This is a genomic window from Alteromonas sp. W364, from assembly GCF_031846205.1.
Taxonomy (GTDB): Bacteria; Pseudomonadota; Gammaproteobacteria; order Enterobacterales; family Alteromonadaceae; genus Glaciecola; species Glaciecola blandensis.
Window position 1 is genome coordinate 230,687 of sequence record NZ_JAVRID010000003.1, and the last position, 196,852, is coordinate 427,538.

General features: G+C 42.0%; 165 protein-coding genes, 1 tRNA gene and 1 pseudogene (1 of these 167 only partly in view). 73 read left to right on the top strand and 94 right to left on the bottom strand.

All coding sequences use genetic code 11. The features are described 5' to 3' along the window. Both pbpC and RM556_RS06400 read right to left on the bottom strand, forming a co-directional pair. On the bottom strand, window positions 1-986 hold the 5' end (the start) of the coding sequence (gene pbpC / locus RM556_RS06395) for a penicillin-binding protein 1C (protein WP_311374168.1). Its footprint begins 1,498 nt before the window's first position; only the first 986 of its 2,484 coding nucleotides appear in the window; it begins with the start codon at window positions 984-986; its stop codon lies beyond the left edge, outside the window. Between the two features lie 5 nt (window positions 987-991). Beyond that, window positions 992-7,021 (bottom strand): alpha-2-macroglobulin, encoded by a 6,030-nt coding sequence (locus tag RM556_RS06400; protein ID WP_311374169.1) that lies wholly within the window; start codon window positions 7,019-7,021, stop codon window positions 992-994. 282 nt (window positions 7,022-7,303) lie between these two features. Here RM556_RS06400 and RM556_RS06405 point away from each other — a divergent pair, with 282 nt between their 5' ends. Next, window positions 7,304-8,131: a hypothetical protein gene (locus RM556_RS06405; RefSeq protein ID WP_311374170.1), complete on the top strand. Its 828-nt coding sequence runs from the start codon at window positions 7,304-7,306 to the stop codon at window positions 8,129-8,131. Between the two features lie 8 nt (window positions 8,132-8,139). Here the strand turns inward: RM556_RS06405 and cdd are convergent, their stop codons facing one another. Beyond that, window positions 8,140-8,553, bottom strand: coding sequence for a cytidine deaminase (gene cdd, locus RM556_RS06410; RefSeq protein WP_311360853.1), 414 nt, complete (start codon window positions 8,551-8,553; stop codon window positions 8,140-8,142). Between the two features lie 243 nt (window positions 8,554-8,796). Here cdd and RM556_RS06415 point away from each other — a divergent pair, with 243 nt between their 5' ends. The 3 genes from RM556_RS06415 (at window position 8,797) to RM556_RS06425 (ending at window position 14,217) form a co-directional block, all read left to right on the top strand. Beyond that, on the top strand, window positions 8,797-9,870 hold the full coding sequence (locus RM556_RS06415; RefSeq protein WP_311374171.1) for an efflux RND transporter periplasmic adaptor subunit: 1,074 nt from the start codon (window positions 8,797-8,799) through the stop codon (window positions 9,868-9,870). 13 nt (window positions 9,871-9,883) lie between these two features. After that, window positions 9,884-13,063 carry an efflux RND transporter permease subunit gene (locus RM556_RS06420; RefSeq protein ID WP_311374172.1) on the top strand — a complete coding sequence of 1,060 codons (3,180 nt, stop codon included), beginning with the start codon at window positions 9,884-9,886 and terminating at the stop codon, window positions 13,061-13,063. A 95-nt stretch (window positions 13,064-13,158) separates the two neighbouring features. Beyond that, window positions 13,159-14,217, top strand: a complete 1,059-nt coding sequence (locus RM556_RS06425; protein WP_311374173.1) for a bile acid:sodium symporter family protein — start codon at window positions 13,159-13,161, stop codon at window positions 14,215-14,217. 69 nt (window positions 14,218-14,286) lie between these two features. Here RM556_RS06425 and RM556_RS06430 read toward each other — a convergent pair whose 3' ends face one another. Further along, the gene (locus tag RM556_RS06430) at window positions 14,287-14,973 is read right to left on the bottom strand and encodes a type 1 glutamine amidotransferase domain-containing protein (protein WP_311374174.1); all 687 of its coding nucleotides are present in this window, start codon (window positions 14,971-14,973) and stop codon (window positions 14,287-14,289) included. Window positions 14,974-15,131: 158 nt separating this feature from the next. Between RM556_RS06430 and RM556_RS06435 the strand changes: the two genes are divergently transcribed. Together RM556_RS06435 and RM556_RS06440 are read left to right on the top strand one after the other, a co-directional pair. Next, window positions 15,132-15,998 (top strand): LysR family transcriptional regulator, encoded by an 867-nt coding sequence (locus tag RM556_RS06435; protein ID WP_311374175.1) that lies wholly within the window; start codon window positions 15,132-15,134, stop codon window positions 15,996-15,998. 196 nt (window positions 15,999-16,194) lie between these two features. Then, window positions 16,195-17,355, top strand: a complete 1,161-nt coding sequence (locus RM556_RS06440) for a DUF547 domain-containing protein (protein WP_311374176.1) — start codon at window positions 16,195-16,197, stop codon at window positions 17,353-17,355. Between the two features lie 80 nt (window positions 17,356-17,435). Here the strand turns inward: RM556_RS06440 and RM556_RS06445 are convergent, their stop codons facing one another. From RM556_RS06445 to RM556_RS06455, 3 genes are all read right to left on the bottom strand, one after another. Further along, on the bottom strand, window positions 17,436-17,627 hold the full coding sequence (locus RM556_RS06445; RefSeq protein ID WP_311360846.1) for a DUF3185 family protein: 192 nt from the start codon (window positions 17,625-17,627) through the stop codon (window positions 17,436-17,438). 72 nt (window positions 17,628-17,699) lie between these two features. Beyond that, window positions 17,700-18,173, bottom strand: coding sequence for an NYN domain-containing protein (locus RM556_RS06450; RefSeq protein WP_311374177.1), 474 nt, complete (start codon window positions 18,171-18,173; stop codon window positions 17,700-17,702). Continuing rightward, window positions 18,170-19,381, bottom strand: coding sequence for a site-specific DNA-methyltransferase (locus RM556_RS06455; RefSeq protein ID WP_311374178.1), 1,212 nt, complete (start codon window positions 19,379-19,381; stop codon window positions 18,170-18,172). The genes RM556_RS06450 and RM556_RS06455 overlap by 4 nt, the downstream gene beginning before the upstream one ends. A gap of 241 nt (window positions 19,382-19,622) precedes the next feature. Here RM556_RS06455 and RM556_RS06460 point away from each other — a divergent pair, with 241 nt between their 5' ends. Beyond that, window positions 19,623-20,222 carry a 1-acyl-sn-glycerol-3-phosphate acyltransferase gene (locus tag RM556_RS06460; RefSeq protein ID WP_311374179.1) on the top strand — a complete coding sequence of 200 codons (600 nt, stop codon included), beginning with the start codon at window positions 19,623-19,625 and terminating at the stop codon, window positions 20,220-20,222. A gap of 20 nt (window positions 20,223-20,242) precedes the next feature. Here RM556_RS06460 and RM556_RS06465 read toward each other — a convergent pair whose 3' ends face one another. The 8 genes from RM556_RS06465 to RM556_RS06500 all read right to left on the bottom strand — a co-directional run bounded on the left by RM556_RS06465 (window position 20,243) and on the right by RM556_RS06500 (window position 29,884). Beyond that, window positions 20,243-21,187 (bottom strand): hypothetical protein, encoded by a 945-nt coding sequence (locus tag RM556_RS06465; protein ID WP_311374180.1) that lies wholly within the window; start codon window positions 21,185-21,187, stop codon window positions 20,243-20,245. A gap of 332 nt (window positions 21,188-21,519) precedes the next feature. After that, window positions 21,520-22,359 (bottom strand): transporter substrate-binding domain-containing protein, encoded by an 840-nt coding sequence (locus tag RM556_RS06470; protein ID WP_311374181.1) that lies wholly within the window; start codon window positions 22,357-22,359, stop codon window positions 21,520-21,522. Between the two features lie 116 nt (window positions 22,360-22,475). Beyond that, window positions 22,476-23,645 (bottom strand): succinylglutamate desuccinylase/aspartoacylase family protein, encoded by a 1,170-nt coding sequence (locus tag RM556_RS06475; protein ID WP_311374182.1) that lies wholly within the window; start codon window positions 23,643-23,645, stop codon window positions 22,476-22,478. A gap of 34 nt (window positions 23,646-23,679) precedes the next feature. After that, entirely contained in the window at window positions 23,680-24,630 is a 951-nt protein-coding gene (locus RM556_RS06480; RefSeq protein WP_311374183.1) for a YncE family protein, read from the bottom strand. Between the two features lie 222 nt (window positions 24,631-24,852). After that, window positions 24,853-25,269, bottom strand: coding sequence for a hypothetical protein (locus RM556_RS06485; RefSeq protein ID WP_311360838.1), 417 nt, complete (start codon window positions 25,267-25,269; stop codon window positions 24,853-24,855). A gap of 53 nt (window positions 25,270-25,322) precedes the next feature. After that, window positions 25,323-26,267 carry a methyltransferase domain-containing protein gene (locus tag RM556_RS06490; protein ID WP_311360837.1) on the bottom strand — a complete coding sequence of 315 codons (945 nt, stop codon included), beginning with the start codon at window positions 26,265-26,267 and terminating at the stop codon, window positions 25,323-25,325. 43 nt (window positions 26,268-26,310) lie between these two features. Then, a complete protein-coding gene (locus tag RM556_RS06495; RefSeq protein ID WP_311360836.1) occupies window positions 26,311-26,859 on the bottom strand; it encodes a MarR family transcriptional regulator in 549 nt (182 codons plus the stop codon). 289 nt (window positions 26,860-27,148) lie between these two features. Next, complete coding sequence (locus tag RM556_RS06500; RefSeq protein ID WP_311374184.1) at window positions 27,149-29,884, bottom strand: pitrilysin family protein; 2,736 nt, start codon at window positions 29,882-29,884, stop codon at window positions 27,149-27,151. A gap of 345 nt (window positions 29,885-30,229) precedes the next feature. On the opposite strand from RM556_RS06500, the gene RM556_RS06505 reads away from it, so the two are divergent. Genes RM556_RS06505 through RM556_RS06515 form a run of 3 tightly spaced genes read left to right on the top strand, consistent with a single transcriptional unit; the run spans window position 30,230 to window position 32,549 of the window. Next, on the top strand, window positions 30,230-30,817 hold the full coding sequence (locus tag RM556_RS06505; RefSeq protein WP_311374282.1) for a hypothetical protein: 588 nt from the start codon (window positions 30,230-30,232) through the stop codon (window positions 30,815-30,817). Beyond that, a complete protein-coding gene (locus tag RM556_RS06510) occupies window positions 30,817-31,542 on the top strand; it encodes an SDR family oxidoreductase (RefSeq protein WP_311374185.1) in 726 nt (241 codons plus the stop codon). Before RM556_RS06505 ends, RM556_RS06510 begins: the two co-directional genes overlap by 1 nt. A gap of 23 nt (window positions 31,543-31,565) precedes the next feature. Further along, window positions 31,566-32,549 (top strand): amidohydrolase family protein, encoded by a 984-nt coding sequence (locus tag RM556_RS06515; RefSeq protein WP_311360833.1) that lies wholly within the window; start codon window positions 31,566-31,568, stop codon window positions 32,547-32,549. A 49-nt stretch (window positions 32,550-32,598) separates the two neighbouring features. Here the strand turns inward: RM556_RS06515 and RM556_RS06520 are convergent, their stop codons facing one another. The 12 genes from RM556_RS06520 to RM556_RS06575 all read right to left on the bottom strand — a co-directional run bounded on the left by RM556_RS06520 (window position 32,599) and on the right by RM556_RS06575 (window position 46,568). Continuing rightward, on the bottom strand, window positions 32,599-33,774 hold the full coding sequence (locus RM556_RS06520; protein ID WP_311360832.1) for a mandelate racemase/muconate lactonizing enzyme family protein: 1,176 nt from the start codon (window positions 33,772-33,774) through the stop codon (window positions 32,599-32,601). A 33-nt stretch (window positions 33,775-33,807) separates the two neighbouring features. Beyond that, the gene (locus tag RM556_RS06525) at window positions 33,808-34,578 is read right to left on the bottom strand and encodes a class II aldolase/adducin family protein (RefSeq protein WP_311374283.1); all 771 of its coding nucleotides are present in this window, start codon (window positions 34,576-34,578) and stop codon (window positions 33,808-33,810) included. Window positions 34,579-34,744: 166 nt separating this feature from the next. Continuing rightward, window positions 34,745-35,212: a hypothetical protein gene (locus RM556_RS06530; RefSeq protein WP_311360831.1), complete on the bottom strand. Its 468-nt coding sequence runs from the start codon at window positions 35,210-35,212 to the stop codon at window positions 34,745-34,747. A gap of 81 nt (window positions 35,213-35,293) precedes the next feature. After that, a complete protein-coding gene (locus tag RM556_RS06535) occupies window positions 35,294-35,848 on the bottom strand; it encodes a cytochrome b (RefSeq protein ID WP_311374186.1) in 555 nt (184 codons plus the stop codon). Between the two features lie 177 nt (window positions 35,849-36,025). Further along, on the bottom strand, window positions 36,026-38,221 hold the full coding sequence (locus RM556_RS06540; RefSeq protein WP_409220058.1) for a prolyl oligopeptidase family serine peptidase: 2,196 nt from the start codon (window positions 38,219-38,221) through the stop codon (window positions 36,026-36,028). Between the two features lie 84 nt (window positions 38,222-38,305). Beyond that, on the bottom strand, window positions 38,306-40,402 hold the full coding sequence (locus RM556_RS06545) for a S9 family peptidase (RefSeq protein ID WP_311374187.1): 2,097 nt from the start codon (window positions 40,400-40,402) through the stop codon (window positions 38,306-38,308). 366 nt (window positions 40,403-40,768) lie between these two features. Then, the gene (locus tag RM556_RS06550; protein WP_311374188.1) at window positions 40,769-41,419 is read right to left on the bottom strand and encodes a DsbA family oxidoreductase; all 651 of its coding nucleotides are present in this window, start codon (window positions 41,417-41,419) and stop codon (window positions 40,769-40,771) included. Between the two features lie 18 nt (window positions 41,420-41,437). Further along, complete coding sequence (locus tag RM556_RS06555; protein ID WP_311374189.1) at window positions 41,438-42,373, bottom strand: peptidylprolyl isomerase; 936 nt, start codon at window positions 42,371-42,373, stop codon at window positions 41,438-41,440. Window positions 42,374-42,422: 49 nt separating this feature from the next. Beyond that, the gene (locus RM556_RS06560; protein ID WP_311374190.1) at window positions 42,423-42,977 is read right to left on the bottom strand and encodes an isochorismatase family protein; all 555 of its coding nucleotides are present in this window, start codon (window positions 42,975-42,977) and stop codon (window positions 42,423-42,425) included. 48 nt (window positions 42,978-43,025) lie between these two features. Next, entirely contained in the window at window positions 43,026-44,579 is a 1,554-nt protein-coding gene (locus RM556_RS06565; RefSeq protein WP_311374191.1) for an ATP-binding protein, read from the bottom strand. Then, window positions 44,570-45,265 (bottom strand): response regulator transcription factor, encoded by a 696-nt coding sequence (locus RM556_RS06570; protein WP_311360825.1) that lies wholly within the window; start codon window positions 45,263-45,265, stop codon window positions 44,570-44,572. The genes RM556_RS06565 and RM556_RS06570 overlap by 10 nt, the downstream gene beginning before the upstream one ends. A gap of 145 nt (window positions 45,266-45,410) precedes the next feature. Continuing rightward, on the bottom strand, window positions 45,411-46,568 hold the full coding sequence (locus tag RM556_RS06575) for a hypothetical protein (protein ID WP_311374192.1): 1,158 nt from the start codon (window positions 46,566-46,568) through the stop codon (window positions 45,411-45,413). Between the two features lie 950 nt (window positions 46,569-47,518). Between RM556_RS06575 and bglX the strand changes: the two genes are divergently transcribed. After that, a complete protein-coding gene (gene bglX / locus RM556_RS06580) occupies window positions 47,519-49,726 on the top strand; it encodes a beta-glucosidase BglX (protein WP_311374193.1) in 2,208 nt (735 codons plus the stop codon). Here the strand turns inward: bglX and RM556_RS06585 are convergent. Continuing rightward, window positions 49,706-50,746, bottom strand: a complete 1,041-nt coding sequence (locus tag RM556_RS06585; RefSeq protein WP_311374194.1) for a hypothetical protein — start codon at window positions 50,744-50,746, stop codon at window positions 49,706-49,708. The genes bglX and RM556_RS06585 overlap by 21 nt on opposite strands. A 4-nt stretch (window positions 50,747-50,750) precedes the next feature. After that, window positions 50,751-51,872, bottom strand: a complete 1,122-nt coding sequence (gene glf / locus RM556_RS06590; RefSeq protein ID WP_311374195.1) for a UDP-galactopyranose mutase — start codon at window positions 51,870-51,872, stop codon at window positions 50,751-50,753. A gap of 364 nt (window positions 51,873-52,236) precedes the next feature. Between glf and RM556_RS06595 the strand changes: the two genes are divergently transcribed. The 7 genes from RM556_RS06595 to RM556_RS06625 all read left to right on the top strand — a co-directional run bounded on the left by RM556_RS06595 (window position 52,237) and on the right by RM556_RS06625 (window position 57,083). Next, window positions 52,237-53,115 (top strand): NAD(P)-dependent oxidoreductase, encoded by an 879-nt coding sequence (locus RM556_RS06595; RefSeq protein WP_311360820.1) that lies wholly within the window; start codon window positions 52,237-52,239, stop codon window positions 53,113-53,115. 141 nt (window positions 53,116-53,256) lie between these two features. Then, on the top strand, window positions 53,257-53,601 hold the full coding sequence (locus tag RM556_RS06600) for a cupin domain-containing protein (protein WP_311360819.1): 345 nt from the start codon (window positions 53,257-53,259) through the stop codon (window positions 53,599-53,601). Window positions 53,602-53,792: 191 nt separating this feature from the next. Further along, window positions 53,793-54,128, top strand: a complete 336-nt coding sequence (locus tag RM556_RS06605; protein ID WP_311374285.1) for a metalloregulator ArsR/SmtB family transcription factor — start codon at window positions 53,793-53,795, stop codon at window positions 54,126-54,128. Between the two features lie 16 nt (window positions 54,129-54,144). Beyond that, window positions 54,145-54,615 carry an arsenate reductase ArsC gene (locus RM556_RS06610; protein WP_311374196.1) on the top strand — a complete coding sequence of 157 codons (471 nt, stop codon included), beginning with the start codon at window positions 54,145-54,147 and terminating at the stop codon, window positions 54,613-54,615. A gap of 20 nt (window positions 54,616-54,635) precedes the next feature. Beyond that, window positions 54,636-55,334, top strand: a complete 699-nt coding sequence (gene arsH, locus RM556_RS06615; RefSeq protein ID WP_311361337.1) for an arsenical resistance protein ArsH — start codon at window positions 54,636-54,638, stop codon at window positions 55,332-55,334. A 9-nt stretch (window positions 55,335-55,343) separates the two neighbouring features. Beyond that, window positions 55,344-56,369 carry an ACR3 family arsenite efflux transporter gene (gene arsB, locus RM556_RS06620; protein ID WP_311374197.1) on the top strand — a complete coding sequence of 342 codons (1,026 nt, stop codon included), beginning with the start codon at window positions 55,344-55,346 and terminating at the stop codon, window positions 56,367-56,369. Between the two features lie 135 nt (window positions 56,370-56,504). Further along, on the top strand, window positions 56,505-57,083 hold the full coding sequence (locus RM556_RS06625) for a carbonic anhydrase (protein WP_311360816.1): 579 nt from the start codon (window positions 56,505-56,507) through the stop codon (window positions 57,081-57,083). A 105-nt stretch (window positions 57,084-57,188) separates the two neighbouring features. Here RM556_RS06625 and RM556_RS06630 read toward each other — a convergent pair whose 3' ends face one another. Further along, window positions 57,189-58,598 carry a DUF2130 domain-containing protein gene (locus RM556_RS06630; RefSeq protein ID WP_311374198.1) on the bottom strand — a complete coding sequence of 470 codons (1,410 nt, stop codon included), beginning with the start codon at window positions 58,596-58,598 and terminating at the stop codon, window positions 57,189-57,191. 307 nt (window positions 58,599-58,905) lie between these two features. Between RM556_RS06630 and RM556_RS06635 the strand changes: the two genes are divergently transcribed. From RM556_RS06635 to RM556_RS06680, 10 genes are all read left to right on the top strand, one after another. Continuing rightward, a complete protein-coding gene (locus tag RM556_RS06635; RefSeq protein ID WP_311360814.1) occupies window positions 58,906-59,082 on the top strand; it encodes a DUF1328 domain-containing protein in 177 nt (58 codons plus the stop codon). 49 nt (window positions 59,083-59,131) lie between these two features. Next, complete coding sequence (locus RM556_RS06640) at window positions 59,132-59,329, top strand: hypothetical protein (protein WP_409220060.1); 198 nt, start codon at window positions 59,132-59,134, stop codon at window positions 59,327-59,329. A 132-nt stretch (window positions 59,330-59,461) separates the two neighbouring features. Next, entirely contained in the window at window positions 59,462-59,833 is a 372-nt protein-coding gene (locus RM556_RS06645) for a hypothetical protein (RefSeq protein WP_311374199.1), read from the top strand. Between the two features lie 70 nt (window positions 59,834-59,903). Then, window positions 59,904-61,301, top strand: a complete 1,398-nt coding sequence (locus RM556_RS06650; protein ID WP_311360812.1) for a DUF2254 domain-containing protein — start codon at window positions 59,904-59,906, stop codon at window positions 61,299-61,301. 164 nt (window positions 61,302-61,465) lie between these two features. Beyond that, window positions 61,466-62,803 (top strand): NADP-specific glutamate dehydrogenase, encoded by a 1,338-nt coding sequence (gene gdhA, locus RM556_RS06655; protein ID WP_311374200.1) that lies wholly within the window; start codon window positions 61,466-61,468, stop codon window positions 62,801-62,803. A gap of 20 nt (window positions 62,804-62,823) precedes the next feature. Beyond that, complete coding sequence (locus RM556_RS06660) at window positions 62,824-63,252, top strand: hemerythrin domain-containing protein (RefSeq protein WP_311360810.1); 429 nt, start codon at window positions 62,824-62,826, stop codon at window positions 63,250-63,252. A gap of 12 nt (window positions 63,253-63,264) precedes the next feature. Further along, the gene (locus RM556_RS06665; protein ID WP_311360809.1) at window positions 63,265-63,483 is read left to right on the top strand and encodes a DUF2945 domain-containing protein; all 219 of its coding nucleotides are present in this window, start codon (window positions 63,265-63,267) and stop codon (window positions 63,481-63,483) included. A gap of 42 nt (window positions 63,484-63,525) precedes the next feature. Further along, the gene (locus RM556_RS06670; RefSeq protein ID WP_311374201.1) at window positions 63,526-63,990 is read left to right on the top strand and encodes a pyridoxamine 5'-phosphate oxidase family protein; all 465 of its coding nucleotides are present in this window, start codon (window positions 63,526-63,528) and stop codon (window positions 63,988-63,990) included. Between the two features lie 45 nt (window positions 63,991-64,035). Then, window positions 64,036-64,194, top strand: a complete 159-nt coding sequence (locus RM556_RS06675; RefSeq protein ID WP_311360807.1) for a YqaE/Pmp3 family membrane protein — start codon at window positions 64,036-64,038, stop codon at window positions 64,192-64,194. 363 nt (window positions 64,195-64,557) lie between these two features. After that, window positions 64,558-65,676, top strand: coding sequence for a hypothetical protein (locus RM556_RS06680; RefSeq protein WP_311374202.1), 1,119 nt, complete (start codon window positions 64,558-64,560; stop codon window positions 65,674-65,676). A 15-nt stretch (window positions 65,677-65,691) separates the two neighbouring features. On the opposite strand, the gene RM556_RS06685 is transcribed toward RM556_RS06680, so the two are convergent. The 8 genes from RM556_RS06685 to RM556_RS06720 all read right to left on the bottom strand — a co-directional run bounded on the left by RM556_RS06685 (window position 65,692) and on the right by RM556_RS06720 (window position 73,743). After that, window positions 65,692-66,198: a hypothetical protein gene (locus RM556_RS06685; RefSeq protein ID WP_311374203.1), complete on the bottom strand. Its 507-nt coding sequence runs from the start codon at window positions 66,196-66,198 to the stop codon at window positions 65,692-65,694. A gap of 103 nt (window positions 66,199-66,301) precedes the next feature. Next, window positions 66,302-66,847: a BON domain-containing protein gene (locus RM556_RS06690; protein ID WP_311374204.1), complete on the bottom strand. Its 546-nt coding sequence runs from the start codon at window positions 66,845-66,847 to the stop codon at window positions 66,302-66,304. A gap of 193 nt (window positions 66,848-67,040) precedes the next feature. Continuing rightward, window positions 67,041-68,978: a response regulator gene (locus RM556_RS06695; RefSeq protein WP_311374205.1), complete on the bottom strand. Its 1,938-nt coding sequence runs from the start codon at window positions 68,976-68,978 to the stop codon at window positions 67,041-67,043. A 12-nt stretch (window positions 68,979-68,990) separates the two neighbouring features. After that, complete coding sequence (locus RM556_RS06700) at window positions 68,991-69,452, bottom strand: response regulator (RefSeq protein ID WP_311374286.1); 462 nt, start codon at window positions 69,450-69,452, stop codon at window positions 68,991-68,993. A gap of 17 nt (window positions 69,453-69,469) precedes the next feature. Then, window positions 69,470-70,960: an ATP-binding protein gene (locus RM556_RS06705; RefSeq protein WP_311374206.1), complete on the bottom strand. Its 1,491-nt coding sequence runs from the start codon at window positions 70,958-70,960 to the stop codon at window positions 69,470-69,472. After that, window positions 70,935-71,165, bottom strand: coding sequence for a histidine kinase dimerization/phospho-acceptor domain-containing protein (locus RM556_RS06710; RefSeq protein WP_311374207.1), 231 nt, complete (start codon window positions 71,163-71,165; stop codon window positions 70,935-70,937). The genes RM556_RS06705 and RM556_RS06710 overlap by 26 nt, the downstream gene beginning before the upstream one ends. Next, on the bottom strand, window positions 71,162-72,541 hold the full coding sequence (locus tag RM556_RS06715) for a sigma-54 dependent transcriptional regulator (protein ID WP_311374208.1): 1,380 nt from the start codon (window positions 72,539-72,541) through the stop codon (window positions 71,162-71,164). Before RM556_RS06715 ends, RM556_RS06710 begins: the two co-directional genes overlap by 4 nt. A 284-nt stretch (window positions 72,542-72,825) precedes the next feature. Then, a complete protein-coding gene (locus RM556_RS06720; protein ID WP_311374209.1) occupies window positions 72,826-73,743 on the bottom strand; it encodes a mechanosensitive ion channel in 918 nt (305 codons plus the stop codon). A gap of 335 nt (window positions 73,744-74,078) precedes the next feature. Between RM556_RS06720 and RM556_RS06725 the strand changes: the two are divergent. Together RM556_RS06725 and RM556_RS06730 are read left to right on the top strand one after the other, a co-directional pair. Continuing rightward, window positions 74,079-74,603 (top strand): annotated as a pseudogene (locus RM556_RS06725) (DNA/RNA non-specific endonuclease); the annotation flags it as partial. A 146-nt stretch (window positions 74,604-74,749) separates the two neighbouring features. Next, window positions 74,750-77,614: a pitrilysin family protein gene (locus RM556_RS06730; RefSeq protein WP_311374210.1), complete on the top strand. Its 2,865-nt coding sequence runs from the start codon at window positions 74,750-74,752 to the stop codon at window positions 77,612-77,614. 51 nt (window positions 77,615-77,665) lie between these two features. On the opposite strand, the gene RM556_RS06735 is transcribed toward RM556_RS06730, so the two are convergent. From RM556_RS06735 to RM556_RS06755, 5 genes are all read right to left on the bottom strand, one after another. Next, on the bottom strand, window positions 77,666-80,935 hold the full coding sequence (locus RM556_RS06735; protein WP_311374211.1) for a glycosyl hydrolase: 3,270 nt from the start codon (window positions 80,933-80,935) through the stop codon (window positions 77,666-77,668). A gap of 114 nt (window positions 80,936-81,049) precedes the next feature. Continuing rightward, the gene (locus tag RM556_RS06740) at window positions 81,050-81,772 is read right to left on the bottom strand and encodes a hypothetical protein (RefSeq protein ID WP_311360795.1); all 723 of its coding nucleotides are present in this window, start codon (window positions 81,770-81,772) and stop codon (window positions 81,050-81,052) included. Between the two features lie 104 nt (window positions 81,773-81,876). Continuing rightward, window positions 81,877-82,446: a gamma-glutamylcyclotransferase gene (locus RM556_RS06745; protein ID WP_311374212.1), complete on the bottom strand. Its 570-nt coding sequence runs from the start codon at window positions 82,444-82,446 to the stop codon at window positions 81,877-81,879. Then, a complete protein-coding gene (locus RM556_RS06750; protein WP_311360793.1) occupies window positions 82,443-82,862 on the bottom strand; it encodes an MAPEG family protein in 420 nt (139 codons plus the stop codon). The genes RM556_RS06745 and RM556_RS06750 overlap by 4 nt, the downstream gene beginning before the upstream one ends. 106 nt (window positions 82,863-82,968) lie before the next feature. Further along, window positions 82,969-84,627, bottom strand: coding sequence for an alkaline phosphatase family protein (locus tag RM556_RS06755; protein WP_311374213.1), 1,659 nt, complete (start codon window positions 84,625-84,627; stop codon window positions 82,969-82,971). A 110-nt stretch (window positions 84,628-84,737) separates the two neighbouring features. Here RM556_RS06755 and RM556_RS06760 point away from each other — a divergent pair, with 110 nt between their 5' ends. Next, entirely contained in the window at window positions 84,738-85,595 is an 858-nt protein-coding gene (locus RM556_RS06760; RefSeq protein ID WP_311374214.1) for an AraC family transcriptional regulator, read from the top strand. Between the two features lie 31 nt (window positions 85,596-85,626). Here RM556_RS06760 and RM556_RS06765 read toward each other — a convergent pair whose 3' ends face one another. The 4 genes from RM556_RS06765 to RM556_RS06780 form a co-directional block, all read right to left on the bottom strand. Continuing rightward, the gene (locus RM556_RS06765) at window positions 85,627-87,369 is read right to left on the bottom strand and encodes a methyltransferase domain-containing protein (RefSeq protein WP_311374215.1); all 1,743 of its coding nucleotides are present in this window, start codon (window positions 87,367-87,369) and stop codon (window positions 85,627-85,629) included. A 63-nt stretch (window positions 87,370-87,432) separates the two neighbouring features. Then, window positions 87,433-87,561, bottom strand: coding sequence for a cold shock domain-containing protein (locus tag RM556_RS06770; protein ID WP_409220061.1), 129 nt, complete (start codon window positions 87,559-87,561; stop codon window positions 87,433-87,435). A 312-nt stretch (window positions 87,562-87,873) separates the two neighbouring features. Continuing rightward, window positions 87,874-88,320 carry a hypothetical protein gene (locus tag RM556_RS06775; RefSeq protein ID WP_311374216.1) on the bottom strand — a complete coding sequence of 149 codons (447 nt, stop codon included), beginning with the start codon at window positions 88,318-88,320 and terminating at the stop codon, window positions 87,874-87,876. A 6-nt stretch (window positions 88,321-88,326) separates the two neighbouring features. Then, entirely contained in the window at window positions 88,327-90,135 is a 1,809-nt protein-coding gene (locus RM556_RS06780; protein WP_311374217.1) for a GGDEF domain-containing phosphodiesterase, read from the bottom strand. Between the two features lie 283 nt (window positions 90,136-90,418). On the opposite strand from RM556_RS06780, the gene RM556_RS06785 reads away from it, so the two are divergent. Continuing rightward, entirely contained in the window at window positions 90,419-90,874 is a 456-nt protein-coding gene (locus RM556_RS06785; RefSeq protein WP_311374218.1) for an Lrp/AsnC family transcriptional regulator, read from the top strand. A 51-nt stretch (window positions 90,875-90,925) separates the two neighbouring features. On the opposite strand, the gene RM556_RS06790 is transcribed toward RM556_RS06785, so the two are convergent. From RM556_RS06790 to RM556_RS06820, 7 genes are all read right to left on the bottom strand, one after another. After that, complete coding sequence (locus RM556_RS06790; protein ID WP_311374219.1) at window positions 90,926-91,558, bottom strand: PEP-CTERM sorting domain-containing protein; 633 nt, start codon at window positions 91,556-91,558, stop codon at window positions 90,926-90,928. 653 nt (window positions 91,559-92,211) lie between these two features. Continuing rightward, window positions 92,212-92,784: a hypothetical protein gene (locus RM556_RS06795; RefSeq protein WP_311374220.1), complete on the bottom strand. Its 573-nt coding sequence runs from the start codon at window positions 92,782-92,784 to the stop codon at window positions 92,212-92,214. A 1-nt stretch (window position 92,785) separates the two neighbouring features. Then, window positions 92,786-92,935, bottom strand: a complete 150-nt coding sequence (locus tag RM556_RS06800) for a hypothetical protein (protein WP_311374221.1) — start codon at window positions 92,933-92,935, stop codon at window positions 92,786-92,788. 42 nt (window positions 92,936-92,977) lie between these two features. Further along, a complete protein-coding gene (locus RM556_RS06805) occupies window positions 92,978-93,253 on the bottom strand; it encodes a hypothetical protein (protein WP_311374222.1) in 276 nt (91 codons plus the stop codon). Window positions 93,254-93,312: 59 nt separating this feature from the next. Beyond that, window positions 93,313-94,062 carry a hypothetical protein gene (locus tag RM556_RS06810; RefSeq protein WP_311374223.1) on the bottom strand — a complete coding sequence of 250 codons (750 nt, stop codon included), beginning with the start codon at window positions 94,060-94,062 and terminating at the stop codon, window positions 93,313-93,315. 7 nt (window positions 94,063-94,069) lie between these two features. Continuing rightward, window positions 94,070-94,516, bottom strand: coding sequence for a hypothetical protein (locus tag RM556_RS06815; protein ID WP_311374224.1), 447 nt, complete (start codon window positions 94,514-94,516; stop codon window positions 94,070-94,072). Next, the gene (locus RM556_RS06820; protein ID WP_311374225.1) at window positions 94,517-94,855 is read right to left on the bottom strand and encodes a hypothetical protein; all 339 of its coding nucleotides are present in this window, start codon (window positions 94,853-94,855) and stop codon (window positions 94,517-94,519) included. A gap of 431 nt (window positions 94,856-95,286) precedes the next feature. Between RM556_RS06820 and RM556_RS06825 the strand changes: the two genes are divergently transcribed. After that, window positions 95,287-97,458, top strand: a complete 2,172-nt coding sequence (locus tag RM556_RS06825; protein ID WP_311374226.1) for an NERD domain-containing protein — start codon at window positions 95,287-95,289, stop codon at window positions 97,456-97,458. 6 nt (window positions 97,459-97,464) lie between these two features. Here RM556_RS06825 and RM556_RS06830 read toward each other — a convergent pair whose 3' ends face one another. The 3 genes from RM556_RS06830 to RM556_RS06840 form a co-directional block, all read right to left on the bottom strand. Further along, complete coding sequence (locus RM556_RS06830) at window positions 97,465-98,523, bottom strand: PD-(D/E)XK nuclease family protein (protein WP_311374227.1); 1,059 nt, start codon at window positions 98,521-98,523, stop codon at window positions 97,465-97,467. A 157-nt stretch (window positions 98,524-98,680) separates the two neighbouring features. Then, on the bottom strand, window positions 98,681-99,190 hold the full coding sequence (locus RM556_RS06835; RefSeq protein ID WP_311374228.1) for an alpha/beta hydrolase: 510 nt from the start codon (window positions 99,188-99,190) through the stop codon (window positions 98,681-98,683). Between the two features lie 101 nt (window positions 99,191-99,291). Next, on the bottom strand, window positions 99,292-99,792 hold the full coding sequence (locus tag RM556_RS06840; protein WP_311374229.1) for a hypothetical protein: 501 nt from the start codon (window positions 99,790-99,792) through the stop codon (window positions 99,292-99,294). 115 nt (window positions 99,793-99,907) lie between these two features. On the opposite strand from RM556_RS06840, the gene RM556_RS06845 reads away from it, so the two are divergent. The 3 genes from RM556_RS06845 (at window position 99,908) to RM556_RS06855 (ending at window position 101,775) form a co-directional block, all read left to right on the top strand. Continuing rightward, window positions 99,908-100,114 carry a hypothetical protein gene (locus tag RM556_RS06845; protein WP_311374230.1) on the top strand — a complete coding sequence of 69 codons (207 nt, stop codon included), beginning with the start codon at window positions 99,908-99,910 and terminating at the stop codon, window positions 100,112-100,114. Between the two features lie 54 nt (window positions 100,115-100,168). Next, window positions 100,169-100,513 carry a hypothetical protein gene (locus RM556_RS06850; RefSeq protein WP_311374231.1) on the top strand — a complete coding sequence of 115 codons (345 nt, stop codon included), beginning with the start codon at window positions 100,169-100,171 and terminating at the stop codon, window positions 100,511-100,513. Window positions 100,514-100,596: 83 nt separating this feature from the next. Continuing rightward, on the top strand, window positions 100,597-101,775 hold the full coding sequence (locus tag RM556_RS06855; RefSeq protein ID WP_311374232.1) for a WYL domain-containing protein: 1,179 nt from the start codon (window positions 100,597-100,599) through the stop codon (window positions 101,773-101,775). Between the two features lie 239 nt (window positions 101,776-102,014). Here the strand turns inward: RM556_RS06855 and RM556_RS06860 are convergent, their stop codons facing one another. Continuing rightward, window positions 102,015-102,371, bottom strand: a complete 357-nt coding sequence (locus RM556_RS06860; RefSeq protein ID WP_311374233.1) for a hypothetical protein — start codon at window positions 102,369-102,371, stop codon at window positions 102,015-102,017. Between the two features lie 388 nt (window positions 102,372-102,759). On the opposite strand from RM556_RS06860, the gene RM556_RS06865 reads away from it, so the two are divergent. The 10 genes from RM556_RS06865 to dndE all read left to right on the top strand — a co-directional run bounded on the left by RM556_RS06865 (window position 102,760) and on the right by dndE (window position 115,627). Then, window positions 102,760-104,730, top strand: coding sequence for a DUF2779 domain-containing protein (locus RM556_RS06865; RefSeq protein ID WP_311374234.1), 1,971 nt, complete (start codon window positions 102,760-102,762; stop codon window positions 104,728-104,730). A gap of 51 nt (window positions 104,731-104,781) precedes the next feature. Beyond that, the gene (locus RM556_RS06870) at window positions 104,782-105,720 is read left to right on the top strand and encodes a hypothetical protein (protein WP_311374235.1); all 939 of its coding nucleotides are present in this window, start codon (window positions 104,782-104,784) and stop codon (window positions 105,718-105,720) included. A 430-nt stretch (window positions 105,721-106,150) separates the two neighbouring features. Continuing rightward, window positions 106,151-106,855 carry a hypothetical protein gene (locus tag RM556_RS06875; protein ID WP_311374236.1) on the top strand — a complete coding sequence of 235 codons (705 nt, stop codon included), beginning with the start codon at window positions 106,151-106,153 and terminating at the stop codon, window positions 106,853-106,855. Beyond that, complete coding sequence (locus tag RM556_RS06880; protein WP_311374237.1) at window positions 106,856-108,736, top strand: DNA phosphorothioation-associated putative methyltransferase; 1,881 nt, start codon at window positions 106,856-106,858, stop codon at window positions 108,734-108,736. It abuts the gene before it with no gap. Continuing rightward, the gene (locus RM556_RS06885) at window positions 108,729-109,328 is read left to right on the top strand and encodes a methyltransferase domain-containing protein (protein WP_311374287.1); all 600 of its coding nucleotides are present in this window, start codon (window positions 108,729-108,731) and stop codon (window positions 109,326-109,328) included. Before RM556_RS06880 ends, RM556_RS06885 begins: the two co-directional genes overlap by 8 nt. Next, window positions 109,325-110,356 carry an HNH endonuclease domain-containing protein gene (locus RM556_RS06890; protein WP_311374238.1) on the top strand — a complete coding sequence of 344 codons (1,032 nt, stop codon included), beginning with the start codon at window positions 109,325-109,327 and terminating at the stop codon, window positions 110,354-110,356. The genes RM556_RS06885 and RM556_RS06890 overlap by 4 nt, the downstream gene beginning before the upstream one ends. Before the next feature lie 198 nt (window positions 110,357-110,554). Further along, window positions 110,555-111,640, top strand: coding sequence for a DNA sulfur modification protein DndB (dndB, locus tag RM556_RS06895; protein WP_311374239.1), 1,086 nt, complete (start codon window positions 110,555-110,557; stop codon window positions 111,638-111,640). Further along, window positions 111,637-113,265: a DNA phosphorothioation system sulfurtransferase DndC gene (dndC, locus tag RM556_RS06900; protein ID WP_311374240.1), complete on the top strand. Its 1,629-nt coding sequence runs from the start codon at window positions 111,637-111,639 to the stop codon at window positions 113,263-113,265. Before dndB ends, dndC begins: the two co-directional genes overlap by 4 nt. Continuing rightward, window positions 113,262-115,262, top strand: coding sequence for a DNA sulfur modification protein DndD (dndD, locus tag RM556_RS06905; protein ID WP_311374241.1), 2,001 nt, complete (start codon window positions 113,262-113,264; stop codon window positions 115,260-115,262). Before dndC ends, dndD begins: the two co-directional genes overlap by 4 nt. Then, a complete protein-coding gene (gene dndE / locus RM556_RS06910) occupies window positions 115,262-115,627 on the top strand; it encodes a DNA sulfur modification protein DndE (protein ID WP_311374242.1) in 366 nt (121 codons plus the stop codon). The genes dndD and dndE overlap by 1 nt, the downstream gene beginning before the upstream one ends. A 50-nt stretch (window positions 115,628-115,677) precedes the next feature. On the opposite strand, the gene RM556_RS06915 is transcribed toward dndE, so the two are convergent. From RM556_RS06915 to RM556_RS06970, 12 genes are all read right to left on the bottom strand, one after another. Then, window positions 115,678-117,267, bottom strand: coding sequence for an AAA family ATPase (locus RM556_RS06915; RefSeq protein WP_311374243.1), 1,590 nt, complete (start codon window positions 117,265-117,267; stop codon window positions 115,678-115,680). After that, window positions 117,260-118,456: a DUF262 domain-containing protein gene (locus tag RM556_RS06920; RefSeq protein WP_311374244.1), complete on the bottom strand. Its 1,197-nt coding sequence runs from the start codon at window positions 118,454-118,456 to the stop codon at window positions 117,260-117,262. Before RM556_RS06920 ends, RM556_RS06915 begins: the two co-directional genes overlap by 8 nt. Window positions 118,457-118,517: 61 nt before the next feature. Next, window positions 118,518-119,393 carry a phosphorothioated DNA-binding restriction endonuclease gene (locus RM556_RS06925; protein WP_311374245.1) on the bottom strand — a complete coding sequence of 292 codons (876 nt, stop codon included), beginning with the start codon at window positions 119,391-119,393 and terminating at the stop codon, window positions 118,518-118,520. Continuing rightward, complete coding sequence (dptH, locus tag RM556_RS06930) at window positions 119,383-124,482, bottom strand: DNA phosphorothioation-dependent restriction protein DptH (RefSeq protein WP_311374246.1); 5,100 nt, start codon at window positions 124,480-124,482, stop codon at window positions 119,383-119,385. Before dptH ends, RM556_RS06925 begins: the two co-directional genes overlap by 11 nt. Continuing rightward, on the bottom strand, window positions 124,463-125,779 hold the full coding sequence (dptG, locus tag RM556_RS06935) for a DNA phosphorothioation-dependent restriction protein DptG (RefSeq protein ID WP_311374247.1): 1,317 nt from the start codon (window positions 125,777-125,779) through the stop codon (window positions 124,463-124,465). The genes dptH and dptG overlap by 20 nt, the downstream gene beginning before the upstream one ends. Beyond that, a complete protein-coding gene (dptF, locus tag RM556_RS06940; RefSeq protein ID WP_311374248.1) occupies window positions 125,776-127,383 on the bottom strand; it encodes a DNA phosphorothioation-dependent restriction protein DptF in 1,608 nt (535 codons plus the stop codon). The genes dptG and dptF overlap by 4 nt, the downstream gene beginning before the upstream one ends. A 532-nt stretch (window positions 127,384-127,915) precedes the next feature. Further along, on the bottom strand, window positions 127,916-128,641 hold the full coding sequence (locus RM556_RS06945) for a DUF429 domain-containing protein (RefSeq protein ID WP_311374249.1): 726 nt from the start codon (window positions 128,639-128,641) through the stop codon (window positions 127,916-127,918). Window positions 128,642-129,036: 395 nt separating this feature from the next. Further along, the gene (locus RM556_RS06950; protein ID WP_311374250.1) at window positions 129,037-129,705 is read right to left on the bottom strand and encodes a hypothetical protein; all 669 of its coding nucleotides are present in this window, start codon (window positions 129,703-129,705) and stop codon (window positions 129,037-129,039) included. Between the two features lie 469 nt (window positions 129,706-130,174). Further along, window positions 130,175-130,251: transfer RNA gene (locus RM556_RS06955), tRNA-Arg, on the bottom strand. Between the two features lie 50 nt (window positions 130,252-130,301). Continuing rightward, complete coding sequence (locus RM556_RS06960) at window positions 130,302-130,970, bottom strand: DUF480 domain-containing protein (protein WP_311374251.1); 669 nt, start codon at window positions 130,968-130,970, stop codon at window positions 130,302-130,304. Window positions 130,971-130,973: 3 nt separating this feature from the next. Next, on the bottom strand, window positions 130,974-132,056 hold the full coding sequence (locus RM556_RS06965; RefSeq protein ID WP_311374252.1) for a 5'-methylthioadenosine/S-adenosylhomocysteine nucleosidase: 1,083 nt from the start codon (window positions 132,054-132,056) through the stop codon (window positions 130,974-130,976). Then, a complete protein-coding gene (locus RM556_RS06970) occupies window positions 132,056-133,078 on the bottom strand; it encodes an adenosine deaminase (RefSeq protein WP_311374253.1) in 1,023 nt (340 codons plus the stop codon). Before RM556_RS06970 ends, RM556_RS06965 begins: the two co-directional genes overlap by 1 nt. Before the next feature lie 211 nt (window positions 133,079-133,289). On the opposite strand from RM556_RS06970, the gene RM556_RS06975 reads away from it, so the two are divergent. The 5 genes from RM556_RS06975 to RM556_RS06995 all read left to right on the top strand — a co-directional run bounded on the left by RM556_RS06975 (window position 133,290) and on the right by RM556_RS06995 (window position 140,655). Next, window positions 133,290-134,621, top strand: a complete 1,332-nt coding sequence (locus tag RM556_RS06975; RefSeq protein ID WP_311374254.1) for an NCS2 family permease — start codon at window positions 133,290-133,292, stop codon at window positions 134,619-134,621. A 151-nt stretch (window positions 134,622-134,772) separates the two neighbouring features. Continuing rightward, the gene (locus RM556_RS06980; RefSeq protein WP_311360779.1) at window positions 134,773-135,678 is read left to right on the top strand and encodes a dienelactone hydrolase family protein; all 906 of its coding nucleotides are present in this window, start codon (window positions 134,773-134,775) and stop codon (window positions 135,676-135,678) included. Window positions 135,679-135,700: 22 nt separating this feature from the next. Then, window positions 135,701-137,386, top strand: coding sequence for a hypothetical protein (locus tag RM556_RS06985; RefSeq protein ID WP_311374255.1), 1,686 nt, complete (start codon window positions 135,701-135,703; stop codon window positions 137,384-137,386). A gap of 180 nt (window positions 137,387-137,566) precedes the next feature. Further along, window positions 137,567-137,962: a c-type cytochrome gene (locus tag RM556_RS06990; RefSeq protein ID WP_311360777.1), complete on the top strand. Its 396-nt coding sequence runs from the start codon at window positions 137,567-137,569 to the stop codon at window positions 137,960-137,962. A 68-nt stretch (window positions 137,963-138,030) separates the two neighbouring features. Beyond that, window positions 138,031-140,655 (top strand): EAL domain-containing protein, encoded by a 2,625-nt coding sequence (locus tag RM556_RS06995; RefSeq protein ID WP_311374256.1) that lies wholly within the window; start codon window positions 138,031-138,033, stop codon window positions 140,653-140,655. 24 nt (window positions 140,656-140,679) lie between these two features. Here the strand turns inward: RM556_RS06995 and rep are convergent, their stop codons facing one another. Then, entirely contained in the window at window positions 140,680-142,689 is a 2,010-nt protein-coding gene (rep, locus tag RM556_RS07000) for a DNA helicase Rep (protein ID WP_311374257.1), read from the bottom strand. Between the two features lie 197 nt (window positions 142,690-142,886). Between rep and ubiK the strand changes: the two genes are divergently transcribed. Further along, the gene (gene ubiK, locus RM556_RS07005) at window positions 142,887-143,135 is read left to right on the top strand and encodes a ubiquinone biosynthesis accessory factor UbiK (RefSeq protein WP_311360774.1); all 249 of its coding nucleotides are present in this window, start codon (window positions 142,887-142,889) and stop codon (window positions 143,133-143,135) included. A 4-nt stretch (window positions 143,136-143,139) separates the two neighbouring features. Here ubiK and ubiA read toward each other — a convergent pair whose 3' ends face one another. Continuing rightward, complete coding sequence (gene ubiA / locus RM556_RS07010) at window positions 143,140-144,003, bottom strand: 4-hydroxybenzoate octaprenyltransferase (protein WP_311374258.1); 864 nt, start codon at window positions 144,001-144,003, stop codon at window positions 143,140-143,142. A gap of 31 nt (window positions 144,004-144,034) precedes the next feature. Continuing rightward, entirely contained in the window at window positions 144,035-144,670 is a 636-nt protein-coding gene (locus RM556_RS07015) for a chorismate lyase (protein ID WP_311374259.1), read from the bottom strand. A 12-nt stretch (window positions 144,671-144,682) separates the two neighbouring features. Between RM556_RS07015 and RM556_RS07020 the strand changes: the two genes are divergently transcribed. Next, window positions 144,683-145,150 carry a flagellar basal body-associated protein FliL gene (locus tag RM556_RS07020; RefSeq protein WP_311360771.1) on the top strand — a complete coding sequence of 156 codons (468 nt, stop codon included), beginning with the start codon at window positions 144,683-144,685 and terminating at the stop codon, window positions 145,148-145,150. Here RM556_RS07020 and RM556_RS07025 read toward each other — a convergent pair. Genes RM556_RS07025 through RM556_RS07045 form a run of 5 tightly spaced genes read right to left on the bottom strand, consistent with a single transcriptional unit; the run spans window position 145,147 to window position 149,471 of the window. Beyond that, entirely contained in the window at window positions 145,147-145,770 is a 624-nt protein-coding gene (locus RM556_RS07025; protein ID WP_311374260.1) for a rhomboid family intramembrane serine protease, read from the bottom strand. The two genes, RM556_RS07020 and RM556_RS07025, sit on opposite strands and share 4 nt — an antisense overlap. Further along, complete coding sequence (glpE, locus tag RM556_RS07030) at window positions 145,767-146,093, bottom strand: thiosulfate sulfurtransferase GlpE (protein ID WP_311360769.1); 327 nt, start codon at window positions 146,091-146,093, stop codon at window positions 145,767-145,769. Before glpE ends, RM556_RS07025 begins: the two co-directional genes overlap by 4 nt. 28 nt (window positions 146,094-146,121) lie before the next feature. After that, the gene (gene tdh / locus RM556_RS07035; protein WP_311361334.1) at window positions 146,122-147,153 is read right to left on the bottom strand and encodes an L-threonine 3-dehydrogenase; all 1,032 of its coding nucleotides are present in this window, start codon (window positions 147,151-147,153) and stop codon (window positions 146,122-146,124) included. 26 nt (window positions 147,154-147,179) lie between these two features. After that, complete coding sequence (locus RM556_RS07040) at window positions 147,180-148,373, bottom strand: glycine C-acetyltransferase (RefSeq protein WP_311360768.1); 1,194 nt, start codon at window positions 148,371-148,373, stop codon at window positions 147,180-147,182. A 54-nt stretch (window positions 148,374-148,427) separates the two neighbouring features. Further along, window positions 148,428-149,471 (bottom strand): glycosyltransferase family 9 protein, encoded by a 1,044-nt coding sequence (locus RM556_RS07045; RefSeq protein ID WP_311374261.1) that lies wholly within the window; start codon window positions 149,469-149,471, stop codon window positions 148,428-148,430. An 85-nt stretch (window positions 149,472-149,556) separates the two neighbouring features. Between RM556_RS07045 and RM556_RS07050 the strand changes: the two genes are divergently transcribed. Next, on the top strand, window positions 149,557-150,342 hold the full coding sequence (locus tag RM556_RS07050; RefSeq protein ID WP_311360766.1) for a 3-deoxy-D-manno-octulosonic acid kinase: 786 nt from the start codon (window positions 149,557-149,559) through the stop codon (window positions 150,340-150,342). Here RM556_RS07050 and RM556_RS07055 read toward each other — a convergent pair. Next, window positions 150,334-152,670: an EAL domain-containing protein gene (locus RM556_RS07055; protein WP_311374262.1), complete on the bottom strand. Its 2,337-nt coding sequence runs from the start codon at window positions 152,668-152,670 to the stop codon at window positions 150,334-150,336. The genes RM556_RS07050 and RM556_RS07055 overlap by 9 nt on opposite strands. 184 nt (window positions 152,671-152,854) lie before the next feature. Continuing rightward, window positions 152,855-154,324, bottom strand: a complete 1,470-nt coding sequence (locus RM556_RS07060) for a capsule assembly Wzi family protein (RefSeq protein WP_311360764.1) — start codon at window positions 154,322-154,324, stop codon at window positions 152,855-152,857. A 188-nt stretch (window positions 154,325-154,512) separates the two neighbouring features. On the opposite strand from RM556_RS07060, the gene coaD reads away from it, so the two are divergent. Beyond that, the gene (gene coaD / locus RM556_RS07065; RefSeq protein WP_311360763.1) at window positions 154,513-155,004 is read left to right on the top strand and encodes a pantetheine-phosphate adenylyltransferase; all 492 of its coding nucleotides are present in this window, start codon (window positions 154,513-154,515) and stop codon (window positions 155,002-155,004) included. Window positions 155,005-155,024: 20 nt separating this feature from the next. Here coaD and mutM read toward each other — a convergent pair whose 3' ends face one another. From mutM to radC, 6 genes are all read right to left on the bottom strand, one after another. Beyond that, entirely contained in the window at window positions 155,025-155,837 is an 813-nt protein-coding gene (gene mutM / locus RM556_RS07070) for a bifunctional DNA-formamidopyrimidine glycosylase/DNA-(apurinic or apyrimidinic site) lyase (protein ID WP_311360762.1), read from the bottom strand. A gap of 9 nt (window positions 155,838-155,846) precedes the next feature. Then, entirely contained in the window at window positions 155,847-156,320 is a 474-nt protein-coding gene (locus RM556_RS07075) for a hypothetical protein (RefSeq protein ID WP_311360761.1), read from the bottom strand. Between the two features lie 159 nt (window positions 156,321-156,479). After that, window positions 156,480-156,635, bottom strand: coding sequence for a 50S ribosomal protein L33 (rpmG, locus tag RM556_RS07080; protein WP_311360760.1), 156 nt, complete (start codon window positions 156,633-156,635; stop codon window positions 156,480-156,482). Window positions 156,636-156,644: 9 nt separating this feature from the next. Beyond that, complete coding sequence (gene rpmB, locus RM556_RS07085; protein ID WP_311360759.1) at window positions 156,645-156,881, bottom strand: 50S ribosomal protein L28; 237 nt, start codon at window positions 156,879-156,881, stop codon at window positions 156,645-156,647. Window positions 156,882-157,174: 293 nt separating this feature from the next. Next, complete coding sequence (locus RM556_RS07090; RefSeq protein WP_311374263.1) at window positions 157,175-157,927, bottom strand: glycosyltransferase family 25 protein; 753 nt, start codon at window positions 157,925-157,927, stop codon at window positions 157,175-157,177. Window positions 157,928-158,046: 119 nt separating this feature from the next. After that, window positions 158,047-158,721, bottom strand: coding sequence for a RadC family protein (gene radC / locus RM556_RS07095; RefSeq protein ID WP_311360757.1), 675 nt, complete (start codon window positions 158,719-158,721; stop codon window positions 158,047-158,049). A gap of 93 nt (window positions 158,722-158,814) precedes the next feature. Here radC and coaBC point away from each other — a divergent pair, with 93 nt between their 5' ends. Together coaBC and slmA are read left to right on the top strand one after the other, a co-directional pair. Next, complete coding sequence (gene coaBC, locus RM556_RS07100; RefSeq protein WP_311360756.1) at window positions 158,815-160,029, top strand: bifunctional phosphopantothenoylcysteine decarboxylase/phosphopantothenate--cysteine ligase CoaBC; 1,215 nt, start codon at window positions 158,815-158,817, stop codon at window positions 160,027-160,029. 22 nt (window positions 160,030-160,051) lie between these two features. Continuing rightward, window positions 160,052-160,645, top strand: coding sequence for a nucleoid occlusion factor SlmA (slmA, locus tag RM556_RS07105; RefSeq protein WP_311360755.1), 594 nt, complete (start codon window positions 160,052-160,054; stop codon window positions 160,643-160,645). Here the strand turns inward: slmA and RM556_RS07110 are convergent. The 3 genes from RM556_RS07110 to RM556_RS07120 all read right to left on the bottom strand — a co-directional run bounded on the left by RM556_RS07110 (window position 160,634) and on the right by RM556_RS07120 (window position 164,869). Then, window positions 160,634-161,839 carry a capsular biosynthesis protein gene (locus tag RM556_RS07110; RefSeq protein ID WP_311374264.1) on the bottom strand — a complete coding sequence of 402 codons (1,206 nt, stop codon included), beginning with the start codon at window positions 161,837-161,839 and terminating at the stop codon, window positions 160,634-160,636. The genes slmA and RM556_RS07110 overlap by 12 nt on opposite strands. Before the next feature lie 131 nt (window positions 161,840-161,970). Continuing rightward, on the bottom strand, window positions 161,971-163,053 hold the full coding sequence (locus RM556_RS07115) for a CDP-glycerol glycerophosphotransferase family protein (RefSeq protein ID WP_311374265.1): 1,083 nt from the start codon (window positions 163,051-163,053) through the stop codon (window positions 161,971-161,973). A gap of 169 nt (window positions 163,054-163,222) precedes the next feature. Next, complete coding sequence (locus RM556_RS07120) at window positions 163,223-164,869, bottom strand: M28 family metallopeptidase (protein WP_311361333.1); 1,647 nt, start codon at window positions 164,867-164,869, stop codon at window positions 163,223-163,225. A 359-nt stretch (window positions 164,870-165,228) separates the two neighbouring features. On the opposite strand from RM556_RS07120, the gene RM556_RS07125 reads away from it, so the two are divergent. Together RM556_RS07125 and RM556_RS07130 are read left to right on the top strand one after the other, a co-directional pair. Continuing rightward, window positions 165,229-165,822 carry a TetR/AcrR family transcriptional regulator gene (locus RM556_RS07125; RefSeq protein ID WP_311360752.1) on the top strand — a complete coding sequence of 198 codons (594 nt, stop codon included), beginning with the start codon at window positions 165,229-165,231 and terminating at the stop codon, window positions 165,820-165,822. Beyond that, the gene (locus tag RM556_RS07130) at window positions 165,819-166,967 is read left to right on the top strand and encodes an MBL fold metallo-hydrolase (protein ID WP_311374266.1); all 1,149 of its coding nucleotides are present in this window, start codon (window positions 165,819-165,821) and stop codon (window positions 166,965-166,967) included. The genes RM556_RS07125 and RM556_RS07130 overlap by 4 nt, the downstream gene beginning before the upstream one ends. A gap of 13 nt (window positions 166,968-166,980) precedes the next feature. Here the strand turns inward: RM556_RS07130 and RM556_RS07135 are convergent, their stop codons facing one another. Then, entirely contained in the window at window positions 166,981-168,024 is a 1,044-nt protein-coding gene (locus tag RM556_RS07135) for an alpha/beta hydrolase (protein WP_311360750.1), read from the bottom strand. A gap of 371 nt (window positions 168,025-168,395) precedes the next feature. On the opposite strand from RM556_RS07135, the gene RM556_RS07140 reads away from it, so the two are divergent. Both RM556_RS07140 and RM556_RS07145 read left to right on the top strand, forming a co-directional pair. Then, window positions 168,396-170,174 carry a DUF885 domain-containing protein gene (locus RM556_RS07140; protein ID WP_311360749.1) on the top strand — a complete coding sequence of 593 codons (1,779 nt, stop codon included), beginning with the start codon at window positions 168,396-168,398 and terminating at the stop codon, window positions 170,172-170,174. A 209-nt stretch (window positions 170,175-170,383) separates the two neighbouring features. Then, window positions 170,384-171,787 carry a YdgA family protein gene (locus RM556_RS07145; protein ID WP_311374267.1) on the top strand — a complete coding sequence of 468 codons (1,404 nt, stop codon included), beginning with the start codon at window positions 170,384-170,386 and terminating at the stop codon, window positions 171,785-171,787. 143 nt (window positions 171,788-171,930) lie between these two features. Here the strand turns inward: RM556_RS07145 and purT are convergent, their stop codons facing one another. Beyond that, window positions 171,931-173,112, bottom strand: coding sequence for a formate-dependent phosphoribosylglycinamide formyltransferase (purT, locus tag RM556_RS07150; protein ID WP_409220062.1), 1,182 nt, complete (start codon window positions 173,110-173,112; stop codon window positions 171,931-171,933). 224 nt (window positions 173,113-173,336) lie between these two features. On the opposite strand from purT, the gene RM556_RS07155 reads away from it, so the two are divergent. The 7 genes from RM556_RS07155 to RM556_RS07185 all read left to right on the top strand — a co-directional run bounded on the left by RM556_RS07155 (window position 173,337) and on the right by RM556_RS07185 (window position 182,751). Next, a complete protein-coding gene (locus RM556_RS07155) occupies window positions 173,337-173,966 on the top strand; it encodes a hypothetical protein (protein ID WP_311374268.1) in 630 nt (209 codons plus the stop codon). A 108-nt stretch (window positions 173,967-174,074) separates the two neighbouring features. Beyond that, complete coding sequence (locus RM556_RS07160; protein WP_311374269.1) at window positions 174,075-176,651, top strand: ATP-binding protein; 2,577 nt, start codon at window positions 174,075-174,077, stop codon at window positions 176,649-176,651. After that, entirely contained in the window at window positions 176,635-177,852 is a 1,218-nt protein-coding gene (locus RM556_RS07165) for a response regulator (protein WP_311374270.1), read from the top strand. Before RM556_RS07160 ends, RM556_RS07165 begins: the two co-directional genes overlap by 17 nt. 184 nt (window positions 177,853-178,036) lie before the next feature. Continuing rightward, a complete protein-coding gene (locus RM556_RS07170; RefSeq protein WP_311374271.1) occupies window positions 178,037-179,896 on the top strand; it encodes a VWA domain-containing protein in 1,860 nt (619 codons plus the stop codon). Continuing rightward, window positions 179,897-180,511 carry a sigma-70 family RNA polymerase sigma factor gene (locus RM556_RS07175; RefSeq protein WP_311360743.1) on the top strand — a complete coding sequence of 205 codons (615 nt, stop codon included), beginning with the start codon at window positions 179,897-179,899 and terminating at the stop codon, window positions 180,509-180,511. Window positions 180,512-180,524: 13 nt separating this feature from the next. Beyond that, window positions 180,525-181,409, top strand: a complete 885-nt coding sequence (locus tag RM556_RS07180; RefSeq protein WP_311374272.1) for a hypothetical protein — start codon at window positions 180,525-180,527, stop codon at window positions 181,407-181,409. 115 nt (window positions 181,410-181,524) lie between these two features. Continuing rightward, window positions 181,525-182,751, top strand: coding sequence for an EAL domain-containing protein (locus tag RM556_RS07185; RefSeq protein ID WP_311374273.1), 1,227 nt, complete (start codon window positions 181,525-181,527; stop codon window positions 182,749-182,751). 33 nt (window positions 182,752-182,784) lie between these two features. On the opposite strand, the gene RM556_RS07190 is transcribed toward RM556_RS07185, so the two are convergent. Then, complete coding sequence (locus RM556_RS07190; protein WP_311374274.1) at window positions 182,785-183,240, bottom strand: YciI family protein; 456 nt, start codon at window positions 183,238-183,240, stop codon at window positions 182,785-182,787. Between the two features lie 254 nt (window positions 183,241-183,494). On the opposite strand from RM556_RS07190, the gene imuA reads away from it, so the two are divergent. The 3 genes from imuA to RM556_RS07205 are packed head-to-tail and all read left to right on the top strand — an operon-like array spanning window position 183,495 to window position 188,769. Next, window positions 183,495-184,184 carry a translesion DNA synthesis-associated protein ImuA gene (gene imuA, locus RM556_RS07195; protein ID WP_311360737.1) on the top strand — a complete coding sequence of 230 codons (690 nt, stop codon included), beginning with the start codon at window positions 183,495-183,497 and terminating at the stop codon, window positions 184,182-184,184. Between the two features lie 18 nt (window positions 184,185-184,202). After that, window positions 184,203-185,666, top strand: a complete 1,464-nt coding sequence (locus tag RM556_RS07200; RefSeq protein WP_311374275.1) for a DNA polymerase Y family protein — start codon at window positions 184,203-184,205, stop codon at window positions 185,664-185,666. Further along, window positions 185,650-188,769: an error-prone DNA polymerase gene (locus RM556_RS07205; protein WP_311374288.1), complete on the top strand. Its 3,120-nt coding sequence runs from the start codon at window positions 185,650-185,652 to the stop codon at window positions 188,767-188,769. Before RM556_RS07200 ends, RM556_RS07205 begins: the two co-directional genes overlap by 17 nt. On the opposite strand, the gene RM556_RS07210 is transcribed toward RM556_RS07205, so the two are convergent. Beyond that, window positions 188,753-190,966, bottom strand: coding sequence for a winged helix-turn-helix domain-containing protein (locus tag RM556_RS07210; protein ID WP_311360735.1), 2,214 nt, complete (start codon window positions 190,964-190,966; stop codon window positions 188,753-188,755). The genes RM556_RS07205 and RM556_RS07210 overlap by 17 nt on opposite strands. Window positions 190,967-192,160: 1,194 nt before the next feature. On the opposite strand from RM556_RS07210, the gene RM556_RS07215 reads away from it, so the two are divergent. Next, a complete protein-coding gene (locus RM556_RS07215; protein WP_311374276.1) occupies window positions 192,161-193,522 on the top strand; it encodes a hypothetical protein in 1,362 nt (453 codons plus the stop codon). Beyond that, a complete protein-coding gene (locus RM556_RS07220) occupies window positions 193,519-195,549 on the top strand; it encodes a DUF3857 domain-containing protein (protein WP_311360733.1) in 2,031 nt (676 codons plus the stop codon). Before RM556_RS07215 ends, RM556_RS07220 begins: the two co-directional genes overlap by 4 nt. Window positions 195,550-195,596: 47 nt before the next feature. On the opposite strand, the gene RM556_RS07225 is transcribed toward RM556_RS07220, so the two are convergent. After that, a complete protein-coding gene (locus RM556_RS07225; RefSeq protein WP_311374277.1) occupies window positions 195,597-196,508 on the bottom strand; it encodes an alpha/beta hydrolase-fold protein in 912 nt (303 codons plus the stop codon). Window positions 196,509-196,852: the final 344 nt, after the last annotated feature.

Genomic DNA, 196,852 nt, shown 5'->3' on the forward strand with positions numbered 1-196,852 from the left:
ATTTGCATTGTTTTGGTGTTTAGCACCAATGCACTCGCATTACTAAAACCAAGTACTTTCTTTTGGTTTATATAGGCTTCAAGCTGCTTTTCTACTAGGTGCTGTAAAGGTAAATTGAGAGAAGTGACCAAAGTACTTTGTGACCTTGATTTTTGAGCAGTCGATTTCTTTTGCATTACCCAATCTACATAGTGAGGAGCTTCAAATGGCAAGTCTTTTGAAGATCTTACGCGTAACGGCATATCGGGTATATTTGATGGCTCCTCTGGGTGAGCTTCTTGCCAACGTGCGAATAAGATTTTTTTCGCTTCTGAGAGTGCCTGTTGTCCGCTCGGTTTTGAAGGATTTCGTTTATTTGGATTTTGAGGGATCAGCGCCAAGGTGATCGCTTCTGGCAAACTTAGTTGTGATGCGGATTTGTTAAAGTAAATCAAACTTGCAGCACCAATGCCTTCGATATTTCCGCCATAAGGAGCAAAATTTAAATAGGCTTCAAGCAGTTCTTCTTTTGAGTAATGCCGAGCCAGTTGTAAGGCACGAAAGATTTGCTCTGCTTTACCAGTAATACTGTTTGATTCAATCTGCCAACGCAGCCTAGCGACTTGCATCACGATGGTGGAAGCGCCAATTCGACGCTCTCTTAACACGTAAGTTTGCCAAAATGCTCTAATAAGAGCAGGATAATCTACCCCTGAATGCTCATAAAAGCCCTGGTCTTCGTACAGTACCGTGGCTTCTTGTAGCAAGGGCGAAATATCTTCTAGCGCTGTATACAAACGATAACGCTGGTCTTGTGCTAGGCTTAAGCGCAGTAGTTGACCATTGCGGTCGTACACCGCGGACGAATAGCTTTGATAATAGCGAAGCTCAGGTTTTGGCAATAAAATATAGCTTAATGCGCCTATGCACAAAACAAAGAGAACCAACATCGACAACTTGAAGCGAGCGGTTAGTTGATGCCACCGGCCTGATTTCTTTGCCAGCATAAAGCCTACTCTTCGTCCTCTGTTACTATCACCGAAGAACTCGCGGACCAAGCTTTCAATGCTCGGTCGTACATAGACTCTGCAAAGCTTGGCGGCACAACGAATTTACCTGCCGCGGTCAACTGCACTTGATACTTAATTTCTGTCACCCTTTTTGTTAACTGTCCGTAATACACAATACGATCATCGCGAATATCAATGTATTCGGACTGCCAAGGTCCAGCTCGTCTATTCACAGATTCTCTCAGTACCTCAAAACCTCCTGGCAAGAGGTCAACAATCGCCACGTTATCAATGAAATCCTTATCTGTAGCTCGAACGCGTAACCTAACCATCACCTTCTGACCTTGCACAAATTCAGTTACCGCTTCGCCGTTTTCATTCAAGAAAGCGCGCTGTATTTCAATTCCTTGTTTTAATGGTTCTGAAGGTACTTTCGTTTGATAACCCGCTTGCATACTAACGAAGTGTAAGGGTGTAAGGTCACCGTTTTCTTTTTTCGCAGTGACTCTGTCTTCCCGACTCGAAAAAGACACGGTGGGGAATGGATTATAACGAGGCATTAACGCTGCTGCTTGCTGTTGTCTATAAGCTGTGAAAACGATCTGTTTGTCTATGGCTTCGATATTGTCGCTGCCAATCGCCGAATGATAAGCCCCCAGTGCTAATGTGCTGTACGCCGCCGAGAGCGTATTGAAATTGCCCTGATAGATAGACTCATTCATTGACCGAACGGCGCTTGATAGCGGTAGGCTGCTATCTTGTGCCATTGAATTAATGAGTGATGGAAAGTGCTTAGCAAGCAGATAAATATATTGAGCATCTAAAGCCAAACGCGGCGCCTTACCCATAATTGCTTGCGCAATTGGCTTATCTTCTGACACATCATAGCCTGTTATCAAAGCCTGAGCCTCATCGGACATTTGCATTAATCTATAGCTCGATGCGATGTAGGCAGCCGCAATATCTTTCTTCCAATTACCAAGCGCAGAATCGGTTTGGCCTCCCTGTCCTGCTGTATGATTGAGATCATCAAGCAGATCAATGAGCAAGTTTGAAGTCACCACACCAAAACGTGTGAGTAGGTAAATGCCATACGCTCGGTTTCTGACATTGACCATATTATTATTTAAACCAACTCTTTGCCCAAGCCCGCGTGGTTTGTTCTTCAAGTGTGCAGACAGTGTGGAATCAATGTAGTTAATGCCACTTTGGAGCATGTCCTGCGGAACAGGGTAACCCAATTCTCTTGCGTCCAAAAGGAAGTGCATAACATACAAACTGACTTCTAAATCATTCGCTTCTTGACCTGGCCAATAGCTAAAACCACCTGCATAGGTTTGGCGTTGACGAAGCGTGGTCAGCAGTTCATTAAAATGAGCTAAGACATCTGCCGATTCTTTTGAGCCGCTTGTTGCTTTATATTTCGCTAGATTCGATAAACCTACCAAAGGAAAGACCTGAGATATCATCTGCTCCGTACAGCCATGAGGATAGTCTGCAAGATAGTCACTCAAACCTTCCACAATAACTAAAGGACTTGATGATACACGTAGCTTATGACTCGATTGTTCAACATAGAAATCAGTGCGTAGGTCCACTTTCACTTCATCATTCGTTTGGCCGGTAGCAATGTCTACTTGATATGGCATGGCCGGTCTCACACTCATGTTTGCGCTGCGCGACGAGCGCCATGTGCGCCCACTTTGGTCTGTTAGAGACACATCAAATGATACTTTTGCCGCCCCAAGGATCGCATTGGCCTTGACGCGAAAACGTACATAATCCTCTTGATTCTCGTCTAAGGTTAATTGCATCCTTTGATTGCTTTCATCTAGTAAACTTAAATGTTCACTCATGCTAATTTGTATACTGACTTCAGCGTCTTGACCTGAATTTTCAACTAAATTAGCAATGCCTAAAGTGATATCAAACTCATCTCCTGGCGCCGCTTGATTCAGAATATTCGGACTTAACACAAATGGACCACGCACTAACAATGACTTCTGCGCACTGCCTACTTTCGATTGGCTCACACTCACCGCCATTACGCGCAAACCACCAGCAAAATCTTCGGGTACATCATAAGTAAGTGTATTCACACCTTTCTTACCGTCGACAATGCCAGACCAATAGACCACGGGTTTTTGTATTTGTTTTGCGAAGGGATTATCGGTTCTTCTTATGCGTGAACCGGTCACCGATATTTTCTCTGCAAACATATCGGCTTCAGCGCTCCTTTCCATATCACCGCCCGCTGCTGATAATGATTTCGCTAAGGCAAAATCCGGTAGGATCAAATCCAGTATTTGCATCGTTCTGACTCCTAGAGCCCGTTTTTGCAAAAAGTGAGACAAAGGATCTGGCGTACTATAAGAGGCAACATTCAGAATGCCTACATCAACAGCAAAGACAACTAGCTTCGCATCCTCTTCTAAATCAACATCGATTTTTAAGGCTTCGCCTGGTTGTGCGATCTCATCTGTGGCAATGCTTGTGGCTATGCGGCGCTTATTGCGGTCGATAGAGAATGGTTGTACCGCGTAACTCAAAGGATTGGCAAATATCTCAGGCGATGACGCATCACGAACAAAGCTGAGATTCACATACGCATTCCCTTCCATGTTTTTCGGAATGGTAATGCGTTGAACGGTATTTTTCGTATCGGAAGTGAACCAAGAGAAATGATGCACTTTATTGCTTTCAATGGTAATTAAACCACTGCCAGCATATGGAGCTTGAATACTGAGCTCTATTTCTTCACCCGGTGCAAAGTCTTGTTTATTTAAACTGAGTTTTAGTTGCGCATCTTTACTCAGCTCGCCAGTGTCGTTTCCTTCACCCACGATGGTGTATTTGAACGCACTGAGTAAGCGGCCCTGTGGATCGAGATATTCCAATAAATACGTACCAGCTTGCTCTGCGTCGAGAATAAAATGTAATCCATTTGCCGACAAAGATATCTCGTCAGTAGAAACCAACAGCTTCTGTTCAATGCTTTGATACTCGTAGCGCCCATTCCATTGTTTCACTAGTGTTGAAATAGTTTTAAGCTGACTCAAGCGTTGGCTTATTCCCTCCAATGCTATTGGCTGCAACTGCGAATTAATTGCGAGCAGATGAACCTTTCGTTCGCTGCCCTTGTTCACGTAAGCAAGTCTGCCATCGGCAGAATAGCCGAGCATGTAAGTTTGCGGAGAGTATCTGAAAGTACTCGTGGTTTTCACCGAACGACCGCCGGATGCCTCAAAGCCTTCGGCGTATTGCGAGGCAATGTAAGAGCCACCTTGAATATTCGACACATCAAATGCTATTTCAGCTATACCATCCGCATCAGTCGTTGCAGACTGGGACGGTATATCTAAATCTGTAATTTCAACATCGCTCGCGGTAACGATACTGTTAAAAGCATAGCCATCATATTCTTTAAAGTTGAAAGCGCGTGGCATTAAATTCAAGCCCGCATTCACATCACGCAATTGAGCTGGACTACCAAAGAGGTTCGTTAAACTGACTTTACTCTTAATGCTGCTGCCGCTTAACCACCCTTTGTTTTCTTCTAAACCTTCTATCTCACTGGTTATTGCCATCGTGTCGGGCTGAAATGCTTCTACCTGAAAGGTGACGCTGCCGATTTGGCGATCACGATACATTGAGGTGCGTCCATTCGACTGTCGATTGGTTCTGACTAAATGTAGAGACGCGACATAGTCGCCAGTGGCGAACCCGCTTTCGCTTGGAAACTCGTACTCCAGCAAGCCCATTTCGGGCAAGATAAGGCGCTCGACCAACACATCAGTGTAACGGGGATCACGGATAACTAGCTCAAGAGGAATACCGCTAAGGTCACGAAAGTTTTTACCTTTCACAATAGCTGCTAATTTCACTGTTTCACCCGGACGATAAATACCACGATCGCTGAACATAAATGCATTTGCTTGATTTGCCGTGTCTTCTTCTTGCTCGGGTCTATCGTAACGCCCAAACACTTCAAAACGAGAGTAATTGATTTGTCGTGTGTAGCGGTTAAAGGGGATAAAGGACACGTCTCCCTCGTGAGAGATAACGAACACGGTCGGCTCTTTTTCACGATTGAATCCCGACGCCGAAGGCAAGCTAGCATGCCCTCTGGCATCTGTTGTTTTGGTAAACAACGCAGTACCGTTTTTTGCTAATAGTTCCACTTTCGCACCAGCAACCGGCTTCCCCTGCTTTAAAGATTGTACAAATATATCTTGGCTTTGGTCATTACTGGTTTTAACAATCACACCCAAGTCGGTGACAAGCAGCAACAACTTATCGTTAATGCCATATTCCTCACGGTTGTTTTGTTTGTTCCAGCCTTTAATTTCAACGAAAAACAAACCGACTTTGCCATCTTGCTTTGATACTAACGCATTAAAATCTACAGAAGCATAACTTGGGTCTTGAGGTTTGCCGCTTCGGTTGTCCATGGTGATCTTTTTAGTGGTAAATTCAGCAAGGTTTTCAGGGCCAAAGCTCCATGAGTTGAAGTTCGGATTGCTAATATCGCCTTGAGATTGTGATACCAAATGGTATAAATCGTCATCAATCACTTTACCAATCGACACCAACACAGAATCCAGTCCGCGTGTAGTGAAAGCCAAGCGCTGGTCTGTGCTATAGGTCATCACTGAACCTTCGCCATTAATGATGACTTCTTTCGGATACTGTGGTGCTGCGATGATACGATCAAAGAAACTACGCTGAATAAAGCCATTCGCAGAACGCAAGCCCGCATCAATTTTAAAATAGAGCTGCTCATTCTCAGGACGATCGATACGGATTTGATAATCTGTAGAACGCTCGCCTTGAGTGGGCATTAATTCAAAGTTCACTTTCTTTGCTGCGGACAACACTTGTGTGCTGACTTGTCTTGGGCTTTCCCAATAGTTTTTGCCCTGCTCTTCTTGTCCTTTCGGCAGGCGATATAATGATACCTTTTGCAGTAACTCGTCGCGCGAGATCAAATCGGTAAAACTCAGCAATATAAACTGTTCAGGGTCGTTCTCAGGAGAGCGCACAATATCGACGGTGAAGTCGCTCACCTCAAGAAAACTATAAACATCCGGTACGGTCACTTTCGATGTGAGTGCGTTAGATAGAGCAGCACCACCATAAATGCTACGTAGACCTTCAGAAACGCTTGCTTGCACTATACGACTTTGCTCAGGTAAGGCTGTGAGCGAGTAAGACACGCTGACGAACATCTTGTTTGCATCAAGGGCGTACTCAACATTTTCAATAGCGTTTAACTTTGTTGTCTCTCCATTTTGTTCAAGATAAGCAAGACTGATGTTTTCTTTAACACTCTGCAATGACACTGGATAGGTGAAGTTAAAATCAAAATAGACACGTTTTTCTTGGGTTTCTGGATCGAGATTAAATTCAGCCGCTTCCAAGCTTGCGCTTAAAGGAACAGTGGTAAATTTCACATAATCGCTAGCAAATTCATCACTTGTGCTGAACACTTCCGGAGCAAAACTGACTTCGTATTCTTCACCTGGTGGCCAGGGTTCAAGAGGAATAAAAGAGATAGTCCGGTCGTCAACCCACATCCATTCACCTTCTTTTGCAGGACGAATTTTAATACCTGTTTTTATCTCGGCGCCAATCAGTTCAATAGGCGCGACTGACGGAAGGCTGCTCCCTTTGTTATAAGAAAATTGGATGCCTAAGGGATTCTTTTTAGCCAGAGATTCCTGTCGTTCGCTATCGAATGCTTCCATGCTCAATTCAGCACTAGCCATCGATGTTTTAGGAAGGTTCACCTTCGCCTCGATGAGTTTTGGCACAGGTAAATTTTGATAGTAGTCGTAGCCTTTATAACCTCCAATCAAAAGCGCCGCAAAAACGAATAGCGTCAAGATAAAGGCTAGAGGCTTGGCTTTTCGCAAGGTATTCAGGTGCACCAACCACGGTGGCATCGACCACGCTACCTTACCAAATATTGAAGACAGTACATTCATCATGAGCGTAATAGGAAATAAAATAATGGTTACTAAAGTCTGCATGCGTTCATCCTGGAAGTCGCGGTTCGCCTGACCTACTTGTGAGTCAGGACTCCTTGATAGACCATCATATCAGCATGATGTTCAGAAACCTATGAAGGGATTTAAACCAACGGCACATTCCTTGCGACAAACGATATAGAAGCTCTGAAGATGAGATAGGGTTTAACTCACATTGATTAGTGAAAACGACTAAGAAATAGTGAAAGTAACCCGATGTCAGTCTCATTTATTCAGCACTGAAAAAATTTACTATTAATTTTCATAGACTTACATATAGGCACAATGATTGCTCATACTGAGCTAAAAAGTGAGCTAAAAAGTGAGCTAAAAGGCGAGCTAACAGAGTCATTTGTAAGAAATGACGCATACACAATTAATAACAAACACACTCAAGGCAAAACGGAGAACACCATGATCACTCAAATTAAACGCCCAGTTTATACATTCATCGGCATTTCATTATTCAGCATATTTTTAAGCGGTTGCATTGTGCATGTGAATGCAAAAGACGCCGACTGGGACTATGAGAAAGGCAGTGAAAGTAGCTATTCAGGCGATATTAGCTCTACCAACAAAAGTGTCAAAGTTGGAGAAGGACGCAGTGTTGAAAATATCAGTTCAGTCAACGGTAGCGTGAAGGTTTCTGATGATGTGAGTGCTGAAGATATTTCTAGTGTTAACGGTAAGGTAAGCATTGGTGACAATGTGAGTGCCGACAGTGTTGAATCTGTTAATGGCCAAGTAAAAATTGGTTCTGGCTTTAAATCAAGAGGTCAGGTTAGCACCGTAAATGGGGGTATTCGCATTGATAATGACAGCTCTGTGGGTGGCGCAGTTTCTACCGTGAACGGCAGCATTCGTCTTGAAGGCGTAATTGTTAGCAAAGATATATCTACAAAAAATGGTAGCGTCACTCTGAAAGACGGTTCAGTCGTGAAAGGCGACATTCATTTTGAACCTATTTCTAAAAACAACTACAACAAACGCAGACCAACGCTATATATTAGTGCAGATTCGGTTGTTGAAGGTAATATCATTCTTGATCGTCCAGTTGACCTAGAATTAGAAAACCCAGACCTAGCTGACAAAGTTAAACGCAACTACGAATAAGAGATAGACTAGAGGTCGAATCGGTTGGGCAGCAATTGCCCAAGCGTACTTTCCCATACTTCAGTGCCAGCTTGATTAACACACATCACTGGCCCATCAACTTGTCCCATAAATTCCGTCACTACTTGTCGGCAAGCACCGCAAGGCGAAATTGCCTGTTCTTGATTGGACATAACATGAAGTGCAGAAATAGATGTCATCCCTTGTGCTATCGCAGCAGAAATGGCCGAGCGTTCAGCACAGACCGTTAAGCCGTAAGACACATTCTCGACATTCACACCGTAGGCAACTTTCTTTTCGCCATTGACTTCATACTCGACGGCTGCAGCCACTTTAACCCCTGAATAAGGGCTGTACGCTTTGCCAAGCATTTCGCTTAGCTCGGTTTTTAGTGACTCAGTGTGTATCTTTGTTGATGACAAAATATTTCTCTTAAGTAGTGCTTATGCATTGGGAAGAAAATATAAATTATATGAATTCATATGCGCTCGCAAGACTTGAATGTAAAGATTCTATGCAGCTCTACACACTTTATTACAGAAACCCTACATTTTATGGGTAAATAGTTTTAATTGTGTCATTCACTTGTAAGACCACTGAGCGTATAATATGCGTCCGTTTTCAGTTCGAATTCTTATCACCCAGTTCCTCAACAGGCTGTATTAATGAAAAAACCACACATCATCGCCATCGCTATGACCGTCATTATCGTATTATGGATGGCTAGCGGTATGCTTTTTAGCGCCGAGTCAGAAACAAACTCAGCGCCAGCCAAACGTGAAGCCCAAGCAAAAATGTTGGTTCAAGTTGAAGACAAGCAAGCGCAAGTCGTTTTCTTGTATCTCACTGTTCAAGGACAAGTTGAACCGAATCGCCAAGTTATCCTTCGTTCAGACATTAAAGGCCGTATTGCCGCTTTGCACGCAGAGGAAGGACAAAGTATTGAAGCCGGAGAGCGTTTCGCGACTTTGGCATTGGAAGATAGAGAGATTCGTTTAGAACGTCAAAAGGCGCAATTGAAGTCTCGCCAAGAAACATACAAAAGAACGCAAACCCTCTCAAAAGACAATCTGCAATCCAAATCAATGTTAGAAGAAGCCTACGCCCAACTAAAAGCAGCGGAAGCAGACCTTGCACAAATCGAGTTTGAAATAGAAAAGCTGGAAATAAACGCACCATTCTCCGGTACGGTCGACCGCCGCATGGTTGAGCAAGGTAGTTATGTGACTGAAAGTACTGAGATTGCCCGTTTTGTCGATAATACAAGCTTAAAGGTCATCGCCCCCGTTGCTCAACAGAATATTCAACAGGTAAGCATTGGCGGAACAGCAGAGGTTCGCTTAGCGACAGGCCAGGTTAAAGAAGGAAAAATCACTTACATTTCCCCACTGGCAAATCAAGGCACGCGAACTTTCCGTGTTGAAATTATGTTAGACAACCGCGACCAGAGTTTACCTGCCGGTATGAGCGCTGAAATTAAAATACCTGTGAAAGAAGTGAATGCTCACTTTGTTTCACCAGCCATCTTAGCTTTGAGCACAGATGGAGATATTGGCGTGAAAATTACCAATGAGAACAACGAGGTCGAGTTTCACTCGGTCACTATCGTCAAATCTGAAACAGCCGGTCTGTGGGTAACTGGATTACCGCAAACGGCTCGTATTATTACTGTTGGGCAAGGTTTTGTTGACGACGGTACGAAGGTCGAGATTCAAATAACCAGCGCCAAAAGCGAATAAGGAGCGACGTTAAATGAACAGCATCATTGACGCAGCATTCAGTCGCGGTCGTAGCGTTGTTTTGGTATTCGTGATGTTAGTGCTAATGGGCACTAGCGCTTACGTCACTATCCCTAAAGAATCAGAACCTGACATCGCCATTCCTATTGTCTATGTTTCCGTTAGCTACGAAGGTATTGCGCCAGAAGACGCTGAGCGGCTCTTGGCTCGACCATTAGAAAAAGAGTTACAATCGATTGAAGGGCTAAAAGAGATTCGTTCAATTGGTGCGGAAGGCTATGCCTCGGTTACGCTTGAATTTGATGCAGGCTTTAACTCTGACCAAGCGCTTCAAGACGTACGTGAAAAAGTAGACCTAGCACGCGCAGAGTTGCCACCAGGGACAGACGAACCGAGAGTAACAGAAGTTAACGTTGCTTTGTTCCCGGTACTAAATGTGGTGTTGTCAGGCCCCATTCCTGAAAGGTCACTAGTGGCAATAGCCAGAAGCTTGAAAGATGAAATTGAAGCGCTTGCTGGCGTGCTTGAAGTTGAAATAGGCGGTGACCGAGAAGAGGTTTTAGAGGTTATCGTTGACCCATCTGCACTGGAAGCCTACAACATTTCCTACACCGAACTTTTCAATTTTGTACAGCAGAACAATCGTTTAGTTGCTGCAGGAGCCTTAGATACGGGTGCGGGACGCATGGTGTTTAAAGTGCCAGGTGTTATTGAAAACGCTGAAGACCTCGCCACTTTGCCAATCAAAGTAGACGGCAACACCGTAGTCACTTTCCAAGATGTTGCTAGCTTACGTCGTACGTTTAAAGATCCCTTAAGTTTTGCCCGATTAAATGGCCGAGCAGCACTAGCCTTAGAAGTATCCAAGCGCAGTGGCGCCAACATCATTGAAACCATTGAAGCTGTTCGCGCTATCGTCGACGCTAGAAGCCAAGAATGGGGCTCTGCAGTGCAGGTCAACTATCTTCAGGACAAGTCTGAAAACATCCGTACGATGCTTGGCGACTTAGAAAATAATGTTATCACCGCTATTATTTTAGTCATGATCGTCATTATTGCCGCTCTGGGTGTTCGTCCTGCTATTCTGGTTGGTTTTGCGATTCCTGGCTCATTTTTAGCTGCCATGCTAGTGCTCGACCTAATGGGCATTACGCTGAATATGGTGGTGCTATTTAGTTTAATTCTAGTGGTCGGAATGTTGGTCGATGGTGCAATTGTGACTATCGAACTTGCCGACAGAAAAACAGCCGAAGGAAGTGACCCCAAAGTAGCCTATGCTGAGGCCTCTAAAAGGATGGCATGGCCTATTATCGCCTCAACACTCACAACGCTCGTCGTGTTCTTACCGCTTTTAGTGTGGCCAGGCTTGGTTGGTGAGTTTATGAAATTCTTACCAATTACGGTGATCATTACGCTCACTGCATCACTTGCCATGGCACTCATATTCATCCCTGTTTTAGGTGGGATATTGAACAAGAAAACCAAAGCCAAAAAGCGAGTAGATGAGAAAGACGAACAAATGAAAGCGGCCGAAGACGGCGACTTATCTTCCATAAAAGGTTGGGTTGGAAAATACTTAAACGCTTTAGCATTCATTCTAAAGCATCCTGCTAAAGCCTTCGGAACCGCAATGTTTTTCATCGTTGGCGCGTACACCGTTTATGCCTTTTTAGGCAAAGGTGTCGAATTCTTCCCGTCGGTTGAACCAGAATTTTTGCAAGTTCAAGTGCAAGCACGTGGCGACCTCTCTATTTTTGAACGTGACCAAATTGTTCGCCAAGTAGAAAGTCATGTGCTTGATGTTGATGAAATCAAATCGGTCTATGCGCGCACACTAGGCGCTAATAATCAATCAAATAGCAATATGCCAGACGACACTATCGGTGTCATTCAACTGGAGCTTGTCAATTGGCGAAATCGTCCATCTGCAGAGGAAATTAAACCGATGCTACGTGACAAAGCCTCGACGATTCCGGGCATTCAAGTTCAAGTGCGCGAGGAAGAGTCGGGCCCAGCCTCTGGTAAGCCGGTTCAAATAGAAGTGAGCGGTATTGATGGCGGTGCCATTGCGGCTGCAATAGCTAAACTACGTGACACAATGGAAGATATAGGCGGCTTTATCGATGTTGAAGATTCACGCCCCTTACCTAGTATTGAATGGCGATTAAAAGTGAATAGACAAAAAGCAGCAGAATTTGGTGCCGACGTCACGCTAGTAGGTAATGCCGTTACCTTAATTACAAATGGCGTTTTGCTTGCTGAATATCGCCCTGATGATGCCGAAGAAGAAGTAGAAATACGTTTACGATTCCCTCGTAGCGATCGTACCTTAGAGCAATTAAACCGCTTGCGCGTGCCATCACAAAACGGACAAATTCCAATTAGTAATTTTGTGACCTTCGAACCTGCACCGAAGACTAGCATTATCAATCGCACTGATGGTAAACGAGTTATGACAATCAAGGCCGCAGTGGATCCTGAATTGTTGCCGGATGCACAAGTAAACAAGATTAAAGAAGCTTTACAAGGGCTTGAACTGCCTCGCGGAATTAACGTTAAATTCAAAGGCCAAGACGAAGATATTCAAGAAACGATGACATTTTTGAGCAAGGCGTTCATCACTGCCATCTTTTTAATGTCTATTATTCTGGTGACGCAATTCAACAGTTTCTATCAAGCCATGCTGGTACTTAGCGCCATTGTATTTTCTACTGCGGGCGTATTGCTGGGCTTGTTGGTAACAGGGCAAGCATTTGGCGTCGTTATGGTCGGGCTGGGTGTAATTGCCTTAGCGGGCATCGTTGTAAACAACAATATAGTTCTGATAGATACGTATAACGACCTCAAAAAGCGTGGTATGAGCGCACAAGAAGCACTGCTTCGCACGGGTGCCCAAAGGATGCGTCCAGTGTTGCTAACATCGGTTACAACCGTGCTCGGATTGCTGCCGATGGTTTTTGCACTCACAATTGATATTGTGGGTCGCGACCTTTCAATAGGTGCACCTTCAGCTCAGTGGTGGACGCAGCTTGCTAGTGCAATCGCTGGGGGCCTTACCTTTGCGACCTTACTGACGTTGTTTTTAACACCGTGTTTGCTGATGCTGGGTGAAAATATGTCTGCATATTTTAAACGTCGGAAGACTCAGGACGTATCTTCGGTGCGAGTTTCTGAAACCCCTGAGGAAAACTAGTTACTTATTTTTTGAACGATATTCCGCATTTGTGCGTTGAATAGTATTAGCTGACACAAACGCGCTTTACTATATCGAGAGAAATCGAGAGAAAGATGACAAAGACACAGGGATTAAATCTATTTGGTGCTCTGACGCTTATTGCTGGGCTTTGCAGTATTGTATTATTTGTTTTGCAGCAGTGGACGCTATCAGGCCCAGCTGTCATTCTATTTTTCATATTTCTAGTTCTCTTCTTGCGCAAAACCGAGCACTTTTCTGGTTTTGCCTTCACCTTTGTGATTTTTGCTGCCGTTGCGGCTTCGCTCTACTGCCCAGAGCTTTTCATCGGTGTAGGTGACTTCGAATTCAAGGGCCTTATAGTGCCGCTTTTGATGATCATCATGTTTGGTATGGGCACCTCAATGAGCGTCAATGACTTCGTGCGGGTTGGTAAAATGCCAAAAGGTGTTCTGATCGGTCTAGTATTGCAGTTCTCTATTATGCCCATTGTCGGTTTCAGCTTGGCGACAATGTCAGATTTGCCACCAGAAATCGCTGCCGGTATTATTCTTGTGGGCTGCTCGCCAAGTGGTTTAGCGTCGAATGTCATGGCATATATCTCCGGCGCAAACCTAGCGCTGTCACTTACCTTAACGGCAGTATCAACGCTTCTAGCACCATTCATTACGCCATTCTATATGTCACTCTTTGCAGATCAATTTGTGCCTATCGATGCAATGGCGATGTTCTTGAGCATCAGTAAAATTGTCATACTGCCGATTATTTTGGGCTTAGCATTCAATCACTTTCTTCATGGTAAGTTTCCCATCGTCGATAAAGCGATGCCAAAAATATCGATGCTCGGCATAGGCTTGATTTTGATAGTCTTAGTATTGATTCATAATATATTGGGTTATGTATTAGGCTATGGTAGTGCCCGAGTTATGGGAATGGACGAAGCATCTTCACGTACTATCGCGTTTGAAGTGGGTATGCAAAACTCGGGCTTAGCATCAGGCATTGCGTTGGAGATGGGTAAGGTAGCATCGATGGGGTTAGCACCTGCGGTTTTCGGTCCGATGATGAATATCACCGGCTCATCCTTGGCCGCGTGGTGGCGGGGCAAACCTCCTCAAGAGCCTAAAGATAAACTTCAGGCAAACGAACAATAGTTTCCGACATTAAAAAGCCATCTTTCGATGGCTTTTTGTTATTCGTCACTTTTCATTCGCAAGTCATTGCTATGCCAGTTTACTTACTAGAAGCTCTGCCAATGCTTTTGATGAAGCTGGGTTCTGACCCGTTAGTAATAAACCATCTTCGACGACAAAAGAGCTCCAATCGTCGCCTTTCTGGTAGTTTGCACCCAGTGATTTGAAAGCATCTTCCAATAGCACAGGAACAACATCTGTTAGTTCAACAGCGGCTTCTTCGCCATTAGTAAAACCCGTAACCTTCTTATTCGCGACCAAAGCGTTGCCTTGATTATCTTTTACATTCAACAATACTGCAGGTGCATGGCAAACCGCTGCAACTGGCTTATTCGAAGAATAAAAAGTTTCGATTAACTTAATAGAGTCTGCATTCTCGCGCAGATCCCACAAAGGACCATGACCACCTGGGTAGAAAATTGCGTCAAACTGGCTCGCATCGATATCAGCAAGCTTATGAGTGTTAGCCAAAGCTTCTTTTGCTTCTGCGTCGGCCTCAAAACGATGTGTGTCTACAGTCTGGAAATCTGTTTCGTTGCTTTTTGGATCCAAGGGAGGCTGTCCACCTGCCGGAGACGCCAAGGTCAATTTGTGCCCCGCATCAACGAATGCATAGTATGGAGCTGCCAATTCTTCTAACCAAAACCCTGTTTTTTCGCCAGTATCACCTAAGGCATCATGCGATGTTAATACAACAAGTATGTTTTTCATTTCCATTCTCCATTATTTAATTCAGTGTTTATACACGATTTAGAATAGTATAGATTGAAAGCCATTTGGTGATAATCCCATATATTCACAAATCATTATTGCTATATGGCAACAATAAACATTTAAAATTGATACACTCCTTAAAGCAGCTGTCGGAGTAATCTATGTTTTTTGCAATTGAAGAGTTTATCGCGCTTGGTCAAACCCAAAGTTTTTCAAAAGCGGCTAAGCGTTTGGGAGTGTCTGCTTCGCATATCAGTCGGAGAGTGAATGCGCTTGAGGAAAAGCTTGGTGTTAGGTTAGTCCACCGCACTACCCGTGTCGTTCGCTTAACCGATGCGGGCCATGACTATTTTCAAAAGTGCGCTGATATTTCTGATGAAATGGAGGAAGCCAATGCCTCGCTTATTTCTGATGCGGCAGAGTTAGAAGGTAGAATTAAGGTATCAGCTGCTGGTGATTATGCAGAGCGGTTCGTGTCCCCTGCCCTAGCACGCTTTGGATTATTGCATCCAAAACTGCGTATCGAAATGGATTTTAATCCGCGCAATATCAACCTCATCGACGACGGTTTTGATTTTGCTGTTCGCTACGGACATTTGTCTGATTCAAGTTTAGTAGCCCGCAAACTCACTGAGCGCAAGTTGGTTGCAGCTGCCTCGCCAGCTTATCTGAAACAACATGGCGAACCGACACACCCTAGTAAACTGAGCAAACATCGATGCATTATCTCAATGAATGATACTTGGCGCTTTGAGGAAGACGGTAAGGAATTTTCTGTACGCGTCCCTGCAGTATGGCAGTCAAATAGCGCCACAAGCCTTGTAACAAGCGCTGTAACAGGTGCGGGAATTTGTTACTTGCCAGAAACGACACTGCAACAAGCCATCGAGTCCCAATCGCTTCAGCCCATCCTAAAGACATTCTGCTTCAGTGCAATACCTACCTGGTTGGTGTATCCGAGTAAACGCTTCTTACCATTACGGGTCCGTGCTGCAATGGATTACCTGATCACCTCTACGGCATCGTGAAGCGCCGAACTGGTGAAAGTTAGTTGTCTGTATGAATGTACTTTTTCATGTGTCATTTGAAACAATTTGCGACAATTTAAGTATAAGTAATCTCTTGAGTAATATTTATAAATTCTGAGAATTTTTTTATACTCAAAAGGAAGAGTTAGGCCTTTCTGACTCTTCGGATGAAGCTAAAATAACAAGGATTTCCGGAATGTTTAAAAGATTGTTCGAGGTATCAGTACTGACAGTATTACTCACTGTTTCTGGCAGCTTAATCGCTCAGCAAGGGAACACTCTGAATTATGCCAAGTATTCAGAGTTCACTGAAAACTCACAGCTTGAAATGGACTTTAGTGTTGTGGACCAACTAATGCATGCTGGCGTTATGAATATGGGTCCTTCGACGCGCGCTTTTGCCAGACCGGTGCCACCATCAACAGGGACGCGTCTTACACAAACAGTCGATCGCGCAACAGAAAATGAAGCAAACCGGTTCTTTTATGAAAGCCTGAAGAAAGACCAAGAAAAAATCCTAAGATTGCGCAAAGAACTTGAAGCCATCCCTAGTGTGACTCCTTTGAATCAATTTACACAAGAAGCGCAGTTGGCTTACTGGTTAAATCTATACAATGTGACGCTTATTAATGAAGTCGCTCTCCTTTATCCGATGAATAGTTTACGACCCGTTTTAACCGGCGAAGATTCTATTCTTGAAAGGAAATTGTTGTCAGTAGATGGCGTTCAACTCAGCCTCAATGACATCCATTATCGAATACTGCCCGCTCTATACCCCGATAGTACTTTATACATTTACGGTTTACACCAAGGCATTAAAGGTAGCCCTAATATTCGTACCAAAGCCTTCACTGCAAGTAATGTTATACAGAACTTAAAGAGTAATGCCGCCGAGTTTGTTAATTCAAATAGGGGGACACAGTTCAATAGTGACGAGGGTGTCGTGAGAGTTTCCAGTTTTTATGAGCGAAATGCACAACTTTTTCCGGGCTTTAACCAAGCACTCAAATCGCACCTTTTACAGTTTGCGAATGCTTCGATTCGAGAGCTCATAGAAAACGCCTCAAGCTTCAGAGCAGACATCAGTAACTGGCGTATTAACGATTTGTACGGAAGCATTCGCCGCAGAGATGTCGGACTTTATGTTGCTAATGGCGGCGGTACCCGTATGGCTACCGGTACTAAAATGTCTCCAGCACAGAAAAACGAGCTTATTTCTCTTATGAGAGTGAGAGCGGTAAACTTCGGCGGAGGGTCTGTCACAGTGACCGACCTTGACCCTAGGAAAGAGGCAGAAGCCAGAGCCAGGGCTGAAGCTGAAGCGAAAAAACAAGAGAGTGACAAAGACAGCAACTAAGTTAAGTTGGTCGCTTGAGCGCATTTTAGATTATCATCGTGCTCAAGCGGTCCTCATTAGCAAGCTCAAAGTAATATTCGTCATTTAAGCTTTAATGCACCTAGAATAATGCACACCGCTCCGCCAACCATTCCTAGCCAGGCTTCGATGGGCGTATCTCCGCTAATTGCACGACCTATCGTTGCTCCCGCAGAGTCATAAACATCGTAGCCCCAAAAAGCCAACGCTACACCCACTACTAAAAGAACGATACCTATTATTTTATTATTCATTATTCACCCGTTTTCTATTATTTTTGTTACACAGTTTACACATTCATGCCACCCAACACTGTGGGAAAGTTACTACATCAACCACTTCTCATCAATATCGATAAACTCAGAACTCGCATTGATAAGAGAGTTCGCTGTTAGATTCAGCACACCATAAACACAAGCTTTGCAGTTATGGTCTTGTCGGACCTTGCTGAGTAGACGGTCAAAATCGCCGTCGCCAGACAATAATATAATTTCATCGACATGAGGCGCCGCTTCCAGAATATCGATAGTGATGCCCACGTCCCAGTCCCCTTTTGCTGAACCATCAGCACGCTGAATAAAAGGTTTTAGTTTTACTTCAAAACCAATGTGCCGTAGTGCACTTTGAAACTTCCTTTGTTGCTCATCCCCACGATCGATTGCATATGCAAAAGCCTCACTTATCTGCTTATCGGCTTGAATATGCTGCCAAAAATAGCGGTAATTAAACTGACGACCAAAAGTGTGCCTGGTGGTGTAATAGATATTTTGAACATCAACAAAGATAGCGACTTTATTCAAGCTAAACTCCTTGCTTGGATTTGCACACTGGGTGTTTGAATGACTATCATATCAATATTATCGCGGCTAGGCGGCAAGTCATTCAGGTCTATTAGTGTTTGTACTAAGAATACTCGTTTTGAGCCTTTCTTCGACGCAGCCTTCAGTAATCGAGTAGCTGCTTCAGCTAAGGTTTCATCACTCTTTTGGACTTTTACCAACACCGGCGTGTTCTCAAACTGTTCGATCAGAATTGCATCAATTCCTTGGTTCCTATTGACCGGATTAAAAGCTAGGCCTTTTAGGCATTCTAGTATTACCGAGTCTTGTTTCGCGAAGCTGTCTCGCCCTTTCGTCAACAACGCTGAATCTGTTTTTACCGGCGCCTGTAAGCGACTTTGTGCTAAGTTTATAGCGTCTTCAGACTGGTCGATACCAAGGTAACGCCGCTTTAATAGTTTTGCGGCCACACAGCTTGTTCCGCTACCACAAAATGGATCCAACACGACATCATCTTCGTCTGTGACCAATTCGATTATGCGATCAAGTAACAGCAAGGGCTTTTGCGTTGGGTAGCCCACGCGTTCTTTGGCTTTTGGATTTAAATAAGGAATATCCCAAACATCATTCAAAGGAACACCTTGTTTGGCATCTCCGATTTCAATCTTACCGTTTGCATCGCGTGCATATACCGACTTATTGTCTTTGTTTCGTGTACGTCTTTGCAGAATTTGGTCTAAATTGGTTGCATCAGAATAAGCGGTAAAAACTTTGCGGAATTTGAAGTTCTTTGTTTTGCTATAGAAGTAGATGTTTTGATGGCTGGGTAGTAAGCCCTTTTTGGCATTTGACCATCGTTTGTAGTGCCATATAATTTCTGATTGAAAATTCTCCGCACCAAACACAGCATCTAGCAAGGCTCTCACAATATGATTTGCTGACTTATCACAATGCACAAAAATGCTACCGGTGTCGCTCAGTAGATCTCGCATGACCAACAAACGTTCATGCAAAAACAAAGCATAACTTTCTTGATCGCCCCAAATATCGTTAAAGCTGAATGTCGTGCTGCCATCTCGGTTTTTCAAACTGTGTTTTTTTTCGGTGAAGAACGGGGGATCGAGATAGATTAGGTCAATTGAATTTGGCCTTATTTTACGCATTTCGGTCAAACAATCGCCCAAATATAGCGTATTCAATTCTTCCATATTTGCTTGTTGAGAATTCAATTAAAGGTTTCCATACGTAGTCACGGTGTGCTTGCTCAACTGCATGTTACCTAGGCATGTCGGTGACTACAAGATTAGCTGATTGCCTAATACAAATTAAGGCACTAGTATGGTGCATAAATTTGGAAATAGACAAGTTAGGAGTGTTGCTTGCCATACCTTTTAATTTTACTTGCCATTGTGGCACTCATCTTTGTTATTTCTAAACTCCTCGACCGCTCAGCAAACAATGAAGGTAAAAATGGCAATAGACACGATGGCGAATAAGCCACCAAAAGGCGGCAACCGTTTCTCTGGGTGGTTGGGTGATACTCTTCTGAAAGTCACTGGCTGGAAAATAGAAGGAAAGCTACCACAAGAACCAAAGTTTGTGATCGCTGTGGCCCCTCATACATCCAATTGGGATTTCTTTTTGGGCGTTGCAGTATTGTTCTCACTGCGTATCAAGATCCGCTTTTTAGGCAAACACAGTATCTTTGTCCCGGTAGTAAAACAGTTGCTAGAGTTTATTGGTGGTATGCCGGTCGACAGACGTTCTAAGCACGGTGTTGTGGCACAAGTTGTTGAGGAGTTCGATGCGAATGAGAAGATGATTTTAGCGGTCGCACCTGAAGGAACTCGTTCTCAGGTTTTTCCCTGGAAAACAGGTTTTCTCGCCATTGCACACAAGGCAGATGTGCCGGTTGTTTTAATTGGCTTTGATTTTGTAGATAAAAAAGTGCTGATTGGTCCGAATTTCAAAAGCTCTGGTGATTTCCAGCAAGACATGACGACGGTCTATGGCTATTATAAAAATGTGCCAGCAAAATACCCTGATAAAGTTGTTTTCCCAGCGGAATAAGCCCTACTCAGCGAAGTGCTTTAAAAGAAGCGCACTACCGAAAGGTCACCAAAGGAGGTTTCAATATGGCGTCCTTTTTGATCCCATCCACGAATAAGGACTAGGGTTTTCTTATCTTGCGATGTCCAAGAAAAACCCACACCCAGTGCTTTCGACTTCTCATCTCCTGATTGCTTCAAACCGATACTACTGTTCTCATTCTTAATATGACCTTTTCCGTATTTATACTCGGCAAAGAAGTTGAAGTTGTTAGGTAAGTTGACACTCAGCAAAGGTCCAACATTCGCGCTAAACGAAGTCGATTTGAGTTCAGTCACTTGAGGTATATCTCCCTGAATAAATTCAGCATCAAATAGGATAGAGTTGGGACTTTCAAGCGACAAATACTTCAGTGACCATCCGCCAACAACACTGAGAGACCAATCAAACTTGTTACTTAATACAGGGCGATTTAAAAAGAAATGCTCAAATAAAGACTCACCTTCACCAAAAGTATACAAATTATGTAAACCGAAGAGTTCTATTTTGGACGATTTGCTGTTCTCCAAAAAACGACGCTCTGCACCAACGCCACGCAGGTTTTCAGCTTCAGTCTCAAGGCCTTCGAGTATTTGATAATTAAGAGTAATCCTTGAGTGTTTAAGCTTGCGATAGGAAAACAGGAAATTCTGGGTTTTCGTTTCAACGTTATTTTCAAAAACATCTACGGCATAACCAATCTCAATTCCATTGACGTCTACAAAAAAACCAAGGCGTTCGTTATTCAGTGGTGTTAAATTAAAGACCGTTTTCTGCCCATCAATACCTTGAGGTTCAAATATCAATGTGTGACTGGTGTCAGGCTTTGATAGCGTAGTTCTGAATGACGTTATATCAAAATCAAAAGAGTATGCTGAATTTGCTAACAGCATTAAAAAAGCCAATAAAGAAGTTCGTGTATACATGATTTTGGATTCATGAGTCATTCGGTGCCTTGATTATAGGGGAAAGGCAGCAGCCAAATAATCACAGTTTCAACACGTTATTGTGGCGTTTTTATAACATTTATATTGCTATACTTTTGTTGGTGTCATGCCTGCCCATCTTGTCATTCCTGCCCATCTTGTAACGCCTGCCCATCTTGTAACGCCTGCCCATCTTGTCATTCCTGCGGAGGCAGGAATCAGGTCCCCGCCTTCGCGGGGATGACAGGTTACGGGGATGACAGGTTACGGGGATGACGGCTAGCGGGGATGACGGCTAGCGGGGATGACGGCTGGTGACGGGTTGCGGTAGTGACCGGTTGCGACCAGTTTGGTTAATAAGAATACTTCGCCATGAGGTCTTCATAATCGTCACTAGCTTTTACCCGTTTTAGCTCGGCGTTAAACGCAGCGAGCTGCTCTGGTGTAACACTCTCCTGGCTGAACATCACATAAGCGTTGCCTGTTTCTATCGTGATGCCTTGGGCAATAATGTAATCTGACAATGCTTTGCGTCTCAACATTGAAGCACCAACGAAACTGTCTTCTAAAAAGCCATCGATATCGCCATCCATTAGGCGAGCAACATTCAGCTCTCCCATAATGGCGTTAACAAACATTTTCGAGGTTTCAGGATGGTCAACTAAGCGCGCAACTTCTTCTCCATAAAGGTATTCAGCAACGACGCCAACTTTGCTTCCACTATTAACAAACTCTGTAAGCGTAGTGAAAACCAAGTCGTCTTGTTCTCCGCTTCGGATGTATAAAGAAAACTCTTCCATACGATAAGGCTCACTAAAGAAGGCGAACTCTTCCCTAGCAGGGGTTTTAGACGCCCCCAACAAAATATCAATATCACCCTCTTTGAGTAAGCCTAATAAGTCCACCCAAGTCCCTTGTTTATAAGTAATCTCACAACCAATTCCGTTAGCAACTAAACTCACTAATTCAATATCGAGTCCAGCCACTCGTCCACCCACATCGGCGTATTGATAAGGTTCCCACGCATCAAAGCCTAAAAGTAGACTGCATTCTTTAACAATAGGGGTAGATTCTGCAAGTTCTGCAGCTGCGGGGAGGGTCGTTTCCGTAGTATTCTGTGCTTCCTCTGTTGTTTCAACTTGAGGGCTGCAAGCAGCAAGAAGAAAGATCATAAGCAAGTAGCTAATTTTCATATGTGACTCCTTAAACTGTTCATAAAGTATACGATACAATTTGGAATTAGCTAGTTTGTTTCACTTTAGGCTGCAGAGACACACAACGGCAGTATCCCGCTTAATCATTTACTCGGTTAAACGTCAAAATATTCAGTAAAGCACTTATATAATTGAGTGCCACTGAGCACCGACGCTGATGGAAAATGTAGCATAGGGATTAGGTCGCAAGGCGCTTTGACTTCATGCATTGCATTATCGTTATCAAGGTCATCAATATTGAGTACACGTGCCATCACTTCGCCTTGCTTCACATGTTGACCCGGCCTAACGCAGTATTCGACCATACCACCAAAATCCGTGAACAAGGTTTTGTAGTGACGTAAATAAACACCTAAGCGTTGCATTTTGGCAGGCGCATAATGAACATCGGCGCTTTCTTTTTGCGCTAGGCCGCCGTTTTCAGCTAAGAAACCTAAAATGCTAGCTGCATCTTTCGCACCTTCGTCAAAATCGATAACCTCTTGGCTACCCATCTCCAAAGTAAATGCTTGAACACCGAAATCATAAGCCTGATTAAACCGATTTTTTAAGTGTTCTTGTAAGGTCCACCAAGGGCAAAAGCAAGCTTCATCAAGGGCGCCAGCAAAAACATTTGGTATGAAGATACAATGCGGAATAGAAAAGGCCTTTGCAGCTGATTTTGCGTATTCAGGAATGTAAACGTGACGGGTAGATACTGGACCGTTATGTAAATCGAGCACATAGTCGGCATCAAATGCTAATTGTTGAAGTCGAAGGTTTAATTGTTGCGCTAAGCCTAGCCCCCAAGGTTGTTCTAACTTGTTTTCAATCTCTTGTTGCCACTGTTTGCGGAATAAGGCTTTTATCGTCGCTTCATCGTCTTCAGCAGAAACGGTATCAGCGAAGCTTTGCACTTTTTCCTTGTCATAAAAATAACCACGATTCCAATTCGTACCATTCACGGGGTCGAATCGCCCGAGCGTGTACTCTCCCGCTTTTATATTCGTTCCAACCGGATTACAGTTAGGCACGAGTACAATTTCGCCTTGAATTTGAATATCTTTAAGTGCGTTTATCAAATGGTAAATAACCACATTACCTTGTACTTCTGCACCGTGAATGGAGCTTTGGATATATACTTTTGGACCAGGTAGGTTGTCACTAATTCGGTAGATGGGCACATTCAAACTTCTACCTGAAGCGTTCTGTGCAACCGCAATATAAGACTTTCTTAAACGCTTATCAGAATGCGCATTCTTACTCGTAATTAGATCACCGTTCACTGCTTAACACTGCCTATTGTCTGGAATTCAATTATTAGTTGAGTGATATAAAACCCACGCCATCTGGGTTATTTCCAGTTGGGTATTCTGCAATAATTTCTTGGGTATGGATATCGATAGCAACAATTTTATTTTTTAAGTTCAAAGATAGGAACACAACATCGAGGCTTGGATGCAAGGTAATACCTTGAGGACCTGCTTCACTTTCAAGCGCTAAACGTCCAATTTCCGTTTTGTTTGCAACATCAAAAAAGCGTAAATCGTGGTTTCTAAAGTCAGGCACCATGGCAATCTTTTCATCATGAGAAAAAAGCACGCGATAAGGGAAGCTAAAATCATCAAACTGAGCCAGCGTCTCATGAGAATCTGCACTAATCACACGAACCAAGCCTGCTTTATTTCCACCATACCAGATCTCTTTGCCATCACGCGTAATGTTGATAGCTTCCGGCATTTCGGCGCTTGGGATCTGCTCAACTACACTAAAATCATTCAAAGATATTTTTGAAATGGTGTTTGAGCGAATGTTGGTGGTGTACGCGAAATCTTCTTTTTCGCTGATCGCTAGCATGTGGGTAGTGTCTTGCTTCGTACTGACAGCTTGTGTGACTTCACCAGTAAAAATATTGGCGATCACAAAGTGTTGGCTCTTGCCTGAAGTAAATGCCACGTGTTGTTGGTCATTCAAAAAACGAATGCCATGCGGTCCAGGGTATTTGTCCAACTTTATGGTGCGAGCCACCGATTGGTTTGCAATATCAAACACCGTTAAACTGTCGCCGCCAACAAAGTCAGTGCTTACAGCCCACTTTCCGTTTTGACTCACCACTAATTCATGAGGGCCTTTACCTGTTGGTAATGTATTGATGACTTTTCGCTGAGCGGTATCAATGATACTGATGCTATTGTCCGTTTTATTTACCACCACGAGCAGCCCCACAATCTGTGACTCTGAGGCCCCTGCTTTCGCTCTCTGTTGATCCATTGCTGTGCTCGTGGGCGAAGTAAAAACCAAAAACGGTAATAACAACAGTGATAAAAAAGTGTGCGGCATTTTGCTAGTCCTTCAGAAAGCGGTGTTCTAGATAATATGCACCCAGCTTAAACCAAGTATAGAAGCATTGCGAAGTTGAAAATGTAATAGTTGATGTCAATGGCAGCCCCTATGTGCTGCCGAGCATCGCTTTGTTATGTGAGGAGTCTTGGCTTAACTGTATTTACTATCTATCTTTTTTAGAGAACGCAAAAACAGACCGATGCCACCCACAGCCAACACAAGTATGACGATAAGTTCAAAAGAAGACATTGTACGTAGGTTGAATCTAACGGTAGATATCACACCAAAAATCAAAGCTGTAATAGAGCCTATGGATAAGATCCAACCGAGTAAATTTTTACTATTGTAGAAAATCATGCCGACACCGAAAATGAAGGGGATCATGATCATGCCGCCAGTAATACCAACATTACTACCAAAACCAGAGAAACCAAAAAGACGAGAGCCTAAACCAAAATTTGAACTCACTGTTATTGCATTCAGCAGCATGTAAAAACCGCCACACATCATCACTAAACCAATAAAAAAGAGTCCTACACCACCCGAACTTCCACCTGCACCTTTCATTCTTTATTCCTTCAAATCTTGATAGTTTTCATAGTTATATCATTTCTAAGCGCTTATTGCTCTGGCTTTCTTGCACTCACAAGGTAGTAGGCAAAGTCACGTCTGTGCATACCTATAACCATGCCCATAACAGGCGCGATAAAATGCATTTTCTGCATCGTCCGTTCGCCCTTTTTCATGGCAATATTACTAAAAAAATATTTAATCGACACCCAAGGCACATGTAAAACACTCGGTAACGCACGCCATGATGAATCTTTCACCTTAATATCAACAAAACCGGCATCGCGGAGCGCTTGGGTAAAATCATGAATATTAGCGAAAGTATCAACTGACCAACCCTTGCATACAAGGCGAAACGCCTTTTCAAATAATGGATTAGACTTTGTCCGCTTTCTAAATCCGTCGGCAACGACTAGTCGCGCTCCCGGCTTAAGGATCCGAAAAGCCTCATTGATAAACGACGCCTTACTGGTTCCATCAGCGTAGCAGCTACTTTCAACAGCATAGGCGCCATTGAAGCTATTGTCAGGAAATGGGGTGTTTCTATAATCAATTAGGTGAAAGCTTGCTCGTTCATGAAGACTAGCCTGCTCAGTGAAAACCGACGCTTTTTCAATTTGCCAAGGAACCACTGTTGCGCCCGTAATATAAGTGTTCTCATAATGCTGAGCACAATAACGTGCCGTCGCACCTACTCCACAACCAAGATCAATGACTTGGTTCATAGCATCAGTGTCGAGCTGCAGTCTAGATAACACCTGATGATTCATTTCAACAAGCAAAGGTTCACGTTTAAAAGGATTCATTCCCATTAGATAGTAACCAAAGTGCATGTTGTAATTTGGGCTCCAAGGTTCGTAGTCGAGTCCAACCTGTGAGTAATATTGAATGATATCTTGGGAAACCTGGCTTGCGTCGAACTGGTAGTGAGTATTTAAACCAGTATGCGGACCTACATTAAGGTTTTGACCTAGGGGCTTGACCGTGTCTTTCATAACTCTTTACTCCACATAAAGCGCTTACTATGAGCGCGAATGTTTAGCTTTTTTTACCAGGAAGGAAACGCGTAATTCTGGCACCCATTTTCATTAAAGAGACTAAACTGCTGGTTGGTAAACTTCTAATTTGTTCATACCAGTCCGTCAGCGTATTCATAAAGCTTAGCATTTTGCTAATTTGAGCTTTGACTTGTTTTGGCGTGTCAGCATCGCTTTCCATATCGAGTTCACATTGTCGAAGCATACTAAGAATCGGGTCAATCTCGCGTTTCTTTCTACCTTCAACAATAGTGAGAAGCATTGACCAAGTGTCACCTTTCACACAAAAATGATCTCGACGGTCACCAAGCACTGAGTGAGTTTTTATCAAATCCCAGCTCTGTAACTCTTTAATGCTAGTGCTTACATTGGAGCGAGCAACTGACAAGGCTGCCGCGATTTGTTCTGCGTTGACTGGCGCATTTAAAAGGTAAAGAAGTGCATGAATCTGCGAGACGGTGCGATTTACCCCCCAGCGCGTGCCCATTTCTCCCCAGTGCAAAATGTAGGTTTCCATTAACGGTGTAATACGAATATCGTTATCACTCATGTTGATTAGCCTTGTGCTTTTAGTTTGGAAAGCTTTTATTTAGTTATTTCTGTACTTACAGAAATAACTGTAATACAAGAATTGGATTTATGCAAGGTAAACGGTTTTTTCAGTAGGATGAGAGTGATAAGCTTTTAAGACATGCGGCCAAGAGATTATTACAGCCATTCCCAAGTAAGCTACCATTAATGAAACGTTTGGTGGGGGTGCATAAACCATGAGGGCAACAGACCAGAAAGAAAAAAGCCACTTCAAATTGAAGTGGCTTTTGTGATTTTAAGCGCTAGTCTTATTCTGCAGACTTCGCTTTTTGCATATCGCCAGCTTTAATAATAGATATCTTGTCGAGGTCGAAATATTTACGCATCACTGCGTTGACTTCTTCCGTCGTTAAGGCTGCCATTTTCGCTTCGTAATCGGCGTACCACTGTAAGTCACGATCATAACGGATCGTATTACGCAGAGTGCCTGCGAGCTCACGGTCTTGTGCACGACTGACTTTCTTCGATTGCAAAATACCTGATTTAGCTGCTGCTACTTCTTCATCAGTGAATCCATCTTTCAACAATCTAGCCATTTCTTCCTTGAAGCCAACTTCGACTTTATCGAGGTTTTGCGGAGCGCAAATAGCATAGGCACCAAAGGTAGTTTTATCATCTTCAGGTAGTTGAGAAATGAATGAACCCGCACCGTAGCTTAAACCGTCTTCTTGACGTAAACGCGTTGCCATCCGGCTATTGAGGAAACCACCTCCGAAGATATAGTTACCTAACTCTAGCGCAGGAGCATCTGCGTGCTTTTGGCCTACTGGCAACATAAGAGCAGCGACAAAAGTCGCGTTCTCTTTGTCAGGTGTATCAAATACAATATTCTGAGCTTCAATCTCTTGATAGGCGTTGCTTAAACGCTGGTAATCAACATCGCTACCCCAAGAAGTGAAGCTTTGTTCCAAGACCTTCTTGATCTCAGCCTTATCAAAATCTCCAACAATGCTTACTAGCAAGTTGTCATCAGTGTAGAACTCTTTATGGAAAGCCTTTAAGTCATCTAGGCTTAATTTTTCTAAGTTCTCCAACATGGTCTCGAAAGTAGCAGAGTGCAAAGGGTGACCCTTTGGATAAGGGTTCATTAAGCGACCATACTGATTAAAAGCAAGCTGTTGTGGGTCTTGAAGGTTTTGCTCAATATCCACCTTCATCGTGCTCTTATACTGCTCAAACTCTTTTGCATCAAATTCAGGTTGCTTCATGATTTTTTCAACCAGGGTCATAACAGCCGCTAGGTTTTCTTTCGTTGTGCTAATGCTAGCATACGCTAAACTTGAACCACCGCTAATACTGACTCTGGCTTTTAACTTATCGAACTCGTCTTGGATTTCTTGACGAGACATACCTGCTGCACCGCGAGTTAGCATGGTTGCAGTAGCGTTACCTATCATGCCTTTGTTCATTAATTTGTCGAGGTTGCCAAATTGGAACATCATGGTAAGTGACACCGATTCACCGCGTGTCTTTTTATCAAGCATCACTGCTTTTGTACCATTATTAAACGCAACAACTTCACTACGGCTTTCAATATTGTCGAATGAAGGCTCGAACAGTTCACCTTGTGCCACTTGCTCACGTCCTTTGTAGCCATCAACCATATCAGCAACGCTTTCGACTGCTGGAATAGTGACTCGCTCTGCTGTTTCGGAAGGAATAAACTGACCTAGTGTTCTATTGTTTCGCACCAAATAGGTGTTAGCCACGCGCTGAACGTCTTCTAAAGTCACCGTTTCAATGCGATCTCTGTTTAAGAAATACAAGCGCCAATCACCCATTGCTAACCACTCACTTAATCCGAGTGCGATACGTTCAGAAGAATTCGATGTTAATTCAATATTTTTAATTAAACTGCGTTTTACACGATCAACTTCATCTTGAGTGATAGGATTGCTATTTAAGCTTTCGACAACATCTAATAAAACATCTTTGGTTTTAGATAAATCGCTCGCTTTGTCTACTTCTGCGAAATAAAAGGCAAGCCCCGGCTCTTGCCACTGAAAGTTAAAACCGTAAACACGACTCGCGAGTTTGTTTTCAACAATGGCTTTGTGTAAGCGACCGCTTGGAGTGTCACCTAGCACTTGGCTGAGGACTTCAATGGCAGCAAAATCTGGGTGTGAACCGGCTGGGATGTGATACGCCGCACCAACGATTTGGGCGTCTCCTACACGGCGAACAGTCACACTTCTCTCACCCGCTTTCGCTGGCTCGCTAGTATACAATGTTGGTAATACGCGCTCAGGCTTTGGAATCACACCAAAATACTTTTGAATGCGAGCTAACATGTCTTTTTCTTCAAACTTACCAGCAACAATTAGCGTAGCGTTGTCAGGTTGATAGTATTTTTTGTAGAAGGCTTTTAGGCGGTCGATTGGCACATTCTCTAGGTCAGAGCGCGCACCAATAGTTGACTTACCATAGTTATGCCAATCGTAAGCTACGCTGGCAATGTGTTGAAGAGTCACTCGAAACGGACTGTTCTCGCCACGTTCAAATTCGTTACGTACCACTGTCATTTCACTGTCTAAATCTTCTTTAGAGATGAATGAATCAACCATGCGGCTTGATTCCATAGACAATGCCCACTCGATATTTTCTTCGGTAGCTGAGAATGTCTCAAAATAATTGGTCCGATCGGTCCATGTAGTCCCGTTTGGCCTTGCACCCGCAGCACTTAATTCTGCAGGGATATCTTTATGCTTAGGTGTGCCTTTGAAAACCAAATGCTCAAGTAGATGAGCCATACCAGTCTCGCCATAGTTTTCATGCTTAGAGCCCACACGATAGGTAACATTTACCGTCACCGTTTCTTTGGTTTGATCTGGGAATAGAAGCACTTGAAGACCGTTATCCAGTCTATATTCGCTGATACCCTCTACTGCGTTTATTGGCTCGAGTTTGCTTTGAGCCATAGCGTTAGCGCTAGCGAGAGAGAGCATTCCAGCTAGAAAGCCGACGCCGATTAGTCGTAGTTTCATGTTACGTCCCTATAGTTAAGAAAATTTACCTAGTGGTGTAGAATAGACACTGAATTGGCTTTAATCAACTGAACTTAGCGCCTTTTGTAGTCTAATGTAAGTCATTAAAATCAATCTAAAGTTCCATTTGTAAACCTAAATGTTTCGTTTCTGTTATCGATGACTGAGAAATTGACGCACAGAGTAGGTAATTTACCTTGAATCCAGTAGACTTAGAGCGATAAAACCAAGAATAAGAATAAGGAATCTAACATGTTGACGTCTCCGTTTTTCGAAAAGAGCACAAACAGCAAGCAGTCTAGCGCTAAGCAACCTTCGTTCATTAGCATAAGTTCGATGATGGTAATGGTCATCAGCTGCTTACTATTTACGTTTAAAGCAAATGCTGGCGCAGATACTGGACCTGCGCCTTTAGTTTCAATTCCAACTCAAGATGCCTTTTTTGACAGTATACGAGGACACTGCTCAAAGGCATACGAGGGTAAAGTGACAGTGGACAATCAACCAAGTAGTGCCTTTGATGCACCTTTGGTGATGTTTGTGCGCAAATGTTCTGATAGTCAGTTACAGGTACCTTTTTACGTTGGTGACAACGCCTCACGTACATGGCTAATAACGAAAACTGGCAGCGGTTTAAGTTTAAAGCATGATCATCGCCATGAAGATGGCTCTCACGACACGGTGACCATGTATGGCGGCCATACTGTAGACGCCGGTTATAATGAAATTCAATCATTCCCTGTTGATGAGTACTCTAAACAATTGTTTGCGAAAGAAGGTCTACCGCAGTCGATTACTAACACATGGCAGATGTACATTTATGAAGATGTATTTTCATATCGATTGGTACGAGAGGGTCGTGAGTTCCGTGTGGACTTTGATCTCACGAAACCGATCACACCGCCACCTGCACCATGGGGCTATGTAGACTAATGCCAAAAACACTTGTCATTACCGGTGGTAGTTCTGGTATAGGGCTAGCCATCGCAAAGAAATTTGAAGATGCGGGATATCAAGTTTTCAACCTCGACATACAATCCGGCGAGTACGGGCAGTTTATAAAATGTGACATGACACAGCATGAACAAGTGACTGAAGCTGTTCATTCGATTGGTGAAAAGCATGGTATAGACACCCTTATTTGTAACGCAGGCAAACACTTATCGGCCTCAATTGAGGCAACAACAGAAAGCGATCTAATTGGCCTATTCAATTTGAATGTGAAAGGTGCCTTCTCTGCCACACAAAGTGCTTTACCCTTCATGAAAACGAACAATAATGGCGCCATTTTGTTTATTGCATCAGACCAAGCGGTGATTGGAAAGACTCATTCATTCGCTTACAACATGAGTAAACATGCCCTCGCCTCTATGGCCAAAACCACAGCTCTGGATTACGCATCGTATAACATCAGAGCGAACGCAATTTGTCCTGGTACGATTGAAACGCCACTTTATCACAACGCGATTGACCGCTATTGTGCAACAAGTGGCGCAGACAAAACCGCAATACATGCTGAAGAAGCAGCTCAGCAACCCCTAGGAAGAATAGGTCAAGCAGAAGAAGTTGCATCATTGGCCCTATACCTCGCCTCAGATGACGCTAGTTTCATTACTGGCAGTTTGCAGATGATAGATGGTGGTTACACCGCAAAATAATAAAAACAACACGAGAATGAAAAATGAATGGAAGCACACTCAGCATTATCGATCCGCATGTACATTTGTTCGATATTGAAAATGGACACTATGACTGGTTAAAAACCAACAACGCCCCTTTTTGGCCGCAAAAATATTTGATTAACCGAACTTACGTCGACAACGCTCTATACTTAGAAGAGCCATTGCGTCTCGCCGCCTATGTCCATATTGAAGCGGGCTATGATAATGAGTCAGGCGAGCGTGAATTAGCCATGCTTGAAGAAAAAGCGTCGATCCCCATGTGCACTATGGGTTATGTAGATATCACCCTACCTCATGACGACTTCCTATATGCCCTAGGAAAGCAGTCTGAATTTCGCAGCTCCCGTGGCATACGATATATCCTCGACGGCTCGCTGAATGAAATAAAAGCGACATTAGAGAATGAATGTTCTTATAAAAATCTTGCTTTTTTGGGTAAACACAAAGGGACTTTTGAACTTCAATTAGATGTGAAAAATACGGAATTGGTTGTTCTCGTCTACGCCTTTTTTAATCGCTTACCGGAACTTCAAGTAGTATTAAATCACGCAGGTTTCGCCCCTTTTCTAGAAAAAGAAGAAAGCAATCAAGCATCGATTTACGCCCATCAACTCGACTTCACAAATTGGCAGGCAAACCTGTTGCTGCTAGCAAAACTTCCCAAAGTTGCCGTGAAGTGTTCAGGTTTTGAAATGTCTTTGCTGAACGAAGATAAGGATGCTATCGGCGCTGTCATTCAATACACAAACGAAGACGTTATTGCCGTCGTTAAGCATTGCATAGATGCGTTCGGCTCTGACAAAGTCATGATGGCTAGCAACTTTCCATTATGCTTATTCTCGATGTCTTATCAGGACTATTGGGAAACCGCGTTGGGAGCATTGCAGCATTTATTCAAAGACAAGGATGAGAATCAACGCGAAGCGTTAATGACTGCCCTTTTGCATGATAATGCCGCTCGTATTTATGGCATTGAAAGCTAAGGCCTGGTGATCTTAGCTTTTTTACCATTCATTCTATTGGTGTATCACATTACTTAACGGTGATGTGCGGTGAACGTTTCACCACTTCATCGTTTAACTCAATACCAATACCTGGCAAGTCTGGTACTTTAAACTTTCCATTTACTGGCTGATAGTCCTGAATACACAATTCTCTATTCCAAGATTTGATCGCGTAAGTGTGATGTTCATGAATTAAGAAGTTCGGGATTGCAGCTTCTAGTTGCAATGATGCTGCAGTTGCTACCGGCCCACCGCATACATGGGCTTGAACTCGAATGTCGTAAACATCAGCATAGTCGCAAACTTTCTTAGCTTCAGTGAAACCACCACACAAACCAACATCAGGTTGCAATACATCAATACTTTGATCTTCAAAGTAAGGCCGAACGTCCCAACGGTGATAAAGCCTTTCTCCACCAGCAATGGGCACTTTCACATTCTCAGCAACTTTTTTGTGTACCGCAGAATTGAGATAATTTACGGGCTCCTCGAACATCATACAGCCAACTTCTTCAACGATACTGCCCATCTGAATAGCAGAAGCACAACCCATTAAAGAATGAGCCTCAAAAATAATATCCACTTCATCACCAACTTCTTTACGAATAGCGCGGAGGCGATCACCAAATAGTTTCATCTGTTTAGGTGTGAAAAGCTTTGTTCGATCGAAAGAAGAATCACCATTCTCATCGTAAACAATTGGGTCGACTTTTACCGCATCATAACCTTCTGCCATTGCCTTTGCAGCCGATCGCGCATAGTCGTCAGGTGTTAACATTTTTACGCAATCTTGGCTCCAATCAAACTGAAGTTGGCTGGCATAAGTACGTAAATCATCATTCGTTTTGCCACCCAGAAGCTGATAAACCGGCACATTCAAGGCTTTGCCTTTAATATCCCACAATGCGGTATCGATGGCGCTCATTGCTGCGTATAGCACCGGACCGCCACCCAAACCCCAAAAGCTCTCACGTAGCATGCGTGACCATAATAATTCTGTTTTAAAGGGGTCAAAACCGATCAACACCGCTTCGGCAATTTCCTTAATCATCGCAGCTGCGGCGCTGTGTCCCCAGTCATAGGCTAAACCGGCTTCACCGACACCGTGAATTCCTTCATCGGTATGAACTCTGACAAATATGGGATTCCATGGCGGACGTTCTGGGCAATGGATATCAAAAATTTCGATATGGGTAATCTTCATTCGATTCTTCTTTAATGTAGTTAATTGGGTGACCTATTGGTCGAAGTCTGGGTAAGCTCTTTTTACTCTGCGCATCATAGCTGGCCATGCTTTTTGACCGCCAGTTTGACCCGTATGTACGATGCTCGCTTGTGCCTTGATACCATTAATAATAGATTGGTCCACACGAATAAGATCATCGCCACTGTTCTGCATTTTTACTTGAATTTCGCAGGCCCGCAGTAGATCGTACATGTGCATAAATGCATCACCAATGGTCACGCCCATCGTGAGTGCACCGTGATTCCGCAGCAGCATAAAATTCGCATTTCCAAGGTTCTCTTGCAAACGTTTAATTTCATCTGGATTAACCGCCAAGCCTTCATAATTGTGATAACTCATACTGGCGAGCGCAAACGCCGAATACTGACTGTATGGTTGAAGGCCCTGTTTACAACTAGCCACTGCAATTGCGTCCGGATGATGCAAGTGTAATGCACATTGATCATCGTGACGAGCGATATGCACAGCGCTATGAATGGTAAAACCAGCTGGATTGATTGTGAATGGGGATTCCGAGTCTATTACATTACCCTCGATGTCTATTTTCACCAAGTTTGATGCTGTGACTTCCTCAAACGCTAAGCCAAAGGCATTAATTAACAGGTGTTCAGTACCAGGGATCCGAGCAGAAACATGGGTGTGAATAAGATCGTCCCAACCGTGCATAACCAATAAGCGATAACAAGCCGCCAGCTCAACGCGCGTCTGCCATTCTTGGTCTGACACTTTACCTTGCAAGTTTACTTCCGGAATATTATACATTCTCATTAAACACTCTTACTAATGGCTCGGCCACTCTATCGTCTTGGCACTTGAGCGCTAATTTCACTATGCATGTAATATATACAAGTGCCGCCCAATACGGAAGTACACCATTGTAAACTAAAGCGCTGTAGCGCTTACGACCGTGAGTGGTCCTAATGATAGCTTAAAACTGATAACCCGCTTGCAAAGAAAGACCAAACTTATCATCATCTTCAGTGTCGGCTGCTACAACTGTAATACCTAGGTTGAAACCTGATTTATCGATTCCGTTAAAGAAATAATGATAGCCAAGCCCCGCTCCATACACTGCTTTGTCATCTCTCAAAAATGCTGTTTCGACGCCTACAACACCAAGGTACGCACCTAGACCATGTTTATTGGAGTCATTGTCGAAAAGGTCTGTTTTTATCCAGCCGATGCCAGCACCACAAGTACTGCCTGAATTAGAAGAATAAGAGACACAGCCGGCTGAGACATATTTCATATCAGTTTCGGAAACATAAGCAACATTAGCGCCTAAACCTGAATAGCTCATTCCCGCACCTACTCCGACAGAAATGTCTTCAGCGTTTGTCGTAAAGTGGAGGGCAAAAAGAGAGGCGACCAAAGCCGTTTTAATTGTAAGATTCATGCATTTCCTTATAGCAATTAACAATTCAGGCCGGTCATGCTAAAGGAAGCGTTCAGGCGATGCAATCAAAAATTACAGGCGCTATTTATTGAATGGAAGCATACGACGTAAAGTATTGTCTTTCACAATATAGTGATGAAACAAAGCTGCTAATGCATGTAGTGCGAGTATGTAATAAAAAACAAGTCCGGCCGTTTCGTGTAGCTCTTCAATTGTATGCGCCAACTCGTTGTTTTCAGCGATAAGTGCAGGTAATTCCAATCCCCAAAATGGAATCGACTTTCCTTCCGCGCTGAGTATCGCCCAACCCGCTATTGGCATAGTAATCATGAGTAAATACAAAACAGTATGCGTTAACATAGCCACAGTGTGCTGCCACTTTGCAATTGGCGGGTAGACTGGTGGCCTTTTTGACAAAGCACGAAACCCTAATCTAATCCAAACCAGTAAAAAAACCGTCAGACCCGTCATGAAATGAAATGTTTTAAACAGCTCTCGCGTTTCAGTACCTTTAGGATAAAGCTCTCGTAGTTCGATGAAAGCAAATACAGCAATCAACAACACCAGCATCAACCAATGCATAGCAATGACAGCAGAATCAAAACGCTTGTTCGGTGACATTTCGATTTTCATCATGTTTGGCCTTTTTAAACGCGACTTAACGAACGTGGAAATTAGAGTGTAATGGATTGAAGTGCTCGCGTTTTGATCAACGTCAACTTAGTACGCAAAGCAACAATAAAAAAAAGCCCCCAGCACTTGCTGGAGGCTTTAATAGTCGTACTCATGTTAGATATTTAGTGTACAAATACCTTAAAGTGACTCAACACCCATGTTGTATAGCACGAAGCCGTAAATATCGGCAAACTGCTCAATGGTTTTACTAATGGGTGTACCTGCGCCATGACCAGCATCTGTCTCAATGCGAATCAAGGTTGGGTTAGTCCCTTCTTGAAACTCCTGCAACACTGCAGCGAACTTGAATGAGTGAGCTGGAACAACCCTATCATCGTGGTCGGCTGTTGTTACCATTGTCGCTGGATACTCAACACCCGGCGTTACATTGTGCACTGGAGAATAAGCTTTCAAATACTGATACATTTCTTCGCTTTGCTCTGATGTGCCATAGTCATAAGCCCAGCCAGCACCCGCTGTGAAGGTATGGTAACGCAGCATGTCTAATACGCCCACCGCAGGCAAGGCAACTTTTGCCAACTCTGGACGCTGTGTCATAACAGCACCCACTAGCAGGCCACCGTTCGAACCGCCGCGTAGAGCTAAGTAATCACTGCTTGTGTATTTTTCAGCAAATAGGTATTCAGCTGCAGCAATAAAGTCATCAAATACATTTTGCTTCTGCAGCTGAGTTCCGGCTTTGTGCCATGCTTTACCATATTCACCACCGCCACGAATGTTTGGCACAGCGTAAACGCCGCCAAGCTCTAGCCACGCAGCAACAGTGGCGCTAAAACGTGGTGTTAAGCTAATGTTAAAACCACCGTAACCGTATAAAATAGTTGGGTTTTTACCATTAAGCTCAGTGTCTTTATGATGCGTAATGATCATAGGTACTTGAGTACCATCTTTAGACTTATAGAAAACTTGTTTAGTGACATAATTGCTGCCATCAAAGTTCGTTTTCGGCTTGTTATGAACGGTAGATTCGCCCGTTTCAATATCTAAAGAATAGAAGGTCGTTGGAGTAACGTAATTACTGAAAGAATAATACGTTGTTGACTCGCTCGCCTTGCTGCTATTCACACTTGCTGTTCCAACACCCGGCAGGTTGATTGTACGAACTTGTTCACCGTCTAAGGAGTACTGGTAAACTTTAGAAATCGCATCTTCCATGTATTGTGCGAAGATGAAACCACCGGCCATTCTGGGTGACAACACATTTTCAGTTTCAGGAATGAGATCTTTCCAGTTTTCAACACCTGGATTGTTTGCATCTACCATAACCACACGCGAATTTGGTGCCTGGTTGTTGGTAAATAAATAAATGGTTTCACCTTTGCTTGTGAGCATTGATACATCATTATCGACAGTATCAATCACTGTTTTCCAAGCTGAATCTGGTTTCGTAAGGTCTTTTAAATAAGCGCGATTACCTGACGTAGACACAGCAGCTGACACTAGCAAGTAACGGTTATCTTCACTGACTTGAGCACCAACATAGCGGTGCTTCTCAGCGTCGGTGTGACCGAATACCTTAAGGTCATCGGCTTGCGCAGTGCCCAGCTTATGATAAAAGAGTTTATGCTGGTCAGTCTTTTGACTCAGCTCAGAGCCTTCTGGCTTGTCATAACTTGAGTAGTAAATACCTTCGTTTTTATACCAAGTTAACCCACTGAATTTAACATTCACAAGCGGCTCACCAATGGTTTCCATGGTGTCAGTATTGATGATTGTCACTTTGCGCCAATCGCTACCACCGGTAGATGTTTGGTAAGCGGCTAAAGAGCCATCACCAGAGAAAGACAAACCGGCCAAGGAAACCGTACCGTCGTCACTGAATTTATTTGGGTCAATAAATACTTCTGGCTCACCATCACCTTTTTGGCGATAGACTAAGCTTTGATTTTGTAAACCATCGTTCTTATAGAAGTAAGTATAGTCACCTTCATTGAAAGGGGCTGATACACGTTCATAATCAAGCATTTCACGAACAACTTTTGCAATATCTTCGCGATAAGGAATATTCGCTAAGTAATCTTGCGTCGTTTTGTTCTGTGCTTTCACCCACTCACCCGTTTCCGCACTGCGGTCGTCTTCAAGCCAACGATAGGGATCAGCCACCTCGTCGCCAAAGTAGGTGTCTACCACATCACCTTTCGCCGTCATTGGGTACTCGACTTCAATCATTTTCATTGCGCTAGCGGCTTTTTCAGCCTCTGCTGGCGCTGTTTTTTCATCTGAACTAGGTTGGCAAGCCATTAAACTGCCAGCAACAGCAAAGGCGATACTGGCCTGTACTGCTGTTTTCATTACATTATTTTTTGTTTTCATGAAATTTCCACGTTTTATTGTTATTCGTTATAGCGGAGTGGCGACAGACCTCATAGTTTGTCGCCACATAAATCACTATGTAGCTTAATCGTCTTTGCTACTTCCTTCACTCTCGTCATCTTTCTTCAAACGATCAGCCATACCTAAATCAAATTCAGGCATTGGTGTAGTGCGAGTTGCATCTTCACTCAAATAAGTATCCATCCAGCGCATTAAGCGAAGAGCGTAGTCATATTGAGCAGCTGCTTTGCGGTTGCCATGACCTTCGCCTGGGTAAAATACTAAGCGAACCGGCGTTTCAGTACGCACTTTTATAGAACGATATAGCTCCATCGACTGACCTGGGTGAACGCGAGTGTCCTCTTCACCGTGTAGGATCAAGATGGGTGTTTTAGCCTTACCAGCATGAAACACAGGAGAGCGCTCAAGTAAGTTCATCCAGTTGTCTTCCCAAGGCCATTTCAATGAGTGAACTAACTGCATTTCGTTTGGAATATCGCTGGTACCAAACTTAGAGACTTGGTTTGAAATGCCAACGAAAGCAACTGATGCAGCAAAATGCTCAGATAAGGCAGTGGCACCCCACATTGACGCATAACCACCGTATGATGCCCCGGTGATACCGACTCTATCACGGTTTATTACGCCAGCTTCAGCAAGCGCATCTACACCATCAACTAAATCGTTAAACTCAGCTCCGGCATAATCGTTCTGATGTTCTTTAGCGAACGCCACACCGCGACCTGTTGAACCACGGTAGTTCGGGTAATACACCGCGTAGCCATCGGCAACAGCATATTGTCCTGCCGTTGAGTAGCCAGTTAACCAGCCATCACTATAATGCGCTTCCGGACCGCCATGCACAGCCATAATCAATGGCCAACCGCCCGCAGGAGCATCGCCACTGGGTTGCATTAACAAACCTTCAACTGTGCGGCCATCTCTTGCTTTAAAGCTAAATGTTGACTGGCTTGCCAACTCGATATCTTTTAGCCAAGTGTTGTTGTTAGTCAGTTTAGTCGCTTTGCTGCGCGTTAGCTCGAATACTTCGCGCGGATGCTTAGGGCTGTCTGCGATAAAACGAATCTCGCCTTTGCCAATATCTGCGCTTCGAACCACTATATCTTCAGGTGTTTTGTAAGTACGCTTAATATCACCGTCTGTTTCGTACAATACAACAGCACTCTCAACGCCTCGATGAGCAACAGCGAGTATGTCTTTACCCATCCAATCAATATCAACAATGTGTTGTTCCGCGTCTGGCGTTAACTGAGTGAGCTTACCTGACTTTGTATCAGCGACCATAAGCACGCCATTTGATGAATCGTGAATATCTGTTCCAGCAAGTAAACCAATGTGCTTTCCATTTTCACTAAATTCAAAGCTACCTAATTTGCCAGGAATATCGACAGTTGCTATCACGTCACCAGAGTTAACATCAATCACATGAAGGTCACGTTGCATGTAGTAATCATCGATTAGATTGGTGGGAGCAACGGCAGCCACAATCATCTTATTGTCTTGTGAAAGGTCAAAATTTGATACATTTCCGCCTTCAAACAGTTTTGTTGCTTTCGCTTCGGAATCACCTAATGCGACAGACCATAGTGATGCTAAACGCTGGTCTTCTTCATAAACATAAGCTTTAAAACCTTTTTTCTTTAGGTCGTCTTCTTTTTGCTTTTCACGCGCAACAAAATATAAGGTGCTACCATCTTCTGATACTGCATAGTCGCCAATAGATGTTTCGAATTCAAAGCGCTTAATCGCTTCACCACCCGACATTGAAATAGAATATAAAGACGTCATTTTGTCGTCTTCACGCTTAGACTTAAAGAATAAGGTTTCGCCATCTGCACTGAACTGTAATGACGATACGCCGTCTTTGTTCCCAATGAACTTAATAGGCTTAGCGTTCTTGCCACTGCCGATCACATATAAATGAGTGTCGGCCGTACCATCTTTATCACCCGCGAGCATGTCGCGTGGGTTAGATACAGTGTAAGCGGTATGTTTGCCATCGGCCGAAACGGTGATGTTACCAGCGTGCTTCACCTTAGGTAGATGTTCTATCTCGAAGCTTTCTGCGGCAGATGCAAATCCGGCGAACGCTAGCGAAGCGGCAATAATGCTCGCTTTAAAAACTTTTTTCAGAGGAAGGCGACTTGTTGTTTTCGTCATTAGTTTGGGGCTCCATGTTTATTGTTAGAATAATATCCAGACCACTGCGTTTCATCTCTTGAGCTGCCGGTTAGAGTACCCTAACCTATGCCATTAAGATTGGTCGCAATGCTTTTATTTATCGTTATTATAATGGGTTTACGTCGGGCGTTTTATACGTTCCGTATTGGCTAATCGTTCATCCTATAACAGCCGCTTGTTATGTTTAAGTCGTTATAAACTGGCTTACTGTTCATCTTTTCATGATGTGTAAATTTTAATTTACACCCGCTCCTTCGCCGCACTGCAAGGCATGTAAGGCGCGTTCTAGTTGCCGTACTGATAGCAAGCAAATATAGCAGGCAGAGGATTAAGCGATTTCTCAGTTTAAGCTTGCTTGGCTATCTCAGTGAGTGCTTGAGCAAATACATCTGCAGGTTGACCACCGCTAATCAAATGCTTGTTATTCACAATAACCGCAGGAACCGATTGCACACCCGCTTGCTGATAACGTTGCTGAATTTGCCTTACATCTGATTCGTATTGATTGGAACTCAAAACCTCAGACGCGAGCGCTCTATCAAGACCGACTTGCTCGACAAGGTCCAATAGCTGTTGATGATCACTTGGGTTTCCGCTGTTTTTAAAGTAAAGATCGAACAAGGCGAGTTTCAGCTCAGTTTGTTTTGCTGCACTTACTGTTTTAGCCCAGTGCAACAAACGGTGAGCATCAAAGGTATTGTAAATACGACCGCCACCTCGATTACCGAACTCATAACCCACAGAAAGCCCCCGTTGTTTAATCACTTCGCGATTTTGCTCCGCTTGCTCTTCAGAAATCCGATATTTTTGCGTCAGATGTTCGGTGATTTCTTGGCCTTCAGGTGGCATTTGAGGATTGAGTTCAAAGGGTTGCCATTCAATAGTAGCCGTAACATCTGGTGAGACGGTTTCAAGCGCTTCTTGTAACGCTTTATAACCGATAATGCACCAGGGACAACTTACGTCTGAAACAATATCGATAGTTAACTGAGTCATTTTTGTTTACCTTTTTAATTAGTGCTGTGCAACGGAAGTCATGGGCCGGTAATAACAAACATCAATATTGCCATTTCCTTTGTGGTGAAAAAATGGATTATCCAAGGTTCTGCCACCTTCCAGTCGTTGCTGAAATATGTCTCCTCGCACGGTTGGGCGTGTGAGCACGATTTGTTCTAGTTTAGGGATAGTCTTACCAAGCCTTGCGCTAATAATTTTGCTTCTTTGACTTGCATCGCTAATCTGTCCGCCGTCTTCTCTTTTACCTCGAGAAAAGGCTTGTACGTGTTCCATGCCATAAACAACCTGACCAAACACACTCATGTTGCGGTCGAGCTGACGAGGTGCTTGGCCAATCACAATGTAGAAATCGCTTGTGCCAGAGTTGGCGTCATTAGTCCGCGCCATTGCGACAGCGCCAGGACAATGTAGCAACCACTCAGTCTTTGCTTCTGTATCTCGACCCGCTGGAAAGCCTTTAATGAAACCCGTTTCGTCTGCATATAAATCGGGAGATTGAACCGGATAGAATTCAGATTTAGGCTCGCTTATCCGGCTAAACTCGGCTTGCAAAGGGCCATTATGCGCCGATGCTTTCTTTTCACTCAGGTCCCCGCCTTGGGCCACAAAGCCGTCAATAACACGATAGAAATCTAATCCATCATAAAAGCCTTCTTCCACTAGAGCGGTAAATTGCTTCACGTGGTTCGGGGCAATAAAGTCGGCAAGCTCAATGACTATCATGCCCTTGTCAGTGAGCATGTATATCAAATTGTCCTGTGAGAGGGTTTCTTGAGCGTTGTTCGTTTCTTGAGACTTATTCGCAACCTGTGTAGCTTGGCTGTGAAAACTCGTCGCACACAAACTTAACAGAGCCAAACCGGCGAAGGTTGCTGCCCGCAAGTTTAGTGCAGAGCGTTGCAGGCGGCTATTCAATATGTAATTCGTGTTCATTCGTCTTCCTTTGGTATTGCGATGTTTGGGACATGCGAGTTCTCTCATCCTATTTGATGTAGCTCAAAATGCGCTTGAAAGCTGGATTTTTAGCATCCTTTAAGAGCTCATACAGACACATTTCAGTGGAACTTAACTGCACTCCCAAAGCATTGAGCTTCTGAATAGCGATGGCTTTATTATTTAGGTTTCGCGAGCCAATGGCATCACATACTAGATGAATAGACCGCGGTGTAGCTAAGTCACTTTCAAGCAACCCTGTGATTGTTTGATAGACACAAATATGCGCTTCGATACCGCAAACTAGCCAGTCGCTAATGCTGGGATCCTGCAACTGTGTTACAAATTCAGCTTCATGACACGCATTGAAGTGGTGCTTAGCGATGATTTGTTGTTCTGAAGAAAAACAGTCGCTGAGTGCAGAAGCCGTATGACCGAGTTTGTCGGGCATCTGTTCTAAAACAAGCGTTTTCATGTGTAAGTCTTGTGCGCCCTTGAACAGAGCCACTGTGTTGCTAATAAAGGGCTCAGCTTGTTCGATGAGCTCAGCCAATTTACCTTGGATATCAACAAAAATAACGCCGGTCGATTCTGGTTGCAGCACGTTTCGTTCCCTAAAGCATGTTGGATATCGTTTTGATGTGTCACTAGCTTAGAGTACGGCGGTGGAATTCTCAAACTCTACTGATAAATCAATGGGTAAAAAAACGCTGACGGTTAAACCGCCATACTCATTATTATTGGCTTCAATATGACCTTTCATGGCATCAATCGCTTTTTGTGCAATTGCCAAACCTAAGCCTGCTCCGCCGCTAATCCGGTCTCTGGCCTTTGATACTCTAACAAAGGGTTTGAATATGTTACTAAGCTCTTCCTCTTCCACGCCACAACCATCGTCTTCAATGGTAATGTTGAGCGTTTTCCCCTCTTGTCGTAAGGATACCAAAACAAATGATTTCGCATATTTCAGCCCGTTCCTCAGAATATTTTCTAAGCCACTAGATAAAAGTTGCCTGTTTGTATTGAGTAATAGCGCTTGGCTTAAATGATTGTCAAATGACACTGTGATCCGTGTGTTTTCATAGGCTGCATCATCGACTAAGTCTTGGATCACAACACCAATTTGAAAGACCTCTTGCTGCCTTGTCTCATCCAGCTCCTGTCTGGATAAGGTCAACAAACTACCTATCATTTCGTTGATTAGCTTATTTTCTTTTTCAATACGCTGCAGGTGCTCATCATATGAAATAGAGTCGGTAGCAAGGGCTTGCTGTGCTTGGTCTTTCTGTTGGTGAATCAAATCTAGGGCGATAGATTGCCTCGCCAAGGGCGTTTTAAGTTCGTGAGATATATCCGCTAATAGGCGTTTCTGGGCCAACATTTGTTGCTCTATACGAGCAGCCATTGTGTTGAATTGACGCCCTAACTCGCCGAGTTCGTCTTTCCCCAGTTTTGTTTCCTGCATTCTGTAATTCAGTTGCCCATTCGCCATCTGTGATGTGGCTTCTTGCAAACCTTTAATAGGTTTTAGTAAGGTTCTTACCAAAGCAAAGCAAAACACGCCACTGAGTAGCACTGACAGAAGCGCCAAAAACTTGGGACTATTTTGATTTGCGCTAACGAACCAAGCAAGCGGTTTGGGGACTGCTCGAAAGACCAAAAAGCGTTCATCGCCGATACTTAAATTTAATGGGCCATAGTATGCCGCTGAACTGGTATCAAAACGTTTCAGTTCTTGTTGATTTTTAAAGATTTGCAGTTGGATATTTGACGGGATCACAGGCGGTGGAAGTGCAATCAAATCCAAATTTATCGAAGCATTTAACTCACCAGCCAGATCACGCTCAAGACTATTTGATAGCGCTTGAAGAGGATCTTGTGCGGGCAAAGCGATTAAAAATATCTTATTGTCAGTTGAGTACTCAAACAGTGCTTTTGCCTTTTGGTTTGGGTCGAGTGACTCCGCATCTAGGGATTGAAAGTACTTATTGAGATCCTGCTCAATCATGCTCAGCTCTAGCAATTGCGATGGGTCTATGTCGTGGATCTCTAGCTCAAAGAACACCTGCCTAGCTAAATATGCTGTTGTTGCTATAAGTATGATCGTCGCAAACCAAAACCAGATAAACACTCTCGCGAAGATACTCGCAGATGGATTAATACGACGCAAAATTTGACTGAATTTATGAGTGCTTATCAGCGCCATTCTTGCACCAACATATAACCATTTCCGCGAATAGTGCGGATCAAGTTATTGGCTTTGCACATCGCTAGTTTTTTCCGTAGATTACTAAAATGCATATCGATGCTGCGATCAAATTCGTTCAGTGGACGTCGAAATACTTGTAGGCTGATGTCTTCTCGAGATACAACCTTACCCTTATGAAGCGCAAGCATTTCAACGAGTGAAAACTCAGTATCCGTAAGGTCAAGAAACATACCATTGAAAAACACTTCTCTTAAATTGGTATTCACAACCAACTTGCCAATGTTCAGTGTCGATTGCATATTGCGATTAGAAGCATAGTTTTCGCGGCGGATGTGCGCTCTGATACGGGCTAGTAACTCTCGAGAACTGAAGGGTTTCGGCACATAATCGTCAGCACCAAGCTCTAAACCATAAACCCGCTCGAATTCTTCGTCTTTCGCTGTTAGCAGAACCACCGGCACTAACTGACGGAAGCGAATTTCTTTTAAAACTTCGAAACCATCCATTTTAGGCAGCATGACGTCTAGCAAAATCAGGTCGAAATTATGGCTTGTTAGCAAGGCAACTCCGGCTTCCCCATCATGCGCAACCGTCACTTGATATCCCTCAACCGATAAGTACTTACTCAATAAGTCGGTTAACTCAACATCGTCATCAATAAGAAGGATATTAGCTTGTTGCATGGGGCTTGGACTCTCCAATCATATTCACTTTTGAAAATGTGAAAGATTGCATCGCAGGAAAAGGTAGGGATGAAACCTGCAATGCGCTCTTTCAACGTGAATAAGTCCATGAGAACAGAGTTTAGTTCAGCATCTTTACATTGCTTTACATTTGAGTGTTATTGCTATCAACTTGGACGGTGGACTCGTCTTCAATCACAATTGGGTTTTCTGGCGCCTCGATTTCAAAGAAAAAGCTCTGCCCTAAATCCGCTTCAATCATATCCTTGAAGTTGGTAAAAAAGGCCTTTCCATCATTGGCTGGTAGATCATCAACAAAGCGTTTCTGTTGCTTAAATAAGCTTAAGCGCGATTCGAAGGAGCTAATCTTAGGGTGCCCTTCTCCGCCATTTTCATATTCGATTTTTAGCAACTCAACCGCATTCTTCTGAGTTTCAACCGCATTTTCATAATCACCGCTTGCAGCATAAGCTGCCGCGAGGGTATCAACGTAAACATAGTCTATAGAGTATTCTTCAACCTCTGTGACTTTCAATGCAATGTTCAACGCGGTGGAATAGTCGGCTAGTTCTTTGATAGGTGTGGTAGCCATTAACCAAGCAATATTATTTGCGTGGTGTGGAAAATCTAATGCAGCAGCTGCCAGGAGCACTTTCTTCGCTTTGGCAGGCTGTTTTTTTCCTAAATAACCCTCGGCATAAATAGTAGCGATGTCTGTTGGCAACACCCAATGCTTATTCTCATTGTATGAACGCTCAAGCAGCCAACTGATCCTTTCGGTTTTAGGTAAGATGTTCAACTCTAGGTAATATAAAGACGCTAAATATGCGCTGGCAATATGGTGGTTGTTTGAAGCCAACTCTCGAATGCGCTTTTCGCCTTTTAGTTTATCGGTATCGCTCTCACCATTTTTGAATAGTAATAACTGTGCAAAAACTTCAGCATAGTCATCGACTTCACTAAGCGCCATTGCCCAATAATAGGACGCACGCCAATCGAAGAACTCTCCAGGCTGGTTATACGCCCAAACTAAACGATACATAGCATTGTACCAACCGTCTTGCGCAACTTCGATACAAGCTGATAAGGCATCACTTGGCGTGGCATCTTCCACTTTATTGCATTCGATTAGTTTAGGATCCCAAGGATCGCCGACTTCGGCAACAACAACTTCCTGGTTATGTTCGTTAGTGTATCTCACCATAAATATCAAGCCTACAAACAAGCCAAGCCAGAACAAACTAATGAGCATAATCTTTGGCTTTTTTGGTTTAGTAAGACGAGAGGTTTTGGCTAGGCGCATTGAAATCTTCCATGGGTTTAATATAGGTAAACTTGCCTTTGAACGTTTGAACGAAGGAGGTATTTGAAGCCGCTTCTGTTTTTACAGCACTCTCATAGAATAAATTGAATGCGCATGGCATGCAATGACTCATGTTCAACGGTTATTGCTGATTTCCACGTCATTCATACTCTCCTCGTCATTCCTGCGGAGGCAGGAATCTAGGTCCCCGCCTTCGCGGGGATGACGGTTGTGGGGCACGTCTTTCCTACTTTCTTCGTCATTCTTACTTTCCTCGTCATTCCTGCGGAGGCAGGAATCTAGGTCCCCGCCTTCGCGGGGATGACGGTTGTGGGGGGCACGTCATTCCTACTTTCTTCGTCATTCCTGCGGAGGCAGGAATCTAGGTCCCCGCCTTCGCGGGGAAGACGACTGTGGCGCACGTCATTCTTACTTTCCTCGTCATTCCTGCGGAGGCAGGAATCTAGGTCCCCGCCTTCGCGGGGAAGACGGTTGTGGGGGGCACGTCATTCCTACTTTCTTCGTCATTCCTGCGGAGGCAGGAATCTGGGTCCCCGCCTTCGCGGGGATGACGGTTGTGGCGCACGTCTTTCCTACTTTCTTCGTCATTCCTGCGGAGGCAGGAATCTAGGTCCCCGCCTTCGCGGGGATGACGGTTGTGGGGGGCACGTCATTCCTACTTTCTTCGTCATTCCTGCGGAGGCAGGAATCTGGGTCCCCGCCTTCGCGGGGATGACGGCTGTGGGCGGGGTGACGGCTGTGGGCGGGGTGACGGCTGTTCTCGCGGTGGCTGCTTGGCATCGTGACGTTGAAAATATGTAATTACGACATTTGATAATGAAATTTAATTATTCAGCCCGACGAAACGCACATGATAATGTAATCGTCATAAATGCACAGTATCTTGTTCGATAGAGAATACGAATGAATGCCATGAAAGAAGCGGTGTTATGACGAACTTATCAATTGAAAATAGCAAAAAAACAGCCCTGGGAAGTGACTTAGGGAATGACGCAAATAATAGAATTGAATCGCTACTAAATTCACTTAGTTTGGCACAGAAAATAGGTCAACTTAATCTGATCCCAATTGAGGGCAAACCCACGTCAGAACATCATGCGTTAATTGCTGAAGGGAAAGTTGGTAGTGTATTGAAGTCAAATGGCGCAGCGCAAAATCGTGCATTACAGGAAATCGCTGTTTCAAATGGTCAAGTGCCTTTGTTATTTCAAGAAGACGTCATCCATGGCTACAAAACGATTACGCCGGTTCCACTCGCTGAAGCAGCTTCATGGGATCTCGATTTGATCCAAAGCTCAGCAGCTGTCGCGGCCAGAGAAGCTGCCGCTTCAGGTATACACTTAACTTATGCGCCAATGGTCGATGTGAGTCGCGATCCTCGTTGGGGAAGGATCCTAGAGGGTGCTGGCGAAGATCCCTTTTTGGGAAGCCTGATTGCTGAGCGTCGAGTTTTGGGCTTTCAAGCCACAAATACCTTGCAAACGGAAAACGTCCTCGCAACAGTTAAGCACTTTGCTGGCTACGGTGCTGCGCTTGCTGGCAGAGACTATAACATTCAGGACATCAGCGAAAGAGAGTTACGCGAGATCCACCTTCCGCCATTCAAAGCCGCGATTGATGCTGGCGTGTCGAGCATTATGTTAGCTTATACTGCGTATGATGGTACTCCGCTGACGTGTAATGAGTTTCTCGTTCAGGATGTGTTAAAGGGCGAGCTAGGGTTTCAAGGTCTAGTTATGACAGATTGGGAAACTATTCCAAACTTAATTAAAATTGGCGTTGCCGAAGACTTAAAACAAGCAACCCTGATGGCAATCTCAAATAATGTCGATATGGATATGACCTCAAATGCTTATACTCTTCACCTGAAAGCCCTACTGGACGAGGACAAAATAAGTCTGGATATTATTGATGAATCGGTTCGCAGGGTACTGCGCTTAAAGTACACAGTGGGTTTATTCGACGATCCGTATCTATATTTTGATGAGCAACGTGAAACTAACGAGCTTCTCAAAACTGAAAACAAACAGACCGCATTGGCGCTAAGCCGCAAAAGTATGGTTTTGTTGGAAAACAAAAATGGTATTTTGCCTCTTGACTCAAGCAATTCAAATCTGACCAAAATTGCTGTTATTGGTCCTTTTGCAAAAACCAAAGCAGACTTAAATGGATGGTGGTTTGCTGAAGGCAACCCAGAGGACACCTTCAGCGTGTTTGAGGGTCTCGACACTGCCTTGGCTGGCAAAATAAAACTTAGCTATGCGCAAGGTGTTAGCATTGACAAGTTTACGCAATCTGGCGCTGAACTCATTCCTGAAGCTATAAAGACCGCAGAAGAGGCGGATATCGCTGTTGTCGTGTTAGGTGAGGAATATTGGATGAGTGGCGAGGGCGGTGGCACTGCCTCATTACACTTGCCTGGCTTGCAAGAACAGTTGCTTGAAGCAATTGCTTTCACCGGCACACCGGTAGTCACGGTCATTGTATCTGGACGCCCATATGTTCTGACTGATATTGCAAAAAATTCAAACGCGTTGTTACAAGCATGGATGCCAGGAACAATGGGAGGTAAGGCGGTCGCTGACATTTTACTTGGTGACTATAATCCCGCAGGCAGGTTACCCGTAACTTTTCCTTATCATTCAGGACAAGTGCCGATTTACTATAACTACAAGCGCACTAGTCACACCTTTGACGCGGGAGAGAATGACCTACGCTACAGTACAACTTATCGCGATGTTCAGTCTGAGCCCTTATATTGTTTTGGTTTTGGCTTGAGTTATTCAAAATTTGAATATTCAAACCTGCGATTGTCCTCTCAAAGTATGACTCTAGACAGCTCAATTATCGTCAGTGTTGACGTAAAGAATGTCAGCGAAAGGCAAGGAATAGAGACTGTTCAATTGTATATCAGAGACGAAGTGGCTTCGGTAAGTCGCCCATTTAAGGAGCTAAAAGACTTCGCGCAAGTGCTGTTATTGCCAGAACAACAACAGACCATTGAGTTTGTGATCGCTAGCGACAAGTTAGGCTTTATTGGCAAGAATCTGAGCACAGTCGTTGAAAACGGTGAGTTCACGGTTTTTGTTGGCTCAGACTCTTCGACAAATGAAAGTTTACAGTTCCGCCTCAGCTGACCTTAGGGCAGCGGATAAGAGCTCGCCTTTTTCTAGTTTCAATTTAAGCGCTTTAACATTCGTCTTAAAGCGCTCAACATCCTCTTTGCTCAAACTTGTTATCTTGCTTGATAATTCACTTAAGGAACTGACGGTAATCCCAATATCATGCTCTGTTACGAAAGCAGCCATGGCCGCTTTATCCCAAATGACAATTGGCATTTCACACAGCAAGTACAATGACAACTTATGTGGATTATTATATTTGAGATATTGCCCTGCAACGCCATCGCAGGAATCTAAAGACTCGCCATACCAAACTAGACCAAAGTCACCATCAATGCGATCGATCACTTCGTCGGCTGGGAACATGCCCTTGTAGTTGAGTACTGAGCCTTCTGACTTTTTAACTGATTCGGGATAAAAACCCACGCCGTATAAGTCCATGGTAAAACCAGCTGTTTCAGTGTCATCTAATGAATAGATAAAACTTTGTTTTGAACCCATATTACCGGCGAAGACAATACGTAAATTCGCATAATCAATCGCTGCTTTTGGTAAGGAAAGCTTTGGTTCGTGTAAGTAGTCAAAGGCGCCAATTTCATACATATCAGGCTTAATATTTTGACTCTCAAACCAAGTTCTCATGGCTTTGTTATGCACGATGAGTTGGTCAGATTCATTTAAGGTGTCGATTTCGTCTTGCGAATAGCCATATTTACCTTTTAGGCTTTTTACATCGTGAACGATCGTAATGACTTTACAATTTTTGCGCTTAGCACCCCACAAACAATAACCGTAAAATTTGTTGAATGGATACTGTAAACAAATATAACTGTTTTTGGGTATACGCAATATTCCCCAAGTAATACCAATAGCGCTTATCAAGGTGCCTAGTAGGGAGTTCGAAATCCACGTTTGTTTAAAGCCAACGTTGCGCCACCCATTGTTTAATAGGATGGTTTCACAATCCATCTTTGCTTTACCTGCAGCGTCAAACTTTGAGCGGTAATTACGGGCAATAAAAACTTTATTATTCATATTATTAGCTTAATTCTCGCGACGTCAATTTAAGCGCCGCTTCTATGGTGTCATCCATGTCATAGTATTTATAGTCAGCTAACCTGCCACCGAAAATGTACTTTTCACGGTATTGCGCAGATTGAGCCAGTTCTTGATACTGACTCAGTAACGCTTCGTTTACTTTGTCATTCAATGGGTAATAAGGTTCATTATCTTTACTGAATTCGTGCGGATACTCACGTGTGATCACGGTTTTATCACTAGTGCCAAACTCAAAATGTTTGTGTTCAAGGATGCGTGTAAAAGGCACATCTTTGTCAGTGTAGTTTACCACCGCATTGCCTTGGAAGTTATCAGTGTCGAGCACTTCGGTTTCAAAATGTAAGCTTCGATACTCTAGCTTGCCAAACTGGCAGTCAAAAAACTCATCTATTTTACCGGTGTAAAGCACCTTATCTGCCATTGCGTCATACTTTTCTTTTTCATCAAAGTAATTCAAACCGGTCAATATTTCTGTGTCACCGAACAATCCATCAATCAGTTTGTTGTAACCACCGATTGGGATCCCTTGATACAAATCGTTGAAGTAATTGTTATCAAAAGTAAAACGAAAAGGTAAACGCTTGATAATAAATGAAGGAATTTTTGTGGCCGGCCTGCCCCATTGTTTCTCGGTGTAGCCTTTGATGAGCTTCTCGTATAAATCCTTACCACCTAAAAATAGCGCCTGCTCTTCTAAGTTACTCGGCTCTAAATCTTTATAAGGTGCGCGTACCTCTTCAATCTTGGCCTTTGCTTCCGCTGGTGTTTTTACACCCCATAGCTGATAGAAGGTATTCATATTGAATGGCAGGTTATAAAGCTTGTCGCGATAGTTTGCGACTGGAGAATTGACGTAGTGGTTAAAATCAACGAACTGATTCACGTAATCCCATACTTCTTTATTGCTGGTGTGAAAAATGTGTGCGCCATATTTATGTACATTAATGCCCTCTACATTTTCACAGTAGATATTACCACCTCTATGGTCACGCTTATCGATGACCAATATGCGCTTGTTTTGTAAACTGGCTTGATGCGCAAAGACAGCACTAAACAGGCCTGCACCAACGATTAGGTAGTCATATTTAGCACTTGTAGTCATATTTTATAGTCCATTTTTAGTAAGGAAGAAGCCAAAAAATTGAGAGGTCAAGGATAAACGCTATATTCATTACAATCAATAAAATTGGGGCTCACAAGCCAAGTAAGGCACTTTCATTGTGACTTAAAACACTTTTCGAAAAAACAAAACCAGATATGGTTATCCAATTTAAACTAAATTGGTTGACAATTTAAAAGCAGATTGGTTAGTATGTGACTTTAAAGATAGAGATGTAAACAAGACTTTAATAAAGCGTTGCAAACTCATTAACTGGAAACAGCTGGCTTTTACTACTAATGCATCGCAAAACGCTTGCACTAATTAGTACTCAGATAGATATACACTACAATTTTAGGAGTTAGATATGACAAAACCTACCATAGGTTTCATCGGCCTTGGCCTTATGGGTAGCAACATGGTTGAGAACCTTCAAAAGAAGGGTTTCGAACCAATTGTAATGGATCTCAATAAAGATGCTGTTGCTGCTGTGGTTGCCCGCGGTGCGAAAGAAGCATCATCAGCGGCTGAATTAGCAGCTGCTAGTGACATCATTATGTTGTGTCTAACAACTTCAAATGTTGTAGAAAGCCTAGTCTACGCAGACAACGGTATTTTAGCTGGTATTAAAGAGGGTGCTGTCCTTGTTGATTTCGGTACTTCAATTCCAGCATCTACGCGTAAAATTGGCGCAGACCTAGCTAAGAAAGGCGCTGGCATGATTGACGCACCTCTGGGTCGCACACCAGCCCACGCAAAAGATGGCCTACTAAACATTATGGCGTCTGGCGATCAAGCGACGTTTGATAAAGTGAAGCCTGTACTAGAAATGCAAGGCGAGAACGTCTTTTACTTAGGTGCTTTAGGTGCCGGTCATACCACGAAACTGATTAACAACTTCATGGGAATGACTACCGTTGCTGCTATGTCACAGGCATTCGCTGTAGCAGAGCTTGCTGGTGTAGATCGTCAACAACTCTTTGATATTATGTCTACTGGCCCGTCTAACTCTCCATTCATGCAGTTCTGTAAGAACTACGCCGTAGATGGCGTTAGCGATTTAGGTTTCTCGATTGGTAACGCGAATAAAGATTTAGGTTACTTCTTGGAAATGGTGAAAGACTTAGGTACTCGCGCAGAAATTGCAGAAGGTACGTCTGCTAACTTACAAGCAGCATTTGATGCTGGTATGGCAAATGGTAACGTTCCTGAGATTTACGATTACTTCCTTCAACTGAAGAAGTAAAACAGGGATCTATTGGTCTAACAATTTGGTCGACAAGCAGTGCAGCGTTCTGCTTATTAGTCGACCTATTGGTAAAATACATCGAGTTTAGTTTTGACGAATCAAACGACTAAACCGATAAAACCGAAAAGAGGATTTCTTATGAGTCAAAGCGAACATTTTTCTTTTGGCAACGAAACCGAAATAGAAGACATCGGTGGCGGTCTAAAGCGCCAAATGCTTGGATACAACCACGAATTAATGGCAGTTAAAATTTGGTTTGATAAGGGCGCTGAGGGATATGTGCATGCTCACCGTCATTCGCAAGTTTCTTACGTAGTGGAAGGTGAATTTCACGTCAATGTAGATGGCGTGATTAAAGTACTCAAAGCGGGAGATAGCTTTTTCGTTCCACCACACGTAGATCATGGCGCAGTTTGCCCAACGGGTGGCATTTTGATTGATACATTCAGTCCTGCTCGTGAAGACTTTGTTGACGATTTATAAAGTTTAGCTACACGGTGGCTTGGACGTTCCCTGCTCAACGCCACCTTTTTTTCTTTTCTAACTCCATCACTCCAGCTGTTTCATTTTTCGTACTCAAAGCTTGTCCCACCAACGAAACACTTTACTTACATACAGTCACATGCGATATTTCACATATGTTATTTTCCACATATATTTCTGACATATAAATGATGAATCCTTGTACATTCTTTAAATGCTTATCAGACGATACGAGATTGAAGTCACTCCTGTTAATTGCAGAAGCGGGTGAAGCTTGTGTTTGTGATCTGATGGAAGCACTCGATTTAGATCAGCCCAAAACATCTCGTCACCTCGCGCAATTACGTAAGTGCGGCATTCTACTCGACGAAAGGCGGGGAAAATGGGTGTTTTATAAGCTTCATCACGAACTCCCTGCATGGGCGCGCGACGTTATTGTCAATGCAGCACAGAATAATAGTTCATACTTTGAGACGGCACTACAAAAGTTGGTCGCTTCAAAATCTTCAAGCCTAAAATGTTGCTAATGAGAGGCCAACTCAAATGAAAATTCTTTATATTTGTACTCACAATCGCTGCAGAAGTATTTTGTCTGAAGCAATCAGCAATCAACTTGCTGGTGATGTAATCGAAGCGAAAAGTGCAGGAAGTCAACCTGCTGGCGTGGTTCACCCTTTATCACTGAAATACCTTGTTAAAACCGGGCATTCTATTGAAGGTTTACATAGCCAATCATGGGATGATTTTGAAGATTTTCAGCCGGATATTGTGATTACCGTCTGTGATTCTGCCGCAGGTGAAACATGTCCGGTTTATTTCGGTGCTAGCCTAAAGGTGCATTGGGGGCTAAGCGATCCTTCAAAAATAGACGGGGATGATGCTCAACTTGAAGCCGCCTTTTTATCCTGTATTGAAGAAATATCATCCCGAGTGACGAAGTTAAAAGTTATTGCTGAACAAGGCCTAGATAGAGTGTCTCTTAAACGAGCGCTGGCTGAACTAGGAGCGCACTAATGGCAATAGAAAACTGGAACATGCCAAACCTGGATCAAGCCATGCTTGAGGTGCCTGCTCCTGACAAGATGCAAATAAACACGACAGCGCACAAACCTAAGATACTGTTGCTATATGGCTCATTGCGAGCGCGTTCATTTAGCCGTTTGGTGATTGAAGAAAGTGCTCGCCTATTAAATGCTTTTGGAGCAGAGACGCGCATTTTTAACCCCGAAGGTCTTCCACAACCAGATACTAACGACGGCTCTCACCCAAAAGTAAAAGAGTTGCATGAGTTAATGATGTGGTCAGAAGGACAAGTATGGTGCTCGCCCGAGCGTCATGGCTCTATGACCGGTATCTTCAAAAGCCAGATTGACTGGGTACCTTTGAATATGGGTGGCGTGCGTCCTACACAAGGGAAAACACTGGCTATCATGCAAGTGTGCGGCGGGTCTCAGTCATTCAATGCGGTTAATCAAATGCGAATTTTGGGACGATGGATGAGAATGGTCACTATTCCAAATCAGTCTTCAGTCGCAAAAGCATTTTTAGAATTTGACGATGATGGTCGAATGAAACCCTCTCCTTATTACAATCGCATAGTCGATGTAATGGAAGAGTTGATGAAATTCACACTTCTTCTTCGAGATAATAAGGACCACTTTGTGGATCGTTATTCAGAGCGTGTTGAAACTGCCGAACAAGTCAGCCAACGCGTTAATCAAAAATCAATTTAAGGCATAGCTATGGGTTTATTTGAAAGGTATTTGTCGGTCTGGGTTGGTCTCGCCATCATTGTTGGTATTGTTGCAGGGAGCTTCATGCCAGGTTTTTTTACTGTCGTCTCAGAGCTCGAATTTGCGCATGTAAACATTGTGATTGCCGTACTTATCTGGCTGATGATTTATCCTATGATGGTGCAGATAGACTTCTCATCACTTAAAGACGTGGGTAAAAAACCGAAAGGCCTTGCACTCACTTTAGTGATAAATTGGATGATCAAGCCTTTCACCATGGCCTTTCTTGGCTGGTTGTTCTTCAAGGTATTATTTGCAGATTGGGTCGATCCTGAAACCGCAACCGAGTATATCGCGGGGATGATTTTGCTGGGTGTTGCCCCCTGCACTGCCATGGTTTTTGTGTGGAGCCAAATGACGAAAGGAGATGCAAACTATACCTTGGTGCAAGTGTCGATAAACGACATCATCATGATATTTGCCTTTGCCCCCATTGCTGGCTTATTACTTGGCGTAACTGATATCACCGTGCCTTGGGACACCTTAGTGTTGTCGGTAGTTTTGTACGTTTTAGTTCCGTTATTAGCCGGCGCGATTACGCGTAAAAAATTGGACAAGAAGGGCGACCTGTCCAGAGTCGATTCATTTCTTGCGATAATGAAACCGTGGTCGATACTTGGCTTATTGGCAACCGTCACACTTTTATTTGGCTTTCAAGCTGATACGATTTTATCGAAACCTGAAGCAATCGTTTTAATCGCAATTCCTTTACTCATTCAAACGTACGGAATATTTGCGATTGCTTATTGGTTGGCCAAGCGATTGAAGTTACCTCATAACGTTGCAGCTCCTGCTTGTATGATAGGAACATCAAATTTCTTTGAACTCGCCGTTGCCGTTGCAATTTCACTATTCGGTCTACATTCGGGTGCCGCTCTTGCCACCGTTGTCGGTGTATTAGTAGAAGTACCGGTGATGCTTTCACTCGTTTGGTTTGCTAACCGCACGCAACATTGGTTCAAGCCTGAGCAGTAATGAAGGTTGGTGTCACATATTGCCGCTATAACCATAATAACTTTGAAATAACAAATCGCTCTTTTTATTTAATAGCGCTAACAATCAACCACGCTCTATACTCAGGTACTTACTTTCAAAAACGAGTACCTATATATGAGCACAATTAAATCAGAAGTCTTAGCTGCAAATGCAGAATATGCTGAAAACTTCGGTGACAAAGCAGACTTAGCATTACCACCAGCAAGAGGTTTTGCCATTTTAACATGCATGGATGCGCGTCTTGATCCAGCCAAATATGCTGGCTTGGCTGAAGGTGATGCGCATGTAATAAGAAATGCTGGAGGGCGAGCCAGCGACGATGCTATCCGTTCCTTAGTCATTTCACATAAACTTTTAGGTACAAACGAATGGTTTGTGATTCACCATACCGATTGCGGCATGGAGTTGTTTGATAGCAATATCATGGGTGATTTATTAGAAGACAGCTTAGCGACAGCTACGGTAGATGAAAACGGCTGGCGCAATCAACAAACCGAAGGTGGCAGCACTGACGGTAAATATATTAACTGGCTCACATTTAAGGACAATGCAAAAAGCGTAGTTGAAGATGTTCAGCGCATACGTTCAAGTAATTTGGTCCCCAATAACATTCCAGTGTATGGCTATATTTATGATTGCAAAACCGGAAAGTTAGTTGAAGTCCCTGAAGCGACTGAGATTGGTAAAGTCTAACCTTGTGATTATAAAAAGCTCACGCCGAGCTTAGAGCAATTAGATTGTGGCCATTAGATACGGCAAGCAATAATGCTGGGTGCCGTATCTATAAGTCAACGTTATCTATCCCTTGTCCTTGGTTTCGCCATCCTCAATTTCAGCAAACTTAGCAGCCATCGTAGGGTTGCGACGCGTCAGCTTCTTGATAGTCACATCTTGCGACTTATCATTCGCCAAGCGCAAGTTTCTATCTGTGCTCAGTAGCGCGTCTTTGGTTTTTTGCAAATGATTAATCGATTTATCAATTTCATCAATGGCGGTTTGAAATTTTCTGTTCGCCAGCTCATAGTTTTTTGCAAAGGCCGACTTAAATTTTTCTAAGTCTTCCTCGAAGTTTGTAATATCAACGCTTTGTTCGCGCACTAAGGCAAGCTCCTTCTTGTATTCCAAGGATTTCATTGCTGCATTTCGAAGAAGCGTAATAATTGGAATGAAGAACTGAGGGCGAACCACATACATCTTAGGATAGCGATGGAATACGTCGACAATACCTGTATTGTAAAGGTCATTTTCTGGCTCCAATAATGAAACCAAAATAGCATACTCGCATCCCTTCTCATTTCTGTCCTTATCCAACTCTTTGAAGAAATCTTCGTTCTTTTTCTTCGTCGCTGTAGTATCGCTTTCGTTTTTCATTTCAAACATGACAGAAACAATTTCAGTGCCTTCTTCGTCTGAGTCACGAAAAATATAGTCTCCTTTACTACCAGAGCTTGCGTCGTTGTCTTTCTCAAAATAAGCACGAGGGAATGCGGTTGAGCGGATTCGATTAAACTCCGTTTCACAATGGATTTCGAGGGACTCACCTACCATTTTCGTCGACAAGCGCGCCTTCATATCCTTAAGACGTTCAATAGCTTCATCTCGGTCTTTTATTTGTGTTTCATATTTATCAGTAAGCGACTTTTCTGCTAACTGCTTCTCTAAGGCAGCATGCTGTAAACCACTTTTAAGCTCGTCACGTTCTTTCTCAACCTGGCTAACAGCGGTCGTAATAGCGACTTTTTGCTCCAATTGAATGGAGTTAAGTTGAGTACGTAAGTTGTCGATTTCTTTATCTTTGGTAGAAAGGACTTCTTTCAACTCACTTTGCAACTTCAGGTTCGCCAGTTCTAACGCCGCTTCTTTATCTCGTTTTGCCTGCTCAAGATTATTCGCAAGTGCATCACGCTCTTTTTTAATAGACTCAAGCGCTTCACTGACCGCGAGCTTTTTGCTGACTTCTACATTACCTAGCTCGGCTTTCAATGCCTGTATTTCAGACTCTTTAGCAGCGGTGTTTTTCTGTATTTCGCTACTCGCCTGGCTCTTAGCCAGCTCTAAGGCGTTCACTTTGTCTTTTTCTGCTAGCGCCAAGCGCTCATGTAACTGATGCTCGAACTCTTCATCCCTCACTTGCTTGAGGATGTCAGCATAGGAAGTTTCATCAACCTTAAACGCCTTTTGACAGTGCGGGCACTTTATTTCATGCATGGTGTGTTCTCTTAGGTTTTCATCTCACTTTAATCAGTAAGACATCTGATTCATCTGCTATTAGTGTAAAGCTTTAGTTAAGCAAAAACCCAGCATTATTTACTATTGAGTAAGATGTTCCACTTAAGTGTGTAAAAATTTCCATGTTCGCTGCACGAAAGCTTAACTAAAAAAATATAATCTAACATTTTCAATGCCTTATCTATTGGCATCTATTGTGCAAACTCAAGAGTAACAATCACCGAAATCAGGAGTCGCATTGATGTGTTCAGCATCTTTGCAGTGACAATCAAAAAAGGAGAAAGCCATGTTAAGTTGGGCAATTACATTTTTTATTATCGCAATTATCGCGGCACTATTTGGATTTACGGGTATTGCAGGAGCTGCGACAGGAATAGCAAAAATTCTATTCTTTGTATTTATCGTACTCTTAGTCATTTCATTGGTCGCAGGAGCTTTGAAAGGTAAGAAGCCTCAAGTCTAGCTAGACTAAGGTCATTCAATTTATCAACACATTAAAAAAAGGAATCATTATGACAAACTCAATGAAAAAATTTGGCACTGCAGCATTAGCAATTTTCTTCGCCATGGGCTTAAGCGCATGTTCAGAAGGCCCAGCAGAAGAAGCGGGCGAGAATATAGACGAAATTGTTGAGGATGCAGGTAACGCAGTGGAAGATGCGTGTGAAGACGCAAAAGAAGCAACAGACGCAAAAGATAAAGACTGCTAAATCTAAAAAGCGAGTACACAAAGTCAATGCCGCTGCCTGAACGTAGCGGCATTTTTGTTAGCAGTCACTCAGTTTTATGGCTTAGCTGAGAATAGGGCTATTTATTACTAGTCCTCACCCTTAGGAGATATCATGAAAAACATTAAGAAAACGATGAGAACAGCAACACAGTTACTATCAGTAGCAGTAATCTGTACATTTTTTGGCTACACTTCAGTAGCGATGGCTTCAACTAAAGACGAGATAAAAGTTGACGTTGATACGCCAGACAAAGTGTTACTAGAGGACAAAAACCTCGAAAAAATGTTTAAGGTTAAAAAACCAAGTGAGACCCTTGCCATGACGATTGAAGGGGTAAAACATGAGATTGAAATTAAGCTCGATGGCGAAACGACGCGCCTGATTATTCCAGCTTCAAGCAGCGGTAAAGCTGAAGAAATACGTAAAACATATCAAGCAATGGCAAAAACCGATAAGGTCGTCACTGAAATTGCAAAACAATAAAGTGATTTGATTTTGAAAAAGTAACAAGCGCCCCAGGGATGCTATCACTGGGGCTTTTTAAGGAAAAAGCATGAGTTTTTTTGAATCAATTGTGACAGGCCCCAAGAAGTTGAGCGTGAAACTAAAGAAAACCGCCATTCAGGTGAGCGGAAGTTTTTGGTTCGCTCCTCTTATGATGGTTTTTGTTGCGATATTTTTTGGTTTACTCCTCAGCCCGTTTTCCTCTACAGACCTCAGGATACTCAATCTGCTAAAGATTAATGATGTTACTGCCAGTCAAGGAATGAGCAACTTAGTCGCGTCATCGACAATATCCGTGATCAGTATTGCATTCTCTATGACCTTGGTTGCGCTCGTCATGGCATCCGGTCAATTTGGCCCCCGCATTATTCGAAGCTTTATGGAAAGTAAGAAAACCCAGTTCACGCTTGGCTTATTTACCTCTACATTCGTCTACAGTGTGATTGTTTACACCAAGTTAAATACACAAAACAAGCAATTATTCGAGCAGGCTCACAGTACAGAAGCCTACTTAGGCTATCCGGTTGCAGTGGTGTTTATCAGTGCCATTTTATGTGTTGTCACCCTCATTTTCTTTATCCATCATGTGGCCAGCTCGATTCAAGCGGATAACGTTGTGGAAACGATTGCTAAATCACTCATGGCAGATATGAAGGCCCTCCAACAACACCATGACAGTAGCCAAGCAAATAACAATATGGCCTACAAACTAGGGTCGAATGAAGCCAAACCAACTTTGAGCGAATACTCTGAAAAGTACCAGATTCGCGCATCGCTACCCGGCTATGTTCAAGCTATTGAATATGGTGCATTGGTGCAGCTCGCCAAAAAGTCTAAGGGCTTTATTGAGCTGAATTCAAGGGCAGGAAAATATCTCATCAATGGAGCGTCAATAGCGACTTTATATACTAACGACCCAGACATTAACTTGGAAGAATACACACAGTCGCGCTTTTTGGAGATAGGTGACAAACGCACGCCACTGCAAGATCCAGAATATGCGATAAGTCAACTGGTTGAAATCGCCTTGCGAGCACTCTCACCAAGCATGGATGACCCGCATACTGCAAAAAACTGTATTGATAAAATTGCTTGTGCATTAGGCACATTCACTGTGAGCAATTTACCTTCCAATTTAATGCTCGATACCGATGATAATGCAAGACTAGTCACTTGTGACGAATCATTTGCAGAGATTTTTGCCAATGCCTTCACACAAATTAGGCAATCGGCAGTGCAACGCCCGGCGGTTGTTTGTCATCTACTAGACACTTTTCACGCCTTAATTGAAGCGAGTGAAAATCCAGAGCATTTAATTGCTCCTATTAAGACTCAGGCCATGGCACTTAAAAAGTTGTTCAGCCATCAAAGTCAATTACACTGCGAGCTTGATTTGACTGCAATTAACCAGCGTCTGCGTAAATTAGGTATCAGCGATATTGACTAAAAGAGCCTATGTAAAAATTTCATAGGTTCTGTACTTCTTACCAAAACACCCGCCTGATTATTTTCAATATATTATTTTTACCAATAAAATCATAACGATAGAAAAATAAAACGAATGGCATGTATATTGAAACACCTCCGTTAATGACTAATTTCGGAGTACACATGTCTCTACACACAGATACCTTATCTTGGCTTGGTCAACATACTCAACATGAAGTGGAATACCGCCAAGCTTTAGAAGAAAGCTTTCAACACATTGTTCCTATCGTGAATGCCAATGAAGACTATAAAAAGCATAATGTCTTGCAGCGTTTAATTACGCCCGACAGAGTGCTTCAGTTCAAGGTTGAATGGGAAGACGACACTGGTACTTGTAGAGTAAATCAGGGTTACCGTGTTCAACACAGCAACATATTGGGGCCCTACAAAGGGGGTACTCGTTTCCATCCAAGTGTTAACACGTCTGTGCTCAAATTTTTAGCATATGAGCAAAGCTTTAAGAACGCGCTCACCGGACTCGCTTTAGGTGCGGGTAAAGGCGGTGCTGACTTCGATCCAAAAACTGCATCAAAGAGTGAAATTAGACGATTTTGCAAAGCTTACATGCGCGCATTGCAACCCTATATCGGTGCTAATAGCGACGTGCCTGCCGGTGACATTAACGTGTCGGACACCGAGCTTGGCTATATGTTCGGTGAATATTTGAAGAATCAAAAGTCTTTTGACGGCGTGTTGTCAGGCAAGCCAATTCAGCTAGGCGGGAGCGAGTATCGCGTTCAAGCAACCGGCTCTGGTGTCATTTTCTTTACAGAAGAAGTATTGCAGAGTCACTCGAACGCTTTAGAAGATCAAACTATTTGTATTTCTGGCGCAGGTAATGTTGGTTTGCACGCGGCCCTAAAAGCAATTGAGAAAAAGGCAAAGGTGAAAACACTGTCGAATAGCCGAGGCTTTTTATTAAATGAAAAAGGTATCTCTGCATCTGATATTCGCTGGCTTTTGACCGAAGGGCAAAACGCAGAAAACGCATTGTCGGCATTGGCTGATGAGAGCGAAGCTGAATTTATTAAAGACCAAAGCCCTTGGTGCATCGACAGCACTATCGCGATGCCCTGCGCTACTCAAAACGAAGTTGACGAACAAGAAGCAAAAGACATTGTAAATCATGGTGCTCTATTCGTCGTTGAAGGAGCCAACATGCCATGCACACAAAAGGCTGTTCAGTATTTTAAGCAGCATAAGATCACGTTCGTGCCTGGTAAAGCAGCGAATGCCGGCGGGGTTATTTTATCCGGCTTTGAAATGCAGCAGAACGCTGCTATGCGCTATCAATCTGAGCAAACTCTAGAAGAAGAGCTCAAGGCAGCAATGAAAAATATCCATGAGCAATGCGTTCAAGAAGGCAAAGATTCCGATAGTGACATTATAGATTATGAACGAGGTGCGAATGTTGCCGCATTTCGAAAGTTAGCGAATGCAATTGTCGCAACAGCATATTAGAGAAGGATTAGGAGAAGTATATGAAGATTTTTGAAGCCTTAAGAAAGGACCATGATAAACAGCGTGCTTTAGTGAAATTACTGCTAGATACACAAGGTGATTCAGAGGTTCGTCAGACCTACTATCAGCAGTTGAAAAAAGAGTTAGCCTTGCACGCAAAAGCAGAAGAAAGGCACTTTTATGCGCCTCTTATGCAAGCAGATTCAACAATCAAAATGTCACGCCATGGTGTTGCAGAGCACCATCAAATGGATAAGTTAGTCGCAGAGCTTGATAACACTGACATGTCTACTCCTCAGTGGTTAGCTGGCTTTAAAAAGCTAGCAGATAAAATTGAGCATCATTTAGCCGAAGAAGAGCAAGAGTTCTTCCAGCAAGCGGGTAAAACACTCAGTGACGAAGAAAAAACAAAGCTAGCGAAAGAATACCAGCAAGAAATGGATGCATAAGGAGGAACGGCAATGAAACATTTTCAGACCAACACACTGGTGACATGGGATTGGGGAAATGGCACCGCAGAGGGATATATTCGAGAGAAATTTACCGACAAGGTCAGCAAAACCTTAAAAGGAAGCGAGGTTACTCGTAACGCTAGCGAAGATGATCCGGCCTATTTAATAGAACAAAGTGACGGCGACAAAGTGCTGAAATCTCATAGTGAAATAAAACCAAGTAGTTAAATTTTTAAACGCAATTCATTCAAATGCGAAACTGGAGGAAATATGACTAGCAAATTAGTAGAACAAATGTGGGGAGCAATTTCGGATAGCCCATACGTGATGGTTGGATTAAATAAAAATGCTGAACATCCCGAACCGATGAGAGCGTTGTTAGATAGAAACGCAGATAACGCTTTCTGGTTTTATACATCTAAGGACAATCGCGTAGCAGAAGGTGGGAAGGCAACAATCACGTTTTCCAGCAAAAATCACGATATGTTCGCCAGCTTCAGTGGCCATTTAGTTCATGAGTCCGACGACGATCTCGTTGATAAATACTGGAGCAAACAAGTAGAAGCCTGGTTTGAAGAAGGCAAGCAAGATCCCAGTTTGGTGATGCTGCGCTTTGAATTAGATTGCGCAGAAATATGGTCAATTGACCCAACATTACGCGGGCTGATCAAACTTGCTACTGGCGCTACCATCAAGTCGGGTGAAGTTGGCGAGAATATTAAAATCGATTACTAATTTAGAGAAAGAACAAGAACTTCTAAACTAACAAGAGGAAATATCATGGACTTTATACGTGTTTTATTATCTGTATTACTGCCACCGATTGGCGTGTTTTTGCAAGTCGGCCTAACAGGTCAGTTCTTTTTAAACATCTTACTGACAATTTTAGGTTATATACCCGGCGTCGTGCATGCGGTCTGGATAATTGCAAAACGGTAACGCGGACTAGCCATCCCAACAACCTCGTCATCCCCACGTCAACGTCATCCCCACAAGCTCGTCATCCCCGCAAACCCGTCATCCCCACGAAAGTGGGGATCTACCTTAGTCTCCATTTCTAGTAACGCCATTTTTACCGTCATCCCCACGAAGGTGGGGAGGAAGAAATATCATGGACTAGTCATTGCCGCGAAGGCGGTAACCTAAAATCGGGATTCGCTCCTTCGAGGTAATGACGGGGTAGAGCAAAAACCGAATAAAACAACTTGAAACAAATAAGTGTTAGCACTCGTTTGCATTTATCGTTATGTTTACAACAATAAGGTTAAGCAAGCACTGGAAGCATAAACAGGATAGGGAATCATGCATCATCATTTCAGAAACGTTTTATTAGTTATCTTCATAGCAATGCTATCGGCCTGCTCAATCCATATTGGGCACAGACACATGATCTACGATGATGATTTTTTCTTTGAGTTGAAAGCACCAAATAAAGCATCTCGCAATGCGCTAAGCTTTAATGATGATGAAACCGATATTGAAGTACTCCCAGAATCTATTAGCTTAGTTATTGGAGATTTAGTATTAGGGCAAAAGCGCCGACTCCAAATAGAGAACGTTTCGGGGAAGGTCGAATACGAATATCGAGTCAACGGGAAGGTCAGCGCTTATAACAGTGACGCCCAACTATGGTTTGCATCTCAGGTACCAAGAATTCTTCGTGAAACTGGCATAAATAAAACTGAACGTATTCAGCGTATCTATCAGGCTAATGGGGCAGTTGCGTTAATCAACGAAATAGCGCTCATTGAAAGTGACTCTAGTAAAGGTGCTTATTTGTTGGAAACCATACAAACAATAAAGCTTGAAAGTAGCGAAATATCCGCATTGATTAGTCTCAGCAGTACGATCGAGTCTGACGCGACTCTTAGTGCCATTTTGCAAGCCGCAGTAGACAGCGCGACATCGGAAATTGATGTAAATGCCGTTTTACAACCAGCTAAAACAATCGAATCTGACGCTAGCCTCAGTTCATTGTTGGGCAATCTGCCAAGCGAACAGCTCGGCACACACTCAGTCCAAAAAACGTTTTTTAATCTTGCCCAAACGATCGAGTCTGATAGCTTACTCAGTGACGTATTTGTCAAGCAAGTGGCCAATATGACGGTCGCGAGTGAATCTACCGATGCTATGCTAAACAGCTTGAATAGCATTCAAAGTGATTATCAAATGCGTGAGGCTATGACTGCTCTTGCTAAATCATCAAACCACGAACGCCACTTGGTCGATTTAGTAAAGCTCGCACAAAATGAAATTCATTCAGATTACGAACTTGCTTCCCTTCTGCTTCAAATTATCGATGAAAATGAGATCTCACAAGAGCTGCAGGAACAGGTTTATACAGCAGCAAATTCAATTGATAGCGACTATGAGAGAAGCAGGGTGTTAAATCGCTTGATTGATATAGTAATAAGTCAGTAAACACGGCCGTTAGTTTTAGAGAGTTTGCTTAATTGTCTCTATTATGTCGTCTTTTGATGCCTGTGCTTTTTCGGTATCTACCACTAAGGTCCATTTGTTTTCACCCTTCGCTTCTATTGTTGCCTGGTTAATTCTATCTCTTTCAGGCTTCAGGCTGCGGAGGCCACCGACGAAGACACCAATAAAAATACCTGGGCTGACAAATGCCATAAATGTAAATAAGGGATTATTGGCAAATAACGAAGGACCAAACTCAACTAGCAGTAAGGCAATCAACATACCCAGCAAAAAGCTAGCAATGGCATACAAGAAGTGAGCTGACAGCATTTGCTTGCCAATCGGCGCGCTTCTTCCTTCGAGTTTCTCGGCTGTTTTTCTTTCTTTAGGTCCTATTACGTGTAGCACTTGAGGATTCAAATTTAATTCCTCTCTTAGCTTCTTTTTCGCTCGGTGCGCGTTCGTTTCTTCGTCATAAATTGCTGCAATTCGCTCGTCGAAACGTTGGTTAATAAGTTCTGCCATCTTGGCCTCCCTTGGATTTTTAAAAGAATAAAAAAGGGCCTTCTCCTCAAAGGCAGGCCCTTTATACATTTAATTAAAAGTAAGTATTCACTTTTGATTCGATTTATTCGGCATCAATTTTGATATTGTCTTTCACCGACTTCACGTCCGCCGTATTTTCAGCAATCGTGATGGCTAAATCGCGCTCTGCTTCGGAACTTAATTCACCGTTCAACGTAACGACTCTATCATCTACATCAACGTCGATCGCTGTGCCACTCACTTCCGATTCAAATAACAAACGGCTCGTGATGACAGTGCTAATTTTTGCGTCTTTAAAATTGTTGGCGATTTCGCTGTCATCTTTCATATCTTTGTTGATCACCGTTAAACGGTTTTCCACATCACTCACGCCATCGATACCTAAAATTAGCTCCTCGGCTAACTCACGCTCAATTTTATTATCGACACTACCGCTTAGCGTCACAATGCCGTCTTGAACGTCAGTGTTAATGTCGAATGAATCTAAATTGCCGTTGAATAAAATGGTCGCTTCCGCTTTCCCATCAATCCAAGCATCCATTGATTCTTTTTCCCACTTGTTCGCGGCAATTGCGCTTGTTGAAAATAAAGCAGTTACTAATGCAGCTGGTAATAATATGCGTTTCATATTTTTCTCCTTGTGTATCGTAAAAGTATCTTACTTCACTTGCGTTAATGCCAAGTTCATACCAAGATTTAAAGCATTGGTTTATATAGCTTTTATCTAAATGATTAGCGTAAAAATAAACATCATGGTGTAAGACTTACAGAGTTTAGGTAGTTTTTACCCAATATATATGAGGTACAACGCTAGCGAATGCTTAGCTAAGGAGTGACGCTAATTCATCTTTGTTGATTGGCTTAACAAGTTGCTTTGTGATGGGAAAGGACTGACTTAAAGAGGGGTCTGGCTGATTGCCACTGAGAATGCTCACAGCACCTGACACTGGTTGAGCAAAGAAAGCAGCCAAAAACGCTTCGCCAGCCAAATCTGGTAGCCCCAAATCGAGAATATGATGCTGAATATTACTATTTGAGCGTACTGTATCGATGGCACTTTGCGCATTGGTGCTAATGAGCACATTACACGAGAGTTGCTCAAGCATCATTTGCATAATCATGGCATTATCCGCATCGTCTTCGACAACATGCACCACTGTCAGCGTTGACTCCGATGATTGAGGTTTTTCCGCCCGCATTAGCAATTCACTCAACAAGCGCCATAATAATTTTTTATTCAATGGTTTAGCGATTAGCTTGTCAAAGCCAGCAGCGAGTAACTCGTGCTCCATACCCTTGTTAATCGCGGCAGTCATCGCAACAATGTTCAGTTCTTGATAATCTGCTTTCAGCTTGTCACTGGCTTCGCTGCCAGTCATGATTGGCATGTGTAAGTCCATGAAAACAATCTGAAACGGAGAGCCTTGCGAGGCTGCCTGTGAAACCTTCTCAATCGCTTCTTGGCCATTGCTCGCATATTCTACTTCTACACCGGTGTCTTTAATAAAATAGCCCGCTAATTGGCGTATCTCAAGTACGTCATCAACCACTAACACTTTGCCGTGCAATGCGGGTGCAGGTTGTTTTTTGACTATACTAGCGTCTTGTTCCAAATTGAATTGAACGAGTTCGTGGTCACGCTCTAGCCCTTTGCAGGGCAATGTTAGGGTGAATTCAGAGCCTTTGCCTAATGCAGACACCACCTGAAAGTGGCCGCCCATGTGCTTGACTATCTCTGACGAAATAGACAAACCTAAGCCAGCCCCACCGGCCTTTCGATTTGCAACATCTTCCAATTGGGTAAAAGGAGAAAAGATTGTTTTCACCTGTTCTGGTGACATGCCTATGCCGGTGTCTTTAACAGCAATTTTGAGTGCGGCCTCCGGACCCTCTTGATAAGCAAAAGTCGCTATGACTTCACCTGTGTCTGTAAACTTGATCGCATTGCTAAGCAAATTGAGGAGCACCTGACGAAAACGAACATCATCTATTATTAAGTCTTTTGGCAAAGTCGTTTCGCAGACAAAACGCAAATTCAGCCCTTTCTCTATCGCATTCATCGAAACCAATGAATTCAACTCAATTAAGGTTTGCTCTAGGTTAACCCTCTCCTCTTTCAGCTCAAACTTGTTGGCCGCGATCTTCGAGAGATCCAGTACATCGTTCAATAGGTTAAGCAAATGCTTACCGTTATTAGAGATAATGCCGAGTTCTTGATGAAAGTCGCTTGCCTTTGCGTTATCCAAAAGCAAGGATGTATAGCCTAAGATGGAGGTTAACGGTGTACGAAGCTCATGGCTCAAATGGGCAATAAATTTATCCTTGGCCACATTTTCTGCTTCTGTTTTTTTACCCAAGGTTCGAGCGAATTCGAGGGCTTTCCGTGTTACTGCATATTGCACTGACTTTTCGAAAACATCATCATCAATTGCAGACTTCATTACGAAATCTTGCGCCCCTTGCTTGATCGCGTTTTCAGCTACCACACTGTCATCTTGCCCAGTCAGCATGATAATTGGGGTGGCTAACTCTGCTTTAGAAACCGCCTCTAAGACCTCAATTCCTTCATAGCCCGCTAGGCGATAGTCAAGAATGCATAAATAAAATGTGCGCTCTTTTAAATATTGAATCGCCTCTGATTTTTCGTAGCAAACAACAAATGAGCAATCATCACCAAAAATATCGCGCAGGCGATCTTCAATGAGCAAACAGTCATCTTCATCATCATCAATTATTAAAACAGGCTTGATGCTATTCATTGTCGGTTGAGACTAGTGTCTAACCATCATCGGTACTGAGGCGCAATCGAACCAATAGTCGTTAAACTGCTTCATCATAGTGACCATGCTGGAAAATTCCGTCGGTTTAATCATGTAGGAAGAGGCGCCTAAGCCATAACCATCATTAATATCTTCAACTTCGGCGCTAGTAGAAAGAATAACGACTGGGATGGTCGCGAGAGTCTTATCAGCCTTAAGTTGCTTGAGTGTTTCTCTGCCATCCATGACCGGCATATTTAAGTCCAACAGAATCACGCTAGGAAGCTCGGCTGGCGCTTTGCCAGTGAACGCCCCCTCACAACGCAGGTAATCCAATAGCTCTTGGCCGTCAGCAACGGTAAAACAACTGTATTTTGAGCCTGCAGCTTCCATTGCGTCTTTTGCTAACAAACGATCGTCTTCATCGTCATCAGCCATAAGAATAACGGTGGGTTCATCTATTTTTGTACTCATCGACATACCACGCTTCCTTAGCTTTGTTTAATACTATTTAAATAATTGCTTGCGGGTAAGGTGACTGAAAAGGTTGCTCCCCTGCCACTTTCACCGCTTGCTGTAATGATGCCATTATGCCGCTCAACAATGCGTCTGCAAATAGCTAATCCTATCCCTGTCCCTTTATATTCCGATCGTGAGTGCAAGCGCTGGAATGGCGCGAATATTTTTTCCGCATGTTCTTGATCAAAACCAATACCGTTATCGATTATTTCAAAACAATACCAGTTAGAAAGTCCTTCCAGCTCAAGCTGTTCAGGTTGCGGCACTGAATTTACGCGCACCTCTACACTAGGTGATTCATTTTGCTCAGAAAACTTAACCGCATTCGCAATCAAATTGAAAAACAGTTGTTGCATTTGAGGCGCGTCAGCAGTCATCGTGGGCAGCTCAGCAATAGTTAAGGAAACACCCGATTCCTCAATTAGTACATTTAGATCATCCAAGGTTTCGGCGACCACAATGTTTAAATCGACCTCTTGAAACTCTCTGCCTTTCGTGTTGACTCTTGAGAATTCAAGCAGGTCGCTGATGAGCTTGCTCATTCTTGCTGCTGCACCGCGCATTCGTTGTAAATAGTCGAGTTGCTTGTCATTCAGCGCATCTGCCTGGGACTCAAGACGGTCGCCAAAGGCCATGATTTTTCTGAGCGGCTCTTGTAAATCGTGGGAGGCGACAAAAGCAAAGTCTTCCAGCTCTCGGTTACTCCGCGTGAGTTCCTCCGAGTAGAGTGATAACTCGTTCGTTCTTTCCTCTACCGCAGTTTGAAGTTTCTCATTTTGTAGCTCAATTTCTTCTTGTCTCACTTGCTGCGTTCTCAAGTTGATGCGTACTAGCAAAAACAGGCCACATACCAGGATCATGGTTGTCGAAAAAGAAATAATTAGGTTTCTCTCTGACTCTTGGGTGACTTTTTCAAGCTCGGCAATTTGAGCATCCGAGATTGATTGCTCATTCTCTTTAAGCTGTTGGATCATTTGATGTACTTGGCTATACAGTTGCTGACCTTTTTCTGATTCATATACCTTTAGGGCTTGAGTCAACTCGGTCTCCTTGACCTGACTTATCACCTTTTGTATTTCAGCTAATTTAATTTCAACCGTATGAAGCAACTCTCGCATCAGCAATTGTTGGGATTCATCAGAAGATTCAATGCCTGCAAAACGCTCAACCAATTGATCAATTTCACTGATCGATTGTTGGTGTTGCTTTAAGTACATTGGGTCTTCACTGAGCAGAAACCCGCGCTGACCAGACTCTACTCTTAACACTTGAACATGCAATTGCTGTAACAGCCCCACAATCCTTGAAGACTTTCTGATTTCGGTTTGCAAGTCGGACAGTTCATTTATGGTGGTTCTGCTAAGGTAGCTATTCACCCCTACGAGTAAGAGGAAAACAAACAAAATGAATCCCCAAGTAGAGCGTGTACTTTTACCCTCAGTCAGGTTGATTTGATTGGTCATTTTCAATCTCTTCAAATAAGTCTTGTAGCTGCTGGCTGCAGTCTTTTGCACTAGCAATAATCTTCAAAGCAGACGCGTCTAAGCGTTCGATATCATCCCCTTGCGACGCTAATTTTTCGCTTAACATACGAATGAGTTCAGCTTGCATGCTGATAGTATTCAATGGTTTGCGGATATCATGCAGTTGCTTTTGATATTTACTCATGCGTCGTCACCATAGGCATGCAAGCGGTTGTATAGGGTTTTCGTTGAAATACCAAGCATCTCAGCCGCATTTGTTTTGTTACCGCCAACCTCGTCCAAGGTTGCGTAAATGAGCGCTTTCTCTACTTCTTCGATAGTTTTACCTGCTTGCAGTTGCCCGCCATCGTTTCCCTCATCAGTACTCGTCTGTGAGAAAGGTGAGGCAAACGTGCTGGGAAGCTCAATTGTTTTACCACCTGGTTCGCCCATAATGAATGCACGGTGAAGTGTGTGGCGAAGCTCACGCACATTGCCTGGCCAATCATGGTCGAGCAGGCGCTTTAATTGTGCATCGCTGATCTCATAGCTTTCGTTATGTTCGGCGTTTAGCTCATGCAAAAAGCTTGTCACTAATAGGGGAATATCTTCTTTACGCTTACGTAACGGTGGAATATCGATAGGGAATACAGCTAAGCGGAAGTAAATATCTTCCCGAAGCACATTCTCTTTGGCAATATCGTCAATGGAGCGATTAGTCGCGCTGACAACGCGGCAATCAATCGGAATTTCTTGTGTACCACCGACTCTACTAACCCGTTTAGTTTCGAGTACGCGTAACAAATTAGGCTGCATATCAATGGGCATTTCGGTCACTTCATCTAAAAACAAAGTACCTTTTTCAGCGCGTTCGAATACACCTTTCTTCTGACCAATAGCGCCGGTAAAAGCGCCTTTTTCGTGTCCAAACAATTCACTACCAATAAGCTCTTTCGATAACCCGCCGCAATTGGTAGCAATTAGGTCGCCATCACAGTCACTTGCATTGTGAACAGCTTGTGCAACAAGCTCTTTACCTACGCCACTTTCGCCCATCACCATGACGTTTGCGGAGCTTCGAGCGACTCGCTCAATCATGGTGTATAAGGTTTGCATCGCGCTCGACTCACCAATTAGACAGCCAAAATGCATTTTAGGTAGGGCTGTTGCCTTACTTACACTGTCAGCTTTGAGCTTCTTATTATTCGAAGAACCTGCTTTTTTGACCGTCTTTTTTTGTAGCGCGTTTTCGATGTCTTCACGCTCAATCGGCTTCATCAAGTAGTCGACGCTAGGTCCTGCGATGGAGCCTATCGCTTGTTTGATCTTTGGATTGCCGGTAATAAAGGTACATTTAGGCGTACGTGTTTTCGTTTTCGACAGATGGTCATAAATGTGCAAACCACTTCCGTCTGGCAGCATAAAGTCGATAAAAACATGGTCGAAATCATTGTTATCGATCCACTCATTAGCGTCTTCCACCGAGTGCGCCACAGAAACGATATGGCCTAGGTATTCAATAATGTGGGTAGCGACTTCCGTAAAGTCCTTGTCGTCATCTATCAGTAGAATCGATTTCACTTATATTCCATTAATTATTATGTCGTTATGCTTATGTTTGTTTAGCAATCAGCGTTCAGGTAGACACTTAATCTACCGCAACTTCCTTTCTCGAGCACGACTGATGAGCTCATTTTTAGCTTGTAATTGTAGACTATTTTCAATCACTTCACCTAACTCATCAACTGCATTCCCTTACTGTGTTAAATTTTATTGGTATTACTTTCTGATTGATGGTGTAGATCAAAAATAGCAAGCCGACGCTTGCTACCCTTTCCAACATGTAACGGTCAGGACTACACCAACTAGGCGTTGGCAGAGCCACTGCCCTCGCGATTCGTTAGCATGGTGTTTAGCTTTTCACCGCCTTTCGCACCGAAGTCCAAGGTACGGATTGGGAATGGGATAAGAATATCATTTTTCGCCAATACTTTATGAATTGTATTCACAGCACCTGATCGTGCTTGCATGAAGCCCGGTTCGCCCGGATAGTCAATCCAAAACCACACAAGTAGGTTCACGCTGCTATCTCCAAAACTTTCAGCGTATACCGCGGTTTCTTCATGCTCGATAACAAAGTCTTGCTGATTAATTGCTTCAATAATCACCTTTTCAGCCTCAAGGACATCATCGGCATAAGATATACCCACCGGCACTTCAACACGGCGTTTCCCTTGAGTCGAGAAATTGGTCACGATATTCCTAAAAAGAATTTTATTGGGAACAATTTCTAATTGTCCAAAGAAGGTTTCTACAATCGTATTGCGCAAGTTAATCGCTTTTACCGTGCCAAACACACCATTTGCTTCTATTACGTCATCAATTTGAAAAGGCTTTCGTATACCCATTGCTATGCCCGCAATCAAATTTTCTGTCATGTCCTGAAACGCAAAACCAATCGCGAGGCCGATGATACCTGCACCCGCAAGTAATGAGGTAACCGTGCCTGTTAAGCCTAAGAACTCGAGTGCAATAAACAAACCGGCAATAAACACGATGACTTTGAAAATAGCGGTAATTAAATCGGCGATTTGTTTGGATTCAAACACGCGGTGTAATACCTTCGATACGATGCGTGATGCTATGCGCGCTATCAAGGCAAAAACCATCACTATGATGATGGCGACTACCATATTGGGTAAGTGCTTGATCCCCATTTCCAACCAAGACTCTACTTTTTCGTGGATCAACTCCCAAAATTGGTTAATGACTTCAAATTCCATCGTGTACTTCCTCTTATGATACCCATCAGAAACTTAGTTTTACCTGATGTTTCTGGCAATGTTTGTTGTTATTACTACCTAGATTGCAAATACAGGGCCAAACCATAAACACCTGAATTAATTGATTTTTTATAACTTCACATAGGCATAGAAACAAACAAATCGGTAAAATTTACAGAGCCCAAATACACTGGTCATGAAATTGTCACAAAGCACCTTCACCATAGTACAGGTACTGGCTTCTAAAAGCCGTCGTCTGTGCTGCTAGTACAACAATAAAACAATAAACGTACTCAACAGGATGACTATGAAAACACTATTTACTCTAGTTCTATCGCTATACGCTTGAACCAACGGATTACCGAGATGCCAACGCTGTGATAAAAACTGACCGAGGTCACCAAGTGCCACTGGCAAGTTTTAGCAATACACCTTACTGGTCACAAACAAACTACTTGTCGAATATCACTCCACAAGCGTCCAACCTAAACCAAGGGCCTTGGGTGAAGCTTGAAAACGCTGTTCGTGCCCACGTGAGAACCGGAGAATCGGTTTACGTTGTGACGGGCCCGTTGTATGAATATTTCTTTGCGAACTTACCGAGAGCCAATGAGCGCCACACCGTGCCATCTGGTTATTTTAAAGTCGTGATGACGATTAGTAGTTCAGGTTGGATTGAAGCATCTGGTTTTATCATGGAACAAGATTCCGGACGTCGTGATAATTTCTGCGCGAAAGAAGTGACTATCAATGAGATTGAGAACCGCACAGGCTTGAACTTAATGCCCTCTCTCCCTAGTTACATTGAATACTCGGTAGAAGGTCGTCTTGGTGGAATGACAAGCGAAATGGGCTGCTAGTAAGTACATCAGCGTCGGCGGTTAGGCCGACCCCAACTTTTTTTACAAACGCTTACACATTCAGTGACACTTTTAAGAGGCGCGATTGTCGACATCGCGCCCGTTTTACATTACCGTTTGCATAATTAAATTAAAAGGACCTTAGAATGTACCCTTTGCGCAAATCACTCACACTTCCTTTTCTTGTCGGGATTTCTCTCTTCGCGGTTGTTTCATGCAGTAAAAACACCAACGAACCGCTTGCAGAAAAAGCACCTGAGCAGGCTGAATCAGCCGCTCTTCCCTCTTTAGATTTTGAAAAAATGACCTTGGACAATGGTTTAGAAGTTGTACTCCATATCGACCGTTCTGATCCATTAGTGGCGATCAACCTTGCTGTTCACGTAGGCTCTGGTAGGGAAAAAGTCGGTAAAACCGGCTTCGCTCACTTATTCGAACACCTCTTATTTATGGACTCAGAAAACTTAGGTTATGGTGGTCTTGATGAAATGAACACGCGCATCGGTGGTGAGGGCACAAACGGCTTTACGACTAACGATATGACGCAGTACTTCCAAGCCGTACCAAAAGATGCCTTAGAAAAGGTTATTTGGGCTGAAGCTGACAAGCTAGGTTACTTTATCAAAACGGTGAATCAGAACATTATCGACCGTGAAAAACAGGTAGTGAAAAACGAGAAACGTCAGCGCGTCGACAATCGCCCTTATGGTCACAACTTATATGTGACTGGCAAAGCGATTTATCCTGAAGGACACCCGTATCATCACCAAGTGATTGGTTCGCTTGAAGACTTAGAAAACGCGACTTTAGAAGATACAAAAGCCTTTTTCAATCAATGGTACCGTCCTGATAATGTGACGGTAACCTTGGCAGGTGATTTTGAACTTGAAGAAGCCAAAACGCTTATCAAGAAGTATTTTGGTGACATTCCTAGTGGCGCGGAACCGACACCTGAAACCCAGGCGCAAGCTGTCACACTGAGTGAAACTAAACATTTCGTGCATGAAGACAACTTTGCGACACTTCCACAACTGACCTTAACATGGCCTGCTGTACCAGAATATCACCCAGATTCTTATGCCCTAAATGTACTATTGTCTTACTTAATTGACGGCAAAGAAGCCCCAATGAATCAAGTGCTAATCGACGAAAAACAATTAACCACCGGTGTTTCTGGTTTTAACTACACGAAAGAACTGGCGGGTGAGGTTTATTTGTTCATTAACCCTAAACCAAACGAAGATATCGACAATTTGCTTCCTGCGGTATGGGAAGCGTTCGCTCGCTTCGAAAAAGACGGTATTCCTGATGAAGCCTTAACGCGCATCAAAACCGAATCGGAAGTGGGTATTTTCGACAGTATCCAAAGCGCATTAGGCAAAGCCATCGCGATGGGTGAATACAACATCTTTACCGGTGACCCTGGTTTTTTAACGACTGATATTAAAAACCTTCAGGCTGTATCTGCTGAAGACGTTATGAATGTCTATAAGAAGTACATTAAAGACAAGCACTATATCTCCACGAGCTTTACCCCTAAAGGCCAAACAGACTTGGCTCTGGAAGGTGCGCAAGTTGCTAAGGTAGTAGAAGAAGTTGTGGTTCAAGGCGCAGAAAAAGACGTGCCGTATGACCCGACTGCTCGCGTTTTTGAACCTACAGCATCGTCTTTCGATCGCAGTGTTGAACCGCCTTTTGGTGATTCATTTGTATTGCCAACACCTACCATTTGGGACGCCGAAGGCAGCAACGGTTTGCAAATGGTCGGTATTCAATCTGACGAAGTACCACTCATTGAATTTTCTTTAGAGTTTGATGCGGGCAAAATGCGCTCACCGCTCGATAAGCCAGGGCTTGCTTCAATCACAGGGAATATGCTCACCAAAGGCGCTGGCGACTTAGATGTTGCAGCGTTTGAAAAAGCATTAGGTGCTTTGGGCTCAAGTTTAAGTACGCAAACAAGAGGCCAATATACGCTGATTCGCGGTAAAACATTAGCACGAAACCTTGATAAGACTGTTGCCCTGCTTCAAGACATGATCAATGCACCGCGTTTTGATGAGAGCGAATTTAAACTGATGCAAGAAAGCTATAGTCAAAATGCGGTTTCCCAGCTTGCTAACCCTGACTTCATCGCGGCTCGTGAAATGGCGAAAATTACCTATGCTGAGCCTACACCTCTTGCTATTGCTGGTTCTGGCACTGAAGCGCAAATTAATGCAATTACCTTAGACGATGTGAAGGCTTTCCACGCCAAGTACTATGCAATTTCGTCGGCTAAATTAAACATTGTGGGTGACTTTGATGAAAGCAAAACGCTGAAACTGTTCTCTTCTCTCGAAGGGCCAGCCAAAGAAGCATTACCTAAGCTAGCTGTGCCGAAGTTGGCTGCTGTCGAAAAGACCAAAGTCTATTTCTATGATGTACCAGAGTCTAAGCAATCTGTGCTGCAAATGAGCCGTCCTGCATTGCCTGTCACAAATGATGACTTTGCCAAGCTAGAAGCGCTTAACTTCCCACTAGGTCGTATTTATACATCGAAGCTGATGACCGAGCTTCGCGTTAACAAAGGGTATACTTATGGTATTCGTTCTTTCGCTTCTGGTAACGCTGAACAAGGCCAATTTGGCGTGGGTACGTCAGTAAGAACTAACGTAACCTTAGAAAGCTTAAGCTTAATCAATGAAATTTTAGGACGCTATAGCGAAGAGATGACTGAAGCAGAATTGGCTCAAACGAAAGATGCCTTGCTTCGCGGTCAAGCGCTGAAGAACGAAACTTTGGGTGACAAACTGGGCTTGGTTCAGGAAATCACTCGTTTTAACTTGCCATATGATGCCAAAAGCAAAAACATGGAAATTGTTCAAGCAATGGATTTGGAAAAAGCTAAATCGGTCCTAGATTCGCATGTTCGCCCAGATGCGATGCATGTGGTGGTAGTCGGTGATGCTGCTACGCAGCTTGAAAGACTAGAAAAGCTAGGCTTTGGGAAGCCAGTTTTACTCAATTAGTCCTTTAGATGTGTTAGACCCTATTGCAGGGTCTAACACTGCTTAAGCTTCTTACTCTATCGTAGGGATCCTGCCTGGTGTCCATGGTGCGCCAATCGCTTCGAGTTGTGCCTCCAATCCTTCCAGTTCCGCTCGTAAGGTTTTCAGTTGATCAGCAACGCGGGTATATTCCGACTCTGCAATATCGAGTGATGCTAAATGGTTTCCTGACACACTTTTTTGGCTGCTACTAATTGCCCAGTAAAGATTTTGTGTGCGTCCTGAGACCGACCATGGCACAGGCTCTTGACGTGAGCGTACTGTAGCGTCGCCATCTAATAACACGCTTAGCTGAGCCAGACGGTCTGCCAAGGCTCTTACCGCTTGAGCTTGTTCCTCGGTGGCTGATGGTGTGACATCAATCGCCGCTTTCAAATGAGCAATTCGCGTGCGCAATTCACTCTGCGCTTTCGACGCACCGCTAACTGAACGATAAAGATTCGCTGCGCGCTGCTGTACTGCAAGCAAACCGTCGCGATCAGAGGTTATTTCCGGACTATTATTCAGTAACTTCAGGGCGAAAGTTTTCGGCTCTGATAAAGCTGATACCTTTCCAAACTGACGCTTCTTCAGAGTAACGGTATAGTCGCCAGGTAAGGCAATGGGACCTTTCGGTGGAATGGCCCAAGGTGGCACATAGCCAGATGGTTTGCTAAGCGATACTGGCGCAGACGAGGGATAATGCATATCCCATGCAACACGATGGAAGCCTTTGCCTGATGCAGCTTCAACACGCTGAACCACTTCACCTTGTGCATCTTTTACTTCAAGAAAGACGCTGGGGGCTTCCTCACGATCTTCTTTGCGCAAAGTACTCCAACTTGGGTAAGGCGTATCACCACCAGCTTTTTCTATTTCCTTTTCTTTTGCACGTCGTGCCTGTTGTAGTGTTTGATAACCATCTTTTAAGTAATAAGAGAAGACAGCACCATAGGCTGGATTATCTGCGCTATAAAACGCATCGCCGTTTGAGCCTTTGCGCTCGCCGCCATATTGATAACCTTCAAGATACAACCAACTGTCTTTCACTGGGAATAAAGTGGCCTCTTGCTTCGCGAGTTTCGATGCCGGCGTACGCAGAGGTGAATAGTCATCAAGGATATAAATACCGCGACCAAATGTGCCAACGACAAGATCACTCTCGCGTCGTTGAATTTCAATATCACGCACCGCAATCGTAGGGAAGTTACCTTTCATTTGAGACCAATTGCTTCCGCCATTTTGACTCACAAACAGGCCAAATTCGGTGCCCACGAACAACAGGTTCGGATCAATATGGTCTTCAGCGATAGTATGCGCCGAACCCCACTCTGGAAGATCATTACTTATCTTTTTCCAGCTTTTCCCTTTGTTCGTTGTTTTATACACATAAGGCTTATAGTCGCCTCGCTTGTGGTTGTCGAACACAGCATAAGCGACGTTTTCATTGTGCAGAGAAGTGACGATATCTTCAACGAGTGACATTTCTGGCACGCCACGGAAGCTCTTTTCCGTTCGCCAGTTTTCACCACCATCCTCAGTGACGCTAATCAAGCCATCGTCTGTACCAACGTAAATCAGTCCCTCTTTCACTGGGCTTTCATTTAAGGCAATAATAGCGCCATACATCGAGGTAGAAGCATTTTTGGCAATGGTATCAACACTCCAAACGCGGTCCATTACTTTCAACGTATTGCGGTCTATTTTCCGTGTAAGGTCTGGGCTGATCGCACGCCATGTTTCGCCGCGATCTTCAGATTGAAAGACTTTTTCAGCCGCATACAGCAAGCGAGTCGATTTATGCGGGCTAATCAGTATTGGCGAATTCCAATTCCATTTGTAGGCATTCTCACCTTCTTTAGGATGAGGCGTTATCGATACACGTTCATGCGTTCGTCTATCGTATCGGGCTAAACCACCATATTGAAATTGTGCATAGATGATATTAGGGTCGGTTGGGTCAATTTGTGGCTTATATCCATCACCACCAATGACGCTGGTCCAGTCTGCATTCGTGATACCGTGGATCAGGTCGGTGCGCGAAGGTGCACACAACGACGTGTTATCTTGCGTTCCGCCGCAAACATTGTAGAACGGGCTTTCGTTGTCTGGTTGGATACGGTAAAACTGACCTAGAGGTAAGTTCTGCGCATGTCGCCATTTTTGTCCTCTGTCCCAACTTTCATAGACACCACCGTCGCCTCCAATGATGAGATGCTCCGTATTGTTTGGGTCAATCCAAAGCGCATGATCATCAACGTGTCGGAATTCGTTTGAAAGTGACTGGAAAGATTGGCCGCCATCTTCTGACACTTTAGTAAACGTATCCATCGAATAAATGCGCTCGGGGTTAAGAGGATCGACAATCAATTCATTGTAGTATTGTGGACTACTACTCATATAGCCTGAACGTTTTTGCCAAGTTTGGCCAAAGTCTTGCGAACGATAAACGCCTTTATCTTTATCATTAGATTCAATGATTACGTACAAGGTATTCGGGGAAGATGGTGCCATTGCAATACCAATACGTCCCATATTATCTGAAGGTAAACCCGAGGTAACGCGTGACCATGTTTTACCACCATCAGTGGTTTTGTGGATACCACTGCCCGGCCCCCCATTAATCAGAGTCCATACGTGTCGTCTACGCTGATAGCTAGTGGCAACAATCACGTCTGGATTACTGGGGTCGACAACAAACTCATTCACCCCGGTGTAAATATCAATGTCGAGAATACGCTGCCAATTCTTTCCGCCGTCGGTTGTTTTATACAAACCTCTGTCGCCGCCATTGCTCCACAAAGGACCTTGAGACGCCACCAGCACATGATTAACATCTTTCGGGTCAATCCATATCTGCGAGATATGGCCGGAATCCTTCAAACCCATGTTTGACCAGCTTTTACCACCATCTAAGGATTTGTATACGCCATCGCCATACGCAACAGAGCGCTGCGCATTATTCTCACCCGATCCAAGCCACAAGATATTGGAGTTTGAGGGTGCCATTTCAATCACACCGATTGCATACGCACCTTCATTCTCGAACAAGGGAGTCCAAGTTGTCATGTTGTTACTGGTTTTCCATAAGTTCCCAGATGCTGTTGCAACATAAAACTCGTTGGGCGACGTTGGATTAAAAGCAAAATCAGAGACTCGCCCTGAAATCATGGCAGGGCCAATATTACGTAACTTGATGTTTGCGAGAGGGTTGGTTTCCTTCTCTTGCGCAACAGTAAGCGGGGGGCTAAGCGTCAACAGTAAGGCAAGACTGCCAACAGTGAGATATTGAGTAATCGACATATCGCTATTCCTTTAGGGAATGGTATTTTCCCGTTTTGAGTGGTCCTGCTTACGGTGAAAAGCCACGATAAGCAGGGAAAAGCTAGGTAAACGGTGCGCTATTCTCAGTACGTCTTAAAAGGAATATCTGACAGAGCCAATCATTGCATCATCATCGCCTAAGCTAGCAGCAAGCTTCAAAGCAAAATTTTCATTGATATGATACAAACCCTCTGCAATCACGCTGCTGTTTGACTCCGTTTCACTATTAATTCTAGCAACTTTAAGGTGCAAGCCTGCGTTGAACTGAAATGCATCGTTCACCCGCTTACGGTACATAAGTCTTGAAGATAAACCATCGTCGCTTTCTGATGCACTAAATCGATCTGTGAATAAGGTTTCAGGGACAGTGGGCGACGTTGTGCGAATATTGACGGTGGTTGCTACCTCTGCCTCAACTTTCAAGTAGCTAATATCTGCCGTGAACATAGAACTATCGCCTAGCCTGAATATGTAGCCTAATCCGATACTAAATTCTGAGTAATCCACTTCAAATTTTTCGTCAAAGTCTTCTTGGAAGACATTCACACCGTCTGTATAACTCTGAGAGAAAGTAGCCGTGTCATCTGCACTGTGCTTGAAATAGTTTATGGGCAAATACCAATCCTCTGTCAATTCAAAAGAGGCTGACAGGTTAAGACCTGAAAAACGGTCTTCCGAAAATACATCTTCAATCTTAGTTTGACCATATCCAAGCTCAACGAAAGATAGGGTGGGTTGTTGAGCAAAAGCTGCTTGGTTAACAACGCCGAGTGAAAGGAGCGCTGCAGCATAGAGTGGTGTTTTCATTTTCATCATGTCTTCCTTGAATATAAATGCTGTACTTAAGTGTAAGTTATAGCTGGTGCCATCAATTAAGTATCATCAAATGAGCGCATGTCGTCAATAGGGGACGATTGTATTTACGCTGGCTCCATTGCTCGGAGCGCCCTCTCTATCGCAAATACATGCTCATCAATTTCGCCATGAGCACGCAATGCCGCAGCCAAGTCGTAGACATACTCTCTATTAGGTCCACTTGGTCCGCTACACTCATATATTTGCTCAGCTAATTCGGCAATGCTCGCCTCGCCTAAGTAGGCTTCATTGTCGGCATCAGCCGTATACACCAAACCAGTGACTGCCTTGCCGGAATCCAAATGAAGGCTAATTTCATGGCGCTGGTAGCCGTTTTTTTCACGGTGATCGAGATGATCGAATACATCGTGACTAACCTGAAATGCGACACCGCCGCAGCGCGTGTTTTCTGACTCAACGAGCGTAAGCACTCTGCCTGGCTTTTCGGGCGTACCGCGATGATCATGACTTCCCTGCCAAAAGCGTCGCTCGTAACCGAAAATATGTGCTCTCTCACTTTTGATGTAGTCAAAATCAACTTTATAGATCAGCGAGCCGTAGCCGAACAACCAAATTTCGTCTAACTGACTCAGGTCTTGGCGATTTTTGTTGAGGTGTTGGGTGTCTAGCGTCATTGGGTAATTATTTTTATTGCCAACCAAACCGATGAACCCAACAAAATTAACACACCGAGGACAAACAATTTGAAGCGATACGGCACGTAGTTAGATGTCATATGCACGTAACTATGGAGGTAACGCGTAATAACATAGACAGCCATGGTGAGTATTAGGATATCCGTCACATTATTTGTTAAATAATAAACAATGCTTAGTACGTAAAAGAGGATCGGTGATTCGAATTGGTTGTCTAGGTTGTTGGAAATCTTCACAACGTTTTCGGGCCATGCCTTTGAGTTTAGAGCTGCCACTTTCTTATCAACACTTCCTTGTTTTACTGCTCGTGATTTTGCTTTTCCCATGTAGGCATAAATACCAAAGACCAGTAGGATATTTGCAAGTACTGGCAGAAATATCATCTCGTTGTTCATTACAGTTTCCTCATCAGCAAAATGTTTATTTTTATGTAGACCAATATAAACAGAAAGTGTGAAGTCCGCCATTCATACATTGAATACTCGCATATTTGTATTCGGCTTAATGTGCTGATATTGCTTTTTCAATTAGTGGAGTTACATCGCTGATTTTCTTACTTCTTGTGCCAGATTCAAGCAAAACTTGAAATGTGTTGGTGCCAAAAATAATGCCATCAATTTCTGCAACATCACTCTTAAAACCGTGCACGCCGGGTGAGACCCTATTGGACGTTCCTTTGCTTAAAAACAAATACTCTTTATCGACCAGTAATTTCTTTAGCTTTTCATCCGGTTTGGCCATTGATGGATAGATAAATCTGTCGGTAGGAGGCACACGAGGATCTAGGCTGAAACCGGGATTTACCATGACAACAATGTCTCCACTATTCTCATGATTGAAATCAGAAAAACCTTCGTCTCCTCTCTCAATAACAAAATTAAACACACCTTGGCCGTTAATTTCCAAATTCAACAAGCTGGTTTTTAATTGTTCTTTTTCCGAACGTGACATGTCATTTGTATATATGTGACCTAAAGCACCGCTCACTAATACTTGAGCTGCTTTTTTATCGTTCTGAATGTTTTTATTGAACGGGCGTAACAGACCATTTGGAAAGACCACAAAGTCTGATTTCTGAAAACCATGATCAGAAAAAGCTAACATCGAGTCATTTTTATTTAGGCTGTCGATGATGCTCTTAAGATCATCCGAAACGACCGCGAAAGCATTCTCAACAAAGTTGATAGTATTACCTTGAGAATCAATAACTACTTCAGACAATAGTTCGTGTTGAACCTTGTCTAAAAATGAAGTGTAGGCAAGAACAACGTCATATTGCTGCATTGACAAAACATACTGAAGTAATCGCATAGCATAATCGTGTTGGTATAGGCTGATCTTATAGAAACCACTTTGTGAGATCTTACCCAGTCTTATGCTATTTCCATCGATTAAGCCAGGCCAGCAAACAAAAGACGGGGCCTCTCGGTGAAAAGCATCATTGGCATTTACAGAATGCTTAGGTCCCACATAGAGTTTAATGCCTTCTCTACTTGTTTCTTTATACAACAATCGAGAAAAGTACTTTTCGTTCTCTGACCAGCACATTGGCGCGACGGCACCTTCTTTCAAGGTGACTTCTACATTATTGAACGTTACTGTTGAGCGATTCGAATCAATAGCGAGATTGTCCGTCCCGCATTGAAGTTTAGTATTTGTCTTAGTCAGAGAAAAGCCGCAGGAAGGCTCTACTCGAGGAGAAAAACTGAGTTGGAAATCACATTGTAGGTTTGGGTTTACGGTAGGGGCATTCAAACAGGCTGTGCTCAAGCCTTTATTTTTAATTTTGGTGACTACATGCTTAATTTCCGAGTGCGGTTTTACCGCTGTGAAGGCACTTTGACGTGTCTTTTGTGATTGACCTTGGACCAAATAGGTATTCCCAACCCAACCACCCTCTTTCGGCTCAACGCCGGTATATGCAGTAATATGACTAGGCCCTGTATTCCCTGTAGCAAGGACTTGTAGCTTGTTAATTATCAAGTCTTGTTGAACTAGAGCGCCACTAGTCAAAGTACCATCGTCTTTGAATGTTTGTAATTCATGCCACCCCAAGCCATCGATTGATAGAATGACTAGACGTTCTTTTTCATTCGCATTTATAGCAAATACTGTTGAAAACAAAATTATCGCGATGACTAATCGAAAACTGTGATGCATGTTACTTCCTCCGGTTTACCTAGTGATCATAAAGGAACTAGACTGAACGACAATGGACAAAGCAAGTTACGAATGGTACTTTTCAACTATCCACGCATTTTGAGATCTTTGTGAAAACCTTTAAGTTCAATAGAAAAAAGTATGCTCAAGAATTACTCATTGATGCGGCATACTTAGATGATTTAAGCAGCTTTGTACGAACAGACACACCCTACATAATCGACTTCTATGAGATTATTATTGTGCTTGAAGGTTATGCCGACGTCTGGATTGATCAATACAAATTCAATGCGACCGAGGGAACGGTGCTCTTCACAAGTCCTCACTCTGTTAGACGTACTGTCTTAAAAAATAACTTTAAAGCCATTGTAGTACTTTTCGAACCTTCGTTCTTTCTTCACCTATTCCAAGACAGTGAATTCTTACATCGTTTTCGCTTCTTTCATTCTACCAGTGGAGAAATGGCACTAACGCTTCGGACAGAACAGTTTAAGAAAGTCAGCAGCCTTCTTGATGATATCCTGCATGAATTTACAGATTTAAAAATGGATAGTGAACACTGTTTGAGAGCAATGACTTATCAACTGCTTGTTATACTAAACCGCTGGTTTATTGAAGAAAAAGGGCAAAAACAGGAGGAATCAAGCACATCTCATGTCACCAAGTTTCGCGCTTTGCTTGAACGTCATTTTGCCTCTGATAGCAATGTGAGTTTTTATGCCTCCGCGTTGAGCATCAGCAACAATTATTTGAATGTTATCTGCAAACGTCACTTTGGTAAAAGCGTAAAGAGCTTACTGGAAGAACGAAGGTTACGCGAAGCATGCAAGCTATTGATGTACACAAGTAAGTCGGTGAAAGCCATCGCGTTTTCACTTGGATACAATGACTATTCTTATTTTTGCAGGCGGTTTAAGCAAGCGTTTCTAGTCACTGCGATTGAGTATAGAAAGCAGATGTTGAAGTAGGTCAAATTGGACCAATTTAGTCAACTAACGTTCAAGCCCAATCTACTAACTGCTGAGTTTCCTTAATTCTATCGCGCTGAGACAACATGGCTTCAAACACACTATCAAAATCCGTATTTTCAGCACTTAAATCGGGTAAGGCCATGTTTGCCTGTGTGAAAAAAAGTCTTTGTTCTTCCTGCCATGCCTGCTGCCAGAAGTGCATGACCTCTTCTTTTGAATTAAGCAAACGCTGCTCTGTGATCAGTTTGTCGGACTTGTTTCGATTGACTGCTGGTTTCGTTGGTACCAAGTTCCACAAATCGTTATTCGGCCAGCGTGCAAAGGGAAAGGTATGGTCGATATCGTAGCGTTTATTTAATTTAGTTTTGCCCCATGTGCACACGATATCTTGTTGTTTTTGTAAAATAGAGACGCGCTGTTTCACTTTATTGGTGGAGCGGGTTTGGTCTTCCCACTTCAGTGCTAAATGATATTGTTCCAAACTATAACTGCGGCCCGTTTTCGCCTCAAACCCTTGCATCACCCTAAGCCATTCATTTGTTAAAGCCGGTTCAATCCAACAACTATAGTCACTCAATGTTCGCCAAATATTCCTTGGCACATATAAGGTTCCCAAGCCCATCAGGTAATTGTTATCCAAGAGTAGACTTGTTTTTGGCGCTCTGCTTCGTAACCTATCCACTTCGAAAACACACGTGTCAGTGCCAGGCAATGTGATGTATTTAGCAGGCATATTTTTTATCGTACGCGTGATGTCCAATAAGGTTCGGTGAACCTGTTTATGAGTCTCCATATAGATGGCACCAACGAAAACATCGTTATTCGTGAGTCCGCTTAATTGCAACCAACCTGACTCCTTCACAAAGCCAAGTCCTTTATTGGGGTTTGAGTTTTGTGGCATATTGAAATTATCAATCAAAGGCTTGAACAGCTTCAACCAATACATGGCGACCAAACCCAGTGGAATTGCCACCATTGAGCTAGTGGATTTTGATTGAATAACAGCCCCAGGATGCCCTTCTGCAATCCTCAGAACAGAACGGAGCAAAGCCACTTTGTAAGTTGCTGCTTTGGCATCATTGATAACAATATTTCGCAATAAAGGAAACGCACCGGAGCCATCATCAGGCAAAGTAAGAATGGCCGTTTCCCACGTCACATTTTGGCGATTTAATTTATCTGATTGCCACTTTTGCGTTTGTGTGAATGCTCGAGAAGGAGAACGAAAAATCAGGCCATACGCTTGACTGAGTAAGCGTAATTCGTCAAGAGAAACGCCATGAGCTGTTCTACCGTCTGAAAAACTACCATGGCGCAAAGTGATAACGATTTTACCGTTTGGCACCAATAGGCTACTGAGTATACGTATGCACTTTCTTCGCTCTGAAGCGGGAATATGCATCCAAATCGCGCTTAACAGAATGACGTCGAACTTAAGGTCCAACTTTCTCACTTCACGCAGTGAGGGTAAGGCGTCTTGTAACCACGTAATCGATTGATTAGGAAAATTTTGCTTAGCTTGCTCAAGCATGGCTTGTGACTTATCAACGGCAACGACTTTGTAGCCCAAACTAGAAAGGTAAGCTGCGTCTCGACCAACGCCAGTGCCAACGTCGAGGGCATGCAGGTTGCTTTCAGCGCTGTTGTTACTTTGCAAAGAAGGAAGCCATGCTTCATGAACATCTTCCGCTTTGACAGACAAATATTGAGCATTGAGTTCGCTGACGTGATTGTCATAGAAAGCGTCGTTGCCTGATTTATGAGTTGGCATAGTGCTATCTCAACTTTGTTATTTCATTGATACAAGGGATGCCGTTAAAACCTCGAATCGTTTTCACAAGGTACGCCGACTCATATGTTTAAGTGCAGAGATATGAATAAAGGTGTCGCTTGTTAACGCGTCAGAACGGATAAAACCATAACCGTTAACTGCATCCCATTTATCCAATCTACCTTTGTACATAACAGTCCTTGTTTAGTATTCATTTCGTAAATTTTAACAGGAACACTTAAAAATGCTATTGATACATCCTTCGGCTCCCGAGAACATAGTCAACGAGCAGTTCGCTTGTTTTCATGCGAGACCTAACCGTGCTTAGAAGTTGTTAGAGTCAATTGATCGTGTACTTTCCCTAACGATTAATTCGAAAGGCATGGTTACGCGAGTCTGTGTAGTTTTTTTCAACTTGATACGCTACTTAAAATGAGAACGTATACATGAATGTAACTACTTTATGTTTGCAATCCTTGGAGAGAAAAATGTGTAATCTATCGGTTATGGTAAGTTAGGCGAATCACTATCCAAAACATCTATACATGCTCGCGAAACAACTCTCAATGTAGTAAAACCAGAGTTTGTGATTGAAAAGTATGCACCATCCTGTACTAAGTTAAAAGACGCTGGAATCTCTACTTTCACTTTTCTGTTAATGATAGAACGATATAATTTTATAAATTCTTTTGCCGGAACTGGCATTACAATGAGATGAAAACCAGTACCAATCGAATTGATGTACTGTCTGTTCGACGATGGTAGCTTCCATAATGTAATCTTTATCGATCCATTGTTATATATTGATTTTAAATATGCAGACGAATTGTATGTATTAATGAACTCCAAATGGTTTGTAAGGATATCTGAAACTTCGGTTATATCAAAAACGCCTAACGTAATATGAAACTGAGGTTCGTGAGCAACCTCATAAGGAGTAATTGCACTCATAGTAGCTTAACCCTTTAATGCCAGGTGAAACTCATCACTGCTTAAAGGCTTGAAAAAGTAAAAGCCCTGAAACCCATGAATATTAAGACTTCTAAGGTAGTCAAAATCAGCAGGCGCCTCCACTCCTTCGGCAATACACTCGAGGGACATTTGCTGACAAAGATCAGAAATAGCGTTACATAAAATTTGTTTTTTTGGTGACTTGTGTACTCCGGAAACAAAGTTCATGTCTACTTTTATGGTATGTAAAGTAAGTTTGTGAATATAAGCAAGTGATGATTGACCTGCACCAAAATCATCTAACATGAATTGAACTCCATCCTGACCCAATGATTCGATTAAAACCTCTAATGCTGAGAGATTTGTTACGGCAATACTTTCAGTAATTTCTATGCGTAGGTGTTTCTTTGACTGGTGGTACTTATTCAAAATTTCATTTACTACTTCGCCGAACTGGTGATGCTGAAACTGTATCCCGCTGACATTTGCACTTATATACTTAAGTTGTTTTTCAGTTTTGGAATTAATGTTTTCTTTGATTCTCATACATACTTGCCTAAGAACCCAATAACCAAGCTCAATAATCAAGCCATTCTTTTCTGCAATCGGAATGAATTCTGCTGGCGATATTGGACCAAGTTCACTACTGTTCCACCGCAAAAGACCTTCAGCAGCTATTATCTCCTCTTGAGCATTAACAATAGGCTGATAAAATATTTCTAATTCATTTTCTTGAATTGCATTTTGCAAAGCGTTATCAATCGTGCGATGTCGAACAGCAATGGCGTTTAATTCTTTAGTAAAGAACCTATATGACTTGCCCTGTTCCAAATGAATTGAATCCATTGCGAACTCTGCTTGCTTTATTATCGCTTGCGACAGAATGGTTTTGTTTTCTTCATTCGTGCTGGCAGCAGAAAAGGTTTGTATCCCACATTTAAAGCTCATTAAGCATTGCCTATTGCTTATCACAATGGGATTACTTATTTCTGCCGTAAACGCGTTTACTAAAGATGTTACGTATTGGGTGGCTCGAGCATGGTTAGTAGAAATATTTGGAAGCAATACCGCCAATATGTCACTTTCGACTTGTGCAATAACACTATTCTGCGGAAGTATTAACTGTAGCTTTGCTTTTAAAGCAAACAAAATTTCTTGATTGAAGTCAAATATTGAGTAATCTTTTACAGAGCGAAAACGATCAAAGTCGAAAAGCATCACTGCCCCCACACTAAAGTTCGTATCATCGTAGCAAATTATTTCTTTCAAGCATTTAAGAAAGTTTTCAAAAGTCATAAGACTAATACTTGAAACGATATTAGTGGTTCTCGTTGTATGTTCGGTTGCAGTTAAGAGATTATTAAACTCCTCCGCCTGACGATGAAAGCGCTTACACAATATGGCCGAAATTGCTAGTTTTATCATCAATGGTTGCAGCCCGTATATTGTAGCCTTGTCTAAAGGTGAAAATTTTGTAATCAACTGTAAGACACCGAAGTTCGGTATTAAAAAAAAGTAAGAAAAACTTCCTTTTGGAGATGTTAGGATTTGATAGTCTTTATGATCTTGATAAACCTCTTCTACGAAGGGTGCATATTCTTTAGGAGGAGTGATCTCACCTTGGTTTACACTCAATGCTTCCCAACTACCTTGCTTCTTTTGCCAATATGTTAAAACATCGACAAGCCCTAATCTCGACTTTATCCGTTTCATAAATAACAACAACATCCTATCCAACTTAGAATGAAGGCCAATACTAAATGCTACATCCGCTTTAAACTCTTCAATTGTCGCTGTTCTATCGCTACTTTCCATATCATGTGACTCCAAACTACATGCTATTAGTCACATAATGTTACTTAGGTTTTTTAATTCACTAAACACAGAAAAATAGGAAATATAGAAGTTAAACCTTTGATTCCTCGGTTTTTAAAATCAAGGCAATTTCAATTTTGAATATTTAACAATAATCTGTGTCACATCAAGTCACACGTAAATAATCTTTTACAAGATAGGCACCGTCTTGAATGCGGCGATTAACTTGCATTGCCTGAAGGAATAATGCATTAATGATTATAAGAAATATTTATGGTGATTTATGGACAGGATAAATTTGAGATTATTGAAGGAACTTTCAGTGGACGCGCGTATGTCGTACTCCGAACTATCAAAGAGAGTTCACTTGTCGGCACCGGCGGTTACAGAGCGTATAAAAAGAATGGAAGAGGAAGGGATTATAACTGGCTATAAACCACAGATTAACTTAGCCAAGTTAGGAATTCCGATTAGAGCGCTAATTGAGTGTGAAGTACACAGAACTAAAGAAAAAGAATTTCGTGCTATTTTACTCACATATGATGAGATTATTAAAATTTACAACATCACTGGTGCCACTACATTCATAGTTGAAGTAGGGACCAAAACACTCGAAGATCTTGACGACGTGCTCGAAAAGATGATTGATTACTGTGACACATGCACAAAACTAGTCATGCGCATGCCATATGACAACGTTTTACCCCAACATATTGAAAACTTCATCAGTCTTGAATAGGAAGTAAATGTACAAGCCATAGGACAAGAGTTATGGCTTGTACGTTAGTGCTTAAATTGATAAGCGCTGACGAAGCACAACAGCTATACAAAGACTAAGCATGAAAAGCGTGATTGTTGTAGGCTCTGGTATCGCTTTAGCCTCTTCAAGTTGATCGCTAGCTGGTATGATGATACTTCGTTGATTGATAGTTTCTAGGCTTTCTTCTGCACTAAAAAGTATATCTAGCACAAGGCTTGAGGATACATTTACGCTAAGTTCACTAAAATCAAAAAATAATGCTCCCTCGTTAAAGCTTATACGGTCAACCGAGAAGTTATCTATGTTAAAAATATTTTTTAGGTCAAAGCCCAATAATGTGCGATTAGTCGTTACACGCACATCACTGGATATTCTCGTGCGGCTTCCGTCTTGATTGGCAACCTCTGACTCAGTAACGATGTTCGAAACTGAACGGTTACTGAAACCTAATATCGTTTTATCGTCGTTGAATAAGTTCAACCCATTTTGCATAGTATCCAATAAGCCTAAACTAAGCACTGAGAATAGTCTCTTGGATTCACCCTCTATGGCTTCGCTAGCAAGAGGGGTAAATACCAACTCCTGAGTCTTTATTATTGTGGATTTTGCATTAAATGATACTGCTGACAATAGAAGTATCGAGGCGACATATAAAGCTTTCATTTATTTTTCCTTGGCTAATCGAAAATTTGCCCTAGAAGGAAACTATCGTGAACCACACACACTAATACCCCCAAGGCTTTTGTTTAAAACGCCAATAAATTATAAAAAATGCTATAAAACCAGTGAATAGTAGAATCCTTTATAAATCTATGCTTACCTTGGATTTCACGTTTATATTGCACTTTGACCTTTAAAACCATATGTAATGATTCCGCTACCTACTTCTTAATTGATCTAAGACCTGCGCAATTGGTGACTTGATATCGTTTATAACTTGTCTGATGGTTTCAAAATGGTCACTGCATGGTCACGAGCAACAAAATCAAATATTGTGACCTAGTCAGCGAACACACAAAAAGATGGAAATGGCGCTCCCGACGCGATTCGAACGCGTGACCTCGGCTTCGGAGTGCAAAAATTAATGGGATATAAGGTAATTATTCACTAATTGGTGGACAATTTTTCGCGATAGTTAGAATAACGCTCTCTTTTATTGAAAAGTGACATCAACGGTTACTAAACGTGTCTATTAGGGCTCATTAAGCGATGGAAGCTCATGCAATAAGAAACAAATCACAATTAGACTAATCCTAAAAAAGGAAGCACGAGGCTTCCTTTTATTTATTCCGTTATCTTACTTCTTTACCAATAAGCTATTTGCAAGCCCCTTCGACACGACAAGCGCACTCACTAGCTACATGACATGCATGATCCTGACAACGCATCGCTGTTTTCAAATCACCAGTTAACAATTGATGTTCCGGGTATTTTCCGAAGTGCTTTTCATAAATCTTAACTGATTGCTCAAAAGCGTCCTGCAAGTTGCTTTGATCCTCTTCTCCATAGATACCAAAGTAAGGGTAGTGATGAAGAAAAAAGCCAAATACGCTTTGACAATCATTCATATAAGAAGCCGTATCTAAGATATGTTCATGCCAAAATTTATCTACAAGTTTGTTTGGTACGAAGGAGATCTTCGGATAAATCAGCTTTAACGAAAGAAATTTTTTATATTCAATTTCAGCTAAGTTGCAAAGCTCCTCACTCCAAGATGCTTCGATGGATTTTGTAAGCTTCCATTTCAATTTATCAAAATTCAGTTGCTTTATTTGCAAAGGAAATGGCTCATACTTGTCGAACTCAATTGCATCCTTTATCGTTTTCAAGGGATGAATGTCTTTGTTTGCCGATGAATTTGGCATATTTTCATTTTGTGATGTATTCATGTTATTTACTCTTTTGTTCGTTTAATTGTTTGCTACGATTACCATGCACTTGGTCATATTGCAGATTTGTGCCGTTAGATTTTTTATTCGAATTTTTCATATTTGAATTATTATCTGAAGGTTTTATTGCTTTTTTGTTTTTAATAGTCATTTCAATTCCTAATTAACTTTTGTTTTGTAAAACAGAATTGTTTCACCTTCGCTTTAGTTTTTGCTCTAGGTGTTTTCTTTGAATTAACATTTCAGGGATGTATTTATTGTTAACCGCACGAATAATTAAGCGATAGCTACCTAATTTGAAACGAAGTAAATTCTTGTTTACTGTCAACTGCTGACCACCTAGCTTTGAATACGGGCAGCCTAATTCCAACTGCTGCTGGATAAGTACAGCTCGTTCAATGTGACATTGTTGAATAGATTTGTTTTGCTTGTTCAGCAGATTGTTTATTTGTTTGTGAATGGCTTTCATTTTCAGCTCCTGTTTGATTTCAGAAACCATGATGAAATTGTGCGGAGCACAAAAAAGCCTTATTTTAAAATTTCTTTTAAATAGTTGAGAGCTTCTTTATTTTCTTGCTCATCAGCGTTTATTTTCCTCAATAATGTATCAATAATTGGTAATCGAATCATTGATAGATCTCTCAGTTCTTCCAAACACTTTTTAGCTTCGTCGAGCTTTTTATTGAGAAATAGCACTTCAGCCTTTTGATACTTATTCATATATTCACGCCATGGAATATTTTTGTCAGCTAAATATAAAATGCTACTGATGCCATACTTATCTTGTTTGCTTAGCTTATTGTTGCGAAAAGGAGATGTTAATTTTTGTGTATAAATATCAAAATTTGCATCCTGTAATTGATTCGAGATTTTTTCAATATCTGATCGTACTATGCCTAGACAAAAAAACTGGAGGTAATGCTCGTCCGCTACGTTATTTAGCAATTGCATGTCTTTTTTTTTCAATTCGTTTTGATGTCTTTTGTGCAAGATTTCCTTAGTTTTTGTCACCCCAATTAAATGCCAAAGACAGAGGATGTTGTAGATTGCATTTTGTTTTCCTGGCAAAACAAAATGTCTTTCATTATGGTCGCTTGATTCACTCCCCTTTATGCTTACCCGAAAAGCTGTATTTAATGGCGGTGTGCATTTTTTTCCTTTTTGGGTTTCACCTTTGGTTAAAATATTATGAAGAGCATCACGAATTTTAGCAGGCAACTTTTTGCAACCTAAAAAAACCTTAGCACAATGTTCGATTGAGTCTGACCGAGTATTCATAAGGTAGTTATCTCCGACACAATAGAGTCTTAAGCTCTCTTTTATTAAGCGAGTCTCCCCTCAAATCAGCTAACAATTGAACAGCCTTTTTGCCTTTGAAGCAACTCGCAAACTGACCCTCTTCTTTGTGATAACGCACGTAAATATAATTTATTGCACCAACACATTGCCCTATTTGTATTGCCTCAAGCTTACTCAAAACAAGAGTACCCAATATGGCTTGTTCATCTTCTATATATTCTCTGCAAGTGTTGCCCCAATCGTAAGCGTTGTTTCCTTTTAATACTTCTAAAGCAAGACATTCACCAAGCTCGATCAGTTCTTTTTTATTAAATAGGACAAAATGTTGTGCATCTAGAGTCTCTAAGTTGTCACAACCTTGGATTCTCAGCTTCCCTGATACAGATGGAGCAAATAGGGTAAGTAAGAGAAAGATAGAAATAGCGAACTTCATCTACACTCTCCCGCAATATTTGAAAGCATTAAAGGCATTAATATTAATAACTAAAATTAAGAGAAGGATAATGAAATGTTCGACAGGCCCCTCATTAAGAACCTCAAGATCTATAACCGGTGTTGTCGATTGAATCGCAATCACAATAATGGCGAACAGAATGACTAAAAATTTAATGTTAGAAATCAAAAAGCGACTCAAAGAGTTCGCAAACATCTCGAGTTTATAACTCTTAGACATTTTCATATCTCGTTTCTTAAACAATTGAAAGCTTTTGAAGCATATAAACCCAAACACCACAATACTACCAACCAAATCTAGCGGAGTTGTGTCACTCACATCGCCAACACCTATTAAATGCTCTTCAAAAAATAGGAAACTAAAAATATACAAGAATGAGAGCGGTAGCGAATAAATGATAGTAAATAGCAGTATCAACTGTCTAAAATATGAGCGACTTTCATTACGAAAGGTGAAGAGAAAGAGAAACAAGAGTAAATAGGGTATGTGCGATGGATTATTGGTATGTTCGATACAAACTTCTAGAGGTTCATTATCATGCTTACTAGCCGAGTCAACTTAGGAGATGCCAGGGATACCATACTCTAGTAAAAATTGGAGTAATATTCGTAAACTATATCCAATGTTCGAGGGCGTATGTGAAAGTAGAGTTTTTATCAATAAATATATATCACAATACTGTTCGCCAATGTAGCCTGAAGAAAAGAATAGTGAATCAAACCTTATCATTAATAGCTGTGTAGAAGATTATGGATAACCAACAATACTACGATAAAAAATTTGAAAGCACCCTTACTATCAATGGTTCAACACACAACGCAGCCCTAGAAGTCATAGAGACTTACCTTGATAATAAACCCTCGGGCTCTAAAAGGAAAAAGGTCTCAACGGTAGAGAGGCATCAAGCATTTTGGCATAGCGAGTTTTGGCAAACTATCCCATTTTCTGTCTTCAAATCCGAGTCTTTTGTCTTAGCACTAACAAGGTACTTCAGCCAAAGTGTCGTTAGCAATTTTACATTGTTGGAGCAAATTGCCTGTCAATCACCTTTATCGATAAAAGATGCCGTTCGGTATTCAGAACTGGCCTTAAAACCAAACCTTAATAAATGGCAAGAAGTTAAGCAACTTGCTAAACGCAAGCCTAATGAATTTGGTGAATTTACCGCTATCATCAAACTATTGCACAAAGAGCATGAAATATTAACAATTGAGTTAGAACGTGCTCAAAGTAAGCTTAGTCACTTGAACACTATAGACTGTTTAATTTACATTAGCCTCTTTGCTGTTGAAAAGCAGCTAATACAGCATGTCGATGCTGTCAACAACTTAGTTGACGACAGACAAATAAGTGAGTTTTGGAGTGCTTTTAAAGACATACTCGCTTGGAATTTACAGAATACTAACATTGAGAATCTTAGCATAACAGAGAGGTGCATACTTGAAAGTATCAAGGAGCATTTAAGCCCCTTTCTATTCCCTGTCGCTAAAGAAAAAGTCGATAATAAAACCTACCAAGACTTGTCAGACCTGATAGCAAAGCAAATTGCCATCAATAGTTTTATTTCACAATCTGCCCATGCATTTTGCTTCGACGATAGCATCGCATTCGCAATTACAAGCGGGCGTGCCGTAATAGAGGAGGCAGATAAACAACTTAGACTAGATTGGACAAGAGATAGCCTTAAGTTGAAGCTATTTGATGGTTATTGGTTAAACCGAGGTATAAATGAAGCTATCGCTTCTGGGATAGCTGAACAACAAATTGGCTCACTAGAAAACCATGACGCAAACCAAATGGCGGTTATCAACACTCTATCTAACCAGTTGCGATTAATTGAAGTATACGGCTTAAACGACTATTTAACCGCCGATTCAGGGTTACGCGTAAATTTATATGAAGCTCTGCTGTCGTTAAACATGATGACTGCCTTTTTTAACAAAGCCTTTATAGAGCCCTATCAAAAACATGTGTTGATTGAAAGGAATTGCTTAACAGCTATTAGTCGTTTGGCGTTTGAAGGGCTTATGCAGGGAGAGAATCGCTTCCCAATAACATGGTCTTCCAAAAAAGATAAAATTAACAAATTTAAAAGCTGGACTGTAAATCAGAATTTCCCTGGTGGGAATTCAAGAGCAGCTGAAGCTATAATCGATTTTTGGTCTTTTGATCTGAAAGCAACAGCAAAGAAACTGCAAAGCAAAGAATCATCTATGATGTTGATGCCAGAGCTGTATGAGCGTCCAATATTCACACTAGGTAATCAACTTATTCAGTTTCCTTGGATGATAGCATTACAGAACAACTCTACAGCCGCCATTAATAACCTTAGGCGAATTGGTGCTCGACGAAGTGAGACTCGTGCCGAGACGGCGGCTATTGAAGCGAGGTTAGCTGAAACTTTAAAAGCTCGTGGATTCAACGTATTACTCAATTTTCAACCTGCCAAAACACATAAAGGCGATCCTGGTGAAATAGACATCATCTGTGCTTTGGACGACCAAGTTATTGTCCTTGAAGTCAAGTCTACGTTTTTACGGAGCACTAAAAGAGATGCGTGGTTTCATAAAACAAGAACTTTGAGGAAGGCCGGAAAGCAAGTTTCACGAAAAGTGAACGCCGTTAAGCAAACACTTTTGTGCGATAACACCTTCAGGTCAACTCTAGGACTTCATAGCGATAATTGTGCTCCTAAAGTCACCGGATGGATTATTGATACTTCGATAGAGAATGACCACCAACGCTTCTCTGGTTATTTAAAAGTATCATTGGAAGAAGTTTTAATAGCGCTGAGGGACGATAGCTATCTACTATCTGATATAGCTAATATTAATCCTGAAGCAACTTTGTATCCTGATGGTTTTTCAATCCATAGTTTCTTAAACATTATCGAATACGAGCAAGTTTGGAAAACTTGTTAGTCATCATTAAATATTGGCTGAAATACTTAAAGTACTTAATACTTTTGGATAGATAGCCTCAATTTTACTTTTTACCTCGTCTAGGTTTGTATCTAAAGGTAATTCAAGTATAACCTTTCGTTCACCTGCGTATCCTAAATCAGGTACTTCTAACGCACTTAAAAGGTTATTAAGCTCCGCCTCGTTATCTTCTCTATGAAATATCGTACCTTGCCAGCCCTCTGGATTAATTTTAAGATCAATGGCGATGCAACCAGCAGGGTAATTGAAGTCAAAAACTAATGTTGATTTTGAATAAATCCATACCTCCACAAGCGATGTTTCAACAGTAATATCTAAATTGGCCTTTAGCCAATTAACTTTTTCGTTTAATGTTTTGTTATATTCAGCGTACTCTTCGTTTAATTTTTCAATCGCATGAAAGTGCTCTTTGAAAAATTGAGCTTGCGGTTTGTTTTCCAAATTACCCCCTTGAAGGTCTTCAATCGTCTGCATAAAGTCATTTAAATAGATCAGATACTTGCTGTTGGCGTTAACTGCATAATGTCCCAACAATGTTTTTAATTTATCAAAGAACAAGTTGTAAGTAATTGATGCAAAACCCGCTTCAGGCTCTTCTTTGTGAATGCCTAAAACAACATAAATAGGCTCTAAATTTGCTTTAGTTGCTTGCCTATCAACTTCCTTTCTGTAGATCTCTAAATCATTATCAAGTTCATGCCAAATTTTATTCTCAATCCCAATTACATATTCTTCTGAAGTCAAAACCAAATCTAAGCGCTTGCCGCGACAATTAACTTCGCGTTCTACACTAACCTGATGAGCTTCCCTCGCTTCTTTAATCTGAGAGGGGACACATTTTAGTAAAGCTTGGTAAAACAGGTCCTTTAATCCATGCTCATTAGTTGGATCAAAGAAAAAACCGAGTATATTACTGCAAACATTTTCATAGTGAGGATATCCACTAAGTTGCATAAATGTCCGGCTATTGGTGACTGTAGGCAGACCCTCAAACTTTGAAAGAAGTTTAATCCAAGCTTCGAAGCTTTCACTTTCAGTTCTCATCCCTTTTACTTACCTTTTTAAATAGTGATCTGCTCGCTTGAGTATTGCAGTTTTACCCAGAATGTAAACATATCAGTAAACCTACTATTGTCCGAAACATTAACCTTTAGCTTTTCAAGCTAATTTTCCTGTTTGCAAGCACCGTCACACATAGCGCTTACCCTTTTCTATCAAAAGCAACTTTTGTCAAAAAGCTATTGAATAATTTGTCCACGACATTCAACGATGAATTCAAACGGTGATCACCATCAATTAAATGTAGTCCGCATTTAGCGAGACTAGCAAACCTGATTGAGTTAGCGACCGGAATAATATCATCCGACCAACCATGCACAATTTCGACGTTAGACAAATCAGGTTTGTATTGTTGATGTAAATATCCATCAATATAAAGTGCAGGAGCCAATAAAAAAACACCTGCTGGCGAGAACCTTTCTGCGGACACCAAAGATACGTAGCCACCCATACTAGACCCAACCAGAACAAACGGCTCCGTCTCATTCGACAAATAGTCACAAAGCTTGTCCACCCGTTTATCAGGATTGATAACCCCAGTATAATCGATACTATCTACTGAAATACCTAATTTCTCGGCGGTACTGCCGAGCCTCTTTATCTTGCTACCCCAAGGTCCACTCTCTTTACCATGTGAGAAAATTACTTTCATTGATTTAGTCTCGTCATTATTGGGTCAATATTATTAATCATCTATCGTGCTCCTTAGCAAACCTTTTGCATCACCAGGTTGAGTCACTTGAATTACAGTCTTCAACTAGGTGACCTGTCCGTTCTAACCCTTAGCAAGATTGAATCCTGTTCTCTTAAAACTCCCGCCCGAACCAGATACTGATGTACTGTTTTTTGGAAATTTTTACTTTTACAATTACTGGCGGGTTGAATCACTTCGCTAATATCAAGATGGCAACCCAACCAATCTATGACGATCAGTTTATTAATATGTTTATAAAAATTAACATAGTATCGACGGCGTATCGGTTTAGTATGTTTTGCGTTGGGTCGTGTTTTGCTCAGATTTCTATTTCTTGCCACCGAGCGGTCAATTTTATGCAGAGACTCCAAGCCCAAATTAAGAATGACCGCAACGCAAGCAGTATCAAATAATTTTTCAGCCATACTACCAGAAGAAAAATCACTTTTGGTATCACAAAGTGCGGCGAATAAACTGGGTTGATTGTTAAAAGTTACTTCAAAAGGATCAAAGGTAATAAGTTGGCTTAATGCAAGCTGATATAAACTAAAGTGATACATCTTTTTGATGCGCTCCTATTTTAAATAGTATCAAACACCCAATTAGTGTCCTCCCTAGCTAGACATAAAAAGTCCTACCACTTGATAGCATGATGTCGATAACAAGAGGAAATGAATGATGAAAATTACTTTTATTAAACCTGCGGCTGGTCCTGCTATTGGCATTAAACATCAATATCCAGATGGTCGTGTTGAGGTGCGAACTACAGCTGGAAAGCTATTAGGTTGGTACGACCCTGCAAGTGATAGAACAATTAAGCCATCATATGGATTTGTTGGTGAAGGCGATCAAACCATGGGGTTACTTTACGACGCATTATAAGAATTCGGCGCTAACTTTATGCGAGGGTTAGCGCTTTAATAATAAGGGTGAGATATGAATTTAACCAAAGTAAAACAGATATTTCTCGACGCCATTGATGCTGACATGTTCGACGATGCTGACTTTTATGAATATATGCAACAATGTTTCTATCACATTGACTCTAAGAAAAATGAAATGAGTGATACTCAATTAACCATACTATTAACAGTCGCTGCGAGTATTGCCAAAACACTGGGATCGATTGGGAAGGGAGAACATGATGAATCAATTACTGAAGAAGATAAAAAAGCAGCTCACGAGAAAGAGCAAATCATCATAGAGTATATGGATTACCTAACCAAACATAGCTGTGCTAGTTTAAATAATGCCGATATTGGGGAGCCAGTTGCACAATGAGTAGAATTAGATATGACGTTTTTAAGGTACCTCTGAAAAAGGCAATACCCAGTAGAAAAGCGGCTGCGCTGACGGAAGTAGAGTTGATCAATAGTCAGCCCGTTATGAATGCAATAGATGAGTTCTATCCAGAATTGCGGAATAAAACGTCTACTGAGCAAATGCATCCTAATACAAATATCGAGAATGATATTGATCGCGACAAGTACCAATCTTTTAAGCGCAACATCCACAGAAAACTAATAGCAATGGTCTCTGAAAGTAAAATAGGAGGAGAAGAGCGGCTAATAAAATCTGTAAAGAATAAGAGAAATATATATTATTGGGCAAGTGAAGAAGCAAAAAACGAGGCAATTGGCTTAGAAAAAATATCTGACAAAAGATTCGAAGCACGTATGCTTATATTTAGGTTTATAGATGCTTATTTTCATAGCTTTATACCACCCGATGTTTTGGCTTGTTTAAAAGAAGATTTACAAGAAGCTCAATTTGATTATCACACTTGGGAAGACAAACTAAGGTTTTTACCCCAAGGGCTCAATACAACAATTAAACATCTTGAACATAGCTTAAATAACACTAGCCAACAAAGTGACCAAAACATTGACGACAACCTTTTACGTGTATTCAATGCTTTGGATAAAAATGTTGTCTTCAGTGCTACCTATAACTCACTGCATAAAAATATATTTGGTACAGAAGTAGAACTGTCACCGCAGCGCATAGAGTACCTAAATCAGAAAGTGCTACTGTTAGCTTATGTGCATGCAAATAAGAAATATAAACGCTTTGAAATTAGTCGATTAAAGGACGTAAAGCACCTTCCCAAGAAAAATTTTAAAAAAATTGACTGGAACGAATACGAACAAAACTATGATTTTGACTTTAGAACTCACGATTGGGTAGTCAATTCTCTCAAAGCATCTGGATTTGGTCACGACACTTCGGTAAGTTCACATGGTACCGGTATGTCTAGGATAAAGGGGCAGATTGCATTACCAAATCACTTTAATCATGACGGTCCTGACATCTTTGATTGTGTAAATTTTTTGTCGCATTATGGAGATGCGCTCGAAGTATTAAAGCCTGATTTCTTGCGAGATGAAATGAAAAGGAGAGCAACTAACGCTGCGCAACTTTATAGCACAAGAGAGTTGACCGACAGAAAGGCAATGATTATTCAGAGTTCCGCAGCAGAGCAAGCAAACGATATAGAAACGCTCACAGTCACTAAAAAACGGTATGAAGATAATAATGATTAATGCACTAACCTTGTATAGATAGCGTAAGTTTATCGTGTTTGGCAATAGTGCTCTCAATTATTGACATCTTGTAAAAGCCTTCAATAGCGCACGAAAGTTCAGTGCTCGGGTCGTCATATTCAGAGTAGTTATTTGTAAGCATATCGTATTGTATTTTACCCACTGATTCAGACTGTAAGCGGGTAAATTTAACATAGCTTACTCCTGCTGATTTATCAGAGACCTTATCTGGCTCGTTTTTATTCTGGTATCGAAAATGGCTTTTGCTTTTCACAGTAAACCCTATCGTTATATTTCGTTAGAAACTTTGCAAATTCGCGACCAACAGTTTCATAACATTGCGCTGGCACGCCTCTAAAGGTCAGAGTCTCAATCGACATGAACTCCTTATCACAAATAATAGCGGTGAGCTTTATCGTTTGTGCATTTTGAAAATTAGGTGCATGAGGCAGGTCTACGTTTATGTGCGAAAGATATACGAGGTAATCTTCAGAATATGAGTGCAATACACCAAGCAATGCAAATACATGCGCTGGGTTGGTTTGTAAATGAGGACTGACCCCATAGAAGTGATAGTCAATGTCTAGGTTTTTCATTATATCGCTCATACTTTATTGATATACAAACGATACAGGCTTGTGAGATAAAGAATGTCTTGATACTGAATATGTATATCAATGACCAAAGTAATAATGACGCTTTGCGACAAATGACAAACTATAGACTTGGATTGGACAAGTCTGAATAAATAGGGCTTCCTATTTGGCTAAGATTGGCGACCAAACCAAACAATGTTATACGTTAAAGTCTTTTTACTCCGTCAGCTAGATACACGTTTCTTCTACGAAGAAGGTATGTGTTTAATTGAGGCCCTAAACACCAAGACAATAATTGTCTTACAGTGCAATATCATTCTTACTTCATCTGAACAACATATAAATTGTTCGGTTCCCCTTGCTGTTGGTTACTTTAGAGGCGTAACAAATGACAAAGCCGCGCTACTTAACTAAATCCCGGTTTAAAATGGCGACTGAGTGCCCTACAAAACTTTTTTACACCGGTAAGAAAGAATATCCCAATACTATGCTCGACGATCCATTCTTAGCAGCGCTTGCTGATGGCGGCCACCAAGTGGGCGAGCTAGCAAAGCAGTATTACCCTGGCGGTATCGACATTACAACACTTGATTATGATGAAGCTGAAAAGCAAACTGTCGAGCTGCTCCAAAGAGATGAAGTGATCATTTTTGAGCCCGCAATTCGCTTCAAAAACTTATTCATCCGGGTTGATGTATTAATTAAAAAAGGCAATCAGTTCGAATTAATTGAGGTAAAGGCTAAGTCTTACTCTGCAACAAAAGATAAAGATTTTTTTAATACACAAGGAAAGATTGATTCAAAGTGGAAACCCTACATTTTTGATGTCGCCTTTCAAAAGCATGTATTACAAAGCGCGTTTCCTAAATCAACAATTAATAGCTATTTATTGCTGATAGATAAAACCGCCAAGTGCGCGACAGACGGGCTAAATCAAAAATTTGTGCTCGCAAAGGACGAAATCAACCGCAAAGGTATCGCTGTATCCGCGTCATTAAGCGACGATGACTTGATTGAAAAATTGCTTACCAAAGTGAATGTGAATAAAGCAATACAGTATGCATATGATAATGAGCTAACCAACGGAATGCCCGAGCACACGTTCCTAGACAATATTGTTTCGTTAGCTAAATACTATGAGGCCGATGAGAAGATTGCGCCTGTAGTAGGAAAAAAGTGCAAGACCTGCGAATTTAGATGTAGTTCAGAGGATGAGGATAGAGGAAAAATAAGCGGTGTTAAATCGTGCTGGAAACAACAATTACACTGGAAAGACGAAGATTTTGAGGATAAAACCGTACTCGATATCTGGAATTTCAGAAAAACGGATGAATGCATTGAGAATGGCATAATTAAACTTGAAGACTTCACTCCAGATCACATTGGTGTAGTCGAAAATAAAAGCCCTGAGCTTACCCCTAAAGAACGCCAATGGTTACAAATAGAAAAGTATCAACAGCGAGACAACAGCGCCTACTTTGATAGCGATAGTATGCGAATCGAAATGGCAAGCTGGACATTCCCGCTTCATTTCATCGATTTTGAAACTAGTGCCGTTGCTATCCCATTTTATAAAGAAATGACGCCTTACGAAGGGATTGCGTTTCAGTTCTCACATCATATAGTCCATGCAGATGGAAAGGTTGAACACGCCGATGAGTTTTTGCATACCGAAAGAGGCGTATTCCCTAACTTCGAGTTCGTCCGAGCATTAAAACGGGCACTAGAAAAAGACTCCGGTAGCATCTTCATGTATTCCTCACATGAAAACACCTACTTAAACATGATTTGCAAGCAACTGAATCAATCATCGGAAACTGACAAAGAAGAACTATGTCAATTCATTAAAACGATTACACGCTCAACAGGTAATAGTGAAGAAAACTGGCGTGGCGACCGATGTATGATAGATATGCTTGATTTAGTTAAGAAATATTACTATGACCCAGCCACTAATGGTTCGAATTCAATCAAGGCTGTATTACCTGCAATATTGAATAGCTCAAAATACTTGCAGGATAAATACAGATCGGAAATCTACGGCAGTGTCGATGGTATTAAAAGTGCCAATTTCAAAAATAAAGCTTGGATTGAGTTTGATGAACTTGGCAAGGTTAAGGATCCATATAAGCATTTGCCAAAGATGTTTGGAGACATTTCTGACCATGATGTCGAGTTATTATCAGAGGAAGACGAATTAAACAATGGTGGCTTAGCATTGACCGCTTATGCCAAATTACAATTTACCCATATAAGTGACTACGAACGAAATGAATTAAGAGCTGCACTATTAAAATACTGTGAGCTTGATACGTTCTCGATGGTTGTGGTTTATGAGGGGTGGAAGGAGCTAATGTAAGTAAATTGTTGCATTAAAAGTAAATCAAATAATTTCATTAGGAGAGAAATTTTGGACCAGATTGAACAGCATGTTGCTAACTATATTTATGAAAAATGTAAGTCTTACAGAACAATTGAAGCGTGGTTAGATACATTTTACCTCTGGCCCAAGCAAGCTCAAAGCAGGCTAAATCTATATGCTGCATTTAACACACAGCAATGGGCACAAACCAGAATCGAGGAAACTGATGATAACTGCTATCAAAAAACAAAGGTAATCAAAAAAAGTGTTTCTGAAGCCTTTAAAAAAACTAATGATTTTCAAAAAAAATTAGAATTGACTGAATTTTTTATTGAAGAGTGGGGCGGCGTAGGAAGAAAAGTTAAAAAAGAATTGAAGAAGAAAAACAGTCATCTTTATTACAACAAGTTAGTCAAATCAAGGTTAGATATGCAGGGCAAAGATGATACTGTTTATTTCAGTCAAAATGATGATGGTACAGTTGTAAAAGCTAATCGTTACAAATTAGTCAGCTCAAATTCAAATGAGTATGGTGCTGTTAGCAGTTGGTCAAAGTTCCTAGCGATTGCTTATCCAGAATGGGCACACATATATGATGCAAGGGTTGCTTACTCTCTAAACGCTATCATTTATTTAGACAAGTTAACACATACCAAGCTATGGCCGATGCCGCATGGAGTTAACTCTAGAATTGGCTTAATTGATATTGAAACTTTAATAGTGAGCTCACAAGCCAATGAGCGTAAAGTACGCTCAATTTGCAAGGAACTGGAGGGCACCAGTAAATTTGTTGCAAAGTTCAGAGAGCAGTTGTACTTACCAAAAGACCAAACATATCTTATGTATTTATCACTATTAGAAAAGGTAAGTCATATTTTAAATTCAAATCAATATGACCTTAAGGCGACTCCATCCGAAATTGAATCGTTCCTTTTCATGGTTGCCGATTCACATCTATTCGACGACGTTTTATTCGCTGCAACTTAATTAGATGACTCAAATCGTATGCAACGAGTTCCCTTAAAGCTGCAATTTGATTTACAACGTTCAATATCAACTATTTCGTTTATGATAAGAAGCTGTGATTTTGTATCATATTTAGAGTGCCTCTTTATCGAGGCACTGCGTATTTCTCGCTTACATTGCCATTGTTACTCTTTGGTGTAGCATGGCACCTGTGTAGCACTTTATCAAATTTCAGAGTACCCCAATATACAAAATTTTCAATAACCAAGTGGGCGAATATACTAAATATCTTAGATAAGAACTTTATCGTTTGCGCATTGGCGAACTCTTAGAGCATGGTCTTAGACCAGTTTTGCAAACTCTGAGGTTGTTAAACAAGTATAGTTAATTCATAATCTTCAAAGATCAGAAACGCACTGCAAATACCTTGAGTGTGAAGTTGGTGACATACTTGAAAACAAAACCGATCAATTCACAAGAACTGCTTTTTACCACCAGAGAAATGAAAGCTATGTTAGGTGTTTCAGATTGCCAACTGATGCATTTGAGAACAACCAATAAGTTAGTTTTTACTAAGAAAGGGAATTCATTTTTATATGAACTTCCACAACATACTAGCCTTTTAAGTCATCCCTTAGGCCAACAATTGATAAATTGGTTTCGTAATAAGCATGATATCGATATTGATAATAATCCACAAAACCAAGAGAGCATCACAGCACTCGAGTTGATGATTAGTGATATTCTGATCCCACTTGAAACGGCCTTCGGGTCATTCAACATTACTAATGGTTTTGTATCTTCAAAGCTCAAACTCTTCATTGGTAAATATTCACCTGCAGGAACCGCGCCTCAACTCGACCAACACAGCGCCAGTGAAGCAAATAAAGCAGGTAAACTTATTTGTGAAAGAGGAGGGTCTGCTTGCGATATTATTTTTGATAAGGTTCCCTCATCAGAGGTCGTTCGTTATATAGTCAAACGATTAAACTATGATCGTATCTATTTTTATGGCGACCAGCGTCCTATACATGTCAGTGTTTCAAAAGAACCAATACAACACCTCCAGGTTATGAAAGAAAGCAATAACGGCAGACGTTTTCCAGCTCAAAGAGCATTTAAAAATGAGGCAATTTTACTGGCGGAGTCTCTATAAATGGATGCTCAATTATTTAAGAGCCTTGTTGCAGAAATAACCATTGGAAAGAAGCTACCTGATGCTATCTACGTTCACGAATCTGCGTTTTGCGATATACCATCAAAATTAGAAAGCTTAATCAATGCAGTTGGTGTAGCGCTTAAGGTCAATCGTGAATCTTGGAACATGATTAAGCTATCAAAAACAAAGTTCTCTTTGAGCTTGCTTAGCTATCCGACTTTTTTAGAAGAATCCTACCCCCCATTAAAACAAAGCGTGACAGTCGATTTATCGAAACTCAGCCATAAAATCACTGATTACAGCAATTATGACAACCCGCCCATATTACACCGCAAAGAGTATTTAGTTCTGCCATCACACCCTCAATATGAAGAATTTTGCATGATCACTCAAGAAGGCGAAGCGGCTGGCCTTTATGAAAATTCAAGGCATATTGGCTTTAAAGCTTCTTGGGAAGGAATTATTCAAAAGCATGGTTACGATCTAGTTGATGGGCGCTTGTTTAGGAATTCAGCATTTGATGAAAACCATGATGATAAGGTTTCAATCGCTAGAGAAAAAACAGCGATAGTGCGATATGAACTGTCGTCTCCGATGAAAATATTGGCAAAGAATGGTTTTTTGGAAGGCCAATATTCAATCTTCGATTACGGTTGCGGAAGAGGTGATGATTTAAGGGAGCTAGAAGCTCATGGCTTAGACGCGCTTGGTTGGGATCCAAATTTTTTACCCGATGCTGATATTGTAAATGCAGACTTGGTAAATATAGGCTTTGTTATCAACGTTATTGAAGAACGTAATGAACGAGCAGAAGCTATTCAAGGCGCTTGGAATATAACAGACAAACTTCTGGTAGTGTCTGCAATGTTGGCGAACGAAAAGTACTTAGAAAAGTTTACGCCTTATAAAGACGGGATAATAACCAGCAGAAACACATTTCAAAAGTATTACACGCAAAGCGAACTTAAGATGTTCATCGAGCTCAGTATAGATGAACAAGCAATTGCAGTTGCTCCAGGCATTTACTTTATTTTTAAAGACAAAGATCTTGAGCAAGAATTTCTTCAAAACAGGCACCGGCGCCAGCATAGCTGGGAAAACAAAACCGAGCCTAAAGTATCAAACAAAGATAAGGAACAACTTCTTGTTACTAAAAATGAAGCGCTGTTCGTCAACTTTTGGAAATGCTGCCTCCTGCTTGGACGATGTCCAGCTGTGGATGAGTTCGAGGATTCAACGAGTTTAGTAGATCTTACCGGCAGTATAAGAAAGGCATTTAGAATTGCAAAAACTTACTTCGGAACGACAGACTTAGTAACAAGCAAGCAAATGCGTACCGAAGACTTACTCGTGTATTTCGCAGTAGGACTATTTGGTAAAAGAAAAGCATACAAGCATCAAACAGAGCAAACAAAAAGGGACATCAAAGAGTTCTTTGATACCAACAAGAACCTACAACTTACTGCTACTGAATTACTATTTAAAATAGCAGATACAGAACTTATTGAAGCAGAGTGCATTGCTGCAAATGAGTATTTACCCGCGAGTGTAATTGATACAGAGTTTGGCCAACCGCATGCACTAACGCTACACAAACAATATATTAACCTGTTATCCCCGTTATTGAGGGTTTATGTGTGCTCAGCCTTGCAGTTATATGGAGAGCTCGATGATATTCAATTGATCAAAATTCACGTACGTTCTGGAAAACTTACTTTGCTTGGTTATGAGGATTTTGAGGCTGCTGAGCAGCCTAGATTAAAGGAGCGCGTTAAAATTAAGATGGCGGAACAGGATGTTGACTTTTTTGACTACATTAACGAAAGTGATGTCACCCGTTTGAAAGATAAGGGAAGCTATATTGTCAAACATGAGTAACAAAAGCTTCAACTATACTTTCAAATTCTACGAAGAAAATGCAAAAGCATACTTCAAGTCTAGTATTGATGTTGACCTGACTCACCTTTATCCATCATTGCTAAACTTACTACCAATTGCTGCCAAAATTCTGGATGCTGGTTGTGGATCTGGTCGTGACACAAAGTATTTTAAGGACAATGGTTACATGGTGACTGCATTTGATGCGTCCGCAGCTCTAGCGCATCTCGCATCAGAGTATTCAGGTCTCGATGTACAACAAAATACATTTGAGTCTATAAAATACACTAATGAATTCGATGCAGTATGGGCGTGTGCATCTCTTTTGCACTTGAGTCAATCAGATTTAAGTATTGCTCTCGCAAGTCTAGCCAAAGCTTGTAAAGATGAAGGTTTAATTTTTGCGTCATTTAAGACAACAGAAAGTGCATCAAATGACGGCCGTAGTTTCTACTATTATGAGATGGTGGACATCGAACCCATTATTAATAGTTTGCCCTCAATATCGGTGCTTCGATATTGGTATACAGGTGACGCGCTACACCGAGCAGATACCAATTGGTTAAATTTACTTCTGAAGGTTTCAAGGTGATAGATTTTACTGCCGACTTTATTGCTCTTTTGAGAAACACTACCAACTCATATAAGTACCTGTTTTTAAAATCAGTTTTGGCACGTACCCAACAAAATCAAGAACGGATATCTGTCAATGACATAGTTGCAGATCAACTCGTTTATGCATGGTATCCAAATCAATATTTCAAACTGTCGTTTGGCTTGCAAGATAAAATTAGTCAAGTTTTTAAAGAGCAAAATTTTAACTATAGCTCAAATATTCCGATTACTTCGAATGACTTTGAACACCAGTTGCGTGCGGAAATACTAACTCATGTTGATACAGTAGCTTTATCTCGCTTATCGGTATACGTGCAGTTTCGTCTAATCTCACCATTCTTTGATCAAGAGCTACGAGGGAAACCAGATCATGTAAAAAATAATATGATTGCTGAGCTCTCTAATCAAACATATGACATTAGAAAGCCACTGTATAGAATTGAGACTGATAAACAGTTTATACAAGTACACCCTGAGTGGGGCAAATTCATTAGACGTCATTATCATTTACTCGCCGCATATCTAGAATCGGAATGGGTGAAGTATCTACAAAAACATAATCCCAATATTCCTGGAGTAATTTCTAAAACGGCTCCACCAATAAACAGGTCAAGTCTTAAGAGTCAAACTTCATATTGGACTGACTATTTAATTGAGCATCCTAGAACACTATGTATTTATTCGGGAGATTCGCTCGATAATGCGAGTATCTCCATAGATCATTTCTTGCCATGGTCATTCGTTTGTCATGACAGGATTTGGAACCTAGTACCAACAACAAAATCCATAAACAGTAGCAAAGGGAATGCGCTGCCCAGTATGGATAAATATTTAGATAAATTCATCGAAACACAATTTAGCGCTTTGTCCTACCATAATAAAAAATGCAAAGATTGGGACAAAATATCGTTTGAAGTGATGCATGACCTTGGTTTGTCGGACACCAAACAGTTATTAAATGACGTGGCGTTCGAAAAACACATTTCACAAGTTTTAGTAGGTTAACACGCTTTGGCGGAGAGACTTGGTTTCCAGAAAAATTGGTTTATCTGACAAAATAGACATTCAGGACAGTTTAAATAAATATCGAAATCACTATAATATTACGTCAAAACTATTATTACGTTAAAATTTAACAATCACACATTGACTATTACGTAAAACAGTTGGATAATTAACGTAAAAAGGAAGTGGAGTTCTTCTATGGATAATTTTGACAACGATTTTTGCTATTCATTCCCGGCAGTAAGAGGCAGCCAAGCTGGTCGGCCTTTCTATATTGCAACATGCCCTTTAAGAATTATACCTAAAATATTCATTTATGATGAAGAAGAAGTGCCACCTGAGCTCAGAGCGCAGCGGACTTTAAATAAGTCCAGGATTCCTGAAATGAGTAGATACTTGGTCGATAATCCAAGTGACTATATCTTCTCTGCCTTAACAGCTTCTGTGGGTTCAGACGTTCAATTTGTAGAAACCAATGGTGCGCCTAATATTGGAACACTGAAAGTTTCAATGAACTCCGAAATCTTGATTAATGACGGTCAACACCGACGAGCAGCCATCGAAGAAGCAATCAAGATAAAACCTGAATTAGCACAAGATAATATTGCAATAGTATTTTATATCGATGAAGGTCTTCAAAGGTCGCAGCAAATGTTTGCAGATCTAAATCAAAACACTATTAGACCATCTGCATCTTTATCTACTTTATATAACGATAGAGATCCCAGCTCTCGGGTAGCGAAGTATCTAGCACGAAATGCAAAACCTTTCATCGGTTATACTGAAATGGAACGAAGCAGCATACCGGTCAAAAGCAATAAAATATTCGCCCTTAGCTCTATCAAACACGCCACTAGAGCATTGTTAAGAAAAGGGCCAAAAGATGATATTAACGACGAAGAAAGAGACATCGCGCTAAATTTTTGGGACGAGCTATACCTTCAAATACCTGAATGGAAACTTATTCACGAGAAATCATTGGCCGTAGTTGAATATAGACAAGAGTACTTAACCGGTCATGGCATTGGTTTGCAAGCTTTAGCTAATGTCGGCAAAGAGTTATTAGATATTGCTGTAGACGCAAGATCAGAATATATATCAAAACTAGGTCGTATAGATTGGCGAAAGTCTAATCCAGAATGGTCTAAACGCGCGATGCAGCATGGCCGCTTATCTAAGGCAAGCTCTAACATATTCCTTACTACCCTAGAAATAAAACGCCAGATAGGTCTCACTTTGGACAATGATGACGTACAGAAAGAAAAAGAGCTGCTAACAGAATGAAATTAAATTATCAGCACGACTTAGAAGAAGAGTACATCGATTTTGTAGAAAATGAGATGTTCTCGGGCCGCTTTTTGAGCGAGTACATCGCAGACACACAACGAGTTTACATGAGTGACAATCGCCCTTGGGTTATAGGGTATAGTGGTGGTAAAGACTCCTCTGCGGTTATGGTATTAGTTTATCTAGCCTTGCTTGGATTAAAGCCCGAACAACGCCATAAGCCTGTTTTTGTTGTAGCTTCAGACACACTTGTTGAAACACCAATAGTGGTCAACCATGTAAACAACTCACTAGAAGCAATTGAGAAAGGGGCAAAGCGAGATAATCTGCCTATTACCAGCTACAAAGTAGTCCCTAAAACCAATGAGACATTTTGGGCAAACTTACTTGGTAAAGGTTATCCCGCCCCTACAAGAAGTTTCCGCTGGTGTACTGAGAGAATGAAGATAGATCCTGTTAGTACATTCATCACCGATAAAGTAAGCCAGTACGACGAAGTCATAGTCGTTTTAGGTTCGCGCTCACAAGAAAGCGCATCACGCGCCCAAGTAATTGCTAAACATAAAATAGACGGCTCTGCTCTTGCTAAACATACTACACTTTCAAACGCATTCATTTACACACCAATTGATACATGGCATGTAGACGACGTCTGGAAAATATTGCGTTTGTGCCACCTCAAAAGCGAAGAAACAGCATATGGCATTAAAAACAAATGGTCTGATAAATACGACCTTGAATGGGAGAACCCATGGGGCGGAAAAAATCTAGTTTTATGGAATCTATACAAAGAATCTTCTGGTCAAGGTGAGTGCCCGATGGTCATTGACGAGACCACACCGTCATGCGGGAACTCTCGATTTGGATGCTGGACCTGCACCGTTGTAACCAAAGATAGGGCTATGGAAAGTCTTATCGACAACGGCGAAACATGGATGAAACCGTTATTAGATTTGCGCAATAAACTGGCGGCAACAACCGTTATAGAAGATAAGGGGTTATATAGAAGTCACATACGCCGCGATGGCAGAATGGCGTTTAAGACACTGACTATAGATGGCAAGAAAGAGATGACCGAAGGTTATACCTACGGCCCTTATCTCTTGAGTTTTAGGCAACAATTTCTTCGTGAGTTATTGGAGACCCAAAAACAATTAGCTACTATAAATAAAGAGTATGAATTAATTACTGTTCCAGAGTTACACGCTGTCCGCCATGAATGGTTAAACGACCCGAATGAACCAGATTGGGAGGATACGCTCCCAAAGATATTCTTCGATGTTTTTGGATTTCATTTGGATTGGAGCGTAGACGATACAAACCAATTCAGCCATGAAGAAGCAAAACTTATCAATGAAATATCACCGCGCCATGGTGTTACTCCTCAAATGGTCAAAAAGCTAATTGACTTAGAAACATCAATGAGCGGCTTGTCACGACGCACTGGCATCTTTAAAAAGATTGGTAAAATTATTCAACAAGATTGGGAGTCGCCTGACGAAATTATAGAAAAACATTTAGAGAGTAGACAAAACCAAATGAGGCAGTCAAAAGAAGTCACCTCAATTGCAGATGAGCTTGAACAGTTGAATCGATTAATCGCCCAGGAAGAATCTAAATGATCTTCAAAACACTTACATTAGAAAATTTTCGAGTTTTCAGTGGTTCTCACAAAATAGAACTTGCACCTAGACGAGATGGCATCCTTTATAAACCTGTTGTCCTTTTTGGTGGATTAAATGGCGCTGGTAAAACTTCAATTTTAGCGGCAATCCGAATAGCCTTACTTGGCAGAAGAGCAGTGCATGTAACGTTAAACAAAAAAGACTATCAACAACACTTGAATGAGCAAATCAACTCCTCAGCCGTTAGGCTAGATAAAAATGCCATTGCTACAATAAAGCTAGAATTCACACATACTCATCAAGGCGAGCATAGTATTTATATAGTTGAAAGGGCTTGGTCAAGCGAGGGTGACGAACAAGTCAGGTTATATAAGAATAGTGAAATAGAAAAGTCTCTTAACGACGAGCAAGTTCAAAGCTTTTTACATGAGTTGGTACCACCGGGTGTAGGTGACTTATTTTTCTTCGATGGCGAAAAAATTGCTGCATTAGCGGAGGACGACACTGGTTCGTATCTCAAAGAAGCTGTTGAAAAACTACTTGGTATCGATGTAATAAATCGGCTCAAAGATGATCTTGATATATACATCAAACAAACTAACAAAAACGCCAGTGACACTAAAACGAAAAAGCTTATTTCAGAATTAGAAAGCGAAAAGGCTAGCTTGCTCAATGAGGCTCATTTAGATCGTGAACACGAAGCGGTAGTAAAGACGAAACTAGTAGATATTGAAAGACAGATAAGAGTTCAAGAGCAAAAGATACAAGATAAGGGTGGAGCGTGGGCCGCTACCAAGAATGATGAGAAAAACAAAGCCGAACAATTGATCCAGAAAAATACATCGCTGGAGAGCCAGCTATTAAGAGAGCTTGATGGAGTATTTCCGATTGCTTTAGCGCCTAAGACCATGGCAGCTCTTATCGAAACTCTCGAAAATGAAGAGGCTGCAAAAGAAGAAATGGCTTTTTATAAGAAACTTAACGAAAACCTGCCTGGTTTAGATGCTTTTTTAACAACTCAAACAGGTGATGATGTAGAGGGCATCTCCTCAAAAATTAAAGTGTACTTTGATTCCTTGGCCTCAGCTGATCAAGACAGTATTCGATTAGATGTATCACGTACGGAATTTGCCACAATAAAGGCGCAAGTGCTAGAAGCAGATGAAGCCAATCAACGTTGTTCATCACTATCCAGTGAACTAAAGACTGGAGAAGAGTCACTCGAATTCTTATCCATAAATATAGACAGGGCACCGGATGAAGCTGAGCTAAGTGAGCTATATGAAAAATTGAGGAAGTTAGACAATGAAAAGCATAAGCTTAGCCAAACATATGTCGAACACTTAAAAAACGCCAAGGGCTTAATTACAAGGGCATTTGAAATAGCAAAGCGCTTAGAAAAGCTATACGTTAGCCAAAAAACAGAAGCATCCGTTGCCACCGCAATACAAAGAGTCGATTCCACAAACGATGTGTTGGATGAGTTTTCTCAAGATTTAACTGTGATGCGCGTGCGGCAACTCGAAGAGCTTTTTACTAGCTCGTACCGCAAACTCGCTAGAAAAGAGGATCTAAAGTTATCAGCAAAAATAGAACCCTCCTCTTTTGATGTTACTTTATTTGATGATGAAGGACGGGCTATCAATCGCAAATCAATGTCGGCTGGCGAAAAGCAGATATTTGCATTCGCGGTTCTTGAAGCCTTAGGCAAATTATCAGGCAAAGTACTACCGGTCGTTATCGACACGCCGCTTGGGCGTCTTGACTCCAAGCATAGAGACAAACTGGTAAAACACTACTTCCCAGAAGCTGGGGAGCAGGTTATTTTACTATCGACGGACACTGAAGTTGATGAGGATTTTTTCAACGCTATCGGGCCCGATGTGTCACATGCATACGAAATTGAATTTGATCAAAAAACCAGATGCTCGGCTTTGAGAGAAGGGTATTTCTGGGCGAACCAAACTAAGAACATCTATCGAGAGGTGCAGTGATGCTACCAAATAGAATGCAATTGAATAAATCAGTCGAAGAACAATTGAAAAAGCTAAAGAGTCAAACGGGTATAACGCCGAATGTAGCTGCTAGGATAGCCTTTTTTAAGTCGATAGAGTCTAATTTCAAATTTCAACATGATAAAAACTACTTGTTAAACGGAACCCTTGTCTTAGATAAGTTCACATGGCTAGGTAGGACCCAAGTGATAACAGAACTGCTTCTCAAGCAAAAATATCCTGACCTAGATAATAGAGGACTCCATGCTGCTTGGGCGTCTCACGTCGAAAACGGTTCATCTAATATTCGTAATCACACCTCTTTATATTCCATAATAAAAAAGGAAACGGGATGTGATACTTAATTCTACTGACATGCCATATAAACCGTACTACAAGTATTTACTTGCGCAAGTTAAGTTATCTCAATCTTAGAAAAAATCTCGTTGTCCTGGCAGTGCAGCGTGTATCTAACGGGTTTCCCGACATAGTTGTCGAGGTTGTATTTACGACAAGAATCCTTACTAGCATAAAAGTGATGGCCCTTTAACTGCACAAAATATTGGGAGTCATAGCAGATAACACTTGTCAATTTTTCGGTTAGTGTTTCAAGCAAGATTAAAAACCTTTCAACTGGGGCTTTATATTCATCAAGCCAAAATTGAATAGCGATTCTCTCTAAGTGGGACTTATCTCCAAAGTCAAGTTCACCATTGAGCTCGTCAAACCAATCGTGGTAATTTGCAAAAACGCTATTAATAGCTTCAATTGATTTTTCAGTATCATGAGGGATAGTGCTTGCAAAACGCGGTATATGCCCTTTTATATAGTCGATAACTTCCGGCTCTGGCGGCAGTTGATTTATATTCGGGAGGAAAGTCAAAGCAATCAGATAGTCGTCCACAGCTAATTTGCCCACCATATCTCCGTCAAGAACTGGGACGACGTGAATATTTTTGGAAGCATAGTGCTTAGCCACTTCTAATATATGAGATTCTCCATCAAGTATGTCAATATGATATTCGTTTTTAAGAGTAGATGAATACCGATTGAATATTTCATTTAATTTAATTTTTGCAAAACGATCTTCAACTAAAAAAACACCTTTTTTAGGTGGTGTTAATCCTAAAGCACTTAGATATTTGGATTTGGAGTTTTCTTTGATAAGAGTTATTTTATCTCTAGAGTTTAGCTTAACAATTGAGCATGAGGATACGCTTTGGTTTTTCATTACTAAATCGGAGTGAGTGCTAAGAATTACATGCAGCTTTTTTTCGTGGGCAATACAAACAATAACGTCCATCAGATATTCTTGCGACTTGGAACACAAAAATGCCTCTGGTTCTTCTAACAAAATGATTGAGTTTTTCTGAGCTATTGCTAGTCGCCATATCAGATATAGGACTTTGTGTTCACCTTGACCCATGCATAAATTATCATAAAGCTGTCCATTTTTATTTATCCGTATATAAGGCAATATTTGTGAATCTTCTAACTTCCCTTCAACCTCAACAACTGAAATAGATGTTATTTCTTTGGATAATATTTTTCTGATGTAGCCTAGGTACTTGTCAAGCAAATCGCTCTCAACACCCTCATTTGCGTAGTCTTCAATGAATGTTGTGTCTGCAATAATAGCTTTTTTATTCACCATGGCTTCGTAGGATGGATCTATTAATTCACAACATTCAAATATCACTTCACTCTCTCCATATTCACTTAATTTTTTGGAGTTTTGGTCAAATATTTTGATTTTTGAACTAATATCACGAAAAGAATGTGGTTCATCATTTCTAGTTAGTGCACGATATATTGAGTAGAGTAAACTCGATTTTCCAGCGCCGTTTCTACCACATAAACTAGTTAAACCAGAATTGATTTCAATGTTAATCTCTTCCGTGAAGTCGTTTTCTGCAATTTGAATAGACTGAATAAGATATTGATATTTTTTTCTATCTCTTACATTTCTCCAATTATCAGAAACTCTAGCTTTCCGGTCAATCATCGCTTAATCCACCCTCGGCTAGAGTTTCAACTTTTGATTTTAACCCTGAGTCTTTATGCTTAATTGTTTTTATAATTGATAACACCGCATTAGTTCGACTTTCATCCAAGTCACATTTATTTGGTAGATACAGGTAGTAAAATAAGGAAATACACCAATCACGAATTAAAAGAGAACTTGTAATCATAACGCGAGAGCTCGCTCTTTCATTGAATAATGAAAATAAAGGTATTATTTCGTCTAACGAGAAATCATCAATATCCCACTCTTGTGCATCATGCACATTGTTTTTATAGTTATATCTTTTAGTTTCTAGTGAAAGAAATGCCTGAGTGATTCGTTTTGAATCGACAGCCCCAACTTGCTTTAAGTGCAGCTCTGAAATAAATAGTAGCCAACTAAAAAACGAAGCTTTCGTGATGTGGATGTCCTTCTTCGCTGTTCCCAACTCCGTTTTAATAGACGCCATTAGCTTTATGGAAAACACTATTGATTCATAGATAGATTCGCTAAAAGTAATGTCACGCCTATATTTTTCATATAACTCTGTATCAGATATGCGAGATTTGACCCCTCCTTTCTCAAGATACAAACAGAGCCTTGCAAAAAGGTCGTCATGAGCCAATCTAGTGTTTGAAAAACCCACAAACTTTGAATCTAAACCAACTGTTCCAAGTTGTTTCGAAAGAGATTTGATCTGCGACCTAGTTTGTCCTACTTGAGCATTTCTCTTTTCTGCGGCAGTAAGATTTAGAGATTGGTTGAGTCGATTAAATAGCTCACCAGTTTCACCCGGTGAAAAATCGTACACTTCTAGTATTCTTATCGAGTAGAACTCAACCCTTCTTTTATACTTTTCAGGCAAATTCTTAAAAAACAATCCATGTAAACCTTCAACTTCACTATCTATAGGTTCGAATTTTCCAGAAACGGGAAACTCATTGTTAAAAAAACCTTGAATAGCTCGTAATCTCTGTTGCCCATCTAGCACTTCTAGTAGATATTCGTCTTGCCGTATCACATGGACTGGAGGTATCTGCCAGCCTCTAAGGATGCTATCAACAAGCTTTTTTCTTTTTGGTATTCCCCATACGTCCCCTCTCTGAAAATCAGGCTGAAGGTCAATAACTTTGTCATTGATACGCTTTACAACAGAGCCCAAATCGGGTTCAGATATACTTATTCTCATAGTTTATGGCCTTCAATTGTTAAGTTTAAATAGAGACTTAATGGGCGTTCCGAGCTTTTATTCACCGCTCAGTACTTCTAAAAACATTAGCAAGGTGCCATTCAAAATACTTCGGAAGTGGTTGTTTGCCGGTTTGACGTGGTATCGATATTTCTTTTCCATCATATTTCCACAAAAAAGCTTCCGCCATTCCACTGCAAATAACCATATCAGAAATTTTCACTGTCATCTCCGTAGTGACCGAAAGTGCTCCCTTATCGAGCGCTTTATGGTGTATGGAGCACATAGCAAGGCCATTATTGACTTCGCATGGCCCATTGAACTGTTTCCATTTAATATGAGCCGCTTCTAGCGCGAATAGTTCATCATTCAATCTCGCATCAAATCCACAAATTGAGCACTTTGCGTTGTATGCATTAAGAACTTCTCTTCTGAAGTTGGGGTCTCTTCGTTGAGCTTTTTCCCATGTCACAATACCTAATTGAGATAAAATCTCAGGAATAATGCTATCAGGAAAATTCTCGTTCAGTAATTTTTCAAGCAGTTTTGTAGCCAATTGAGGAGCTTCTTTTAAACGATTATATATACCATCACAAAATCCTCCTTTTACTTCGTATTCTATTAACTCGGATTTTTTCGCATCTGTATTACTTCTGCGGCTTAAGCATTCCTCTGCATTGTCTAAGCGCCAAATACCATCATTTTTAAGTCGCCAAAACGGATATTCTGGATGGTATGATCTTCTTGATGGTCCAAATCGTTTCAGCAAATTCTCTATATCTTTTTCAATTTCTGAAAAACTAAACATCTGGCCTTGTCCGTTTATATAGTTTGCCAAAATATAAGCCATTAATAACGGCTTATTTGGCGCTCTCTCATCTCCCCGTTGCCAGCGTTTAACGCCGAGTATTAAACCTTCTATTTCGTCATGAGTCATTGAGCAATTCCCAAAAAGCCTTATCTCTAATCTTCACAATCCTCTTCTCACCATCAACATACAAACTATGATGCTTCTCTAACCCGCGTATTGATGTCATAAGGTGGTCCTGGCTAGATTTATCATCTTTGTTAAAAATAGACTTGATATCCTGATTCTTAATCTGCGACACGCGATGCACAATCCAGCTCAAGATATAAGCGGAATAGTCATTTTCGCTAGTTTTGAAGTGCGTAATATCCTGCGTTGAAAGGATCACTCCAACACCATATTCCCGTCCCTCTTTCAATATGCGGCGCAAGCTAGTGAAGTTTTGAGACATAAAGTTGTCTGCTTCATCAACCAGTATTAACTTGGAAACTTGCCTAAAATCGCCTTGAACTTCCGGCTTACCTTGCTTTTGCATTTGTGAGTAGAAAAGGTCTAACGTCAGTGCAACAACCAAGTTTTGGACTTCACCCGGGTACCCTGCTAATTCCACCACGGTAACGCCATCCACCAGTTCATAAAGGCTCATCATTTTGTCAGGATCAGTTTCAAATATTTTGAACCGATTCAGTTTTGACAGCGCTGCATATAACGAGTCTTCTTCGACTTTTTCCTGCTCAATGAATAAATCCCATATATTTTCAATAGTAGGAGCTGTTTTTTTCCAAGTCGCCGGATTTTCAGGATGTATGCCTGCTAGTTCATATGCTTCGAGTATGAGGTTCTCTAACTTCATTTGCTGCTTTTTTCCAAGGCCATATGCTTTTGTCATCGTCTCTGAAAAACCCGCAGCGGTGTGAACGGGCAGCATAGGGGTATCGCCAAAAAGACTTAATGGATTGTAAGGCAATTTATAAAGCTTAAACTTTTTAGCGCTCGTAGCTTCAATGAATTTGTCGTCAATATAATCTGATTTGTAATCAAAGATAAGGACACCAATTGGCTTGCCATCAACATTGTTGTGCTGATTACGATGCAACTGCGTTATAACAGATTTTGTGCATTGGGTTTTCCCTGTACCCATGGTGCCAATGATACCTGAATTGGTATTCATGAATTTGGCAGTGTTAGTTGGCTCCCACAATATAGGCTCGTCATCTTGAACCGAAGTACCGATTAACACTTTTAATGTATCTGACGGACTCACTAATTTATGTTTTACGTTCGATATCTCTTCGACAGCTGGCTCCTGCACTCCCATTGGAGATATCGGCGACAGAGTATTATACTCAGTTTGACTGGAGTCCTCGATAGGTTCAAGTACAGCCTCACCGTCAAGCACAAACATCTCATTAATATGACACAACTTTTCGGGTTGAACCTTATTGAACAGCTCTTGCAGTGGGGTTTTGATAAACTTGTTCAATAAGCTTATCGGGAGTTCAGCTTTAAGGATGTCATCCACCACCTCAAATGTAGGTTCAACAAACGCGTCATTCTCAACATGGGAAACAAGAAATCCGCTTGGATAATCAGCAATATCTTGTAAATCATACTTACCTTGCAACCACCATTCTCTTCTCGCGAGCAATTGGTCAAAATAGTCGTCTCTATAGAGGTGGTAGAGCTTGTACTTGTCTACCTGCATCAATATTTGACGAATGAAGAGGCTGCGGTTGAGCTTACCCACCATCGTGTCGCCGCCCAAGATATCTTCAACTAAATATCGTTTGAGTTCCTTAGCTTGTGCTATTCCTTTACTGTGCGTCTGCTTTTTGCCTGTCTTAACTTCCAATGGAAGTAAAACGATACTGTCACCTTTAAAGCCGACAAAGAGCACATCATCAGAAATTAAGCCTTTTGTGTAGCCATTAACGTTTCTAGAAAAGTCACTATCAGTCATTTTCAGACCAATGTTACCTGCTACACGAATCATTTCAGCTACGGAGAGGGGAACCCAAGTTATTTCTGACTTTTGCAATAGGCAATTGATAAACTTGTAGGCGCCAATTATACCCTTTTTCTCTTTTGTTTCATTCGCATTAGCGGTGATCATTTTCAACAACCATTCACCATTGAACGCGTTAAATTCCTCTATGATGCCACCTTGATCCTGTTCAAGGGCTTTTTTATAAAGCTCAGATTCTTCCGTGACAGTAATAGCATCATAATTTACCGAGTTTGTGTAGTTATCTGAATAGTGAATTAATACCACATTCTGCTCGCTATCGAAAAAGTCCAATGTCACTTTGGGATCGATTATTGTCGTCCAAATTGAGCTTTTATATGAACATGACAATAGCTGTTTGAATTTATCACTCACCGCCAATGCCATTGCTTTCGAGCGACTATATTGCTCATTCGGTTTTCTAGAGGGCTTTATAAGTCCACTCAATCGTTCCGCTATTTGCAGATGTATGCTCTCACTTACGTTAATACCCTTAAGGCCAAATGCAGTGAAATAGCTTCCTTCCTTATTTGTAGATGCCTCACCTGATAATAAACCACCGGCAATCACACCGGACAGCTCTTCATTTACATTTACATCAGTAGGCTGAACCTTATTATTGTTTTTGAAGAAAGTTAGGTGAGCATAAGCTTGCTCGGCGTACGAACCATCATCAAGCTTCGCATTCTTAAATTTACTATACGTCAAACGGCTGCGTATCAAATCGACGATAGTGTCACCAATGTCTTTATCATTGCCCTTATCAAGACCATAGTTCTGTTTAATCGCATCGTAGCTATGAGTGTCAGCAAAGTTGTCAAATTCAGAAAACTCAATTTGGTCATCGTATAGATTTACGTGTATTTGACATACTTTATCTTTACGCTGCTTTATAAAATCAACTAGGCCAAGAAAAACTTGCCTATTTCGAGCATTGTTGACTGAATTAATAATTATTTTTGAACGCGGACCATTACTAAATAGACTATTGAACGCATCATGGAACTCACTAGTTTTCTCTTTAACCAACTTTCTGACGAAGTCATAACTAGTTTCTTGTTGTGGGACTAGTTTTAGCCACATTGGATTTTCAGCTTCACTGTGAGTATAAGAAAAGCCATTTTCATTGTCATACACAAATGGAATTAGCCCTTGCGCAGTCAATCTGTTTTGAGTAACTCGCGGAATATTCTTAAAGCTATCAGAGCTATCTGAATTTATAGTGTTTGCGATTTGTAGATGATAAGCCAACACCAATGGATGGAACGGTGTAATGTATTCCTCGCCTTTAAACGTCGCAAATCCAATGTGCATAAGACGTTTCTGCGCTTTGGATAACATCACATCGTAACTTATTTCATGAATAGCATTGTTGAACTCTGTTACAACAGCGCCAACAAGAAAATTAAATGAAGGTCCCCAACCAACCAAGCTTGGCAATGTTCCAGTAATTGCGAAATACTCAAATAGTTCCGTGTATGCAGTCGCTAACTTTGGAAATGAGTCGGTGAAGTCACGAATATATAAGCTCGATTCAGAATTCTTACTATTATAAAGGGTACTTTTTAATACAAGCTCTCTTTCCCACTGCAGCAAAGTGAGTCGTTTGCCTTTCGGAGCAACTTCATTGTTTTCAACTTGTACTTTGGTATTGGCACGATTCAAAACCGCATAAAAATCATCATTGTATAGCTTTGAAAACTTCTGTTTGTCTAACAAAAGAGGTAAATACAATGAGTCAGACGCTACTGCATTCTCTATTTTAAAGCTAAGTGAAGCTGTGTGCCCGTTCACAGTAAACTCAACAAAATCCGATTCTGAAGACAACGATTCAAAATCAATAATACCGAATTGACTGTTATCAACAGTTTGACCATTTTCAGTAAGCTGAGTCTCCGCAATAGAATCTGCTATTTTTAATGTACTCTCCTCGGTCTGAAGAATTAGTTTTTGCTTCTTAGGATCAACCAAGTAGCAATATTTGAAAGCTTCCTCGTAAAATTCATCTTTTCGCATTACTGCTACACGAAAGTTATGAGTCTCTGTCGTCTTATCACGTTTTACGCGAAAGTTAAAAAACATAACCTTTTTATCATACTGCCCCACAACGGCAACGCGGCTTCTCTTCCCTCCAGTATTGTCAGGCTGCAGTACGTTTATATTATTGCCATGATCTACTGTAATCTCGCACTGGTTCTTCTGTACTTTTGCTCCCAAAAAAGAAAAGATTATTTGGAAATCAGTTTGCTGCTCTTTAAGTAGATAAACAAGGTGCTTATCACGACGACCAGCTTTTGTTTCGGTCTTTGCTCTCGAGTAGAGGTAACCATCGGAACAGATTTCCTTTTCAAGCTCGAGCATATTATCTTTATTTTTTTGTTGCTCTTGCTCACAAAGACTATATTCAAGCGTCTTCTTCCAATTATTAATATCTTCATCACCGAAGTATTTGTTGACGAACGCAGTTCCAAAATTATGTTCGCCCAGCTTTTCTTCTAAATTGGTGGGAAAATTATGAACGATATAATCAATTTTCTCATATAGTTGCTTATTCTTTTCTAACCTAGCGCTGATTTGGCCTTCTGGCCCTGTCCAATTGTCGTTAAGAATTACAGGGTCGTTAAGCAAGCCAATCTCATCAAATCTTAAACCACCATCGTCTCTGATTGCTTTATATAATTCTTCAAAACCAAACATGGTTGCGCCATCTTCAACGATTTGATCAAAGCGATGCTTCAGTAAACACTTAGAGACCTTTGATGCTGCATTTGTCGGCTTAACCAGTGAATATAACGATTGCATGATCTCACTTGGATGCCATACGAAGCCATTTTGCGCGATGTTTTCCGCTGAGTTAATTAGAGTGTCTAGCTGTGAATTGTGTATTACCAATAAGGAGCTATTTTTTATTTCTCCTTGTTGACCCGCGACAACATCACGAATATGAGAAATAAAATTTTCACCGAATCCGCTATCGCCATTTTCGCTGTGCATAACGATGAGCAGCTTGATATCGCCAATAGCAATACATGGTATTTCAATATTTTTTATTCGAACGGATAACGAACTCTGTGACGATAGTGCTTTAAAAAGCTTAGTACTATTCCGTGCATCAGGAGACTGAAATTGATAGCGATAGCCGTTATTGAGGTTTTCCTTTCCCCAATCAATCAGCTTTTCAGCCAGGAAATCTTCAAACTGTTTTTCTGACATAAACTGCATCTCCACTATCACTCATTCGTTGCACATTCCCTATGCGCTCATAAAAGTCGACGAGGACTTTTTGACTTTGCTTGTCAAAGAACACACCTCTGCTTTCAAACTCCAAAACAAGCTCATGGAACCTAAGTTGCTCTCGCTCAGCTCCAATTGCTAAATTAGTTAACATCATGATGTAGTCTTGATTAAATACCAGAACCCTACCCGCTCGACCTCTGTTTTGTATGAAGTGTTTGCACATCTCATTCTCTATATCTTTTCGATACTTTACATTCACATCATAACGACTCTCTGTCTTCCCGAATTGCCGCTCCGACAGCTCTAATAACTCGGCCAACGCTTCCATCGAGTTAGATAATTTTGGATCTGGGATTGGCAAGTTTCTGTCGTCAGCAAAGCTGACTATGTAATTATTTAGGATATCAAGGTTTTCATCACTAATCTGCTCTGCGACTTTCCATAATGGCAGTTTGACAGAGTCTGACTCTTGCAGGCTTTCATTCATAGCCAAATAAGGAAACACTTTTTCAAACCCGCGCTCCAATTGCTTGTATCCAAAGCCCTTTACCCATGTCCGCTCATCAGAAGCCCTCTCGTGATCCATAATAAAGAAACACTTCTTAGGTGATGGTTCACCTTGTCTCCATGTTGTTAAATTAATTGATAATTGTGCTGTGTATAAAAAGGCATATAACCTTAAGAAGTCTTTCAGAGAGTTGAGAAAGTATTTAGGCTTTGAATTTAAGAATACTAAGTCCTTTGCAAATTGTTCCGCGATGAAAGGCAGAAACGGTTCCTCTTTTGGCTTTTCGGTGACAGTTCCAGCAACGCTGCCATTCACTAAGGAAGATTCAAACGCCGAAACGATTTCTTTCTCAATAAAATTTAGTTTGGTTTTGGGTCTTTCTTTCAAGTAAAAGTCTTGTAGAAGATTCAAGAAAAAACGGCCCATTCTTGACTCAGGAGACTTAGCTTTAGCGTTACTTGCTTTAAATAAGAGCAGTTCAGGACTAATTTTGAACAACTCGTCATTTTCGAAGTACATTTCTTTTATATGCTGCCAAAATTCTGGGGCATCCAGCTTCTCTTCAAATTTGGTTTGGCATGTAAAACGAAACTCGTCGATATTTGCCTTTGAAATACTGCCTCTAAAGCAATACTTGATAAAATAGCCAACAACATGCTCCCAATTAAATTCATTGGCACCTTGTAGCTTGTTTGCTATCAAGGGAAATGATTTCACTTCATTTTTTCTCGCGACTAGCTCAGCCTTCAATTTCAATACACTCATAGACCGCTCACTTCGATATCTTCATCATCTATATTTTTTAATGTATATCTTACGTCGTTTCTGACGATCATTAGCTCATCTGCATTGACCGCTATGTCTGATATTCGGTCAACTAAATCATCTAACAGGACAACAGTGTTTTTGTCATGCTTGTTAGGCCTGTATCCATTCACGATATCTTCCAATAGTTTCAACAAATTAATATTTATGGGGATTTCGAAAGGCTTATCGTCCAATTTAATATGCGCGAGAAAAAATGCAGGTGTGGTTGTCTGACTTCCGTTGACGGCCTCAAGGTTAGGCTTTAACGCAACTTCAGCCACAATTTGATAATCATTATGTTCAGATGTTAAAAACTGCCCCTTGTTAAGATTAGTAGCATTCCTGTTGTTGTACCTATGAACAGCTGCGATGACGGTGTCGCGATAGAAGGCCCTAACAAAGTCTCTTTCTTCTTTTACACCAGTATAGTTTTGATGCATATTCCAAACTTTCGAATATCGGTCAATTAGATCCTCTGCAAAATCGTACTTGAATCGAGAATGATATTGGTTGTTGATTTCTGTATCTTTCAGCAAGTAGAATAGTCTGAGATATGAATTTGGCCGAGGCTTATTGGGCTTTCGTATACCAAGTTCAGTCGAAAGATAAGATGTATAAGTTTCAAACTCGTCATCCTTAATTCCTAAGCTGTAGGAAAGCACAAATTTGTCTATTGCGTTTGTTCTTATATCAGCAGGGTCAAATGCTACTATATTCGAAGATAATTCATTGTCTGATTCTTCGAATAGATTATCGAAAAGGTATCCAGTTGAAGTGCCGGGCCCAACTAGAATACAGTGTATAAAATCAAGTAAGGTTCTAGCTGTCAAAAACTGGTCTTTCATCAAGCGAGTCTTGAAAAGCACCTCAATTATACGGTGTTGGACTTGTGGGATTGAAAGTAAACGATAATTTGCACACAACTTCTTGTCTGTGTTCGAATGCGATAGCTCTTGGGTAAAGCAATCTCTAATTGGGTTGTCGTGCGTTGAGGTAATCTTATCGAACACTTTTTGTATAAATTCTGAAGTGTGTCCAGCTTCATCCAATCGAAATTTTGCGTAATCTTCAAAATTCAGAAAAGTGACATTGCCATAACGCCGACTTCCATTAAGAAACTGATTTATCGCCTTACTAATATGCTCATTATTACCCTCTTGAGCATAGTTTCCTAGCATACCAATGTTGATTCCTACAACAAGCGAACTTAACGATGACTGAAATTCATCAAACAATTTATCAAGAGTTTGTATCGCAGTGGTGTTTGGGTCGAAGCTATGCGTAGCATCTAGGTGAAACCTGGCTGCTTTTGAATACTCTTTGCTGTAACGTGTCAGAATCTCAGATTTGCCATCACCACTACTACCGCATAAAAATATAATTTTCCTCTCTGCTTGCGATGCAGAGTCTAGCTCAGCCTTGAAATCTTGCTCAATATCGGTTGGAATGTATAGATACCGTTTTACGGCATCAAGCTGTTCAGATATCGCTTGGTCACGTTCTGTTGAGACAGCGTATGGTGAGGACTTTGATAAAACACTCAGTATCTCTTTGAAGCGCACTTTAACTCCCTTAAAGTTCCACGTTAAAAGCTTGGATGCTAGTGGTGTTTTGCTCAGTAAAATCGGAAATGGACAAAGACTATTTTGATATCCACCTAAGCTTGAGCTTCTTCCTTGGTGTCAATAGTAAGAATGATTATTGAAAAGCACTCAACATTTAACAATTACACTGAACTTAGTGATTAACTAACAATACTCACTCTAGCGTTAAATACAAATAATATCAAACATGTATAAAAACTAACATGTTACCTCTAATTTTGGTGGCTGGCGTTTAATGAGTGTTGCACTGAAACTTTATTGCTAAAGAAGTTGTAACGACACTAAATTGACTACAAGTATCATTCTCTGAGGGGCAAATTCGTAAAGCGTGATATAGATAGACACGAACATGCCTTTTACTGGAGTTGTTTAATATTTAATGTACTGACACCTGATGCTTGCCTCGAAAACACAACCTGCCGATTATGGTTAGAGGCCTAAATTGGCTACTTTTCTTTTAAAGACGATATCAGTTTTAGATAATGCCAACCTAGGACGGAGCCTTAACCCAAATCCAACCTTCTTGACGTGCGGTTTCAATTGACGAAGGAGCAATGCTGCGACCCTCTATAAAATCAACACCGGCAAGTACACAAATGAAAGCATCAAAAGCATCTTCTTTTTGGACTAAATAATCTATAGAAACATCTGTCACTGTTCTGGAGCCAAGGTTCTCGAATAGCTCTCTACGGTTTTTGACTTTATCTTGTTCTTTTCCTTTATAACCTGTTCCATTTAAACCATGCGATATTATTGTTGCAGCAGGATAAACTTCAATCACACCTCCACTACTCAACTCTTCAGGTGACCATAACAAGGGTAGGTGACCAACTTCTTGTCGCAGTCTATCAATGATGTTTAGCGCAGAGAGAGCAACACGCGCAATACGGTCAGCACCAATATCTAGTGGGTTTTTGTTATAAACTCGTTTTATACATAAGTCGGTTTCGCGTCGAAAAAAAGTATTCGCGTCACTATGCAACATTTCTCCAGCTGAATGACTGCCTAAAAGTGTTGTCATTGGCATGGGCCAACCTAGAGGCGCGTCAATGCATAGTAGGCATGGTCCTCTCTCAACCCAAGTTGAAAGAATCGGGATTATGTCTGACAAACCAACTTTGACTTCTTTTATATTTATAATGCCGTTTACTAAGTTAGCATATACTAAACCGATATTTTGATTTTGTGCAGCGCAATCTAAACCTATAATATTCATGCGAATTAATTTTTCAGTTATTTTAATATAGGCTACATCATTCAGCTCTAGATTTAACTTTTTATACTCATTAATGTTTATTCTGTATGCGCAATTTATAGACCATTAGCTTTAAAGCTATTTAACCCAATATACAGTTATAACTTTGGCGTCCATGCCTTGAATAAGACGCACATTCCAAAATTTACTGCATAATTTAACAAGTACAACCCCCAATTCGCTTTTCATCTCTTTTATGCTGCGCTTGCTGAAATAGAACTCTTGTGCATTCCCTGGGGCTAGCCTAGTCTCGCCAAAAATGTAAAGCCAGCCTATCACTTGATTCGGTATTGCTCTTTGTATTTGTCTTATTTTACAGTGTTTAGATTTAGTCATTCTGCTCTCCAAAAAATGGTTTAAAGAAGCAACATCAATTCTTCGATGTCATGTTTTATTGCATCTGGAAGCTCGCTATCATCAATATAAATTATTGTCTTTTCATAAAAATACGAAGCCATATTTTTCTCATCGACTTTATCGCCAAGTCTTTTCATTCGAGTAATAAGAGATAAGTTTGTTAAATATAAATCTTCTTGGTCTTCTTGCAATGCCGTCCTAATATAGAAAAAAGGATCATCAATAGCCTCTTTCAAGTGTTGAAATGGCGATGTTGACGCGGAGTCAATAGTAACGCCTGGGATCATATTCGATTCAATTTTGGGGGCTATATTTAGTCTTTCTAAACCAGCTTCTTTCAAAATCATAAACAGAAACAACCGATTAATAAATGCATCTCTATTTATATTATGCTCCTTAACGATTCTTCTTAGACGATTGGCCGTGCTCTTGTTAATAACTACAGTCAATGGGGTTGATGTCCTCTTTTTGTCCATCCCTTCATTAATATATCTCTTTGCTTTTTCACTATTTCTTTTGCCGCGTAGTGCTTTTTCTAAATGTTCTAGTTCAGAAAAAATCAAGTGGTTTAAGAAGCTATCTCTTCTCAAAAACAAGGCTTTAATAGCGTCATTAAACCTCTGATTAAATGGTGTAAAAACGTTAAATGTTAGTTTGGTAGTTTGCATAGATGCCTCTTTGCTTATATTGTAGGAAGAGCATACTTAATTTTTTACGGATTATCCCGTATTTATTTTACGGCATTCAGGAAAAATACGCACTATCTAGATCAATCATTGAGTTGGTTAACATTTGAAAATTTCTTTTTCAAAGCTAAAGTTAAACAGCATTTTTGGTGTTTAAATTCATTCTGAATAGATATGCAGGCTTACTTAGAACTATCGCAAGTTCCGAGCGAATGATGGAAGCATTAAATTACTTAGATGACTTTTAGGTGACCATTAGGAGGGAACAGCAACCATGAAGCTACTTCATATTCTGTAACTCAAATGGCAAATTGCTTTTTGCATGTCGTTTGGCACATCGATGAATTTTTGAAAAAATGTAAGGTAATAGTGTAAATGGTCACTGCACGGTCACGAGCAATAAAAACAAAAATTGTGACCTAAGAGGCAAACAGTCAAACAAAGGGAAAAATGGCGCTCCCGACGCGATTCGAACGCGTGACCTTCGGCTTCGGAGGCCGACACTCTATCCAGCTGAGCTACGGGAGCTTTGTTGAGGTGCGGAGTTTATCATAACTATCGAGCGTGTCACTAAGCTCTTAATCCAAATCCAACGCTTGCTTAATTTGTGCTAGTTCTTTGCGCAATTCTTCTACTTCATTCTCTAATTTAGTAATGCGGTCTTGTTGTGCTTCGCCTACAGAAACATCCTTATCAGGAGCAAAATCACTCGCACTGCTGACTAGCGCAGCATCAACTGGGCCTGAGAATAGATGCGCATAGCGGCTTTCTCTTTTGCCCGGCTCACGCTCTAGCTTAACAACAATCTCTTCGCCATTGTGGTCAACCAATGAGCTTAATGCTTGTTCAACCTCTACTACATTCGCGAACTCTGCTAAGCGATTTGTTCTGGTACGAAGTTCACCTGGTGTTTGAGGGCCACGCAGCAGCAGCACACAAATAATGGCTTTCTGTTGTTCGGAGAATTTCAGGCTATTAAATTCTGTATTGCAGAATCGATGCTTGTATTTCAGCACCCTGCTACCTGTGCCACTGACTTCAAACAAAAGGTTCTTTTCTCGCAGATCATCCAAGGTACGCTGCACTTCACCTTCGCTTAGTTCCATTACTGGCTCTCGATTGCTCTTTTGATTACACGCCGTGGTAATTGAGTTTAAGGTCAAGGGATATTGGTCGGGTGTGGTTTTTTCCTTCTCTAGCAATACGCCTATAACTCGTGCTTCAAGTGCAGTCAGTTGGATTAACATACTCTATTTCACCTCTTTTGTTTGTGCGCTCTTATCTGTGCTCGATGCACTAACAATTTCATCTAATAGTGCGATTAGGAATTTGGTGCCCGTGCCAGATGCGATACCATCAAACACGCTTTCTTCATTTTTACCGTGCTGCGCGCCTGCAAGGTCACTCACCGAACGAATAATAATCCAATCAACTTCGTTCACAAAGCTAACTTGCCCAACTGCCGCCGATTCCATCTCTGTCACTTGTGCATTGTAAACATCTTGCAACCAAACTCGATATTCTGCGTTGTCGGCAAACACCGAGCCCGTCACACCATTGCCGCCCACTCTCACGTTAATCTCTTTACCCGAGGGCATTTTGATCGCGTCGACATTGTCTACGGCTTGTTGAGCAAGCTTAAGCAAGTTATCTGATACCGTAAAATAAGGCATCTGTTGAGGAGAGTCCCATCCTTGTTTAACCACCGACATCTCTTCTGGGAATTGGTACCCAAAGTTTTTGTACTTTGGCGCATGCGGATCGCTCTTTTCACGCTCTTTGTATCGCGCTAAGGCTTGTTCGTAGTAAGACGGTAAGGTGTATTCCTGGCCGTTATCCTTCAAGGCTTTGTTGGTACCACCTGCGGCAAGCGCTGGTTTTGGATTCACATACACCGACTCATCATGAAAATACCAACGTTCAGGTATCGCAATGTCGCCCACATTAAACTCAGGGTTTATGGCACCCGCAATCCCCATCATCACGACTCGTTTAACAGGAAAGTAATCGAGTGCCATTTGCATTGTCATGGCCGCGTTAGGGACTGAAATCCCTGTGGTGAAAATAAGCACCTTCTCACCTTTGTAAGTGCCTAATTGATACTTCACACCGCGAATAGTCATGACTTCATCAATTTGGGCGTGCGCCAATTGGCTGAATGCAGTATCAATGGCTTTTATCTCTGGCGAGTAAGCAGCAACAATGGCAGTGAAACCTTCTTCTGCACTAAAATCTCTTGGACCATATCGATTCTCGGCGAGCACTTGGCCAGTAGCGAACACGAATAGAAGCGCTGTCACCAACCCTTTCAATAAATGGCTTACTGTTTTCATCACTTCACTCCTAGTTGCGATACCGTATCTTCAATAATGCCCAACCAATCTTGCTTCGTTTTTTCTGGCAGGAAGCTAGCTTTAAAGCCATTTTGCACCAAGGTAATCAGGTCAGATGCTTGCATGTTCACATGCTCTGCTAGTGCCATAAAGTTCTCGTTCAGATAGCCGCCGAAGTAGGAAGGATCATCAGCATTCACGGTTACGCGTAAACCATCATTCATCAATTGAAGAATGTTGTGCTCACTCATTTGGTCAATCACGCAAAGCTTAAGATTACTCAGTGGACAGACGGTTAAAGGCACTTGATGTTGCTTTAAGTACGCCATGAGTTCGGGATCTTCAATACTTCTCACGCCATGGTCGATGCGGTCAACCTTGAGTAAATGTAGTGCTTCCCAAATATATTCTGGCGGCCCCTCTTCTCCAGCATGTGCAACTAGTTTAAAACCCAATGCTTTTGCTTGTGCAAACACTCGTTCAAATTTAGATGGCGGATTCCCCAGCTCAGAGCTATCCAACCCAACGGCTTTAATATGCTCATAGTAAGGCCTCGCTTTTTCTAGGGTTGCAATGGCGCTTTCTTCACTAAGGTGGCGTAAGAAGGACAAAATAAGATAAACACTAATACCCAGTTCATCTCTGGCTTTCTCGATGGCCTTAATAAAACCCGGCATAAAGACATCATAAGAAACTCCGCGTTCTGTATGCGTTTGCGGGTCAAACATAATTTCAGCATGCAATACGTTTTGCTCATGACACTTACACAAATAAGCCCACATTAACTGAAAAAAGTCGTCTTCGTCTCGAAGCACATCCGCTCCTTGATAATATAGGTCAAGGAAGCTTTGAAGATTGTCGAACTGATAGGCGCTTTTGATTGCGTCGACATCGGAAAAAGGCAATTCAACATGATGCTTTTGAGCCAAATCCCACATGAGTTGTGGCTCTAAACTACCTTCGATATGTAAATGTAATTCTGCTTTCGGTAAGCGCTGAATCAATGTTTCAAGATTGCTCATTCCAAGTTCCTGCGGCTGATTGATCTGGTCTACAAAATCTGGACAAACAAAGCGATGAGGTCTTCGGCAAGTAAGAAAAGGTAAACACGGCTTCCATTACATTACCATAGTAATATACTGATGATGTAGTGATAATCTGCTATAAATAACCCTAACAATCACAAGCCAAACAATGTCTTGCATAAAATAAGAATAATAAAGAGGAAGACCCATGCTTGCCCGCTTCTTGGAAACTACATTTTCGCTTAAACAGCACGCGACCACCGTGAAAACTGAAGTCATTGCTGGTTTAACTACCTTTGCGGCAATGTCATATATTCTCATAGTGAATCCAAGCATACTTGGCCTGAGCGGAATGCCAGTGGCTGGCCTTATCACTGTCACCGCGCTGGCTGCTTGTTTAGGTACTTTGCTAATGGCTTGGCTAACCAATTATCCGGTGGCACTTGCGCCCGGCATGGGTTTGAACGCCTTCTTTGCTTTTACTATATGCTTAAGCCGAGAAATACCTTGGGAAGCCGCGCTTGGCATCGTTTTTTATAATGGTGTGCTGTTCTTATTGTTAACGTTATCTGGGCTAAGACAAAAAATTGCCGAAGCAATCCCCGCGGCCCTGAAAATTGGCGTACAGTGCGGTATCGGCTTATTCATTGCCTTTATCGGTCTGAAGAATGCAGGACTGATTGTTGACAACCCTGCGACATTTGTCGGATTGGGCGACCTTTCGGAACCTGCTGTATTGCTTGCGCTCTTCGGTATTATCTTCACCATTGTTTTGGTCTTAAAGAAAGTGTCGGGTGCCATCCTTATCTCTATTATTACACTTACCCTCATTGGTCTTTTCATTCCAACAGAAGCCGGCTACTTGACTGCTAAACCTGATGCAATCGTTGGTTTGCCCGCGCCTATTTCAGATACCTTTTTCGCAATGGACTTGATGTATCCCATCATCAACTTTGCTACAACGTGGGACTTAATATTTGCGCTGATGTTTGTGAACATGTTCGACACTATTGGCACTTTAATTGGTGTATCGAAACGAGCCAAGCTAGTAGATGAACAAGGCAAGTTACCGCTTATGGGCCGGGCGATGACCGCGGATGCGACTGCCGGTGTTGTTGGTGCAGCCTTGGGCACCTCACCTGTGACTAGTTATGTGGAATCTGCAGCGGGCGTATCAGCTGGCGGGCGAACCGGTTTAACCGCTGTCGTCGTTGCGATTTGTTTCTTACTCGCCTTATTTTTGTCCCCTCTCATGTTAGTTATACCCCTAATGGCAACCACGCCAGCATTGGTGATGGTGGGTATTTTCATGATGGACTCAATCAAAGAGCTAGAGTTTGACGACCTAACCAGCGTCGCTACCGCAACCATCGCGCTAATGGCAATGCCACTGACTTTCAGTATCAGTGAGGGGATCGCTTTGGGCTTTATCACTTATGTAGGTATTCGCTTGGGGACGGGTGAATTCAAAAAAGTGAGTCTTTTAACCTACGCAATGGCGGCAGTTTTCTTACTAAGGTATATACTTGATTTGAAATAAGCGCTTAGTGACAAGCTAAACATGTTTCCAATTGTAAAGATTTTGAACTGTCAGGATATAAACGTACGTAGTATTTACCAATCCAGTGACTGCAAGGCCGCTCGCATTGTCTTGCTCAATGACTATAGCAACGGTATGAAAAGGAAAATCAATGACATCGCATAAAACTGACTCACTTAAACCGGAAGATATCCCACAGCAAGCCTTCGATTGGTATGACGAATATGCCCATGGCGATATTAACCGACGAACGTTTTTATCACGATTAGGTACCTTGTCTGTTGCAGGTTTATCTTTAGGGCTTATTTCTAGCTCACTTATCCCAGACTACGCAAAAGCGGAGCAAGTTAGCTTCAATGACGCTGATATTAAAGCTACCTATGAAACTTTCGACTCGCCGCTAGGGCATGGGAAAGGCGAAGGTTACTTAGTGGTACCGCGTAATCTCGACAAAAAGGCACCCACTGTACTTGTGGTTCACGAGAATAGAGGCTTAAACCCTTACATTAAGGATGTCGCTCGACGTCTTGCCAAGGCAGGTTTTGTTGCATTTGCACCAGACGCCTTAGCACCTTTAGGTGGTTACCCTGGGAATGATGACGAAGGTCGAAGCATGCAGCGAAGCCTAGATCGTGACAAAATTGAACAAGACTTCATGGCAGCAGCTAACTGGCTGAAAAAGCATGAAAGTGGTACAGGCAAATTAGGTGTCGTTGGATTCTGTTTTGGTGGTTATATTAGTAACTTGTTAGCAGCGACAATGCCTAATGAGATCGATGCCGCTGTACCGTATTATGGCACGCCAGCAAAAGCTGAGCTCCAACAGAATGTGAAAGGCCCATTGATGATCCACTTTGCCGAATTAGATAAGCGTGTGAATGCATCTTGGGAGTCTTACGAAGCCGTTTTAAAGGCTAACGATGCGAATTATAAAGCGCATTTTTATGCTGGCGCTCAACACGGCTTTCATAATGACTCTACCAGTCGTTTTAGCCCTCAAGACGCCGACTTATCTTGGCAACGTACGCTAGATTTCTTTGGTAAACATCTCGCGTAGTTCTTCGCGAGACATTGACTTAATGCCATCAGATAACATCAATCTGTATTTAGAGAAAGTTGCAGGCCAACGCGCGTTTAGTAAAGGTATGCGTCTTCATGAGCAAAAAAAAGTACGCGCTCTGCAACGGGATCAACTGTTAATTACAGCCATTGTCGAAGATAACACACAGTATCGGGTGAGCCTGTCCTTAGTAAATGATAAGTACGAGGGGCAATGTGAGTGTGATGTTTCTGAAGGCTTTGAATTTTGCCAGCATTGCGTTGCTGTCGCTTTAGCAAACGATGAGCAAGAACAAGAGCTGGAGCGACTTCGCAGTGGCGATGCAAAGGACCGGATCGCCGCGTACGTGAGCAGCTTAGATGAAGATGATGCCAAAGCAATGCTGCTTGAGCTCATGACAAAACAAACTGATGATCTCAACAAATGGCAAATCATTGCTGACATTTCAGCGAAAAAGGCCAATATCAAAGATATCTGCGACATCATCAATACCGCTTTGCCAGTCCGTGAAGTATGGCGCAAAGACAGAGTCAAAACATACTTCGACCTTGCCATCACCAAACTGAATGCTGTGCACGATATTTTACCTCGCTTACCTGCTGAAAACGCTGTGGAAATTACCGAGTATGCCCTAAAGCGCTACGATAAGGTCATGAATAAAATAAAGGACGATAAAAGCCAGAGCTTAAAAGTTGAGTATTTATTCACACAGTGGCTCATACAATTCAGCGAGGCATGCGCTTGGCCTATTGAGCAGAATGTTTCGTTTTTAAAGAATCTGTATTTGACGCACTATGCTAATTTTACACTTCGTCCTGTCCTATCTCGTTTCTTCACAAATGACATCGAACAGAAAGAAGCCATAGTGCAATCCATTCTTGATTGGCGTGAGAGCCTGCAAGCCGACCAAGCGCTTACGCTGACGGAAGATTTACGGCATTATTTCATGCTCAACAGCGACTGGAAAAGCCTGATTTCTATCAGCGAAAGCACTGCAACCGAGGCGAATCAAAAGCTGGAATTACTTGGTTATTATATAAAAGCAGAACAAGTAAAAAGTGCTAAAGACCTCATGGATGAATTGCAGGCAACCACCTTAAACCAAACTCAAATAACAAAGTTACAGAAACTTGAATTAGCGCTACAGGGAGCGACAAGCCCAAAAGAAGTGCAGTTGAAACAGCTCTGGGATATTTTCGAAAGTAACTTAGAACCCGCCGATTTGCAGGCGTTTTTGAATATGCTCGATCATCTTGAGCCTGAGCAGGTAAAAAATTACCAACAAAAAGCTGAGAACCTCGCAAAAATGAAGCTCAGTGACAAAGCTAGTCTGCTCGATAATGATAAGCTAGTGGCAGTGTTTATGACCACTGGCAACTGGCAGGCGGCCTATCAAGTAGCGATGCAAAGTGACCTCAAACCAACGTTACTGCACCAATTAGCTCAAAAAGCCATTGCTGAAGATTACGATACGGGTCTCAATTTATACCGTAAACTGATCATGCACTACCCAGCAAAAACCACGCATGAAGATTACATGACAGCGATTAACTTGTTGAATGAATTAAAAGAGGCGCTGCTATTCACTTCAAAAAGCCCTGAAAAGGCCAAGCTCGCTTTCGATTTTTTAGTCAGTGAACTGAATTATGAGTTCAAACAGAAACGAAAATTCCTTGCTTTGTTAGGTAAATACTATGGCTTGTAAACCATATTGTGCAGAGTTTAGCTAATCAAAACAGTTTGTTAACCGATAAAAAGAGACAAAACCCTTTCTACCACGTTTATATTCGTGGAGTGAAAGCGCAACAAATAGTTGTTTACCCCTGACTAATGTTTATAATTGCGGTAAGTTGTTGTGAGTCTTAGTAAATTGCAGGAGATTTTTGTGAAACTTAGAGTGTTGTTAAGTCTATTTATATCAGCCTTGGTCATTGTGAGTGTAAACGCTCAAGAGACTACCGACCAAGATTTGCTAGACCGCATTAAACCGGTCGGAAAAGTGCATGTTGCTGGTGCGGCACCTGCTGCAGCTGCCGGGCCTCGTACAGGTAAACAAATCTATGATGGCGCGTGCGTCGCTTGTCATACATCTGGCGTATTAGGAGCACCAAAACTTCAAGTTGCTGCTGATTGGAAACCACGCCTAGACGAGAAAGGTTTTGAACAGGTGTGGAAAAACGCGGTCAATGGTATCAATGCCATGCCTGCCATGGGAACTTGTGGTGATTGTACTGAAGAAGACATCAAAGTTGCTGTCGAGTACATGATCGAAGGTATCTAACTAGCGCATTCAGTCGCGCGTACCCTTAAATTTAGTTGTATTAAGAGCGGGTAGGATCATTCCTTGAAATGAGCGAAGACGAAAAAGTAATCGGTGAGTTAAGTGAACAAGAGTTGCGGGAGCTTATTCCCCAACTCCAGTTACTTACCGAAAAATATAAGCGCGCTGAGCAAGTTCAGAAAGCGTTATTCGAGATTAGTGAACTCGCGAGTTCAGTAAGTAATCTCGATCGTCTTTATAAAGCCGTTCACGACATTGTTAGTGAGTTCATGAGCGCTGACAATTTCTACGTTGCTTTCTACGATCCTTCCGATAAACACGTCGACTTTGCCTACTTTGTTGATGAAGTGGATGAAGAAGAACTCAGCCGAGTGCCATACGAACGGATCATGGATGGCGTTACGGGCTATATTCTAAAAAGCGGTACTAGCTTGGTATTAACCAAGGAAAATCTCGAATCGGTAGTCGAAGAAACGGGTATTGAAATACTAGGGACTCCACCGGTTGATTTGGTTGGCGTACCGTTGAAACGCAGTACCGAAGTCATCGGTGCTATGGTTGTGCAAAGTTATAACGACGACGTTCGCTATGACCAGGACGACTTTGAAGTTCTCTCATTTATTTCTCAACACATTGTGACTACGGTCGACCGTGTTAAAAGTCGTGAAGTGACCGAACGCACCATTCGTGAACGTACCAAACAATTGCGAACGATCAATGATGACCTTCAGGAAGAAATCCTGGAGCGTCAGAAAATTGAGTCTCTACAAACCGCATTATTTGAAATTTCAGAATTATCAGTCGCTTTAGACGATGACATGCCGCGCTTCTATTCGAAGCTACATGCAATATTGGCTCGGTTGATCAGTGCACCTAACTGTTTTGTCGCCGTACTGACTGAAAATAAAGACAGCCTTAACTTTCCGTATTTCAGTGATGAATTACATGAATCGGCAGATGAACGTCCTTTAGGTCTTGGCTTAACGGAATATATCATTCGTCGCGGTGAAGCCTCACTGATAGACAACTCACGTATTTTAGCCTTAGTTGAAGAAGGCGAAGTCGACGTTACTATTGCACAGAACATGATGGAGCATAACAACTCCTGGTTGGGCTCACCACTTGTGATCGACGGTGAAGTTCACGGTGTTATAGCAGTTCAAACCTACGGTAAGTTAGAAGATTACACACAGAAAGATCTCGAAATTTTGCGCTTTGTTTCCCACCACATTGCCGTTGCAATGGAGCGTAGAAGAAGTTCGGAATCGCTGAAAGAATACAATTTACAGCTGACCGAAAAAGTACAAGAGCGTACTGAAGAATTAAACAAAACTAACGAATACCTGAAGAAACAGATAGAGCAGCGTAAGGAAATTGAGTTAAAGCTTATTCATGATGCCCATCACGATGCCCTAACCGACTTACCGAATCGCGTTATGTTTAATAGCCGCCTAGAATTGGCGATTGCTAACAAAAAGCGACATCCTGAGAATCAATTTGCTGTTCTCTTTATCGATCTCGACCGCTTCAAGATTATCAACGACACTCTCGGCCATCATGCTGGCGATGAGTTCCTGGTTGAAGTTGCTCAGCGAATTGCCTTATGTAAACGCGGCCATGACTTACTTGCGCGCTTAGGCGGTGATGAGTTCGTTATCCTCTTGGATAACTTTGAGACGGTCAGTGCCGTTGAAGAAGTAGCAACACGCGTTATTAATTCCGTTTCCGTACCTTTCGTACTCGATGGTAAAGAAATGTTCAGTGGTGCAAGTATCGGTATTGCTCACCTCAATAGTACTTACATGTCAGCAGACGAAGTACTACGAGACGCCGATGCAGCAATGTATCAAGCGAAAAGCTTAGGTCGTGGACGCTACATTACCTTCGATAAGAGCATGCGTGAAAAGCTACTGGAAGATATCCAACTTGAAGCTGAATTCCGCAAAGCGCTTAAAGCAAAAAGCTTTGACTGCGTGCTTCAACCGGTTATGTCACTAACCGATGAGACATTGCTCTACTACGAATGCACGTTGCAGTGGCACAATGAAACCTTTGGTCAAATCAACCGTGAGCAGTTCTGGCAGATTGCTGAACAATGCGGTATGACTTTAGACTTGAACCAGTTCTTGCTAGATGGTGCCATCGGCTTGCTGGCTCAGTGGAAACATGATCCACAATACGCCAACCAGCGCATCGGCGTGAGTTTGTCAGTAGAGCATTTAATGCAGAAAGACTTGGTCAATGAGTTAATTGAGCAAGTAAAAGAAGCCGATTTCGAACCGGACATGTTGCTACTTGAGTTCTCAGAAAGCGCATTAACCAACCGCTCGCAGTTTATTCTGCCTGCGATTAAGAAAATCAAACGCAACGGCTTCGGTCTGATCCTAGACAACTTTGGCAGTGGCTCTGCGTCATTGAACTATTTGTTCTCTTATCCTTTCAAATTCTTAAAAATAGACGAGCGATTTGTCCAATCATTTACTCGCTCTGAGAAGAACTTACGTTTTATTGAGTCTGTTATTCTTGTTGCAGAGAAAGTGGGTCTGACAGTTATTGCTGAGGGTATCTCCAGCAAAGCTAAGCTTGATGGTTTAATTGGGCTAGGATGTGAGTTTGGGCAAGGCGACATGCTCGGACAAACGATTCTTCTCGACTTCGTTGATGACACTGACGACGCTGCCACCGAAGAATAAGCACTACACCGTTTAACTGCGCAACTACCCCAGTAAGTTACGCAGATTCGCGATACTCTTTTCTCCCTTTTCTTGACGCTCTTCAGCACTTGGCTTTTTCTTTTGAAATTCCCATTGAACATCATCTTGGGGTAATTCATAGAGGAAACGAGAAGGTTCAGGCTGAATTATCTCTCCAAATTGACGACGTTCCCGGGCAATACTGAAAACAAGCTCCTGCTGTGCTCTGGTGATCCCAACATAGGCAAGGCGGCGCTCTTCGTCTACATTATCCTCGTCGATACTACTCTGATGAGGCAGCAGGCCTTCTTCCATGCCCACCATATAAACATATGGGAATTCGAGACCCTTGGAAGCGTGCAAGGTCATTAACTGAACCTGATCAGCTTCGGCATCATCTTCACCACGCTCCATCATGTCTCGGAGTATTAAACGATTGACTATTTCAACAAGTGTCATCGGTGGCTCTAGCTCATCGCCTTGCAACATATCATTGACCCAAGAAAACAGTGTACTTACATTGGCCATTGCCATTTCAGCCGCCTTAGGGCTGGCACTTTGTTCATACAACCATTCTTCGTAGCCCATCGCTTTAATAAAGTCTCGCAGCACACCAATCGTATCGCCACGGTCCATGTTGTCTGCAGCTTCAACGACCCAGCGTGAAAAGCTACTGACCGATTGGTACGCACTAGTGCCCAAAATACTCTTTAAGCCGTCGTGACAGCAGGCTTCAAACAGTCCAATTTTGTTCGCATTTGAGAAGTGCCCAACTTTTTCAAGGGTAGCCCGTCCAATGCCACGAGTGGGTGTATTGATGACGCGCAGCAAAGCATTGTCGTCATCTTGGTTCACCAAGAGGCGCAAATAAGCCATGATATCTTTTACTTCAGTTCGCCCAAAGAACGACATGCCACCGCTTATTTTATAGGGAATACGGTTGCTCATGAGCACTTTTTCGAAGACTCTTGATTGGTGATTTCCACGATACAGGATCGCATAATCACCATAGGCCGTGTTATTCATGAAGCGATGAGCCATCAATTCGGCTACTACCTTCTCTGCTTCATGTTCTTCATTCTTTGATATCACCACTTTCAATGACTCACCGTAAGCAAGTTCACTAAATAAACGTTTATCGTACACGTGAGGGTTGTTCTGGATAAGGATGTTTGCACTGTGCAATATACGGCCTGAAGAACGGTAATTTTGCTCTAGCTTGATGAGTTTCAAGCTCGGAAAGTCTTTTTGCAGCAAGACCAAATTTTGTGGTCGGGCGCCACGCCATGAATAAATAGATTGGTCATCATCACCTACCACGGTGAATCGGGCTCTTTGCCCGACCAATAGACGTACTAACTCATATTGGCTGGTGTTTGTATCTTGGTACTCATCAACCAGCAAGTACTTCAACATGCTTTGCCACTTTTCTCTAACCGCCTGGTTAGTCTTCAGCAATAAAGTAGGTAGCAGGATAAGATCATCAAAGTCGAGTGCGTTGTATGCCTTTAAGTGTGAGGCATATTGTACGTAATATTTTGCCTGCTCAACTTCGATATCGCCTTGCGCTATCTTCAATGCGGCCTCTGGCATGACTAGGTCGTTCTTCCAATTTGAAATGCGACTTTGCAGGGCTGACAACAAGTCTTTATCACCGTCGTAATCAATTTCCGTTAAATCACGCAACAGGCTTAAGGTATCTTTATCATCGAAGAGAGAGAAACCTGCCTTATAGCCTAACTGCAGCACATGCTTCTTAATAATGCTCAGGCCAAGAGTGTGAAACGTCGACACTTTCAAACCTCGTGCTTCTGCCTTACCTAAGGTTTGTCCAACCCGCTCTTTCATTTCACGGGCTGCTTTGTTCGTAAACGTCACTGCCGCTATTTGGCGAGCTTTATAACCACACTCTCGGACTAAGTAGGCTATTTTATTGGTAATAACACGTGTTTTTCCGCTACCTGCACCGGCAAGTACCAAGCATGGACCTGATACATATTCGACTGCCTCTTGTTGTGCATCGTTTAAGCGCATATTTTCTCTCTAATAGACTCGCGTTGAGTGATTTTGAATAGCCGTTTTGAAAAGCTGTTCTGATAGTGACGGAAAACACCTTAGGAGGCAGGATCCGAAACAAGAAATAAATTATAACAAATGACGCGTAGATAACGCTTTTTTCTTTTGTATTTCGGGCTACAATTATACAGAGAATTTAAATGAAGGAATAAGCGATGCTTGACCCAAAAAAGTTAGAAGAAATTGCCAAAAATATCAGTGATGCTATCCCGCCAGGCGTAAAAACGATGGCAGGTGAAGCTGAGAATCGCGTCAAACAAGTCCTTCAGGCCCAGTTGTCGAAACTCGACTTAGTGACTCGCGAAGAGTTTGATGTGCAAAGCCAAGTACTGATCAGAACACGTGAGAAGCTCGAAGCCTTGGAAGCACGTTTAGCTGCTTTAGAGACGCCGGAAGAAAAGTAAGCTGCTAGAAAGACAGTCCTGCGAATATGCCACAGGTGATAACTAAGCCAACCCAATGATTGTGTAAGAATGCTTTAAAGCACAGTTCTTTTTGGCGAGTTGTCACCAAGCGCAACTGATAAATAAACATACCTGCAGCAATGAATAGCGACACAAAATACGCCACATTCAGCTCAGTAATTATCCCCACCCAAATCAATAAACCTAGGCTGATGACCTGCAATATACCAATGGCTAACACGTCATAGCGACCAAACAATATGGCCGTCGATTTGATCCCCACTTTCAGGTCATCATCTCTGTCGACCATTGCATAGGCGGTATCGTAAGCCACAGTCCATGTTAAGTTCGCCAAATATACAATCCACAACCAATACGGCAGGCTTTCTTGGATCGCCATAAACGCCATAGGAATTGCCCAGCTAAAAGCGGCGCCCAAGAATATTTGTGGTAAGTGTGTATAACGCTTCATAAAAGGATAAAGGCTAGCCAAAAATAAAGCGCCCACAGAAAGCACAATCGTTTGCCAATTTAAAAACAAGACCAAGATAAACGCTAACGCAATCAAGCATGCAAACAATTGCAGGGCCTCGTTTGCGCTGACTCTGCCCGACACGAGTGGTCTTGACTTGGTGCGGGCAACTTCACCGTCTACTTTGCGATCAGCATAATCGTTGATCACACAACCGGCTGAACGCATCAAAACGACACCCGCTGTGAAAATAACAAGGATATGAAAAGCAGGAAACCCGTTTGCTGCCCACAACAAAGCCCACATGGTTGGCCACAGTAACAAATAAATACCGATGGGTTTATCAGCACGCATTAGGTGCCAATAAGCTTCACGATTTTGCCACTTAAGTAACATTAGCCAACGCTCAGCAAGGTGAACAAGCGGCTCATGCCCGCATGCTCTCGGCGACATAACAAGGGCAGTCGGGTAGGAAAACTTCAGCCACCAGCAAATGCCAGTCATGTACTTTGAACTTCGAGCGGCGCCCCCACAGAGCGTGCTTGAGTTCGGCATGTGGGTCAATCGGATTTGTCGTTAGTTTTGCAATAGAGAATTCACTACGAACGAATTGGTCATCGTTGAAAATCCGTTGGCCTAAAGGTTGATTGCCAAGAGTCGCCCATGTTGTCTTACACAAATGTTCAGGCAACACACTGCGAGCAAACACCCATGGTTTTCCCTCACCATGCAAAATGACTTCGCGAACTTGCCACGCTTGTTCGTCATATTGCGGTAACGCTAATTGTTCACTTTCGTCACCATGCATGGTTGCTTGTCCAATCACTTCAACTTCAAAGTTGGAAGTAAGTGCTTGCAAACGTTCTGTTAATGAACCGGTATTAAGCAGCCAGTCAGACAAGCCGACTTGCGGAATATGATGCTGTGTTGGTGATACCCAGTTGGCGTCAATACCGATGGGAAATTGATTATTTTCTGACAAGTGATTTAGAAATTTGAGTTTAATCCGATATACTAAGTCTAACACAGCAAAGAATATATCTGCATCCGTATTGTTCTTCACAGAGGCTTGATCATGGCAGTTTGGCAAAAAAGACATCAGAGTAATCGTAAACAGCAAGTCCTTCAGGCTCTGCTTTCATTAGCATTACTCATTGGTTTTTCACTGGCGCTGTCAGTGAGCGCGAATGCTCAAGACGAGTCTGCCGCTCCATCATACGCCTATGTGGGCCTTGAGCCAGACATCGTAACAAACTATGCGGGAGACAATTCGAAGAAGTTGGGTTATGTTCGCGTGACCATTGAAATGATGGTTTCGGATCCTAGCCTCATTCCAGAAATTGAACATCATATGCCACTGCTAAGAGCCACAGCGATTGAAGTATTCGGCGCACAGCCAGAGGACAAGATCCGATCACTAACGGGTCGTGAGGATATTCGCAGAATGGTGTTACAACAATTCAGAGATATTATGAAGCGTGAAACGGGCGAAGATACAATACAAAACATTATCTTCACCAAGTATTTACGTCAGGGCGGTTAGTTCTTTTTAATACCTGCAATTTGGTGGCTCGCGAGTGCCATCAAACACCCTGATATTAAGCCAAACAGATGTGCCTCGTTCGCCATATTCACCCACAAAACATCAGCGTAACCCAGCGCCAACCAAGCTAGTAAAAACAACACTAAGTTTCTTGGTAAGCCAATTCCCCATTGCGGGCGCAACCAGCCAATCCACCAAACAAAACCGAATAATGCATACACTACGCCAGATAGACCGCCGAAATTAGGCCCCGAAATCAACAGCTGTGCGACGTTTGACGCGACGCCAGATATTAAAAACATAATGACTAACGAAGTCGTGCCAAACATTCGCTCTAATTGCGTTCCTAATACCCACCACCATAAAAGATTAAATACGATATGCAGCATGCTAAAATGCAGGAATACAGGCCCAATAAGACGCCACCACTCATGTGTTTGTGTTAGCACGCCAATTGGACGAATACTGATTGCTTGGGCGATGGGCTGAAATGCACCGAAATAGCTAAAGATATAAACAAGAGCACATATAAGTAGAATAATAGATGTAAAAGGCGTTTGTTTCGCCATTTGCAACCAAGGAGGTGCCCCCCCGGATTTATTCGGCTCGGGAAAACTCAAGAGCGATCGCCAGCTTCAATGGGAAACTGTTGTCGCCACATCTCAAAACCGCCGTCCATACTATATACTTCCTCAAAGCCTTGATGCAGAAGGTATTGGGCTGCTTGTTGAGAGCTGTGTCCATGGTAGCAGACCACGACTACTGGCGTATCAAAGTCATTCTCATTCATGAACTGAGCAATGCTGCCATTGTTCAATTGGATTGAACCGGGAATATGAGCCTGCTCAAACGATTGATCGTCACGAATGTCTACAATCTTAGCGCTGCCTTCATCAAGCTTTGCTTTTGTGTCTACGATCGAAATGTGTGCAAACTGTTCCATATAACACCTTTATTTTTCTTGGGTTCGACTAATCGGCCTGCCAGTTTAATAATACCTTACCTGAACGCCCAGAGCCCATGGTTTCAAAGCCTTTCGCAAAATCATCTATGCCAAACTGGTGAGTGATAATTGGCGAAAGATCCAGACCACTTTGTAATAGACTGACCATTTTATACCAAGTTTCAAACATTTCTCGGCCGTATATGCCTTTGATCGTGAGTCCTTTGAATATCACTTGGTTCCAATCCACGGCGACATCTTGTGGTGGAATACCTAACATGGCAATTTTGCCACCATGGTTCATTTTATCTAACATGTCACGAAATGCGCTTGGCACGCCCGACATTTCGAGTCCAATATCAAACCCTTCTGTCATGCCGAGTTCGTTCATCACGTCTTTAAGGTTTTCTGACGCCACATTCACCACACGGCTTGCGCCCATCTTTTTGGCTAAATCAAGACGATAGTCATTAATATCAGTAATCACCACATGACGAGCACCAACATGTTTTGCAACAGCAGCCGCCATAATCCCAATCGGACCAGCACCCGTGATCAGTACATCTTCACCGACTAAATCGAAAGACAAAGCAGTGTGAACAGCATTGCCAAACGGGTCAAAAATCGCCGCCATATCATCACTGATATTGGCAGGAATTTTAAATGCATTGAATGCAGGTATCACAAGATACTCCGCAAACGCACCTTGACGGTTTACACCAACGCCGGTTGTGTTGCGGCATAAGTGGCGGCGTCCAGCACGACAGTTTCGGCAATGACCACAGGTAATATGCCCTTCACCCGACACTCTGTCACCTAGGGTAAAACCAGCGACTTCTTGCCCAATCTTGACTACTTCACCTACATACTCGTGACCAACAATCATAGGCACTGGAATAGTCTGTTGCGACCATTCATCCCAATTAAAGATGTGCATGTCGGTACCACAAATCGCGGTTTTGCGGATCTTAATTAATAAGTCATTCGGGCCAATTTCAGGCACCGGGTTATCAGCCATCCATATACCAGGCTCGCGATGCAGCTTAGCAAGTGATTTCATTTGCTGAGGGTTAGCGGGAGAATTCATTAAATCACCCCTAATTCTTTACCAACTTCAATAAATGCGTCTACCGCTTTATCAATGTGAGCAATAGAATGAGCTGCCGACATTTGTGTGCGGATTCTTGCCTTGCCCTTAGGTACGACTGGGAAAGAAAAACCAACCACGTAGATACCACGCTCTAACATTTTTTCAGCCATGACACTGGCAAGTTTTGCATCGCCTAACATGACAGGGATGATGGCGTGATCTTTGCCCGAAAGTGTAAAACCAGCATCTTCCATGCGAGTTCTGAAGTGCAAAGAGTTTCGGATCAATGCATCGCGAAGGTCTTTACCGTTTGCCATCATATCGAATACTTTCAACGAGGCTGATACGATAGGAGGCGCAACAGAGTTAGAAAATAAATAAGGACGTGAACGTTGACGCAACCAATCAATCACTTCTTTTTTACCTGAAGTATAACCACCAGATGCACCACCGAGCGCTTTACCTAGGGTACCCGTTAATATATCTACTCGGCCCATAACATCGCAATACTCATGACTACCTTTACCGTTTTCACCAACGAAACCGGTAGCATGACAATCATCGACCATGACCATCGCATCGTATTTATCAGCAAGGTCACAAATACCTTTCAAATCAGCGATAACGCCGTCCATTGAAAACACACCATCAGTTGCGATCAACTTAAAGCGCGCGCCATCCTCTGTCGCTTTGATTAGCTGCTCTTCAAGGGCTGCCATATCATTACTTGCATAACGATAACGCATGGCTTTACTCAGGCGCACACCATCAATGATACTGGCGTGATTTAATGCATCGGAAATAACCGCATCTTCTTTTTCGAGAACGGTTTCAAACAAACCGCCATTCGCGTCAAAGCAAGAGGGATAGAGAATGGTATCTTCTGTACCTAAGAATTCACTGATTTTTTGCTCAAGTTCTTTGTGTATATCTTGCGTGCCGCAAATAAAACGAACAGATGCAACGCCAAAACCATGAGAATCTAAGCCAGCTTTCGCTGCCGCGATAAGGTCTGGATGGTTGGCTAAACCAAGGTAGTTATTTGCGCAGAAGTTGATAACGTCATCGCCACCTGCGACTTTAATGTCAGCATGTTGTTGTGACGTGATTACGCGCTCATTTTTGTATAAACCATCTGCTTTAGTGGCATCCAATTGCGCTTGAATGTGTGAGATAAAACCTTGTGACATAGATTACCCTCAGGTTGCATGTTCTTAGACTCGCGCATTGTCCAGTATTGTGCTCTATGTGTCTAGGTGACGAAGGGCTAAATCCACCTTTTTCAACACTGTTTGTACCAGTAAATGCGTCATTAAATCTTTACCTTTAGCGCGTGTCCCCCAAGGTAAATAAACCCACTCTTTGCCCTTTTGCTCTTTTATATTCACTTCATAGACAGAGCCCACGTAGTCTTGCGATAAGTATGGCCCGGTACGTCGGTAGTTGCTATGGGCATATAAGCCAATAACGCGCGTACCCATGGCGGTTGCCATATGTGCCGGCCCAGTATCTGGCGCAATCACTAATTTAGCATCAGCAAGCAGCGCTAACATTTGTTTTAAAGTTGTTTTTCCAACGAGGTCAAGATCGATATGCTGACTTTGTGCTTTGATTTTAGCAGAAATTTCAGCGTCTAAAGGACCGGGGCCACCGCACAGCACCACCTTGTAACCTTTCTCGCTCAAGTACTCAGCTACAGCTACGTAACCGTGTACAGTCCAATTTCTTTCTGCCTTCGACGCCGCAGGACTAATCACGATATACTTGCCAAGGTGCTGGGTTTGCTCTCTTGCCCATTGCCAGTCGCTTTCAGACAACGGCATATCCCAACTAGGCTCTGGATCTTTGGGAATGCCTATCGCATCAGCAAAACCCATAAACCCCTCTAGGACATGGGCGTAGCGTTGAGGAGCGATACGTTCATTAGTGAAGAATCGATGACCTTCTTTACTGCGCTTCCAATCAAAACCAATGCGTCTTTTCGCTTTTATGACTTTGGATAATAAATTCGCACGAAGGGCAACTTGCATCACAAACAGTGCATCGAAGACTCTATCACCGAGTGCTTCTTTTACGCTTTCTTTCGCTTGCTTACCTGCTTTTTTGTCATAGACGATAAATTCAACACCTTGCATCCCCTTGAGAAGTTGATATTCGACCTTTCCGATGATCCAGGTAATTTTAATATCAGGGCGATGTTTTCGTATGCGAGTCACCATTGCCACGGCGTGACAAACGTCTCCAATAGCAGAAAGTCGTAAAATACAGAGTTGAAAAGCTTGGCTCAAATGAAATCCGTAAGGCGAAATGTCGTTTTTTTTGTTATGTTACACCAAATCCTAAGCTTTTACAGAGCGCTTGGTAAATATCAATATGATAGAACTATACTCTATTAACCCTGATGAACAGCTGATGCTAGTGAGAGATAGTCACTGGCAACGTGATATTGTGCGCGGCTCTCTAGATATCAACGTGGCGAAATACCTGCAGCTTTTTCAGCCAGACTGGTTAGTTTCTGAAGGTTTAGTGAGCGAAACCGCATCTGGTCGAGGTATGGTTTATTTTTTTGAAGCCATGGATGAAAAGTGTGTACTGAGACATTATTTCCGCGGCGGCATGGTAGCTAAACTCACTGACGATAATTTTGTTTTTACCGGCATACAACAAACTCGCCCTTACAGAGAGCTATCAATGCTCTGCAAGTTATTTAATGCCGGATTGAACGTACCAAAGCCCTTGGCGGCGAAAGTACAAAGAAGAGGGCTTAGTTATAGCGCTGATATTATTACTGGCGCTATTGAAGAATCTCAGGAGTTGCATCAGCTTTTAATGCAAACCAGCTTAGACAAACCTATTTGGTTGGAGATAGGCAAAACCATTAAGCTCCTGCACAACGCTCAAGTTTGCCACACCGACCTCAACGTGAAAAACCTGCTTTTGCAGGCAAATATGAATAGCAAAGAGTTAGATAAAATCGGGATGACAAAAGTATTCATTCTTGATTTTGATGGCTGCAAAGAGAGAAAAGGTGAAAATTGGAAAATAGAAAACTTGGCTCGCTTCAGACGTTCACTCGACAAGCAATGCAATAAACAGGACCAGTATTTCTTCAGCGAAGAAAACTGGCACTGGTTTACTCAAGGTTATCAATCAGCTTGAATCGCGCAATAAGGCCGTTAATTCCTCAGGCTCTATCGGTTTAGAAAATAAATAGCCTTGTGCAAAATCGCATTGCAAAGCCTGTAGGATCTCATTCTGTTCGCTAGTTTCAATTCCCTCAGCGACAACTTGTAGGTTTAGTTTTTTCCCCAACATGATGATTATCTCACACAGGGTTCTATTGATCTTGGAGTCATTTATCGAATGTACAAATGACTTATCTATTTTTATAATGTCTGTTGTAAATTTTTGTAAGTAGGAGATAGAAGAATAACCGGTACCAAAGTCATCAAGAGCTACTTGCACACCCGCAGCTCGAAATTGAGCTAATATATCAGAAACTGTATGGTCAGCACTCATCAGCAAACGCTCAGTTATTTCTAACACAATAGCTTGCGGGGATATTTCCGACTTCCGAAGATGCTCTAACCAAGTAGCAATTCCATTTTCTGTGTCTACATACTGCATTGGCGATGTATTGATACAGACTTGTAATTCCGGTAAATAGTGCTGGCGCCAATAACAAATGTTTTTGCAAACTTGCTCAAAAACCCAATCACTTATTTCATTAATTAGGCCGGTTTCCTCAGCTAAAGGGATAAAGTCATAGGGGCTAACTACGCCATGAGTCGGGTGTTGCCAACGAATCAAAGCTTCTGCTTTGGTTATTTTCCCTGTCTTCAAGTCATATATAGGCTGGTACAACACAAAAAACTCTTCATTCTTGATTGCGTTACGCATGTCACTGATCAAAGTGACGCGTTTTAAGGCCTGCTCTCGCATACTTTTGGTATAGTAATGGTACTTGTTTTTGCCTATCGCTTTCGCTCCGTACATGGCCTGATCTGCATTTTTTAAGAGGCTCGAAACATTGTTAGAATCATTTGGGTAGACGGTGATACCAATACTGGCGGTAGTGTAAACAAACTCATCTTGCAGCTGAAATCCTTGGCTTATTTTTTCGATGAGCTTGTTGGCTACAGTGTCAATGTCAGATACTTGAGTAATATCATTCAATATTACAATAAACTCATCACCACCCAAGCGAGCTACTATATCTTTTTGAGCAATAGAGCTCTTTATTCGTTTCGAACACGCTATCAGTAGATCGTCACCAGTGCTATGGCCCAAAGTATCGTTAATATCTTTAAAGTTATCTAAATCGATAAACATAACAGCGACTAATGTTCCATTGCTATTCGCTGCCGCTAAGGCGCGCTTCAAGTGTTTCTGCATTACGCTTCTATTTGGAAGCATAGTGAGTTCATCTAAATTGGCTTGACGCCAGATAAGCTCACTTGCGTGATAACGTTCAATTGCAATACTGGCAACATGTGCGAACTGCTCTATTCTGTTGAGTTCTTCTGCTGTTGGCAGTGTTGGAGTTGAATGGTAAATAGCGAAGGTACCTAAAACTTTGCCATCAGCAGATTTTATAGGTTCTGACCAGCAGGCTGCCAATCCTGCTTTTTCCGCGATAGAGGCCCAATCTGTCCAATAAGGATGTGTGCTGACATTATCTACCACCGTCCGTTTACCTGTGAACGCTGTAGTACCGCATGAACCTTGACCTACACCGATTTCAACACCGTGGATAGCCTCGTTATAGAACTGAGGTAATGAGGGCCCAGCCCCTAGCAATAAGCGCGTGCCATCTAGCAACAAAATACTGCAATATTGTCCGACGTATTCTTGTTCTACCGCAGTCACAATCTCTTCAAGAACCGGCTGTAGCGAGAATGAACTAACCACCTTTTCTAACAAAACATCTCTAACACGCGCTAATTTCTGCGTTTCTTCAAGCTTCTTTTGTAGTCTAAGGCCTAATAATTGCGTACTCAACGCCCTGTCTTTATTTAATTCATCTTCAACAATCGTGACAAGATCCTTAAGCGCTCGAACTTGCTCATCACTCAAAGTCCCCGGTTTGGTGTCAAAAACACAAAGCGAACCAATATGATGACCCTCAATAGAAATCTTAATACCCGCATAAAATCGAATAAAAGGCGCATTGATAACAAATGGGTTGTTATTGAAATCTTCGTTATTGAGGGTGTCTGGAATAATAAAGATGTCATTTCTGAGAATGGTATGAGAGCAAAAAGAAGATGAGCGAGGGGTTTCATTGAGCCCAAGGTTAACGTCGGACTTAAACCATTGTCGATCAGCGTCGATAAATGAGATCGTAGAGAATTGGCAGCTGCAAATACTTGCGGCTAAGCGGGTAATTCGGTCAAAGCGCTCTTCTTTTTCCGAATCTAAAATATTTAACTTCTGTAATACCGAAATTCGGTCTTTTTCGTTAGGCGGTAATGGAGCAACTCTCAAGCTGGATCTCCTCAGGAGTAAAGCTTTCAACCACCACATCATAAATTATAGTGATCACTAACAATCTTATTTGCTCAAGAATAGACCACAAGCAGAATATATACAACTGAGTGTTTTATCGTCAGTGTTTATCCCCAAATTTCCTTCCAAAAAGGAGGTCAGCAATTTGGCTTATGTCAAAAACTTAATCAAACGCGTAAGTAGCGTTAAGATAAAGCAAGGCGTCAACTTCGCTGCCTTGGTCGACAAGGTCTCGTGATTCGATACTTCCACCTGCTTTTAACAACCAATTTCCAAAGGGTCTTTGGTAAAACCCACTCACTTGTACCAAGTCTTCAGTCACCGCATCCGTTAACACAGGAGAAGGTCTTGTCCCATCTTTGTTCAGCTCAGCAACACGCAAAATAACCTCAGCTAAAGCGCCACCCTCAAAGCGTATATTCGTGCCAAGCGTGAGTTGCTTTGCGTCACTATCAAAAGTGCTTCCAATAACTCTGTTTCGGTATCGATATCCGCTTGAATAGGTCCCATTTTCATAGAAACAATTCACACTGGTATCATCGTCACCACCACAAGAAATATTAGTATCGCTCGTTTCCAAGTACACTTTTGCGTTGCCAATATAAGTCGATAAACCAACTAAGTTTGCGTTATCGGTGATGCGAATACCGCTTTTTGAATCTTCACCGATGCGTTGTGCATAAATAGAGATAGGACGATTGAATACTTCGAAACTATATTTGATATCATATCCGGCTAAATGATTGCCTGCTTTCGTCAGCTGGTCTTTAGTGCAGCTTTCACGGCGAAGGCAGACTTCTTGGAATGTGACAACGTCGAGCAGCGCACTCAACCCACTGGGATTGCCCTCGCCTCCCCACATTACTGCCCAAGATGCACCAATTTCAAGGCGCTTTAACGGGCTGAAGGTAAAACGGTTAAGTAATAAGTTTGTGTTAGGCACTGCTCGGTCTTCTTCCAAGCGCCCGATTTGGCTAGTTAAATACCAAGGACCTAACCACGAGAGCCAAGGGCTTTCAGAACGTGTAGCACTTGAGCGGCTCAGTGCTAATGTTGGGATTGGCCGTGCGTTATTCGATAAAATTAGACTGCTCGATTGACCGGGCCCCCACCACTGGTCGATTGCGCCCGCACGCAAATTCCACTCTCCAAATTGGTATGCTAAGAAACTGTTATCTAGATTCTTTTTACCACCCGATTGGTAATTTACGCTGAGTTGCGCACTAAAACGTTGCCAATAGAATTCATTGGTTATTTTGACAGACGCTTTCACATCTTCGACACCATCCAATGACGTAAGGCGAGGTTCGCTCGTTGCGCCTTGGATCTCAAGAAAGGTGCGTCTTTTTTGCTGTTTCTGTAAGTACAAATAATGGTCTAAACGCTGCGCAGCCTGTTTAGGAATATTCGGCATTTTAGCGATGTCGAGTTTCATTATTTGGTCAGCAACACCTCTCCATGGCACCGGGTAAGTGATCACGGTGGCATCTAAATAACCCCATTCTTGAAGCGTTTGAAGATCGTAATGCAACTGCTTATCTACTGTGCCTACCCAAGGTGAAGCCTTGCTTGGCGAAACAATCGCTAATAAAGCAATAAAAAGAGAAATGAAAAATGTCGTGCGTCCTGTCACTAAAAAGCATCCCCGAAAAGTGAAAAAATTACAGTCAAATTAAAGTCCAATAATCTGAAAACCGAATAGGTAATAATAACTCATTGGCTTGTAGTTAAACACTTTTTATCGGTTTTTCGTTGCAATTATTGTCTGCTTTCAGTTACTGTTCGTTTCCACACACGAAATCAAACACCAAGGCTGTAGGGATGACACAGATTAAAGCGATCTATCCTGGTACTTTCGATCCTATTACGAATGGTCATGCAGACCTAATCGGTCGCGCTGCCAAAATGTTTTCACACGTGATGGTTGCGGTTGCATATAACCCTAATAAACAACCTTTGTTCAGTTTAGAAGAGCGGGTTGCAATGGTCACAGAGATCACCAAAGACTTGCCTAACGTAGAGGTTAAAGGTTTTACAGGCTTGCTTGCTGACTTAGCAAAAGCGGAAGGGGCAAATATTTTAATTCGCGGTTTACGTGCGGTTTCAGATTTTGAATTTGAATTTCAACTCGCTAATATGAATCGCCGATTAAATAAAGATTTGGAAAGTGTATTCTTGACTCCCTCGGAAGAAAACTCATTTATTTCATCTACTTTGGTGAAAGAAGTGGCATTACACAATGGTGACGTGAGTAGCTTCTGCTCTCCGGTGGTACTAGAAGCCTTGCGAAAACGCCTAGAAGATAAAGACTGAGGTCTACTCCAACAATAATATTACTTTTGGCAATGAATACAGTAAAAAGTATTACGTTGCCCTATTACTTTAGAGCGGATAGGTGTCTGACAAACCTCACACTCCTCGCCTGCACGACCGTACACTAAAAGATGTTGAGCGAAGTAACCTGGATTTCCATCAGCTTGGGCGAAGTCTTTTAACGTTGTTCCACCTTGGCTAATTGCGTTGGCCAACACTAATTTAATGTTCTCGGTGAGCAATTGATAACGCTTCAAACCCACTTTGCCAGCAGCTCTACGTGGATCGATCCCTGATTTAAATAAAGACTCATTGGCATAAATGTTTCCCACACCGACCACAATTGCGTTATCCATAATGAAAGTTTTCACTGGTGACAACTTACCGCGTGACTTATCGAACAAAAGCTTAGCATTAAAGTCATCAGTAAGCGGCTCAGGACCCAGCGCTCGTAGTATTTTTAGCGGTTCTTCATCAGGAGATTGCCACAAACAGGAGCCAAACCGTCTAGCATCATTTAAAACAAGTTTCTTACCCGTATTCAACTCAATCTCAATGTGATCGTGCTTCTTGCGGGGTAAACTTGTATCAACAACACGCATTTTACCCGACATCCCCAAATGCATGACTAAGGCGCCTAGATCTGTGTTAATAAATAGATATTTAGCCCGACGAGTTACCGATCGAATAGTTTGCTGACTGGCTAAATGCACCTCATCGGGAACCAACCAACGAAGCTGCGGCTGATGAACCACAATCTTCGAAATGATATTCCCCTCAAGGAATGGAGCAATACCGAGTTTGGTTACTTCAACTTCAGGTAATTCAGGCATAAGAAGGATTTACCACTGGGTTAGTTGTTGGATAGTTGGAAAGTCGAGCAATAATACCTCGTCATTAAACAAAATGTAGGTTTGCTGCTCGCGCTCGATGGTGGAAATAACCCGACCATTGCGCTCACCAGCAAGCCATAAAACAATGACGTGATCGGGAGTAGAAAACGCGGCTTTATCAACCATGCTCTGACGCTTAACAAGCGCCTTGGTCCAATTGTCGATTAATGCTGCAAGCTGACCGGGGGCAGGTGCCGATTCAGATAAACTAGGAGAGCCCATCTTCAGACGCCAAGCTTTACCCGCTCTCTCAACAATATCTTGATCGATATGTAAGCTAAGTAATACCGCTCCCTCTTCAATGATAGGAAAAGGCTGGTCAGCATCATCTGATTGAAAATTTCCAATATTTAGCGCAAATATCATCGCTAACATTGCGAAAATAATGACATTATTCCAAGCTTTTTGAGATAAACGCGCCATGCTTTGCCCTTTTTGCCTTTCCGATAATTAAGTCACTGTGATTGAAGAAATAACTGGACCTTTTATGGTCCGAACAACATCATCAAACATTTTATCTTATTTCACAACACAAAAAACCCAGCAAAAGCTGGGTTCTCGTGGAGACAAAGCACAAGTTTATTACTTGATTTTCGCTTCCTTGAACATAACGTGCTGGCGAATTTTAGGATCGTATTTTTTGATCTCCATTTTGCCAGGCATGTTACGCTTGTTTTTGTCTGTGGTGTAGTAGAAACCCGTACCAGCAGATGAAACTAATTTGATTTTATCTCTCATGGGAATTCCTTAGATTTTCTCGCCACGAGCACGGATATCAGCTAGTACTGTATCAATGCCTTTTTTATCGATAATACGCATACCTTTAGTAGTTAAGCGTAATTTCACGAAACGGTTCTCACTCTCAACCCAAAAACGGTGAGTTTGAAGATTTGGCAAAAAGCGACGACGAGTCGCGTTTCTAGCGTGTGAGCGGTTGTTACCGACTGCAGGACGCTTACCTGTAACTATACAAACTTTTGACATCTTATTGTCTCCAGAAAAACTGTTTGCCGTCTAACCCAAGCAAACAAATATTGCTGTTAAACGTCTTTAATAATGAGGGCGCATTTTATACAGGAAACGCCACCCCAATTCAACAAAAACTTGCTTTTTGGGCGATCTTTTTACGATCAGCTCAAAACGATTGTATTATTTTTGAACGGGCAACACTTGCAGAACTCATAAAATCACTTGGCGATATAGAACATACTTACAATATATCAATCACTTAAGCGATAAGAGTTCGAATAAAGGGCTATCGGGTCGCTTTTTTATGACTAATCTAATTGGTTTAAACGTTTCGCTCGCTCTTTTTTGTTTTTGAACAAGAAATAAAGTCGACTGGTGAGCTGTTTCCAAAAGCTCTTTTTGGCCTGGCTTCTGGCATCATCCTGACTGCTGTTTTTACCGATATCACTTAACTTTTGGCGATCAACCAAAATTGAATACGGCAACAAACCAAACACTTTGAGATCGCGCTCCCACCAATATTGAATATCGATATCGATCGGGCGTTGAATAAAACCATCATACACTAACAGTTTCTTTGCACCTTCGGCACTGATTGCTTGCGCATAAGTGCCGGCTGGCACTTTATTATAGGTTACCAATGAAAAGTCATTTTTGGGGATCTGATGGATAGCGCGTCGCTTAATAGGCGTTTCACCTAATTTGATAATATCCCAAGATGTGTCAAGTTCAGCCAAGGTCTGGATGGCATCGCTAGCGCTATCCTGTAGAACAAAGTCATCTTCTAGTACTACTGCGAAATCAAGCTCATCTTCGATGATTTTTTTCCAGACTTGTTGATGACTCAAACAACAACCAATTTCACCGGGGCTCAGTTCTTTATAATAGTCGGACTCTGCAAACTGATAGAGTTGGCTTAAGGTTTCAGCTGACATCGACAGGCCATTGACTGCCTCGATACGCTCAAAGTCTAAACCGGCATCATCTAGTTGTTGAGCGCAAGCCCCGAGTCTATCCTTTGACTCTGCCAAATTGATGACAAAAATTTTCCATTTCTTCATGTAATACTATTTGTTCCTGCCGACTGAATAGACGAATGATAACGCAGATTGAAACGCGATCACATAGGCGCTATTTGCATACAGACAAAAAATATCAAGAAGAACATGCAAGCAAAGAGCTATAGCAAACCCCGTTGAGCAAAAGACACTGTCTCACCGTCTCCAATCACAAAATGATCTAGCACTCTCACATCTATTAGCTCCATTGCACGCTGTATTCGGCCCGTGATTTGGATATCAGCTTGGCTAGGCTCTGCCACACCACTTGGATGATTATGCGCTAAAATCACAGCTGCAGCGTTATCTTCCAATGCTTGTTTTACAAGCTCTCTTGGATACACTGCAGCACTGTTGATTGTGCCTTTAAACATATGCCGAAAGGCAATGAGTTGGTGCTGGCTATCGAGTAATAGCATAGCGAAGATTTCATGAGGCTTTCGTTGCAGTTGCGCTAATAAGTAATCTGAAGCTGATTCTGCGTGCGTGAAACTTTGGGGCTTTGTCAGTGATTCTGCTAGCGAACGTTTGGTCAATTCAAAGCAAGCATTTAAGGTTGCATATTTTGCTAGCCCAAAGCCAGTGGTTTGGCTTAATTGCGCCTTACTTGCACTAACTATAGCGCGAACAGAGCCATGCCTCGCCAATGCCTCACGCCCAAGTTCAACAGCGTTTCGTCCCTTACTACCGGTGCTGATAATGATGGCAAGCAGTTCAGCATCGGATAGTGTTTCTGCACCAAATTTCAATAATTTTTCTCGCGGCCTCTCATGTTCTGGCCATTTCATCATTTTCATATTTCCATTCCTTTGGTTTCTTTGTCACAATAGCGCTTATCCAATCCTTTGAAGAACGAGCGCAAGCTATACTTGTACTCTCAATAGCAAAATATGCAACTTGAACAAAAGAACGTTTTACTGGGTATCAGTGGTGGCATAGCCGCATATAAAACACCTGACTTGGTCAGAAAACTGACTGCTGTAGGCGCTAATGTCAGAGTTGTGATGACTGATTCAGCCAAAGAGTTTGTTTCCCCCTTAGCACTTCAAGCCGTTTCAGGGAATAAGATTAGTAACAGTCTTTTGGACGAAGATGCTGAAGCGGCGATGGGTCACATCGAACTAGCACGCTGGGCAGACGTATTCTTGTTAGCACCCGCGACCGCAAATGTCATGGCTAAACTCACTCACGGTCTAGCTGATGACTTGCTCACTACCCTCGCCTTAGCGACACCAGCGCCAATTATTATTGCGCCCGCCATGAACCAACAAATGTGGGCTGCGCCAGCAACGCTTGAAAATACTGAAAAACTAAAAGCAAGAGGATTAAGCTTCATTGGGCCAGCAAGTGGCGAACAAGCCTGCGGTGACATTGGCTATGGTCGTATGGTTGAACCAGAAGATATCGTCAAATTCTTACTCGAATATGATTTCGAAGACCAAGCCAGTGAACAGATTTTCGCTGGTAAGAAAATCATGATTACAGCCGGTCCGACTCGAGAAGCACTGGATCCTGTGCGGTATGTAACGAATCATAGCTCGGGTAAAATGGGCTATGCGCTTGCTGAAGTCGCACGAGATTTAGGTGCTGAAGTCACCTTGGTTTCCGGCCCAGTTAACCTAAACCCTCCGAAGAATATTGTTTGCAATCAGGTTGTTAGTGCTCAAGACATGCTGGATTCGGTAATGCGAGATATTACCCACCAAGACATATTTATTGCCTGCGCAGCCGTAGCCGACTTTCGTTTGGCCGAAGTACCTACTCACAAAGTTAAGAAAAAAGAAGGGCTGTTAACGCTTTCATTTGAGCAAAACCCTGATATTCTAAAGACCGTTGCAGCACTAAATAAGAAACCGTTTACCCTAGGTTTTGCCGCTGAAACAAATGACGTAGAGGCCTATGCCAGAGGTAAGCTTGAGCGTAAAAATTTGGATATGATTGCCGCCAATGATGTATCATCAACAGACTTAGGTTTTAATTCTGATCGAAATGCACTAACGGTAATTACAAAGCATAATAAAACGGATTTACCACCGGCTAGCAAAAAAGCGCTAGCGAAAGAGTTACTAACACTGTTGCATATTGAATATAGCAATCAAAAATAATAAAAAGTAAATAGGTACTCTCATGCCCGCGACAAAAAGACCCAACCGCCGCGCACAAATACTGCAAGCACTTGCAGGAATGCTAGAACACAATCATGGTCAACGAATCACAACTGCAAAGCTTGCTGAGCAAGTAGGTGTTTCTGAAGCCGCCTTATACCGTCACTTTCCTAGTAAAGCACGTATGTTTGAAGGCTTGATCGAGTTCATTGAAGAAACACTTTTTTCCCGTATCAATAAGATTATGGAAGAAGAGAAAGAAGCCGCAACGCGATGCCAATTGATCATGCATTTAATTTTAGGCTTTGCCGAGAAAAACCCAGGTATCACTAGAATATTAAACGGCGATGCATTACTTGGCGAACAAGAGCGCCTGCGAGACCGCATTGCTAAATTGTTCGAACGCTTAGAAGTACAATTGAAGCAAATACTAAGAGAGCGCAAGTTGCGTGAAGGCAAAACACTGAGTGTAGACGAAGCTGTGTTAGCCAATATTCTTATCTGTTTTGTTGACGGTAAAATCAATCAGTTCGTGAGAACGAAGTTTGAGCGTCCACCAACGCAACAGTTTGGTGAGTATTGGTTAGCCTTTAAAGACCATTACTTAGCTAACTAGCCAATTTTTGTGGTGAGTGTTATCGACACTCACTTCTTCAAATTCTTTTAAAAAACCATCTTGTCCATTCATGCGCCTTTCAACTGCATGAATGTTGGCCGTTCCCGCATCTACCCATTGCTCTGGAATACAATACTCAGTTTGAAGAAAAGCCAGAAACCGCGAACGTAGGCTTTCATTCATCTCCCACTCATCAAGAACAGCTATTCTTTTACGTAATACATCTGAGTTTGGGCAGTGAATAACTAAGCCCGGTACGTTGTAACAAGCGCTGCCTAAGGTGATAACCTTTCTGCCAAGCAACAATGCCTCCAGACCAACGGTCGAATTAATGGTGACAACCGCTTTCGCTTTCTGAATTAACTCCTGCGTGTTGTTTCCATTGGCAAAAAGGGTGTTTGGGTGCTTGTCATACAACTGCTCATAATGCTTGGGCCACGATGGGTGCTCTTTGAATACAAGGTAAAAAGCATCATTCAGATAGGCATCAAAGGCACTCACAACTTCTTCATAAAACTGCTCCATGCTTTTAATCCATGAAGAATTACTGATAATTTGAGAATCGTTTGGCACTTGAAAGGGTATGAAAATGAAATTGTCAGGGAGGCTCGTTTCAGTTTGTGTTGCTCGTTGTTTATGCGGTTTACGCTGCACTAATGAGTGAGACGATATCGTTGAAGATGCTAAAGACCCGTCACGATTTAAATAGAACCGAGGATCCTTTGGGATTGAACTAGTACCGTTTACTCCATTGCAATCGAGCGTCGTTGTACGAGGCAGTAATCCATTCTCAAAATACCAAACCTTAATATTAAGACTTTTTGCAAGGTAAACTAATGTCTCGGCTGGTAGTTTATGGCCATTCCAAACAGCGATAGCTGCTGGCTGTTTTTGCTTGAAAATTTCATGGTATTTAGCGAATCGTAAAACTTGCAAAAAGTAAGTCACGACATAGTGGAGATTGCGAAAAAGTCGATATGAAAAAAGCCATGGAGACTGCACTGATTTCTTTTCAACTTGCTTCTCAACAATGTCATTAAGATCAGCTTTCATCGCAGGGAGCAAGCCAAATAACGCGCCTAAGGTTGGCATGCCTAAGTAATTCACTTCTGTTTTAAGACGTACGCCTTTAGAGAGCTTTGCAAAGTACTTACCATGACTATTTCGCTTTATTATAAACAATACATCTAACATCCATCACTCCGACTCTTGCGCGCATTTGGCGCACACTAGCCCAAGAGTTTATGAAAATAAGATGATGCTTAAATTAACGAGGAATGTCACTTTTGTGACAATATCAAATATTAACAAGAATCTGTTTTTGACTAGTTCGCAAGGATAAAATCGGTAATACGGTCACTGCATTTCCCGTCAGTTTTACCGGCCATTTCCAAAGTAATTTTCTTTCTATAGGCTGACTTAGCACTGGGATTTGCTAAACAGTAAGCGACTTTGTCTTTCACTTCTTTGGGGCTCTTTGCTTGCTCACATAAGTCATGAAATAACGCTAAGTCTTGGTCCATACGTTGACCCATTCTGAACTTAAACAGACCTCGGTAGCTCCATCTCACTTTATAAAAGTCACACCAGACGACTGGCTTATCGAGTGCGGCAAACTCAAATACTGTTGAGGAAGCTTCTGACAACATAAGGTCAGCGAGATCCATAAACGGGAGCAGAGAATAGCAATCTACAGGACCAATATACACATTGTCATAAGTAGACCACGCATTTAGCAAGGCGCGCTGTTTTGCATACTTTGCTTTGGTGAAACTAAAAAAGTGGGGCTTGATAATAAAATTGTATTCGGACATTTCTGCCGGCCAATCTTTCGGGAAACACTCAATGCTGGATGGAAAAAATGTGGGAGCGTACAGCACAGTAGGCTTGGTCGGATCTAAACCGATAGACTGCAGAGTTAACTCTGATTGCAATGCTTTATCTTCGCTAAATAAAGGATCGAGCTTAGCGTAACCCACATCTTCAAAGCGACGATTTGGAAACATTTCTTCTAATCGCTGTTTTCGGGTGTCGCCTTCAACGAAACGAACATCAAACGGGAATTGACTAGTGACGTAATAGCAAGCTTTTGGACCAATGCCATGTTGCATGTAGGCTAACTTGATCCCCTGCTCTTGTAATTGCGTGAAAGCATCATCCGGTGCATTGCCAAACACAATCCAGCTAGGCTGCTTGTTAGCATAGAAAGCTTTCGCTTCCTGCCCATCGTTTACCATTGCGTAAGTAAAGCCCTCTTCATCTAAGGCTTTTTTTGTAATCGGGGAGATTTCAGGTTCTTCATGGAGTAAAAACGATACCTCGCATCCCGCTTTTTTAAGGCAATGTGCCACAGGTAAAAACTGAGGTAAGTAGTACAAGTGCAACACGTCGAAGATGACTGATTTCATAATCCAGCAAGTTTATATGTCAAAACAATATAATACCGTACATGAACTATTTATGACAGTTTGATGACAACAGGCTCTTTCAAACGCGATAAGCGACAGCTCGTCAAGGCATCCGTTAGAATAAGATGGTACCACCTAAGAAAATCCTAGGTGGTACTTGTTTTTGAATTTACTTCGCGAAGGTCTCGCCGAAGAAATCGCCCTCGTTCCAAGTCGGCTTTTCAGCTTGGTTAGCTAAAGTCAGGCCAATTTGGAAGTTGACGTTTGTGAAGGTTTTCGCCGCTTCCCATACAAAAGGTTGGCTCATATCATCACCCGGTTTGTGATAGTTGGTAGATAAGAAAGTACTGAATACTTTGCTGCCATCTATTTCTGGATCTTTTGATTGTAAACCAGGTACTAAGAATACCGCTGGGATGCCCTGTTTTACGAAGCTATAGTGATCAGAGCGGGTAAATAAGTTCTGCTCTGGCCACGGGTCTTCACTCAATGTTAATCCAGCGTTTTTCGCAGCTAACTCTACCGATGCTTTCATAGAAGAATGATTTGCACCAAAGGCAATCACATCTGCAAATTCATAAGTGAGAATTGGCATATCTAGGTTCACGTTGGCGATCATACTCCCCTTTGGTACCGTTGGATTGCGCGCGTAATAATCTGCACCCAACAAACCTTTTTCTTCTCCTGTGACAGCGATGAAGATGATTGAGCGTTTCGGTGCCACAGGTAACTCACTGAACATTCTTGCCGTTTCCATTAAGACAGATGTACCAGTAGCGTTGTCCATTGCGCCATTATTGATTTTGTCTTTCTTTACTGATTTAGAAATACCGATATGATCAGAGTGAGCAGAAAATACAACATACTCATTTTTCAAAACGGGATCGCTGCCTTCCAAGATACCGACGACATTCGGGCTAGTTAGGTTCTCATGGGTCGTTTTGCGACTCAGGGTAACCGTTGCTGGAATATCGAACCCCACTGGAGATTCTTCTTTTTCTAATTGCGCGAAGACATCTGCAATAGGAGTTGACCCAAGTGCAAACAGTTTTTCAGCCGCTGGCGGGCTGAGATAAGCACTACCCACTAAGCCAGGCTGCACGTTTGAAGGGTTACCATCTTCTTGCACCCAGCGCATTCTAGGAGAATATAGGTAATTCAATAAATTCTTGTAAGGACGTCTTTTTTCGCTGCTTGGTGTTGTGACTGTCATGTAGCCAACTGCGCCACGCTCTGCAGCATACTTTGATTTTTGCGTACCTGAAGCAGCATGCGAGCCTTCTTCCGATGGAAACGAAGCTGGCTTACCCGATAAAGCTAGTACAATCTTGCCTTCAACGTCTAAACCGGCGTAATCGTCATGGTTTAGATTTGGTGCAACAATACCGTATCCCACGAAAATAATGGGAGCAGTAACGCTAGCATCTTCAGACACTAAGTTAGGTCCACTCAAAAAGTCATCAGGATACGTTAGCGCAAAGCTTTCACCTTTAGATTCTACATTAAAGCTAGGTGAATCTTGCACCAGCAAACCTTTACGGAAATTAATGCGTTGAATATAAGTACCGTTGTCTCCAGCAGGCTTTAAACCGTACTTGGCAAATTCGCCAGCAATATACAAAGAAGCAATCTCATGACCTTGGGAACCGGTTTCTCTTCCCTCTAATAAATCGTCTGCCAAAAAGCCCATATGTGACTTAATGTTCTCAATATTAGGAGTCACATCTACCATGCTACTCATCGAGTGTTGTTGGGCTGTCATGGAGCAGCCTAGAACCAGTAAACTGGCGCTTGCTGCAATCGTCGATTTCAGCATTAGTTGCGTAAAGCGTTTCATACTATTGTCTCTTTTGGTGTCAGTGTTGTTTTCGAATTTGGTTTTCGATTTTTGCTTTTCATTTTTCACGCCGTGTTTATATCATAAATTCAGGCCCAATATTACGATGTAATGCCTTCTGAAATATTGTGTAACATTTTCCTAAGGTTGCTTCTGAAAGCTCGTTTAATAGGTGTTTGTAATCTAAGGAGGAGAAATTCAAACTCTTGGCATTTTCCTAAAAGGCTGTTATACCTATAGCATTAAGAACAGATGTTCTTTTATGTTTAGCGCTATTGTATTGGCTTAAATCGCCACCTGCATGCGCAAAAAACAGGTTGTGAATAGGAAGGTTGCCTATGCCAAAGCAAGCCCAGTACAACATCAACGACATTCTTTCGTACGCAGTTGAAATCTTCACAGAGCAAGGTTTTGCTAGCGCTTCGATGGAAGAAATCATCGCTCGAACGCAATTTAATCGAAGAGCGTTTTATCTAGAGTTTAAGAGTAAACGCGGTTTCCTACACGCGGTCTTACAGCACTACGTCGACACGCAATTATCGCGATGCCAAGAAAGCTTAGTTGCACGCAGAGAGACCGGTACGGTTGCAATAGATGACTACTTCCGAGCTTATTATTCACTTATATCCGAACAGGGTTGCTTATTAGTTGACTGTATTAGCGAACTAGGCCGAAGTGACGAGCAGGTGCAAACTATCGCGCGTCATTATTATGATTCATTGCAATTATGCTTTATTGCTTGTTTAGAGCGAGCACAGAAACATCAACAAATTCGCCCAGATGTGAATATTGAAGCAATTGCCTTACAGCTTACCTGTTTTACTCAAGGCTTTGCGGTATCGAGTATTTTGCAAGATGGCGAAGACGATGTGCTCATTGCCATGCGTCAGGTTTTGTCTAGCGTTGCACTAAACCAAGAAGCCGACACATGAGAAATATGACAAAGAGCCATACTTCGGCAAAGTATCAGCTCACGTGGTCACATCGACTCATTGGTCTGATTTTTATTGTATTTTTAGCATCGTGTGCTGGTACTGACAGCTTCCAACAGCGCAAGGGCAAAGAGCATCATACGCCCGATGGTTTTAAGAACTTATACGTTGTTGATACCGATAAGAGCTTTTTTGATTTTCTGGAAATGCGTTTACTGGGCGATGAAGTATGGGCAGACCACCCCGCTTTGGCTGACCAAGTGCCTCAGCAACAAGTAGATATTGCTAGAATTCAAGCGAAAAGTGATCTGCAAGCCGAGACAGATGTGCCGTTAATAACATGGCTAGGGCACTCTATGTTCTTGATTCAACATAAAGGTCTCACCTTACTCACCGATCCTATTTTTAGTAATCGGGCATCTCCACTCTCGTTTGCTGGACCAAAACGCTATATACCACATGCAATGGACTACGCAGACTTACCTAATATCGACATTGTCATTATTAGCCATAATCACTACGACCACCTAGACAACAGTACCTTGAGCACCTTAGCCGAAAGAAGCTTACAACAGGTCTCACCTACTCGCTTTTTTGTGCCTCTAGGTTTGAAAGCCCACTTAGAACAAGAGGGCGTAATCGCTAATAATATAACTGAGCTAGATTGGTGGGATAAGAGCATTGCGCAAAACGCCTTTGCTTCGGCCGATATACAGGCACTACCAAGCCAACATTGGTCAGCGCGGGGGCTAAGTGACAGATTGCAAACGCTTTGGGCAAGCTGGTCAATAAATATTGATGGGTTTCACATTTGGTTTGCCGGAGATACTGGCTATAACAGCGTTCAATTCAAAGAGATTGGCGAACGTACCGATCCTATCGACTTGGCGCTCATTCCCATAGGTGCCTACTTACCTCGATGGTTCATGCAGAAATACCACGTGAATCCAGACGAAGCATTGAAAATACAGGCGGATGTAAAAGCTAGCAAAGCAATTGGGATGCACTGGGGTACCTTTCCACTCACCGCGGAAGAACCGGGTGACCCAGTCAAAGCGCTCAAACATGCCCAAGAAACACAATCACTAGATGAATCGAAATTCACCACGATGGCTATCGGCGAAACAATGCGTTTTGAACCATAAGCCGTTCGTGAACCTATCGGCCTTTGGCTACTTCAGCACAAAAATTTGCCATACTGCTAGCAGTTTCACGACTAATGTCAGGACAGGCAATGGGGAACATTTCAACTGCATGAGTGGTACCCATCACTTGTCTACAACTGGCTTGAACACCTGCACGCAATAACAAGCGATAGAAATTCACTCCCTCGTCTCGCAAAGGATCACACTCATTAACGCTAATCATCGTTGGCACAAAGCCTTTTAGATCTTCTTCAGTCGCGAAACCTGGCCAAGCTAAAGGGTTTTGTGCTTCGAATGCCTCGATGCCATAAATCATCGCACTTATATTGTTGTGTAGATCGAGCAAAATACCGTTATTTTCTGCCGATGATGGATTTTCTGGCAAGGGCCACTTCCCTGCAATGTAAGGGCACAATGCGTAAACGCCAGAAATAAGCGATAATTGCTTATTGCTTTTTAAAGTCAGAGCCGTGGCGATAGCTAGGTTCCCGCCACCACTGTCGCCCGATACCACAATATTATCCACATCGATGTTAAAGGTATCGCTATTTTCAGATAACCACTGAAGTCCCGATACGCAATCATTCAATCCCGCAGGAAACGGCGCAACCTCGGGTGATGATGAAGGCAACAGTGCATTTCTAAAATCTACCATTGCAACCGCTACGCCTTGTGCAGCAATCATTTTGCCCCATGCAGTGTAATTGCCATCGTAGCAGGACATCGTCGCCATACCGCCACCATGTATGTAATAAATACACGGTAAGTTATGTTGATTGTCGGGTCGAATGAATTGAATATTGACCTGATTACCATCTGGGCTTGATGTGAAAGAATGAGTACTAATATTCAGACCCGTGCTAGGTGCAATGGTTTCATCGTTGCAATTATCTAGGAAGCCTTTCATCATTTGGCGAGTCATTATCGCTCGTTCTGACTGAGCAGCTTCAAGAGCGGCCTCGCGACTCTCTATATCGTTAGACCCCGTAAGACGCATTTTTCCAAAAGCGGCTTTAATCCTTGGATCTATTCTTGGGTCATTTTCCATTTTACTCATCGCTATTTTGCCATTGTGTGGTACTTCATGACTTGTTTTATATCAGCCACACGCTTGCTTGTCATCCCCGCACTCTCGTCTTCCCTGCGCTGTCGTCATCCCTGCGCTGTCGTCATCCCCGCGCTGTCGTCATCCCCGCGCTGTCGTCATCCCCGCGCTGTCGTCATCCCCGCGCTTTCGTCATCCCCGCGAAGGCGGGGACCTAGATTCCTGCCTCCGCAGGAATGACAGATAATTGCAGGAATGACAGATAATTGCAGCAATGACGGATGATTGCAGGAATGACGGATGACGAGACATATTTAACTTTTGGTTAACTTTAATCGAGCTTTCGAGTAACCTGAGAGCCTGATTGATAAACGAGGTAAGATATGAAAAAGGTTTTTTGTTCTGTTGCAGTGGCGTTATCACTGGCGGCCTGTGGTTCAACCCAGCCCACTTCTCCAACTAGCACCACGGCACCGATGGCACAAGTCAAACCGGTCGCATCCTATACTTTACAATCTTTATTAGATGAAATTTGGGCATATGAAATGTCTGTTTCACCTTATTTGGCAAAGTCGCGAGGGCAAAAAACCCAAAGGGCGTTAGAGGATATCAGTGAATCAGGGCTTGCTGAGCAAGCAGCTCAATACAAAGCCTTTATGAGCATGCTGAATGAAATAAATAGCGAAGAACTAAGCCATTCAGAAAACATCTCCTTATTAATGCAGAAGTATCGACTTCAAAACTATATCGACTCTTACACATTTAAAGAATATCTCGTTCCAATTACCGCTGAATATGGTTTTCATAGTGCAATAGGCAATAGTGCTAGCAATACAAAAATCAAAACCGATGAGCAACTCAACAGCTACATGATGTTGCTCTCTGAAATACCAGATTACTTTGCTCAACAAATCGCTTATATGAAAGAAGGTATGCGAGTAGGCCAAGTGCAACCCAAAGCTGTCTTGAAAGGCTTCGAAGAATCGGTTTCTGCATTCATTGCTGAAACACCAGAAGATAGCCTTTTCTTCTCTCCTTTTGCGAATATGCCCGACAGCTTAAAAACCGATAGAGATATGAGTGAAGCGAAGGCAGAAATTGAAAAGGTCAATCAAGCTTACGTTGATTTTTATCACTTTTTAAGTGACGAATATATCCCTGAAGCCAAGCGTGATATTTCAGTCAAAACATGGCCGAATGGCGAAGCTTTCTACCAGAACAGAATCAAGCACTTCACTACCACCGACCTCACAGCCAAAGAAATACATGAGATTGGCCTAGCAGAAGTCGCTCGTATCAGAGCTGAAATGCAAGAAATAGTCGACGCTCTGGAATTCGATGGCGATATTAATGAATTTATTGAGTTTCTTCGTACTGATCCGCGTTTTTATGCGCAAACACCAGAAGATCTGATCATCACGGCGTCGTATATCGCCAAACAAATGGATGCTCAACTACCGAAACTTTTTAAAAAATTACCACGCACGCCATATGGCGTTGAAGCTGTACCAGACAGCATAGCGCCCAAATATACAACTGGCCGATACATATCACCCAGTTCAGATGACCGTCCAGGTTATTATTGGGTAAATACTTATGCCCTAGACAAGCGTCCATTGTATGCATTACCTGCCTTAACCTTACATGAAGCAGTACCCGGTCATCACCTGCAAATTTCTTTAGCGGCAGAAATGGACGAACTACCTGATGTACGCCGTTCAACCTATATATCAGCTTTTGGTGAGGGTTGGGGCTTGTATTCAGAATACCTTGGCTTAGAAGTTGGTATTTATGAGGATCCATACGATAACTTTGGTCGTTTGAGCTATGAAATGTGGCGCGCCTGTCGTTTAGTTGTTGATACTGGCATGCATATGTTTGGCTGGAGTCGAGACAAGGCACTCAGTTATATGATGGAGAATACGGCATTATCCGAGCATAATGTACGCACAGAGATTGACCGCTATATCTCGTGGCCCGGACAAGCTCTCTCGTATAAAATTGGTGAGATAAAAATTAAAGAATTGCGAAAGAAAACAGAATTAGCCTTAGGCGAAAAATTTGATGTTCGCGATTTCCATGATGCGGTATTAGCACATGGCTCTGTGCCCTTGTTCGTTTTAGAACAAAACATCGACCAATTTATTGAAGATAATCGCTAAACAGCAAACATCACAAACCTTGAAATTTACGATATAGATCAAGCTCTTGCTAAAAGGGCTGATCTATATATTGTTATTTTCGATTCAAAAACGGTCGCACCTCAACACTCCCTAGGATAAACTTAGTGACGAGTGTGATCATGATGATACACAAAACGTGAAACGGATAATTTCCGTTTCGAAGTCGACATTCCTCACAAGGAAGTAAAATGAAAAAAGTGATTATTCCTGTAGCACTTATCGCTGCGATTGGCCTAATTGGCCCTAAACTAGCCGGTTCAAGCTATAACACCCAACTCGATGAGTTTGTTACCAGCGTAAATGACATGCCAGGTTATACGGCGACGATTAACGAGCGCACCCAAAATTGGTTCACTAGCTCTTCAGTCATAGAGTTTGGTCTCGATCCAGCAATGTTTGAAGATGAAGCGTTGCCTGCTGAACAAATGGAAATGTTTCAAGATCTTACCTTCACGTTAAATGTAAATGCCCAACACGGTCCAGTGCTTCTTCTCAACGGCTTCAGCTTAGGGTTAACCGCAGTAAAAGCAGAAACGGATCTAGATACATTCCGCGATAGTTTGCAATATGCTGGCGATCAGAGTTTTTACACTATCGCAGGTAATGTTGGTTTTACGGGTTCATTCAATGGTACTGACACCATCCCTTCGTTTACGCAAGCAGAAGGTACAATTGATGGTGGCTCACTAGAGTTCAGTGGCTGGAAGGGTGAATTTTCTGTGTCCAGCTCGAACACTATTTATGACGGTGCTATGGACTCATTCAAGTTCGCTGCACCAGACGCTGATACAGAAGTTACGATATCCACGATAACGATGGAGTCCTCGCTCGAAGGTTCTTTCGCTGCGGCTATGGAGAACGTTCTCTATAACTCTAATGCGAAGTTCGTAATGGGAGAGCTCGCTGTTTCTTCACCATTAGAAGAAGCCAACATGTCGATGCGAAACTTCGTCATTGATGCGGTGACTAAAGTAAATGACGCGGGCACGTTGATGGATATGGATTTAAATTATGCAATGGATGAGCTCAGCGTAGTTGGCGTAGACGCCAAGAATGTACTCCTTAAGACAGAGTTTAACAACCTAGAGAAAACATTCTTCCAAGCTTATCAAGAAGCGAGTATGGACCCTGAGTTGTTGCCAGAAGTGATGGAAACAAAGCTACTTCCTCAACTACAAGCAAACCCTGAGATAAATATTGCTGAACTGTCTGGTCAAATCAATGACGGCAACTTTACGGGTAAGATTCATACTAAGCTCGAAGGTGTCGATGCAATGCCGGCATTAATAACCGACACGAGTTTTTGGATGTCGAAGTTAGTCGTGGATTCTAAAATAAGCATGGATAAAGCAATGGCTTTGTGGATTGGTGAGCAAGCTGTAAGCGCTCAAATGATGTCTGACCCCAATACTGCCGGTATGACAGAAGAAGAAATCAGCGCGATAGCTGCCCAACAAGTTGAAGGCATGATTGGTATGTTTACTCAACAAGGTATGATTACAGTGACGCCTGAAGGTATGCATGAAATGACTTTCACCATGAAAGATGGTCAGGCAATGTTAAATGGTAACCCAATGCCTCTACCTTTCTAAGTGACACGTCATATAGCTAAACAGCATTGTTGTTAGCGGATAGTCAGTAGAAAATCTCAGCCCAGCATGTGCTTTCACCTGCTGGGCTTTTTTAGCGTTTGGTTTTCGGCCTTTGTTTAGGACCTTGGTTTTAGCATTGCTTTTTAGAGCGTAATTTTTACTGCATCCGCTACTTGTGTTGATAAACGGATCGCGGCTTCAACACTCTCAGCTCGCGCCAATCCGACCCCCATTCGCCTACGCCCAGCAACTTCTGGTTTACCAAATAATTTAAGGTCGGTATTGGCTACACTGAGAGCTTCAATTAAGTTTCCGAAGCTCACTTGTGTCGAATTTCCTTCTACCAATAACGCTGTTGACGCCGACGGTCCATGGAAATGAATGTTCGGGATTGGCAATCCTAAGAATGCTCTGGCGTGCAAAGCAAATTCAGATAAGTCTTGAGAAATAAGCGTGACCATGCCAGTGTCATGAGGTCTTGGCGATACTTCACTAAAGAAAACATCATCACCTTTGATAAATAATTCAACACCAAACAATCCTTTTCCACCCAGCGCTTGAGTCACTTTACTCGCAATCTCTTTTGATAATGCCAAAGCTGCATCACTCATCTGTTGTGGCTGCCATGATTCACGATAATCACCCTCTTCTTGGCGATGTCCGATAGGCTCGCAAAAGGATGTACCACCTTGATGACAAATGGTCAGCAAGGTAATTTCATAATCAAAATTAACAACCGATTCAATGATGACTTTTCCTTTACCTGCCCTACCACCCTCTTGTGCATATTTCCAAGCTTGTGCAAGTTCAGATTGGTCTTTAACAAAAGATTGTCCTTTTCCTGACGAACTCATGATGGGTTTAATAATACATGGAAAGCCAATGCTATCAGCCGCTGATACAAAGTCGTCATAGTTATCTGCAAAAGCATATTGAGAAGTTGGCAGGCCTAAGTCCTCAGCAACCAAACGGCGGATCCCTTCACGATTCATAGTTAAGTGCGCCGCTTTAGCCGACGGAACCACATGAAAGCCTTCATCCTCTAAATCGAGTAAGGTTTGTGTGGCAATGGCTTCAATTTCGGGAACAATAAAGTCTGGTTTTTCCTCTAAGGCAATCTTGCGTAGCGCGTCACCATCGAGCATTGAAATACAATAGCTGCGATCGGCCACCTGCATACCTGGGGCATTTTCATAACGATCCAACACAATCACTTCACAACCTAAACGCTTTAATTCAATCACCACTTCTTTACCCAACTCACCGCCGCCACATAGCATGACCTTCGTTGCTGTTGAAGAAAATGGGGTACCAATATTTGTCATGACGATCCTTTTTAATTAATTTGGGCGCTCAGCACTATGAGCCTAATTGAGAGTTTGTTGCGTATCAAAACTTAATACTACACCTGATTAAACTCGATCAAAATATGCCGCACAGTTTCATTATAAAAACTTACCTACTGATACTTAGCTTATCACTCAGTGCATGCAGCCCAAGTATTCAGGGCAATAATACGAGCTCAAAAGTACCTAAAGAAGAATATAGAATGGCTTGGTCGAGTTTTATGACTAGCACTATCATCAGCGATAGCGAGACCATTGATGTGCAAAGTATTGCCGAACAATTACAAAGTTTAGTCAATGAGAATAGTCAAGCATGGCTAGGTGCTAAAGCATATAAGAACTCCGAAGTATTGACGCCCGCGCTGTCGGAAAATAACGCGAAAAGAGAACGCCAGTACAATCGGTATAAGTTACTTTTGTTTCAGCTCGCGACCACCTACGGGAAGAAAGAGTTACATCGTATATCTCAACAAGTGAGCCCTTATGATCCAAAGCAAGCCGCTGACGAGGCTATATACATTGCTTCTTTAGAGCATTTACTCGAGACCATGCCTGTATTAGAAAACGGAGGGTTGGAAGTATATTACGCCGACAACGCTGAAGGCGTATTTGCATATTCGAGACAAAATGGTAGCGCGCGAGCATATATCGCATTGAATTTCTCCTTTAATACACAGGAAATGCCACTGCCATTTGGTTTCATGGCATCAACAAAAGTAGCCGTTTGGCAAAGTGACTCCGTTAGTGCGTCTGGTAACGATATTGAGCGCTTTGTCACACAACAAGCCATCAGTGTTCAAGCCTTCTCTGGAAAAGTAGTGATAGTAGAGTGACAAGTTCAATCAAGTCAGGAAGTTGCAGAAACCCATCATCTTGTATAAGTTAATGTATATCACGTGTTGCCCATATTAGAATATTGAGCACTGACAAAGAAGTGAATATTGCCAAATCATTTTAGTGAGCAAGCAATCAGTTTTTGTGAATCCTTACCTGGTCCAGCACTGCTATTGGGCCCAGACAAACTGTGCCACATCAACACTCACCTACTCGGCTTAAACCTGGGTGATGTCAAGCTCTCAGAGCTCATCAATACTGTGAGAGATTCTTTACAAAACGCTATCCATGAGGGCGCAAGCCCGATTGCGAACACGTCTTTTCGGGCGATAGAAACACAAAAGCAAACATACCTAGTGTCTTTGAGTAGTTCAGCGCCAGTTGAGCAAGGAAAGCGCTATAACGCGATGGTGAAGGCCCTTCATCGAATGAGTGAAGCTGTCTTAATAGTTGATGAGTTTGGCTATATTGATTTTTGCAATGATACTCTGTTCCAACTATTTTCCTATTTAGAAAGGCCAACCGTAGAAGGTCAAAGAATCGGAAATTTGTTTACGCTCATAGCGGAACAAGTGCTGTCAGAGAACCCAAAGCGAGCAAAAGCATTCGGCAGGTTACTCAAACGAAAATTGAAACAAAAACAAGCGATTAACTTTTCGTTTAAGAATACAGATAGTCGATATATTGAATACCGAGATACCGTATCTGAAGCTGGTGAACGGATTTGTATGTTTATCGATGAATCTTCGATTATGTTTTTACATGAACAGCTTGAACTTGCTTATACGGAATCCCTCAGCCTAAGTAAGGCTAAGAGCAGCTTTATGGCAGCAATGAGTCATGAAGTGAAAACACCGCTGAATGCGATGATCGGGATTTTAGATCTTTGTGCATTAGAGCCTCAATTCGCAAAACACGAATACATATCAAGACTATCAAGCAGTGCTGACCATCTACTTCGCTTAGTGAACGACGTACTCGACTTCACTAAGTTCGATGCTGAAAAAGTCAGCTTGTCTAAGGTTCGGTGTGAGGTGCGCCCTCTGTTTGAGCAAATAGCGCTTGATCAGATTGCATTGTGCGAACACAAGGGGATTCACTTATCTTTATTTATTGACCCTGAATTACCTACCCATATTGAAGTAGATGACATTCGAATTTCGCAAATTCTCAACAACCTGATCAGCAATGCAATTAAGTTCTCACCAAACGAACATGGTCACGTTTCAATTAGCATAGAAAAAAATTCAGAATCATCATTCTTGTTAAGCGTTACAGATAATGGGATCGGCATTGCAGGTGACAAACAAGAAACCATCTTCGAAAGCTTCTCACAAGCATCAACTGACATACACCGCACCTTCGGTGGAAGTGGCTTGGGTTTAAGTATTTGTAAACAAATTTGTGACTTAATGGAGGGCAAAATTGAAGTGGATAGTGAGTTAGGAAGAGGAACACAGTTTTCTGTCACGCTGCCACTTCATACAGACGATGAGCCCTTTAAGCAGAGTTTACAAAAAACCTTGGATTGCTCGAAAACACTGTTAACTAACGACGCTAAATTCTATGACTCACTGCAAAAATATCAGCCTTATTTTGATAGCGAATTCGTATTTATTGAAAATATTGAAGATATCAGTAGCGCAAACAAGGTAATTATAACGAACAAAGAAATCCACCATGGCGAGCCGCAAAACAGTCTTTTCCATTTGGGATCAAACCCCTACTCTTTGGGTGGCTCAAGTTCCGCCATTGTAAATAGAAGTCCATTGCTACTTACCCAAATCGTACATTGCTTACAAAGTGGAACGAGCCAAGATAACTCGTCTACTAAAACTGTCGATACAAGTACTCTTTTTGAGCATACACACACCTCGATACTGTTTGTGGAAGATAACCCAAACAATTTATTTGTCATTAAAGAACAAGCAAAAGCCTTAGGCTTAAACGCACACTTTGCCCACGATGGACACTCAGCTCTTGAGTGCTGGCAAAAGCATGAGTTTGATGTGGTTATCACTGACTATCAAATGCCAGGCATGTCTGGTGCAGAGCTCATCTCTACACTGAGATCCTATGAATCAAGCTATGGATTACCACCCAATAAGATGTTTGTTCTTACTGCAGATAAAACTGAAGACTGCGAGTATGAATGCAACAAGGCGGGTGCCGATAAAATCATCATGAAACCAATTTCCGTGACAAAGCTGCACGCACTGATAGGTTTGGTAAGTCCAGAAAACGGCGAAGATAAAGCAATAGAGACCACAACTAGCCTTGAAATCGACGATACTGCCTCTTTTGAAGAGCTTGACTTTGCATGGGACACAAAGAGTGTTTTTGATATATCAGTCATCCATGAAATACTGGACGAATCTGATGTTGGGGAGATCGCTGATTTCCTAAAAATGTATATGGACAACATTGAGCAATCTGTTATTCAATTGGAGTACGAGATTAGCTCAGGTAAGTTTTCTCAAGCTGGTAAAACTGCACACAGTATGAAAAGCAGCGCGAAAGTTGCGGGAAATCATCCCATGTTTTTGAGTTGCGAAAAACTAGAAGACTTGTGCAAAACCGGCAATGCCGAGGAAATAGGTCAGTTGTTTATGCAGGTGAAAAAACAACTCGACGACTCTTTAATTGACATCAAAAATTGGATCCGCAATGAAATCGACGATTAAAGACTACAAAATAGTGCTGTATGTGACCGACATGGAAAATGATAAGGTCATGTTTGAAAAAATTAAGCAGTACTTCGAAAACTGTGAAGCATGTCGCAGTTTAAAAGAGTTATGTCGTCATCTCACGACCAAAAACACGCCCACTGTTTTCTTGATGACGGGTGATAATCTCGAAGAAAGCATGCTCAATTACTATCGGTCATTGGACGCAGTAAAAGACTACACCGTTTGTGAACACAAGGTGGTTTCTCTCATACCACTTAAATCAGAAATTGATGCCTTTGAAGCACATCGATGCAATGCAATTGACGACTATTTGATTGCCAGACCTCTGTATGAAGCGAATAGAATCGTCCTCATTATCGAGCACTTATTGTTGGAGTTAGGCGTATCGCTACCGTCCATGCGTGAAGAACAGCTCAGTAAAAGACTAACGAACAATGTAAGTGAAGAATTCGCTGCTCTTATGTCTCGGTTACTAGAAGATAAAAATCAAATTGAATTGTCATTCAAAAGCTCAATTGAAGATATTGAGACTTGTTTGAACCAAGCTGATAAAAAAATCCAACAACATCAAGCGGTCGACCTTGATCTGAATAAACTACAAGAAACCCTCAAACAAATACGTTCAAATGAAATTCGCCCAAAACTACTGGAATTGCAAGCAAAGGCCATTTCATTGCTTGAAAAAACCATCACTTTTGGCGCCTCAGGAAACGCTGAAGATGAAACAGACACTGCAAAGTCAGATGAACCCACGCCAGTATTTAATCGCCTTTATCAGCAAGATATCAATGCGCAAGATGACCCCAACACCAAGCAGTCGGCAATACGAATTTTGTTAGTTGAAGATGATTTGATCAGTCAAAAATTAACCGTGAGGCTGCTAAGTTCATTAAACACAAAAACCGAGCTTGCCGTATCTGGAAGACGGGCTTTAGCAAGCCTCAGCAGCGTAAAATATGATTTAATTTTAATGGACATCAGTTTACCGGATACAAACGGCATTTATATAATGTCGCAAACAAAAACGGAGGGTCATTTAAATTATGACACTCCTATTATTATGCTGACCGGTAGCAAGAGAAAGCAAATAGTGGCTGAAGCACTAAAAAATGGTGCTAAAGGTTATGTTGTTAAACCGCTGACTAAGAAAACCATACAAGCCATTTTCGAGAAACACCTGCCTCATTTACAATGAGCGCCTTGGCAGGACCATAAGCCCAAAAGCACACTATAGGTTTATCTTCGCCCCACCGAAAAATAAAAAACCCTTTTGTAAAACTCATCCGTTGGTAAGCAATAAGAAGCACATAAAATCCATACCTCACTGTAAACAAATAAAGGGGTGGATTGTGAATTAAGCTAACCAAAGGATGACTATCATGACTAAACAACACCGACTGCTAAATACACAGAAGAATCTAGCTAGCATTAATCAAACAAGACCTTATCCTGTGCGCTTTAAACGAAGCGTTCTGGTAGCGGCTACCAGCGCAGCAATCGTATTTTTGAGCGCTTGTGCAGCACCTGAAGACAAGTCTACTCAGCAAATTCAGGAAAAAGAACAAGCGGCTAAAGCTGAACAAACAGCGCGCGCACATGAACAAAAACAAAAGGCATTAAGAGCTGAGGCAAACAGAACCCGAGATATCGCTTCGATCATGCGCTCCGCACCGCAGCAAGAACAAGCGTTCATGAAAATGGTTTCTCGCCCAATGCCACCAGAGTTTGATAAAGATGTGCAATGGCAGGCAACACCAAGCAATGGTGAGAAGTATGAGTCGCCCGAAATTAACGAGGTGAAGATAAGTGCATTGGAGCCAGTCTCAACCTTTTCTATCGACGTTGATACTGGCAGCTATACGAACACGAGACGCATGTTAAATCAGGGCTATTTGCCACCGGCTGACGCGGTAAGAATTGAAGAGTTCATCAACTATTTCGACTATCAATATGAGGCTCCTCAGACAATCGATACGCCGTTTAGTGTTAACACAGCAGTTTCTGAAGCGCCATGGGATAGCGAGCGCCACATTCTCAGAATTGCGCTAAAGGGCTATCAAGCCGAACTGAGTGAATCGAAAGGCAGCAACTTAGTATTTCTACTTGATGTTTCTGGCTCAATGAACCAAACAAACAAGTTACCACTGTTAAAGCGCTCTCTCACCATGTTGACCAATCAACTTAACAGTAAAGATAAAGTGTCTATTGTTGTCTACGCCGGCGCATCAGGCGTGGTGCTCGAGCCAACTGATGGCAATAACAAGCTAGCGATTCAACAAGCACTGGATAAACTCAGTGCTGGCGGTTCAACCAACGGTGCAGCAGGCATAGAACAAGCCTATCAATTAGCAGAGAAAGCCTTTATTAAAGGGGGGGTGAATAGAGTTATCCTGGCAACTGATGGCGACTTTAATGTTGGCACTGTTAACCACGATGCACTCTTGAACCTAATCAAACAGAAGAAGCAAAAAGGCATTGCCCTAACCACCCTTGGTTTTGGCCAAGGTAACTATAACGACCATTTAATGGAGCGGTTGGCAGACGCCGGAAATGGTAATTATGCTTATATTGATACAATTAACGAAGCACGCAAAGTCCTAGTTGACGAGCTACAATCGACCATGCAGATAATCGCGAAAGATGTCAAAATTCAGGTTGAATTCAACCCAGACAATGTGGCGGAATATCGTCTGATTGGTTATGAAAACCGCCAACTTGCTAACGAAGATTTTAATAATGATAAAGTGGATGCGGGTGATATTGGCGCTGGCCATAAAGTGACGGCGCTGTACGAAATTACCTTGAGCGATAGCAAAAATAAATTCAACGATGAACGCCGCTATACCAGCTCGGAGTCAAGTCTGAAAAAAGCGACTGAATCAGATAACACCGCCGACGAATTAGCATATGTTAAGCTACGATATAAACCAACTGATTCTGATACTAGCCAATTAATTGATACGATAGTGAAAAAGCGGGATATAAAAACATTCGCCCAGCAAAGTAATGATTTTAAGTTTGCAAGCGCAGTCGCGAGCTTTGCTCAGCGCTTAAAGAACAGTAAATACGCAGCGAACATCGACTATCAGTGGATTACCCAAACTGCCTTGCAGACAAAAGGCAAAGATGAGTTTGGCTACCGTAGTGAGTTCATTCAGTTAGTGCGAAATGCAGAGCAACTAAGTGCCCGAGATGTCGTTAGTGCGGATAGTGAACGACTTAGCCAAATGAGGAAGTGAGTGGACGAACTCTCAGATGAATTGTTGATGAAGCGTTATGCAAATGGTGATTTTGCAGCCTTCGAGACTTTATATAAGCGTAACAAGGGCGGTGTGTATCGCTACTTGTTGCGCCAATTAAAACAACAGAATTTGGCTGAAGAGCTATTTCAAGAAGTGTGGAGTGCGGTCATTGATAGCGCTTCAAACTACCAACAGAGTGCTAAGTTTACGACGTGGCTATACCGCATCGCACGCAACAAAGTCATCGATCAACATCGACATTTAAAAGTGGTCAGTACTGTGATGGCTGACCACGATCAAGTTGAAATTGAGGATTCGTCTCAAGATGCTCAAGATAGAAATGATCCACCCAATAGTACTTCGGTTCAAAATGACACTCCTCAACAAGCGCATGAACGAGCTATTCAAGCTGAAGCAATCACACATTGTTTAGAGAAATTGCCAAAGCATCAATTAGACTCGTTTTTACTCAGAGAAGAATCTGGCTTATCACTCAATGATATTGCTCAAATTCTTGATGTAGGACTAGAGGCTGCTAAAAGTCGCTTAAAAACAGCATACAAGAATTTACGTTCTTGCTTAAACCAGCGCGATATTAGGCTTAAACCATAAGGAGCTTCGGAACATGAGTCAGACACCACCAAACGACAAACCCATGAATGAAGATGAAGCATGGGTAAGCAAACAGTATCAAAAAGCGATGCGTGAACAACAAGTAAGCGAAAGTCAGTCTTCGCCTAGTGTTGCTATTGATGACGCTATTTTGGCAAAAGCAAAGCAGGCCAATATAATGCAAGGAGTGACACAACAAGGCGGTACAAAACAAACAAGCACTCAGAAAAAGCCATATTCTTGGCTGCGTTGGCAATACGGCGGTTCCGTGGCAGCCTCTGTGCTTATATTGGTATTTATTTATATTGGCCAGCATGAAAATATGCCCGAACAGGCGGTATTATCAAACCCTACAAGCCCAAGTTCATTGATAGACACTCAAGAAGAATTACTTGCACCCTCGCCTATGCAAACGAGAAATTCTGAAAGCAAATCAATGGAGCTGGTTGCTAACGAAATGGATAGCCTTTCCTCTGGAATGGAAGCACCAATAGAGCTGAGCTTAACAGCGCAAGCGAAAGCTGTATTTACGCAAATGCAAAGTATCAGGCAGGCCGATGAAATTGCAGCTCGAAGCGCCATGGCCATGCAAGCTCGTGCGAAAAAAGAAAGCCAAAGGCGTCTTGTTGAAAAAGAAAAAGTCAGCCTGAAAGACAGTACGGAAAATAAGGAAACGAGTAGCAAGCAAGATGCCAGTGAAGTGCCTCAGAAAGTGGTAAACGCTGAAAATCAGACGCAAGCAAACACAAAAAAACCAGACAGCTACATCGAGTTACAAGTAACCTTGTTCAATATCTTACAAAAACAAAAGTTAACAGAAGAAGACTGGCGCTTGCCTGAAAAATACAAAGCAGGATTAACAGAGAAGCAAATCGCAATACTGCTCAAAGAGGAATAAGGAGCCTGAACGCCGCTTAAATAAGCACCTCAGTCACAATTAAGCCTCATAGTATTAACAACACAACCGATATGTGTATACTAGTTTTCTTCTTTTACACCTTGATAGGCCATTGATGTTTGCATATGTAGCACGACAAGCGATTTACGACACGAAGAAAAACGTGTTTGGCTATGAATTATTATTCCGCGATGGTGTAAAAAACTGTTTCCCTGATATCTCTCCAGACGAAGCCACAAGCAACATGCTAGCCGCCAGTCACTTGTCTATCGGCGTAGAAAGCATCACTTTCAACAAAGCCGCATTTATCAACTTCCATACCGACACTATTATTTATCGATTTCCGTCTACGCTAGACCCCAAAAATGTCGTTATTGAAATTGTTGAAACGGTCGATGTCAGCCCTGAATTGGTAAAGGCTTGCGAACAAATCCATGAAATGGGTTATAAAATTGCGCTAGATGACTATGACTTTAGTGCTCATTGGCAGCCACTCATGCCCTTCATATCGTATATCAAACTGGAAGTTGAAGCGGTTGACTTAACAAATCCAAGTGTCGTTGACCAAATAGACGCCTTTAAGAAACAAGGTATAACATTAGTCGCAGAAAGGGTCGAAACTCATGAAGAGTTCGAACGCTTTAAAGAGGCTGGTTTTCACTATTTTCAAGGTTATTTTTTATCTAAACCAGAAGTGGTAAAGCATAAAAACATTGATATCTCGATGACCTCTGTCGTCGAACTTTTACGCATTAGCGTAGCAACGACCTTAGATGTGCAGAAGGTCACTGAAGTGTTTGAAAAGGATGTAGGGCTTACATTTAAGCTAATGCGCTTTATCAACAACCCCAGTGTAAACAAACGCAACAAAATTGAGTCTTTGTCTCATGCCCTAAAGTTTTTAGGTCATGTTGAACTGAAAAAGTTTATTGCCTTGTTAACACTTGCTAATTTGAAAGGTAACAAGCCCGAAGACTTATTAGTTTCAAGCTTAACCCGAGCACAATTCTGTAAGTTAGTGTCATCTAAAATGGGCATTGCTGAAGATCCACCAAATAGTTTTATTTTAGGTTTGTTTTCGCGCACTGATGCTTTGCTCGATATGCCCATTGAACAGGTCTTAGAGAAGTTACCTTTCACTGAAGTCATCAAAAATGTACTGTGTAAAAAAGAGCAAGAGGATGAACTCGCTCAACAATATCAATTGTGCGTCGCGTTTGAGACTGCAGATTGGGCTAAAATTGAAGCTTTCGCTGAAAGAATTAATTCACCAATGGAAGATCTTTTTCAGATGTACTATCAAGCGACTACTTGGGCGAATGAAATGAAGAGTAGTTTGTAATAAGCATCAAACTACGTTCATAGGCATGCCTGTTTACATTGCCGTTTTTTGCAATTTCTTGTGTTGTTCATTCACCAACATCAAAGCCGCTGAGCTGTATATTTTGTATAGCTCATAATTGAAAATGCCCGCTTTTACTGCAGGGTCGGTTTTCACCCAAGCTTCAGCCGTTTCTAAACTATCGGTATTGAAAATGAATAAGCCTCGTTTTGGCCTCGCCTCAACAAAAGGGCCAGCAACAACCAGCTTCTTTTCTTCTGCTAACTGACTCATATTGGCAAAATGGCCAGCAAATGCTTTGTCTCTTTCCGCTTTATCTTCAACTGTTTTATCGCCGGTCACTAACAGCACCATGACATAAGATTTCATGCCGTAGTCATCCGCTCCCACCGAGGCTGCGAGCTCTTCATCGTATTCCGCATAGCTATTTACACTCATGCATAAACCAAGCATTAATACATAGTATATTTTTTTGAGTCTGTTTTTCATCGTGACGCCGCTCCTAAGTTAAGCCCTTAAACTCAATAAGATAGAGAGCAAAGGTATAAAACCACAGTACATAAGAGCCCTATAAAATACAAATTCAAAATGCACAGACATCAAAAATAAAAACATAATTTAATCATTAACTTGTGCTTTTTGTTCTGGCCTATAGCGGCATTGTAAAACAATTCCTTGATCAAAAAACATAAGCATTTATACTGTATAAATATACATATAAGCTAATTATGATTAGGTGCTAGATGAAATCTCTGCTACATGATTTACAGAAAAAACAACTTGTGTGGACAGCGGCCAAACTAGATCAACAACAGGAGCGTGTTGCTACAGGTTATCAAAAGCTCGACGAAGCACTCAATGGTGGATTTCCACAATCAGGACTAGTGCACATTGCTTCTATTCTAGGGTGTGGCGAAATGCGTCTAGTCGTGCCAGCGCTACTTAACATGCACGAAGACAAGCGCCTATGTGCCTTCATTGCTCCGCCTCATTTATTAAATGCCGAGTTCCTTCTTAGCGAAGGCATCGACTTAGAACGGGTATTAATTATTCAGGCGAATAGCTCTCAAGAAGCGCTTTGGAGTGCAGAGCAATGTGCCAAAAGTGGCGCCTGTAGCGCTGTATTTGTATGGCAAAATACCTTACAACAAAGCCAAGCAAAAAAGTTAGAGCTCGCGGCTTTAAAGGGCCAATGCTTGAACTTCTTTTTTACCAGTGGTCAGCATCAAATTGAGAATTTGCCGGTTAGCTTGTCACTTTCAATGAAGCGAGATAAGCAAATGGTTCAGGTAAAAATCAATAAACAAAAAGTGGGCTGGCCCTTGCCACCATTTACGGTGAAAGTGCCTTTCAAGGCAAAGCTCGGTTCACCTATGCGAAAACCAATGAAAGCTCAACAACACAATGTTGTTGCACTGCATGCTAATCAATAGTTTAAGCAGTCAAACCCTATGCAGTTCGATACCTCTTCATTGTGGATATATATCTACCTCCCGAATTTACAGTTAAATGTCCAAGAAGCGGAAGGTATTCATCTGCAAGAACCAAATACACAAATGGGGCAGCAACGCTCTCAACAAGCTCGGATTGTATATGATCCCAAACTCAATCAGGTCATTCAGCTAAATCGTGCAGCTGCCAAACTAGGCATTAAGCATGGCATGGGTTTAGCGAGTGCAAGTCTACTTTGTGCTGAGTTAGCGGTCAGTGAATACAAGCTTGAACTTGCTAAGCAAACTCTCGAAAGTTTGGCCAATGAATTGTACTTATTAACCTCTGATATCGTTATTGATGAGCCCCACGGTTTGTATTTACGTGCACAAAATATGCTGCGTTTATATGGCAGTTTAGAGCACTACTGGCAAGCGATAAAACGCAGCTTAGCGCAACACTCATTCGACGTTTATTATGCTAGCGCTTATTCTGTAAATGTAGCAAAACTCATTGCGAAACATCGTCGCCGATTCATGAGTGATAACAAAACCTCCATTGCGCAAGAACTCAAGCAATGTACGCTTTCTATGAGTGATATTGATCGTAAAGATATTGAAAAGCTACAACGTGTCGGCGTAAAAACAATTGATGACTTATTATCACATCCCTTATCAGAGCTTGCTACTCGGGTATCTAAATTGAGTCTACACCTAATTGCTGAGCTACGCGGAGAAGCGCCGGCAAAACTTCGTTTTTACCAACCACCCGAGCATTATCAACAATACCTAGAGCTTCTTTACGACATTGAGCTTGTGGATAAACTTCTTCCTGTGCTTGAGCGTTGTTTGCAAACACTTGAATCATATTTGTTAGTACGTAACGCATTAGCATTGAGTCTGACGATTTGCTTACATCAACGAGAACATGAGCCTATTGAACAAGTGATTAATAGTGCGCAGCCTTTGTACAAAAGCGCTCACTGGCTAGATATTATTGCCCTGCGATTTGAGAGCCTTAGCTTAAGCTCAGCGGTATATGGGATTACATTAAGCTGTCGTAAAATTGAAAAAGCCGACCTGTGTGATAGCGATTTTTTCACCCAAAAAAGCACGCATATTGCGGCAATGACTTTGCTTTCTCGCTTGCAAGCTAAACTTGGAGAAGAGCAAGTGAGCTTGCTGCACTACAGCGACGATTATCGGCCTGAGTGCAATAGTCGATACCATCAACAACAGGACAATAGAAAGCGGATAAAGGCCACTAAAATCTACTTAGACAGGCCGGGGTTTTTACTCAAAGAACCTCGCCCTTTACAAGGCAAGGCACAAATCATAGATGGCCCAGAACGCATTGTGTCAGGATGGTGGGATAAACAAGAAATACAGCGCGATTACTTTTTGGCGCAAAGCCAACAGGGACAGCAATTATGGATATTTAGAACACCCAAAGACGAGTGGTTTATTCATGGTTACTTCATCTAAAAACAAGCTACACGCGGCCTTTGCTGAACTCATCTGCCAAACCAACTTTTCATTTTTGGAGGGTGCTTCTCACCCAGAGGAAATGGTTCGCCAAGCTTACTTTTTACAGTACAAAGCTATTGCTATCACCGATGAATGCTCAATGGCTGGCATCGTGCGCGCTTATGCTGAAATTAAACAACATCATCTACCGATTAAACTGATTGTCGGCAGTAAGTTCGTTTTCAATGGCAACATTATTGTTTTACTTTGCCCCAATAAACTCGCCTACAGTGAGTGCTGCCGTATTATCACCAACGCTCGCCGCCGTGCAGAGAAAGGCCACTATGAGCTAAGCGAATGGGACTTAAAATCGGTGAAGCACTGCCTATGTATTTGGCTTCCTAGCGGTGACAGCCAACAAGATCATGATTGGGCAAGATGGCTCAATAAGCACTACCTTGGACGTACATGGCTAGGTATAAAACGTTGGTTAACCGCAAACGAGTACGAGCACATTAGTTATTGTGAGGATATTGCAGAGCGTTTTGACTTAGATCTTGTCGCGAGCTCATGTGCTTTAATGCATGATCCAAGCAGACAAGCCTTACAACATTGCCAACACGCCATCAGAGAAGCTTGTCTCATCCAAGACTTGGGGCGTGAAGCTTTATCAAATCAGGAAGCTTGTCTAAGACCACTGCAAAAGCTAAGTAATTTATACCCGTCAGCCTGGCTCGAAACCAGTGTTAAAATTGCTGATTTGTGTCACTTTGACCTTTCTGAGTTAGCCTATCAATATCCTGCTGAAATATTACCAGCGGGCTCCACACCCGCTATTTACTTACGCGAACTAGTTGAACAGGGCATTGCAAAACGCTTTCCATCTGGAGTTAGTAAGGAGATCCGCGCCACGATTGAAAAAGAGCTCAAACTCATCAATGAACAGGCTTATGAATACTTCTTCCTCACTATTTACGACATTGTTCAATTCGCCAAAGCCAAGCATATCCTGTATCAAGGCCGCGGCTCAGCCGCAAATTCGATTGTGTGTTACTGCTTAGAAATAACAGCGGTAGATCCACGCCAAATCAGTGTGCTATTTGAACGCTTTATTTCTAAGGAACGCAATGAGCCGCCCGACATTGATGTTGACTTTGAGCACGAACGGCGTGAGGAAATCATCCAGTATATTTATCGCAAATATGGTCGAGAGCGCACCGCAATTGCCGCGACCGTGGTCTGCTATCGTTTTAAAAGCGCCTTACGAGAAGTTGGAAAAGTGATTGGTATCAACAATACCGACTTAGACTATTTTATCAAGAATGTGAATCGTCGAGATCGCGAGCTTAGCTGGCAATCTCAATTGACTGAGTTGGGTATTGATCCTGAATCCCCTAAAGGACAGCACTTCATTCATCTTGTTGAACAACTTATTGGCTTTCCTCGCCACCTTTCTCAGCACGTTGGCGGTTTTGTTATTTCCGCAGGTCCCTTGTATGAAATGGTACCCATCGAAAATGCTTCAATGGCAGAAAGGACGGTGATTCAATGGGATAAGGACGACTTAGAAACATTAAAGCTATTGAAAGTCGACGTGCTCGCGTTAGGTATGCTCACGGCTATTCGTAAGAGTTTCGACTTGATTAAACAGCATTACCAGCACACATATAGCATCCCTTTTATTACTGCACTACCGGATGATCAGCAAGTTTTTGCACAGATCCAAAAAGCCGATACTGTGGGTATTTTCCAAATTGAGTCCCGTGCCCAAATGAGCATGTTACCGCGCCTAAAACCCAAGGAGTATTACGACCTAGTAGTGCAGATTGCGATAGTACGTCCGGGTCCGATCCAAGGTGATATGGTGCATCCATATTTACTTCGTCGTGATGGAAAAGAGCAAATTGATTACCCTTCACCAGAGATCGAAAAGGTACTGAAACGCACTATGGGCGTGCCTATTTTTCAAGAACAAGTCATACAATTGGCAATGGTTGCTGCGGGTTTTTCAGGTGGCGAAGCTGACGGTTTGCGCAGAGCAATGGCGAGCTGGAAGAAAAACGGCGACTTATATAAATTTAAACAAAAGCTTACTGACGGCATGACCGAACGAGGTTATAGCCACGACTATGCGCTAAGGCTATTTGAACAAATTTGCGGTTTTGGTGAGTATGGTTTTCCTGAATCTCATTCGGCTTCGTTTGCAGTCTTAGCGTATGTGTCTGCATGGTTAAAGCATTACTATCCCGAAGCATTCTATGTCGGTTTACTGAATAGCTTACCGATGGGCTTCTATTCACCCTCGCAAATCATTCAAGATGCCAAACAGCATGGTGTGAGTACACTGAATTTTTGCGTAAATGCATCAGACTACGATCATGCTTTGCAAACCAAGCATGAACAAAGCCAATCGCTAAGCATTCGCATGGGATTACGCTTAGTAAAAGGCTTGAAGAAAGACTCTGTTGACTATTTAATTAAGCAGCGACCAGAAACAGGTTATCAAAGTATTGCGGAAGTACGTCAACTTGGGCTGCCCTCATCTTGTTTACAAGCCCTAGCCAGTGCAAATGCGTTTGCGCAAATAGCAAACGATCGCTATCAAGCACGTTGGCAACTGATGGACTCGATCCAAGAACTGCCTTTGTTTGCTAACAGCGTAGATGAAATACCACAGCCAAGCTACATTAAACAGCCATCACTATTTGATAACCTAATAGAAGACTTTGCGAGTACAGGTTTATCACTTGAACACCATCCCATGGCCTTATTGCATCAAGCAGCATTATTACCAAGGTTTACCCCTGCGAATCACTTAGTCGACATTCCACACCAGTCATTTATTAGCATTATTGGTGTGGTTACTGGAAAACAAAGTCCGGGCACAGCCGCGGGTGTCACATTCATCACGCTTGAAGATCATACTGGAAATATCAATGTGATTGTTTGGCAATCATCAGCTCGCGCACAAAAGCAGGCCTATATGAATGCCAAGATACTACAAGTGAAAGGCATACTGGAAAGGGGTGATGGCGATGTAGTGCACGTTATTGCAGGTAAGCTTGTTGACCAAACTCACCTACTAGCGCAACTAGATTTAAAGTCTAGGGAGTTTCGGTAGCCACTTGTCTAACTTGCAGAGGTGCTAGGGTCAAGCCATCCACTTTCATCAAATTAGACTGATTCAGAGCTGACTCTACCAATAACATTTTTTGACCATCGGGGTGAATGTCTAAGTGAGGCAATAGCATACTCCCACTCAGGGTCCAGCTTTGTAGATTCTCTGCGGGGGCTTCTTGATTGATAGGGATACTGACCAAGATCGTCTGCTCATCCTGCTGTTCAGTAAAATACAGTATCTCATTGAGCAAACTAAAATTGTTGGTGTTATAGCGCTTAATCTCAGTGATCTTATTCTGCTCCTCTAACTGGGCAGCATTAAACACTGGCTCGGCAAACAACAAACTATCCGCTACGAAAAAGGCCTCATTTGCCTCATTAATGGCTAACCACTTTAGCTGATCTAATGGTTTAAGAAACACCAAGCCTTCGGCAATCAGTTCACTCTTGTTCGAACTCATATCGTGAGCATATATCTTGTTCACCCATTGTGCAGGCTCAGTACTATTCGTGCTCGCTGCAGTAGTAGCGGCGGTTCGATAATAGACTTTTTGACTATCAAGAGACCAAACGGGATTGCTAGGATTGGCTTCTGGCACATTCAAGAAACGTAGCGTGTTGTTTTTCACACTGTATGCAAATAGTCTGCGGTCTAGCTCACCAATGAACGACTGCTCGTCTGGGCTCAAAACCATCGATTCAATAGAGTCTGATTGCGGCAGATTAAAAACTGCTTTTGATTCGCCTTGATTCAAATACTGGTTGAGCTGTAACTTGTCTTCACTCAAGGATAAGAAATACACACCTTCGCCTTGATTAAAGTAACTTGGAAAGAAATCAACGCTAGCGTTAGCAAACTGCGCCGTGCTCATATAGTCAATACTTTGAAACACTGCTGGCCTTTCAATAACATCCACACTTCGCTGCCCTAACTCTTGCACAACAAAACAGTATTCAGCGCATTGACTGATCACTTTGTTAATTGGTTTCGGTAGGCCAGTCCATTCATAAAGACGCTGCTTTTGGATATGTAAATTGAGAAGCGTATTTGAATTGCTGGCGATGCTGACACTTTCGCCCTCAGGTGACCATACAAAGCTACTCGCCGGGCTTGGTAAAGTTTTGGTAACGACTACTTCGCCCACTTCTTGGTTAAGAATAACCATTACAGCGCTATTTGTATGATTTGCCAAAACACCCAACATACGTCCGTCTGCTGATTCCTTGGCCGCTACGACTCTCGCCTCTGCGGAGATTGGCAAGGTGACGATGCGAGATGATTTAGTCGCCAAATCATATTTTATCAAGCCGTAACTCGCATTGCCGTCTTCAGCTTTGGCCTGACCATATAAATAGAGTGACTTGCCATTGTTAGCATAAGACAAAGCTGCAATGTTTTGAGTTAACAAGGCTGGGTCCAAAGCCAAAGTTTGCGAAGAAACTAGGTTTAACTTATCGTCCAAATCAAATAATACGATCGATTCACCACTTTCATCGGTTCTGGTAACAATCGCCTGGCGGCCATCCGCTGACAAAATGCCATTGGTGAAGTCGGCATCCGCCCACGTGAGTCGTTTAGCCGCCCCTTGCCCCAACTCTTTGGCAAAAACCTGTAAATATGACTCATTATTCCCTTGGTGTGAAAACAGGAGTCGATCATTTTTTGATAAGTAAGGACTTACTTCACTACCTTTAATTTGTGTAATAAGTGAGCTTGTGACTTCGCGTTTTGGTGTTAGATCCTTACTTTGAAATGACCCAAATTGAGATTGAATAAGTAAAGTAAGGGCAATGACTAGGACGGCACCAAAAGCATAGAAAACATATTTTGATCGCCACCAATCACCCTGGTGAAAATTGATTTCAACAGGCATTATGAACAAGTAGCCTTTCAAAGGAACCGTTTTTAGGAACTTCGGTGCACGTGCGTTATCACCCAGTGCAATGCGCAGCTTTTTCACTAAGGCTCGAATTGCATCATCACTTGCGGTCTTGCCAGACCACACCTCAGCAACAATTTCTTCGCGTGAAACGATGTGCTCTTTATGTCTGATCAGCAATAATAGAAAAGTGAATACTTGAGGTTCTAATTTGACTGGCTCACCTTTGAAGGTGACATTGCCACTAGGGGTTTGGATCACGAAATTATCAAAGGTGATTTCGCTTTCACCAAAATATTGCAGCAGGGAATCTTGCACTTAGCTTCCTATATGACTTTTTGTGAACGGCTGAAGGCCGCTTATTTACTTATCTTAGGACAGACAAGAAAACTCATGTTCACTATTTAGGCTATCGACTATATCACCAATTTAGATGAACGTGTATGCTTCACCGCTTATTTTTTACTCACCCTTTTTCATGTAAAGGTCGCACATTTACTCTTTAATTTCATCCGTTCGTAGCCATCTTTATTCGCTACTTTCGCCCTCGATGAAGAAATTTTACTTCTTGATGATGCCATGTGACCTTGCGTTTGCAAAATCGGACAATATGTTCACATTGCAATTTCACAAACAGTCTGCAGTTAAAAAGGTGTCAGTTCAAACAAGGCAAAAACCGATAAAAACTCTCCCGAACCTGACAAATGCGAAAATATGTCAGGGGTAAACTAAACGTCAACTCGCAAATGCAAAATAGGTTCTATGGATTGATATGGAAGTTAAAAAAATATAAGTGTGATTAACTCTGCTCTCGTTTTGTCATTTTTACTTTCAAAAATATCGGATAATTTATGATTAATTTGAACGCCCTCATTAGAGATGTTTTGTGTCGCTCATAAAAGATACGCATAACTGAAAATTAAAAATTTCGCATAACCGACAATTTTTCACTCTTAACGTTTTCTGATCTCAATTTTTATAAGAATAAAGCCAAACCCTCAGATCATAATGATGGATCGAATTCTCTCGATTTTGAGCTCAATTTCAATCTGGTTGGTCTTAAGAAATTCGCTACATATAATAAATCAAAGAGCACTAAAATGACGAATAAAGCTGAATTTTTTAAAGTTACGCAAAACCAAAAAAAGAACAGATTCATTGTCTCATCATGAATTGGACTATTTTCTTAACTAGTATGATGAGAATTTTATTCTCCAACAATTACATAAACTTAAACCACCCCAGTAAGCACTTACAAACCATAATTAAAATGATGAAAATATAAGAACAGAAAAGCGTTAGTTTATTGCTCGAACTGGCCGCCTGAGTTGTGATGTCATGGCTAGCAGAACTTATCTTAGGCAGGCTATTTATGCCGTATTTAATGTACCGAGTAGACTAGATGATGATACACACGAGAAATGGCATGCTATTAATCTTTGACATTATATAGTATCTTCAAAAGTCGTTTAAATATTGAGTTGTACAGGGATGACGTCTTACAGCAAAATCATGAAGGACAAAGCTTCTTCACTTACTAAGCAATTATTTCTATTAGGCACATTGTCTATTCTTGGTGCATGCGGGTCAACTCAGCCTTCTAATCAACAAGCCGTTGCCGTTAGTAACGCATCATCACCAACAGAAGCTCGCCAATCAGCATCAAGTATTGATTCTCAAGCAGTGAGCATGCTGATTCAAATATCTGCTTCATTAGCAAGGAAAAATCAGCAGCCTGATGTATGGCGAAAAGATATTAGTAATTATGAATCACAAAAAGTGGCAAGAGCGACATCGAAGTATGTCGACTTATCTGACCGAGTTCACACAATCTCAGATGCAAACAAATGCAGCACTCGGCATTTAAGAATTATCAAACAAGCCATGGTTTACCACCCTAGCAGCCTACCCATGTTATCTGTTTTGTTGGATTGTGCTAATCAATACGACATGGTTGACGCTCAAAACTCAATCGCCGACAGTATTGTATCAATTAGCAGTGAACTCATAGGAAGCAGTCAGAATGGTTTTTCTGACAACACACCGCTGAAAGTCCGTGAAGTCTATGAAGCGGAGTATTTGTTGGATTTAGCGGGTATTGATCTATTTGATACAGAAATGGTGGTCGAAAAAGATCGCATTCTTATCATGCACCATGGCATCGACTCTGTCACAAACCAATATTCATTAACCTATGCAGATCAAACAGACTTCTTTATATCCTCAATCAAAGCCACTCTGAGCGACAGTGAATTAACTTACTTTGATGATATCTCCTCAATCATTGATATTAAGAAACAAGCACTTTTATCTTCGCAACATTATGCTGTGCAAATTGATAGTTACCGGAACATGCTGTTCGATGGCGAGTACGAAGAACTCCTTGAAACCATTAACACCAGACAACATGACACTCCCTTAGCGCTGGCATTTCGTGCGCAGGCACACATGGCATTAGGTACGTTCGATGCTCAAGTTAATGTACAGGATGACCTTGTCTACTATGCAGAGTTAGGTATTCCAGAATTACAATCTGTGGCAAGCCAAGCGCTACTTAGAATGGACGTTGAAGGTAATGTAAGCATTGTCAGTCAAGCCTTTATGCGAACCGTTGATAAAATTGGCTTGGAGAATGCCAGCTATCTTTGGGTTCGCACCTTTTTAGCGGATTCAGAATTCAATCTTTACTTAGACCTCTTGGCGAAACAACTTGATACTCATGTTGTTGACGCTTGGAAGCTATCACTCACGAATTTTGCTGGCACGCGACCACTATTATCAAGCTCGTTACGAAAGCGAATAAAGGATTTTTACACTGTATTGCAAGCGCATCAGGCTAGCGATATCGCAATGCAAGGGACACCACAAAAGTGAACACAAAAACAATGATTAACACCTACAAACTACTTTTTGCCAATATACTTGGCTTCTTCGTTATAACTTCATTCTCAGCCAGCGCGCAAGTAATCGAATCCAATAGCTTCCAGTATGAAATAGATGAAACACCAGCTTGGGTAGAAGTTCGCGCCAAGAGGAGTTATGAAGTAGATGCAGGCTTTGGCATAAACTATCAGTTATTAGATTCACAGTTTCTCGTACAAGGCGACGTTCGCCAAAGTTACCGACGCACAGTACATACAATTAGTTCAGAACAGGGCTTGCAAGATGGCGCTCGCTTAGAGGTTAGTTTCAGCCCTGATTTTCAAAATTTAATCTTCCATGACATCACGCTCACGCGGAATGGCCAAGAGCAAAGTATTATTCAATCTGCCGATATTCGTTTGATCCAACCTGAAAGCGAATTAAATATGGGCTTAATAACCGGTCAAGTGACTGCCTTAGTATTACTTTCAGACGTGCGGGTCGGTGATCAAATCGATTACTCGTTTACCATAGACGGTGTTAATACAATCTTTGGCGACAAAGCCTTTACCGGCTACACAACAACTTGGCAGGTGCCTGTCAATGATAGTTATATAACAGTGTTGTCAGATCAGAAGATGCAATACCGAATGGAAAATACGCCAGGGGAAATTCAGGTTAAGCAAATGGATTCGGGATTAACGCGCTACGATTGGACATACCAAGATGTACCTGAGGTAGCGGGTGAAGACAACTATCCATATTGGCATAACCCCTATGGATTTATTGAATTCACCTCTTATCAATCATGGGCAGAAGTAGTTAACTGGGCAACTGAGCTATTTCCATACAGCGATGAATTGTCACCGCAAATCCACGCTAAAAACCAAGAATGGTTAGATAGCAGCGAAAATAAAAAAGATTACATTAATAAGGTGATTGAATTTGCCCAAAATGATATCCGTTACTTAGGACTTGAGCTTGGACAAAATAGCCATAAACCACATAGTCCAATTGAAGTATTCGATAGACGCTTTGGTGACTGTAAAGATAAGGCACTTCTGATTGCTGCCTTACTTCAAGATGCAGGAATTGAGGCTCATGCCGCTTTAATTTCAACAAACCAACGCAAAAAACTGCTCGATGTTTTACCTAGTCCAGGGCAGTTTAACCATGTAGTTACGCGCTTTATTTACGATGGGAAAGAATACTGGATCGATGGCACTAAATCATTTCAGTTGACTGATTTGGACAACAAGAGTATCAATAATTTTCAATATGGCTTGTTGATCAAAGACGACGAGACAAGTTTAGTACCGGTTACGCCGCCGACTCAACATGCTAGAGATGTAACCTTAAACGAACGTTTTGATTACAGCGATAAAACGAGCGATGTGAAAGTGCAAATTGACATAGTCTATACGGGTGCTGAAGCCGAGAGGATGCGAGAATATATCGCCAGTGCCGGTATGAAAGTGTTCCAATCGGAACTATATAACTATTATTTAAGAACCTACCCAACGCTGGTAGAAGAAAGTGATCTCACTAAGTCAGATTCTTATGTAGACAATCGCCTGACTTTCAGTAGTACTTACCTCATGCCGAATCCATTTATTAGTACTGAAGAGACCATCGTCTTTCCCCTATACGGTACCAATGTAAGCTCTTATGTGGAACTTCCTGCTGTTAAGGAGCGTAAGATGCCGATGGCTTTATATGAAGGATTCACCTCGGAACACAATATTGATATTAAGCTACCTTTTTCGATCGGTTGGGAGCTTGAAGATAAAGATCTGACCATTGAAGATAAGGGCATAAGCTATCAACGGAATATTGTTGCTGAGCCAAGCGCCATTAGTGTGTCACATAAATACGCTACAAAATCAGACCACATTGCTGCCGATGATACAAAAGAGCATATTGCTAATATTCGTGATATTAGAGATGCGCTTTACTATTCAGTTGCAGTGCCCAATAAATCGAACTCCGTAAGCAAGTCCTTGCAACAACGCCTTCGTGAGGCATTAGGCAAAAACTAAAATGGGTGCAGAGTTAATTTATTGTTGGTTCTTGAGGCAAGCTTGGCCTAAGATTTAGGCTTAGCTTGAAATAGAAATGTCATGGGTATATGAAGACGTTTATTCCAAGACACTTCATTATGACCCGCGCCTTCATCTTTAAAGGTTAACCAGTCACTATTTGTGTACCCTTTAGTCTTCATTAGTTCGTCAACTAGCACTTGGTAAGGCTCGTAAAAACTATCTAAATCTTCAGTACCAAAATCATAATATATTTTGTGATTCCCTGCTTCCGGGAAATTGTCGCTCATATAGGCCACGATAGAGCCTCCGATACCATTGGATTGCTCGGGGACCCATCCAGGAAAATGAGTTGAGATACAGGCCGCTTTCCCAAACTCATTGGGATATTCGCTCAAGGCATACATAGAAATTAGTCCGCCCATGCTAGACCCCATCAAAGCAGTATCTTCCCTCTTTGTGCTAACTGAATATTTTGATTTTATAAATGGCTTCAGTTCTTTTACTAAAAACTGAAGGTAATTGTCTGCCATAAAATCAATCTCAAGAAAGGCCTCTGGAATGCTTTCTGAGCTATTCTTTGCATACACTTGTGCCTTTTCTGGGAAATACTCCTGGTAACGCGTGTCGTCTAAGCTATCTATGCCCACAACGATAAACGGAGGCACCTTTCCATCTTTGATGAGCTTTGAAACAACTTCGTCCACACCCCACTCTTGTTTGTTCCATGTGTTTGTCGGATCAAACAACATATGGCCATCATGCATATACAAAACAGGGTACTTTTTCTCTACCGTATAACCATCAGGTAACCAAACGTGTACATTTCTTGGTGCGATAAACTCGGATTCAAAGTTTTCAATTGTATGAATGCTACCCTCACTGATTACTTTAGGGATTGGTCGTGCAGCTACACATAGCATCAAAACAGTGATGCAAAGAAGTAATTTATATTTCATCGTCAAAGTTCCTTTTACCTATATTCAACTAAGCTTCTGCCTATTTACATAAAAAAGCCAGCACTACGAAGGTGAATTCGTATGTAATGCTTTGAACATGTAAGAAGGCACTCAACAAAAACACCCTAAAAAAGGGGTCAGTAAAAAAGGGGTCAGAGTGAATTAAAAAGGGGGTCAGAGTGAATTTATTTTTCTGGCTTTGAGTAGGCGCTCACCAATATAAACCTTCAAACGGCAGGGATGCCGTTTGGGAGCGGGCAGGATGCCAACAAGCGTGTTTATATTGGTGAGGGCCTGCTCAACGCTAAATGATAAATAATTCACTCTGACCCCCTTTTTAATTC

Coding starts and splice junctions, on each gene's coding strand:
- RM556_RS06670 (WP_311374201.1), top strand. CDS start 63,526: ATGACTAGCAAATTAGTAGAACAAATGTGGGGAGCAATTTCGGATAGC.
- RM556_RS06570 (WP_311360825.1), bottom strand. CDS start 45,265: ATGCAACAAGCTAATATCCTTCTTATTGATGACGATGTTGAGTTAACC.
- RM556_RS07215 (WP_311374276.1), top strand. CDS start 192,161: ATGAAGGACAAAGCTTCTTCACTTACTAAGCAATTATTTCTATTAGGC.
- RM556_RS06810 (WP_311374223.1), bottom strand. CDS start 94,062: ATGAATACTCGGTCAGACTCAATCGAACATTGTGCTAAGGTTTTTTTA.
- RM556_RS06415 (WP_311374171.1), top strand. CDS start 8,797: ATGAAAAAACCACACATCATCGCCATCGCTATGACCGTCATTATCGTA.
- rpmG (WP_311360760.1), bottom strand. CDS start 156,635: ATGAGAGATAAAATCAAATTAGTTTCATCTGCTGGTACGGGTTTCTAC.
- RM556_RS06835 (WP_311374228.1), bottom strand. CDS start 99,190: ATGAAAGTAATTTTCTCACATGGTAAAGAGAGTGGACCTTGGGGTAGC.
- ubiA (WP_311374258.1), bottom strand. CDS start 144,003: ATGTTACTTAAGTGGCAAAATCGTGAAGCTTATTGGCACCTAATGCGT.
- arsB (WP_311374197.1), top strand. CDS start 55,344: ATGGGTTTATTTGAAAGGTATTTGTCGGTCTGGGTTGGTCTCGCCATC.
- rpmB (WP_311360759.1), bottom strand. CDS start 156,881: ATGTCAAAAGTTTGTATAGTTACAGGTAAGCGTCCTGCAGTCGGTAAC.
- RM556_RS06605 (WP_311374285.1), top strand. CDS start 53,793: ATGAATCCTTGTACATTCTTTAAATGCTTATCAGACGATACGAGATTG.
- RM556_RS06485 (WP_311360838.1), bottom strand. CDS start 25,269: ATGAAAGGTGCAGGTGGAAGTTCGGGTGGTGTAGGACTCTTTTTTATT.
- RM556_RS06965 (WP_311374252.1), bottom strand. CDS start 132,056: ATGAAAACAGTAAGCCATTTATTGAAAGGGTTGGTGACAGCGCTTCTA.
- RM556_RS07135 (WP_311360750.1), bottom strand. CDS start 168,024: ATGAGTAAAATGGAAAATGACCCAAGAATAGATCCAAGGATTAAAGCC.
- RM556_RS06970 (WP_311374253.1), bottom strand. CDS start 133,078: ATGAGCAATCTTGAAACATTGATTCAGCGCTTACCGAAAGCAGAATTA.
- RM556_RS06975 (WP_311374254.1), top strand. CDS start 133,290: ATGCTTGCCCGCTTCTTGGAAACTACATTTTCGCTTAAACAGCACGCG.
- RM556_RS06985 (WP_311374255.1), top strand. CDS start 135,701: ATGCCATCAGATAACATCAATCTGTATTTAGAGAAAGTTGCAGGCCAA.
- RM556_RS06435 (WP_311374175.1), top strand. CDS start 15,132: ATGTTTTTTGCAATTGAAGAGTTTATCGCGCTTGGTCAAACCCAAAGT.
- RM556_RS06505 (WP_311374282.1), top strand. CDS start 30,230: ATGGTCATCAGCTGCTTACTATTTACGTTTAAAGCAAATGCTGGCGCA.
- RM556_RS06480 (WP_311374183.1), bottom strand. CDS start 24,630: ATGGATCAACAGAGAGCGAAAGCAGGGGCCTCAGAGTCACAGATTGTG.
- RM556_RS06705 (WP_311374206.1), bottom strand. CDS start 70,960: ATGACCAATCAAATCAACCTGACTGAGGGTAAAAGTACACGCTCTACT.
- RM556_RS06540 (WP_409220058.1), bottom strand. CDS start 38,221: ATGAAAACAAAAAATAATGTAATGAAAACAGCAGTACAGGCCAGTATC.
- radC (WP_311360757.1), bottom strand. CDS start 158,721: ATGAAAATGATGAAATGGCCAGAACATGAGAGGCCGCGAGAAAAATTA.
- RM556_RS06460 (WP_311374179.1), top strand. CDS start 19,623: ATGGCAATAGACACGATGGCGAATAAGCCACCAAAAGGCGGCAACCGT.
- RM556_RS06925 (WP_311374245.1), bottom strand. CDS start 119,393: ATGACTCATGACGAAATAGAAGGTTTAATACTCGGCGTTAAACGCTGG.
- gdhA (WP_311374200.1), top strand. CDS start 61,466: ATGTCTCTACACACAGATACCTTATCTTGGCTTGGTCAACATACTCAA.
- RM556_RS06525 (WP_311374283.1), bottom strand. CDS start 34,578: ATGTATAATATTCCGGAAGTAAACTTGCAAGGTAAAGTGTCAGACCAA.
- RM556_RS06750 (WP_311360793.1), bottom strand. CDS start 82,862: ATGAACAACGAGATGATATTTCTGCCAGTACTTGCAAATATCCTACTG.
- RM556_RS07190 (WP_311374274.1), bottom strand. CDS start 183,240: ATGAAAAACAGACTCAAAAAAATATACTATGTATTAATGCTTGGTTTA.
- RM556_RS06850 (WP_311374231.1), top strand. CDS start 100,169: ATGAATTTAACCAAAGTAAAACAGATATTTCTCGACGCCATTGATGCT.
- RM556_RS06795 (WP_311374220.1), bottom strand. CDS start 92,784: ATGAATACATCACAAAATGAAAATATGCCAAATTCATCGGCAAACAAA.
- RM556_RS06920 (WP_311374244.1), bottom strand. CDS start 118,456: ATGAGAATAAGTATATCTGAACCCGATTTGGGCTCTGTTGTAAAGCGT.
- RM556_RS06545 (WP_311374187.1), bottom strand. CDS start 40,402: ATGACGAAAACAACAAGTCGCCTTCCTCTGAAAAAAGTTTTTAAAGCG.
- RM556_RS06805 (WP_311374222.1), bottom strand. CDS start 93,253: ATGAAAGCCATTCACAAACAAATAAACAATCTGCTGAACAAGCAAAAC.
- RM556_RS06430 (WP_311374174.1), bottom strand. CDS start 14,973: ATGGAAATGAAAAACATACTTGTTGTATTAACATCGCATGATGCCTTA.
- RM556_RS06565 (WP_311374191.1), bottom strand. CDS start 44,579: ATGGCGCTGATAAGCACTCATAAATTCAGTCAAATTTTGCGTCGTATT.
- RM556_RS06640 (WP_409220060.1), top strand. CDS start 59,132: ATGACAAACTCAATGAAAAAATTTGGCACTGCAGCATTAGCAATTTTC.
- RM556_RS06755 (WP_311374213.1), bottom strand. CDS start 84,627: ATGCATCACAGTTTTCGATTAGTCATCGCGATAATTTTGTTTTCAACA.
- RM556_RS06790 (WP_311374219.1), bottom strand. CDS start 91,558: ATGAAAGCTTTATATGTCGCCTCGATACTTCTATTGTCAGCAGTATCA.
- purT (WP_409220062.1), bottom strand. CDS start 173,112: ATGACAAATATTGGTACCCCATTTTCTTCAACAGCAACGAAGGTCATG.
- dndB (WP_311374239.1), top strand. CDS start 110,555: ATGGATAATTTTGACAACGATTTTTGCTATTCATTCCCGGCAGTAAGA.
- dndE (WP_311374242.1), top strand. CDS start 115,262: ATGCTACCAAATAGAATGCAATTGAATAAATCAGTCGAAGAACAATTG.
- RM556_RS06945 (WP_311374249.1), bottom strand. CDS start 128,641: ATGAATATTATAGGTTTAGATTGCGCTGCACAAAATCAAAATATCGGT.
- RM556_RS06735 (WP_311374211.1), bottom strand. CDS start 80,935: ATGTCGATTACTCAATATCTCACTGTTGGCAGTCTTGCCTTACTGTTG.
- ubiK (WP_311360774.1), top strand. CDS start 142,887: ATGCTTGACCCAAAAAAGTTAGAAGAAATTGCCAAAAATATCAGTGAT.
- RM556_RS06710 (WP_311374207.1), bottom strand. CDS start 71,165: ATGAGTAAATATCAAAAGCAACTGCATGATATCCGCAAACCATTGAAT.
- RM556_RS06470 (WP_311374181.1), bottom strand. CDS start 22,359: ATGAAAATTAGCTACTTGCTTATGATCTTTCTTCTTGCTGCTTGCAGC.
- RM556_RS06830 (WP_311374227.1), bottom strand. CDS start 98,523: ATGAGAACTGAAAGTGAAAGCTTCGAAGCTTGGATTAAACTTCTTTCA.
- RM556_RS06675 (WP_311360807.1), top strand. CDS start 64,036: ATGGACTTTATACGTGTTTTATTATCTGTATTACTGCCACCGATTGGC.
- rep (WP_311374257.1), bottom strand. CDS start 142,689: ATGCGCTTAAACGATGCACAACAAGAGGCAGTCGAATATGTATCAGGT.
- RM556_RS07155 (WP_311374268.1), top strand. CDS start 173,337: ATGGCTTGGTCGAGTTTTATGACTAGCACTATCATCAGCGATAGCGAG.
- dndC (WP_311374240.1), top strand. CDS start 111,637: ATGAAATTAAATTATCAGCACGACTTAGAAGAAGAGTACATCGATTTT.
- RM556_RS06520 (WP_311360832.1), bottom strand. CDS start 33,774: ATGAAGATTACCCATATCGAAATTTTTGATATCCATTGCCCAGAACGT.
- RM556_RS06550 (WP_311374188.1), bottom strand. CDS start 41,419: ATGACTCAGTTAACTATCGATATTGTTTCAGACGTAAGTTGTCCCTGG.
- RM556_RS06695 (WP_311374205.1), bottom strand. CDS start 68,978: ATGAATAGCATCAAGCCTGTTTTAATAATTGATGATGATGAAGATGAC.
- RM556_RS06825 (WP_311374226.1), top strand. CDS start 95,287: ATGGATAACCAACAATACTACGATAAAAAATTTGAAAGCACCCTTACT.
- dndD (WP_311374241.1), top strand. CDS start 113,262: ATGATCTTCAAAACACTTACATTAGAAAATTTTCGAGTTTTCAGTGGT.
- RM556_RS07225 (WP_311374277.1), bottom strand. CDS start 196,508: ATGAAATATAAATTACTTCTTTGCATCACTGTTTTGATGCTATGTGTA.
- RM556_RS06665 (WP_311360809.1), top strand. CDS start 63,265: ATGAAACATTTTCAGACCAACACACTGGTGACATGGGATTGGGGAAAT.
- RM556_RS06660 (WP_311360810.1), top strand. CDS start 62,824: ATGAAGATTTTTGAAGCCTTAAGAAAGGACCATGATAAACAGCGTGCT.
- arsH (WP_311361337.1), top strand. CDS start 54,636: ATGCCAAACCTGGATCAAGCCATGCTTGAGGTGCCTGCTCCTGACAAG.
- RM556_RS06865 (WP_311374234.1), top strand. CDS start 102,760: ATGACAAAGCCGCGCTACTTAACTAAATCCCGGTTTAAAATGGCGACT.
- RM556_RS06680 (WP_311374202.1), top strand. CDS start 64,558: ATGCATCATCATTTCAGAAACGTTTTATTAGTTATCTTCATAGCAATG.
- RM556_RS07020 (WP_311360771.1), top strand. CDS start 144,683: ATGGCAGTTTGGCAAAAAAGACATCAGAGTAATCGTAAACAGCAAGTC.
- dptH (WP_311374246.1), bottom strand. CDS start 124,482: ATGTCAGAAAAACAGTTTGAAGATTTCCTGGCTGAAAAGCTGATTGAT.
- RM556_RS06800 (WP_311374221.1), bottom strand. CDS start 92,935: ATGACTATTAAAAACAAAAAAGCAATAAAACCTTCAGATAATAATTCA.
- RM556_RS07075 (WP_311360761.1), bottom strand. CDS start 156,320: ATGGCGCGTTTATCTCAAAAAGCTTGGAATAATGTCATTATTTTCGCA.
- RM556_RS06980 (WP_311360779.1), top strand. CDS start 134,773: ATGACATCGCATAAAACTGACTCACTTAAACCGGAAGATATCCCACAG.
- RM556_RS06950 (WP_311374250.1), bottom strand. CDS start 129,705: ATGCAAACTACCAAACTAACATTTAACGTTTTTACACCATTTAATCAG.
- RM556_RS06915 (WP_311374243.1), bottom strand. CDS start 117,267: ATGATTGACCGGAAAGCTAGAGTTTCTGATAATTGGAGAAATGTAAGA.
- RM556_RS07180 (WP_311374272.1), top strand. CDS start 180,525: ATGAGTCAGACACCACCAAACGACAAACCCATGAATGAAGATGAAGCA.
- RM556_RS07165 (WP_311374270.1), top strand. CDS start 176,635: ATGAAATCGACGATTAAAGACTACAAAATAGTGCTGTATGTGACCGAC.
- RM556_RS06770 (WP_409220061.1), bottom strand. CDS start 87,561: ATGTACAAAGGTAGATTGGATAAATGGGATGCAGTTAACGGTTATGGT.
- RM556_RS06500 (WP_311374184.1), bottom strand. CDS start 29,884: ATGAAACTACGACTAATCGGCGTCGGCTTTCTAGCTGGAATGCTCTCT.
- RM556_RS06815 (WP_311374224.1), bottom strand. CDS start 94,516: ATGAAGTTCGCTATTTCTATCTTTCTCTTACTTACCCTATTTGCTCCA.
- RM556_RS07130 (WP_311374266.1), top strand. CDS start 165,819: ATGAGAAATATGACAAAGAGCCATACTTCGGCAAAGTATCAGCTCACG.
- RM556_RS06595 (WP_311360820.1), top strand. CDS start 52,237: ATGACAAAACCTACCATAGGTTTCATCGGCCTTGGCCTTATGGGTAGC.
- RM556_RS06465 (WP_311374180.1), bottom strand. CDS start 21,187: ATGACTCATGAATCCAAAATCATGTATACACGAACTTCTTTATTGGCT.
- RM556_RS06845 (WP_311374230.1), top strand. CDS start 99,908: ATGATGAAAATTACTTTTATTAAACCTGCGGCTGGTCCTGCTATTGGC.
- RM556_RS06685 (WP_311374203.1), bottom strand. CDS start 66,198: ATGGCAGAACTTATTAACCAACGTTTCGACGAGCGAATTGCAGCAATT.
- RM556_RS06440 (WP_311374176.1), top strand. CDS start 16,195: ATGTTTAAAAGATTGTTCGAGGTATCAGTACTGACAGTATTACTCACT.
- RM556_RS07205 (WP_311374288.1), top strand. CDS start 185,650: ATGGTTACTTCATCTAAAAACAAGCTACACGCGGCCTTTGCTGAACTC.
- RM556_RS06700 (WP_311374286.1), bottom strand. CDS start 69,452: ATGAGTACAAAAATAGATGAACCCACCGTTATTCTTATGGCTGATGAC.
- RM556_RS07145 (WP_311374267.1), top strand. CDS start 170,384: ATGAAAAAAGTGATTATTCCTGTAGCACTTATCGCTGCGATTGGCCTA.
- RM556_RS07040 (WP_311360768.1), bottom strand. CDS start 148,373: ATGTCACAAGGTTTTATCTCACACATTCAAGCGCAATTGGATGCCACT.
- RM556_RS07090 (WP_311374263.1), bottom strand. CDS start 157,927: ATGAAGAAATGGAAAATTTTTGTCATCAATTTGGCAGAGTCAAAGGAT.
- RM556_RS06960 (WP_311374251.1), bottom strand. CDS start 130,970: ATGTTAATCCAACTGACTGCACTTGAAGCACGAGTTATAGGCGTATTG.
- RM556_RS06530 (WP_311360831.1), bottom strand. CDS start 35,212: ATGAATCTTACAATTAAAACGGCTTTGGTCGCCTCTCTTTTTGCCCTC.
- RM556_RS07110 (WP_311374264.1), bottom strand. CDS start 161,839: ATGTTAGATGTATTGTTTATAATAAAGCGAAATAGTCATGGTAAGTAC.
- RM556_RS06490 (WP_311360837.1), bottom strand. CDS start 26,267: ATGAAAGACACGGTCAAGCCCCTAGGTCAAAACCTTAATGTAGGTCCG.
- RM556_RS06785 (WP_311374218.1), top strand. CDS start 90,419: ATGGACAGGATAAATTTGAGATTATTGAAGGAACTTTCAGTGGACGCG.
- tdh (WP_311361334.1), bottom strand. CDS start 147,153: ATGAAATCACTTGCTAAGCTGCATCGCGAGCCTGGTATATGGATGGCT.
- RM556_RS06720 (WP_311374209.1), bottom strand. CDS start 73,743: ATGGAATTTGAAGTCATTAACCAATTTTGGGAGTTGATCCACGAAAAA.
- RM556_RS06885 (WP_311374287.1), top strand. CDS start 108,729: ATGAGTAACAAAAGCTTCAACTATACTTTCAAATTCTACGAAGAAAAT.
- RM556_RS06745 (WP_311374212.1), bottom strand. CDS start 82,446: ATGACGCTAGACACCCAACACCTCAACAAAAATCGCCAAGACCTGAGT.
- RM556_RS06645 (WP_311374199.1), top strand. CDS start 59,462: ATGAAAAACATTAAGAAAACGATGAGAACAGCAACACAGTTACTATCA.
- RM556_RS07120 (WP_311361333.1), bottom strand. CDS start 164,869: ATGCTGAAATCGACGATTGCAGCAAGCGCCAGTTTACTGGTTCTAGGC.
- RM556_RS06510 (WP_311374185.1), top strand. CDS start 30,817: ATGCCAAAAACACTTGTCATTACCGGTGGTAGTTCTGGTATAGGGCTA.
- RM556_RS06405 (WP_311374170.1), top strand. CDS start 7,304: ATGATTGCTCATACTGAGCTAAAAAGTGAGCTAAAAAGTGAGCTAAAA.
- glpE (WP_311360769.1), bottom strand. CDS start 146,093: ATGGAACAGTTTGCACACATTTCGATCGTAGACACAAAAGCAAAGCTT.
- glf (WP_311374195.1), bottom strand. CDS start 51,872: ATGACTACAAGTGCTAAATATGACTACCTAATCGTTGGTGCAGGCCTG.
- RM556_RS06635 (WP_311360814.1), top strand. CDS start 58,906: ATGTTAAGTTGGGCAATTACATTTTTTATTATCGCAATTATCGCGGCA.
- RM556_RS06650 (WP_311360812.1), top strand. CDS start 59,904: ATGAGTTTTTTTGAATCAATTGTGACAGGCCCCAAGAAGTTGAGCGTG.
- RM556_RS06765 (WP_311374215.1), bottom strand. CDS start 87,369: ATGCCAACTCATAAATCAGGCAACGACGCTTTCTATGACAATCACGTC.
- RM556_RS06630 (WP_311374198.1), bottom strand. CDS start 58,598: ATGCATGAAATAAAGTGCCCGCACTGTCAAAAGGCGTTTAAGGTTGAT.
- RM556_RS06515 (WP_311360833.1), top strand. CDS start 31,566: ATGAATGGAAGCACACTCAGCATTATCGATCCGCATGTACATTTGTTC.
- RM556_RS07170 (WP_311374271.1), top strand. CDS start 178,037: ATGACTAAACAACACCGACTGCTAAATACACAGAAGAATCTAGCTAGC.
- RM556_RS06445 (WP_311360846.1), bottom strand. CDS start 17,627: ATGAATAATAAAATAATAGGTATCGTTCTTTTAGTAGTGGGTGTAGCG.
- RM556_RS07200 (WP_311374275.1), top strand. CDS start 184,203: ATGCAGTTCGATACCTCTTCATTGTGGATATATATCTACCTCCCGAAT.
- coaBC (WP_311360756.1), top strand. CDS start 158,815: ATGCAACTTGAACAAAAGAACGTTTTACTGGGTATCAGTGGTGGCATA.
- RM556_RS06610 (WP_311374196.1), top strand. CDS start 54,145: ATGAAAATTCTTTATATTTGTACTCACAATCGCTGCAGAAGTATTTTG.
- RM556_RS06495 (WP_311360836.1), bottom strand. CDS start 26,859: ATGAGTGATAACGATATTCGTATTACACCGTTAATGGAAACCTACATT.
- RM556_RS06420 (WP_311374172.1), top strand. CDS start 9,884: ATGAACAGCATCATTGACGCAGCATTCAGTCGCGGTCGTAGCGTTGTT.
- RM556_RS06555 (WP_311374189.1), bottom strand. CDS start 42,373: ATGAACACGAATTACATATTGAATAGCCGCCTGCAACGCTCTGCACTA.
- RM556_RS06575 (WP_311374192.1), bottom strand. CDS start 46,568: ATGCGCCTAGCCAAAACCTCTCGTCTTACTAAACCAAAAAAGCCAAAG.
- RM556_RS06860 (WP_311374233.1), bottom strand. CDS start 102,371: ATGAAAAACCTAGACATTGACTATCACTTCTATGGGGTCAGTCCTCAT.
- slmA (WP_311360755.1), top strand. CDS start 160,052: ATGCCCGCGACAAAAAGACCCAACCGCCGCGCACAAATACTGCAAGCA.
- RM556_RS07050 (WP_311360766.1), top strand. CDS start 149,557: ATGATAGAACTATACTCTATTAACCCTGATGAACAGCTGATGCTAGTG.
- coaD (WP_311360763.1), top strand. CDS start 154,513: ATGACACAGATTAAAGCGATCTATCCTGGTACTTTCGATCCTATTACG.
- RM556_RS06400 (WP_311374169.1), bottom strand. CDS start 7,021: ATGCAGACTTTAGTAACCATTATTTTATTTCCTATTACGCTCATGATG.
- RM556_RS06775 (WP_311374216.1), bottom strand. CDS start 88,320: ATGAGTGCAATTACTCCTTATGAGGTTGCTCACGAACCTCAGTTTCAT.
- RM556_RS06730 (WP_311374210.1), top strand. CDS start 74,750: ATGTACCCTTTGCGCAAATCACTCACACTTCCTTTTCTTGTCGGGATT.
- RM556_RS06995 (WP_311374256.1), top strand. CDS start 138,031: ATGAGCGAAGACGAAAAAGTAATCGGTGAGTTAAGTGAACAAGAGTTG.
- RM556_RS06425 (WP_311374173.1), top strand. CDS start 13,159: ATGACAAAGACACAGGGATTAAATCTATTTGGTGCTCTGACGCTTATT.
- RM556_RS06600 (WP_311360819.1), top strand. CDS start 53,257: ATGAGTCAAAGCGAACATTTTTCTTTTGGCAACGAAACCGAAATAGAA.
- RM556_RS06625 (WP_311360816.1), top strand. CDS start 56,505: ATGAGCACAATTAAATCAGAAGTCTTAGCTGCAAATGCAGAATATGCT.
- RM556_RS07140 (WP_311360749.1), top strand. CDS start 168,396: ATGAAAAAGGTTTTTTGTTCTGTTGCAGTGGCGTTATCACTGGCGGCC.
- mutM (WP_311360762.1), bottom strand. CDS start 155,837: ATGCCTGAATTACCTGAAGTTGAAGTAACCAAACTCGGTATTGCTCCA.
- imuA (WP_311360737.1), top strand. CDS start 183,495: ATGAAATCTCTGCTACATGATTTACAGAAAAAACAACTTGTGTGGACA.
- RM556_RS06880 (WP_311374237.1), top strand. CDS start 106,856: ATGGATGCTCAATTATTTAAGAGCCTTGTTGCAGAAATAACCATTGGA.
- RM556_RS07125 (WP_311360752.1), top strand. CDS start 165,229: ATGCCAAAGCAAGCCCAGTACAACATCAACGACATTCTTTCGTACGCA.
- RM556_RS06690 (WP_311374204.1), bottom strand. CDS start 66,847: ATGAAACGCATATTATTACCAGCTGCATTAGTAACTGCTTTATTTTCA.
- RM556_RS06740 (WP_311360795.1), bottom strand. CDS start 81,772: ATGATGAAAATGAAAACACCACTCTATGCTGCAGCGCTCCTTTCACTC.
- RM556_RS06780 (WP_311374217.1), bottom strand. CDS start 90,135: ATGGAAAGTAGCGATAGAACAGCGACAATTGAAGAGTTTAAAGCGGAT.
- RM556_RS06535 (WP_311374186.1), bottom strand. CDS start 35,848: ATGATGAAAATCGAAATGTCACCGAACAAGCGTTTTGATTCTGCTGTC.
- dptG (WP_311374247.1), bottom strand. CDS start 125,779: ATGAGTGTATTGAAATTGAAGGCTGAGCTAGTCGCGAGAAAAAATGAA.
- RM556_RS06840 (WP_311374229.1), bottom strand. CDS start 99,792: ATGTATCACTTTAGTTTATATCAGCTTGCATTAAGCCAACTTATTACC.
- RM556_RS07115 (WP_311374265.1), bottom strand. CDS start 163,053: ATGAAATCAGTCATCTTCGACGTGTTGCACTTGTACTACTTACCTCAG.
- RM556_RS07185 (WP_311374273.1), top strand. CDS start 181,525: ATGTTTGCATATGTAGCACGACAAGCGATTTACGACACGAAGAAAAAC.
- bglX (WP_311374193.1), top strand. CDS start 47,519: ATGACGAACTTATCAATTGAAAATAGCAAAAAAACAGCCCTGGGAAGT.
- RM556_RS06585 (WP_311374194.1), bottom strand. CDS start 50,746: ATGAATAATAAAGTTTTTATTGCCCGTAATTACCGCTCAAAGTTTGAC.